Source organism: Pseudomonas sp. Eqa60, from assembly GCF_018326405.1.
GTDB lineage: Bacteria > Pseudomonadota > Gammaproteobacteria > Pseudomonadales > Pseudomonadaceae > Aquipseudomonas > Aquipseudomonas protegens.
Genome location: NZ_AP024342.1, coordinates 3,582,589 through 3,813,274, shown reverse-complemented (window position 1 = coordinate 3,813,274; position 230,686 = coordinate 3,582,589). Strand labels below are relative to the sequence as shown.

The window sequence follows — 230,686 nt, the reverse complement described above, 5'->3', positions numbered from 1 at the left end:
AGCGCAGCGGTTGCCCGGCACTGTTCTGCAGGCGCTGGCCATTGAGCTTCCAGCCCGCCTCGCCGAGCAGCCCCAGGGCCTTGCGCAGGGTGTCACGAGGGATGCCGCGGCCGTCGGTGCGCGGCAGGCTGAAGGCCTGGCTGAACAGGCTGGCGGGTAGTTGCTCGCGGTAGGGCGAGAGCAGCAGCCATTCATGGCCCTGCGGTACCCCGGTGGCGGAGAACTCGCTGTTGGGGTAGTAGCTCAGGGCGCGCTGGTAGGCGCCGCTGAACAGGGTGCGGTTGGTCCACTCGAAGTCGAACATCATGCCCAGCGCCTCGCGCACCCGCACGTCGGCGAAAGTGGTGCGGCGGGTGTTCATGAACAGGCCCTGGGTCTGGGTCGGGATCTGGTGCGCCACCTGGGCCTTGATCACCTCACCGCGGTTGACCGCCGGGAAGTTGTAGCCGTTGGCCCAGTTCTTGGCCTGGTGCTCGATATAGATGTCGAACTCGCCGGCCTTGAAGGCTTCGAAGGCCACGTCGCTGTCCCGGTAGAACTCCACTTCGACCCGGTCGAAGTTGTTGAAGCCGCGGTTGACTGGCAGGTCCTTGCCCCAGTAGTCCTTGACCCGTTCGAACACCAGCTGGCGCCCGGGCTGTACCTGGGTGATGCGGTACGGGCCGCTGCCCAGGGGCGGGGTGAAGGTGGTGGCCTTGAAGTCGCGATCCTTCCAGTAATGCTGAGGCAGCACCGGCAGTTCGCCCAGGCGCAGGATCAGCAAGGGGTTGCCGGCACGCTTGAACACGAAGCGGATGCGCTGCGGGCCGAGGATATCCACCCGCTGCACTTCCTGCAGGCTGGTGCGGTATTGCGGGTGGCCTTCCTTGAGCAACAGGCGATAGGAGAACGCCACATCGTAGGCGGTGATCGGCTTGCCATCGTGAAAGCGTGCTTCGGGGCGCAGGTTGAACACCACCCAGCTGCGGTCCTCGGCGTATTCCACCGAGCGGGCGATCAGGCCGTAGCTGGAAGTCGGCTCATCACCGGAAGGCGCATACAGGCCGGTGCCCACCATCAAGGGTTCGTTGAGCTCGTTGACCCCGTATTGCAGGAAATTCGGCGTGGCGACCGGGCTGGTGCCCTTGAAGGTGTAGGGGTTGAGGGTGTCGAAGGTGCCAAAGGCCATGACCCGCAAGGTGCCGCCTTTGGGCGCAGCGGGGTTGACCCAATCGAAATGGGTGAACTTTGCCGGGTATTTGAGCGTGCCAAACTGCGCGTAACCGTGACTTTCGGTGATCGTCGCGCTTGCGGGAAAGCTCAAGGCCAGGCTGATGAAGAGCAGGAGCAGGGGACGCATCGAGACAGAGATCCGATCCAGGCGGCTTGGGCTTTGTGCTCCGTACAGTAACAGCTTGTATCAGCAGGAAAAAGCTCGCTGGCGCGCGCTTCGTGCAATTGAAATTTCCCGTAGGAGCCGGCTTGCCGGCGAAGGCTGTTCGCCGGCAAGCCGGCTCCTACAGGGCAGATTTCAGTGCGGCAGGTACACCGTCAGCATCTGGCCGGGCTTGAGGGCCTGGGCCGCGCGGGGGTTCCAGCGCTTGAGGTGCTGCATCTCGACATTGAAGCGCTTGGCCACCATGTACAGCGAGTCGCCCTGCTTGACCTTGTACTGAGTCGACTTCTTCTTGTTGCTGGCCAGGCTGGTTTTCTTGCTGGCCACCTTGCGGGTGTCCTGCATCACCAGCGTCTGGCCGACCTTGAGGTTCTTGCCGCTGAGCTTGTTCCAGCGCTGCAGGTCCTGGACGTTGACCTTGTTGGCCTTGGCAATGAGGGTCAGGTTGTCGCCATTCTTGACCCGGTAGATGCGCTTGGCCCGCAGCGAATCACGCCCTTCGTCGCGGTCGAAGACCGGTTTGAGGGAGCGCTTGCTGATCAGTTCTTCGGGTTTCATGGTGGACAGGCTGGTGGTCAGCAACTGTGCCTTGGAAGTCGGCACCAGCAGGTGCTGGGGGCCGTCGATGGTGGTGCGCTGCTTGAACGCCGGGTTGAGCTGGAACAGCTCGTCCTCGTCGATGTTGGCCACCGCCGCGACCTTGGACAGGTCCATGCGCTGGTTGATCTCCACCACCTGGAAGTAGGGTTCGTTGGCGATCGGGTTGAGGTTCACGCCGTAGGCCTGTGGGGCCAGCACCACCTGGGACAGGGCCAGCAGCTTGGGCACATAGGCCTGGGTCTCGGCCGGCAGCGGCAGGTTCCAGTAGTCGGTGGGCAGGCCGAGCTTTTCATTGCGCTCGATGGCCCGGCTCACCGTGCCTTCACCGGCGTTGTAGGCGGCCAGTGCCAGCAGCCAGTCGCCGTTGAACATGTCGTGCAGGCGGCTCAGGTAGTCCATGGCCGCGGTGGTGGACGCGGTGATGTCGCGGCGGCCATCGTAGAAGCGGGTCTGGCGCAGGTTGAAGTAGCGCCCGGTGGCCGGGACGAACTGCCACAGCCCCACCGCATCGGCCCGGGAATAGGCCAGGGGGTTGTAGGCGCTTTCGATGACCGGCAGCAGGGCCAGTTCCAGCGGCATGTTGCGCTCTTCGAGACGCTCGACGATGTAGTGGATATAAAGGCTGCCGCGCTCGCCGGCATTTTCCAGGAAGGAAGGGTTGCTGGCGAACCACAGGCGCTGCTGTTCAATACGCGGGTTGACGCCCAGGCCTTCTTGCAATTGGAACCCCTGGCGCATGCGTTCCCAGACGTCCTGGGGTACTTGCGGGCTGGGCTGGTTGCTCAGCCAGATGGGTTTCTGCTTGATGCGGGCGTTGAAATTCTGTGTGTGTGTCGCGTCGCTCTGCGGGGCATGGCCGGTGCTTTGGCAGCCCGCAAGAGTCGCTGACACAGCTACCGCGATGGCCTGGGCCAAGCGCGTCAATGCGTCTGAACTGATGGAATAACGAATAGATGACGACATTGGCTGGAAGTAAGTTCCGGGCAAAAATGTCGGGCGATTCTAGAAAGCACCCGGGGTGCGGTCAACCATTCAGAATTTTTGTACCAATCGATAGCCTGCTTAGAACTTATCTTTCCAAGCCCGCAGAGCCGCAAAGACCGCACTCTGCGACTGGTTATCCTGGCCATTCCGTTCGTCCGCTTTTTGTTTAACGGATGTTTCACCGGTACGCAGGAACGGGTTGGTCAATTTCTCCAGGGCCAGGGTCGAGGGCAGAGTCATGCGCCCTTGCTCACGCATCTGCGTGACCTTCGCCAGGCGTTCGGCGATGTCCGGGTTGGCCGGTTCCACCGCCTGGGCGAAGCGCAGGTTGCTCAGGGTGTATTCGTGGGTGCAGTAGATCAGGGTGTCGTCCGGCAGCGCGGCGAGGCGGCCGAGGGAGTGGTGCATCTGCTCCGGGGTGCCCTCGAACAGCCGGCCACAACCGGCCGCGAACAGGGTATCGCCACAGAACAGCAGGCCATGGTGGTAGTAGGCGATATGCCCCAGGGTGTGGCCGGGCACGGCGAATACCTCGAACTCCCAGCCGAGGATGCTGACCCGCTGGTTGTCTTCGAGGCCGATGTCGCGGGCCGGGATTTTTTCCCGGGCCGGGCCATAGACCGTGGCCGCGCTGTGCTGCTTGAGGCGTTCGACGCCGCCGACGTGATCGTGGTGATGGTGGGTGATCAGGATGTCGCTGAGCACCCAGCCCTGGTGCTGTTCCAGCCAGGCCAGTACCGGCGCCGCATCCCCCGGATCGACGACTGCGCAGCGCTGGCTGCGATGATCTTGTAACAACCAGATGTAGTTATCGGTGAAGGCGGGCAGGGCACTGATCTGTATCATCTTCGGATTCGCCAAGCGGAAAACAATGGCGCATCTTAGAGCTTCTTGGCGTGTTGGAGAATGCAATGACCGATAAAGCCTTCGCTCAGGCAGATCCCGACTGGCTGGCCCTGATCAGTGCGGCCCGGGAGTGGCTGTCCGGCCCCCTGGGGCAATTTCTGCTGGATGAAGAGCGGCGCATGCTCGAAGAGGAACTGGGGCGTTTCTTCGGTGGCTACCTGGTGCACTACGGGCCCTCGGCGCAAACCCCGCCGGCGGCGCCCCAGGTGCAACGCAACGTGCGTCTCGGCGCGCCCTTGCCCGGGGTGGAGATCGTTTGCGAGGAGCAGGCCTGGCCCCTGAGCGAGCACGCCGCCGATGTGGTGGTGCTGCAGCACGGCCTGGATTTCTGCCTGTCGCCCCATGGCCTGCTGCGCGAGGCGGCCAGCAGCGTGCGCCCTGGGGGGCATCTGCTGATTGTCGGCATCAACCCCTGGAGCACCTGGGGCCTGCGCCATGTGTTCGCCCATGATGCGTTGCGCCTGGCCCGCTGCATCTCCCCGTCGCGGGTCGGCGACTGGCTCAACCTGCTGGGCTTCGCGCTGGAGAAACGCCGCTTCGGGTGCTATCGTCCGCCGCTTGCTTCAACGGCATGGCAGGCGCGGCTGGCCGGCTGGGAACGCAGGGCCGGGCACTGGCAACTGTCCGGCGGCGGCTTCTACCTGTTGGTGGCGCGCAAGATCGCCGTGGGCCTGCGCCCGGTGCGCCAGGTGCGGCGCGAGCCGATGGGCAAGCTGGTACCGCTGCCCATGGCCAAGGTCAACCGCCGCAACAGCGAGCCTTGATGAACTGTTGAAACCCTCTTTTTATACACTCTCGGCCGGCGTAGCCCGGCCCTGGGCCCGGTCGATCGCGGTCGGCGGGCCAATGGCAATTTTCTGATGGAAGGCGTGGATGAGCGATAGCGTAGAAATCTTTACCGACGGTGCCTGCAAGGGCAATCCCGGCCCCGGTGGCTGGGGCGCGCTGCTGGTGTGCAAGGGCGTCGAAAAGGAGCTCTGGGGCGGCGAAGCCAACACCACCAACAACCGTATGGAGCTGATGGCGGCGATCCGCGGCCTGGAAGAGCTCAAGCGCCAGTGCGATGTGCAACTGGTCACCGACTCGCAGTATGTGATGAAGGGCATCAACGAGTGGATGGCCAACTGGAAGAAGCGCGGCTGGAAGACCGCCGCCAAGGAGCCGGTGAAGAATGCCGACCTGTGGCAGCAGCTCGACGAACAGGTCAACCGCCACAACGTCACCTGGAAATGGGTGCGCGGCCACACCGGCCATCACGGCAACGAGCGGGCCGACCAGTTGGCCAACCGTGGCGTCGACGAGGTCCGCGGCTACAAGCAGCCCTGATGCCCTGAGCGGCCAATCAGCGACAAGGCAGCGGCCGTTCGAGCCGCTGCTTCATTTCCCCCATCGCACGGGGCGAATCCACCAGCACCGCATCCATCTTCAGGCAAGTGGCCGCCTGGTAGTCCTCGGCCGTATTGATGCCGATCGCCAGCATCCGCACCTTGCCCCGTGACTGAAAGCAATCCACCGCAGCGGGCGTCCACAGCCGGGCATCGACCTGGGAGCGCGCCTCGCCCAAGGTAAAGGTCTCGACCAGTTGCACCGGGCGCCGGTACTCGAAAGCCACCCAACTGCCGGGTGCAGGTGGTGCGTTGCAGTGGTGGGCGAGGGCGACGCTGGCCAGCCGGTCCCGGGTACTGTCCCTGGATTCGAACAGCCGGGCCTGGGGATAGGGCGCGAAAGCCTGCTGGTAGCCGGCATCGGTGGAGTAGATCAGCACCCGGTTCCAGGCGTGCAGCTGTTCCAGCAAGCGGGCGACGGCCTGGGCCTGGGGGGCAGCCGGCAGGGCCTTCATGTCGAGAATCACCGGCACCGACTCGGGGATCGCCATCAGCGCCTGACGCAACGACGGCAGGCTCACCGGCTGGGCGCGATAGGGAAAGCTCACCTGGCCATCGGCTGCTGTCTGCTTGAAATTCCACCCGGCATTGAGTGCCTGCAACTGCGCCAGGGTGTGCTGGTTGACTGCGCCTGTGGCCTGGGTATTGGCGCTCAGGTCGGCCGGTCGGTACAGCACCGGTACGCCATCGCGGCTGAGCTGCACCGTCAGCCAGAGCATGTCGACGTTATTGCGCAGGGCGTTGTCGATGGCCAGCAGGGTGTTCTCGGGAAAGTCCGCGGCGCCGCCGCGATGGGCAACGATCAGCGGCCGTTGTTGGCTGTCGCTGTCGGTGTGCGCAAGGGAAGAGCAGCCACTGATGCAGGCCAAGGCCAGCAGCAGTGGGAGCATCTGTCGAGTCTTGAGCATGGGAGGGCGGTTCCTGTGGGGTGAGTGCAACGCCGGGTATCAGCACCCGCGCGCCAGGGTGAGGCCGCACGGTAACGCAATAGCCTTGTTCGCATAAAGAAACGGCTGGGGCGCGCGATGAATTAGCTGCGGATGCGCCTGGGGGCTCAGAGCGCAAGCATGGCGCTGGCCAGTTGCAGGTCGCTACAGGGCGGGGCGCCGAGCACCTGGCGAATGTGCATCAGGGCGGCTTCCAACCGGGCGCCACGGATCTCGCCGGCGGTGGCCACGAAGGCCGCGGCATCGCTCTGGGCGGCGAGCACAAGTTTGTCGTCCTTGAATGAGCTGCTGGCTTTGGAGCTGCCCTCGGTTGAGCTCAGGGTCAGGCTCATGCTGATGTCGGTGCTGATCACCAGGGCGCTGGCCTGGACGAGGTCGGCGAACAGGCAGGCGCAGAGCACGCAGGCCAGTCGGGTTTTGCTGGGGGTCATGGCAGGGCTGGGTCCGGCGGAAAATATCGTCGGGCACCCTAGCGCTTTGCGTTGCAACGAACTGCAGCAGCTTTGCTAAGGATTGTTAAAAACTGCACAGGCTGGGGGCTGATGAATCCGCCATGGGTGTCCTGCCGCCAGAGCGTGCTAAAATCCCGCGCTTTGAAACACTTCCACCGTTGAGAACTGACCCCTGATGGCCAACAGATCTGTTGTACTCGATACCGAAACCACCGGCATGCCGGTGACCGACGGCCACCGGATCATTGAAATCGGTTGCGTCGAGTTGATCGGTCGGCGCCTGACCGGCCGGCACTTCCACGTTTACCTGCAACCGGATCGCGAGAGCGATGAGGGCGCCATCGGCGTCCACGGCATCACCAACGAATTCCTGGTGGGCAAGCCGCGTTTCGCCGAAGTCGCCGACGAGTTCTTCGACTTCATCCAGGGCGCGCAGCTGATCATCCACAACGCGGCGTTCGACGTTGGCTTCATCAACAACGAATTCGCCTTGATGGGCCAGCACGAACGGGCCGACATCACCCAGCACTGCACCATCCTCGACACCCTGATGATGGCCCGCGAGCGGCACCCGGGGCAGCGCAACAGCCTCGACGCCCTGTGCAAACGCTACGGCGTCGACAACTCCGGCCGTGAACTGCACGGCGCCTTGCTCGACTCGGAGATCCTGGCCGACGTCTACCTGACCATGACCGGTGGCCAGACCAGCCTGTCCCTGGCAGGCAATGCCTCGGACGGCAACGGCTCTGGCGAGGGGGCCGGCCAGGCTTCGGAAATCCGCCGCTTGCCGGCCGATCGCCCGCGCGGGCGGATCATCCAGGCCAGCGAGGCCGAACTGGCCGAGCATCAGGTGCGCCTGGAAATCATCGCCAAGTCCGCCGGCGCCCCGGCCCTCTGGACCCAGTTGCTCGAAACCCAGCAGTAAGCCTTTGCTGTGGCCGCTGCCGCAGGCGGCTAACGGCGCCGTAGGAGGCGCCGCGATATTGAGGGCCGCAGGGGCCTGGCGGGAGATCGCCAGGCAAGGCCCTTCGGTCCTTTTCGCAGCTTCGCAGGCCCAGCAGCGGCTACAGGCGTGTTTGGGGCGTGGCTCGGAATGGACCGGCAATTGTTCCAGAGCGACGTTTTGTTACACCCAGCCCATGCCTGGGGTGACACGAAGCGTGCGCAGCTTCTACCCTGAGTTGATTGGCGGGGCCTGCCCGCCGTTTCAGGACACTGAGCCCCATGTATAAAGACCTGCAGTTTCCGATCCTGATCGTGCATCGCGACATCAAGGCCGATACGGTCGCGGGGGACCGGGTCAGGGGGATCGCCCGGGAACTGGAAAAGGACGGGTTCAGCATCTTTTCTGCGGTGGACTATGCCGAAGGGCGGCTGGTGGCTTCGACCCATCACGGCCTGGCCTGCATGTTGATCGCCGCCGAAGGGGCCGGGGAAAACAAGCACCTGTTGCAGAACATGGTGGAACTGATCCGCCTGGCGCGGGTACGTGCGCCGCTGCTGCCGATCTTTGCCCTGGGCGAGCAGGTGACCCTGGAAAACGCCCCCGCCGACGCCATGAGCGAACTCAACCAGCTGCGGGGCATTCTCTACCTGTTCGAGGACACGGTGCCGTTCCTGGCCCGGCAAGTGGCCCGGGCCGCGCGGGGCTACCTGGATGGCTTGCTGCCACCGTTCTTCAAGGCCCTGGTACAGCACACCGCCGACTCCAACTATTCCTGGCACACCCCGGGGCACGGCGGTGGCGTGGCCTATCGCAAGAGCCCGGTGGGGCAGGCGTTTCACCAGTTCTTTGGCGAGAACACCTTGCGTTCGGACCTGTCGGTGTCGGTCCCGGAGCTGGGGTCGCTGCTGGATCACACCGGCCCGCTGGCGGAAGCCGAGGCCCGTGCCGCGCGCAACTTTGGCGCCGATCACACCTTTTTCGTGATCAATGGCACCTCCACCGCCAACAAGATCGTCTGGCATTCCATGGTCGGTCGCGATGACCTGGTGCTGGTGGACCGCAACTGCCACAAGTCGGTGCTGCACTCGATCATCATGACCGGGGCCATTCCCCTGTACCTGTGCCCGGAGCGCAACGAACTGGGGATCATCGGGCCGATTCCCCTGAGCGAGTTCAGCGCCGAGTCGATCCAGGCCAAGATCGATGCCAGCCCGCTGACCCGCGGCCGGCCGCCCAGGGTCAAGCTGGCGGTGGTCACCAACTCTACTTATGACGGCCTGTGCTACAACGCCGAGCTGATCAAGCAGAGCCTGGGCAACAGTGTCGAGGTGCTGCACTTCGACGAAGCCTGGTACGCCTATGCGGCCTTTCATGACTTCTTCGCCGGGCGCTACGGCATGGGCACGTCCCGCAGCGCCGACAGCCCGCTGGTGTTCACCACCCATTCCACCCACAAGCTGCTGGCGGCCTTCAGCCAGGCCTCGATGATTCACGTGCAGGATGGCGGCGCCCGGCAACTGGACCGCGACCGCTTCAACGAAGCCTTCATGATGCATATCTCCACCTCGCCGCAGTACAGCATCATCGCCTCGCTGGACGTGGCTTCGGCGATGATGGAAGGGCCGGCCGGGCGCTCGCTGCTGCAGGAAATGTTCGACGAGGCCCTGAGCTTTCGCCGGGCCCTGGCCAACCTGCGGCAGAACATCGCCGCCGATGACTGGTGGTTCTCGGTGTGGCAACCGGAGCGGGTCGAGGGCATCGACCAGGTGCGCACCGAGGACTGGCTGCTGGAACCTGAGGGCGAGTGGCACGGTTTTGCCGGGGTCACCGATGACTATGTGCTGCTGGACCCGATCAAGGTGACCCTGGTCATGCCCGGCCTGACCGCGGGCGGCGCCCTGAGCGAGCACGGGATCCCGGCGGCGGTGGTCAGCAAGTTTCTCTGGGAGCGCGGGCTGGTGGTGGAAAAGACCGGGCTCTATTCGTTCCTGGTGCTGTTCTCCATGGGCATCACCAAGGGCAAGTGGAGCACGCTGCTCACCGAACTGCTGGAGTTCAAGCGCAACTACGACGCCAATGTCAGCCTGGCCAGCTGCCTGCCCAGCGTGGCCGGGCAGGACCCGCAGCGCTACCAGGGCATGGGCCTGCAGGACCTGTGCGACCAGTTGCACGCCTGCTACCGCAGCAACGCCACGGCCAAGCACCTCAAGCGCATGTACACGGTGCTGCCGGAGGTGGCCATGAAGCCTGCCGATGCCTATGACCATCTGGTGCGGGGCGAGGTCGAGGCGGTTTCCATCGATCAGTTGCAGGGGCGTATCGCTGCGGTGATGCTGGTGCCCTATCCGCCGGGCATTCCGCTGATCATGCCGGGCGAGCGTTTCACCGATTCCACCCGTTCGATCATCGATTACCTGGCCTTCGCCCGGGCCTTTGACAGCAGCTTCCCGGGGTTTGTCGCCGATGTGCACGGGCTGCAGCATGACGATCTGGGCGACGGGCGCCAGTACACCGTCGATTGCATCAAGGCATGAGGAGTTTCCCGGCCATGCAACCTGTTGTGAATCCCCGTTATCCGGGCCTGGCGGTGCGAGTCGCCGATGAGGGCTTTGCCGCTTATATCTGGGGCAGCGACTTCAGCTTCGAGGTCAGCGCCTATGCCGTGGCCGAACGCGAAGTGCCGGTGGCGGACTGGGCCCTGCGACGGATCGTGCCCTATCGCAAATGCTATGGCATCGACCCGGAGGAGTTCAGCAGCTACCGCAATGCCGCGGACAGCGAGATCTTCATGGCCTATCTGGACGACCAGCCGGTGGGCCATGTGGTGGTCAGCACCAACTGGAACGGTTACGCCCATATCGATGAGCTGGCGGTGCATGCGCCGGCCCGGCGCCACGGGGTAGCCAGGGCGCTGCTGGATGTGGCGCAGTTCTGGAGCCGCAGGAAAAAACTGCCGGGGATGATGCTGGAAACCCAGAACAACAACCTGGGGGCCTGCCGTCTCTACGAGCAATGCGGCTATGTGGTAGGGGGCGTGGACCACCTGCGTTACCGCGGTATCGACCCGCAGACCGCCGAGGTGGCGATCTTCTGGTACCGGCTGTTCGCCAATGAGCTGGAGGGGCCGGCGCTTTAACCTGCCAGCAGGGCCTCGGCCTGTTCCGTGAGCAGCTCCAGCAGGGCAGTGGTCAGCGGCGAGCTGTCGCTGCCGTGGCGCCGCAAGGCGTACAGCGTGACGCTGATGGGGGGCGACAGCGGGCACACATCGAGCCCGGCGCTGCGGGCGCCGACGGCGGTGAAGGGGTCGACGATGGCCAGACCTTCGCCAGCTTCCACCAGGCTGCGCATCATCTGATAGGTCTGCACCCGGGTCTGGATCACCGGGCTGGGGCGCAGGTTCTGCAATTTGCTGGCAAGCATCACGCTCAGCGGGTCCTGGCCCTCCAGGCCGACCATGGCCTGGCCGGCCAGATCCTGCAGGGCGACGTATTTCTGCTTGGGTTGCAGCCAGCCGTGGGGCGCCAGGAGAAACAGCTTGCCCTGGGCCAGGGCCTGGCTGTGGATGTCCGGGTGCTGCGGATCGTGCAGGCTCAGGCCCAGATCGCAGTCACGCAGCAGCAGGCTGTGGACCATGTCCCGGGTGCTCTGGCCGAGCAGGCTGCAAGGGGTGTCGGCGAAGCGCCGGCGCAGGGCGGCGATGCACTGGGGTAGCAGTTGGTGAACCAGCGGCGGGGTGCCGACGAGGCGCAGCGGTGGCGCCTGGTGGAACCTCAGGCTGTCGGCCAGGCGCTGCACGGGCTCGAAAGCGTCATACACCCGGGTGATGGCTCCCTGCAGCTCCCGGGCTTCACGGGTGGCCTGCAAACGGCCGCGAACACTGGCGAACAGCATGAAGCCCAATTGGCTCTCGGCGTCGCGCAGCAGGGCCTCGACCTCGGCCACCGAAAGTTGCAGCAGTTCGGCGGCAGTGCCCAGGTGAGCGGTTTGCAGGAGCGCCTGAATCACTTCGATATGACGTAAACGCATGCTTGAAGTCCATCTCCAGCCGTCGAGGGGGCAAGCAACGAATCCTAACCCAAGTGTGGCGACACAACAGCTGGCGATGATGCTCGCGAAGAATCACTGAGCTACATAGGTCTCGGGCTCGCGCACGATGGTTACATCCGACTGCACCAGCAGGAACTGGTTGTCATCGAGTTTCTTGACCCGGTCGCCGATGGCCAGGCGGTAGGTGGTCACGGGCTCCGATCCGGCCGCGCCGTCCTCCGGGGGCATGGATTCCTGGAATTCGTGCACTGAGTACACCCGTCCCTCGGCATCTCTTGCATGGAATTGTCCGACAAGTACTGCTGCCATTCTTTAGAGCCTCTGGAGATAAAACACGCAAATTCGGTGGTGTAGACCCGGTGTCCCCAGGGGAAGTTTTACCCCGGGAAAAAAATAATCCGCTACCGGTGCCAGCCTCGTTATCGCGGGCTCGCTGGCAACAGGCCATGGCTTGGGAATTATCGGGGTGGGGTAGCAGACATCACCTCGGGTCATCTATAACTAACACCTTCTTTACGCCAACGGTTGGAAACTCCCATGAGCAATGTCTACAAGGTCGCAGTACTGGTCGGCAGCCTGAGAAAGCAGTCCCTGAACCGCAAGGTCGCCCTGGCCCTGGCCGAGCTGGCACCTGCCAGCCTCCAGCTGGACATCGTCGAGATCGGTGACCTGCCGCTCTACAACGAAGACATCGATGCCACGCCACCGGCGGCCTACACCCGTTTTCGCGAACAGATCAGCGGCGCCGACGCGGTGCTGTTCGTTACCCCGGAATACAACCGCTCGGTACCGGCGGCGCTGAAAAATGCCATCGACGTCGGCTCGCGGCCCTACGGTAAAAGTGCCTGGAGCGGCAAGCCGGGGGCGGTGATCAGCGTTTCTCCGGGGGCCATTGGCGGTTTTGGCGCCAACCACCACCTGCGCCAGTCCCTGGTGTTCCTCAATGTGCCCTGCATGCAGCAGCCCGAGGCCTACCTGGGTGGCGCTGGCTCGGCATTCGACGAGGCCGGCAAACTGTCCGAAGCAACCCGGCCGTTCCTGCAGGGCTTCATCAACGCCTACGGGCAGTGGGTCGAGCAGCAACGCAAGGCCTGATTCCCCACCATTCCCTGCTGTCGCAGGAGCCGGCTTGCCGGCGAAGAGGCCCTTGAGTCCCGTGGGGCGCCTTCGCCGGCAAGCCGGCTCCTGCATACTCAAGACCCTCTCTCATGTTGATTGCCGTATCGATTTTCCTGCTGACCATTACCTTGGTGATCTGGCAGCCCAAGGACCTGGGCGTTGGCTGGAGCGCCGTGTTCGGCGCAACCCTGGCGCTGTTGTTCGGGTGGTGCAATGGGCGGATATCCCGGTGGTCTGGCAGATCATCTGGAATGCCACCGGTACCTTTGTCGCGCTGATCATCATCAGCCTGCTGCTGGACGAGGCCGGGTTCTTTGCCTGGGCCGCGCTGCATGTGGCGCGCTGGGGGCGAGGGCGGGGCAGGCGGCTGTTTGCCTTCATGGTATTGCTGGGGGCGCTGGTCTCGGCGCTGTTCGCCAATGACGGCGCCGCGCTGATCCTGACCCCCATCGTCATTTCCATGCTCCTGGCCTTGCGCTTTTCACCGGCCACGACCCTGGCCTTTGTCATGGGCGCGGGGTTCATTGCCGACACCGCGAGCCTGCCGCTGGTGGTTTCGAACCTGGTGAACATCGTCTCCGCGGACTTCTTCAAGATTGGCTTCAACCGTTATGCGCTGGTGATGCTGCCGGTCAACCTGGTGAGCGTGGCTGCCACCCTGGTGGTGCTGCTGTGGTTCTTCCGCCGCGATATCCCGCTGGATTACGACCCCCGACAACTGGCCGAGCCCGCCAGCGCCATCCATGACCGGGCGACCTTCATGGCCGGCTGGTGGGTGTTGCTGATCCTGCTGCTGGGCTGTTTTGCCCTGGAGCCGCTGGGCATTCCCATCAGCGCTATTTCCGCGGTGTGCGCGGCGCTGCTGCTGGCGATTGCCGCCCGCGGGCACCGGATCTCCACGCGCAAGGTGCTCAGGGAAGCGCCCTGGCAGATCGTGATTTTTTCCCTGGGCATGTACCTGGTGGTGTACGGCCTGCGCAATGCCGGGCTCACGGCGTACCTGGCCGGCTGGCTGGATGCATTTGCCGGCGGCGGGATCTGGGGCGCGGCCCTGGGCACCGGGTTGCTCACGGCGGGCTTGTCATCGCTGATGAACAATCTGCCGACGGTGCTGATCGGCGCCTTGTCCATCGATGCCAGCCAGGCCACTGGGGTGGTCAAGGAAGCGATGATCTACGCCAACGTCATCGGCAGCGACCTGGGGCCGAAGATCACCCCCATCGGCAGCCTGGCGACCCTGCTCTGGCTGCATGTACTGGAGCGCAAGGGTATTCACATTGGCTGGGGGTACTACTTCCGGGTCGGCATCGTGCTGACGCTGCCGGTGTTGCTGGCGACCCTGGCGGCCCTGGCGCTGCGCCTGTCTCTGATGTAGGCGCCGGCTTGCCGCATAGGGGCGTCTTCGCCGGCAAGTCCGCTCCTGCGGCAGATTGTCAGGAGGGCTGCGGGGGGACGTGGGGCCAGAGATCGGCCACCAGGAACAGGCGTTCGGCTTCTTCCCAGCCGCCTTCAGGGGTTTGCTCCAGGCGTACCAGCAACTGCGCCGGGGCCTGGGGGGCAAGTTCCGCCAGCCATTGCTGCAGTTGCGTGGCGGTCCAGGCCTGCTCGGCCGGGTAGTGGGCCGGCGCCAGCCAGGCGTGGCGGGGCAGGGGCTGCCAGCGCCCCGGGGCGCTCTGGGCGAAAAATGCCGGCCAGTCGCGCTGATGCAGCCAGCGCCCGCACAGGTGTTGCGGGTGGGCGCCCTGGGGCGGTTCGGCGCGACCCGGCCAGGGGTACAGCAGGTAGCCCCCCAGCCACAGGTGCGCGCTGAACTGGTGGATATCCAGTGCCGCCAGGGCTTCGCGGCTTTCGTCCCGGGCGGAAATCGGCAGTTGGTGCCCATCCAGGTGCGCCAGCTTGCGGTCCAGGCGGTCATGGCAGCCGGGGCCCAGCCATTGGGCGCTGTCCTGGCCATTGCCGGCCTGGGGGCCCAGGTACAGCTTGATCGCCAGTTCCAGGTGGTGCACGCCGTCACGGTCGCGCAGCAGCATGTCCAGTTCGCCCAGGGTGTGACCGCCGCGGCGGATTGGCAGGTTGGCCGCCAGCAGCTCGACCCCGGGGGCGTGGCGGACGGCAAATTGCCAGAGGCGTTCGTAATACAGGCCCAGGCGCCGGGTCGGGCCTTCGGCCAGCCACTGGCGCAGGGCGCGGCTGTCCAGGTCCTGGCAGCGCAGCCAGTGGGCCAGCAGTTGCGGCGCCTGGACCCAGTCGCTGCCGGCGAGCGGGTGGCGCTGTGGCCAGGGCGTGTGGCTGAGCATCGGCGGCGCGAGGATGACCCAGGCGAGGTCGCGGACTTCAGGTTGACGCAACTGGCGGGGAAGGCCGAGCAGATCAGGGAACAGGAGCATCTTGCGAGCATAGACGCAAACCCGGGCCGATCGCGATAAATGCGTGCCACTCGCAGTTGCGGCAGGGCTGGCTAAGCCCGTGTGGCTGAAAGGATTTTGTCTAACGCCGGGTTTCGCCCATAATCCTCCGTTTCGCCCGTACCCGAACCCCGCAGGAGCCCCATGGAGCAATTTCGCAATATCGGCATTATCGGTCGCCTGGGCAGTTCCCAGGTGCTGGACACAGTTCGCCGACTGAAAAAGTTTCTGCTGGCGCGGCACCTGCACGTGATCCTTGAGGACACCATCGCCGAAGTGCTGCCCGGCCACGGCCTGCAGACTTCCTCGCGCAAGTTGCTGGGCGAGGTCTGCGACATGGTCATCGTGGTCGGTGGCGACGGCAGCCTGCTGGGCGCCGCCCGGGCCCTGGCGCGGCACAACATCCCGGTGCTGGGGATCAACCGCGGCAGCCTGGGCTTTCTCACCGACATCCGCCCCGACGAGCTGGAGGTCAAGGTCGCCGAGGTGCTGGACGGCCACTACCTGGTAGAGAACCGCTTCCTGCTGCAGGCCGAGGTGCGCCGCCATGCCGAGGCCATCGGCCAGGGCGATGCGCTGAACGATGTGGTGCTGCACCCGGGCAAGTCGACGCGGATGATCGAGTTCGAGATCTACATCGACGGCCAGTTCGTCTGCAGCCAGAAGGCCGACGGCCTGATCGTCGCCACGCCCACCGGTTCCACGGCCTACGCCCTGTCCGCCGGCGGGCCGATCATGCATCCCAAGCTGGATGCCATTGTGATTGTGCCGATGTACCCCCATACCTTGTCGGGAAGACCGATCGTGGTCGATGGCAACAGCGAGCTGAAAATCGTCGTGTCCAAAGATATGCAGATCTATCCGCAAGTTTCCTGTGACGGGCAGAACCATTTCACCTGTGCCCCGGGCGACACCATCACGGTCAGCAAGAAGGCGCAAAAACTGCGCCTGATCCACCCGCTGGACCACAACTACTACGAGGTCTGCCGGACCAAACTCGGCTGGGGCAGCCGGCTGGGCGGTGGAGGCGACTGATGCTCGATCCCGCGCGTAGCTACGACCTGATCGGTGACGTGCACGGTTGCGCCCTGACCCTGGAGCACTTGCTGGAGCGGCTCGGTTATCACAAGCAGGCCGGCGTCTGGCGGCACCCGTCGCGCATGGCGGTGTTCCTCGGCGATATCATCGACCGCGGCCCGCGTATCCGTGAGTCCCTGCACATCGTCCACGACATGGTCGAGGCCGGTCAGGCCCTGTGCATCATGGGCAACCACGAGTTCAATGCCCTGGGCTGGAGCACTCCGGCGGCCGAAGGCAGCGGCAAGCAGTTCGTGCGCGAGCACACCCCGCGCCATGCCCGGCTGATCCACGAGACCCTGACCCAGTTCGAACAGCACCCGGGTGACTGGCACGATTTCCTGCAGTGGTTCTATGAGTTGCCGCTGTTCGTCGACGCCGGGCGCTTTCGCGTGGTGCACGCCTGCTGGGATGCGGGCCTGATCGCGCCGCTGCGCCAGCAGTACCCCAACGGCTGCATCGACCGCGAGTTCCTGCAGTCCGCGGCCGTTCCCGACAGCTTTGCCTGTACCGCCTTCGACCGCCTGCTGCGGGGCACCGACATGCGCCTGCCCCATGGCCTGACCATGACCAGCGGCGACGGCCTGACCCGCGCCTTCTTCCGTACCAAGTTCTGGGAAGACGACCCGCAGACCTACGGCGACATCGTGTTCCAGCCCGATGCCTTGCCCGAGCCTGTGGCCCGCACGCCGTTGTCCCCGGCCGAGAAGAACAGCCTGCTGCGATATGGCGCCGAGGAGCCGATGCTGTTCGTCGGGCACTACTGGCGCAGCGGCAAGCCGGCGCCGATCCGTCCCAACCTGGCGTGCCTGGACTACAGCGCGGTGCTCTACGGCAAGCTCGCCGCGTATCGGCTGGACCAGGAAACCCGCCTGGATCCGAATAAATTTGTCTGGGTCGACGTTGAACGGCCCGAGGTAGTGCGATGAGTGCGGTAGCGGTATTGCGCCTGCCCCTGGCGACGGACCTGAGCGGCTTCGTCAAGCTGCTGCAACGCATGCAGGTGCCTCACCGGGTCAGCGAGGAGGCGGGGGAGCAGGTGCTCTGGGTGCCGGAATCCATCAGCGAGGACGTGCGTGGCCTGTACCAGCGCTTTCCCCAGGGCGACCCCGATCAGCAACTGGACATTCCCCAGGCCAGTGCCCCGGCGCGCGCCGGCTTCGTCCAGCAACTGCGCAGCAGCCCGGTCACCGCGCTGGTCCTGCTCTTGAGCCTGGCGGTATGCGGTATCACCTTGCTCGGCGACAACCTGCAGACCCTGAGCTGGTTCACCTTCCTCGAGTTCCGCGTGGTTGGCGACTACATCCAGTTCAGCTCCCTGGCCGACAGCCTGGCAGCGGGGCAGTGGTGGCGCCTGGTGACGCCGATGCTGATCCACTACGGCTTCCTGCATATCGCCATGAACGGCATGTGGTACTGGGAGCTGGGGCGGCGCATCGAAATGCGCCAGGGCGGCATCAACCTGCTGGGCCTGACCCTGCTGTTCAGCCTGGTGTCGAATTACGCGCAGTACTACTTCAGCGGGCCGACCCTGTTCGGCGGCCTGTCCGGGGTGCTCTACGGCCTGCTCGGGCATTGCTGGATCTACCAATTGCTGGCCCCCAACCCCGTCTACCGCCTGCCCCGGGGCGTGCTGGTGATGATGTTGGTGTGGCTGCTGCTGTGCCTGTCCGGTCTGGTCTCGATGATCGGTTTCGGTGAAATCGCCAACGCCGCCCATGTTGGCGGGTTGCTTATCGGATGCCTCACCGGCCTGTTGGGCGGCTTGTATAGCCGCCGACGGGCCCTTTAAACGCTGGAGTCTTGTATGTCGTCCTTTGTTGAAATGATCGAAAACATCACCCCCGAGATCTACCAGAGCCTGAAACTGGCGGTAGAGATCGGCAAATGGTCCGATGGCCGCAAGCTCACCGCCGAACAGCGTGAACTGTCCCTGCAGGCGATGATCGCCTGGGAAATGCAAAATCTGCCCGAGGATCAACGTACCGGCTACATGGGCCCGCAGGAATGCGCCTCGAAGTCGGCGCCGGTGCCGAACATCCTGTTCAAGTCGGATGCCATCCATTGATCGAGATTGGCCGCGGCTCCATCAGTAAAATGTCGGCGCGCCTTGACGGGTCGAACGTTGAATACGCTTTTCGCCTGGGCGACAGCGAGGTACCGGTCAACCCCTTGATCGGCACCACGCTGCGCCTGGAATACCTGGGTGCGATCCATTGCAGCCATTGCGGGCGCAAGACCAAGACCAGCTTCAGCCAGGGCTACTGCTACCCGTGCATGACCAAGCTGGCCCAGTGCGATATCTGCATCATGAGCCCGGAACGCTGCCACTACGACGCCGGTACTTGCCGCGATCCGTCATGGGGCGAGCAGTTCTGCATGACCGACCACGTGGTCTACCTGGCCAACTCGTCGGGGATCAAGGTCGGCATCACCCGCGCCACCCAACTGCCGACCCGCTGGCTCGACCAGGGGGCCAGCCAGGCGCTGCCGATCATGCGCGTGGCGACCCGCCAGCAATCGGGCTTCGTCGAAGACCTGTTCCGTTCCCAGGTGGCCGACAAGACCAACTGGCGCGCCTTGCTCAAGGGTGATGCCCAGGCGGTGGACCTGGTGGCAGTGCGCGAGCAGCTGTTCGCCGCCTGCGCCGAGGGCCTGTTGGCCCTGCAGGAGCGTTTTGGCCTGCAGGCGATCCAGCCGGTGACCGATATCGAGCCTCTGGAAATCCGCTATCCGGTCGTGGAGTACCCGACCAAGATCGTCAGCTTCAACCTGGACAAGAATCCGATCGCCGAAGGCACGTTGCTGGGGATCAAGGGCCAGTACCTGATCTTCGACACCGGCGTGATCAACATTCGCAAATACACGGCGTACCAGCTCGCCGTGCATCAGTAGAAGGAATTCGCCATGCGCACCGACCAACCGAAGATGATCTACCTGAAGGACTATCAGGCCCCCGAGTACCTGATCGACGAGACCCACCTGACCTTCGAGTTGTTCGAGGACCACAGCCTGGTCCATGCGCAGCTGGTGATGCGTCGCAACCCGGCCCGAGGCGCCGGCCTGCCGCCCCTGGTGCTGGACGGCCAACAGCTGGAGCTGCTGTCGGTGAGCCTGTCCGATCAGGCCCTGAGTGCCAGCGACTACCAGCTGGACGACAGCCACCTGACCCTGCACCCGACCAGCGCCAGTTTCACCCTGGACACCAGCGTGCGCATCCACCCGGAAAGCAACACCGCCCTGGAAGGCCTGTACAAGTCCAGTGGCATGTTCTGCACCCAGTGCGAGGCCGAGGGCTTTCGCAAGATCACCTATTACCTCGACCGCCCGGACGTGATGAGCAAGTTCACCACCACCGTGGTGGCCGAGCAGCACAGCTACCCGGTGCTGCTGTCCAACGGCAACCCGATCGCCAGCGGCCCGGGAGAAGACGGCCGGCACTGGGCGACCTGGGAAGACCCGTTCATGAAACCGGCCTACCTGTTCGCCCTGGTGGCCGGAGACCTGTGGTGCGTGGAAGACAGCTTCCGCACCCAGAGCGGTCGCGACGTGGCGCTGCGCATCTATGTCGAGCCGGAAAACATCGACAAGTGCCAGCACGCGATGAACAGCCTCAAGAAGTCCATGCGCTGGGACGAAGAGACCTATGGCCGCGAGTACGACCTGGACATCTTCATGATCGTCGCGGTCAACGACTTCAACATGGGCGCCATGGAAAACAAGGGCCTGAATATCTTCAACTCCAGCGCCGTGCTGGCCCGTGCCGAAACCGCCACCGACGCCGCGCACCAGCGGGTCGAGGCCATCGTTGCCCACGAATACTTCCATAACTGGTCGGGCAACCGGGTGACCTGCCGCGACTGGTTCCAGCTGTCGCTCAAGGAAGGTTTCACAGTGTTCCGCGACGCCGGTTTCTCCGCGGACATGAACTCGGCCACGGTCAAGCGCATCCAGGACGTGGCGTACCTGCGGACCCACCAGTTCGCCGAAGACGCCGGCCCCATGGCCCACGCCGTGCGTCCGGAAAGCTTTATCGAGATCTCCAACTTCTACACCCTGACCGTGTACGAAAAGGGTTCGGAAGTTGTCGGCATGATCCACACCTTGCTCGGTGCCGAAGGCTTCCGTAAGGGCAGCGACCTGTACTTCGAACGCCATGACGGCCAGGCCGTGACCTGCGACGACTTCGTCAAGGCCATGGAAGACGCCAACGGCGTCGATCTGACCCAGTTCAAGCGCTGGTACAGCCAGGCCGGTACGCCGCGGCTGGCGGTCAGCGAGTCCTACGACGCAGCGGCGAAAACCTACAGCCTGACCTTCCGCCAGAGCTGCCCGCAAACCCCGGACAAGGTCGAGAAACTGCCGTTCGTGATTCCGGTGGCCCTGGGCCTGCTCGATAGCACCGGTGCCGACATGGCCTTGCGCCTGGCGGGTGAAGCCGCCGCCCAGGGCTCGTCCCGCGTGTTGTCGGTGACCGAGGCCGAGCAGACCTTTACCTTCGTCGACATCGCCGAACATCCGCTGCCCTCGCTGCTGCGGGGTTTCTCGGCTCCGGTGAAGCTGAGCTTCCCCTACAACCGTGACCAGCTGATGTTCCTCATGCAGCACGACAGCGACGGTTTCAACCGCTGGGACGCCGGCCAGCAATTGTCGGTGCAGGTGTTGCAGGAACTGATCGCCCAGCACCAACAGGGCCGGGCGCTGGTGATGGACGAACGTCTGGTGGCTGCCCTGGGCACTGTGCTCGCCGATGACAGCCTGGATCAGGCCATGGTCGCCGAAATGCTGTCCCTGCCGGGCGAGGCCTACCTCACCGAGATCAGCGAAGTGGCGGATGTCGAGGCGATCCACGCGGCTCGCGAGTTTGCCCGTCAGCAACTGGCTGACAGTCTGTTCGATGCCCTGTGGAAGCGCTATCAGGCCAATCGGCAGGTGTCCAAGGCCACCGCCTACGTGGCCGAGTCCGAGCATTTTGCCCGTCGCGCGCTGCAGAACATCGCCCTGTCGTACCTGATGCTGACCCACAAGCCCGAGGTACTGGCTGCGGCCATCGAACAGTTCGACAGCGCCGACAACATGACCGAGCGCCTGACCGCCCTGGCAGTGCTGGTCAACTCGCCGTTCGAGGCCGAGAAGGCCAAGGCCCTAGAAGTATTCGCCGAGAACTTCAAGGACAACGCCCTGGTCATGGACCAATGGTTCAGCGTGCAGGCCGGCAGCCCGTTGCCCGGTGGCCTGGAGCGGGTCAAGGCACTGATGCAGCACCCGGCGTTCAACATCAAGAACCCGAACAAGGTGCGGGCGCTGGTGGGGGCGTTTGCCGGGCAGAACCTGATCAACTTCCACGCCGCCGATGGTTCGGGCTATCGCTTCCTGGCGGACCTGGTGATCCAGCTCAACGGCTTCAACCCGCAGATTGCCTCGCGGCAACTGGCGCCGCTGACCCGCTGGCGCAAATACGACAGTGCCCGCCAGGCACTGATGAAAGGCGAACTGGAGCGCATCCGCGCCTCCGGCGAGCTGTCCAGCGATGTGTTCGAGGTGGTGAGCAAAAGCCTGGCCTGAGGCTTGTATCGCCCCCGGCATCGCCTTCGCTGGCAAGCCAGCTCCTACGGACCCAAACCACCGCATACCCCCTCTGTAGGAGCCGGCTTGCCGGCGAAGAGGCCCTCAAGCCTTGTACCGCCCTCGGCATCCCTTCGCTGGCAAGCCAGCTCCTACGCGAGCGGTGGTGGTGGGGAGGCAGGGGGGATTTGGCTCTGTAGCGCTTCGCTCAAGTCGCGGTGATAGTTCTGCGCGCCGATGGCGTGCAGGATGCCGACCCGCTCCAGCTTGCCGTGCACCTTGAGGTTGGCTTCGCACAGCTTCACCACAATCGCGCGCTTGTGCAGCTGGCCTATCACTTCTTCCAGGGTCTGCAGCCCGGTGATGTCCATGAACGGCACATGCTTGAGGCGGATGATCAGCACCTGCGGGTCGCTGTGGGTCTGGGCCAGGGCCCGTTCGAAGGTCTCCGCGGCGCCAAAGAACAACGGCCCTTCGATGGTGTAGATCAGCACGCCCGGTGGCAGGTGCTGCTGGCCACTGTGGTGCAGTTCCTGCTGCAGATCCTGTTCCACCACTTGTTGCACCTCCACCGAGGAGGCCATGCGCCGCAGAAAATGCAGCATGGCCAGGACCACGCCGATGTTCACCGCGATCACCAGGTCGCTGAACACGGTCAGCACAAAGGTGCACAGCAGGATCGCCACATCGGCCCGGGGGGCCCGTTGCAGCATGCGCTTGAAGTGGTGCAGCTCGCTCATGTTGTAGGCCACCACGAACAGGATCGCCGCCAGGGCGCACAGCGGAATGTTCGCTGCCAGCGGCGCCAGGAACAGGATGATCAGCAGCAGCACCAGGGCATGGACGATACCCGCCAGCGGGCTGCTGCCGCCGTTGCGGATATTGGTGGCGGTACGGGCAATGGCGCCGGTGGCGGCGAAACCGCCGAACAGCGGGGTGACCAGGTTGGCGATGCCCTGGCCCATCAGTTCCTGGTTGGAGTCATGGCGGGTGCCAGCCATGCCATCGGCCACCACCGCCGACAGCAGCGATTCGATGGCCCCGAGCATGGCGATGGCGAAGGCCGGGCCGATCAGGTCCAGGACCTGCGGCAGGCTGACCTCTGGAAACTGCAACGCCGGCAAGCCCTGGGGAATGCCACCGAAGGCACTGCCAATGGTGGCCACGCCCTGGAACTGGAACAGCGACTGCAAGGCCGTGGCCAGGGTCATGGCCAGCAGGGGGGCCGGCAAACGCTTGAGCTGGGGGATGCGCGGCACCCATAGCAGCAGCGCCAGGCTCAGCAGGGCCAGCAGGGTGGTGGTCAGGTGCAGTTGGGGCAGGGCTTGCAGCAGGTGCCAGAGTTTCTGATGAAAGTGCTCGCCGCTGACCGCGGGCAGGCCGAAGAAATCCTTCCACTGGCTGACCCAGATGATTACCCCGATACCGGCGGTGAAGCCCAGGATCACCGGGTCCGGGATGAACTTGATCAGGGCGCCCAGGCGGCTGATGCCCAGCAGGAACAGGATCAACCCGGCCATCAGGGTCGCCAGTTGCAGGCCGCCGACCCCGTATTGGGCGGTGACCCCGGCAAGGATCACGATAAAGGCCCCGGTGGGCCCGGCGATCTGCACCCGGCTGCCGCCGAACAGCGACACCAGCAGGCCGCCGACGATGGCGGTGTAGATACCCTGTTCGGGCTTGACCCCGGAGGCGATGGCGAAGGCCATGGCCAGGGGCAGCGCCACCACTGCGACAATCACCCCGGACACCAGGTTGCGGCCCCAGTGTGCACGTCCCAGCAATCCGGCTTTCCACGCCTCGCGTATGGCAATCATGGCTCTGTCCTGAAGTCTGTCCGGCTCATCATAGCCCCGGCCGGGGAGTGTCGGCCCCTGTCCTGGATCAGGCTTTGTCCCACTGTCGCGCAGACGCGGCCTAGACACATCCATCAGTCTTGCGAATGGCCGATCATGCAGGGTTTCGGCAGGGGCTGATGGTTAACAAAAGATAACGTGGCGTCGATTGTCAGACCTTTCCAAAGCCCGATAGGATAGCCCGCAGCCGAAGGGGCTCTAGATTGCAGTTTCCAGGACGATCGTCATGATCGCCCAGGCCTGCGCAGCCCCCTCAAGGCGCCCTGAGAGGTTGAATGACCTGACAATAATAATGGGGGAATGGTCTATGAGTGAGCCTGTCATGGGTGTGGTTGTTGGCCGCCCGCCGGCGCTGCGCACGTTCGCACTGTTGGCTACAGCGCTCTCGCTGTTGGGCGTCGTGACGCTGTCGACGCCAGTCCTGGCCGCTGCCACTGCAGCGGATTCTGTCTATTCCATCGAATCGCCCAAGGCGGCGAAAAGCCTGATGCTCGATGTGGTCCACGCCGGCAAGCGCCTGGTGGCGGTGGGCGATCGCGGGCACATTCTCTATTCCGACGACCAGGGCCAGACCTGGGTCCAGGCCAAGGTGCCGACCCGGCAACTGCTGACGGCGGTGTACTTCGTCGATGATAAGCGCGGCTGGGCGGTGGGCCACGATGCCCAGGTCCTGGCCAGCAGTGACGGCGGTGCCACCTGGACCCGGCAGTTCCAGGACCTCAAGCGCGAGGCACCCTTGCTCGATGTATGGTTCAAGGACACCCAGACCGGCTACGCCGTGGGCGCCTACGGGGCCCTGCTGGAAACCAGCGATGGTGGCCAGCATTGGGAGGACGTCAGCGACCGTCTGGACAACGAGGACCAGTTCCACCTCAACGCCATTGCCCAGGTCAAGGATTCCGGGCTGTTCATTGTCGGCGAGCAGGGCAGCATGTTCCGCTCCGCCGATGACGGGCAGACCTGGGAGCGCCTCGAAGGCCCCTATGAAGGCTCGTTGTTCGGCGTGATCGGCACCGGCCAGCCGGCCACTCTGCTGGTCTATGGCCTGCGCGGCAATCTCTACCGCTCCACGGATTTTGGCAGCACCTGGGAACAGGTGGAGTTGAACGCCGCCCGTGGCGCCCTGGAGTTCGGCCTGTCGGGGGCGACCCTGCTGGACGATGGCTCGCTGGTGATCGTCGGCAACGGCGGCAGCGTGATCCGCAGCACCGACCACGGCCAGACCTTCAGCGTATTCAACCGTGCGGACCGCATCTCGCTGTCGGCGGTCACCGCTGCCGGCAACGGCGACCTGATCCTGGCCGGGCAGGGCGGTGTACGGGTTTCTGCAGCAACGGGCGCTGAACTCGGCCAATAAGCCGGGCACATAATAAGAAGGTGGGGAATTCCATGAGCAGTCATCACCAGGACAAGGCGAACTTTCTTGAGCGCCTGATTTTCAATAACCGCCCGGCAGTGATCTTCATCTGCTTGCTGGTCAGCGCTTTCCTGTTCTGGCAGGCGACCCTGATCCGGCCGTCCACCAGCTTCGAGAAGATGATCCCGCTCAAGCACCCGTTCATCGAGCGGATGATGGAGCACCGCAACGACCTGGCGAACCTGGGCAACACCGTGCGCATCTCGGTGGAGGCCCGCGACGGCGACATCTTCACCAAGGACTACATGGAAACCCTGCGGCAGATCAACGACGAGGTGTTCTACATCTCCGGCGTCGATCGCTCCGGGCTCAAGTCGCTGTGGAGCCCCAGCGTGCGCTGGACCGAAGTGACCGAAGAGGGCTTCGCCGGCGGCGAGGTGATTCCCCAGAGCTACAACGGTTCGGCCGACAGCCTCGAACAGTTGCGCAACAACGTGCTCAAGTCCGGCCAGGTCGGGCGCCTGGTGGCCAACGACTTCAAGTCCAGCATCGTCGATATCCCGCTGCTGGAGTCCTACCCGGACCCGCAGGACCAGGGTAAGCTGCTGGCCCTGGACTATCAGAAATTCTCCCACCAGCTGGAAGAGAAGATCCGCGACAAGTTCGAGGCGCAGAACCCCAATGTGAAGATCCACATCGTCGGCTTCGCCAAGAAGGTCGGCGACCTGATCGACGGCCTGATCATGGTGGTGATGTTCTTCGGCGTGGCCTTCATCATCACCCTGGTGCTGCTGTACTGGTTCACCTGGTGCATCCGCAGCACCATCGCGGTGTTGATCACCACCCTGGTGGCGGTGGTCTGGCAACTGGGCCTGATGCACGCCTTCGGCTTCGGCCTGGACCCGTATTCGATGCTGGTGCCGTTCCTGATCTTCGCCATCGGCATTTCCCACGGGGTGCAGAAGATCAACGGCATCGCCTTGCAGTCCAGTGATGCCGACAATGCCCTGACCGCGGCGCGGCGCACCTTCCGCCAGCTGTTCCTGCCGGGGATGATCGCGATCCTCGCCGACGCCGTGGGCTTCATCACCTTGCTGATCATCGATATCGGGGTGATCCGCGAGCTGGCCATCGGTGCCTCCATCGGTGTGGCGGTGATCGTGTTCACCAACCTGATCCTGCTGCCGGTGGCGATTTCCTACGTCGGCATCAGCAAGCGCGCCATCGAGCGCAGCAAGAAGGACGCTTCCCGCGAGCATCCGTTCTGGCGCCTGCTGTCTAACTTCGCCAGCCCCAAAGTCGCGCCGATTTCCATCGCCCTGGCCCTGGTGGCCTTTGCCGGCGGCCTCTGGTACAGCCAGAACCTGAAGATCGGCGACCTCGACCAGGGCGCCCCGGAGTTGCGTCCCGATTCGCGCTACAACAAGGACAACAACTTCATCATCAGCAACTACTCCACCAGTTCCGACGTGCTGGTGGTGATGGTCAAGACCGCGGCCGAAGGCTGCTCGCGCTATGAGGCCATGGCGCCCATCGACGAGTTGATGTGGAAGATGCAGAACACCGAGGGCGTGCAGTCGGCGATTTCCCTGGTGACCGTCTCCAAGCAGATGATCAAGGGCATGAACGAGGGCAACCTGAAGTGGGAAACCCTGTCGCGCAACCCTGACGTACTGAACAACTCCATTGCCCGGGCCGACGGCCTGTACAACAACAACTGCTCCCTGGCGCCAGTGCTGGTGTTCCTCAACGACCACAAGGCCGCGACCCTGGATCGCGCGGTGCATGCGGTGCAGGAGTTCGCCACGCAGCACAACAAGGACGGCCTGGAGTTCATTCTCGCTGCCGGCAACGCCGGGATCGAGGCCGCGACCAACGAGGTGATCAAGGAGTCCGAGCTGACCATCCTGATCCTGGTCTACATCTGCGTGGCCGGCATGTGCATGATCACCTTCCGCTCCTGGGCGGCGACCCTGTGCATCGTCCTGCCACTGGTGCTGACGTCGGTGCTGGGCAACGCGCTGATGGCCTTCATGGGCATCGGGGTCAAGGTGGCGACCCTGCCGGTGGTGGCGCTGGGGGTGGGCATCGGCGTGGACTACGGCATCTATATCTACAGCCGCCTGGAGAGCTTCCTGCGGGCCGGCCTGCCGCTGCAGGAGGCCTACTACCAGACCCTGCGCTCCACCGGCAAGGCCGTGCTGTTCACCGGCCTGTGCCTGGCCATCGGCGTGTGCACCTGGATCTTCTCAGCCATCAAGTTCCAGGCCGACATGGGCCTGATGCTGACCTTCATGCTGCTGTGGAACATGTTCGGTGCCCTGTGGCTGCTGCCGGCCCTGGCGCGGTTCCTGATCAAGCCGGAGAAGCTGGCGGGGCAGAAGGGCAACTCGCTGTTCGCCCACTGATCCCGTTGCATGAGTACTCAGCCGCACCCTCGGGTGCGGCTTTTTCATGCCTGGTGTTCCGAGGGGAAAGCAGGTGGTGCTGAAGAACCGGGCGGCCCCGGCAGTGCCTGTCGGAGGGTGTATCCGGGGCAGTCGCTTGCGCGGCGCAATGCTGGCCCAACCCGGCAGCGCCAATCAGCTATCATTGCGCCTTTCCATCTGATGATTGATCGCTATGACCGCTGCTACCGACACCTTGCTCTGCGCCCTTGAAGCCTGCGACATGCTGGAAATCGACGGCCTGCACGCTTTCGATTTCACCCTCGACGAGCAGCGCCTGCTGATCGAGTGCATGGACGGCCGCGCGGCCAAGCGCTGGAGCTTTACCCTGGCCCAGGTCCAGGCCGCGACCTTCGACCAGGACTTGCAGAGCTGGACCCTGGCAGGCGACTCCGGTGAGCACCGCCTGGTGTGCATGAGCGCGTTCAGTGCCCGCGACGAAGAGGAAGGTGAACATGAAGATGCGTAATTTCTGGCCCCTGCTGATGGCCGGCAGTGTCGGTGCCATGGCGGTCCAGGCCGCGCCGGCCACCGAAACCCATGAGCTGCTGGTGGGGTCCTATACCCAGGGCCAGAGCCAGGGTCTGTACCGCCTGCAATTCAATGAGCGCACCGGGCAGATCGACCCCAAGCCGCTGCAGGTGGTGAAGAGCTCCAACCCGTCCTGGCTGACCTTGTCCAAGGACCTCAAGTTCGTCTTCGCGGTGAATGAGAACAGCCCGGGGCAGGCCGACCCCATCGGTCGTGTCAGCAGCTACAGCCTGGCGCCGAAAACCCATCAACTGAGCCTGATCAACCAGGTGCAGAGCCAGGGTAACGAGCCCACCCATTCCAGCCTGAGTGCCGACGGCAACTACCTGTTCGTCAGCAACTATTCGGTGGATGTGGATCCGGGCGGCAGCCTGGCGGTGGTGCCGGTCAGCGATGACGGTCATCTGTCGCCGGTGGTGCAGCTCACCAGTCATCCGGCCAGCCGGGTCGACCCCGAGCGCCAGCAATCGGCCCACGTGCATTCGTCGGTGCCGTCCCCGGACGGCAAGTTCCTGTTCGCCAACGACCTGGGTGCGGACAAGATCTTCGTCTATCGCTATGACCCCAAGGCCAATGCGGAACACCCGCTGAGCCCGGCCGACCCGGCCTTCGTCCAGCTGCCGCCGGGCAGCGGCCCGCGGCACCTGCTGTTCAGCGCCGATGGCAAGCATGCCTACCTGACCATGGAAATGAGCGCTCAACTGGCGGTGTTCGACTACCAGGACGGCAAGCTGACTCAGCGTCAGATGCTCGACCTGGCGGCCAACGGCTCCAAGGAGAAAAAGGCCGCCGCGGCCTTGCATGCTTCCAAGGACGGCCAGTACCTGTATGTCAGCAACCGGGGCACCGCCAACCAGTTGCTGGTGTTTGCCATCGACCCGGCCAATGGCCAGCTCAAGGAAATCCAGCGGCGTTCGGTGGAAGGCGATCACCCACGGGAGTTCAGCCTCGACCCGAGCAACCGCTATGTGCTGATCGGCAACCAGAAAAGCAACGAGATCGTGGTGATCGAGCGCGACGCCAAGACCGGTTTCCTGGGCAAGACCGTGCAGAAACTGCCGTTCGATTCCCCCAGCGATATCAAATTCCTGGTGCGTCAATAGACCGCAGGCCCCGGCATCCGGGGCCTGACTCCTTCTATTAACGACGCTGATAATGGCTACTGCCGCAAAGAATTTTTTCCCGCCAACCCTCGGGAGTAAGTTTGCTTCACGGCCCACACGGGCAAGCAAGCCAACTGAATACGAGGGTTATACCGATGAACTTCAATCTCTTCTCCGTGATCGCAGCCTCCGCCATTTCCGCCACCGTGGCACTGCCTGCCAGCGCCAGCGTGGAAATCAGCCAGAAGAAATCCAGCACCAACACCTACACCCAGAAGTACCTGCAACAAAGCGCCAACTTCTACGCCGCCCTGGATCACAAAGCCCAGCAATGAGCGCTCCGGATCACCCCGCAAGCAGCAAACCCAAGGTATGCAGGAGCGAAGTCACTGAAGCAGTGATGTCGCTCCTGCATCACCTGTTTGCGACTTATTCTTCCCGCCAGGCGAATTTTGCTTGGTAGTGTCATATAGCCATGTGTTTAAATTTGACGCTGAATTATTGACTCTTTCCCGAGCAAGGATCGATAGCATGGTGATGCGTCTGACCGTGGTTCTGCTGTTGCTCTACTCCACCCCCATCCTGTCCTCTGCCCAGCCTGTCGAAGGCGAGCCGGAGACTTCCCGCGAGCGTCTGACCAGCCTGTTGCAGGACTGAGACGCGAGTTTAAAGCATCAAGAAAATTGATGATGGCTATGGATATAAACGTCTTTTTACTGGCGTTTGATTGATAGATCCTCTGGGCACGAAAACGCCTCAGGAGATCACCATGGCCCGTTCGATCCTCAGTTCCGCCAAGTACGGCGCCTACCTGGCGCTGGGGCTTTATCTGCTTCTGATGCTCTGGGCCAGCCTGGCTGCGGGCCTGCCGAGCGCTGCGTTGATTGATTCCGGCGCGGCAAGCGGCCAGGGCCCGGTACTTCATGCCGAAGCGGGGAGACGGCCATGAAAGGGCGCCGTCTGATGATCACCGCCTTCCTCGCGTTCTTCACCAATGGCACCAGCCTGCTGGGGCTGGGCCAGGGCTCGGCCGGAGCATTGGCGCGGGCCATCGAATGCAATCACCAGATCGCCCATCACAGCCAGGCGGCCAAGGCTCCGGCGCTGCTGGCGGGCAATCCACCGGGCAAATCCGCTGCGGCCTTTCCCGGGCCTTTCGCCCTGGATTGCCCACAGGCACGGGTATGCCCGGCCATGGCGGCCTGAGACGAGAAGAGGGGGGCAAGAGAAGAAGGGGCCCCGGAACCGGGACCCCATGCAGCGATGTCAGTCCTTGGACGAACCGCGTTTCACCAGTTTCATCACCACCACGAAGAACACCGGCACGAAGATCACTGCCAGGGTTGCGGTGATCATGCCGCCGATCACCCCGGTACCGATCGCCTGCTGGCTGGCGGAGCTGGCGCCGGTGGCGATGGCCAGGGGCACCACGCCGAGGATGAACGCCAGCGAGGTCATGACGATGGGGCGCAGGCGCAGGCGTGCAGCCTGCACCGTGGCATCGATCAGATCATGGCCTTCGTCGTACAGGCTCTTGGCGAACTCGATGATCAGGATCGCGTTCTTCGCCGACAGGCCGATGATGGTGATCAGGCCGACCTTGAAGAACACGTCGTTGGGCATGCCGCGCAGGCTCACCGCCAGCACTGCGCCCAGTACCCCCAGGGGCACCACCAGCAGCACCGAGGTGGGAATCGACCAGCTCTCGTAGAGCGCCGCCAGGCACAGGAACACGATCAGCAGCGACAGGCCCAGCAGCATCGGCGCCTGGCTGCCGGACAGCCGTTCCTGGAGTGACAGGCCGGTCCATTCCAGGCCCAGCCCGGTGGGCAACTGCGCCACCAGCCGTTCGATTTCCTGCATGGCTTCACCGGTACTGTGGCCAGGGGCCGGCTCGCCGGAGACGGCAATGGCCGGGTAGCCGTTGTAGCGGGTCAGTTGAGCCGGGCCCAGGCTCCAGCTGGCGCGGACGAAGGCCGACAGCGGCACCATCTTGCCGGCGCTGTTGCGCACGTTCAGGCGCAGCAAGTCTTCGACCTGGCTGCGCTGGTCGCCTTCGGCCTGGATCACCACCCGCTGCATCCGCCCCTGGTTGGGGAAGTCGTTGACGTAGGACGACCCCAGGGCGGTGGACAGCAGGCTGCCGATATCGGCAAAGGACACGCCCAGGGCGTTGGCCTGCTTGCGGTCGACCTCCAGTTGCACCTGCGGCGCTTCGGCCAGGGCACTTTCCCGGACGTTGGCCAGGATCGGGCTCTTTTCCGTGGCCTTGAGCAGCTCGTCCCGGGCCTGCATCAGGGCCGCGTGGCCGACGCCGCCACGGTCCTGCAGGCGGAACTCAAAGCCGCTGGAGGTGCCCAGGCCATCGATCGGCGGCGGCAGCACGGCGTACACCACGGCATCCTTGATCGCGCCGAGGGCGGCGTTGGCGCGGTCGGCGATGGACATCGCCGAATCCTCGCTGCCCCGTTGCGACCAGTCCTTGAGCGTGGTGAAGGCCAGCGCGGCGTTCTGCCCGTTACCCGAGAAGCTGAAGCCGAGAATGATGGTGCTGTCGCCGACTCCCGGTTCGCTGGCGTTGTGCGCTTCGATCTGCTCCACCACCTTGATCGTGCGGTTCTGGCTGGCACCAGGTGGCAGCTGGATGTCGGTGATGGTGTAGCCCTGGTCCTCCACTGGCAGGAAGGAGGAGGGCAGGCGGCTGAACAGCAGCGCCATGATCGCCAGCAGCGCCAGGTAGATCAGCAGGTAGCGGCCGGTACGCTTGAGGGCATAGGTCACGCCGCCCTGATAGCTGTCGCTCAGGCGTTCGAAGCGCCGGTTGAACCAGCCGAAGAACCCCGTGCGTTCATGGTGTTCGCCCGCCGCAATGGGCTTGAGCAGGGTGGCGCACAGGGCCGGGGTCAGGGTCAGGGCGAGGAACGCCGAGAACAGGATCGAGGTGGCCATGGACAGCGAGAACTGCTGGTAGATCACCCCCACCGAGCCGGGCATGAAGGCCATGGGGATGAACACCGCCACCAGCACCAGGGTGATGCCGATGATGGCCCCGGTGATCTGCTGCATCGCCTTGCGCGTGGCTTCCTTGGGCGACAGGCCTTCGGTGGCCATGATCCGCTCGACGTTCTCCACCACCACGATGGCATCGTCCACCAGGATGCCGATGGCCAGCACCATGCCGAACATGGTCAGCACGTTGATCGAGAACCCCAGGGCCAGCATGGTGGCGAAGGTGCCCATCAGGGCCACGGGCACCACCAGGGTGGGGATCAGGGTGTAGCGGATGTTCTGCAGGAACAGGAACATCACCAGGAACACCAGCACCATGGCTTCGGCCAGGGTGTAGAGCACCTTGGTGATCGAGACCTTGACGAAGGGCGAGGTGTCGTAGGGGATCTTGTATTCCACGCCGGCCGGGAAATAGCGCGACAGCTCGTCCATCTTGGCGCGGATCAGGGTCGCGGTATTCAACGCGTTGGCCCCGGGGGACAATTGCACGCCCACCGCGGTGGACGGCTTGCCGTTCAGGCGGGTGCCGTACTGGTATTCCTGGCTGCCGACTTCCACCCGGGCCACATCGCCGATGCGTACCGTGGAGCCGTCGGGGTTGGCCCGCAGGACGATATCGGCAAACTCTTCAGGGCTGGAAAGCTGGCCCTTGACCAGGATGGTCGCAGTGATTTCCTGGCTGGCGGGGTTGGGCAGGTCGCCGATGCTGCCGGCCGGAACCTGGGCGTTCTGCGCCGCCACCGCGGCGTTGACGTCGGCCGGGGTCAGGTTGAAACCGATCAGTTTCTGCGGGTCGAGCCAGATCCGCATGGCCCGCTCGGCACCGTACAACTGGGCCTTGCCGACGCCATCGAGGCGGCGGATCTCGTTCATCACGTTGCGCGCCAGGTAGTCGCTGAGGGCGACATCGTTCAGGCGGCCGTCACTGGAGGTCAGGGTGATCAGCAAGAGGAAGCCGGCGGAGACTTTCTCTACCTGCAGGCCCTGCTGGGTCACCGCCTGGGGCAGGCGCGGCTCCACCGCCTTGAGACGGTTCTGCACGTCCACCTGGGCCAGTTCCGGGTTGGTACCCGGCTGGAAGGTGGCGGTGATGGTGGCGCTGCCGAGGCTGCTCTGGGACGAGAAGTACAGCAGGTGGTCGGCACCGTTGAGCTCCTGCTCGATCAGGCTGACCACCGATTCGTCCAGGGTCTGCGCCGAGGCGCCCGGGTAGGCGGCGTAGATCTCGATCTGTGGCGGGGCCACGGTGGGGTATTGCGCCACCGGCAGTTGGGGGATCGCCAGGGCGCCGGCCAACAGGATGAAGAAGGCGACCACCCAGGCGAATACCGGGCGGTCAATAAAGAATTGCGGCATGTGTACTACCTACTGGCCAGGGTTCTGGACGTGCGCAAGGGGGCTGGCGTCGATTTCCACCGGCTCGCCGGGGCGGGCGTGTTGCAGGCCTTCGACAATCACCCGGTCACCGGGCTTGAGGCCCTCGGTGACGATCCAGCGATCGTTCTGCACTCCACCCAGTTGCACCGGGTGCTGCACCACGTTGTTTTGCGCATCCACCAGCAGCACCTGGGCGATGCCGGCGCTGTCGCGCTGGATGGCCCGCTGCGGCACGCTGATGCCTTGCTGGTTGACCGCCTGTTCCAGGCGCACGCGCACGAAACTGCCGGGCAGCAGGTCGAGGTCCGGGTTGGGGAACTCGCTGCGCAGGATGATCTGCCCGGTACTCGGGTCAACGCTGATATCGGCGAACAACAGCTTGCCCGGCAGCGGGTAGAGGCTGCCGTCGTCCTGGATCAGGGTCGCCTTGGCCTGGTCCTTGCCCACCTGCTGCAACTGGCCGGCGCGGAAGGCCCGGCGCAGGTCGTTGAGTTCACGGGTGGACTGGGTCAGGTCGGCGTGGATCGGGTCCAGTTGCTGGATCAGCGCCAGCGGCGTGGTCTCGTTCTGGCCCACCAGGGCGCCTTCGGTGACCAGGGCGCGGCCGACCCGGCCGGAAATCGGCGCGGTGACGGTGGCATAGCCGAGGTTGAGCTTGGCCCGCTGCACCGCGGCCTGGTTGGCGGCGACGTCGGCGCTGGCCTGGCGTGCCGCAGCCCGGGCATTGTCGTATTCCTGGCCGCTGATGGCCTGGTCGGCGACCAGCTTGGAATAGCGCTGCTCCTGCAACTGCGCCTGGAAGGCGGTGGCCTCGGCCTTGCGCAGGCTGGCCTGGGCGCTGTCCAGGTCAGCCTTGAACGGGGCCGGGTCGATGCGGAACAAGACCTCGCCCTGCTTGACGTCGGAGCCTTCGCGGAAGGTCCGTTGCAGCACCACCCCGGCTACCCGGGCGCGGACTTCGGCGATCCGTGGCGCGGCGATGCGCCCGCTCAGTTCGCTGGTGATGGACAGGGCCTGGCTCTGTACGGTTTCGATCCGTACCTTGGCCGGTGGCGGCGTCTGCTCGCCTTCGGTCTTGCCACACGCGCTCAGCGCCGCTGCCAGAACGACCAGGCAGAATGGCGCAAAGAGTTTATTCGACATGCTGATACCCCAATAATGACCTCGGCATGCTAAGGGCATGGGTCAAGGCCCGCTGTGAAGCTGTGTAGGTGCTGTGTGAAAAAGTGTGAAGCCTGCGCACCGGTGCGGCCAGGGTTGTATATCCTTGGCGCCTTGCTGGTTTTGCCCGGTGCCTTATAAAGAACGCCGGTATTCTGTATTTCTTCAATAAAGATCGCTCTCCATGCCCAATATTCTTCTTGTCGAAGACGACACCGCGCTGTCCGAACTGATCGCCAGCTACCTGGAACGCAATGGCTATCAGGTCAGCGTGATCAGCCGTGGTGACCAGGTGCGGGAGCGGGCCAAGGCCAGCCCGCCGGACCTGGTGATCCTCGACCTGATGCTGCCGGGCCTGGATGGCCTGCAAGTCTGCCGCCTGTTGCGCGCCGACTCGGCGACCCTGCCGATCCTGATGCTGACCGCGCGGGATGATAGCCATGATCAGGTGCTGGGTCTGGAAATGGGCGCCGACGACTATGTGACAAAACCTTGCGAACCGCGAGTGCTACTGGCCCGGGTCCGTACCCTGTTGCGCCGTAGCAGCCTCAGCGAGCCGCAGAGCGCCAGCGACCAGATCCTCATGGGCAACCTGTGCATCGACCTGTCGGAGCGCACCGTGACCTGGCGCGAGCAGTTGGTGGAGCTGTCCAGCGGCGAGTACAACCTGCTGGTGGTGCTGGCCCGGCATGCCGGTGAAGTGCTGAGCCGCGACCAGATCCTGCAGCGCCTGCGGGGCATCGAGTTCAACGGCACCGATCGTTCGGTGGACGTGGCGATCTCCAAGCTGCGGCGCAAGTTCGACGATCACGCCGGCGAGGCGCGCAAGATCAAGACCGTGTGGGGCAAGGGTTACCTGTTCAGCCGTTCCGAGTGGGAATGCTGATTCCATGCTGCGCATCCTGGTCCGTCTGTACCTGATCACCATCATTGCCTTCAGCGCCGCGATCTACCTGATCCCGGACCTGGTGATCAAGGTTTTCCACGAGCGTTTCCTGGACTACAACCTGGACCAGTCCCGGGGCCTGCAGAGCCTGATCGTCAAGCAGTTCCGCGCCTTGCCGGCGCAGCAGTGGCCGACCCTGGTCAAGGAGATGGACGAGGAGTTCCACCCGCTGCAGGTGGCCCTGGTGCGCATCGACGACCCGGATTTCAGCGATTACGAGCGCGAGCGCCTGCAACGCGGCGAGAAAGTGGTGCGCCTGGGCGATTGGGGCTGGCGCACCCTGGCGGTGTCGCCGCTGGATGAACAACTGGCGGTGAAGCTGGTGGTGCCGCCGGACCCGCTGGACGTCAACCTGCTGTACTGGAGCATCAATGTCCTGATCGTCGCCGTGCTGCTGGCCTGCCTGCTGCTCTGGGTGCGCCCGCACTGGCGTGACCTGGAGCGCCTCAAGCGCACCGCCGAACGCTTCGGCAAGGGCCATCTGGGCGAGCGCACCCAGCTGCCCGCCAGTTCCAACATCGGCAGCCTGGCCAATGTCTTCGACACCATGGCCGGGGATATCGAAAAACTCCTGAACCAGCAGCGTGACCTGCTCAACGCGGTGTCCCACGAACTGCGCACGCCCCTGACCCGGCTGGATTTCGGCCTGGCCCTGGCGCTCTCCGACGATTTGCCGGCGGCCAGCCGCGAGCGCCTGCAAGGGCTGGTGGCGCACATTCGCGAACTGGATGAACTGGTACTGGAGCTGCTGTCCTACAGCCGCCTGCAGAACCCGGCGTGCCTGCCGGAGCAGATCGAGGTGTCCCTGGACGAGTTCATCGACAGCATCCTGGGCAGTGTCGACGATGAGCTGGAGTCGGATATCGTCATCGACGTCCTGCTGCACGGTGCCCTGGAACGTTTCACCCTGGACCCGCGGCTGACCGCCCGGGCCTTGCAGAACCTGCTGCGCAATGCCACCCGTTATTGCGAGAAACGCATCCAGGTGGGGGTGCTGGTCAGCGACGACGGCTGCGAGATCTGGGTCGACGATGACGGCATCGGCATTCCCGACGACGAGCGCGAGCGGGTGTTCGAGCCGTTCTACCGCCTGGACCGCAGCCGCGACCGCGCCACCGGCGGCTTCGGCCTGGGCCTGGCGATCAGCCGCCGGGCCCTGGAAGCCCAGGACGGCACCCTGACCGTGGAAGCCTCGCCCCTGGGCGGCGCGCGTTTTCGCCTGAGCCTGCCGCCCCCGCCCAGGGCCTGAATCCGTAGGAGCCGGCTTGGCGGCGAAGAGGCCCCTGAGCCGAGCGCCCCTGCGGATAACGCCTTCGCTGGCAAGCCAGCTCCTGTAGCCTGCTCCTGCAACGGGGGGGCAACTGACAGGAGTTTCATGCTGTCTGTTGTCGGGCACGGTTTATCCTGTTCGTACTCACCCGCAATGAGGAGGTTCATCCATGAACGATCAGGCGATTCATCATGCTGCGGCCGACGGCTACCAACAGGCCGCCGATACCTATGTGCGGGGCCGGCCGGACTATCCGCCAGCCCTTGAGCCCTGGCTGCGGGAGACGCTGGGCCTCGGGCCGGGCAGGGTGGTGGACCTGGGCGCGGGCACCGGCAAGTTCACCGGCCGCTTGCTGGCCACGGGGGCCCAGGTGATCGCGGTGGAGCCGGTCGAGCAAATGCGCGCCAGGCTGGCGGCGGCCCAGCCCGAGGCCCAGGTACTGGAGGGCAGCGCCGAGGCGCTGCCGCTCAAGGATGCCTCGGTGGATGTGCTGGTCTGTGCCCAGGCCTTTCACTGGTTTGCCCACCGCGCGGCACTGGAGGAAATCCATCGCGTGCTCAAGCCCGGCGGCAAGCTGGCCCTGGTGTGGAACCTGCGGGATGCCCGGGTGCCCTGGGTGGCGCGCCTGGACGCCATCGTCAATGCCTTGCAGGCCGATACCCCGCGCTATTACACCGGTGCCTGGCGCCAGGCCTTTCCCCACCCGGGTTTCGGGCCCCTGCAGGAACAGCATTTCACCCAGGGCCACAGCGGCACGCCGGAGGACGTGATCTTCAACCGTGTGCGCTCCACCAGCTTCATCGCCGCCTTGCCCCAGGCCGAACGCGAGGCCGTGGACCGGCAGATCGCCGCCCTGATCGACAGCGAGCCGCAGCTGCGGGGCAAGGCCCAGGTCACCGTGCCTTACACGACCGCCGCTTTCTATTGCACCAGGCAAGGTTGAGCTCATCACCCCCACATCGCCCCCATGTAGGCGCTGGCTTGCCAGCGAAGGCGTTATCCGGACGGGGCTCGGCTCAGGGGCCTCTTCGCCGGCAAGCCGGCTCCCGCAGGGGCGGTGGCCAGTCCCGCTTTTGGCCGATGCGCTGCCTTACGGCCCGCCGCCGGCCCTTGCTATAGTTCGGCCCTCATTTTCTGCCCAGTAAAGGATCACTGCCATGTCCGAATACCAAGCCTTTCGCGTCGAACTCGCTGACAACATCGCCCATGTGCAGATCAACCGCCCGGAAAAGATCAACGCCATGAACGCCGCGTTCTGGAGCGAGATCGTCGAGATCTTCCGCTGGATCGACGACACCGACGCAGTGCGCGTGGTGGTGCTCAGCGGTGCCGGCAAGCATTTTTCTTCGGGCATCGACCTGATGATGCTGGCCGGGGTGGCCAACGAACTGGGCAAGGATGTGGGCCGCAACGCGCGCCTGCTGCGGCGCAAGATCTTCCAGCTGCAAGCCTCGTTTAACGCCGTGGACAACTGCCGCAAGCCGGTGCTGGCGGCGATCCAGGGCTATTGCCTGGGGGGCGCCATCGACCTGATCAGCGCCTGCGACATGCGTTACGCCGCGGACGATGCGCAATTCTCGATCAAGGAAATCGATATCGGCATGGCTGCGGATGTCGGCACACTGCAACGTTTGCCACGTATCATCGGCGACGGCATCCTGCGCGAGCTGGCCTACACTGGGCGCACCTTCGGTGCCGAGGAAGCACGCAGCATTGGCCTGGTCAACCGGACCTATAGCGATGCCGCAAGCCTGCTGGACGGGGTCATGGGAATTGCCCGGGAGATCGCCGCCAAGTCGCCGATCGCGGTCAGCGGCACCAAGGAAATGCTCAGCTACATGCGTGACCACCGTATTGATGACGGCCTGGAATATGTCGCCACCTGGAACGCTGCCATGTTGCAGTCCAACGACTTGCGCGTGGCCATCGCCGCCCATATGAGCAAACAGAAACCCGAATTTCTGGATTGATTGACGATGATTGAACGCTGGACCACCGCAGTACTCGACACCGACCTTCCCGGCGGCTGGGCCGTGGCCCGCGGCCCGGACGGCTTTCTCTACGACGACAACGGCGCGCTGTTCCCCCGGCACTGGCTCAAGGGCCAGGACCTGCCGCTGCTGGCGGAACACGGCATCGGCCATCTCGATGGCGAGCCGGTGTACCTGCTGGAACTGAGCGCCCGCGCCGAAGTGCCGGGCTGCGGCTGGAAAGGCCTGCGGGCCTTCATGCTGGAGGGCGATCACACCCTGTACAAGGTCCTGGGCTATGCCGCGCAGATCGGCACCTGGGCCCGGGAGCACCGGTACTGCGGCAGTTGCGGGCAGCCCATGGCCCAGGTGCCGGGGGAGCGGGCGATGTATTGCCAGCCTTGCGACCTGCGCAGCTACCCGCGCATTTCACCGAGCATGATCGTGCTGATCACCCGCGGTGACGAAATCCTCCTGGCTCGTTCGCCGCGCTTCGTCACCGGGGTCTACAGCACCCTGGCAGGCTTTGCCGAGCCGGGCGAGTCGGCGGAGGACTGCCTGATTCGCGAGGTGCGCGAAGAGGTGAGCATCGAAGTCAGGAACATCCAGTACGTAGGCAGCCAATGCTGGCCGTTCCCCCATTCGATGATGCTGGGCTTTCACGCCGAATACGCCGGCGGCGAGATCATTCCCCAGGAAGACGAGATCGAGGACGCCCAGTGGTTCAGCGTCCATGCGCTACCGCCGTTGCCGGCCTCGCGCTCGATTGCCCGCTACCTGATCGATCTCTATGTGGCGCGCCGCCTAGGCCACGCTGAACCAGTGCTGCCAGGCTAGGCGCACGGTCAGCCCGAGGACCACGGTGATGAACACCGGGCGAATGAACTTGGCACCACCGCTGATGGCGGTGCGTGCGCCGAAGAAGGCTCCGACCATCACCGATAGGCCCATGCACAGGCCGATGATCCAGTCCACCTGCCCGGAAAACACGAACACCGACAGCGCCGCGATGTTGCTGACGAAGTTCATGCTGCGGGCCACGCCGCTGGCCTTGACCAGGTCGATGGGGTAGAGCAGCAGGCTGCTCACGGTCCAGAACGCCCCGGTGCCGGGGCCGGCCACGCCGTCATAGAAGCCCAGGCTAAAGCCCTGGCTCGATTGCCACTTCTTCTTGATCGGTGCGTCGCTGTCCAGTGGCGCCTTGGGCGTGCCGCCGAACAGCAGGTACAGGCCGCAGGCGAAGACGATCACCGGCAGCATCTTGTTCAGCCATTCCGCCGGCAGGTAGTGAGCGACGATGGCCCCGGTCAGGGCGCCCACCAGGGTGCCGACAATGGCGTGGGTCCACTGCCTGGGGTGGAACAGCTTGCGCCGATAGAAGGTGAAACTGGCGGTGGCCGAGCCGAAGGTCGAGCTGAGTTTGTTGGTGCCCAGCACCAGGTGCGGCGGCAGGCCGGCGGTGAGCAGGGCCGGGGTGGTGAGCAGGCCGCCGCCGCCGGCAATGGCGTCGATGAAACCGGCGATGAAGGCCACGAGGGCGAGAATGGCGAGGGTGGTCAGGTCTACGCTGAGTTCGAAGGGCATGGGGTCGGCTTATTTCGGCGAGAAGCGCAAAGGGGGCTGCGCGAAAGTCCGCCATATTACCTGCAACCCAGCCCGCCGCGCGACCGCCTCGACCTTGGTCGGATGCCTCTCCCTGAACCGAGCGCCCGCCTGGATGACGCCTTCGCTGGCAAGCCAGCTCCTACGGGGCGGTGCGCCGAGATTTCGCTGCAGGAGCCGGCTTGGCGGCGAAGAGGCCGCTGGGCCGAGCGTTCGCCTGGATGACGCCTTCGCTGGCAGGCCAGCTCCTACGGGGGGCTGTGCCTGAGGTCAGCGCTGGGGGCCGTTGCCAATCTGCCAGACAAAGGGTGGCTCGCTGCCGTTGATCTTCCAGTCGCCGACGATCCGCGCCTTGTAGATCACCGGGTTGTGCGAAGACACGGTGCGCGCATTGCGCCAGTGCCGGTCCAGGGCCTTGCCCTGGCGAATGTCCGAAGCCCCCAGGGCATTGAACAGCTCGCTGGTGGCGCGCTGGACCAGTTCGGTGACCACCACCTGGGCCGTGGCCGATTCGATTTCCGCCGCCACATTGGCCGCGCGCTCCTGGGCCGGATCCCCGGCAAAGCGCGCCAGGTAGGCCTGTTGCGCAGGGGCTGCAGCACGCAGGGCGGCGGCTTCGGCGGCATACACCAGGGCCGCTATCTCGCCCACCACCTGCTGCACCTGGGCATCGGCGCTGGCCTGGGGCGCGTTGCCGTGGCTGTAGATGCGCTTGCGCACCCGCACTTCGTGGGCCACATCACGTAGCGCCGCGCGGCCGATGCCGGCCAGGGTCGCCAGCAGCACCAGCTGGTAGAAAGCGGTCTGGTATTTGAAGCGGGTTGCGAAGTCGATGATGTTCTCGGCGTCCACTTCAGCGTCCTGGAAGCGCGAGGTGCCGCTGCCGGTGGTGCGCTGGCCGAAGCCGTCCCAATCGTCGCTCTGCTCGATGCCCGGCTGGCGGGTGCGCACCGCGGCAATCACGTCGCCGCCGGTGTCCGTGCGCTGGGCATAGACATCGATCCAGTCAGAGAAAATGCTTCCGGTGCTGTAGAACTTTTCGCCGTTGAGGCGCCATTTTTCGCCATCCGGAGAGACTTTGGTGATGACCTGGCCGATGTCCACGGCGCCGATTTCGGTCCAGGCGCAGCCGACGATATCGCTTTCGACAAAGCGCTTGAACCACAGGTCCCGGCTCGGTCCGGGCGTGGCATTGAGCCGATCCTCGACAAAGGCAAAGTGCCCGCGCAGGGCCTGGGGCACGTTGGCGTCGGCCTCGGCCAGCTCGATCAGCAGCTGGAACAGCTGGGGCAGGGAAGCGCCGCCACCGCCATATTCCAGCGGCACCCGTACCGCGCCGAATCCGGATTCCTTGAGCCACTGGATGGGCTCGTAGGGCAGTTTGCGTTGCTGTTCCCGTTCCACCGCGCCACTGGCGATGCGCTGGAAGATCGGGCGAAAGCCTGCGGCCAGGGTCTCGTAGTCGACCCCCACGGACAGCGGATTGATTACCTGGTGTTCAGTCATGGTGTAGCTCCTGGGTTCGGCAGAAAAAAGCGCTGCAGGGTCCAGGCCGATTGCACACACCATGCCGAAGCCGCAAACGCCGGTTTGCCGGGGCAAGGGCTCCCGCAGAGCGCCTGCAACTGTTGCTCCGCCAACAGTTCATCAACAAAACAGCCCGTTTCCAGGGTTGGCCGGCCCCGCGCCGCCGCAGGCAGCGAGCCTCAGCCATTGCCCGGGAGAGGGCGTGCTTGAGGCTCCACACGGCGTCTGGCGGCCTACGCGCCGAGTGCTTCCAGGCCCTGGCACGCTTGCTGCTCTGCTCCGAGGTACTTTCCCAAGTCCCGAGGACCGAACCATGAGTCAGCAAGCCGTGAAATTTGCCTACTGGGTGCCCAACGTCAGCGGTGGGCTGGTGGTCAGCAAGATCGAGCAACGCACCCATTGGGGCATCGACTACAACCGCAAGCTGGCGCAGATCGCCGAGCAGGCCGGCTTCGAATACGCCCTGACCCAGATCCGCTTCACCGCCGGCTATGGCGCCGAGTACCAGCACGAGTCGGTGGCTTTCAGCCACGCACTGCTGGCGGCCACCGACAAGCTCAAGGTGATTGCGGCGATCCTGCCCGGGCCCTGGCAGCCGGCCCTGGCGGCCAAGCAACTGGCGACCATCGACCAACTGACCAATGGCCGTATTGCGGTGAACATCGTCAGCGGTTGGTTCAAGGGTGAGTTCCAGGCCATTGGCGAGCATTGGCTGGAGCACGACGAGCGCTATCGCCGGTCCGAGGAATTCATTCGCTGCCTGCGCGGGGTCTGGAGCCAGGATGCCTTCACCTTCAGGGGCGATTTCTATCGCTTCGACCACTACAGCCTCAAGCCCAAGCCCCTGGGCCAGCCGGAGATCTTCCAGGGCGGCAGCTCGCGGGCTGCCCGGGACATGGCGGCCCGGGTTTCGGACTGGTACTTCACCAACGGCAACAGTGTCGAGGGGATCAAGGCCCAGGTCGATGACATCCGCGCCAAGGCCGCGGCCAACCAGCACTCGGTGAAGATCGGAGTGAACGCCTTCGTGATCGCCCGGGACACCGAGGAGGAGGCGCGGGCGGTGTTGCAGCAAATCATCGATCAGGCCGACCCGGAGGCGGTGAATGCCTTCGGTGACGCCGCCCGGCAGGCCGGCAAGGCGTCCCCCGAAGGCGAGGGCAACTGGGCCAAGTCGAGTTTCGAGGACCTGGTGCAGTACAACGACGGGTTCAAGACCAACCTGATCGGCACGCCACAGCAGATTGCCCAGCGCATCGTGGAGTTGAAGGCGGTGGGTGTGGACCTGGTACTGGCCGGGTTCCTGCATTTCCAGGAAGAGGTGGAGTATTTCGGCCAGCGCGTGCTGCCCCTGGTACGCGAGCTGGAGGCCCGGGTGCGGTCCAAGCAACAGGAAGCCGCCGCCTGAAGCCGCCCCTTGCCGGCGAATGGGCCTCGCAGCCTTGTGCCGGGCTTGAGGGCGCTTTCGCTGGCAAGCCAGCTCCTACAAGGGCGGAGGCGGTGGTGATTACAGGCCCAGTTCGCTCAGGCCCGGGTGATCGTCGGGCCGGCGGCCCAGGGGCCAGTGGAACTTGCGCTCCTGGGCCTTGATCGGCATGTCGTTGATGCAGGCAAAGCGCCGGGCCATCAAACCCTGTTCGTCAAACTCCCAGTTTTCGTTGCCGTAGGAACGGAACCAGTTGCCCGAGTCGTCGTGCCATTCGTAGGCGTAGCGCACGGCAATACGGTTGTCGGTAAAGGCCCACAGTTCCTTGATCAGGCGGTAATCCAGTTCCTTGGCCCATTTGCGGGTCAGGAACGCCTTGGCCTCTTCGCGGTTGTGGGCGAACTCGGCGCGGTTGCGCCATTGGGTATCCAGGGTATAGGCCAGGGATACCCGCTCCGGGTCCCGGGAGTTCCAGCCATCTTCGGCCAGGCGGATCTTTTCAATCGCCGACTCGCGAGTGAAAGGCGGAAGGGGCGGGCGCACTTGAGCGTTAGACGACATGATCTGTCTCCAATGAAAGTTGCTGTTCAAACAAAGAGGCTGCTCTTGTTTAAAACAATCAGAGGTCCAATAACTTTCGCGCCATGCATTGCGCATTATCAGCAGCACTGTGATTGCCCATCACAAGGGCAACGGTAATGGCGCCATCGATCAGGATCAGCAGTTGCGCTGCCAGTTCCTCAGGATGTTGCACGCCATGTTCCTGGCAAAGCTCGGTCACGTAGTCGAGCAGGTTCTGCTTGTGCCGTTTTGCTACTTGGCGCACCGGGTCTTGCGGGTCGCCGGTTTCGCCACTGGTGTTGATAAAGGCGCAGCCGCGAAAACCGGGGGTTGCGAACCAGTCCTTGAGCACGTCGAACAGCGCCAGCAGGCGCAGGGCCGGGGTCGCGGCCTGGTTCACCGTGCTGCAGAACCAGTGCATCCAGCGCTGATCGCGACGCTCCAGGGCGGCCACCACCAGCTCGTCCTTGTTGGTGAAATAGCGGTAGACGCTCTTGCGCGAGACGCCGGCGGTCTTCACCAGAAGATCCATGCCGGTGGCGGCAATGCCGTTCTGGTAGATCAGTTTCTCGGTGACATCGAGGATGATGTCTCGGGTTTCAGAGTGCATGATTTCGTTCATGTGGCGAACAGTAGAACGATCGTTCTCCTTGGTCAATTATATTTTTTGTTTTTCTTCGAAACTGGCCATTACCCTTTGTAGGAGCTGGCTTGCCAGCGAAGGTTTCATTGCGCCTTGCGCAGGGCTGGGGGCCCATTCGCCGGCAAGCCGGCTCCTGCGCACAGCGGGCGGGTGCTTTGCTGAGGGAGGGCGTTATACATGCCAGGCAGGGGACTCCGGCCGGTCCATGGTGTAAGCTCTTGCGCTCTTTGGATTTGAGCCACTGCGAGCCCTAATGCCGTCGCTTTTCAAACGTTCCCTGCTGCCCAAGCTGCGCAGCTTCCCACTGGCCGCCGAGGCTTTCACCACGCTGACCGGCGCCGCGCAGTTTCGCCGCACGCTGCTGGAGCAGATTGCCCAGGCACGCCGGCGCATCTATATCGTCGCGCTGTACCTGCAACAGGATGAAGCCGGCCAGGAAATCCTCGATGCCCTGCACGCCGCCAAGGCCGCCCGCCCCGAGCTGGAAGTGGTGGTCGTGGTTGACTGGCTGCGGGCCCAGCGCGGCCTGATCGGTGCCGGCAAGCAGCCGGGCAACTCGGCCTGGTACCAGCAAATGACCCGCACTCACGCCAGCGAAGTGCCGATCTACGGCGTGCCGGTTCAGACCCGCGAGCTGTTCGGGGTGCTGCACCTCAAGGGTTTCGTCATCGACGACTGCGTGCTCTACAGCGGCGCCAGCCTGAACAACGTGTACCTGCACAAGTTCGACAAGTACCGCTTCGACCGTTACCACCTGCTGCACAACCAGGCGCTGGCCGACTCTATGCACCACCTGGTGCAGCACGGCCTGGTGGAGTCGCGGGCAGTGCACCGCCTGGACCTGCCGAACCTGCCCACCACCCGCAGCCTGCGCAACGACATCGGCGATCTGCGCAGCCGCCTCAAGCACGCCACCTACGACACCACTGCCGGTGGCCTGGACAAGAGCGGGCTGTCGGTCAGCCCGTTGCTCGGGGTGGGCAAGGGCAACCCGTTGAACCGGGTGATCTGCGAGCTGATTGCCGGCGCCCAGCGCCAGCTGACCATCTGCACCCCGTATTTCAACCTGCCGCTGCCGGTGACCCGGGAGATCAACCGGGCCCTGGAGCGCGGGGTGAAGATCGACATTATCGTCGGCGACAAGACCGCCAACGACTTCTATATCCCGCCCAGCGAGCCGTTCAAGGTGATCGCCGCGCTGCCTTATCTGTATGAAATCAGCCTGCGGCGTTTTGCCAAGCGGCATCAGAAAGTGATCGACAACGGCCAGTTGAACCTGCACCTGTGGCGTGACGGTGACAACACCTACCACCTCAAGGGCATGTGGGTCGATGAGCGCTATACCTTGCTCACCGGCAACAACCTCAACCCGCGGGCCTTCCGCCTGGACCTGGAAAACGCCCTGTTGCTGGACGACCCCAAGGGCGAGCTGCTGCAGGCGCGCAACGCCGAACAGGCCGAGATCTATCGCCACACCCGCCGTATCGAGCACTTTCAGTACCTGGACAGCCTGGTGGACTACCCCGAGGCCGTGGGCAAGTTCCTGCGCCGGGTCAGCCGCGTGCGCATCGAGCGCTTGCTCTACCGCATGCTTTAACCCGTAGCCGCTGCCGAGGTCCACAGGACCTTCAGTAATCTCAAGAGCGGCGTCTGCTTCGCAGCCGTTCGCAGCCTGCGGCAGCGGCTACAAAAACAGCGCAGTACCTGTAGCCGCTGCCGAGCCTGCGAGGCTGCGCAAAGGTCCGCAGGGCCTTCAGCAACCTCAAGAGCGGCGTCTGCTTCGCAGCCGTTCGCAGCCTGCAGCAGCGGCTACAGGTCTTTGGGCTGCGGGGCGGGCCAGATCGCGATCAGTATCAGCAGCACCGCCGCCAGCAGGTAGGGCAGGCGCGGTTCGATAGCGTAGATCAGGCTGCCGGCCATGGGCCCGATGACCACGCCCAGGCCCTGGGCGGCGCCGATGCTGCCGGCAGTCGCGCCCTGTTCCGAGGCCTCTACGGCATTCGCCGCCAGGGCCGAGAACGACGGAAACACCCCACCCATGCCTGCCGCCGATACAAAGAACGCCAGCCACAAGCCCCAGGCGCTGTCCACCAGCATGCTGCCGGCATAACCCAGCGCGGACAGCAGGGCGCCGTAGCGGATCATCCGCAGCGGCGGCCATTCCAGCTTGCGCACCACCAACTGCGCGCAGATCAGCGCCACGCCGACCATGGCCAGGGCCACCCCGGCCGTCTGGGCGGCATCGGCGGGGCTCATGTGCAGCCGGTCCAGGGCATAGAAGCTGACGGTGATCTGGGCCACCGACACACAGAGCATGGCGACAAAGGCCACCACCATGGGCCGGCGCAGTCGCGGGTCACCCAGGCGTACCCGGGTCGGCGCCTGGGCCAGGTGCAGTTCCTGGCGCGGCAGTTGGTAGCGCAGCACCAGGAATGCCAGCAACGGCAGCACCGCCATGGCGTAGAACGGCAGGCTCAGGCTGTAGCGCGCCAGCAGCGCGGCCACCGCCGGGCCCAGCACCAGGCCCACGGCGTTGGCGGCGCCCAGGGTGGCCATGGCACGGGCGCGGTGCTGAGGTTCGACGTTATCGGCGATCAGGGCGAAGCCGCCCACCGGGATCGCCGCGTAGAAGGCGCCGATCAGGCCGCGGCCGAGCATCAGGCCGAGAAAGGCCATGGCGACGCTGGGCAGCGACTGCAGCGACAGGTCGATGAACAGGCACAAGGCCCAGTAGGCGAGGGTGAAGCCGGCGGTGCCCAGCAGCAGCACACGGCGCCGGCCGAAGCGGTCGCTGGCCTGGCCCCAGGGGCGCGCCAGGAGCATCCAGATCACCCCGGAAACGGTGACGGCCGCGCCGGCGTGCCAGGTTTCCAGGTGCAGGGCCCGGGAGATCGGGCCGATCAGCGAGACGAAGGCCATCATCGACATGGTGCAGGCCATATAGGCGGCCATCAGTGGAATCAGCGAGAAGGGTCTGACGGTCAGCGGCGCGCTGGCGGCTGTGGAGCGAGGCATGAAGGGTCTTCCATGAAAGTCGATGAGCCGTGAACGTTAACGGGATAACGTGTCACAGCCCAGGCTTATCTGCATTCGTGATGATGTTGCCGGCGAAGAGGGCCTTGAGTCGGGCGTTGTGCCCAGGGCCGCTTTCGCTGGCAAGCCAGCTCCTACGGGGGTAGCGGGGTGCTGTTCTGCCTGTGTAGGAGCCGGCTTGCCGGCGAAGGGGCCTTGAGGCGGGCGTTGTGCCTAGGGCTGCTTTCGCTGGCAAGCCAGCTCCTACGGGGGGCGGGGTGCTGTTCTGCCTGTGTAGGAGCCGGCTTGCCGGCGAAGGGGCCTTGAGGCGGGGGTTGTACCCAGGGCCGCTTTCGCTGGCAAGCCAGCTCCTACAGGGAGGATGGCGTGTTGGGTTCCGGGCTCAGTTCAGGCCCAGTTTGCCGCGCAGGGTGGAGAGATCTTCGGCCAGGGCATTGACCGGGCCTACCAGGGCCTTGCGGTCGTTTTCCTTGACCTTGTCGTAGGTCATGAAGCCGCCGTCGGGGGTTTTGTACTTGGCCAGGATCTTGTTCACCGTGGCGAAGTTCTTGTCCACCTTGGCGACAAAGGCCTTGTCCTGCTTCTCGATCTGCGGACGGAACAGGTCGACGATTTTCTTCGCCCCGTCGATGTTGCCCTGGAAGTCGTAGAGGTCGGTATGGCTGTAGCGGTCTTCTTCACCGGAGATCTTGGTTGCGGCCACTTCTTCCAGCAGCGCGGCGGCGCCACCCACGACTTTTTCCGGTGGGAAGGTCAGGCCGGCGACGCGGGTCTGCAGGTCCTTGACGTCCTTGTTCAGGCCGTCGGCCAGCTCGCCCAGGCCTTCGGTGCTGTTTTCCGAGAACAGCGAGTATTCCAGGCGGTGGAAGCCGGTGAAGTCTTCGGCCTTGACGCCTTTCTCGTGGTCGTCGACCCGGGAGTCGATGGACGCGTCCAGGTCACTGAAGAGCTCGGCGATCGGTTCGATCGACTCGTAGTAGACCCGGGTCGGCGCGTAGAGCTTCTTGGCGGCGGCCAGGTCGCCCTTTTTCACCGCATCGGTGAACTGCTGGGTGTGGCTGGCCAGTTCGTCGAGCTGCTCGGTGACGTAGATCTTGTAGTCGGAGATCGGCCCCACCAGCTCCAGGGGCGCAGTTGCGGCGAACGCCGAAAGCGGCGCGTGGAGCAAGCCAAGGGTCAGCAACACAGCGAGAGGCGACTTTTTCATGGGACTTTTCCGTGGGGGTTGTTGTGTCATGGGTGTCAGGCAGTGCTTTTAGGCCGGGTGGCATCGAGCAGCGAACGCCCGATGAAATCCTCTTCGCCGGTGACCCCCGGCAAGGTGAAGAAGTAACCGCCGCCAGTGGGCTTGAGGTACTCCTCCAGGGGTTCGCCGTTCAGACGGGTCTGTACGGCGATGAAGCCTTTCTCCAGGTCGGCCTGGTAGCAGATGAACAGCAGGCCCATGTCCAGCTGGCCGTTCTTGTTGACCCCGTTGGAGTAGTTGAACGGCCGGCGCAGGATCAGGTTCTGCTGGCTCTGGGCAGTGCGCGGGTTGGCCAGGCGGATGTGGGCGTCGAGCTTGGTGACCTTGCCATGGGGGTCCCGGGCGTAGTCGGGCACCTGGCTTTCCTTCTGGCCGTCCATGGGCGCGCCACTGGTCTTGATCCGGCCGATGATGCTTTCCTGCTCCTGCAGCGGGGTGCGGTCCCAGCGTTCGACGAAGTTGCGGATGATCCGCACTGCCTGGTAGCTGCCATGGGCTGCCCAGGCCGGTTCGTCACTGCCGGGCTGGACCCAGACGATCTGCTGCATGGCCTTCGGGTCGTTGGAGTCGGGGTTGGCCGAGCCATCGCGAAAGCCCAGGAAATTGCGCGCACTCTGCGCCGGCTCGCCGGGCTTGGCCGGGGCCTGGGGCGGTACGCTGCCTTCCTGTTTCCAGCGCACCAGCAGCAGGTCGGGCAGGTTCTTCACGATGTCGCGCAGGGCGTGGATGTTGGTGTCGGCGGTGTTGGAGCAGAACTGCAGGCTCAGGTCGCCGTGGCAGCAGGCGGGCTCCAGGGCATCGTTGGGGAAGCCCACCATGCGGATCAGGCGCTTGGGCTTGGCCGCCTCCAGGCCGAAGCGCTCGTCGAACAGCGATTCGCCCACCGAGACGGTGATGGTCAGGTTGTCCGGGGTCACCACCGGGCCGAGGATGCCGGAATCCAGGGGCGGCAGCTTCGGGTCCACCTGGGCCACCGGGCCACCGCGCATGAGAAAGGCAATGCGTTGGTCGAGGGTGCGAAACAGCCGTTCCAGGTCGTCGCGGTCGCTGGCCAGCACATCGAAGGACACCAGCATGCCCGCGGCCGGGCGCGGGGTGACGATGCCGCTCTGATGCTGGCCATGGAAGTCGTGGCGGTCCTGGGTCTTGTCGCTGCTGGGGGCTTCGGTGACCTGGGCGGGCGCGGCGGCCATGGCCGGGCAACTCAGGCCGCTGCCGGCCAGGGCCACGCCGGCGGCGCCCATGCCCAGCAGCACGCGCCGACGCTGGGCGGAAAAAGACGGATTGGGCTGATCTGAATCGTTCATTGAAAACTCGTCTTGTTACAGGCCGGAAAGGCCAAGTGCGGGATCAATAGCGTCGAGGGCGTCGGCCAGGGCCTTGGCTTTGTCGGCGATCTCTTTGCGCTGCCGGGCGTCGACCTGGTCGTAGGCCACATAGCCGAAGCCGTCGCGCAGGCTGGCCAGGCGAGTGGCCAGGGCATCGGCGGCGCTGTCCACCTGGGGCAGCAATTGGGCCGCGGACTTGGCCAGCAGCGGCCGCAGCAGGTCGATGACCTTGCGCGTGGTTTCCAGGTTGGCGGCAAAGCCGTTGAGGTCGCTGTGGCTGTAGCGTTCCTCTTCACCGCTGCTGGCCCGCAGGTCGGCCAGGCTGCGCATGTTGCGTGCGACGATGCTCACCAATTGCTCCGGTGGCAGGGTCTGGGCCAGCAACTGTTCCTTGAGGCTGACCACGTCGCTGGACAGGCGCTGAGCTACGGGAGCCAGGCCTGCCAGGTCATTTTTCTGGAACAGGCCGTATTCCAGGCGGTGGAAACCGCTGAAGCCCGGATCCTGTTCGCGCTGTTCGAAATAATCGGCGCGGGCGTTGATGGTGTTGTCCAGCTCGGCCAGGCGCTGGGCCGCCGGGGCCAGGCGCTGATAGGCTGCGCGGGCCGGCAGGTACAGCGCCTGGGCCTGTTTCAGGTCGCCGGCGTCTATGGCCTGCTGCAAGGCGTTCACTGCCTTGACCAGGGCACTGCCCTGGGTGCTGAGGTAGACCCGGAACTCCGACAGCGGGCCGATAAAGGCCACCATCGACGGCCGCGCCTTGGCCTGGGCGTCGGACTCGGCGGTCGGGGTCACGTGCAGGGTGCCGCGGGGGTTGCTCAAAAGCCCGCAGGTGATGGCGTAGTCCCCTGGCTGCAGGTTGGCGTTGATCACCTGGCTCAGGCCCGGGGCGATGTTTTCCCGTTCCTCCACCACCAGCACGCCGTCGAGAATTTCCCACTCCACGGCGCGATCCGAACGGTTGACGATGCGGAAGCTGGCGCGCCCGGCCGGGACTGTCAGCGCGTTGGGTTCACAACTCTTGGGGTGGATGGTCACGGTGATCTCGCCCTGGTGGGCCTGGCGCTTGCTGGCGGCCAGTTGCGAGGCGTAGTAGAACAGCCCGCCGGCGGCGATCATGACGATCACCGAACCGGCAACCGCCCAGCGCAGAGCGCGGGGAGGCGAGGCCTGGGGAGAGGCTTGCTGGGTCATGGGGAGCCTTACTGACTGGAAACGGAAGACGTTGAGCCGGGCGCCTTGGCTGGGGCGCCGCCGGGCAGGAAGAACAGCACCAGGGTCACGGCCAGGTACAGCACATAGGCGCCGAGGGTGCTGATGGTGGGGGCGTCCTGGTAGCCGAACATGCCGGCCAGTACCGAACCCACCGGGCCATCCATGGGCAGGCTGGCGCTGAAGTCGAAGAGTACGGTCTGCAGGTGGTTCCAGACCCCGGCTTCATGCAGGGCCTGCACCGAATTGGCGAGGATGCCGGCGGCCACCACCAGGATGAACAGCCCGGTCCAGCGAAAGAAGGCGCCAAGGTTCAGGCGCATGCTGCCGGTGTAGATCAGGAAGCCGACGATGATCGCTGAGATCAGGCCCAGCAGGGCGCCTATGGGCGCGCCCGGGCCTTCGCTCTGCTGGAACACCGCCAGCAGGAAGAACACGGTTTCCAGGCCTTCGCGGGCCACGGCGAAGAACACCATGGCGATCAGCGCCGTGACCTGGTGCTTGGAGCCGGCCAGGGCGTGGTCCAGGGAGACATGCAGGGAATGTTTGATCGAACGCGCCACCTTGCGCATCCAGAACACCATGGAACTGAGGATGCCCACGGCCACCAGGCCGACGATGCCTTCGAAGAGTTCCTGCTGCTTCTGCGGGAATTCGGCGCTCATCAGTTCCAGGCCACCGCCCACCAGCAGGGCCAGGGCCGCGGCGAGGAAGACCCCGATCCACACGGCGGGCATCCACTGGCCACGGCCAGTCTGTTTCAGATAGCTGGCGATGATGCCAACGATAAGCGCGGCTTCAATCCCTTCGCGCAACATGATCAGAAATGGAACGAGCATTCAGCACCGGTGGGCAAATAGGCTAGGGGGTAATTTGTAACATAATGATACTCATTGCTAAATGAAGATTATTGACAACTGCTGAACGGAAGCTGAACGGGTCTCGTTTACCAAGCCTGGACCGGTTTGTTGGCTCTTGCGGGCGATTGTTCCTGGCGCCGGGCGTGGGGGCGCCTTCGCTGGCAAGCCAGCTCCTACAGCTGGTGTGATATTGGGGGCTCTTGTAGGAGCCGGCTTGCCGGCGAAGAGGCCCTTGAGCGCTGCGCCGGGCGTGGGTACTCAGCCGAGGTTCTGTTCGGTCAGGCGTTGCACCGCCAGGCGGCGGTAGTGGGAGGGGGTCATGCCCTTGAGCTGCTGGAAGCGCCGGTTGAAGTTGGAAATGTTGTTGAAGCCCGACTCGAAGCACACATCGGTCACCGGTTTGTCGCCGTCGGCCAGCAGTTCACAGGACTTGCTGATGCGCAGCCGGTTGACGAACTCGACGAAGCAGCGCCCCGTGGCCTGCTTGAACACCCGGGAAAAATAGCTGGGCTTCATGCCCAGGTAGTCGGCCACTTCCTCCAGGGGCAACTCCCGGGCGTAGTGGGCAAAGATGTAGTCCACCGCGCGGTTGGTGCGGTCGACGCTGTGTTCGTCCGCCAGTTGCACGCTGGTGGCGCCGGACAGCAACTGGTAGTCGTCGCAGGCCGCCAGCAGCTCCATGAGGATGAGGAAGTGGCCAAGGCGGGTGATACCGCTGGAGTCGGCGATGCGCTGCATCAGTGGCAGGGCCTGGGCGATGGTTTGCGGGCAGCGGAACTCGATGCCGTACTGCGCCCGCTCCAGCAGCGGGCTGAGGTTCTTCAGCTCGGCGAACACCTGGCTGCCACTGTCGAACAGCTCATCGGTGAAGTTCACCAGCATGTCGCGCTTGGCCACCACTTCGTCCTCGGCCACCTGGCTGATCCAGTTGTGGGGCAGGTTGGGGCCGGTGAGAAACAGCGTCTGCGGGTAGAAGTTGCCGATGTAGTCGCCGATGAACACCTTGCCGGAGCTGGCGACGATCAGGTGCAGCTCGTATTCCTTGTGGAAATGCCAGCGCACCAGAGGGCAGGGGAAGCCGTGCTGGCGATAGATGATGGACAGGCCGTTGTGGTCGTCCATCAACTCATAGGAGGGGTCGGTGATCTTGCCGGGTCGGCTCATGGCGCGGGCCTGTTCTTGTTGTAGGCCCGGCTGATAATGCCTCGTGGCCCGCTCGCGCACCAGAGAAGGCGTTCTCAGGGTTGGCGCCCTGTTCGCCGGCAAGCCGGCTCCTACAAGAACACCGCCGACATCACGCCAGCTGCAGGAGCTGGCTTGCCAGCGAAGGCGGCCTCACGTTCGGCGCAAATCCCAGGGCCTGTTCGCCGGCAAGCGCACCGCCGGCAGTGCGCCAGCGAAGAAGGGTCAGGAGGCCGGGCGGTTTTTCGCTTCGATCCACTGCGCCATGTACTGGGTGCTCTTGTGATGGTGGTGACGCAGCATGGCGCCAGTGAAGTTGTCCCGGCGCAGTCGCTCCAGGTGCTGGCGGCAGTGTTGCAGGCGCTGGATCAGCGCCGGGCCGTGGACTTGCTGGCGGTAGCGCGCTTCGAGCAACTGCCGGCCATCCGCCTGGGCCTGCTCCCACAGCTGCCGGTCCTGATAGAGGCGCACCGCGGCCGCCGCCAGGCCACTGGCGGATTCAGCCACCGCCCCCGGCCATGGCAGGCCGTCCTGGGACATGGATTCGCTGCCCACCGGGGTGGTGACGCTGGGCGTGCCGCAAAGCATGGCATCGAGCAGCTTGCCCTTGATCCCGGCGCCGAAACGCAGGGGCGCCAGGCAGATCCGCGCTGCACTCATCACCTGCAGCGCATCCTCGGCCCAGTTCATGATGTGAAAGCCCTGGGCCGGGTTGTGCAGCGCCGCGGCCTTGGGCGGGGTGTAGGCGCCGTACAGGTGCAATTGCGCGCCGGGCAATTGCTGGCGGATCAGCGGCCATACGCGGTTCTTCATCCACAGCACGGCGTCCCAGTTCGGCGCATGGCGAAAGTTGCCGATGCTCAGCAAGTGCGCCCGCTGCTCGAAGGGAGCAAAGCCCTGCGGCAGTTGCTCGAGCATCAGCGGGCACCAGTGCAGCAGGGCCGGCGGCAAGTGGAACTGCTGCACCAGCAGCTCGATTTCCACCTCGGAGATCATCAGGCTCAGGTCGCAGCGATAGATGGCGGCGATCTCACGCTTGGCCAGGTCGGTGACGGACATGTGCTGGAATTCCTGCTCCGGCGCCTGGGCGAACAGCGGGCTGAAGTCGTCTTCCTCGGTGCCCTCCTTGAGAACATCCTTGAGGCGCTGGTGCCGGGCATGACGCAGGCATTGCAGGTCGGAGGTCTCCAGCACCCGCAGGGCATTCGGGCAATGCTGCTCCACCCGCCAGCCGAACTGTTCCTCCATCATGAACTGGTCGAACAGCACGATATCCGGTGCCAGCTCGGCGACGAAACGGTCAAAGCTGGCGTTGTTGAGTTCGATCGGGCATTCACGAATGCCCAGGGCCGTCAGGTCTTCCTTGTGTTCGCCCTCGTTGGCCGGGCTGCTGAAGGTCAGCTCCCAGCCCTGGTCGAGGAAGCTCTGGAGGATCTGCATCATGTGCCCGCCGGCGGCGGAGGAGCGGGGTTCGGGCCAGACGTAACCAATGATCAGGACTTTGGTTGCGGCGGTGGGACTCATGAGCGGGCATTCCTGGCAGGCGGGGGGCAAAAAAGGCCGCCATTAAACCACAGCGCGCCAGCGCCCGAGCAGGCTGCCTGCCCTCAGCCGAGAATGCTGCGCACCTTGTCGCGCAGTTGGTCGATGGAGAACGGCTTGCCGATGACCGACATGCCGGCCGGCACCTCGATGGACTCGGCGTAACCACTGGCGAACAGCACCGGCAACTGCGGCCGCAGGGTGCGGGCACGCTCCGCCAGCTCGCGGCCGTTCATCCCGGGCAGGCCGACATCGGTCATCAGCAGGTCGATATGTTGCCCGGCGTCCTCCAGCAGGCTCAGGGCCGCTTCGCTGCCGTCGGCCTCCAGCACGCTGAACTCCAGTTCTTCAAGGACATCGACAATCAGCATGCGCACGATGGCATCGTCTTCGACGACTAGGATGGTGGAGGCGCTGGCGGGCATAGGGACACTCTCAAGAAATGAATTCGGCGGGGCAGTGCGGCAGGCAGCCCTGTGCATCAGTAAGTGCCGGCTTGCCACAAGTTCCCGAAGCTGTACAAAAAAATCCCCTTGTACAAGCGTCGGCAAGAATAACCGCTTCCTTTGTCCCACGGCAGGACAAATCGCAAGCGAGCGCTACCTTGGTTATAAAAAATAGCTGTCCTGGCTGAATGTGGGGCAAACTTCGTTTTTTTTCACCAGCGCCAAGGCCCATCAAATGATTCGTCCGTCCTCGGTTGATGAACAGAGTTTCCGCAAGCTGCTGACCCGCAACATCAGCCTGCCGCTGGGTGTCGGTGTACTCAGCGCGATTTTTTTCGTGTCCCTGATCACCTACCTGCTCTCGGTCATCCAGTGGGTGCAGCACACTGATCGAGTGATCAACAACCTCAACGAGTCGGCGCGCCTGACCATCGACCTGGAAACCGGCATGCGCGGCTTCCTGATCACTGGCGACGAGCACTTTCTGGACCCCTACGAAGTGGCCAAGCCGCGCATCGTCAGCGAACTGCGCAGCTTGCAGGAGCTGGTGGGGGACAACCCGCAGCAGGTGGACCGGCTCAAGCGCCTGGAAGCCCTGCAGGTGGAGTGGAACAACTTTGCCCAGGGCATGATCGACCTGCGCCGCCAGAGCGGTGATTACCGCGGGGCGGTGCAGGCCGGGCGTGGCAAGCGCCTGACTGACGAGATCCGCAAGGAATACGACGACGCGGTGGCCATGGAGCAGCAGTTGCGCCTGGAGCGTAACGAGAACGTTACCCGCACCACCATTTTCAGCGTGGTGCTGTACCTGCTGTTCGTGGTGGGCATCAGCGCGCTGCTGGCCTACATCGGCCGTCGTGACCTGCTGGCACTGTCCAAGAGCTACAGCGACAACCTCGAAGCCCAGGAAAAGAGCGCCCAGCGCCTGGAGCAGCAGGCCTGGCTGCGCAACGGCCAGACCGAACTGGCCGAGCAGATGCTCGGCCAGCTGAGTCTGAACCTGTTGGGGCGCAACATCCTGCAATTCTGCGCCCAGTACCTGGGCACACCGGTGGCGGCGCTCTATGTGCGCGAGGAGCACGGTGGCCTCAGGCGCGTGGCGTCCTATGGTTTCTCCCGGGAACAGGAAGCCCAGGAACAGTCGCTGTACAGTGACGAAGGGCTGGTGGGGCAGGCCGCGCAGCACAAGCGCCTGATCCGTCTGGACGAGGTGCCTGCCGATTACTTCAAGGTCAGCTCCGGCCTGGGCGATGGTTCGCCGCGCAGCGTGCTGGTGGTGCCGACCCGTGACGACGACCGGGTCAACGGGGTGATCGAGCTGGGCTTCCTGCGGGCCTTGAGCGAGCGCGACGTCGAGCTGCTGGAACTGATTGCCGGCAATATCGGCACCTCCATCGAGGCCGCGCGTTATCGCCAGCGCCTGCAGGAAGTGCTGGCCGAAACCCAGCAGCTCAACGAAGAGCTGCAAGTGCAGCAAGAAGAGCTCAAGACCGCCAACGAGGAGCTGGAAGAGCAGTCGCGGATCCTCAAGGAATCCCAGGTGCACCTGGAAACCCAGCAGGTGGAGCTGGAGCAGACCAACGAGCAACTGGCGGAGCAGGCGCAGATCCTGGCCGATCAGCGCGACGCCATGGACCGCAAGAACAACGAGCTCAACGAGGCCCAGACCCAGCTCGAGGAGCGCGCCGAAGAGTTGCAGCGCTCCAGCAAGTACAAGTCCGAGTTCCTTGCCAACATGTCCCACGAGCTGCGCACGCCGCTCAACAGCTCACTGATCCTGGCCAAGCTGCTGGCGGAAAACCCCCAGGAAAACCTCAGCCCCGAGCAGGTCAAGTTCGCCGAGTCGATCTATTCCGCGGGCAATGACCTGCTGAACCTGATCAACGACATCCTCGACATCTCCAAGGTCGAGGCCGGCAAGCTCGAAGTGCGCCCGGAGAACGCCAGCGTGCCGCGCCTGGTGGACGGGCTGCGCAGCCTGTTCCAGCCGCTGACCCAGGACAAGGGCCTGGAGTTCAAGGTGGAGCTGCAACCGGGAGCGCCGCAGATGCTGTTCACCGACCGCCAGCGGGTCGAGCAGATTCTCAAGAACCTGCTGTCCAATGCGGTCAAGTTCACCGAGAAGGGCCAGGTGAGCCTCACGGTGTCCGCTCAGCCGGGGGCCGGTATCGCCTTTGCCGTGCGGGATTCGGGGATCGGCATTGCCCAGGATCAGCAGGAAAGCATCTTCGAGGCCTTCCGCCAGGCCGATGGCACCACCAACCGGCGTTATGGCGGCACCGGCCTGGGGCTGTCGATCTCCCGGGATCTGGCGACCCTGCTCGGTGGCTCCATCAGCGTCAGCAGCGAACCCGGCCGCGGCAGTATCTTCACCCTGGTGCTGCCAGAGCAGTACCAGGAGGCCGCCGAGCCGCTGGTGGCGCCGCCGGCCCCAGTCGCGCCCGTGGCCGCGCCTCAGCCTGCCAGCCTGCCGCAGCCGGTGGCCGAGGCCCCGGGGGTGGACATTCCGCGCTTCGCCGATGACCGCGACAAGGCGCCGTTCAGCAGTCGTTGCATCCTGGTGGTGGAAGACGAGGCGAACTTTGCCCACATCCTCTTCGACCTGGCCCACGAGCTGGGTTACCACTGCCTGGTGGCCCACGGCGCCGACGAAGGCTACAGCCTGGCTGCCCAGTTCATCCCGGACGCCATCCTGCTGGACATGCGCCTGCCGGACCACTCCGGCCTGACCGTGTTGCAGCGCCTCAAGGAGAACGCCCAGACCCGGCACATCCCGGTGCACGTGATTTCGGTGGAAGACCGGGTGGAAGCGGCCATGCACATGGGCGCCGTGGGCTATGCGGTGAAACCCACCACCCGCGAGGAGCTCAAGGATGTCTTCGCCCGCCTGGAAGCCAAGCTGACGCAGAAGGTCAAGCGCGTGCTGCTGGTGGAGGACGACGACCTGCAACGCGACAGCATTGCCCGGTTGATCGGTGACGATGACATCGAGATCACCGCCGTGGGCCTGGCCCAGGAGGCTCTGGACCTGCTGCGCGAGAACGTCTACGACTGCATGGTCATCGACCTCAAGCTGCCGGACATGCTCGGCAACGACCTGCTCAAGCGCATGTCCACCGAGGATATCTGCTCCTTCCCGCCGGTGATCGTCTACACCGGGCGCAACCTGACCCGGGATGAAGAGGCCGAGCTGCGCAAGTATTCGCGCTCGATCATCATCAAGGGCGCGCGCTCGCCGGAGCGCCTGCTGGATGAAGTGACGCTTTTTCTGCACAAAGTCGAATCCCAGCTGTCCCATGAACGGCAGAAGATGCTCAAGACCGCCCGCAGCCGCGACAAGGTCTTCGAGGGCCGCAAGATCCTCCTGGTGGATGATGACGTGCGCAACATCTTTGCCCTGACCAGCGCCCTGGAACACAAGGGCGCGGTAGTGGTGATCGGCCGTAACGGCCATGAAGCCATTGCCAGGCTCAATGAGGTCGAGGATATCGACCTGGTGCTGATGGACGTGATGATGCCGGAGATGGACGGTTTCGAAGCCACGGTGCAGATCCGCAAGGATCCGCGCTGGCGCAAGCTGCCGATCATCGCGGTCACCGCCAAGGCCATGAAGGATGACCAGGAGCGCTGCCTGCAGGCCGGCTCCAACGATTACCTGGCCAAGCCCATTGACCTGGACCGGCTGTTTTCCCTTATCCGTGTGTGGCTACCCAAGATGGAAAGAATTTAGTGGAGCGGAATACCGAGATCGAACTGCGTTTGCTGATCGAAGCTATTTACCTCAAGTACAGCTACGACTTCCGCGACTACTCAGGTGCCTCGATCAAGCGCCGGGTCAACCACGCTTTGCGCCAGTTCGAATGCAAGACCATTTCTGCGTTGCAGGAACGGGTGCTGCACGACCCCACCGCGTTCATGCAGTTGCTGCAGTTCCTGACCATTCCGGTGAGCGAGATGTTTCGCGACCCGTCGCACTTTCTGGCGATCCGCCAGGAGGTGGTGCCGCTGCTCAAGACCTATCCTTCGATCAAGATCTGGATCGCCGGCTGCAGCACCGGGGAGGAGGTCTACTCCATGGCCATCCTGCTGCGCGAAGAGGGGCTGCTGGAGCGCACCATCATCTATGCCACCGACATCAACCCCAGCTCCCTGGAGAAGGCCAAGCAAGGCATCTTTTCCCTGGAGAACGTGCGGGCCTACACCCACAACTACCAGCAGGCCGGCGGCCAGCGCTCCTTTGCCGACTACTACACCGCGGCCTACGACTACGCGATCTTCGACAAGAGCCTGCGCGAGAACGTAACCTTCGCCGACCACAGCCTGGCGACCGACAGTGTATTCTCCGAAACTCAATTAATTTCTTGTCGTAACGTATTGATTTATTTCAATAAAAAATTGCAGGATCGTGCCTTCGGACTGTTTCACGAGTCCCTCTGCCATCGTGGTTTCCTGGTGCTGGGCAGCAAGGAAACCCTGGACTTCTCCGCCTATGGCAAGCACTTCGAGCCCTTGGTCAAACAAGAACGGATCTATCGCAAGACATGAGCCAGGAGATTGTCAGCCAGGGTTTCTGGCCGCAGATCGAGGCGATCGTGGTAGGGGCCTCTGCGGGTGGGGTCGAAGCCTTGCTGAAGCTGTTCAGCGGTTTCGCCCAGGGTTTCCGCCTGCCGGTGATCGTGGTCCTGCACCTGCCCGACGAGCGCCGCAGCCAGCTGGCCGAAGTCTTCGGCCGGCGTCTGGCGCTGGCGGTGAAGGAAGCCGACGACAAGGAGCAGATCGTGCCTGGCACCCTGTACTTCGCCGCGCCCGGCTATCACCTGTCGGTGGAGCAGGACCGCAGCCTGTCCCTGAGCCAGGAAGAACGCCTGCATCACTCACGCCCGGCCATCGACTACCTGTTCGAGTCCGCCGCCGATGCCTATGGCCGGAACCTGGCCGCGGTGCTCCTGACCGGGGCTAACCAGGATGGCGCCCGCGGCCTGGCCGAGGTCAAGCGCCAGGGTGGCCTGACCATCGTCCAGGACCCCAATGAGGCCCATGTCTCGACCATGCCGGACGCCGCCCTGGCCCTGCATCAACCGGACTACATTCTCCCTTTGCGCGGCATCAGCCGTCTGCTTGCCGAGCTGGAAGGAACCCATGTTAAGTAATATTCAAGCCAAGCTGCTGATCGTCGACGATCTGCCGGAGAACCTGCTGGCCCTGGAGGCGCTGATCAAGCGCGAGGACCGTACGGTGTACAAGGCGCTGTCGGCTGACGAAGCCTTGTCGCTGCTGCTCCAGCATGAGTTCGCCATGGCTATCCTCGATGTGCAGATGCCCGGCATGAACGGCTTCGAGCTGGCCGAGCTGATGCGCGGCACCGAGAAGACCAAGAACATTCCCATCGTCTTCGTCAGCGCCGCCGGGCGCGAGCTCAACTACGCCTTCAAGGGCTACGAGAGCGGGGCGGTGGACTTTCTGCACAAGCCCCTGGACATCCACGCGGTGAAGAGCAAGGTCAACGTATTCGTCGACCTGTACCGCCAGAGCAAGGCCATGAAGCAGCAGGTCGAGGCCCTGGAGCAGAGCCGGCGCGAGCAGGAAGCGCTGCTCCAGAAGCTCCAGGCCACCCAGAATGAGCTGGAGCAGGCGGTGCGCATGCGCGATGACTTCATGTCCATCGTCGCCCACGAAGTGCGTACGCCGCTCAATGGCCTGATTCTCGAGACCCAGCTGCGCAAGATGCACCTGGCCCGGGAGAACGCCGCGGCCTTCAGCCTGGACAAGATGCACGCCATGGTCGACCGCGACGAGCGCCAGATCAAAAGCCTGATCCGCCTGATCGAGGACATGCTGGACATCTCGCGCATCCGTACCGGCAAGCTGTCGATCCGCCCCTCGCGGTTCGATCTGGCGCAACTGGTGCGCGGGCTGGTGGAAAACTTCGCGCCTCAGGTGGAAGCGGCGCAGTCGTCCCTGAGCCTGCAGGCCGAGCAGCCACTGGAGGGCAACTGGGACGAGTTCCGCATCGAACAGGTGGTTTCCAACCTGCTGACCAACGCCCTGCGCTACGGCGCCAAGAGCCCGATCGAAGTGCGGGTCTATGCCCAGGACGGCGAGGCTCGGGTCGAGGTGCGTGACCACGGCATCGGTATCAGCGAAGACAACCAGAAGCGCATTTTTCAGCAGTTCGAACGGGTCAGTGCCAACCACGTGGCGGCGGGGCTGGGCCTGGGGCTGTTCATTTCCGAGCAGATCGTCACCGCCCATGGTGGTGCCATCAGTGTCGAGAGCCGGATCGGCGAGGGCGCGCTGTTTCGCGTGAGCCTGCCCCTGTAGAGGCCCGTTGGCCGGTGAATCATTAAAAGCGTAACGCGCACGCAACCTCTGCGTGACCCAATGGTCGTAACAGCAGCAATTGACCGAGCAAAGGTTTTCCATGAGTGAAGATGCACAAGACGTCGTACTGATCGTCGAAGATGAACCAGTGATCCTGATGCTTCTGGCCGACTACCTGTCGGGCCTGGGATACCGGGTGCTGCAGGCCGAGAATGGCGAGCAGGCGTTCGAGATTCTCGCCAGCAAGCCGCACCTGGACGTGATGATCACCGATTACCGCCTGCCGGGCGGGATCACCGGGGTGATGATCGCCGAGCCCGCCGTGAAGCTGCGTCCGGATCTGAAGGTGATTTTCATCAGCGGCTACCCCAACGAAATCCTCGAATGCGGCAGCCCCATCACCCGCAAGGCGCCGATCCTGGCCAAGCCCTTCGACCTCAACAGCCTGCAGGAACAGATCCAGCAATTGCTGGCCTGAAGCCCGGCTATCAGTCGCGGATCATTTCCCGCACCTTGGCGGTCAGCAGGTCGAAGGTGAACGGCTTGGTGATCAGTTGCATGCCGGGTTCGAGAAAGCCACCACGGGCCGCCGCGTGCTCGGCGTAGCCGGTGATGAACAGGACCTTGAGCTCCGGGCGGATCTGCCGCCCGATTTCCGCCAGTTGCCGGCCATTCATGCCCGGCAGCCCGACATCGCTGATCAGCAGGTCGATGCGCTGCGCCGAGTCGAGGATCGGCATGGCGCTGCGGGCATCGCCGGCTTCGACAAAGGCGTAGCCCAGTTCGCTGAGCACCGCACAGACCAGCACCCGCACCGCCGGGTCGTCCTCGACGATCAGCACGGTTTCACCGTTCTGCGCATTGGGCGGTTGTTGCACCAGAGGGTGTTCGGTCTGCTCCAGGTCGCCGACAAAACGCGGCAGGTACAGGCTGACCTCGGTACCCCGGCCCAGCGTGCTGTTGAGGGTCACATGGCCGCGGGACTGCTTGCTGAAGCCGTAGATCATCGACAGCCCCAGCCCTGTGCCCTGGCCGATGGGCTTGGTGGTGAAGAACGGATCGAACACGCGGTTGATGATCGCCTCGGGCATGCCGCAGCCGTTGTCGCTGACTCGCAGCAGCACGTAGTCCCCCGGCTTGAGGTTGTCGTGGGCCTGGGCGAAGTCCGGGGCCAGGCGCTGGTTGAGGGTTTCCACCAGCAGCCGGCCGCCGTTGGGCATGGCGTCCCGGGCGTTGAGCACCAGGTTGAGCAGGGCGCTTTCCAGTTGGTTGGGGTCGGCTTCGGCCACCCATAGCTGCGGGTCCAGGCGCATGTCCAGCTCGATGCTTTCGCTGAGGCTGCGTTGCAGCAGCTCGCCCATGGAGGTCACCAGGGCGTTCATCTCCACCGGCTTGGAGTCCAGCGACTGGCGCCGGGAGAAGGCCAGCAGGCGGTGGGTCAGGCCGGCGGCGCGGTTGGCCGAGGTCACCCCCAGATCGATTAGGCTGTCCAGGTCCTCGGTGCGGCCCCGGGCCAGGCGCCGGCGCAACAGCTCCAGGCTGCCGATGATGCCGGTGAGCATGTTGTTGAAGTCGTGGGCGATGCCGCCGGTGAGTTGCCCCACGGCCTCCATCTTCTGTGACTGGCGCAGGGCTTCTTCGTTGTGCCGCAGTTGTGCGGTGCGTTCTTCCACCTGCTGTTCCAGGGTCTCCAGGGTGCGTTGCAGGCGCAGTTCGCTCTGGCTCAGGTCGATCAGCCGGTCGCGGGCGTCGTACTGCCGGCGCCTGCCCCGCAGGGCGGCGCTGACCAGGCTGATCAGGGTCGCCGGGTGGAAGGGCCGTTCCAGAAAGCTGACGTTGCCCAGGGGCTCGCTGAAGCGCGATGCCGGGTTCTGCTCGGGGCCGCCGTGCTGGGTCAGCAGCACGATGGGCAGGTCCGACCACGCCGGTTGCTGTTCCAGGTGGCGCAGCAGGGGCTCCAGGTCGACCCCGCGCAAGGCTTCGGCGGCGATGATCGCCAGCCCGGCGCCGTGCTCCAGCTGCTCGCACAGGGCGGGCAGGTGCGGGGTGATCAGGCTGCTGAAGCCGGCCTCCTTGAGCATCATCTGCGCCAGTTGGCTGTCACGCCCGTGGGGCGTGAGCACCAGAGCCCGTTCGGAAAAGTCCAGGTCGGGGCTCATTGGCCCTCATCCCTGAGCAGGGGTTTGCTCTCGCCCAGGTAAGTGGGTACGCCCCGCAGCACGCCCTGGAAGGCTTCCAGGGGCTCGCCGATGGTCAGGCCACGAGCGCTAATGCGGTATTCACGAATGGTCGACTCGTGGCTGCCGGTGCGTTTCTTGATGATGGAAATGGCCCGGCGCACCTTGCCCAGGGCCTCGAAGTAACGCAGCAGGATCACGGTGTCGGCCAGGTAGGTGATGTCCACCGGGGCCTGCATGTCACCCACCAGGCCATGCTGGGCCACGGTCATGAAAGTGGCGGCGCCCTGGCGGTTGAGGTACAGCAGCAATTCGTGCATGTGCAGCACCAGGGCATTTTCCTCGGGCATCGCTGCCTGGTAGCCGTTGATGCTGTCGATCACCACGGTCTTGATCCGCTCCTGGTCGACGCAGCGTCGCACCCGGTAGGACAGCTCCCCCGGCGAGAGCTCGGCGGCGTCCACCTGTTCGATGATCAGGTTGCCGCTGGCCTGCAGCGCCTTGAGGTCGATGCCCATGTTGCGCATGCGCTCGAACAGCAGCCCCAGTTCCTCGTCGAAGATGAACAGCGCGGCTTTCTCTCCCCTGGCTACGGCGGCCGCTGCGAAGATCATCGAGATCAGCGATTTGCCGGTGCCGGCGGGGCCGAGGATCAGGGTGCTGGAGCCGGTCTCGATGCCGCCCCCCAGCAGCGCGTCCATCTCGGTGATGCCGCTGGTCAGGGTCAGGCGCTGGTATTGACCGCGGTGCTCGGCGGCCACCAGGCGCGGAAACACCTGGACCCCGTCGCCCATGATGGTGAAGTCATGGAAGCCGCCGCGGTACTTCTGGCCGCGGTATTTCACCACCCGGATGCGCCGGCGTTCGGCGCCGTAGCTGGGGGTCAGTTCTTCCAGGCGGATCACCCCGTGGGCCACGCTGTGCACGGTCTTGTCCAGGGATTCGGTGGTCAGGTCGTCCAGCAGCAGGACGGTGGCGTCATAGCGCACGAAGTAGTGCTTGATCGCCAGGATCTGCCGCCGGTAGCGCAGGGAGCTTTGCGCCAGCAGGCGGATTTCCGAAAGGCTGTCGAGCACCACCCGGGTCGGCTTGACCCGCTCCACCACTTCGAAGATCTGCCGCGTGGCTTCCCCCAGCTCCAGGTCCGAGGAGTACAGCAGGCTTTGCTGGTGCTCGGCGTTGAGCAGGCTTTCCGGCGGGATCAGCTCGAAGATGTGGATGTTCTCATCCAGTTGCCAGCCGTGGGATTGCGCGCCCTGGCGCAACTCGCGCTCGGTTTCCGAGAGGGTGATGTACAGGCAGCGCTCGCCGGCGGCGGCGCCGGCCCGCAGAAAATGCAAGGCCACGGTGGTCTTGCCGGTACCGGGTTCGCCTTCCAGCAGGAACACATGGCTACGTGACAATCCGCCGGAGAGAATATCGTCCAGGCCTTCGATGCCGGTGGCGGCTTTTTCGCTGAGCAACGCAGATGAGGTCGACAAACAATGCCCTCGCAAATAGGTCCAAGTGATCGGCGACGGCGTCGAGCACCTTGATATCGCTGATAAATCACTTGACCGCCTGCCGCTGGCACGGTTCAACCTTTTGTCGCCGTGGAGCCGCTGCTGAGCACAGCAGGCGCAGGGGGGGCAAGGGTGCCAAAGGTTCGGCTGGGGATCGCGAGGCAAGGCCCGGGGGCGGCTACAGGCCCTGCTGCAGGGCCGGGTCGTCGGGGTTCTGCTGTTCCAGCTGGGCCAGCAGGACCTGGACGTTCTGCAACTGGCCGCTTTCCTTCCAGTAGCTGATCAGCAGCACCCGCGCCTTGCGGTTGTAGGGCTGGCGCTGGACGATTTCCTCCAGTTGCTTCTGCGCCGCTTCCAGCTCCTGTTCGCTGTGCAGGGTGGTGGCCAGGTCGTAGCGGTAGGCGGCGTTGTTAGGCTCCAGTTCCACCGCTCGGGACAAGCCGAGCAGGGCGAACTCGCCCTGGCCATGGTGCAGCAGCCAGAGCCCCAGGGCATGTTGCAGGTAGGCCGAATCCTGCTGTGCCTGCAACTGCTTGGCCAGCAATTGGCGGGCGGCATCGCTCTGGCCCTGCTTGTCCAGCACTTCGATCTGCAGCACCACTGCCTGCAGGTTGTCCGGGGCCAGGCGCAGGGCCTGTTCCAGGGTCTGCTGGGCCTTGATCAGGTCGGCATTGTGCAGGTACAGGCGAGCCAGCTGGTACTGGGCCTCGACGTTGTCGCCGCGGGTCTTGAGCACTTGGGTGTATTCGTCGATCACCTGCTGCAACGGGCCGAAGTACAGGCCCTGGTCGTCGGGGCTCAGGCCCAGCAGGGCGTCCACCGCGGCGAAGCGCACGCTCTGTTCGTGATCGTCCAGCAATGGCCCCAGCAGCAGGCTGCGCTGGCCGCTGGGCACCAGGCCGAGCACGCTCTTGATCGCCGCTTTGCGCACCTCGGCAGAAGGGTGATAGAGGTCGGCGTCCGCCAGTTTCAATGCCTGGGGGCTGGGGTAGTTGGCCAGCACTGCCAGCAAGCGGATGCGCTGCTGGTCGTCGAGGTCGGGCCGGCCCAACTGCTGGTAGAGCACGCGCGCCGCGCCAGGCTGGCCATTGCGGGCTTTTTCCAGTGCCGCGCTGTAGCCATGCTTGATGGCCTCGGGAACCTGCGGCGGGCTGCTGCGCAGAAAGCTCCAGGCCAGGGCCAGGACGACGACGGTAAGCAGGCTGATCAGCAGGTAGCGGCGGGGCTGGGACATGCAGGAATCCGGAAGCTGGCGACTTTTGGAAGGCGCAAGCTTCGGTCAGGAACCGGCTTGAGTCAAACCCCGGTTCAGGTCAGCACGTACTCCTGCGGCTCCAGCAGCGGCGGCAGCTCGGTTTGCCCCAGTGCCGCCAGGACTTCGCGCTCCAGGCCGCGCAATAGAGCGCTGCACGGCAGGTCGTTGTCGTCATAGCCGAAAGGGTCTTCGAGGTCGTCGCCGATCTCGTCCAGGCCCAGGAAGGTGTAGCTGACAATGGCGGTGAAGATCGGCGTCAGCCAGCCCAGGGGCTCGGCCATGGCGAACGGCAGGAGGATGCAGAACAGGTAGATGGTGCGGTGCAGCAGCAGGGTGTAGGGGAAGGGCAGCGGGGTGTTCTGGATCCGCTCGCAGGCGGCCTGCACCAGGCTCAGGCTGACCAGCCGGGTTTCCAGTTGGGTGTAGCGCCATTCGCTGATGAGCCCCTGCTGGGCCCACTGCGAGCAGCGCTGGCCGATGCGTTGCAACTGCGCGTCGGTGAGGTTCGGGTGGTCGGGGTCGAGGCTGGCCTGGGCCCAGGGGCGCAGGGCGGCGGCCTCGTCTTCATGGCGCAGGCGGGCGATCAGGCTGTGGGCAAAGCCGCACAGGTCGCGCAGCATGCCCTCGCGCTCGGGGTGGCCGTCGATGATCAGGCTTTCACGGATCAGCGAACGCACCTCGATGATCAACTGCCCCAATTGCTTGCGGCCTTCCCACCAGCGGTCGTAGCAGGCGTTGTTGCGAAAGCTCATGAAGATCGACAGCGACAGCCCCAGCAGGGTGAAGGGCGTGGCGTTGACCTTGGAGAAATAGCTCGGTTGCAGGGTTTCCACCAGCACGATCACCGAGGCCAGCAGTGTGACCAGTACGCAGCGCAGGGCAATGCGCTTGGCAATCGAGCCCTTGAGGGCGAAGAGGATGCCGATCAGGTTCGGCTTGGGGCGGACAATCATGGGGGCGGAGGCCAGGGCGATTACGCGGCGAGTGAAGAGTAGGAGCGCGCCGTGAGGCTGTCCAATCGCAATGGCCAACCGCATGATCGACGGCCTCTATCAATGGGATTGGGGTGGGCGGTGTTCTGGCGGGCGCCTTCGCTGGCAAGCCAGCGCCTACCGGGGCCATGTATTCGGGGCCATGCGTTTGGGGCCATGCGTTGCGCGGGCTCTTGTAGGAGCCGGCTTGCCGGCGAAGAGGCCCTTGAGCCGGGCAAAAAAAAGCCCCGCGACCGAATGATCCACGGGGCCAAACATTGGTTGGTTGCGGCCAACCAAAGGAGCTCGTTGCAAATCCTTACTTGCTGGCTACCGTCTCCGGTTGCCAGCCACCACCCAGGGCCTTGTAGATGGCGACGATGCCGCGGTACAGGTCGACTTCGGCCTGGGCCTGGGAGTCTTCGGCGGCCAGGCGTTCACGCTGGGCATCGAGCAGCACCAGGAAGTCCACGGTGCCTTCGCGGTAGCGGATCTCGGCCAGGTCCGCGGCGGCGCGGCTGGATTCGCTCTGGCGAATCAGGGAGATCAGCCGTTGCTGGCGCTTGCCGTAGTCGCTGAAGGCGTTTTCCGATTCCTCCAGGGCCAGCAGCACCTGCTGCTCGTAGCTGGCCAGGGCGCCGTCGGCATTGGCGTCGGCGCCGCGCAGGCGGGCTCGCACACTGCCCAGGTCGAAGGCCGCCCAGGTGATGCTCGGGCCCAGGGCCCAGGCATTGGCCGCCGAGGAGCCGATCTGCGAACCGCGCCCGGCAGTGAAACCGAGGAAGCCGCTGAGGCTGACCCGTGGGAACAGGTCGGCCTTGGCCACGCCGATGCGCGCGGTGGCCGCTGCCAGCTTGCGTTCGGCGCTGAGAATGTCCGGCCGGCGTTGCAGCAGCTCGCCCGGGTCGCCAATCGGCAGGGCCTTGGCAATGGCCGGCAGCTGCGCCGGCGACAGGTCGACGCTGAGCTTGTCCGGGCGTTCACCCAGCAGGGTGGCGATGCGGTTGCGCTGGCGGGTCTGCTCGGCCTGCAACTGCGGCACGCTGGCTTCCACCGAAGCCAGGCGGGCGTCGGCGCGGACCACATCGAGCTGGTCGCCGACCCCGGCGTCGCGCAGGCTTTCGGTGATCTTGCGCGAGGCCTGCTGGTTGTCCAGGTTGGCCAGGGCGATCTTTTCCCGCAGCTGTGCGCCGCGCAACTGGCCGTAGGCGTCCACCAGCTCGGCGATCATGGTCACCTGCAGTTGGTAGAGGTCGGCCTCGGCGGCCTGCTGGTCGGCGTCGGTGGCTTCCAGGTTGCGCTGGATGCGGCCGAACAGGTCCAGCTCCCAGGCCATGTCCAGGCCCAGGTCGTAGCGCTCGCTGTTCACTCGCTTGGTGGTCTGGCCGGGGATCTGCCCCTTGGCCAGGTCGCTGCTGGCGCGGCTGGTGATGGTGGGCATGGCGTCATTGCTGGCGTCATCGCGAATCGCCCGGGCGGCCCGCAGGCGGGCGAAGGCCACCCGCAGTTCACGGTTGCCCTGCAACGATTTGCTCACCAGCTGGTTGAGAGTCGGGTCATCGAACTGCTGCCACCAGATGCCTTCGAAGCGTGCGCGGTCGAAGTTCTTCTGGCCCGCAGCGCCATCGGTGGCGGCGCTGATGTGCGCCGCCTCGGTGGTTGGAGTCTGGTAGTCCGGACCGACGGCGCAGGCACTCAGGGCCAGCACCAGCAGGCTCGGCAGGAAGACTTTGGAACTCATTGTTGCGCCTCCAGTTGCAGAGCACGGGCGGCTTTGCGCGCCTCGCTGCGCTCCACGTAGTTGCGGATCAGTACATAGAACACCGGAGTCAGCAGCAGGCCGAAGAAGGTCACCCCGAGCATCCCGGAGAACACCGCGACACCCATGGCATGACGCATTTCCGCACCGGCGCCGCTGGAGATCACCAGGGGCACCACGCCCATGATGAAGGCGAAGGAGGTCATCAGGATCGGCCGCAGACGCAGGCGGCAGGCTTCCAGCACCGCGGCCAGCGGGTCGAGGCCTTCCTCTTGCTTGTCCTTGGCGAACTCGACGATCAGGATCGCGTTCTTGCAGGCCAGGCCCACCAGAACGATCAGGCCGATCTGGGTGAAGATGTTGTTGTCGCCCCCGGAGACGATCACCCCGGTAATGGCCGACAGCAGGGTCATGGGCACGATCAGGATCACCGCCAGTGGCAGGCTCCAGCTTTCGTACTGAGCGGCCAGCACCAGGAAGGCCAGCAGCACGCAGAGCGGGAAGACGAACAGCGCGGTGTTACCGGCCAGGATCTGCTGGTAGGTCAGCTCGGTCCATTCGTAGGTCATGCCGTTGGGCAGTTCTTCCTTGAGCAGTTTCTCGATCGCCGCTTCCGCTTGCCCGGAGCTGTAGCCCGGGGCCGCTGCGCCGTTGATTTCCGCAGTGACGAAGCCGTTGTAGTGCATCACGCGGTCGGGACCTGCGGTGTCGCTGACCTTGATGAAGGTGGCCAGGGGGATCATCTCGCCCTTGTTGTTGCGCACTTTCAGCTGGCCGATCTGCTCGGGCTCGAGACGGAACTGCTGCTCGGCCTGGACGTTGACCTGGTAGGTGCGGCCAAAGCGGTTGAAGTCGTTGGCATACAGCGAACCCAGGTAGATCTGCAGGGTGTCGAAGATGTCGGAGATCGCCACGCCGTGGGTCTTGGCCTTTTCCCGGTCGATGGCAGCATCCACCTGGGGCACGTTGACCTGGTAGCTGGTGAACAGCCCGGCCAGTTCCGGCACGCTGCGGCTCTTGGTGATGACGTTCTGCACTTCCTTGTACAGCTCGTCGTAGCCCAGGCCGCTGCGGTCCTCCACCTGCAGGCGGAAGCCGCCGATAGTTCCCAGGCCCTGTACCGGCGGCGGTGGGAAGATCGCCATGTAGGCGTCCTGGATATCCGCGTACTTGCCGTTCAGGGCACCGGCGATGGCACCGGCGGACATGCTCGGGTCCTTGCGCTCATCGAAGGGCTTCAAGGTGACGAAGACGATGCCGTTGTTCGGGCTGTTGGTGAAGCCGTTGATCGAAAGGCCAGGGAAGGCCACCGCACTTTCCACGCCGGGCTGCTTCAGGGCGATGTCGGACATGCGCTTGATCACGTCTTCGGTGCGGTCCAGGCTGGCGGCGTCCGGCAGTTGGGCGAAGGCCACCAGGTACTGCTTGTCCTGGGCCGGGACGAAACCGGTCGGGGTGTGGGCGAAGCCGAACCAGGTCAGCACCATCAGGCCTGCATAGAGGAACAGGGCGATGCCGCTGCCGCGGATGACCCGGCGCACGGTGCCGACATAACCATGGCTGGCGCGATCGAAGAAGCGGTTGAAGGGTTTGAACAGCCAGCCCCCCAGCAGCTTGTCGAGGATCTTCGAGAAGCGGTCCTTGGGCGCATGGTGTTCCTTGAGCAGTACCGCGGCCAGGGCCGGCGACAGGGTCAGGGAGTTGAAGGCCGAGATCACCGTGGAGATGGCAATGGTCAGGGCGAACTGCTTGTAGAACTGCCCGGTCAGGCCACTGATGAAGGCCGCCGGTACGAACACCGCACACAGCACCAAGGCGGTGGCGATGATCGGGCCGGTCACTTCACGCATGGCGCGCTTGGTGGCCTCCACCGGGTTCAGGCCCAGGCCGATGTTACGTTCGACGTTCTCCACCACCACGATGGCGTCGTCCACCACGATGCCGATGGCCAGCACCAGGCCGAACAGCGACAGGGCGTTGAGCGAGAAGCCGAACAGGTGCATGACCGCGAAGGTACCGATCAGCGACACCGGTACGGCCACCAGCGGGATGATCGAGGCACGCCAGGTCTGCAGGAACAGGATCACCACCAGCACTACCAGGATCAGGGCTTCGAACAGGGTGTGCACTACGGCCTCGATGGAGCCGCGGACGAAGATGGTCGGGTCGTAGACGATGCTGAAGTCCATGCCCTGCGGGAAGCTCTGCTTGAGTTCGGCCATCTTGGCCCGCACTTCATTGGAGATCTCGATGGCGTTGGAGCCCGGGCGCTGGAAGATCGGGATCGCCACCGCCGGCTGGTTGTTGAGCAGGGAACGCAAAGCGTACTGGCTCGACCCCAGCTCGATGCGGGCGATGTCCTTCAGGCGGGTGATCTCACCGTCCTCACCGGAGCGGATGATGATGTTCTCGAACTCTTCCTCGGTGACCAGGCGGCCCTGGGTGTTGACCGATAGCTGGAAGCTGGTGGCGGTGGGCGCAGGCGGCGCGCCCAGGGCACCGGCGGCGACCTGGCGGTTCTGTTCACGGATGGCGGTGACCACGTCGGTGGCGGTCAGGTTGCGCGAAGCGGTCTTGTTCGGATCCAGCCAGACCCGCAACGAGTAGTCGCCCATGCCGAACAGCTGCACGTCCCCCACGCCGCCCAGGCGCGCCAGCTCATCCTTGATGTTGAGCAGGGCGTAGTTGGACAGGTAGAGCATGTCGTAGCGTTTGTCCGGCGAGGTCAGGTGGACCACCATGGTCAGGTCCGGAGAGGCCTTGTCCACGGTAATACCGATGCGCGTCACTTCTTCGGGCAGCTTGGGCTGGGTGCGGGTCACGCGGTTCTGTACCTGCACCTGGGCGTTGTCCAGGTCGGTGCCCAGGGCGAAGGTGATGGTCAGGGTGATCTTGCCGTCAGCGGTGGATTGCGAGGACATGTAGAGCATGTTCTCGACCCCGGTGATCGCCTGTTCCAGGGGCGCGGCCACGGTTTCACCGATGACTTTCGGGTTGGCCCCCGGGAAGTTGGCGCGCACCACCACGGTGGGCGGCACCACTTCCGGGTATTCGCTGATGGGCAACTGGAACAGCGAGATGGCGCCGGCGATCAGGATCAGCAGCGACAGCACCGCGGCGAAGATCGGCCTTGAAATGAAGAACTGGGAAAAATTCATCTTGAGAGTCGTCCCTTAACCGCGCGGTGTCGCAGCGGCGAGTTTCACAGCCGGAGCCGCCTTGGCAGGGGTGACCTGCGGCAGGTTGCTGGCTTCCAGTGCTTGGCGTTGTTGGGCCAGGGCGGCGAGGGTTTCCTTGCTGGCCATGGGGATCACTTCAGGCGTGACCGGTGCGCCGGGACGTGCCCGCTGCAAGCCCTTGACGATGATGGTGTCGTCCTTGCTCAGACCGTTGCGCACGATGCGCAGGCCTTCGATCTTCGGCCCCAGTTCCACGGCGCGGTAGGCCGGCTTGTTGTCGGCGTCCATCACCAGCACGAACTTCTTGCCCAGGTCGGTGCCCACGGCTTCGTCGTTGATCAGCATCGCCGAGTAGGTGCCGCTGCCCACCAGTTTCAGGCGCGCATAGAGGCCCGGGGTGTAGCTGCCGTCGCTGTTGTCGAACACCGCGCGGCCACGGATGGTGCCGGTCTTGGGGTTGACCTGGTTGTCGACGAAGTTCATCTGCCCCAGGTGCGGGTGGCCTTCTTCATTGGACAGGCCCAAGTACACCGGGGTGGTCTGGCCGCGCTGGCCCTGGCGGGCGAGCTGGGTGTACTTGAGGTACACGCGCTCGTCGGCGTCGAAGTAGGCGTAGACCTTGTCGGTGGAGACCAGGCTGGTGAGCGGGGTGACATCGGCGGTCACCAGGTTGCCGGCGGTGATCTGCGCGCGGCTGACCCGGCCGCTGATGGGCGCCACCACCCGGGTGAAACTCAGGTTGAGCTTGGCCACGTCCAACTGGGCCTGGATCGCATCGACCCCTGCCCGGGCTTCCTGGGCGGCGCTGGTGCGGGTGTCGGCCAGCTCGGCGGAAATCGCGTTGCTGGTCAGCAGGCGCTGGCCGCGCTGGGCTTCGTTGGCACTGCGGGTCGCGGTGGCCCGAGCCTGTTGCAGCTGGGCTTCGAGGCGGCGTACTTCAGCCTGGAAAGGCCGTGGGTCGATCTGGAACAGCAGGTCGCCTTTCTTCACCAGGGCGCCTTCGGTGAAGGCCACCTGATCGATCTGGCCCGAGACCCGAGGTCGGATCTCCACGGTTTCCGGGGCTTCCAGGCGCCCGGTGAATTCATCCCATTCGTTGACCGGCTGTTCCAGCACCTTGGCCACGCTGACTTTGGCAGCGGGCGGGGCGGAGGCGGTCTCAGGGGTTTTGCCGCACGCGCTCATCACCAGCACGGCGAGAACGGCGAGTGGAAAACGTAGGAGTTTGACTGACTGGTCCATGGTGCATCCGCCACTGTATTTGAGATGGGCGGATGATGCTCGGCAGGGTTGTATCTCACGAATCGAATGAAGCGAAGGTAACTATCATTCGGAATGATATAAGCGCCAAGCAAGCCCTCTAGCATGCACCTTTCGTTAGGCTGCTATCAATTCCCTGGCGTGCAATTAGTTATTGCGGCTGACGCAATATTGGCCGGTGCTACCGGAGTCGACTGGCCCGCGAAAAGGGCCTTTCGACGCCCGGGTGCTTTCGTTGGCAAGCCCATTTCTACGAGGCTTTTGGGTGCTGGGATCACCGATTCCTCCGATATCAGTTGCTGTCCAGCCTGGGGCTGGGGCAGCGCAGACCTTCGAGCTAGCCGCTTCGGTGGATTTCTCGGGCCGCCAGACGTCATGCCTGGCCGGGAAACAGGAACGGGTTGATGCTGCTTCGCGCGAAGCCTTCAGCCTCAAGCCCGGCATCCAGGGCCAAGGACGCGAGATCGTCGGCCACCGGCTCCAGCGTCTGATCGTGTGGGTAATAGAACACCTTCAGGTAGCTCTGGCAGTCTCCACAGCTCTCGGCCTTGACCGCGCTGTCCTGGTGCTCCAGCGACCAGTAGTGCAGTTGGCCGGTGCCTTCGCAGTTGCTGCATTTTGCTCGCACCATGTGCCAGCGGCTCTCGCATAATCCGCAGTGCAGGTAACGCAGGCCGGCGCGCTTGCCGCTGAGGATCACGCTGGCCACCGGCGCGCTGCAGCACACCGGGCAATGCTGGCGCTGTTCTCCCACCTGGGCCTGGGCAGTCACCGGCAGGGCGCTGGCCAGTTGGCTGAAATACAGGCTCAGGGCCGCCCAGAAAAACAGCGCCTGGCCGCTGTCTACCTGAAGGTAATGCCCCAGCAGCAACTGCTCGGCACAGGCTTCACGCTGCTCGGCGGGCATGCCGCCGATGGCGTCCAGGGCCTTGGTCAGCGGGGCGCTGGCGTCCCTGCGCAGGTGCTCGATCAGTTGCTCAAGGGCCGCTTGCCAATAGGCCGAGCGCGGCAGGCGCTGCACATCCAGCGGCGCGCCATCACCGATCCGCGCCACCAGCGCCTGCAACTCCTCGGCCGCCACCGGCGAACGCTCGAATATCGCCTGTTGCGCCTCGGCCACCCGCGCGGCAAACCGCAGGTAGTCGGCCTGCTCGTGACCTTCGGCCAGTTGGCGCAGGCGCGCTGCGCGCCGGCTGAAGTGCTGGCGCAGGTCCGGCAGCAACAAGGCGCTGATTTCTTCCACGCCGCCACTGGTGGGCTCCAGTGGGGTTAGCTTGATGCTGCTCATTTCTTCTCACTCTTGGAAATCTGCTGGTACCAGCGGTCATGGTGCGAGCGGGCCCAACTGCGCGTTACGTAGCCGGTGACCATGCCGCGGATCGAACCCTTGACCCAGAACGCCAGGTAGGCGTGACCGATGATCAGCAGCATCAGCGAGATCCCGGCCAGGGCATGGGTGAGCAGGGCGATGCGAATCAGGGGAATGCTGAAGTACTGGGCGAACCACGGCCGCCAGATCACCACGCCGCTGAGCAGCAACAGGCTGATCAGGCCCATGATTCCCCAGAACAGGATCTTCTGCCCGGCGTTGTACTTGCCAATCTGCAGCGGTTGGCTGTGGTCCCCCGAGAGCACCGTCTTGAGGTTGCGAAACCAGATCGCGTCCTGGCGTTCCGGCAGGTTGTGCTTCACAAAACGCACGAACAGGAACATCAGCAGCAGGAACACCACCGTTCCCAGAAACGGGTGCAGGATGCGCGCCAGCTGCGGTGTGCCGAACACGCCGTTGAGCCAGTTCAGCGACGGGAAGAACCACGACAGCCCCGACAACGCCACCATGAAGAAGCAGATGACCATGAACCAGTGGCTGGCGCGCTCGATAAAGCGGGTACGCAGGATCAGCTTGTTCTTGTTCATCACGGGTTCTCCTTGAGGTCTTCTTCGACTTCGTTCGGGCCGACGCCGATGTAGTGGAATACCGTACCGGCCAAGGTGGCGAAGAAAGCCACGGCGGCCGCCGGCTTGAGCCAGCCTTTCCAGCCTTCGATCGCGCTGCTGATGCGCGGGTCAGGGTTGAGCTTGTGGTACAGCTGCGGCTGGTCGGCGTGTTGCAGCACGTAGAACACATGGGTTCCGCCCACCGCTTGCGGGTCGTAGATCCCCGCGCCGGCAAAGCCGCGGCCCTGCAGTTCGGTGACCCGTTCTGCGGCCTGCACCAGCATGTCGGCCTTGCTGCCGAAGTTGATCGCCCCGGTGGGGCAGGTCTTCACGCAAGCCGGCTCCTGGCCCACCGTGACCCGGTCAACGCACAGGGTGCACTTGTAAGCCTTGTTGTCCTTCTTGCTGATGCGCGGCACGTCGAACGGGCAGCCGGCGACGCAGTAGCCGCAACCTATGCAGTGCTCGGACTGGAAGTCGACGATGCCGTTGGCGTACTGGATGATCGCTCCCGGTTGCGGGCAGGCTTTCAGGCAGCCAGGGTCGGCACAGTGCATGCAGCCGTCCTTGCGGATCAGCCATTCGAGCTTGCCGGCTTCGTTCTCGTGCTCGTCGAAACGCATCAGGGTCCAGGTGTCGGCGCTGAGGTCGGCGGGGTTGTCGTAGACCCCGACGTTGTGGCCGACTTCGTCGCGCAGGTCGTTCCATTCGTTGCACGCCACCTGGCACGCCTTGCAGCCGATGCAGATGCTGACGTCGATCAGCTTGGCCACTTCGGCCTGGTGATCGCGGGCCCGCGGCGCCGGGGTGAAGGCGTTGGTGGCCGAACGGCGGATGATGTCTTGGGATTGCATGGACATGTCAGTTGCTCCGTCAGGCCTTTTCCACGTTCACCAGGAACGCTTTGTATTCCGGGGTGTTGGTGTTGGAATCGCCGACGCCCGGGGTCAGGGTATTGGCCAGGAAGCCCTTGCGGGTTGCACCTTCGTAGCCCCAGTGGCAAGGAATGCCGATGGTATCGACCGGCTGGCCGTCGATCTGCAGGCGGCGGATGCGTTTGGTCACCACCGCCTTGGCCTTGATGTAGCCGCGCTTGGTGCTGACGCGCACCAGGTCGCCCTGGACGATGCCTTTTTCCTGGGCCAGCACTTCGCCAATCTCGATGAACTGTTCCGGCTGGATAATCGCGTTGAGCCGGGAGTGCTTGGTCCAGTGGCGGAACAGTTCAGTGATCGAATAGGTAGTGGCCACGTAGGGGAATTCCTCGCGGCTGCCCATGCGCGTTCGGTCACTGTCGTACAGCCGCGCCGTGGGGCTCTTGCTGACGTTGGGGTGCAGCGGGTTGTGCGCCAGCGGGCTTTCGGTGGGCTCGTAGTGCTCGGGAAACGGGCCGTCGTTCATGGCGCCCACCGAGAACAGCCGGCCCAGGCCCTCGGGGAGCATGATGAACGGGTTGGCCTGGGTGCCCGGCGCCAGGTTGACCGGGAAGTCCGGCACATCGATGCCGCTCCAGCGACTGCCGTCCCAGCCGATGATCTTGCGTTGCGCATCCCAGGGGTTGCCTTGCGGGTCGGCCGATGCGCGGTTGTAGAGAATCCGCCGGTTCTGCGGCCAGGCCCAGGCCCAGCCCGGGGTGCAGCCCAGGCCGCTGTCGGCGTTGTCGCGACGGGCCATCTGGTTGCCGGCCTCGGTCCAGGAACCGGCGAATATCCAGTTGAAGCAGGCGGTGCTGCCGTCGTCGCGCAGTTGGCCGAAGTTGTCCAGCAACTGGCCCTTGCGCAGGATCAGGTTGCCCTGGTCATCACTCACGTCGGCCAGGGCGTAGCCGTTGGATTGCTTGGCCACTTCCTCGGGAGCGGGGTCGTAGGGGTCGCGGTAGTCCCAGGCCATATTCAGCACCTGCTCGGGGCAGGCGCCGCCTTCGCTGCGGTACAGCTCGCGTAGTTTCATGAACAGGTGGCCGAGGATCTTGCCGTCGTGCCAGGCCTCGCCGGGTGGCGCAGCGCCGGCCCAGTGCCACTGCAGCCAGCGCCCGGAGTTGACGATCGAGCCGTTTTCCTCGGCAAAGCAGCTCGAGGGCAGGCGGAACACTTCGGTCTGGATCTGCGCCGGGTCGACATCGTTGGACTCGCCGTGGTTCTGCCAGAAGCTCGAAGTCTCGGTGGCCAGCGGGTCGATGATCACCAGGAACTTGAGCTTGGCCAGCGCCGCGGCGGCCTTGTTCTTGTCCGGGAAGGCGGCAATCGGGTTGAAGCCCTGGGCGATGTAGCCGTTGACCTTGCCTTCATACATGCGGTTGGAGAAGTTCAGTACGTCGTAGCTCTCGTCCCACTTGGGCAGCCAGTCGAAGCCCCATTGATTGTCACGGGTGGCCTTGTCGCCGTACAGGCTCTTCATCAGGCTGATAAAGAACTTGGGGGTGTTCTGGTAGTAGTTGACCTGGCCGGGCAGTTGGGCGTTTGGGGTCGTTTCCTTGAGGTAGGTCGCCAGGCTGGCCTGGTTGTCGGACGGCAGGTTCATGTAGCCCGGCAGGCGCTGCGAGAGCAGGCCAAGGTCGGTGTAGCCCTGGATATTGGAGTGCCCGCGCAGGGCATTGACGCCGCCGCCAGCCATGCCGATGTTGCCCAGCAGCAGCTGGATCATGCCCGAGCCGCGGATCATCTGGGCGCCGGTGGTGTGGTGTGTCCAGCCCAGGGCATAGAGGAAGGTCGCGGTCTTGTCCGGCACGCTGGTGCTGGCCATGATCTCGCAAATCTCCAGGAAGTCGGCCTGGGGCGTACCGCAGATCTGGCTGACCCGCTCCGGGGTGTAGCGGCTGACATGCTGCTTGAGCAGGTTGAGCACGCAGCGCGGGTGGCTCAGGCTCAGGTCGCGGCGGGCGTGACCTTGTTCGTCCAGCTCGTAGGCCCAGGAGCTGCGGTCGTAGCGCCGAGCCTTGGCGTCGTAGCCGCTGAACAGGCCGTCATCGAAGCGGTAGTCGCTGCGCACGATCAACGAGGCGTTGGTGTAGGCGCGCACGTATTCATGCTGGATGCGATCGTTGCTGAGCAGGTAGTTGACCATGCCCATGAGGAAGGTCACGTCGGAACCGGCGCGCACCGGCGAGTAGATATCCGCCACCGCGGCGCTGCGGTTGAAGCGCGGATCCACCACGATGACCTTGGCGCCATTGCGGATCTTGGCCTCGATCACCCACTTGAACCCCACCGGATGCGCCTCGGCCGGGTTGCCGCCCATGATCAGCACCACGTTGGCGTTCTTGATGTCGACCCAGTTGTTGGTCATGGCGCCACGGCCGAAGGTCGGGGCCAGCGCCGAGACCGTCGGCGCGTGGCAGACCCGGGCCTGGCTGTCGGTGCCGAGGATGCCCAGGGCGCGGGTGAAGCGCTGGTCGAGCGAGCCGGTCTCGCTGCTGGCGGCCGACGAGCAGAGCATGCCGGTGGACAGCCAGCGATTGACCGTGACGCCCTTGGCGTTTTTCTCGATGAAGTTGGCGTCGCGGTCGTCCTTCATCAACCGCGCGATGCGTTCGATGGCGTAATCCCAGCTGACCCGCTGCCATTGGTCCGAGCCCGGGGCGCGGTACTCGGGGTACAGCAAGCGCTGCTCACTGTGGATGTAGTCGACCAGGCCGGCGCCTTTGGGGCACAGCGAGCCGCGGCTCACCGGGTGGTCAGGGTCGCCTTCGATATGGAAGATCCGCGCCTTGGCGTTCTTTGCGCCATCGCCCAGGCTGTACATCAGGATGCCGCAACCGACCGAGCAGTAGGTGCAGTTGTTGCGGGTTTCCCTGGCGCGCAGCAGTTTGTACTGGCGCGACTGGCTGGCATTGGCCGTGGTGGGCGCGAAGCCCAGGGATACGGCGGTGGTGGCCACGGCACCGGCTGTACAAAGTTTAAAGAACTGTCTTCTGCCAAGTGTCATGACGCATTCCTTATGCAGGCATTTTTCAATCACGGGTGATCAGGCAAGGTGGCAAGGGCCACTCTTTTAATGGGGGGCACAACGCGTGTGGAATAGAACGGCAAGTCTTGTGCTGATTCTGCTGTGTGCCGGCGATTTTATGGGCCGCTTGCGTAGGCGGCTAATAGGCTGGGTCGATGGTCTGATAGGTCTTGTCGATGAAGGTGCTGAACGCTTCGAATAACCCGTCGAAGTATTGATCTGGATCAAAAAATGGCCGCTAAAACAGACTGTTGGCGTTACGCAATACGACCAAAGTCACTGCCGGGCACGACTAAAGTTTTCTCGGGGCGGGTGGTGAAAGGGCTCAAGGCGTGGGGGTGGCCGTCTGCAGACTCCTTGAGGGGCAGGGCAGGTGCGCGACCCTGCTGGGCAGGACAGGGCAGAGCATCTGTCCAAGGGTGTCCTACGTGGTACAGGGCCGCGGAGTCTGGGGGCGTTTCGGTAGATCAGTGAGCCGTTGGGGAAGGCTCAGAGGCTGTCGGGGTCGCCGAAGAACATCTGAATCCGCGAACGCAACCAGCGCTCCCCTGGATCGTTGTCCTGTGAGCCACGCCAGGCCATGTGCAGCTCAAAACTTCGCACCGGCAGTGGCGGATCTTCGGCGCGTACGCCGCCGGCGGCAGTGAGGGCGTCGGCGGTGTAGTCGGGCACGGTGGCAAGGATGTCGGTGCCGGCCAGCAGGGTGCTCAGGCCGTTGAATTGCGGTACGGCGAGCACGACGTGGCGCTTGCGTCCGAGCTTCTCCAGCTCCTCATCGATGAACCCGCTCAGGTCCCCGGCGAACGACACCAGGGCGTGGGGGCGGGCGCAGAAGTCGTCCAGGGTCAGGGGGCCGGGCACGGTGTCGGCCCGCAGCAGTTTGGGCAGGCTGCGGCGCAGGACCTTGCGCTTGGCGTTGGCCGGCAGGTCGGCGGTGTAGCTGACGCCGATGGATATTTCGCCGGAGGCCAGCAGCGCGGGCATCAGCAGGTAGTTGGCGCGGCGTACCACCAGCACGATGCCCGGGGCTTCGGCGCGCAGGCGTTTGAGCAGCATCGGCAGCAGGGCGAATTCCACGTCGTCGGAAAGACCGATACGGAATACGGCGGTGCTGGTGGCCGGGTCGAATTCGGCGGCGCGGCTGACGGCGGTGGAGATCGAATCCAGGGCCGGCGAGAGCAGGGCGAAGATTTCCACTGCCCGGGCCGAGGGCTCCATGCTGCGCCCGGTACGCACGAACAGCGGATCGTCGAACAGGTTGCGCAGGCGCGACAGGGCTGCACTGATGGCCGGCTGGCCGAGGAACAGCTTCTCGGCGGCGCGGGTCACACTGCGTTCGTGCATCAGTGTTTCGAATACGATCAACAGATTCAGGTCGACACGACGCAGGTCATTACGATTCATCTGGAGTCCTGGCAGAGTCAGCGAGCTTGACGGGAGCGACCATATCGGAACAATGGCCGGCGTGAATCTTACGGGGAAAGGCTGGTACTCTGCATCGGCTAAATGTTGTTTGTTTGTAGCCGGGCAAGGTTCGAGCACGCTGTACGCCCCGATTTTCAAGGGCACGAAATCAATGCCAGGCATGTCGACTATTAATAGGCACTGATAGTCTTGCTTGCAAAGCCCGGATAAAGTTCGCGGCATTAGAGGTTAATTTGACGAGGTTTGCGATGTCCCGCACGATTCGTTTTCACAAGTTTGGACCGGCCGAGGTGCTCAAATGCGAAGAGCATGCGGCCTCGTTGCCTGCGCCAGGCGAAGTGCAGGTACGAGTCGAAGCCATCGGTATCAGCTGGTATGACGTGCTCTGGCGGCAGAACCTGGCGTCGTCCCATGCGCGCCTGCCCTCGGGCCTGGGGCACGAAATGGCCGGTGTGGTCACGGCCGTGGGCGAGGGCGTCGACGACCTGGCGGTAGGTGACAAGGTGGCGAGTTTTCCCGCCGAAAGCCCCAACGATTACCCGGTGTATGGCGAGCTGATCGTCCTGCCGCGTTCGGCCCTGACCCGTTATCCCGATGTTCTCAGCCCGATCGAGGCTGCTGTTCATTACACGCCGCTGCTGATCGCCTATTTCGCCTACGCCGACCTGGCGCGGGTCAAGCCGGGGCAGTTTGCCCTGGTCACGGACGCCAGCCATTGCGCCGGGCCGTCCTTTGTCCAGTTGGGCAAGGCCCTGGGTGTGCGGGTGATTGCCGCGACCAAGACCGCTGAAGAGCGTGAATACCTGCTGTCCCTGGGTGCTGAGAAGGTGATTGTCACCGAGGAACAGGACCTGCTGATGCAGATCAACAAGCTCACCGACAACCGCGGCGTCGACGTGGTGTTCGACGGCCTGGGCGGCCCGCAGATGTCCATGCTCGGCGATGTCCTGGCGCCCCGTGGCAGCCTGGTGCTCTATGGCCTGCAAGGCGGCAACCAGACGCCGTTCCCGGCCTGCGCGGCGTTCCAGAAGAACATCCAGTTCTTCGTCCATTGCATCGGCAACTTCACTGGCAAGCCGGAGTTGGGAATTGTCCAGGATCAGGTCGCGCTGCAGCGTGCGTTGCGCGACATCAACCAGCTCACCGCGGACCGGGTGCTGCTCCCCCTGAAGACCCGGGTATTCGCGTTCAACGAATTTGTCGAGGCGCACCGCTACATGGATGAATGCCCATGCCGCGAACGGGTCGCGCTTCAGGTCGAACCGGTCTGATCCCAACGCCAGGCAAAGCCTGGCGTTTTTTATTGCCTCGATTTGCCGGCCCTTGCGCCGGCTTTTTCGTTTTCTCCCTGGGAATCCTTTTTACCGGCAAGCCGGCTGCCGCATAAAAGGGCCGGGGCGCCGGGATAGATTCCATCGCGCTGCGGTCAAACTGCCAGTAAACTGCGGCCCATTTCCGAACCATCCTTTTCCAGAGGTTTTGCATGACTCTCAGTCCTTTTGCGGGCAAACCGGCACCGGCTGAATTGTTGGTCGACATCCCGCGACTGGTTACGGCTTATTACACCGGTCAGCCTGATGCATCGGTGTCTACCCAGCGTGTGGCCTTCGGCACCTCCGGGCACCGTGGCAGCTCGTTCGATCTGAGTTTCAACGAATGGCATGTGCTGGCCATCAGCCAGGCCATTTGCCTGTACCGCGAATCCCAGGGCATCGACGGCCCGCTGTTTGTCGGCATCGACACCCATGCCCTGTCGACCCCGGCCGGGGCCAGCGCCCTGGAAGTGCTGGCGGCCAATGGCGTGACCGTGATGATTGCTGCCGGCGACGAGTACACCCCGACCCCAGCGGTGTCCCACGCCATCCTCTGCTACAACCGTGGGCGTACATCGGGCCTGGCGGACGGCATCGTCATCACCCCGTCCCATAACCCGCCACAAAGCGGCGGCTACAAGTACAACCCCACCAACGGCGGCCCGGCCGACACCCACATCACCAAGTGGATCGAAGCCAAGGCCAATGAACTGCTGGCAGCCAAGCTGGCCGGGGTCAAGCGCATCAGTTACGAACAGGCGCTGAAGGCCGACACCACCCATCGCCACGATTACCTCAACACCTACGTCGCCGACCTGATCAATGTCATCGACCTGGACGCCATCCGCAACGCCAAGCTGCGCCTGGGCGTGGATCCGCTGGGCGGAGCAGGGGTGCGCTACTGGTCGGCGATCGCCGAGCACTACCGCCTGGACCTGGAGGTGGTGAACAAGCAAGTGGACGCCACTTTCCGCTTCATGTCGGTGGATTGGGACGGGCAGATCCGCATGGACCCGTCCTCCAGCTACGCCATGCAGGGCCTGATCGGCCTCAAGGAACGCTTCGACGTGGCCTTCGCCTGCGACCCCGATCACGATCGCCACGGCATCGTCACCCCGAGCGGCGGCCTGCTGGCGCCGAACAACTACCTGGCGGTGTCCATCGATTACCTGTTCCAGAATCGCCCGCAATGGCGCGCTGATGCCGCGGTGGGCAAGACCGTGGTCAGCAGCGGCCTGATCGACCGGGTCGCTGCACGCCTGGGCCGCCGTCTGTATGAAGTGCCGGTGGGCTTCAAGTGGTTTGCCGATGGCCTGTTCGACGGCTCACTGGGCTTTGGCGGCGAAGAAAGCGCCGGCGCCTCTTTCCTGCGCCGCGACGGTGGCGTCTGGAGCACCGACAAGGATGGCCTGATCCCGTCCCTGCTGGCGGCGGAAATGACCGCGCGTACCGGTCGCGATCCGAGCCAGGCCTACCGCGCCCTGTGCGACGAGCTGGGTGAGCCGTTCTCGGTCCGCGTCGATGCCAAGGCCAACCCGCAGCAGAAGGCCCTGCTCAGCAAGCTGTCGCCACAGCAGGTGACTTCGACCCAATTGGCCGGCGAACCGATCCAGCAGATCCTCAGCCATGCACCGGGCAATGACCAGGCCATTGGCGGCCTGAAAGTCATGACGGAGAACGGCTGGTTCGCCGCACGCCCGTCGGGTACTGAAGACATCTACAAGATCTACGCTGAAAGCTTCATCGGCGACCACCACCTCAAGCAACTGGTGCAGGAAGCCCAGACCCTGGTGGACACCGCCATCAGCGGCAACTGACCGACGCTCCGGGCCCGTCAGACAAAAAAAGGGGCGGCCATCACGGTCGCCCCTTTTTATTGGCCGCTGTATTTCACGCCAGATCCACCAGCACGATCTCGCTGTCTTGCAACGCCGTCACCCGCAGCACCGGCTCATTCTCAATCGCGATGCCGTCTCGAGCTTCGGCGCGCAAGCCGTTGACTTCAATCGCGCCAGTCGCCGGAACCAGGTAAGCCCGGCGCCCGTCGTCCAGGTGATACTCGGCCGTTTCCCCGGCCTTCAGGTTGGCCGCCACCAGCCGCGCATCGGCGCGAATCCGCAGGCTTTCCTCATCGCCAGCCTTGCCACTGGCCAGGGTCACGAAACCTTCACGCTGGCCCTTGGGAAAAGGCTTGGCACCCCAGGAAGGCGCAGAGCCTGCCTGGTTGGGGATGATCCAGATCTGGAATATCTTGGTTGGCGTGGCTTCCAGGTTGTACTCGCTGTGGGCGATCCCGGTGCCGGCGCTCATCACCTGCACATCACCGGCTTCGGTGCGGCCCTTGTTGCCCAGGTTGTCCTGGTGGCTGATGGCCCCTTCGCGAACGTAGGTGATGATTTCCATGTCCCGGTGCGGGTGCTGGGGGAAGCCGGTGCCAGGGGCGATCACATCATCGTTCCAGACCCGCAGGTTGCCCCAGTGCATGCGCTTGGGGTCATGGTACTCGGCGAAGGAAAAATGGTGGTGGGCATCCAGCCAGCCGTGGTGCGCGCCGCCCAGGGAGCTGAAAGGTCTGAGTTCAAGCATGATCTTCTCCTCATTAAGGGCTCGTCATGGCACGTTATACCCGGGCCAGAAAACGATAACCGTTGGTTGATGGCGAGCATCTTTCATCAGCTATAGATCGATAAAAAGCGCAAAAAATGCCGTAATCCAATCGTAAAATTAGATGATTATTTTGTCGCAAAGTTGGTGTTAAACCTTCGGTTCATCGCTTAAGTTAATGACCTGCAAGCAATTGGCTGGATACCGTGGAACAATCCGCCGAAGATTACTGCTCAGCCTCACACCCTGGAGTCCGCGTGTCGCAACACACCCCCGATCTGCCTCCCGAGCTTTTGCCCCTGGCCCAGATGCCCTTGTTGAAACGCCTCGCGGCGCGCTTCTTCGGCCATGGCCTGAACCGCCTGCGGGCCCAGCATCGGGCTTCCTGGCTGCATGGTCAGGCCGATGGCTTTCGCAGTGGCCACACTGCCGGCGTGGAATACGGCTACCAGGAAGGCCGGCTTGAGGGGCTGGAGGAAGGCCGCCAGGTGCTGTTGATCCGCGACAGCCGCAACACCGAGCACCGCCCGCCCGGGGTGGATGACCGGCTGTTCGATGACTGGCGCCTGCCGTTGAGCGCCGAGCTGAAAAAGCGCTTCAAGGCCGATGTCGCCCGCCTGCTGCCCGTCGCCGCGCAGCCCAGCGCCGCGCAGTGGAAGATGATTTTCAGCGACACGCCCGCCACCGCGGTGATCGCCGGGGCCGGGGCCGGCAAGTCAACCTCGCTGGTGCTGCGCCTGCTGCTGTTGCATCACTATCTGGGCTTCGAACTGGACGCCATGACCGTGGTGACCTTCACCCGGGAGTCGCGCAAGGATTTCATCACCAAGCTCACGCAAGTCTTTGCCCTGTGGGGGCGGCAACTGGGCGCCAGGGAAGCCCGGGAGCTGGTGCGGACCTTCCACTCGCGGATCCTGCCCATGGTCCGCAGCCTGCCGGGCTTCGAGCGCCTGCAGGCCTTCGAGAACCTCAGCGATCGGCTCCAAGGCGGCGAAGACGAGGTGGACAGCAACCCATTCGATCTGCGCATCAACGACGCCCAGCGCCGGCACCTGAATGCCTGCTACCAGGCACTGTACCGCGATGACCCGCGCTTTCGCCTGGCGTTGCAGCCGTTGGTGCGCCACGCCCTGCAGCTCAAGGAACTGGAGCGCGATCACCCTGACGTGCAAAAGCGCATGGCGGTGACCGAACTGGCGGCCAAGCGCGATGAAGAGCTCTGCGACACCGTGGAGGACCTGTGGTTTCGCGCGGGCGCCTGGCCGATCAAGGGCATCGAGCCGCAGCGCCAGCGGTTCGAAATCAACGGTGCGACCTTTCACAGCCATGGCTATTGTGCGGAGCTGGACGCCTGGGTGGTGCTGGGTTTCGACCCGCGCGAGAGCCCGCAGCTGACCCGGCCCGGGGCCAAGCTGACGGTGCGGGCGGAGTGGGCTGTAAAACGCACCCTGTTTCAAGCTTTTTGCCGTAAACCATTGATTTGGCTTGATAGTTACGAAGCTTCAAAGCGTTCTGCCGGCGCCTTTTCGGCCCAGGTCAATGGCGGTCCGGGTTTCGATTACAAGGTCAAGGGTGAGCTGGCGTCGGCGCCGCTGCTCGATTGCTTTGTCGCCGCCGCAGGCTTTATCGAGAACCTGGGCTTGGAAGTGGGCGATGCCGTCGCGGGCATGAGTTTTGCCCAGGACGATCCGGACCGGTTTTTCTTCGAGGCCCTGAGCCTGTTCTGGCGAGCGCTGGAGGACCATCTGCTGGATCAGTCGCCGCCCATCATGAGCTACAACCGTATGTTCGCCCTGTTCAGCGAGCGCTCGCCGGAGAACTTCAAGCTGCTCAGCGATGCCTGCCTGCGCCCGATGTCACACCTGATGATCGACGAGTTCCAGGATGTTTCGCCGCAGATCGTTTCCTGGATCAGGGCCAGCCTTGCGGCGATCCGCAGCCGAGGCGCCGCCTTGCACATCGGGCGCGCCGCCCAGCATTCCTCGCTGCTCTGCGTCGGTGACGACTGGCAGTCGATCTACGGCTGGCGGGGCAGCTCGCCCAAGTACTTCATCGAGTTCAACAAGGAGTTCCCGTCCCGGGCACCACCCGGGTCATGCTCAGCGAGAACTACCGCAGCCATCAGCATGTGATCGATGCCGCGGAGCATATTGTCCGCGCGGCGCCGGCCATTGCCGGGAAGAAGGCCAAGGCCAGCGGCGAAGCTACAGAGCTGTGGCCGGTGCAGGTGCTCGATCGCGATGATCAGGGCCTGGCCCAGCGTCTGGCTGAGCACTATGAGCAGGGTGATTCGGTCTTGATGTTGTTTCGAAAAAGTAGTGATAAGTTATTGGTTGAAAACGTTATTTCACAAATAGTTAATGTTGATTCTAGTCTGCCTCCAGGGTCGCGACGCCTGAAACAGCTGACCTATCACAGCGCCAAGGGACTGCAGGCGGATGCGGTATTCCTGCTGGGCGACTGCCAGCACCTGAGCAGTTCGCCGTACAAGAACCAGGTCTATCGCATGGCCGGGTTGGGCAAGGACGGCGATGCCGAGCCCTACGACAGCGCACAAAAGGACGAGATCCTGCGGCTGGCCTATGTGGGCATCACCCGGGCGGCCAAGCATTGCTACTGGTATGTGGACCGCCAGGAAGGCCCCTCGGGCAATGCGCCCAAGGCTTCGGACCGGGTACCGCGAGACAAGCCGTACTTCCAGGACTTGCGCCAGGCGACATGAAAAAAGCCCGCTGGCGAGGCGGGCTTCGGGTGAGGCAGCGGGGCTTCAGGCCTTGAGTGCCAGGGACGGGGAAAAGGCCTCCAGCTCATCTTCCACCGCCTCGATTATTCGTTCGACATCCGCAGCGCTCATCACCGTGGCACAGGGAATGCCGGCGATGGCGATCATGGTTTCGCCGCTGGCGCGATCGAAGAGCCGGGCGATCATGCTGCCGGGCGCATCCATGCTGGCTTCGAAACCCATGGGATGAAAATGCCATCGCATCAGCTGGCAGGCGTTGGGAAAGGTGACTTTACTGGCCCAGACTCTGTTCATCGGTGGCCCACCTTGATTCATTGAGCGCTTCCTTGTGCTCGCGGTAGGAACGACCGGATCGTCAATGACCCGATCGGTTGAGGTTTTAAAAATAGCATTGGCTTGTGACGGTTCGCAGTTTTTTTGCCCACCGTCCGGCGGTTCACTCACGGATTATTGATGCAAGTCATGTCATCTCCCAGGCACCCCCCGGCGGCTGCCGTATCTGGCCGGCGGCCGGTCGTTGAAGCCCTTGGCGAAGTTCGGCAAGCTGCGCCTTTTCCTGTTCGAGAAACCTATGTCTGCCCCCGATGACGGGCCGCTGCACACCCAGGCCACCGGTGAAACCGTGATGCGCTACCACCTGTGCTGGAAGTACCGGGACCTGGATGGAGTAATGGCGCTGTACCACCCGGACATCCAGTACAACGACTTTTTCCAGAACCGTACCCTGGGCCTGGAGGAACTGCGCGAATACGTGCGGGCCAGCATGCCCCGGGCTCCCGACGAGGCCCTGGAGCACAGCGATCGCATCCGCCTGGATGGCAACACCGCGTTTATCCAGTACCAGGTGACCCTGCGCGGCGGCCAGGGCCTGGTGTCATTTCGCTCCAGTGAAGCGATCACCGTGCGCGACGGGCTGATCTGGCGGGTCAACGAGTACGCCTCACTGGTCCGGGAGCCGGCACCGAGCAAGTCCTCCGCCAGACTGCGCCCGGCGGCCAGCCGGCTGGGGCTGTCGCCGCGCCAGTTGAGTTTCATGGCCGAGGACCTGCAGCAGTATTTCCAGCGCCAGCAGCCGTATCTGGACCCCGAGCTGGACCTGCAGCGGGTGTCCCGGGAATGCGGTTACAGCCGCAACCAGATTTCCTACCTGCTCAATCAGGTGCTGGGGCAGAGCTTCTACCGCTACGTCAACCAGGCGCGCCTGCAGCATCTGCTGGCAGCGCTGGACCAGGCCACGCCGCCGCTGCGCATCGACGAGCTGGCGTTTGCCGCAGGGTTCAACTCGCTGTCGGCCTTCTACAGCTGTTTTCGCCAGCACACCGGCCAGTCGCCCAAGGCCTACGCCAAGCAAATTTCTTTGCGTGCACGCGCGCAAGACAGCCCCTGAGGCCAGGCACTAGGATCGCCGCATTCGAAATTCGGGTTGCGGAGTGCTTGCATGCCAGCGTGGCGCAGTATCAGTTTGTGGATGGACCAGCTCGACGAGCCGCTATTGCCGCGGCCGCAGCTTGCGCAAGACCTGGACCTGGACGTGGCGATCATCGGCGCCGGCTATACCGGGCTGTGGACCGCCTATTACCTCAAGCGCCAGGCGCCGCAGTTGAATATTGCGGTGATCGAAGCGCAAACCGCCGGTTTTGGTGCCTCGGGCCGCAATGGCGGCTGGCTGATGGGCAACCTGCTGGGAGAAGACCGGCTGCTGGCCGCTCTGTCGCCGCAGCAGCGCCGGGCCTCCTTCGATCTGTTGCACGGCATCCCTGATGAAGTGGCCAATGTCATCGAACGTGAGGGCATCGACTGCGATTACCGCAAGGGCGGGGTGCTGTATTGCGCCGCCCGCTACCCGGAGCAGGAAACCAGCCTGCGCCACTATCTGGACAAGCTCTATGCCCAGGGCCTGAACCAGGACGACTACCGCTGGCTCAACCCCGAGCAACTGGCCCAGCAGATCCGCCTGGCCAAGCCCTATGGCGGTATCTTTGCCCCGCATTGCGCCACCATCCAGCCTGCCAAGCTGGTGCGCGGCCTGGCCCGGGCGGTTGAGCGCCTGGGGGTGACCCTCTATGAAAACAGCCCGGTGACCCATTGGCAGTCCGGCAGCCTGCAGACGGCCCAGGCTTCGGTGCGCAGCCGCTGGATAGTGCCGGCAGTGGAAGGCTATTCGGTCACCTTGCCGCCCCTGGGCCGCTACCAGTTGCCGGTGCAAAGCCTGCTGGTGGCCACCGAGCCGCTGGCGGAGTCCGTCTGGGAAGAAATCGGCCTGAGCCAGGGCCAGGCCTTCAGCGAAAGCAGCCGACAGGTGACTTATGGCCAGCGCTCCATGGACAACCGGCTGGTGTTCGGTGCCCGGGGCGGCTATCAGTTCGCCAGCAAGCTGCGCCATGACTTCGACCTGACCCGTGACGAAGTGGAACTGCGCCGCTACCTGTTCGGCGAGCTGTTCCCGCAACTCAAGAACGTGCGCATCAGCCATTCCTGGGGCGGCAACCTGGGCATGTCCCGGCACTTCAAGCCGCATATGCTCTGCGACCGGCGCAAGGGCATCGCCCTGTCCGGCGGCTATGGCGGCGAGGGCGTCGGCGCCAGCAACCTCGGCGGCCGGACCCTGGCGGACCTGATCCTGGAACGCGACAGCCCTCTGGTACACCAGCCCTGGGTCATGCCCGAGTGCGGCCTGGAGGCCCTGCGGGCCTGGGAGCCGGAGCCGTGCCGCTGGCTGGGCTACAACGCGATCATTCGCAGCTTCGTCCACGAGGACCAGACCCTGGCCAACCCGGCCTCGGCTCCATGGCGGCGCAGGATGGCCAGCCGGATCGCCGGCTTCATGGAAGGTTTCATGCACTGAGCCGGCCTCTATGTACCGAACGCTGTCCGTTCGGATTTTCCGTCGAAAGGTAGAACCATGAGCATCACCCAATTCAAGCAAACCGCCACCGCCATCCTGGCCGAATCGGCACCAGTGGCGGTGCCCCTGGGCACTCCGGTGGCCGTGACCTCGGTGACCGCCGTCGAACGCAACGACGGGGTCGAGACCGGCATCTGGGAATGCACCCCGGGGCGCTGGCGGCGGCAGATCGTGGCCCAGGAGTTCTGCCACTTCATCCAGGGCCGTTGCACCTTCACCCCGGACAACGGCGAAACCCTGCACATAGAAGCCGGCGATGCACTGATGTTGCCGGCCAACAGCACCGGGATCTGGGATATCCAGGAAACGGTGCGCAAGACCTACGTCTTGATTTTCTGATCCCTTGATTGCCTGCCAACAACAAAACCAGCCACAGGTATCGACTCATGATCCGCAAGACTTGCGCGTTGCTATTGCTCAGCCCGTTGTTCCTGGCCACGTCCCTGGCCCAGGCCGATACGGTGAAGATCTACAACTGGTCGGACTACATCGCCCCGGACACCACCAAGGCCTTCCAGAAGGAAACCGGGATTGGTTTCACCTACGACGTCTATGACAGCAACGAGACCCTGGACGGCAAGTTGATGACCGGAAAATCCGGGTATGACGTGGTGTTTCCTTCCAACCACTTCATGGCCCGGCAGATTCAGGGCGGGGCACTGAAGAAGCTCGACAAGAGCCAGTTGCCCAACTGGAAGAACCTCAACCCGGTGCTGCTCAAGGCCCTGGAGGTCAACGACCCGGGCAACCAGCACGGCTTCCCCTACCTCTGGGGCAGCACCGGCATTGGCTACAACGTGGCCAAGATCAAGGAAGTGCTGGGCAACGATGCCCCACTGGATTCCTGGGACCTGATCTTCAAGCCCGAGTACATGCAGAAGCTGCAGAAGTGCGGGGTGGCGATCCTCGACAACGGCCCGGAACTGATCCCTACCGCTCTCAATTACCTCGGGCTGGCGCACCACAGCAAGAACCCGGCTGACTACAAGCAGGCCGAGGCGTTGCTGATGAAGGTCCGGCCTTATGTCAGCTACTTCCACTCGTCGAAGTACACCAGCGACCTGGCCAACGGCAATATCTGCGTGGCGGTGGGATTCTCCGGCGACATCCTGCAAGCGGAAAGCCGTGCCAGGGAGGCGAAGAACGGGGTGGAGATCGGCTACTCGATTCCCAAGGAAGGCTCGCCGATCTGGTTCGACATGGTGGCCATGCCAGTGGATGCCCCGGATGAGCAGGCCGGCTATGCCTTCATGAACTACCTGCTGCGCCCCGAAGTGATGGCCGGCGTGAGCAACTACGTGCACTACGCCAATGGCAACCTGCAGGCCGACAGCCTGATCGACCCGGCCATCAAGAACGACACCAAGGTCTATCCGAGCCCGGAAATGATGGACAAGCTGTTTGCCCTGGAGGCCATGCCGCTGGACATCGACCGCATCCGCACCCGCCTGTGGAACAAGATCCGCAGCGGCAGCTGACCTGACCCTTCGTAGGAGCCGGCTTGCCGACGAAGAGGGCCTCAAGCCCTGTGTTGCGCTCGGGGTCGCCTTCGCTGGCAGGCCAGCTCCTACGCCCGTCGTTCTCCCTGGAGGGCGCCAGCCGGTCCGCCTCTTAGGTGCCGGTGTGGAGGGCGGCAGTTTCTATAGCTGGGTGTTTTCCGGGAGCAGGGCGCCGCCATCCACCACCAGGGTCTGGCCGGTGATATAGCCCGCTTGCCGTGACGCCAGGAACAGCATGGCCCAGGCAATATCCTCGGCGCTGCCCAGGCGCTTCAGGGGAATGCTCGAAGCCAGGGTCGAAGCGTCGCCGAGATTGTCCATGGCCTGGGTGGCAATCAGCCCGGGCTCCACGCCGTTGACCGTGATTGCATATTCCGCCAGCTCCAGCGCGGCAGCGCGGATGAAACCATTGACCCCGGCCTTGGAGGCCGCGTAGTGGGCGAGCCCGGGAATCGCCGTGCGCGGGCCGGTGACCGAGGAGGTGATGACGATCCTCGGCTGCTGGGACCGACGCAACGCCGGCAAGGCGGCCCGGGTCAGCCAGAAGCAGCTTTTCAGGTTCACCGCCAGGGTGCTGTCCAGGGTTTCATCCTCCAGTTCGGCCAGCTTCTGCATCGGAAAGATCGCGGCATTGTGCAGCAGCAGGTCGAGGCCGCCGAAGGCCTCCAGGGTTGCCGCCACTGCCTGTTCGGCGGCATTGCGGGTGCCCAGGTCCACAGGCAGCAGTTCGGCGGTGCCGCCGGCTTGGCGAATCAGCCGCAGGGTTTCATCGCCTGATGCCGCGCTGCGGGTCGCCAGCATGACCCTGGCCCCCTGGGCGGCGAACAGTTGGGCGATGGCCCGGCCGATGCCCTGGCCGGAACCGGTGACCAGGGCGATGCGCCCACGCAGATCCTGGTTCATGAGCCTGCTCCTGGCAGAACCTGGGCCAGGCACTGGTCCAGCAGGCGGTTGTGCAGGTCGACCTGCGCCTCGCTGGCGGTCGGGCACAGCAGCGCCATGTTGTGGAACGGCGTCAGCAACACCCCGCGATTGAGCAGGTACAGGTGCAGATAGGCTTCGATCAGCCCATGGCGGGCATGATGGGCCTCACCGCCGTTGCGCGGAGGCTGCTGCATGAACAGGTATTCGACCCGGGCACCGATGCGGGTCACGTGCCAGGGCAGGCGGTGCTTGTGGATGATGGCTTCGACCCCGGCCCGCAGGCGCTCGGCGAGATGGAACATATGGGCGTAGCTGGCCTCGTTCATCACTTCGCTGAAGGTGGCGCGCATGGCCGCCATCTGCAGGGCGTTGCCGGCCAGAGTGCCGCCGAAGCCGAAATGGTTGATCGCCTGGCCCGGCTGGAAATGCGGCAGCACCTGCCAGATCCGTTCGGCCATGGCCTGGCTGGCGCCCCAGACCGCCGTGGGAATGCCACCGGCGATGGATTTGCCGAGAACGAAGAAATCCGGCTGCAACCCGTGCTCGCCGCAATAGCCGCCGGGGCCGCAGGACAGGGTATGGGTCTCGTCGATGATCAGCGGCACCTCGTAGCGCCGGGTCAGCTCCCGCAGGCCATCATGAAAGCCCGGGGCTGGCGGCACCATGCCGACGTTGGTCATGAAGGGTTCGGTGAGTACCGCGGCCACGTCGCCATGGGCCAGGGCCGCTTCCAGGGCCGGCAGGTCGTTGAACTCCACCAGCCGCGTGGTGGCCTGGTGCTGCAGGCCGTTGGGGTGCACGCCGTCCCGCGGGATCATCTGGCCCTGGGCGTCGAACTCCACCTGGGACTCGTCGACGCTGCCGTGGTAGTTGCAGTTGAACACCAGGACCTTCTGCCGCCCGGTGATCATCCGGCACAGGCGCAGGACAAAACGGTTGGCGTCGGTGGCCGAGGTGGTGACCTGCCAGTAGGGCAGGCCAAAGCGCCGGGTCAGTTCCTTGCCGACCCACAGGCTGTCGGCCGTGGGCAGCATCAGGGTCGAACCATGCAGTGCCTGTTCGGCGATGGCAGCGGCGACCGCCGGTTGGGCGTGGCCGAACATCGCTCCGGTGTCACCCAGGGCAAAGTCCACGTAGTGATGACCGTCGCAATCGGTGAGGGTCGCGCCCTGGGCGTCGGCCACCATGATCGGGTAGGAGCCGGGCCATTGCTGCATCCAGTGCAAGGGCGCGCCGTACAGCCAATGCTGGAGGTTTTCCTGGTAGAAAGCGCCGGAGCGCGGGTGTTTCTCGGCAAACAGTTGCAGTTCGGTCTGGTAGCAACTGGCGACGCGTTGCAGATCGAGGCCCAGAGTCATGGCAGTGTCCTGTGAGGAAGAGGGCTGGCTGGCCCAGGTGCCGGCCTGGGCCGGCAGCCTGGAGCCAGGGGGCGGGTATCAGCGGTGCCGGGTACGGTTGAGCACCTCTGCCAGGGCTCCCACCGGAAAGTTGGCGGCGCTGCTGAAGTCGGCACCCTGGTAGCCGAAGATCTTGCCGTCGCTGCGACCGGCCTTGAGGTCGATCAGCACCAGGCCCAGGGTCGGGACGATCTTTTCTCGCCAGACGAACAGGTACAGCTGCTCGGCGATCTTGTAGTAGTGGCAGCGGTCGGTATCCGCCAGCCCCTGTTCGACGCCCCGCAGGCATTGCCAGCTGTAGAAGTTGGCATTCAGGTAGATGTGCTCGTAGGCCTCGCTGGCGCTGTAGATGTACTGGTTGCGCAGGCCCACCAGTTCATCGGTGGGTTCATGGCGTGGCGTGCTGGTGGTGACCGGCGTGTCGATGGCGCCGTGGAGAAACTGGGCCTTGACCGAGGTCAGCTCGCCACCGGCCAGGGCCCGGCTGAACAGGTCGACGCTGGATTCGGCCTGGCTGGGCATCTGCCCGATGACGGCGCTGAAGCATTGCTGCTCAAGGTCCAGGACCAGGCTCACCGAGTGGATCTGCCCCTGTTCGTGCTTGAGGAAGTCCACCAGGTAGATGCCGGGGCGCAGGCAGGTTGCGCGATAGGGCAACTCGGCGCCGGCCGCTTCCCCGACGTTGTTCCAGCGCAGGGTGTGGGCGGCGAAATGGTGTTCGATCTGCCAGTGGTTGTCGAAGTGCAGGGTCAGGTGGCGACCGGCCAGGTCGTCGACCGCCGGGAGGATGTGATTGTCTTCGGCAAAGCCATCGGCGAGGGCTCCGACGGTGATCCATTCAGGTTGCGGGTTCATGGCAAGGCTCTTGTCAGCAAGGAGAGCTGCATGTTCGGCCGCCAGCCCCGGGTTGCCCATCAACCTTATGGTTGAAGTGCCCGGGCTTTACAGGAACAGCGCTCTGACCAGCTCCGTACGGTTACTGGCGCCGACCTTGCGGAACAGGTTGATCAAGTGGGTCTTGACCGTGGGCAGGCCCAGGTCCAGGCGCCGGGCGATGGTCTTGTTGTCTGCGCCGTCGCGCAGCAGCCAGGCGATTTCCCGCTCCCGGGGTGTCAGGCCCGACAGGCGCTCATCGACCTGGGACCAGGGCGCCAGGGCCGCAATCTCCAGCAGGCCTTGCAAGGCATGCAGGGTGCCCAGTTCCTCCACGCTGAAGTGCCCCAGCCCGACGTCGCGCAGCAGCGACAGGCCGGCGACCGGCCGTTCGCCATCGCAGGCCAGGATTTCCACCACATCCAGTACCCCATGGCGCTGCAGGAACCCCTGATAAACCTCGCTCTCGTGATGGCCCTGGTGGGCCATGCCCATGTGCAGAGACAGCACCGGGCGCCCCGCCGCGGCGCAGTGACGAGGTTGCAGGGGGTCGTAGTGGCGAAAGTGCTGCAGGTAGGCCTGGTGCATCTGCTCCGGCATGCGGTACAGCGAAAAATCCCGGGCCTGCAGTTGGGCATCGATGCGGTAGAAGGCGCAGAGGCTGGCGGGTACTACCCGGGTGAAAGCGGCGATGCAGCGGTGGCCCAGTTCATGGGGGCCGGGCAGGGAGGCGGGTGCGTTCATCGGATGGCTCCTGGCTGCACCTGGGGCAGTGGCTCGGTGAAAGGGGCGCAAGGACGTGGATTGATCCTGTCCGGAACCCGGACTGCCACAGTGAAACCCTGCTGGGCGTGCCTGGCAAGCCTCCAGCGCCGCAAGCTGCGATCGTGATTGCCTCGATCGCAGCTTGCTGCCGGGGTTAGCGGCGGGCCTTGCTCAAGCCTTCGGCCAGGGCGTCGACTATGGCATCGGCCTGTGCCTGCTGGATCACCAGGGGCGGCGAGAGAATGATCTTGGTGCCCACCGGGCGCACCATGACCCCGTTGTCCCGGGCGATCTGTGCCACCTGATTGGCGTAGCCGCTCATGGGGTCGATGGGTTCGCGGGTGGTCTTGTCCGCCACCAGGTCCAGGGCCAGCATCAGACCCTTGCCGCGCACTTCGCCGACGGTGTCGAAGCGCTCGACGAAGGGCTGCAGCTTGTCGAGCATGTAGTCGCCCATTTTCGCGGCGTTGGCCGGCAGGTCCTCCTTGACCACGATGTCCAGGCACGCCAGGGCGGCGGCGCAGGCTACCGGGTGCCCGGAGTAGGTGTAGCCATGCATGATGGCCCCGGTGAAGTTGGCGTTCTTCTCGAAGGCTTCTTCGATGCGCCGGTTGACCACCGTGGCGCCCAGGGGGATGTAGCCCGAGGTGATGCCCTTGGCCAGGCACATGATGTCGGGCTTGACGCCCCACAGGCGGCTGCCGAACATCGAGCCGCTGCGACCGAAGCCGGTGACCACTTCGTCGGCGATCAGCAATACGCCGTACTTGTCGCAGACTTCACGGATCAGCGGCCAGTAGTTGGCCGGTGGCACTATCACGCCGCCAGCGCCCTGGATCGGCTCGGCAATGAAGGCGGCGACGGTGTCCGGGCTCTGGAACTGGATTTCCCGCTCCAGCAGGTCGGCGCAGATCTTGCCCAGCTCTTCCGGGTCCTGGCTGTAGGGGTTGCGGTACAGCCAGGGGGTATCGATGTGGTAGCAGCCCGGCAGCAGCGGCTCGTAGTTGCGGCGGAACACCGTGTTGCCGTTGACCGAGGCGCCGCCGAAGTGGGTGCCGTGGTAGCCCTGGCGCAGGGAAATGAACTTGGTGCGGTCGGCCTGGCCTTCGAGCTTCCAGTACTGGCGGGCCAGCTTCAAAGCGCTTTCGATGGCGTCCGAGCCGCCGGAGCTGAAGGCCACCCGGCGCATGTCCTCGGGTTCCAGCAGGTTCATCACCACCCGCGACAGTTCTTCAGCCCGGGGATGGCTGACCCCGTCGAACAGCTGGAAGTATTCCAGTTCATCAAGTTGCGCGGTGATCGCCGCCTTCACTTCCTTGCGGTTGTGGCCGACGTTGACGTTCCACAACCCGGCAACGCCATCCACCAGCTGGTGGCCCTTGTCGTCATACACATAGCAGCCGTCGCCACGGACGATGCGGATCGGCTCGCGTTGCTTCATTTCGTTGGGGTGCAGCATGGGGTGCCAGAAACGGCTTGGTTCGCTCACGTTGAGTCTCCTGATAACGCACGGACAGCGTGGAGATATTAGTGCGTCATTTATGCGCCCCTGGCTTGCCTCTGTGTGCCAGGGCACTTGACCCAGGCTGCCAGTGGCGGGTTTGCGGGCCTGTTCGCTGGTAAATGGCGCGCACCTGCAGGGGCTGGCTTGCCAGCGAAGGCCCTGGCGGGGCTGGCAGCCAGGGCCAAGTTTCGCGGCAGCCAGGGTCAAGACGGCGTGCGTCTTTGCGCTCAAAGTCCATCTCGAACTAGGTCTACCTGCGAGGATTCAAGATGAGCGTTGCCATCGACCCACGTGTCGCTGCATTCATAGACAGTCAGCATGGCCTGCTGATCGACGGTCACAGCCAGCCGGCCCTCAGCGGTGCGCGGATGGCGGTGTACAACCCCGCCAGTGGCGAACAATTGGCCGAGGTCGCGGCAGCCGCCCAGGCCGATATCGACCTGGCGGTGAACGCCGCACGTCGGGCCTTCGAGGGGAGTTGGAAGGCGCAGCGCCCCGCCGACCGCGAGCGCCTGCTGCTGAAGCTGGCGGACCTGCTGGAAGCCAATGGCGAGGAACTGGCGCAGTTGGAAACCCTCAACAACGGCCAGTCGATCCACCTGGCCCGGGCCCTGGAGGTGGGAGCGGCCGCAGAGTTCACCCGCTACATGGCCGGCTGGGCCACCAAGATCGAGGGCAAGAGCCTGGATGTTTCCATCGCCGCAGTGCCCGGGGCGCAGTACCGGGCCTACACCGTGCCGGAGCCGGTGGGCGTGGTGGGGGCCATCGTGCCGTGGAACTTCCCGCTGCTGATGGCCATCTGGAAAATCGTTCCGGCCCTGGCCTGTGGCTGCACCGTGGTGCTCAAGCCGGCGGACGAAACCCCGCTGACCGCGTTGCGCCTGGGCCAGTTGTGCCTGGAAGCGGGGATCGCCCCCGGGGTGGTCAACGTGGTCACCGGCAGTGGCGCCCAGGCCGGCGCGGCCCTGGCCGCCCATTCGGGAATCGACAAACTGGCGTTCACCGGCTCGACCCAGGTGGGCAAGCTGATCGGCCATGCCGCGGTGGACAACATGACCCGTTTTTCCCTGGAGCTGGGCGGCAAATCGCCGGTGATCGTGCTTGACGACTGCGACCCGCAGACCGCCGCCGCCGGCGCCGCCGGGGCGATCTTCTTCAACCAGGGGCAGGTGTGCACGGCGGGTTCGCGGCTTTACATCCAGCGCCGTATCTATAACGAGGTGCTGGAGCGCCTGGTGGCCATTGCCGGGTCCCTGAGCATCGGGCCGGGGCTGGACGAGCAGGCACAGATCAATCCGCTGATTTCCGCCAAGCAGCAGAAGCGCGTGCTGCAGATGGTCCAGCGCGGAGTCGAAGAGGGCGCCCGGCTGCTCTGTGGCGGTGTCGCCCATGGCGAGCGGGGCTTCTATGTGCGCCCGACGGTGGTGGCCGATGTGCACGCCGACCAGCAACTGGTGCGCGAGGAGATCTTCGGCCCGGTGGTGGTGGCCACGCCGTTCGACACCCTGGACGAAGTGGTGGGCCTGGCCAATGACAACCAGTACGGGCTGGGGGCGAGCATCTGGTCCAACGACCTGGGGCGGGTCATGCAGCTGATTCCGCAGATCAAGGCCGGCACTGTCTGGGTCAACACCCACAACATGCTGGACCCGTCGATGCCCTTCGGTGGCTACAAGCAGTCGGGCATCGGTCGCGAGATGGGCCATGCGGCCATCGAGGCCTACACCGAGAACAAGTCGGTGTGCATCGCTTATTGAGCCGAACGCCTTCGCCGGCCAGCCGGCCCCTGCGGGGGCAGGGCCAACCGGTTTACTGTAGGAGCCGGCTGGCCGACGAAGAGGCCCCTGGATTGGGCGGTGATCTTGCCGACGCCTTCGTGGCAAGCCAGCTCCTACAGGGTGTGAACATGAAGACAGCTGCGTCAGACAGCCAAGCACTCCGCCATCAGGCGTGCCCTTGAAATGCCTAGAACAACAATCATCAACCCATGCTTTCGAGGTTTACCACCATGTCGCTCAACGACAGACTCAGCCGCCACCTGGATCAAGGTGTAGTCGGCTTTCCCACGGCCCTGGCCAGTGCCGTGGGCTTGATCATGGCCAGCCCGGTGATCCTCACGGCCACCACGGGCTTTGGTATCGGCGGTGGCGCCTTTGCCATGGCGATGGTGATCGCCCTGGTGATGATGCTGGCGCAATCCACCACCTTCGCCGAAGCGGCCTGCCTGCTGCCCACCAACGGTTCGGTCTATGACTATCTGGCCTGTGGCCTGGGGCGTTTTTTCGCCATCACCGGGACCTTGTCCGCCTACCTGATCGTGCACGTGTTCGCCGGCACCGCGGAGACCATTCTCAGTGGAGTCATGGCCCTGGTTAACTTCGAGTCCCTCAACACCCTGCTGGAGCAGAGCGGCAGTGCCTGGCTGGTGGGGGTGGGGCTGGTGCTGTTCTTCGGTGCGCTGAACGCCTTGGGCATCACCGCCTTCAGCCGTGCCGAGGTGATCCTGACCTTCGGCATGTGGACCACCCTGATCATCTTTGGCGTGCTCGGGGTGCTCAAGGCACCGGCGGTGCAGCTCGATGGCTGGTTCGGCGCCTCGATGGTGGGTACCGACCTGCCGACCATCCTGTCCCTGGTGGGCATGGCCATGTTCATGTTCGTCGGCTGTGAATTCGTCACGCCCCTGACGCCGGATGTGCGCAAGGCCGCCCGGACCATTCCCCGGGCCATGGCCCTGGGGCTGGTGGGGGTAGCGGTGTGCATGTTCATCTATGGCGCGGCGATGAAGCGCCAAGTGGAAAACATCGCCCTGAGCGAGGATGGCAGCGTGCACCTGCTGGATACGCCCATGGCCATTCCGCATTTTGCCGAGCAGATCATGGGGCCCTTCGGCCGTATCTGGCTGGGCATCGGCCTGCTGTTCGCCGGCGCCGCCACCATCAACACGCTGATGGCCGGCTTGCCGCGGATCCTTTACGGCATGGCTCTGGATGGGGCGTTGCCGAAGGTCTTCACTTACCTGCACCCGCGCTTCAAGACGCCGTTGCTGTGCATTGCCGTAGCCGTGCTGATTCCCTGCCTGCATGCCTGGTGGCTGGGGGGCAGCACCGACAGCATCATGCACCTGGTGCTGGCGGCGGTCTGTGCCTGGAGCACTGCCTATCTGCTGGTCACCCTGTCAGTGGTGATGCTGCGCATTCGCCGGCCGGACCTGCCCCGGGCCTACAAGTCGCCGTGGTTTCCGCTGCCGCAGATCCTGTCTTCGGTGGGCATCCTGCTGGGCATGTGGTTCATCACGCCGCCGGGCATGAATCCGCGGGACATCTATGTGCCTTTCGGCAGCATGCTGGGCCTGACCGCGATCTATGCGCTGGTCTGGACCCTGCTGGTGCAGAAGGTCAATCCGTTTCGCCCGGTGCCGGTGGAGGAGGTGCTGGAACAGGCGCTGGGCCTGAATCCGGATACCGCTCATAACCTACGGGAGAGCGCGCCTGATGAATCTTTCAAGCTGGCGGCAAAACCTCTTTGAACTGTGGAACCGCGCGCCATCGGGCTATCGCCCGGGGCTGACCCTGGGGCAGTTGCGTCGGGATCTGGCGGGGCTCGATTTCACTCCACGGAGCCAGGTGCAGGGCGGTTTTCATTGCCCGCAAAACGGTTTGAGGTTCGAGGTGCAAGAGCGCGCCCAGGCGCAGTTCCTGATGCATATCGTGGCCTGTGAGTGGCGCCTGCCGGTGCCTTGTGACACGGCCCGGCAGGCGCGGATCCGTCTGCGTCACACTGGCGCGATCCGCCGTCAGGGTGTCGCAGCTCGGCTGCTCACGGGGGAGGACGCTGAATGGGCGCCGCTGCTACAGCGCCTGTGCAGTGACCAGCGCTTGCTGGAGCACCTGTTGCCCCTGGATTTCAAACACCTGGAATTGCGGCGCGATGCCCAGGGCTGGCAGGTGCACCTGGAGCATTTCGGCGCCAGCGAAGTGGTCAACCGCCTGCCCGGGTTCCGCCGCTATATCCGCTTGAGCGCTGAACAGCGGGCGGCGCTACTGGGCAGCTTCACTGAGTTGTACAAGCTACTGCGAGATTTCTGAGGGACATAACCGTAAGCGCTGGCATACAGCCTGCTTAAGCCATAACAGACTATCCATGCTGTCAGGCGCCTTGCCTGGCAAATAGATAACATGTTAATGATATCGCCATAACAACAAAGGCGGTTGGAACCGGCTTCTGGAGGTGCACAGTGCTTGCTTCGCATAGTTTCAGTTCCTGGGTGGGCGCCCTGCAGGGCGTCTGCGGTCGATTCGATGCCCGTCCGGCGCGCAATCCCGCCTTGTTCATTGGTGAAGTGGGCATGCAGGATTACGCCGGGCTGGAGGTGGCGCAGATCCGCACCAACGCCGGGCTGATCTCCCGCCAGAGCACCAAGGTCGATCATGAGGACGATCGCCATTGCTTCCTCATCATCCAGCGCAGCGGCCATGCGCGCTTGAGCCAGGGCGGCGAAAGTGTCGAACTGGCCCCGGGGGACATGGCGCTGCTGGACTCCGCCGGAGCCTGCGAGATCGTGCCCCATGGCCTGATCGAGCATGCTTCGTTCCATCTGTGCCGGGAGGAGGTCTACCGCCACCTGCCGGCCCAGCAGCGCAAGTTCGGCAAGTTGTCGCAAAATTGCGCCAGCGGGCGCCTGATGCGTTTGCTGGTGGAGCAGATCTGCGCCGGCGAGTTGCAGGGTTGTGCGGCCCAGCAGGAAGGGCAGGCCTTGCAGGAAGCCCTGATTGCCTTGCTCGGTCCGACCTTGCGCCAGACCGTCAACAGCCTGGATGGCTTTGACGAGGGCCTGCATGGCGGATGCCTGCGTGATCAGGCGCGGCAGTTGATCAGCCAGTCCCTCAATGAGCCGGGCCTGACTCCGGTGTCACTGGCCGGCCAGCTGAATATCTCGGTGCGCCAGCTGTACCGGCTGTTCGAGGAGCAGGGGGACAGCGTTTGCCGCTTCATCCAGCGCTCGCGGCTCAAGCGCAGCGCCGCGGACCTGAGCAATCCGCACCTGCGCAACGAATCCATCACCGACATTGCCTTCAAATGGGGCTTCACCGATTCGGCGCATTTCAGCCGTACCTTCAAGAAGCATTTCGAACAATCGCCCCGGGATTTCCGCGCCCGGTCCCTGAACGCCTGACGGCATGGCCCTTGCGGTGCCGCCGTCGTTGCCGGCGGCGGCACCGCAAGGCATGCGCCGCTCTTGAATGCGCCTTCGTCTATAGGAGCCGGCTTGCCGGCGAAAAGGACCGTAAGGCATGCGTCGAACTTGAATGCGCCTTCGCTGGCAAGCCAGCTCCTACCGATAGCAGATAGCAGATAGCAGATAGCAGATAGCAGATAGCAGATAGCGGATGACGTGCGGCAGATGGCCGCTGGCAGACCGGCAATCACGGATTTTCCAGGTCGTGCCCCAGGGATTGGATAAACAGCGAGAACAGCTCCGGCTGGCTGGAGATATCCAGCTTGGCGTAGAGGTGGCGGCGGTGGACCTTGATGGTGTCTGGCGAGATCTTCAGCCGTTCTGCCATGGCCTTTGAAGAAAATCCCCGGAGGATCAGGCGGGCTATCTCCAGCTCCCGCTCCGAAAGTACGGCGCTGCCGAAATGGCTCAGGGCGTCGCGGATCTGGCTGGCCATTTCCTGGGGCGCAGGGCCTTGGGGGCGGGCCTGGCTGTGTTGCCAGTGCTGCTCCATCAGCGGCAGTACCCAGGCTGAAAAGGTGGTGAGCAGGCCGATCTCGTCGTGGCTGAAGACGCGCTGGCTGCCCAGGGAAAGCGACAGGGTGCCAGCCTCGGGCAGTTGCAGAATCAACTGCACTTCGTCTTCCAGGACGTTGTCGTGGAAGTAGCTGAGAAAGTATTCGCTCTGGCGGAAATGGTCCGGGGCCACCTCTTCCAGGCGGTACAGGCCGCTGGGGTAGCCTTCGCGACAGGCCTGGAAGAAGGGGTCCAGCAGGTACAGGCCGTTGAGGTAGGTGAGCATGGACGCCGGTTTGCTGCTGGGTTCGGCGTCATATTCCTCCAGGGCCCGGGGCGGGCCGTCCAGCGGGTAGAAGATCGCCAGGGCGTTGTCGAACGGCGTAGCCTGGTGCAGCAGCAGGATCAGCTGTTTCCAGAAGCGTGGATTGCCGATCAATGTGAGGGTGCGGCCCAGGCCGGCATGCAGGCCCACTTCCCTGAACAGGTTACTCAAAGGCGTTGCTCCGTTGATCCGCTGAAATGTCGTGGCCCGGTTTCGTCGATTTAACCGCCGTCGTCAAGGGGAGTACTCCAATAGGGGAATTGGGTGATGGTCTGCATCTGCCTAGAGTAGCTCCCAGCAAGTGCGCCCCAGAACGCACCCGCCCGATGAATTTCGTTTCTGCCTCAGACCAACAATAAACACGAGGATAACGATATGAGCTCTCCCTCTGCGCCCGACGGTGCGCTGAAACCTACCTTGAGTGTGTTCGATGTGGTGGCCATCACCGTGTCCGGTGTGACCCCCGCCAGTTCAGTGTTCGTGATCGCCCCCTTCGCCATCCATCAGGCCGGTAGCGGGGTGTTCCTGGCCTTCGTCATGGCCGGGTTGCTGGCCCTGATGTTCGCCTTTTGCTACGCCGAGCTGGGCCGCGCCCACAACAGCGCCGGCGGCGAGTATGTATACGCCAAGCGAGTGTTCGGCGGCATGGCCGGTTATGCCACCTTCCTCACGGTGCTGGTGATGCTGCTGTTCATTCCGCCGGTGCTGGCCACTGGTGCCGCCACCTACCTGAACAACGCCCTGGGCACGAACTTCGATTCCCAGACCGTGGCCCTGGTGATCGTGGTCTGCAGTTACCTGCTGGGCATCCTCAATATCAAGCTCAATGCCTGGATCACCGGCACGTGCCTGCTGCTGGAAGTGGCGGCCTTGCTGGTGATTGTCTGGCTCGGCTTCGGCAATGCCTCGCAGCCGGTGAGCATTCTGCTGCAACCGCAGATCGTCGATCACGGCGCCTTGCAACTGGCGCCCTGGGCACTGGTGATCGGCGCGGTGGGCATCGGCCTGTTTTCCTACAACGGCTACGGCCCGGCGGTGCTGCTGGCCGAAGACATGAAATGCAAGGGCCGCGGGGTGCACAAGGCGGTGCTGTGGTCCCTGGTGCTGGTGGTGATCATCGAACTGGTGCCGCTCACCGCGCTGCTGATCGGCGCGCCATCCTTGAGCGCGATGCTCGCCAGCCCCGACCCCATCGGTTACCTGCTCACCAGCCATGGCAACGAGACCCTGGCCCGGGTGGTCAGCGGCGGGATTTTCCTTTCGGTGTTCAATGCCATTGTCGCCATCGTCATCCAGATCGGTCGGGTGGTGTTCAGCAGTGGCCGCGATGCGCTGTGGACGCCCACTATCAATCGCCTGTTCACCCGCATTCACCCGCGCTGGGATTCACCCTGGCTGGCGACCCTGTTCCTGGCCATTCCCTCGGCGGTGCTGAGCTTCAGCTCGAACCTGGCGGACCTGACGTCCTTCAGCGTGCTGCTGATCATGCTGGTGTACCTGATCGTCGCCCTCAGCGCGCTGATGAGCCGGGTACTGCTGCGCGACCGCGAGCATCCCTACCGCATGCCGCTATGGCCGCTACCGGCCTTGCTGGCGGTGCTCGGCGCGGGTTACCTGCTGGTCAATCTGTTCCTCGAAGCGTCCCTGCGGGACATCATGGTCATCATCGGGCTGCTGGCGCTGTCGGTGATTCTTTATGGCACCAACGGCCGGTACAGCCCGGCGTTTCAGAAACTGTAAGGAGTGGTTATGCGAGCACGTCAATTGGGCATCCGCCTGGGCCTGGGGACGCCAGGCCCGTTCAATGCGATCACCGATGTTCCCGGGGTGCGGGTTGGCCACAGCACCTTGAATACCAGCGTGGACGGCAAACAGGTGCGCACCGGGGTTACCCTGGTCCAGCCCCGCGCCGGGCACGCCCGCCAGCAGCCGTGCTTTGCCGGTTGCCATGTGCTCAACGGCAATGGCGATGCCACGGGCCTGGAGTGGATTCGCGAGGCCGGCACCCTGACCACGCCGCTGGCGATCACCAACACCCACAGTGTGGGCGTGGTGCGCGATGCCTTGATCGCCCTGGAGCGCGAGGCGTTGCAAGACCCGGCGGTGTACTGGTGCATGCCAGTGGTGATGGAAACCTACGACGGCCTGTTGAATGACATCTGGGGCCAGCATGTGGGGGTGCAGCAGGTGCGCGAAGCCATGGCCTGCGCCGAGTCCGGGCCGGTGGCCGAGGGTGCGGTCGGCGGCGGCACCGGGATGATCTGCCATGAGTTCAAGGGCGGCATCGGTACGGCGTCGCGGCGGCTGACGGTCGAGCAGGGCGGCTACACCGTCGGTGCCCTGGTCCAGGCCAACCACGGCAAACGCGAGGAACTGCGGGTCGATGGCTATCCAGTGGGGCGCCGGCTGGGGCATATCCCTTCGCCGTTTGCCGAGCGCGGGACCCCGGGCATGGGCTCGATCGTGGTGATACTGGCCACCGATGCGCCGCTGTTGCCGCACCAGTGCCAGCGCCTGGCCCAGCGCGCATCCATCGGCATCGCCCGCACCGGCGGAGGCACCGAGGATTCCAGCGGCGATATCTTCCTGGCCTTTGCCACGGGAAACCGGGACTTGCCGACGGCGGACTACGGGCGCAAGGGCCTGGGTTTCAGCACGCCGCTGGCGATGCTCAACAACGATCACATCTCGCCCTTGTTCAGCGCAGCCGCCGAAGCGGTGGAGGAAGCCATCATCAACGCCCTGCTGGCGGGGGTGCCCATGACCAGCACCGACGGCGTGCAAGTGCCGGCCCTGACTGCGCAAGTGTTGCTGGAAACATTGGAACTAACTGGTTGGAACAGAAGTTAACGGACTAAGAAGTGCGACGCGGTCGACATAACTGTTTATATGGATATTTAATAATTAAATTGTAGATTGTCGGACAATGACTGCCGTTAATCAGTTGGAAAAGAATCTTTCGACTGTACAGTCATTGTTTGCTGGAGTTCGCTGGAACAGTGAGATTTGACGTCAAAAAAGTAGTGGACGCCTGATTTCAAATTGTGTCAGTTTTCTTGCGCCTGCTTAGGGCGAGTGATAGGACGATCTCGCCAGGGATTGTCGCTATCTGACAAAAACTGTTCCATTGATTACAAGGAAGTGTGTTTATGTCGAAAGTAACAGAGAACGCTATTGCATCTGCCGAACAACAACTGGTGCCTTTGGCCGCAGCAAGTTCGGCGTATAACCAGATCAATAGCTTCAGCCACCAATACGATCGTGGCGGCAATCTCACGGTCAATGGCAAACCTTCGTTCTCGGTCGATCAGGCCGCCACGCAACTGCTGCGTGACGGCGCTGCCTACAAGGACCTGAACGGTAACGGCAAGATCGATCTGACCTATACCTTCCTGACCTCGGCTTCCTCGAGCACCATGTATAAGCATGGCATCTCCGGGTTCAGCCAGTTCAGCGCCCAGCAGAAGGCCCAGGCAGTCCTGGCCATGCAGTCCTGGGCTGACGTGGCCAACGTCGTGTTTACCGAGAAAGCCTCGGGTGGCGACGCCCACATGACCTTCGGCAACTACAGCGGTGGCCAGGATGGCGCGGCGGCATTTGCCTACCTGCCAGGTACCGGCGCCGGCTACGACGGCACCTCGTGGTACCTGATCAACAGCAGCTACACCCAGAACAAGAACCCCGACCTGAACAACTATGGCCGTCAGACCCTGACCCATGAGATCGGTCACACCCTGGGCCTGGCTCACCCTGGCGACTACAACGCCGGCGAAGGCAACCCCAGCTACAAGGACGCCAGCTACGGCCAGGACACCCGTGGCTACAGCGTCATGAGCTACTGGAGTGAAAGCAATACCAGCCAGAACTTCAGTAAGGGCGGGGTCGAAGCCTATTCGTCCGGCCCGCTGATGGACGATATCGCGGCTATCCAGAAACTCTACGGTGCCAACTACAGCACCCGTGCCGGCGATACCACCTACGGCTTCAACTCCAACACCGGGCGTGATTTCTACAGCGCCAGCTCGTCTTCCGACAAGCTGGTGTTCTCGGTGTGGGACGGTGGCGGCAACGATACCCTGGATTTCTCCGGTTTCACCCAGAACCAGAAGATCAACCTCAATGAAGCCTCGTTCTCCGACGTTGGCGGCATGGTGGGTAACGTTTCCATCGCTCAGGGCGTGACCGTGGAGAACGCCATCGGCGGTTCGGGCAACGACCTGTTGATCGGCAACAACGCCGCCAACGTGCTCAAGGGTGGTGCCGGCAACGACATCATCTACGGCGCCGGCGGTGCAGATCAGCTGTGGGGCGGCTCGGGCTCGGACACCTTCGTGTTCGCCGCCAGCACCGACTCCAAGCCGGGTGCGGCCGACCAGATCATGGATTTTGTCAGCGGCCTGGACAAGATCGATCTGACCGGGATCACCAAGGGCGCCGGCCTGCACTTCGTCAACGCCTTCACCGGCGCGGCGGGTGACGCGATCCTCACCACCTCCGGGGGCGTGAGCACCTTGTCCGTGGACTTCTCCGGGCATGGCGTGGCGGACTTCCTGGTCAGCACCGTGGGCCAGGCAGCGGTCAGCGACATCGTCGCCTGAGTGAAATGAGCACAGGGCCGCGCAGTCGAGCGGCTCTGCGTTCTTGCTTTGGGCCCTGGCCTGAGCGAGTCTACCGGGCGAACGGAGCACCCTATGACCCTGCATATTTCCTGTTGCCGGGCGGCCCGATGGCTGCTGGCGACACTGATGATCTTTTATGGAGCAATCACCATGGCAAGCAGCCTGCGCTTGGCGGACCCCTCGGAACTGGTTGGACACTGGCAGCTGCAACAGGCAGCCGCACCCGCTGAAGGTTGCACCCTGGACCTGCTGCACAACGCCGCCCTGGGCGACGGCGCCGACTGCCTGTCGAAATGGCTCGGGGAAGCCGCGGTGGGCTGGTTCCCGGAGCCCGATGGCATTGCCATTACCGGCCGCGAAGGCTCGAAAATCATTTTCTTCAGTCGCCAGAAAGAGGGCCTCTACGAAGCCCGCCTGAAAGCCGACGGTCTGATTGTGTTACAACGCGCCGCTAATTAAGCGATGAGTGTGTTCGTCTAATAAACGACGGCCATTATATCGCCACTCTCTTGGTCGGCAGGAACATGTTCGGGCTGCTGTTGGATACAGCTGTCCGAATTATTCGTGTCCGCAGGATTCAGCAACTAAGTAGTGCGGGTTGTTAGTTGTAGGCTACATTGGTTCCACGCTAGCGGGCGCGGATTAACAGCTCAGGGAAAATGTTAGAAATGGTGAAGAACAATCATCCTGCACCACTGTTCAAGGCACTGGGCGAATATAAGGGCATCCTCATCAGTGTCGGTTGTTTCACTGCGTTGATTAACGTGCTGATGCTGGTGCCTTCCATCTATATGTTGCAGGTCTACGACCGGGTACTGTCGTCGCAGAATGAAACCACCCTGGTGATGCTGTCGTTGATGGTGGTGGGCTTCTTCGTCTTTATCGGTCTTCTGGAAGTGCTGCGCAGCTTTATCGTGATCCGCATCGGCAGCCAGCTGGAGCGCCGCTTCAACCTGCGGGTCTACCAGGCCGCGTTCGAGCGCAACCTGTCCCGGGGCGAGGGCCATGCGGGGCAGTCCCTGGGGGATTTGACCCATATTCGCCAGTTCCTCACCGGGCCGGCACTGTTCGCCTTCTTCGATGCACCCTGGTTCCCCATCTACCTGCTGGTGATCTACGCCTTCAACGTCTGGCTCGGAGTGTTCGCCACTGTAGGCGCGTTGTTGCTGATTGCCCTGGCGTACCTCAACGAAGCGATGACCAAGAAGGACCTGGCCGAGGCCAGCGGTTTTTCGCAGCGTTCCACCCAGCTGGCCACCAGCCACCTGCACAACGCCGAAACCATCCAGGCCATGGGCATGCTCGGCGCCTTGCGCAAACGCTGGTTCGCCGTGCACTCGCGCTTTCTCGGCCTGCAGAACCAGGCCAGCGATACCGGCTCGGTGATCAGCTCCCTGAGCAAGACCTTGCGTCTGTGCCTGCAATCCCTGGTGCTGGGCCTGGGTGCCTTGCTGGTGATCAAGGGCGACATGACCGCGGGGATGATGATTGCCGGTTCGATCCTCATGGGCCGGGTGCTGAGCCCCATCGACCAGTTGATTGCGGTGTGGAAGCAATGGAGTTCGGCCAAGCTGGCCTACGGCCGCCTGGATGCGCTGCTGCGCGAGTTCCCGCCCAGCGATATGGCGATGTCCTTGCCGGCGCCCAAGGGCCAGGTGAGCTTCGAGCAGGTCAGCGCAGGCCCACCCGGACGGCGGATGGCGACCCTGCAACAGGTGAACTTCAGCATCAATGCCGGCGAAGTGCTTGGCGTGCTGGGGGCCTCCGGTTCCGGCAAGTCGACCCTGGCCCGGGTACTGGTGGGCGTATGGCCGGCCCTGGGCGGTACCGTGCGCCTGGACGGGGCCGATATCCATCGCTGGAACCGCGACGAACTGGGGCCCTACATCGGCTATCTGCCCCAGGATATCGAGCTGTTTACCGGCAGCATCGCCGAGAACATCGCACGCTTTCGCCAGGCCGACCCGGAGCAGGTGGTCCAGGCCGCGCAGATGGCCGGGGTGCATGAGCTGATCCTGCGCCTGCCCCAGGGCTACGACACCGTGCTCGGCGATGACGGCAGCGGCCTGTCCGGTGGCCAGAAGCAGCGGGTGGCCCTGGCCCGGGCGCTGTATGGCAGCCCGAGCCTGGTGGTGCTGGACGAACCCAATTCCAACCTCGATACCGTGGGCGAAAGTGCCCTGGCGGCAGCCATTGCCCAGCTCAAGGCCCGGGGTACCAGCGTGGTGCTGGTGACCCACCGGTCCTCGGTGCTGGCCCTGGCCGACAAACTGCTGGTACTCAACGAAGGCCGCTTGCAGGCCTTCGGCCCGAGCCAGGAAGTGCTCAAGGCCCTGGCCGGCGGCCAGCAAGCCCAGGCCCAGGAGGCGCCCAAGCCCGTTGCAGCGGCGCACGGCGGCCTCAGCATGAGCCGGCAATACCAGGCTCCGACACGGAATTCAGGCGCATGAGCAAGGACAGCAACATGATGATCGAAGAGGGTTACGCGCCGGAACGGGTCGAGCGTGACGCGGGCTTTTTCGCCCGCATGGGCTGGATCCTGGCCCTGGTGGGGGCGGGCAGTTTCTTCGTCTGGGCGGCGCTGGCGCCCCTGGACCAGGGCATTCCGGTGCAAGGCACGGTGGTGGTGTCCGGCAAACGCAAGGCGGTGCAGTCCATGAGCAGCGGGGTGGTCAGCCGGATCCTGGTGCGCGAGGGCGAAAGCGTGAAGCAGGGCCAGCCGCTGTTTCGCCTGGACCAGACCCAGGTGGCGGCGGACGTGCAATCGCTGCAAGCCCAGTACCGCATGGCCATGGCCAGCCTGGCGCGCTGGCGCAGCGAGCGCGACAACCTCAAGCAGGTGGATTTCCCCGCGCCCCTGAGCGACAGCGACGATCCGCGCCTGGCCCTGGTGCTGGAGGGCCAGCGCCAGTTGTTCAGCAGCCGGCGCGAGGCATTCTCCCGGGAGCAGGCGGGCATCCGTGCCAATATCGAAGGCGCCACCGCGCAACTGGCCGGCATGCGCCGGGCCCGCACCGACCTCGGTAGCCAGGCCGAATCCCTGCGCCAGCAACTGAGCAACCTGCAACCTTTGGCGGACAACGGCTACATCCCGCGCAATCGCCTGCTGGAATATCAGCGCCAACTGTCCCAGGTGCAGCAGGAACTGGCGCAGAACACCGGGGAAAGCGGGCGAGTGGAGCAGGGCATCCTCGAATCCCGGCTCAAGCTGCAACAGCACAGCGAGGAGTACCAGAAAGAGGTGCGCAGCCAGTTGGCCGAAGCCCAGCTCAAGACCCAGACCCTGGAGCAGCAACTGACCTCTGCCGGTTTCGACCTGCAGCACAGCGAGATCATCGCCACCGCCGACGGCATCGCGGTCAACCTCGGGGTGCACACCGAGGGCGCGGTGGTGCGCCAGGGCGAGACCCTGCTGGAAATCGTGCCCCAGGGCACTCACCTGGAGGTGGAAGGGCGGCTGCCGGTGAACCTGGTGGACAAGGTCGGCACCCACTTGCCGGTGGACATCCTGTTCACCGCCTTCAACCAGAGCCGCACGCCACGAGTGCCGGGCGAAGTCAGCCTGATTTCCGCCGACCAGATGCTCGACGAGAAAACCGGCATGCCCTACTACGTGCTGCGCAGCAGTGTCAGCGACCAGGCCATGGAGAAGCTCAACGGCCTGGTGATCAAGCCCGGCATGCCGGCGGAAATGTTCGTGCGCACTGGCGAGCGTTCCCTGCTCAATTACCTGTTCAAGCCACTGCTCGACCGGGCAGGTTCTGCACTGACCGAAGAATAAGGATGTCGCGTCGTATGAGTAAGCTTTCCATTCTCGCGGCGGCTCTGGCGCTGTTGGCCTGCCAGACGGCCCAGGCGGTGGGCCCGTTCCAGATCTACGAACAGGCCCTGCGTAACGACCCGGTGTTCCTCGGCGCCATCAAGGAACGCGACGCCGGCCTTGAAAACCGCTCCATCGGCCGTGCCGGGCTGCTGCCCAAGGTCGGCTACAGCTACAACAAGGGCCATAACAACTCCAAGGTCAGCTACCTGGATACGGTGCGCGGCACCATTACCGAAAAACGCAACTACGACAGCTACGGTTCGTCCCTGACCCTGCAGCAGCCGCTGATCGACTACGAGGCCTACGCCAATTACCGCAAGGGCGTGGCCCAGGCGCTGTTTGCCGACGAGAACTTTCGCGGCAAGAGCCAGGAGTTGCTGGTGCGGGTGCTGAGCTACTACACCAAGGCGCTGTTCGCCCAGGACCAGATCGACATCGCCCTGGCCAAGAAAAAGGCCTTCGAGCAGCAGTTCCAGCAGAACCGGCACATGTTCCAGCAGGGCGAGGGCACCCGCACCGACATCCTCGAAGCCGAGTCGCGCTACGAATTGGCCACCGCCGAAGAGATCGAAGCCCGGGACGAGCAGGACGCGGCCTTGCGCGAGCTGGCGGCCCTGACCGGCGAGCCGAACCTCGATGTGCGGGATCTGGACCCCTTGCAGGAAGACTTCCAGTCCTTCTCCCTGACCCCGGCCAACTACGACACCTGGCACGAGATGGCCCTGAGCAACAACCCGGTGCTGGCTTCCCAGCGCCAGCGGGTCGAGGTCGCGCGCTACGAGGTGGAACGCAACCGCGCCGGGCACCTGCCCAAACTCAGCGCCTACGCCACCATGCGCCAGAACGAATCGGAAAGCGGCAACACCTACAACCAGCGCTACGACACCAACACCATCGGTATCGAAGTCAGCGTGCCGTTGTATGCCGGGGGCGGGGTCTCGGCCTCGACCCGCCAGGCCAGCCGCTCCATGGAACAGGCCGAGTACGAACTGGACGGCAAGACCCGGGAAACCCTGATTGAACTCCGCCGCCAATTCAGTGCCTGTCTATCGGGGGTGAGCAAGTTGCGGGCCTACCAGAAAGCCCTGACTTCGGCCGAGGCCCTGGTGGTCTCGACCAAGCAGAGCATCCTGGGGGGCGAACGGGTCAACCTCGATGCACTGAACGCCGAACAGCAGCTCTACACCACCCGCCGCGACCTGGCCCAGGCGCGCTATGACTACTTGATGGCCTGGACCAAGCTGCACTACTACGCAGGCACTCTGCGGGAAGAGGATCTGGCCAGGGTCGACGAGGCTTTCGGCCAGCGCGCGCAGCCTTAGGAGGCCTTGCCGACCGCAGGCTCAGGGACAATAAAAAAGAGGAATGAGCATGAGTATCTTCGATTACAAGACCGCCCTTGGCGGTGACGGCAAGGCCCTCTACAGCGAAGCCATTACTCTGGCGCTGTACGCCTCCACACCCACCGGCGAGGCGCTGCCGGGCACCGCCTGGCGCCCCATCAGCGCCAGCCAGCTGGGCTACCAGGGCAACGTCAGCGCCCAGGGCACGATTTCCGGCGAGCAGGCGATTGTCAGCGACGCCCAGGTCGAGGTGCTGGGCAAATACGACGCGGCCGGGCAACTGCTGTCCATCGGCATCAGCTTTCGCGGCACCGACAGCCTCAAGGACGGTATCAACGACCTGCAGGCGGCCTTTGTGTCGGGCTTTGCCGACAACTACAGCCGCCTGGCCTTCGACAACCTGCTGGGCAAGGTGGCGGCCTTTGCTGCGGCCCAGGGCTTGAGCGGCAGCGATGTGCTGGTCACCGGCCACAGCCTGGGCGGCCTTGGGGTCAACAGCCTGGCGGCCATGAGCAGCGATCACTGGGGCGGCTTCTACCAGGACGCCAGCTACGTGGCCTTCGCTTCGCCGACCCAGAGCGCCAACAGCTCGCAGGTGCTGAACATCGGTTATGAAAACGACCCGGTGTTCCGCGCCCTGGACGGCACTCATTTCAACGCCTCGTCCCTGGGCACCCACGACAAGCCCCAGGAATCGGCGACCAACAACATCGTCAGCTTCACCGATCACTATTCATCGTTCCTGGGCAAGTTGATTCCCCAGAGCATCCTCAATCCGCAGTCCTGGTCGGCCCATAGTGCGGTGGACTACGCCGGCGGCCTCAACCGCCTGATCAACTCGGATTTCTATGACCTGACCAGCCGCGACTCCACCGTGGTTATTTCCAACCTGTCCGAGGGCAAGCGCGATCAGGTCTGGGTCAAGGACCTCAACCTGTACGCGGAAAAACACACCGGCAGCACCTTCATCATCGGCACCCAGAGCAACGACCTGCTGCACGGCGGCAAGGGCAACGACTACCTGGATGGCGGGGCCGGCGATGATCGCTTCCGCGATGACGGCGGCTACAACATCATCCATGGCGGGCAGGGCCATAACGTGCTGGAACTGCAACAGCCGCTGAAGAACTTTTCCATCGCCAATGACGGCGACGGCACCCTGTATATCCGTGATGCCTACGGCGGCATCAGCATGACCCGGGACGTCGGCGCCCTGGTCAGCCACGAGACCGGAAGCTGGTGGCAACTGTTCGGCAAGGACGTGAGCCACAGCGTCACCGCCGACGGCTTGCAGAACGGCAACCAGTGGACCGCCTACAACCATTCCCTCAACGGCGATGCCTACGGCGATGCGCTGGTAGCCAGCGTCGATGGCGACTGGCTGTTCGGCCATGGCGGCGATGACCTGCTGAGCAGCGACAAGGCCAACGTGACCTTCGTCGGCGGCACCGGCAACGACGTCATGCACTCCAGCGGTGGCGGGGGCAATACCTTCCTGTTCAGCGGCAACTTCGGCTTCGACCTGATCCACGGCTACCAGAACACCGACAAGCTGGTGTTCATGGGCGTGCCCGGGGTCGACGCCCATTACGACTACAGCCAGCATTTGTCGCAGAACGGCAACGACACCCTTCTCAGTGTCGGCGAGTTCTCGGTGACCCTGGTGGGGGTCGGCATGGACAGCCTTTCGGGCTCGGGCCTGGTCTTCGCCTGACCCTCACCGATATCCAGCGCTAGAGGCCCCGCAGCCCCCTGAAAAGGGCTGCGGCGGCGACAGCTTTGCCCGCAGCAGGCGCCCCTGGGCGTGGGGCGCGACCCCTCAAGGAGCCAGTCCCATGAAGTAAGCCGTGGTTGCTGATCGGTTACGGAAAGTCGATCCCAGAACAACAACAAGAGAAGTCATCAACATGGATGTGAATGTTCATCAGCTCAATGTGCTGGCGGCCGGGGTGTTCCTGGCGTTTGCCGTGAACCTGCCGGTTGGGGCCCAGGCGGCCTACCAGGAAACCGGTCGCCCCGGTGATGCCGCCAGCTGGCGCTCCGCCGAATACCTGCAGGACTGGGGCCTGGACCGGATGCAGGCGAACCAGGCCTACGCCGCCGGCCTTACCGGTAGCGGGGTCAAGATCGGTGCCCTGGATTCGGGCTTCGATGCGGCCCATGCCGAAGCCTCGTCCCTGCGCTTTCACCCGGTGATCGCCAGCGGCAGCTACCAGGACGGCAGCGGGTTCCAGGTCTCCGGGGTGCTCAACGCCAACAACGACACCCACGGCACTCACGTCACCGGCACCATGGGCGCCGCCCGCGACGGCAATGGCATGCACGGGGTGGCCTTCAATGCCCAGGTCTACGTCGGCAACACCAACGGCAATGACAGCATGCTCTTCGGCCCGGGCCCCGACCCGCGCTATTTCCAGGCGGTGTACGGTGCCCTGGCCGACGCCGGGGTGCGGGTCATCAACAACAGCTGGGGCAGCCAGCCCAAGGACGTCAGCTACCAGACCCTCCAGGGCCTGCACGCCGCCTATGCCCAGCACTTCGGCCAGGACACCTGGCTCGACGCGGCGGCGCAGGTCTCGCGCCAGGGGGTGATCAACGTCTTCAGCGCCGGCAACAGCGGCTATGCCAATGCCAGCGTGCGATCGGCACTGCCGTATTTTCAGCCGGAGCTGGAAGGGCACTGGCTGGCGGTCTCGGGCCTGGACAAGAACAACCAGCAGAAATACAACCAGTGCGGGATCGCCAAGTACTGGTGCCTGGCCACGCCCGGCGCGGCCATCACCAGCACTGTGCCCGGGGGCGGCTACGCCACCTACAACGGCACTTCGATGGCCGCGCCCCATGCCACCGGGGCCCTGGCCCTGGTGATGGAGCGCTACCCCTATCTGGACAACCAGCAGGCCCTGCAGGTGCTGCTGACCACCGCCCGCCAGCTCGATGGCTCGCTGACCCAGGCCCCTGGCAGCCTGGTGGGCTGGGGCGTGCCGGACCTGGGCCGGGCATTGCACGGGCCCGGGCAGTTGCTGGGGGCATTCAAGGTCAACCTGGAGGCCGGGCAGGGCGATGTGTGGAGCAACGGCATCTCCGACCAGGCCCTGGCCCAGCGCCAGGTGGAGGATGCCGCCGAGCACCAGGCCTGGCAACAGACTCTCAAGGATCGTGGCTGGGAGCAGGGCCCGGGGGCCCAGGCCAGCCAGCAGGAACTGACCGACTACGCGGTCGGCATGGCCCGGGATGCGGCGGCCGCGCAGCGCCTGTACCAGGGCAGCCTGGTCAAGTCCGGGGCCGGCTGGCTGTTGCTCAGCGGTGACAGTAGCTATCGCGGGCCGACCACGGTCGATGGCGGGCTGCTGGTGGTCAATGGCAGCCTGGCATCCGCGGTCACGGTCAACAGTGGCGCGAGCCTGGGTGGCAGCGGGCAGGTCGCGGCGCTGACCGCGACCCGCGGCGCGCGCGTGGCCCCGGGCAACTCCATCGGCACCCTGAATGTGGCCGGCGATGTGAGTTTCCAGCCAGGTTCGACCTACGCCGTGGAGCTGTCGCCGACCGCCAGCGACCGTATCGTCGCCGGCGGCCGGGCGCATCTGGAGGGCGCCCAGCTCAGCCTGAGCCTGGAACACAACGCCAACCTGCTCAGCGCCGGGCAGGTCCGGGGGCTGGTCGGGCGCCAGTTCGACATCTTGCAGGCCGCGGGCGGTATCGATGGCCAGTTCGCCCTGGTGCAACCCAACTACCTGTTTCTCGGCGCGGTGGTCGATTACTCCGCCAGCGGCGTGCAACTGGGCCTGGTGCGCAGCGCCGCGACCTTTGCCAGCGTGGCCGCCAGCCCCAACCAGCGCGCGGTGGCCTCGGCGGTGGAGCAGTTGGGCACGGCCGACCCGGTCTACGAAAGCCTGCTGCTGTCGGCCTCGCCGGCTTCGGCTCAAGGGGCGTTGCAACAGTTGTCCGGGGAGATCTACCCGGCCCTGGAGCAGACCCTGCTCAATCAGGGCCGCGACCTGCGCGAGGCCTTTGGCCAGCGCTTGCAGCGCCCGGGGCCAAATGCCGGGGAGGGCGAGGCGAGTTTCTGGATCAAGGGCCTGGGTGGGCAGGCGCGCACTGACGGCGACTCGGGCCACAGTTCCTACCAGGGCAAGGGCAGTGGGGTGCTGCTGGGGCTGGACCGCGACCTGGACGCGGACACGCGGGTCGGCCTGGCCGCCGGCTACAGCGACACCTCGCTGCGCATGGGCGGCGCCAGCCACTCCAGCGCGCAGATCGACAGCTACCACTTGGGCGCCTATGCCGGGCGCGACCTGGGCGACCTGCGCCTGAGCCTGGGGGCCAGCCACAGCTGGCATAGCGCCCAGGTGCGCCGCGACCTGCAATACGCCGAAGCCAGCGCCAAGCAGAAGGCCCGGATCGACGGCCGCAGCAGCCAGCTGTTCAGCGAGGCAGCGTATCGGCTGCAGCTACCGGCCCTGACGTTGGAGCCCTTCGCCAACCTGGCCTACCTGCACCTGCAGCGTGACGCCTTCCACGAGAAGGGCGACGCCGCGGCCCTGCGCGCCGGGGACGACAGCGCCGAGGCCCTGCTGGGCAGCCTGGGGGCCCGGGGCCTGAAGCGTCTCAGCCTGAGCCGCGGCCAGCCCCTGGAGCTGTCCAGCAGCCTGGCCTGGCAGCACCGCCTGGGGCATGACACTTCCAGCCAGCACCTGGCATTCGCCAGCGGCGGCCCGAGCTTTGCCGTGGACAGCGCAAGCGCGTCCCGGGATGCGGCGCTGCTGGGGCTTCAGGCGCGCCTTGGAGTCACCGCCCAGCTGGACCTGAGCCTGGATTACCAGGGCCAGCTGGGCAATGCCGAACAGTTCCACAACGTGGGGCTGAACCTCGACTGGCGCTTCTGAAGCGCCGGTCGCCATACCCCGGCGCAGAGCGTCGTCGCGCCGGTCGATTGCCCATACAACTAAGGATGGTCGTAGTGAAGCAGTTTCAACCTGGACAACCGCATCTTCGCAATACCCGCTCCGGATGGCCTCGCTGCCGGCAGCTACCCTGGGCGTACAGCCCGCTGGCCAGCGCCCTGGCCGGTTGCCTGGCCCTGGCCACTGGTGCCCAGGCGGCGCCCTATGTGGAAACCGGCAAGCTCGGCGACGCCGCCAGTTGGCGCAGCGCCGAATTCAAGGCCGACTGGGGCCTGGGGGCGATACATGCCGACAGTGCCTATGCCGCCGGCTACACCGGCCAGGGCATCAAGCTGGGGATCTTCGACCAGCCGGTGTATGCCCAGCACCCCGAGTTCGCCGGCAGCGACAAGGTCATCACCCTGGTGACCAGCGGCATCCGCCAGTACACCGATCCCTACATTCCGGTAAAGGCTGGAGACGCCTTCCGTTATGACGGCACGCCCTCGGTGGGCTCGGACGGCAAGCTCGGTTCCCACGGCACTCACGTGGGCGGTATCGCCGCCGGCAGCCGCGATGGCGGCGCCATGCATGGGGTGGCCTTCGACGCCCAGATCATCAGTGCCGAGAACGGCGACCCTGGCCCCGAGGACGGCATCATCCTGGGCAACGATGGGGCGGTGTACAAGGCCGGCTGGGACGGCCTGGTAGCCAGTGGCGCGCGGATCATCAACAACAGCTGGGGCATCGGCATCACCGACGCATTCGCCAAGGGCGGGCGCGATCCGGCGTTCCCGCACTTCGGCCTGAGTGACGCCCAGGCCCAGTTCAGCCAGATCCGGCCCTTGCTCGGCACCTTGCAAGGCGGTGCCTATGACGGTGCCATCAATGCGGCCCGCAGTGGCGTGCTGACCATCTTCGCCGCCGGCAACGACTACAACCTGAACAATCCGGACGCCATCGCCGGGCTGGGCTATTTCGTCCCGGAAATCGCCCCGCAGTGGCTGACAGTGGCGGCCTTGCAGCAGAACCCGGACACCAGCAGCGCCGAGCCTTACACCATCAGTACCTTTTCCTCACGCTGCGGCTACACCGCGAGCTTCTGTGTCTCGGCCCCGGGTACACGGATCTACAGCGCCGTGATCGGTGGCACCAGCCTGGAAGACATGACGGTCGGCTACGCCAACAAGAACGGCACCTCGATGGCCGCGCCCCATGCCGCCGGTGCGGCAGCGGTACTGATGGAGCGCTTTCCCTATATGGATGCGGCGCAGATCGCCGGGGTGCTGCGCACCACCGCCCGGGACATGGGCGCCCCGGGCATCGACGAGCTGTATGGCTGGGGCATGATCGACCTGCAAAAGGGCATTCGCGGCCCGGGCATGCTGGTCACCGAGCAGGACATCCCCCAGGAACTGCGGATCGATGGCGCCTATGGCTCGTCCCAGTGGGTAGCCAACCTGCCGGGGGTGGGAGCGCTGCTGGACGCCGGCAAGCCCACCCAGCGGCGCTGTACCCAGTTCAACTGCGGCTTCGACATCTGGAGCAACGACATCAGCGGCCATGGCGGCCTGACCAAGGAGGGCATCGGCACCCTGGTGCTCAGCGGCAACAACAGCTACGCCGGCCCGACCCTGGTCAACCAGGGCCGCCTGGCGGTCAACGGCAGCCTGACGTCGGCGGTGACGGTGAACCAGGGCGCAACCCTCGGCGGCAATGGCCGGATCGGCGGGCTGACGGCCAACGCCGGGGCCACGGTGGCCCCGGGCAACTCCATTGGCACCCTGAACGTGGCCGGCGACGTGACCTTCCGGCCGGGCTCGACCTACGCCGTGGAGGTGTCGCCGACCGCCAGCGACCGGATCGTCAGCAGCGGCCAAGTGACCATTGCCGGGGCCAACCTGGCCATGGTCCTGGAGCCTTCGAGCACTGGCAGCGGCAGCGTGCTGGGGCGCCAGTTCGACATCCTCGATGCGGCGGGCGGGGTCCAGGGCAGCTTCGGCACGGTGTTGCCCAGCTACCTGTTTCTTGCCGGCAGCCTGGACTACTCGGCCACTGGTGTGCAGTTGGCGGTGCAGCGCAGTGCGCGCTCGTTCGCCAGTGTCGGCCTGACCGACAACCAGGTGTCGGTGGCGGCTGCCGCCGAGCAACTGGGGGCCGGCAGCCCGCTGTTCGAAAGCCTGCTGCTGGCGCCGACTGCCGCCAGTGCCCAGCAGGCCTTCCAGCAATTGTCCGGGGAGATCCACCCGGCTGTGGCCAGTGTCCTGATCAACCAGGGCCGTCACCTGCGCGACACCATGGGCGAGCGCCTGCGCCAGGACGCCGGGGCTGTCGGCAACGGCACCCAGAGCCTTGATGAAGGCGCCTGGTTCAAGGTCCTGGGCGCCTGGGGCAAGGCCGATGGCGGGCATTCCCAGGCCGGCTACAACACCTCCATCGGCGGCTTGCTGGCCGGGGTGGATGGTGAAGTGGGCGAGGGCCGGCGCCTGGGGCTGTTCGGTGGCTACAGCGACAGTTCCCTGAACATGGGCGACGGTACCCATTCCTCGGCCAAGGTCGACAGCTACCACCTGGGGGCCTATGTCGGCCAGCAACTGGATGCCGTGCGCCTGAGTGTGGGCGGTTCCTACAGCTGGCACCGCATCGACGTCAAGCGCGAGTTGCAGTTTGCCGGGGAATCCGAGCGGCTCAAGACCAAGCGTGACGCCCAGAGCGCCCAGCTGTTTACCGAGGCCGCCTGGAGCCTGGACCTGCAACCCCTGGCGCTTGAACCCTTCGCTAACCTGGCTTATGTCAATGTGGCCAGCGACAGCTTCAAGGAGAAGGGCGGCGACGCGGCCTTGAGGGGTGCGGCTGACCACCGCGAGGCCTGGCTCACGACCCTGGGCCTGCGCGCTGGCCAACGCCTGCAACTGAGCTCGACCCGAAGCCTGGAGCTGTCGACTACCCTGGGTTGGCAGCACCACCTGAGCCCCACCGACGCCACGATGAACCTGGGGTTCGTCGAGGGCGGGCAGGGCTTCAAGGTGCAGAGCCTGTCCCTGGATCGCGACGCGGCGGTCATTGGCGCCCGGGCCGGCATGGCCGTGGGCCGAGGGACTCGGGTCAACCTGGATTACAACGGGTTGCTGGGGGCCCGGGACAAGAGTCATGGGGTCGGCTTGACCCTGGACTGGCAGTTCTGAAGGCCGGGTAGCCAGCAGTCCCCCGGCCCTTCACCGAGTTGCCCGAGTCCCGCCATGGGGCTTGGGCGGCATGCGTTTGCTCTGACAATTCCAACAACAGAAGAGGCAATACCATGGGTGTGTTTGACTACAAGAACTTCACTGCAAGTGACTCCAAGGCGCTGTTTTCCGATGCGCTGGCGATCACCCTGTACTCCTACCACAACATCGACAACGGCTTTGCCGAGGGCTACCAGCACAACGGCTTCGGTCTGGGCCTGCCGGCGACCCTGGTCACGGCGCTGATCGGCAGCGGCAATTCCCAGGGGGTAATCCCCGGCATTCCCTGGAACCCCGACTCCGAGAAGGCCGCGCTGGATGCCCTGCACCAGGCCGGCTGGTCCACCATCAGCGCCCAGCAACTGGGCTACGACGGCAAGGTCGATGGCCGGGGAACCTTCTTTGGCGAGAAGGCCGGCTACGGCACGGCCCAGGTGGAAATCCTCGGCAAGTACGATGCCCAGGGCCACCTGGAGTCCATCGGCATTGCCTTTCGCGGCACCAGCGGGCCACGGGAATCGGTGATCAGTGACACCATCGGTGATGTGATCAACGACCTGCTGGCGGCCCTGGGCCCCAAGGACTATGCGAAGAACTATGCCGGCGAGGCGTTCGGCAAGCTGCTGGGAGATGTGGCGGCTTTCGCCCAGGCCAATGGCCTGTCGGGCAAGGATGTCCTGGTCAGCGGCCACAGCCTGGGCGGGCTGGGGGTCAACAGCCTGGCGGACCTGAGCAGCGAACGCTGGTCGGGGTTCTACAAGGACTCCAACTACATCGCCTACGCCTCGCCGACCCAGAGCGCCAGCGACAAGGTGCTGAACATCGGCTACGAGAACGACCCGGTGTTCCGCGCCCTGGACGGCTCAACCTTCAACCTGTCGTCCCTCGGGGTGCATGACGCCCACCAGGACTCGGCGACCAACAACATCGTCAACTTCAACGACCATTACGCCTCGACCCTGTGGAATGTGCTGCCGTTCTCGATCCTCAACATTCCCACCTGGCTCTCCCACCTGCCCACCGGCTACGGCGACGGCCTGAACCGGGTGCTGGAGTCGAAGTTCTACGACTTCACCAGCAAGGACTCCACCATCGTGGTAGCCAACCTGTCGGACCCGGCCCGGGCCAGTACCTGGGTCCAGGACCTCAACCGCAATGCCGAGACCCACAAGGGCAGCACCTTCATCATCGGCAGCGACGGCAACGACCTGATCCAGGGCGGCAGCGGCAACGACTACCTGGAAGGCCGGGCCGGCAACGATACGTTCCGCGACAGCGGCGGCTACAACATCATCCTCGGCGGCCAGGGCAGCAACACCCTGGACCTGCAGCAGTCGGTCAAGAACTACAGCTTTGCCAGCGACGGCGCCGGGACCCTGTACCTGCGTGACGCCAATGGCGGTATCAGCATGACCCGCGACATTGGCGCGATCCAGAGCAAGGAGCCGGGCTTTCTCTGGGGCCTGTTCAAGGACGATGTGATCCACCAGGTCACCGACCAGGGCCTCAAGGCCGGCGGGCAGGTTACCCAGTACGCCTCGTCGGTCAGGGGCGATGCGGGCGACAACGTGCTCAAGGCCCATGCCGGCGGCGACTGGCTGTTCGGCCTGGACGGCAACGACCACCTGATCGGCGGCCAGGGCAACGACGTGTTCGTTGGCGGTGCCGGCAACGACCTGATGGAAGCCGGAGGCGGCAACAATACCTTTCTGTTCACCGGGCATTTTGGCCAGGACCGCATCCTCGGCTACCAGGGTGGCGACAAGCTGGTGTTCATGGGGGTGAGCGGCGTGCTGCCGGACCAGGACTATCGGGCTCATGCCAGCAGCAGTGGTAACGACACGGTGCTGACCTTCGGCCAGGACTCGGTGACCCTGGTGGGGGTCAGCCTGGAGCACCTCAACGGTTCCGGCATCGTTCTCGCCTGATGCCGGCGCGGCGCGAGGCCTGCAATGGGCCTCGCACCGTTCATTGCCGGGGGAAAGTGACCTGCCAGTCGATTTGCGACTCCAATAGCGGTAAAGCTGAAACTTGTCAGCTCGTTAGTACAGGCAGGCATTCACGCTACGGCAATGACAGGAGAGTTTTGACGGTGAGTAACAGCAAGAGGTATGCGAGCGGTGTGGTGCTGGCCCTGTGGGTGGTCATGGCATCCGCCGAGGAATTGCCTCACAGCTCGATTTTGAAGCGCTATGGGGTGACCCCGGACCAGTTGCCGGCCGGCCAGCCGGCGCCTGAAGTGAAGGAGGAGCCGGCCCCGAGCCGCTTCCATGTGCAACCCGAACAACCCTGGGCCCAGGTCCGTCTGGGGGACGACAAGAGGCCGGATACCACCGGCAACATCAGCATCGACAACGCCGAGGCCCGGGAGCGCGAGCGTTGCCAGCAGGTGCGTAACGAATTGTCCAGGCGCGGCAAGCCCCTGGGGATTTTCTGCGAGCCAGGGCAGGGGCCCTTTCCCTGGTCGCACTGACTTCAACCGCAGCGGATCATTTTTCCTGGCGGACGGTGGCCACATCGTCCGCCTTGACCCGGATGGTCTTGCCGGAAATGTCCTGGAATTCATAGAAGCCGTCGGCGGTCTTGGTCTTGGGCTGGTCCCGGGTCAGGTATTGGGTGCCGTTCTGCAGGGTCACCACAGTGGGCGAGGCGCAACCGGCCAAGGCCATGGCGCCGCAAGCGGCCAGAAACAATCCCAGGTTCTTCACTTTCATACAGACCTCTCATCAATGATGCGCACGCGCATTGGCGCCGGACACTATAGCCATGGGCCCTTGGTGTAGTGAAGACGACGAAAGTTCGCCAGGGAATTGTAAAAAACTTCGCTGTGCCATTTATCCAATAGTGTTTGCCAGACCCGGTCGCCGGCTGTTATCTGTATGCATAAACAGTATCCGATCAGCCGTGGCGCTTGCGTTCAGTGACTTCCAATCCCCTCGAAAACCCCCTCTATTACCTGCACAACTTCCGCCAGGTATTGAACTGGCTGCAGCTGCGCTATGCCGATGTGCTGAGCGCCGATGAACAGCGCTTCATCCTTGATTTCGCGCAACTGGCCGAGCCTTCCCAGGCCTTGCTGGTGCGCATGGTGATGCGCAAGGGCCGGCACTTTCGCCTGAGCAAGCTCAGCTACCCGGAGATCGGCGACAGCGCCGCGGCCCTGGAGCCGTTGCTGGCGCTGGGCTGGGTCGATGAGCAGGCGCCGCTCTGCCTGGAGGAACTGTTCGGCCTGCTGCAAAAGGCCGAGATCCTGCAGTGCTTCAACGGGCTTGCGGCCAAGGCCAGGAAAGACCAGTGGCTGGAAGAGCTAACCCAGCAGGGCCTGGCGCCCCAGGCATTCGCCCAGTGGTGCCCGGCGCTGCCAGACCGGCTCCTGAGCCTGACGCTGATGCCGCTGTGCGATCGCCTGCGCCTGATGTTCTTTGGCAACCTGTATCAGGACTGGTCGGAATTCGTCCTCGCGGACCTGGGCATCTACAGCTACGAGAAGGTCGAGATCAGTGCCGATGCCCGTGGCCTGCGCAGCCGCGAAGACGTGGACGGCTTCCTCTATCTGCATGAGTGCCAGGAAGCGTTCGAGGCCGGCGCCGAATTGCCCGAGGTGCTGGCGCACATTGCCCGCTTCCAGACCCTCAACCCCTGGCTGGAAAAACGCCGGGCCAAGCTGCTGTTTCAGCTCGGCCAGCAGTGCGAGCGCCTGGCGCAGTGGGCGCTGGCCCGGCAGATCTACCAGGAGTGCGCCTACCCGGGCGCGCGATCGCGATTGATCCGGGTGCTGGAGCGCAGCGCCCAATACCAGGCCGCCCTGGCGCTGGCCGAGCAGGCCGCTGCCGCGCCCGAGAGCGCCGCCGAGGCCCAGCATCTGCTGCGGATCATGCCCCGGCTGCGGCGCAAGCTGGGCGGGCCGCCGGCGCCCCGGGCGGCCAACCGCGAGGTGCAGCGCCTGGACCTGTGCCTGGCGCGTGACGCCGACGGCCTGGCGGTGGAACTGCATGTCCAGGCCCATCTGCACCAGCCCCAGGCGCCGGTGCACTACGTGGAGAACAGCCTGATCAATTCGCTGTTCGGCCTGCTGTGCTGGCCGGCGATCTTTGCCCCCTTGCCCGGTGCGTTTTTCCACCCGTTCCAGCGTGGGCCGGTGGACCTGTTCAGCGAAGACTTCCATCAGCGGCGCAGCGAACTGTTCCAGGCCTGCCTGGCAGAACTCGACGATGGCCGTTACCGGCAGAGCATCCGCCAGCGCTTCGTGGCCAAGTGGGGGTTGCAGTCGCCCTTCGTGTTCTGGGGTGCGCTCAGCGAAGAGTTGCTCGACCAGGCCCTCGACTGCCTGCCCGCCGAGCACCTGAAACACTGGTTCCAGCGCCTGCTGCTGGACATCAAGGCCAACCGCGCCGGCATGCCGGATCTGATCCAGTTTTGGCCCGAGCAGAAGCGCTACCGGATGATCGAGGTCAAGGGCCCGGGGGATCGCTTGCAGGACAACCAGCTGCGCTGGCTGGATTTCTGCCAGGAACACCGGATGCCGGTGGCGGTGTGCTACGTGCAGTGGCAGGACCCCTGCGCGTGAGTTATCGCATCGCGGTGCGCGCCCTGTGCGAATTCAGCGCCAAGGCCGGCGATCTGGACCTGCGCTTCACCCCATCGCCCACGGCGCTGGAGGGCATTGCCGGGCACCGTACCGTGGCTTCGCGACGCAACCCCGGCTACCAGAGTGAAGTGGCCCTGGAGGGGCAATACGCCGAGCTGCTGGTCAAGGGCAGGGCGGACGGCTACGACCCGGCGCAGAACCTGCTGGAGGAGATCAAGACCTACCGTGGCGACCTTGAGCGCATGCCCGACAACCATCGGCAATTGCACTGGGCCCAGGCCAAGGTCTATGGCTGGTTGCTGTGCCAGAGCCTGCAACTGCCGAGCATCCGTGTCTCGCTGGTGTATTTCGATGTGCTCAGCGAAGGCGAAACCGCGCTGGTGCAAGAGCACAGCGCCGAGGCGCTGGAAGAGTTCTTCAATCGCCAGTGCGCGCTGTTCCTGCACTGGGCGCAACAGCAAATGCACCATCGCGCGACCCGGGACCAGGCCACCCGGGACCTGCGCTTTCCCCACGCCGAGTTTCGTCGCGGCCAGCGCCCGCTCGCCGAGTCGGTGTACAAGGCGGTGAGCACCGGGCGCTGCCTGCTGGCCCAGGCCCCCACCGGCATCGGCAAGACCCTGGGCACGATCTTTCCCATGCTCAAGGCCATGGCTGCGCAGCAGCTGGACACACTGCTGTTTCTCACCGCCAAGACCCCGGGCCGGCAACTGGCCCTGGATGCCGCCCGGGTGCTGTTCTCCGGGGTGCCGGGGCTGGCGTTGCGGGTGCTGGAGCTGGTGGCCCGGGACAAGGCCTGCGAACACCTGGACAAGGCCTGTCACGGTGAGTCCTGCCCGCTGGCCAAGGGCTTTTACGACCGCCTGCCGGCGGCACGCCAGGCCGCCAGCCAGGTGCCATTGCTGGATCGTCAGGCGCTGCGCGAGGTGGCCCTGGAGCATCAGGTCTGCCCCTACTACCTGAGCCAGGAAATGGCTCGCTGGAGTGACCTGGTGGTGGCCGACTACAACTACTACTTCGACTTCAGCGCCTTGCTCTTCGGCCTGGCCCAGGCCAACCAGTGGCAGGTGGCGGTGCTGGTGGACGAGGCCCACAACCTGGTGGAGCGCGGGCGTGGCATGTACAGCGCGAGCCTGGACCAGCAGCAATTGGCGAGCGTGCGCAGCAGCGCGCCCCAGGCCTTGAAGAGCCCGTTGCAGCGGCTCAATCGCGAGTGGAATGCCTTGCACAAGGAGCAGGTGGCCGAGTATCAGGCCTATGCCCAGCTACCTGCCGCGCTGCTCAAGGCCCTGGCCCTGTGCGTAGCGGCCCTGGGGGACTATTTCAACGAACAGCCCCGGGGCCTGGACAGCGGTTTGCAGGGCCTGTATTTCGAACTGCTGCAGTTTGCCCGGGTGGCGGAGCTGTTCGATGAGCAGCAGTTCATCTTCGACATCAGCAAGCGCGCCCTGGGCGCCAAGCGCAGCCTGTCGCGCCTGAGCCTGCGCAATGTGGTGCCGGCGGCGCTGCTGGGGCCACGCTTGGCGGCGGCCCGCAGTACGGTGCTGTTCTCCGCCACCCTCACTCCCCGAGGTTACTACGCTGACCTGCTGGGGCTGCCGGACAACACCGTGTGGCTGGATGTGGAATCGCCGTTCGACGCCGGGCAGCTGGAGGTGCAGATTATCAGCCGCATTTCTACCCGCTATGCCCACCGGCAGGCTTCCCTGGCGCCGATTGTCGAGCTGATGGCCCGGCAGTTCGCGGCGCGCCCGGGCAACTACCTGGCGTTCTTCAGTAGCTTCGACTACCTGCAACAGGTGGCCGGGTTACTGGCGCGCGAGCACCCGGACATTGTGCTCTGGTGCCAGTCCCGAGGCATGGACGAGGCTTCGCGCCAGGACTTTCTCCAGCAGTTTCGTCCAGAGGGGCAGGGTATCGGTTTTGCCGTACTCGGCGGTGCTTTCGGCGAGGGTATCGACCTGCCGGGGTCGAAACTCATCGGGGCCTTTGTCGCGACCCTCGGCCTGCCCCAACTCAACCCGCTGAACGAGCAGATGAAGCAGCGCATGGCGGCGCTGTTCGGCTCCGGCTATGACTACACCTACCTGTACCCGGGCCTGCAGAAAGTGGTGCAGGCGGCAGGGCGGGTGATCCGTGGCCAGTCCGACCGTGGGGTGCTGATGCTGATCGATGATCGCTTTGCCGAACCCAGGGTCCGCCAGCTGCTGCCGAGCTGGTGGGCCCTGGACGCGCCGCCGGCTGGCGGCTAGGGGGCAGGAGGGTTGCGCCGGTTCAGGCCTGGCGAGCGCGGACAAAGCGGCGCAGGGTCTGGCCCGGGCCCGTGTGGAAATGGCTTGGCCGGGGTTGGCCGGCATCGGCGGCGATGAATACGAACTCATCGGCGCTCAGCTGGTAGCTGGCCGGCAGCGCCTGGCCGGCGTCCGCGCCCATGGAGTCGGTCCAGGTGATCGACTTGGGATGGGTGCTGCTGTCGAGGGTAAAGGTGCCGGCCAGCAGCAGTTCACCGGCCGGGGTCACCACGCGAAAATCCTGCCCTTCGATAAAGGTCAGGGCGCCGGGGGCGCTGTGTTCGTCCGGTGGGTTGAGCACGCCGCTGTCTTCCATCGCGATCTGTTCCCAGGCCCCTTGCAAGCGTTGCAGCTCCAGCAGGTCGGCGGCTTCGGGTGAAGTTAAATCCATTTTCAGGCAGTTCCTTGGGCTGGGAATCAGTTGAATATATTGCGGCCAATGCAGTAGGTCAGGAGATCCTGGTCGCTCTGCACCTCCAGTTTACGCATGGCGGAGATCTTCTGCGCGCTGATGGTCTTGGCGCTGCGGTTCTGGCTGCGGGCGATCTCGCTGACACTTTTGCCGGAAACGAACAGGCGCAGAATCTCGAACTCCTTGGGCGACAGGGTGGAGATGCGCTCGTCGATGGCGACATTGGATTCCAGCACCGAATTGGGGACCGGCTCCAGGCTGCGATACACGGCTTTCTGGGCAATGGCCTTGAGGGCGATCTGGATTTCTTCGTGCAACTGGCTCTTCTGGATCACCCCGACCACACCCAACTCCCGCAGGCGGGTGAGGATCAACTGATTGGAAATCATGGTCAGGATCAGGACCTGCACGTGCGGGAAGTTGCGCTTGAGGTATTCCACCAGCTTCAGGCCGTCACCGTAGGGCGAGTCCCCGGGCATGTTGTAGTCGGTGATGACCACATCCACCTGGCAGCTTTCCAGCTTCTGGATCAGGCCTTGGGAAGACAGGGTTTCGCCGACGATCTCGAAGCGATCATCACGCTCCATCAGCTCACGCACACCGAGCAACACGATAGGGTGATCGTCAGCGATGACTACTTTCAGTTTTTCCATGGCAAACACACCCTTGCAATACGCAAATTAGTAAAGGAGCTAGGGACCGTCGGTACATTAAACCCAGCAGGTCATTATTCAAGGGGCAACAGGAGTCTGGACAAGCGTTGCATCAGTTGCCTGGCCTGGGCTTGCAAATCCGCAGTCAGAGCACCTTCCAGCAATCGGCACTCCAGTTCGGCGCACGCCTTGGCCAGTGGGGCTGCCTGCACCGCCCCCATGGCGCCGGCGATGCTGTGCAGTCGCGCGGCGGCGATCTTGCCGGCGCCGCTGTCCAGCGCCTCGGCCAGCCGCCGCAGATCCTCGTGCATGGTACTGAGAAACAGCGGGCGCATTTTCTCGGTGACTTGAATCCGGTCGCCTTGCGCTGTGTCGGGGGGAGGCCGGGACGGTGCGGCCGGCGGAATGCTGGGCGGTGCGGTCGCGGTGCCGGTCGGGCACAACTTCGACAGATGCCCCCGTAGGGTCTGCAGGTTCATGGGTTTGACTATCCAGGTGTTCATGCCGGCGGTGAGGCAGCGGATGCCTTCCTCGCGCAATGCGTTGGCGGTGACGCCGATGATCGGCAGTTGCGGGTCACGGCGACGCAGCTCCCGCGCCAACTCGTAGCCGTTCATGAGTGGCATATTGACGTCGGTGATCACGATGTCGAAGCGCTGTGGCTGCCAGTGTTCCAGGGCCTGCCTGCCATTGGCCGACAGGGTCACCTGGCAGCCCAGGGCCTGCAGTTGTTCCTTGATGATTGCTTGGTTGATCGGGCTATGTTTGGCCACCAGGATGCGCAGGTTCAGTTGGCCCATGCGGCCGGCTCTCTGCTGTGTCTGACACAGGGGCAGGCCCTGGTGGGCCAGCACCGCGGCCTGGGCGATGGCGCGAATATCATGGGCGTCGACTTGCCAGGAGGTGGCCTGCGGCAGGCAACCACTACGGCCCCCGGAGACGGCACTGACGCATGGGCCAGGCCAGGAGGCCAGGCCATCCCGGGGCAGCATGTCGATGAGCACGCCAGTCTGCGGCTCGTCGTTCCAGCCGAGGGGGGCCGGATAGGCCGGCACTCCCAGGCGGCCGAGCCAGTCACAGGTGTTTTTCAGCAACTCCGGCACCGGAGCCCTGACATACACTGGCGCACCTTCGGGCCATGGCAGCAATGGCGGCAGCCCTCCTGGCAGGCAGCGCAGCGTCAGGCGCAAAGAGAAACTACTGCCCAGCCCCGGCTCGCTGGTCACCTGCATCTGCCCACCCATCATCTGGCACAGGCGCTCGCAGATCGCCAGCCCGAGGCCGGCCCCGGCTTCGTTGGAGGCGTCGCGTACCTGGAAGAAGGGGACGAACAGCTGGGGTTGCTGCTGGGCTGAAATGCCGATCCCGGTATCGGTGACCTGCCATTCGATACGGGCTTGCTGGTCGCGCAACTCCAGCACCCGGACCCGCAACACCACCCGGCCGCTGTCGGTGAACTTGATCGCATTGCTCAGCAGGTTGTTGAGAATCTGGCTGATTCGCGCGGCGTCCCCCAGCAACAGGTCCGGCAGGTTGGGGTCGATGCAGGCATAGAGCAACAGGCCGCGCCGCTGGGCAGAGCCAGCGTGGGTGTGCAAGACATCCTCCAGCATGTCCAGCGGGCAGAACTCCAGCGGATCGATGCTCATTTGCCCGGCCTCGATCCTGGAGACGTCGAGCACGTCGCTGATCAATTGGAACAGGGTGCTGGACGAGCGCTGGATGGTCTGCAGGTAGTCGCTCTGGCGGCTGTCCAGGCGGGTCAGGCCTAGCAGTTCCAGGGTGCCGAGCACGCCGTACAACGGGGTGCGGATTTCATGGCTCATGGTGGCCAGGAACAGGGTCTTGGCGGTATTGGCGGCGTCCGCCGAGCGCCTGGCCCGGTCCAGCGCCTTGGCATCTTCCACATGCCGGGTGACATCGTTGAAGGCACACACCAGCACATCCTGGCGTTGGTAGCGGGTCGAGACGAACTCTACCTGCAGATAGCGCCCGTCGATGTCGAGGCTGGTTTCGCCGCCGTCGATCAGGCTGCGGTCCTGGGCCAGCCGAGACAGCAGTTGCGCCGTGCCTTGCCATTGCTCGGCCTGACGGTTCTGCAGGATAACCTGGAGGTTGTCGCGGCTCACCACGCATAGCCCCGAGGGAACGGTGTCGATGACCACACGGTTGAAGTCTTCGCTTTCATTGAGGCATTGCTGCGCCCGTTGTGCCGGGACCACCACCTTGTTGCGGTACCAGCGGCTGGCGGCCCAGCCGCAGGCGATGCTGCCTACCCCGAGGGCCAGCAGGCTCAGCATGGCCCACAGCGCGTAGTCGAGGTAGTTCCTGTAGCTGATGGCATAGAGCCCGGTCCACAACTGCGGAGTCTGGCTGGTCACCTTGACGATCATCCCCTGTAGGCCGAAGTTGAGGCCTTCACCCAGCACGTCGGCAGGCGCCGGGTCGCCGGTGAGGGCGGTGCCGGAAGGCTCGATGAGGGTGAAGTCGTCGTAGATCGACCAGTGTCTGGTGTGCTCGAGGTAATCGAGGTCATCCAGGCTCAGCAGTGACGCGACCACGCTCCAGTCGTTGCCTCCCTGGACATCCAGCAGTGGAGCCGGCTCATGCAGGTTGGTGTACGCCAGGAACCTGGTCGGTAGAGCTTCCGACGCGGGCGGCCTGTACTGTTGCCAATGGATCTGGTGGTCGGCAAAGCCGTCGCTCTTCACGAGCTGCTGGTGCAGCACCTGGTCTGCCACCTTGGTGTCGGGCGCGGTGTTTTCCCCGGGGTGGCTGATGTCGAAATGGCCGAAGGTGTTGAACACAAAGGTTCGCGGAGCGACATGCTGCGAGCCTGACCAGAAGGCGCTGTAGAAGCTCGACAGTTGTAGCTCCAGGGCGAACACCCTGGGCAGCTCGCCGGCCGCCGGCTGTTGGGGGTACAAGCTCAGGCTGAAGGGCGTTGCGAAGGGGGATCGCTGGCCTGCGGTGGGCGGGAAGGCTTGCGGGTTCAGGTGATGAGGGGCGTCGAGGCTCAGGGCGTCGATCGAATGGCGCGCGGCCAGGCGTTTGAGAAACAGCTCCTGCTCCTGGATGTTCTCCATCAGTTGGGCGAAATGTAAGCGCACGTTGCTGTTCTGTTCATCGAACAGACGCTCGAGGGTCCAGTACAGGGTGGCGAACAGCAGCAGCGCCAGGCCCAGCAGTATGCCCATGTTCAATCGGGGCAAGCTGCGAGCCAGGTTCTGCAGCAAGGTGCTGCTTTCTTTCATCACTGATTTCCCAAACACATATAAGGGCCCCGCCGAGATTCCTATCTCTGGGGCAGGACCGTCAGCGATGAGTGACTGTTGCGCGGGCAGGCAATGGGTTCATCGGTTAATACACCGTGGCCGGCCCGTCTTGGGCCAGCAGTTGCTGAAACTGTTGCGAGGAGACCGCATGGGAAATCAGGAAGCCCTGCACCTGGGTGCAGTCGATCTTGCGCAACAGAGCCAGTTCGTGGGCGCTTTCCACGCCTTCGGCGACGACCGTCAGGCCCAGTTGCCGGCCCAGGGCGATGATGCAGGTCAGGGCCTGGGCTATTTCTTCATTGTTGTGACAGCCCTGGACCAGCCCCCGGTCGATCTTCAATTCGGTGAAGGGTGTCGATACCAGGTTCATGTAGGAGCTGTAGCCCTTGCCGAAGTCGTCCTGGGACAGGCCGAAGCCCTTGATACGCAGGCGGCAGGCTCCGGCGTAGAAGTTGCTGATGTGCTCCGGGGTCGAACATTCCATGAGTTCGAAGCAGATCCTGGCCGGCACACCGTTGTGCTGGATCACGAAGTCGTACAGGCGGTCGGCCAGGTCGGCGCTGTTGAGCAGGTGGGTCGGCAGGTTGATGGACACCGGGATGTCATAGCCGTCTTCGCGCCAGTGCACCTGGGCTTCCAAGGCCTGTTCCAGGATCAGCCACAGCAGATCTTCTTCGAGGCGGGCCACGGTGAGTGCCGGCAGGAAGTCGCAAGGCAGGAGCATGCCGTGTTGTGGGTGGATCCAGCGCACCAGGGCTTCGGCGGCGACGATGCGACCGTTGTTCAAGGCTTTCTTGGGTTGGAACCAGGCCTGGATCTGCCCGTTGCGCAGGGCTTCACGCAGGGTCTCTGGGCTGCATTCGACCCCGATCTGTGGGGGGCTGCTGTCATTGGCGAGCCCTGGCAACTGAGCGGTGAGTGCACGCAGTGCAGCCAGGTTCACGGGTTTGGAAATCAACCCGATGACCTTCAGCCCCAGGTTGCGGGCCACCAGGCTGGCGCCCATCAGCATGCGCCGGGATGACGCACTCATGATCGCCAGGGCCGGGCGCACGCGATGGGTGGCCAGGCTCTGGATGAACTGCACGCCATCCATGCCGGGCATCAGCAGGTCTGTCAGTACCAGGTCGAAGTGCCGCTGCTTGAGGCGTTCCAGCGCTTCTTTGCCGCTGCTTGCCACCTCCAGCTGGTAGGGCCCCAGCTCGTTGAACAAGTGTTGCAGGTACATGTACTGAAACGGCTGATCTTCGACGATCAAAATGCTACAGGACTTCATGGGGGGCTCTTTCATAGGGCGCCAGATAGTTGAACAACGCTCTTAATGCAAAGGGCTTCACCAGGCAGTGGTTCATCCCGGCTGCAAGACAGAGCTCTTCTTCTCCGCGCATTGCATTGGCCGTTGCCCCGATGATGGGGATCGAACAGCCTTGACGCCGAAGCTCCTGGGCCAGTTCATAACCGTTGAGTTTCGGCATGTTCACATCGGTCAGCACAACGTTGAAACGACCGGCCTTCCAGATGCAGAGGGCCTCTTCACCGTTCGAGGCCAGCTCCACGCTGCACCCCAGTTCTTCCAGTTGATCCTTGAGGATCAACTGGTTGATCACGTTGTCTTCGGCCACCAGGACATGCAGGCTGAGCTTTTTCAGCTCGCGGTGATCGGAGTGATCCTCGCTCTGGGCCACCCAGACCCCCTGGGCCTGGCTGACGGCCTGATGGATCGCCCGCAGGTTGTTGGTGTTGATCTGCCAACTGCCGCCGTCGATCCGCGGTTCGTTATGGCCATCGCCGCTGGCGAGCACCAGGGGGCCCTGCCAGTCGGGTTCCAGCCGCTGCTCCACGCTGCCGGGGTGTAGTTCGATCAGTACATTGCCCCGGGCCCGGTCGGACGGGCTCGGCAGGCTGAACTGGGCCCGGGCACCCCAGCGGCGCAGCCAGCCCGCCACCGATTCGGCCAGTTCACGCACCGGGGACACGACATAGACCATCTCCGGCAGCAATGGGCTGATCAGCGGGGTGTCGCCCTGCACGGCCGAGGCCTCCAGCGGCAGAGTCAGGGTGAAGCTGCTGCCCAGGCCGAGCTCGCTGACCATGCGGATATTGCCGTTCATCAATTGGGTCAGGCGCTGGCAGATCGGCAAGCCCAGGCCGGTGCCGGCGATCACGTTGGTGTTGCCTTCGGTCTGGTAGAAGGGCTCGAAGATCAGTGTCTGGTCGTCCTGGGCAATGCCCCGGCCGGTGTCGGAAACCTGCCAGAGGATGTTGCTGCGCTCGCCATCGCGGCTTTCGGTGCGGACCCGCAGGACAATGCGCCCGGTATCGGTGAACTTGACCGCGTTGTTCAGCAGGTTGCTGAGGATCTGGCGGATCCGGGTGACATCGCCGAGCAGGATCTCCGGCAACTGCGGGTCGACACAGGCATAGAACTGCAGGCCCTTGGCCTGGGCGGCCGCCGCGTAGCCCTGGATGATCTCGTGCACCAGATCCAGGGAGGAGAATTCGCTGAGCTCCAGGGCCAGTTGCCCGGCTTCGATCTTGGACACGTCGAGCACGTCGCAGATTAACTGCAGCAGCGTACCGGAAGAGCCTTCTATGGCTTGCAGGTAATCCTTCTGCTGGTTGTCCAGCTGGGTCCGCGACAGCAGCTCCAGGGTGCCGAGCACGCCATACAGTGGCGTGCGGATCTCGTGGCTCATGGTGGCCAGGAACAGGGTCTTGGCTTCATTGGCGGTATCGGCCAGGCGCTTGGCTTCTTCCAGCGCCGCCTCGATCTGCTTGCGAGCGCTGATATCGCTGAAGGCGCAGAACAGCACGTCCTCACCGTTGTAGCGAGTGGGGGCGGAGCTGAGGTACAGATGGCGCCCGTCGGCGGTTTCAAAGTAGTCCGAGCTGTTGGGGCGGGCCGGGTCGAAGGCCTGCTCGATCCACCCGGAACACAGCTGGTCGCGTTCGCTGCCGTTGCCCAGCCATTGCTGGGACAGGGTGTTTTCCAGCACCACCCGGCCATCGCTGCGGCGCAATACACAGAGTGCCACCGGGGCGATCTGGATCACGTCGCGGCTGAAGGCCTCGCTTTCGACCAGGGCCTGGATCCGGTGCAGGGCGGGGGCGATCAGGCGCACTTCGACCCAGTGGGTCAGCAGGCCGATCAGAGCCATGCCGGTCAGGCTGATGAGCAGCGCCGCCAGCAACTGCGGCCAGAGGCTCTTGAGCAGGTTCTGCAGGTCGAAGGAGTACACCAGCTGCCAGTCGGTAGCCCCCAGCTGCTTGCGGATCACCAGATGATCGGGCCACCAGCGGCCGCCGAGAAAGCCGAAGAAACTGCCGCCCTGAACGTGCTGTACGTCGGCGCTCAGTCGGGCACTGGGCGCACTGCTGAAAATCAGCCCGCCCTGGGAATTGAACATCATGAAATCCCCGGCGCTCTGGTCGCTGAGGGCGGCGGAGACGCTCTTGCCGTCCATCTCCAGGCCAAGCCAGCCGGAGTGAGCGAAGCGTTCGTCAAGGCGAGTGAAGATGTACAGATGGGCGCCCGCCGCGGAGTTGTCCATCAGCCAAAGTTCTTCGCCGACAGGGATCTGCTCGGGCTTCAGAGCGATCAGCTTGTCCAGCAACCCGCCGGGCAGATCGCTGGTCTGTGGCCGGGTGCTGAACAGGCGTTGCACCTGCAGATCGCGGGTGCCGGGAATGTAGAGCAGGTTCAGTTGCTTGTTTTGCAGGTAGTTGCGCATGCGCAGGGTCAGCCAGATCCCCCACTGGTTGCCCTGCGGTCCACCCAGTTGCAGGTACATCTCTTCTTGGGAGGCACCGCTGGCGCCTGGGGGGCTGATATGTTCCCCAGGGTCGTAGACCGCCGCCAGGCTCAGGCTTTCCAACAGGGCCGAGCGGCTGGTGAAGAATGCCTGGGCCTCGGCAATGGCGCTGCTCATGTAGCTTTGCCGTTGTGAGAGTTCGTTGTGCAGGCTGGAGCGAAGAAAGTTGTAGACCGCGCCGAACAGGCCGACCAGAAAAATCAGCGCCACGACACGAAGCAGCCGGCGGGCTGCTTCAGGACTGGAAAATAGGGGATTGATCTGATGCAGGTAGCTTTTTAATCTCATGCGCCAACTGTAATTGGGGGCATGCCAAGCAGGGATCAGACAATTCTTAAATCGCCGGGTACAAAGTAGGTTTGTGGCACTTACAGTGTTCAGGCACTTCCTTATCCGTCGAACCTCGCAACTTTCCTCGCCTGTTCATTTTTTCAATGACTATCGTGCAGCCTTCGCGGTTTGAAAAATGCTCGTTGCGTCGGTGTTGTGCCTAGACCATTTCCAGGCGCTGCTTGCGCCGTGGCGGAGCAAACACCTGATCCAGGGCCTGCAGGTCCTCGTCGGGCAATTGCAATTGGCCAGCCTGGGCATTCTGACGGATGTGTGCCGGGCGCACCGCCTTGGGAATCACCAGCACGCCGTCCTGGCGCAGCAGCCAGGCCAGTGCCACCTGGGCCGCGGTGACTCCGTGGCGCTGGGCGACCTGCAGCAGCACCGGTTCGGCCAGCAAGGCGCCACCCTGGCCGATCGGGCAATAGGCCATGAGCGGCATCCGCCGTTGCTGGCAGGCGGGCAGCAGGTCGAACTCGATACCCCGGGACTCCAGGTTGTACAGCACCTGGTTGGTAGCGCAGGCCGGGGAGTCGAGTTCGTCCAGGTCGGCCACATCGAAGTTGGAGACTCCCCAGCGGCGGATCTTGCCGGCTTCGCGCAGGCGCTCCAGGGCGTCGACGGTTTCCGCCAAGGGATACTGGCCGCGCCAGTGCAGCAGGTACAGGTCGATGAAGTCGCTGCCCAGGCGTTTCAGGCTGCGCTCGCAGGCCAGGGGCAGGCCTTTGCGACTGGCGTTGTGGGGGTAGACCTTGCTCACCAGGAACACCTGGTCGCGGCGCCCGGCAATGGCCTGGCCGACCACTTCCTCGGCGCCGCCTTCGCCGTACATCTCCGCGGTGTCGATCAGGGTCAGGCCCAGGTCGATGCCGGTGCGCAGGGCAGCGACTTCCTGATCTCGCAGGTGGCGGTCCTCGCCCATCCGCCAAGTGCCCTGGCCAATCACCGGAACCTGCGTGTCTGCCAGCATCAACGTGCGCATGCTTACCTCCTGGTATCTGTCGAAAGTGATCAGTGCAGGGCACAGGGAAGCAAAGCCGGCGGGCAGGGTCAAGGCTGCGCGAGGGCGGGAGGCTGGGTCTTTTATATTCCTAAAAGAAATAACTATCTAATTATTTATTCCTTTTAAGGCTTTTGCCAAAGGCGCATGTTTAGCCCCAGCCGCTCAACTCCTGAGCCCGGTGCCAGCAAAGGACTTTTCAGCATGACCATTCAAGCGATCAACGTACGCAACCAGTTCAAGGGCGTGATCAAGGAGATCCACGAAGGCCAGGTGGTTTCGGAAATCGACGTGCAGACCGCCTCGGGCATTGTCACTTCGGTGATCACCACCCGCTCGGTGCGCGACCTGGAACTCAAGGTCGGCAGCGAAGTGATCGCCTTCGTCAAGTCCACCGAAGTCTCCATCGCCAAGCTCTGAGCCGCACCTGCGGACATCGTCCATTCACAGGGGAGTGAAGCATGCCGCACTCGCTGGATATCACCGCGCTGCCGGGCCTGGACCTGAGCCAATTGCAGGGCCACCCGGAGCAGCGTCGGATCTTTCTCGACGGCTTGCGCCAGGCGGCGCGGGACGTGGGTTTCTTCTACCTGACCGGGCACGGAGTCGACAGCGGCCTGCTGCGCCGGGTGCAGGACCAGGCGCGGGCGTTCTTTGCCTTGCCCGAGGCCGACAAGGCGGCCGTGGGCATGATCCACTCGCCGCACTTTCGCGGCTATAACCAGGCGGCTTCGGAGATCACCCGGGGCCAGCCGGACCTGCGGGAACAGTTCGACCTGGGAGCCGAGCGCCAGGCCTTGCCCCTGGATCCCCACAGCCCGCCCTGGAACCGCTTGCAGGGCCCCAACCAATGGCCGGCGCAACTGCCGGCGTTCAAGCCCGTGCTGCTGGAGTGGCAGCAGGCAATGACCGCCATGTCCCTGCGCCTGTTGCGCGGCTTTGCCCAGGCATTGTCACTGCCGGAACAGGCCTTCGATGGGCTGTACGGCGAACGGCCCAACGAGCACATCAAGCTGATCCGCTACCCTGGCCGCGCGCCGGGGCAGAGCAACCAGGGCGTGGGAGCCCACAAGGATTCCGGGTTCCTCAGCTTTCTGCTGCAGGACCAGCAGGCCGGCCTGCAGGTGGAAGTAGAGGAGGGCCGCTGGATCGACGCGCCGCCCCGGGACAACACCCTGGTGGTGAACATCGGTGAGCTGCTGGAACTGGCCACCCACGGCTATCTGCGCGCCACCGTGCACCGGGTGCAGTCGCCGCCCGCGGATCGCCAGCGGCTGTCCATCGCGTTTTTCCTCGGTGCCCAACTCGATGCCCGGGTGCCGCTGTATCCCTTGCCCGAAGCCTTGTTGCGTGAAGCCCGGGGCCCGGCCAGCGACCCCGACAACCCGCTGTTTCGCGAAGTGGGCTGGAACTACCTCAAGGGCCGCCTGCGTTCGCATCCGGACGTGGCCCGGCGTTTCTACCCCGATGCCCTGGTGCCCCAGGCACTGAGTGCCTGACCTTCATCCGCTGCTCAAGGACACTGCCATGCTGAAGAACACCGTCTTGACCCTGGCGTTGCTGGCCAGCCTGGGGGCGGCCCTGCCGACCACTGCGGCGCAGCCGTTGCGGGTAGCCGCCGACCCGGTGCCCCATGCCGAGATCCTCGCCTACGTACAAAAACTCGACCCGCAATTGCAGCTCAAGATCATCGAGATTCCCAATGGCGTGAACTCCAACGAACTGCTGGCCCACGGCGATGTGGACGCCAACTACTTCCAGCACCTGCCGTACCTCAAGTCTCAGGAACAGGCCCTGGGCCAGCCCTTCGCCGTGGCTGCCAGCGTGCACATCGAGCCCCTGGGGATCTATTCCAAGCGTCACCAGCGCTTCGAGCAGTTGCCCCAGGGCGCCAGCGTCGCGGTGCCCAACAATGTCACCAACCTCAGCCGCGCGCTGTACCTGTTGCAGAGCTACCAGTTGATCCGCCTCAAGCCCGGTTTCACCGACCCGGCCCGGGATCAGGCGACCCCCAGGGACATCGCCGACAACCCGAAACAGCTGAAGATCCTGGAGATCGAATCGCCGCAGATCCCCCGGGCCCTGGACGACGTGGACCTGGCGGTGATCAATGGCAACTACGCCCTGGAGGCCGGGCTGGTGCCGGCCAAGGATGCCCTGGGCCTGGAAAAGGCCGAGCACAATCCCTACGCCAACATCCTGGTGACCACCCCCAAGCTGCAGGATGACCCGCGCATCCGTCAGTTGGCCAAGGACCTCAACTCGCCGGAAGTAGCGGCGTTCATTACCCGCACCTACTCGGGCTCGGTGATTCCCGTCACGGACCGCCAGCCATGATCGAGGTCCAGCAGCTTTGCAAGGTCTACGGCGAAGGCCAGCCCGCGGCACTGGATCGGGTTTCGCTGACGGTTCCCGACAGGGCGGTGTACGGCATTCTCGGGCGCAGCGGCGCCGGCAAGTCGACCCTGTTGCGCTGCCTGAACCTGCTGGAGCGGCCCAGCAGCGGGCGCATCCTGATGGACGGCCAGGACCTTGGCGCCTTGTCCGCGAGCGAGCTGCGCCGGCAGCGCCAGGGCATCGGCATGATCTTCCAGGGCTTCAACCTGCTGCATTCGCGCACGGTTGAGGACAACGTCGCGGTGCCTCTGGAAATTGCCGGCCTGGGCAAAAGCCAGCGCCGCGCGCGGGTTCTGGAACTGCTGGAACTGGTGGGTCTTGGCGACAAGGCCCAGGCCTATCCTTCGCAACTGTCCGGTGGCCAGAAGCAGCGGGTGGGCATCGCCCGGGCCCTGGCCGCCGGGCCGCGTTACCTGCTGTCGGATGAGGCCACCAGCGCCCTGGACCCGGAAACCACGGCGTCGATCCTGCAATTGCTGGCGCAGATCAACCGCGAGCTGGGGCTGACCATTGTGCTGATCACCCACGAGCTGGAAGTGGTCAAGGCCATTTGCAGCCACGCCGCGTCCCTGGCGGGTGGCCGGCTGATGGAGAGCGGGGCGGTGGCCGAGCTGCTGGGCAACCCGCAGTCGGCCCTGGGCCGGGCGCTGTTGCCGGGCTACAACCTGCCGTTCAACGGCAGCCAGCCCCAGGCCGAACTGACCTTTTTCGACAACCAGCGCGCGGCGCCGCTGCTGGAGCAACTGAGCCGCCAGCAGGCGCTGGAGCTCAAGGTCCTGGCCGGTGGTGTCGAAGCGGTAGGCGGCCGGCGGGTAGGGCGCCTGCGCATCGCCGCCGCCCCCGCCGACGCCGGCAAATTCCAACAACTGCTGACGGCCCTGGCCCAGCGAGGAATTCGGAGTGAACGCCTGTGAACCGCAGCCTCGATTGGCAGGAACTGGCGCAGCTGCTGCTGACTGCCACGGGTGAAACCCTGTACATGGTGCTGCTGGCCTCGCTGTTCACCCTGTTGATCGGCCTGCCCCTGGGGGTGCTGCTGTTCATCAGCCGCAAGGGCGGCCTGTACCCCATGCCAAGGCTCAACCGGCTGTTGGGCGGGCTGGTCAATCTGGGGCGCTCGCTGCCCTTCGTGGTGCTGCTGATTGCGCTGATCCCCCTGACCCGGCTGGTGGTGGGTACCACCCTGGGCAGCACTGCCGCGGTGGTGCCCATCACCATCGGCGCCTTTCCGTTTTTTGCGCGGATCGTCGAGAACGCCCTGGATGAAGTGGACCGCGGTCGGGTCGAGGCGATCCTGGCCATGGGCGGGCACATCGGCCATGTGATCTTCAAGGCGCTGCTGCCGGAAGCCTTGCCGGCCCTGCTGGCAGGGCTGACCCTGACCCTGGTGATGCTGATCGGTTTTTCCTCCATGGCCGGCGTCATCGGCGGTGGCGGCCTGGGGGACCTGGCGATTCGCTACGGCTATCAGCGGTTCAACAACCAGATCATGGTGGCCACGGTGCTGGTCCTGGTGCTGCTGGTACAGGGGGTACAGAGCTGCGGCGACCGCCTGGTGCGGGCCCTGGCCCATCGCCGCTGAGTACATTCGGGGCGCGTTTCAGCGCCCTTCGTGCTGCTTGCGATAGGCCCCGGGCTGCAGGCCCACGGCCTTGGTGAAGGCCCGGGTGAAGGCGGCGATCGACTGATAGCCCACGGCGGCGCCCACTTGCTCCACTGTCTGGTTGGCCTTGAGCAACTGGCAGGCGTGGCGCATGCGCAGGGCCAGCAGTACCTGCCCCGGGGATTGCCCGGCCAGTTCATTGAACCGCTTGAAGAACGCCGAGCGCGAAAGCCCGGTCAGGGCCGCCATGCTTTCCAGGGGCCAGGCTTCGCCGGGGCGCTGGATCAACTGCTCCAGCAGCGGTGCAAACCCCGGGTGGCGGGCCAGGGCCACCAGGCCGCCGAGGTCCTGGTTGGCGTTGACCTGTTGGCGCAGCACATACAAAAACAGCAGATGGCTCAGGCGTTCCAGCAGCGCCGAGGAGGGCGCCGGGGTGCGCTGGCATTCTTCGAGAATCAGCTGGAACAGCGCCCGGGCGGCGCTCAGGGACGGGTCGCCGGCCCTCAGGATGAGCCAGCCCGGCAGGCTGTCGATGATCAGCGAGGACAGCCCGGGCTTGAAATGGAAAAAGCCGCAGACCAGCCCCACACCGTCCTGGGCTCCCGGCTCCAGGGGCACCATGGGCGTGCGCGGCAGTTGCTGCGCCGCTTCAGCCTGCTGGGCACTGGACAGCCGGTAGCCCAGGTCCTGCAGCAGGAATACCGCGTCCCCGGCATCCAGGCGCAGGGCCTGGGGCGCGCCGTCGATATGCAGCCAGCAATGGCCCTGGACGATCAGGTGGAAGCTGGCCCGGGCCAGGCCCTGGGTGCTGGCGTGCCAGCCTCCGCAGTAGCGTCCGACGTGAAACAGGCTGGCATCGAGTTCCAGGCCTTCTAATAACCAATCAACCAGTGGGCTTGACGAAATCATCTAAGGGAAACACTCAGAAGCAAGTAATCGCTACTTTAGAATATGGATCGGAATTCTTATAACCAACAGACTTGACGCACACCTACACAGCAGGAGTCCACTCCATGTCCCGCGTCACTCTACACACCTTGCACACGGCTCCAGAAGCCGCTCGGCCCTTTCTTGAGAACGCGCTGAAGAACTCGGGCTTTATCCCCAATCTGCTGGGCATCCTGGCCAATGCCCCGGCGGCCCTGGAAACCTACGTCACGGTGTCCGCCCTCAACGGCAAGGCCCAGTTGAGCCTGGCGGAGCGTGAAGTGGTGCAATTGGTGGCCGCCACCACCCATGGCTGCGATTTCTGTGTCGCAGGTCATACCTCGGTGGCCCTGAACAAGGCCAAACTTGCGGACCCGGTGGTCAGCGCCCTGCGCGAGCAGAGCACCTTGCCCGAAGCCCGGCTGGAAGCCCTGGCGGCATTTGCCCGGGAAGTGATCGCCACCCGGGGCAAGGTCAGCGACGCCGGCTATGCCCAGTTCAAGGCGGCAGGATACAGCGAAGGCAATGCCCTGGAAGTGATCCTGGGCGTCAGCCTGGCCACCCTGTGCAACTTCGCCAACGTGTTCGCCGGCACTGAACTGAACCCCGAGCTGGCCAAGTATCGCTGGTCAGTGCAAGGTCAATGAGCCAGGGCGCCGGCGGTTGCGCGGCGCCCCCTTTCAAGGAGAAAACCACATGCTCGATGCGCAATTGAGTGAATGGCTGGATGCCCAGGCCCAGGCACTCGACCAGGGCCAGTGCGACCCGCAGCAGGTCCTCGCCCGGCTGGCGGGCGCCGAGGTACTGCGGGTCGGTATCGACCCGGCTCAGGGCGGCAGCGGCGGCGATCTGACCGATGCTCTGGAAGTCATGGCCAGCGTGGCCAGCCATTCCCTGGCGGCGGCCTTTGTCTGCTGGGGCCAGCGAGCCTTTATCGAATACCTGCTGCACAGCCCCAATGCCGGTTTGCGCCAGCGCCTGCTGCCCTCGTTGCTCAGCGGCGAGCTGGCCGGTGCCACCGGGCTGTCCAATGCCATGAAGTTTCTCTCGGGGATCGAGGCCTTGCAGGTCCGGGCCCGGGAACAGGAGCAGGGCTGGAGCCTCAACGGTCGTTTGCACTGGGTCACCAACCTGCGCAAGAGCGGGTTCGTGGTGGCGGCGGCCATCGAGCGCGAGGAGGGCGGCGCGCCGTTCATCCTGGCGATCCCGGATGCCTTGCCCGGGTTGCAGCGCTCCGATGACCTGCAACTGATGGCCCTGCAATCGAGCAACACCGCTGCCCTGGAACTGAACCAGGTGGCGGTGGCCCGTGACTGGCTGCTGCACGAGGATGCCCGAGTGTTCCTGCCGGCGGTGCGCCCGGCCTTTCTCGGCCTGCAATGTGCCCTGGCCATCGGCCTGGCGCGCCGGGCCCTGAGCGAGGTGGAAAAGCACGTCGAGGGCGCCCGTTCGATCCTCCACGAACCCTTGCTGGAACAACGCCAGCACCTGGAGCAGACCGTCGGCGAACTCAAGAGCGGCCTGCTCGACGGGCGCTTCCTGAGCCAGCCCGGGGCGCTGTTCCGGGTGCGCATCGCCCTGGCGGAAGCCACCGCCAACGCCGTGCAAATGGAGCTGCAGGCCAGCGGCGGCAAGGCCTACCTCAGCGAGTTCGGCAGCGGCTTTGCCCGGCGCTGGCGCGAGTCGGCCTTCGTGCCCATCGTCACCCCGAGCCTGGTGCAACTGCGCGCCGAACTGCAACGCCAGGCGCGGAATGCGGCAGCATGAGCGGCCTGTTGAACGCACAGGCGATCAGCCTCGGCTACCCCGCGGCGCAAGGCTGGCACACGGTGCTGGAGGATTTCGACCTGCACCTGCAGGCCGGCGAGGTGGTGTCCATTCTCGGCCCCAGCGGGGTCGGCAAATCCAGCCTGCTGCGGGTCCTGGCCGGCCTGCAGAAGCCCCACGCCGGGCAGGTCAGCCTGTTGGGCGAGCCCCTCGACGGCCCTCATCCGCGGGTCGCGGTGGCATTCCAGGACCCCAGCCTGCTGCCCTGGCTGAACCTGGAGCACAACGTCGCCTTCGGCCTGGATTTTGCCCGCCAGCCGCACCTGAGCCCGCGCCAGCGCAAGGAGCGCATCGACCAGGCGATTGCCGCAGTGGGCCTGGAACACGCCCGCCAGCGCTATCCGGCCCAACTGTCCGGCGGCATGGCCCAGCGCACCGCACTGGCCCGCTGCCTGGCGCGCCAGCCCCAGGTGCTGCTGCTGGATGAACCCTTCGGCGCGCTGGACGAGGTGACCCGCGCCGACATGCAGCAACTGCTGCTCAAGGTGATCGGCCAGCATCGCACCGCGGCGCTGCTGATCACCCACGACATCGACGAAGCCCTGCTGCTGTCCGATCGGGTGCTGCTACTGGGTAACAGCCCGGCGCGCACCCTCGGCCAGTGGCACATCGAGCTGCCGGCGCCGCGCGCCGAGCGGATCGAGGAACTGGGCGCGCTGCGCATCGAGATTCTCAAGACCCTTCGGCGGGCGAGCCGCAACCCCCACACTTCCCCTTTGCCTGCACCGTCGGAGATTGACCATGTGCCTGGACGACTTCACTCATACCCGTCGTGACTTTCTCAAGCTCAGTGCGCTGCTGACTGCCGGCGGCGCCTTGCCGCTGCTCAACAGCCTGCAGGCCCGCGCCGCCCAGGAACCGGACGCGCCGGTGCGCATCGGCTACCTGCCGATCACCGACGCCACGCCCTTGCTGGTGGCCCACAACAACGGCCTGTTCGAGGCCGAGGGCATCAAGGCCGAGCGCCCGGTGCTGCTGCGCAGTTGGGCCCAGGTGATCGAGGCGTTCATTTCCGGGCAGGTCAACGTGATTCACCTGCTGTCGCCGATGACCGTCTGGGCCCGCTACGGCAGCCGGGTGCCGGCCAAGGTGGTGGCCTGGAACCACGTCGGCGGTTCCGGCCTGACCGTGGCCCCGGGCATTACCGAGGTCAAGCAACTGGCGGGGCAGTCGGTGGCGATCCCGTTCTGGTATTCGATCCATAACGTGGTGGTGCAGCAACTGTTTCGCGACAACGGCCTGGTGCCGGTGAGCAAGGCCGCCGGCAGTGCCCTGGGGGCCAACGAGGTCAACCTGGTGGTGCTGCCGCCTTCGGACATGCCGCCAGCCCTGGCCAGCAAGCGGATTGCCGGCTACATCGTCGCCGAGCCGTTCAATGCCCTGGCCGAGGAACTCAAGGTGGGCCGGGTGCAGCGCTTTACCGGGGATGTGTGGCGCAACCACGCCTGCTGCGTGGTGTTCATGCACGAGCATGACCTGGACAACCGTCCCGAATGGTCGCAGAAGGTGGTCAACGCCATCGTCAAGGCCCAGCTGTGGACCCGCGACCACCGCGCCGAGGCCGCGCAACTGCTGTCCAAGGATGGCGCCAACCGCTACACGCCCCATGCGCCCCAGGTACTCAACCGGGTGCTGGCGCCGGCGGCGGCCGACCGCGAGGCCTACCTGGCCAGCGGCGCGATCCAGCACAGCCACTGGGACGAGCAGCGCATCGACTTCCAGCCGTATCCGTTCCCCAGCTACACCGAAGAGTTGGTCAAGCGTCTCAAGGACACCCTGATCGAGGGCGACAAGGGCTTTCTGGCCGGCCTTGACCCGGCACACACCGCCAAGGACCTGGTGGACGATCGCTTCGTGCGCAACGCCATCGCCTCGGTGGGCGGGCTGAAGGCCTTCGGCCTGGCGGACAGCTTCGAGCGCAGCGAGGAGTTCGGTCTTTGATGGGCAAGCAACCTTCTTCCCTGAGCCATTGGCTCCTGGGGCTTGCCGGGCTGTCGAGCCTGCTGCTGGGCTGGTGGCTGGGGGTGCACCTGCTGGGCGATGGCAACGGCCTGGCTGCGCGTTTCTCCCCCGAGGCGACCTTCGCCAGCCTGCTGGAACTGCTGGGGCGTGGCGAGCTGTACGGGCATGTGCTGGTGAGCCTCAAGCGGATCCTGGTGGGTTTGCTCCTGGCCTTGCTGATCGGCGTGCCCCTGGGCCTGCTGGTGGGCAGCTACCGGCACCTGGAGGCAGCCACCACCCCGGCGTTCCAGTTTCTGCGGATGATCTCGCCGCTGTCCTGGATGCCGGTGGTGGTGATGCTGATGGGGGTAGGGGACCAGCCGATCTACTTCCTCCTGGCGTTCGCCGCGCTGTGGCCGATCCTGCTCAACACCGCGGCCGGCGTGCGCCAGCTGGACCCGCGCTGGCTGCAACTGAGCCGCAGCCTCAGCGCCACTCGCTGGGAGACCCTGCGCAAGGTGATCCTGCCCGGGGTGCTGGGGCATGTGCTGACCGGGGTACGGCTGTCCATCGGCATCTTGTGGATCGTCCTGGTGCCCTGCGAAATGCTCGGGGTCAGCGCCGGCCTGGGCTACTTCATCCTCGACACCCGGGACCGCCTGGCCTATTCGGAACTGATGGCCATGGTGCTGCTGATCGGCGTGCTGGGTTTTGCCCTCGACGCCCTGGCCCGTGGCCTGCATCGCCGCTGGTCCCACGCCTGAGGCCCGCCGGTGGGCCCGGCGCGACACCGGTGGCGCCCCCGTAGGAGCCGGCTTGCCGGCGAATGGGCCCTCAAGCCTTGCACCGCTCCAGCGGACGCCTTCGCTGGCAAGCCAGCTCCTACGGCCCAGCGTAATCGCGGTGCTACCTGCGTAGGAGCCGGCTTGCCGGCGAATGGGCCCTCAAGCCTTGCATCGCCCCAGCGGGCGCCTTCGCTGGCAAGCCAGCTCCTACGGCCCAGCGTAATCGCGGCGCTACCTGCGTAGGAGCCGGCGCAGCGCCGGGGTGCCTGGACGATCAATGCCCCACCAGTTCCTCCAGCAACTGCTCTTTGTAGCCTTGCAACACGGGTGAAGATCGGTCCCGGGGATGGGGCAGGTCGACGCGGATCTCATGCTTGATCCGCCCCGGATGCGCGTCCATCACGATTACCCGGTCCCCCAGGTACAGGGCTTCTTCAATGTCATGGGTGACCATGATCACCGTGCAGCGCTGCTGCACCCAGATACGTTGCAGTTCGTGCTGCAGGCGCACCCGGGTCAGGGCATCCAGCGCCCCCAGGGGTTCGTCCAGCAACAGCACCTTGGGCTGGTTGATCAGCGCCCGGGCAATGGCGCCGCGCTGGGCCATGCCGCCGGAGAGCTGATGGGGGTAGGCCTGCTCGAAGCCTTGCAGGTTGACCAGGGCGATATGCTCGGCCACCCGGCGCTGTTTCTCGGCTTCGGACAAGGGGTGGTTCTTCAGTGCCAGGGCGATGTTCTGGGCCAGGGTCATCCAGGGAAACAGCCGATGGTCCTGGAACACGATGCCCCGTTCCAGGCTGGTGCCGGTCACTGGCTTGCCGTCCAGCAGCATCTGCCCCTGATAGTCACCCTCCAGGCCGACGATCAGCCGCAGCAGGGTGGATTTGCCGCAGCCGCTGGCACCGACAATGCTGACGAACTCCCCGGGCTGGACGTCCAGGTCGATGCCTTGCAGCACCGGCAGGGCCTGGCCCTGGATCCGGTAGCTCTTGTTCAGGCCGCGGATCTGTAACGCCCCGGTCCGGGCGTGGAGATGAGTGGGGAGCGGGGCGTGTTGGGCGATCGCATTCATGGGGAGGCCTTAACGGGTAGGGCGCCAGCGCAGCAGGCGGCGGCTCAGAAGGGTCAGCAGCAATGTCATCAGGTAGCCGCACAGGCCGATGCACAGCACGCAGAGCACTATCACTTCCATGCGTGAGCCGGCTTCGGCGTTCATCATCAGGTTGCCCAGGCCGGCCCCGGAGGACAGGAACAGCTCGCTGCCCACCGCTGTCACCCAGGCAAAGGCCAGGGCCTGCAACAGGCCGGTGGCAATGCTCGGCAGGGCCGCCGGCAGCAGGATGTGCCGCAGCCGCTGCGCCGGGTTTAGCACCAGCACCTGGCCGACCTCGCGGTAGCGCCGTTCCACCTGGCAAAAGCCCTGGTAGGTGTTGAGCACCATGGGGTAGAAGGCCGCGAGGCTGACGATCAGCATCTTGGAAAACTCACCGTTGCCGAACCACATGGCAATCAGCGGAATCCAGCCGAGCATCGGCACCTGGCGGATCGAATGGAACAGCGGGCCGATCAGGCGGTTGGCCAGGGTCGAGAGGGCCATCAGGGCTCCCAGCATGACCCCGGCCAGGGTGCCCAGCAGCAGGCCGCCGCTGGCCCGGCCCAGGCTGGCCAGCAGGTTGACCGGCAACTCGCCGTTGCCCAGCAGCTCCAGCAAGGCGCTGGCGATGGTGGAGAGCGGCACGAAGGCGTAGGCCCCGGCGGCGTCCTGGCGGGACAGGTATTCCCAGCCGCCGATCAGCAGCAGGGGCAGCAGCAGGCCGCGAAACTTGGCCAGTAGAGTCGTCATGCAGGGCTCCTAGCGGGTTTGCCAGCGCAGCACGCGCTGTTCCAGGCGGCGGAAGGAGAAGTCCAGGACAAAGCCGATCACGCCGGTGACCACTATCCCCACCATCACCACATCGATGCGCAGCATCTGCCGGGCCATCTCGATCATCTGCCCCAGGCCGCTGTCGGCGGCCAGCAGCTCGGTGGCCACCAGCACCACCCAGCAGCGGGTCAGGCCGATGCGCAGGCCGGTGATGATCGGTGGTGCCGCGGCGGGCAGGGCGATCTGGCGCACCAGGGTCGGCCAGCGCAGGCGGTAGACGTCGGCCACCTCGAAGTAACTGCGGGGAATGGCCTTGACCCCCTCGCTGGCGGCCAGGGCCACGGGGAAGAACGCAGTCTTGGCGACGATGACGATCTTGAAGGTTTCATCGATGCCCAACAGCAGCACGAACATCGGGATCAGGGCGATGCTGGGGATCTGCCGCAGGGTATGGAACAGCGGCGCGCAGTACGCCTCGACGGTCTTGGACAGGGCCATCAGCACCCCGAACACCAGGCCGCCAAGGGCCCCCAGGGCAAAGCCCAGGCCCAGGCGCGACAGGCTGTTGTGCAAATGCTCCAGCAACTCGCCGCTGGCCAGCAGGGTTTCGAAGGTGTGCAGCACCTGGGCCGGCGGTACCAGCAGGTTGCGCGGGAAGATCCCGGCCTGGGCCACCAGGGTCCAGAGCAGCAACAGGGCCAGGGGCGAGACCAGCCAGGTCAGGGAGGTGAGCGTGCAGCGCAAGGAATGAGCCATGGCGGTTCTTATATCGGCGAAGTACCCGATGCCTATCGCAAGACCTGTGCCATCGCGCGCTCGTAGGAGCTGGCTTGCCAGCGAAAGCGTCGGCCGGGGCGGTGCAAGGCTTACGGGCCTGTTCGCCGGCAAGCCGGCTCCTACGGGGCGGGCGGGCCTGCGGGATGCATCTGGCGGCTGTAGGAGCTGGCTTGCCAGCGAAGGCGTCGGTCGGGGCGATGCAGGGCTTGCGGGCCTGTTCGCCGGCAAGCCGGCTCCTACGGGAGGAGCGGCGTGTGGGTGGGTTGTGGGCGCTGGCGTGCCAGCGAAACTGATGCCTGGGCAGCAGCCACTGCTGCCAGGGCAACACCCCGGCAGCAATCCGGCCTCAGAAGTCGTAACTGACGCTGGTGTAGTAGAACGCGCCCTGGGCCCCCTCGGGGCTGGTGATGGAGTATTTCGGCACGCCATACAACTGCGCCCCGGATGCCTTGTCCGGATGGGTATCGAACAGGTTGATAGCCCCCACCGACAGCTTCAGCGCCTTGTCGAAGTGGTAGCTGATGTCCAGGTCAGTGACCCATTGCGCGCTGAAGGTCTGGTCCAGGGTCGGGTTGCTGGCGTTGAGGCTCTTCCATTGCCCGTACCGGCGCTGCGCCAGGGTCAGGCCCCAGCTGTCGTACAGCCAGTTGGCGCTCAGGGTCAGCTTGTTCTTCGGGGTGCCGTCCTCGATCAGGCCCTGGGTGGTGCGGCCGACGATCTGCGAGCCGGCGATGTTGCCCACGTCCCGCAGGGCGGTGATCCGGGTGTTGTTCTGGCTGTAGCCGCTGGACAGGTTCAGGCGCCCCCATTGCTGCAGGTCCAGCTGGTAGTTGCCGGTCAGCTCGACGCCATCGGTGCGGGTGTCGGCGACGTTGGTGTAGAACGCCGCGCTCTGGATGTTGGCGTAAGGGGTGCCGGCAAAGATCGGCGTGACCACCGAGGCCGGCAACTGGTCGGACAGGGTGATGCGGTTGTCGATGTTGATCCGGTACGCATCCAGGGTCACCGAGGCGTTGGCCAGCGGCCGCCAGACCAGGCCCAGGGAGTAGTTGGTGGACTCCTCGGGCTTCAGCGCCTTGCCCCCCAGCAGCTTGGCTTCCGGGCTGTCGGCGCGCAGGGTGCGTTGCTGCACCTCGACGTAGTTGCCGCTGCCCGGCGGTTGCTCCACCACCTGCACGCTGAACGAGGACAGCCCGCTCTGCACCAGGGACGGCGCCCGGTAGCCGGTGCTGGCGGTGGCCCGGGCGGCGAGCTGCGGGGTGAAGTCGTAACGCAGCGACAGCTTGCCGTTGGTGGTGTCGCCAAAATCCGAGTAGTGCTCGGTGCGCACCGCCACCCCGGCCTGGAATTTCTCGGTGACCTGGCCTTCGACGTCGATGTAGGCGCCCCAGACCTTGCGCTCCAGAGTGGCGGCGTCGACCTGGGTGATTCCTGAGTAGTAGCCGGGAATGCGCCGCCCGGTGACCGGGTCCACGGTATTGAACAGCGGCCCGTTCTGCCAGCCCGCCGCTTCGCCGGCGCTCAGTTCGTAGTTCTCCTGGCGCCAGGCCAGGCCCGCCGACAGGGTCAGGGGCTTGAACAGAAGGTCGGTGGGGAAGTCCCGAACCCAGTCCAGGGTCAGGTTGGTCTGGTCGGCCTCGCGCTTGCCGGTGTAGATCTTCGCCGGGCTGGCCTCGCCCCAGCTGGGGTTGATGGCGTTGCGGTCGGCGGATTTCAGGCTGTTGTCGCCACGGTTCAGCGCCAGGTCGAACTTGCCCAGGCGCTCGTCCTCGTAGCGTAGGCCACCGGTCAGGGCATAGTCCTCCAGCGAGTAACGGGTGATCGGCAGGCGGCCGTCGGGGTAGCGTTGCAGGGCGTCGCTGCCGTAGTTGTTGCGCAAGGTGGTGGGCGGGTCGAAAAAGCCTTCGGCGTCGGTGTTCTTGTGGGAGTAGGTGGCAAAACCGTAGGCGGTCAGCCCCTCGCCCAGGCCGAACTCGCTGTTGGCGGCGAAGTTGTACTGGTCCGAGACATTGCCCGAGCCCCAGCGCCAGGTGCGGTAGCGGTTGTTCTGTTCCCGGGGGTGTTGGTGCTGGTGGAGCCGGGGTAGAAGATCCGGTTGTCGGGGTTGGTGTCACTGGCCGGGTCCTGGCTGCCGGCATCGAAGCTCAGGGTCAAAAAGCCGTCGTTGGGCAGGCTCAAGCCCTTCCAGCCGCTGAGCTTGCGCTGCAGGCCGTCGCCCTTGTCGTAGCCGCCGAAACGGTAGCCGAGGTTGCCGCCGTCGTCCTTTTCCTTGAGCACGATATTGATCACCCCGGCGATGGCGTCGGAGCCGTACTGGGCGGCCGCGCCGTCGCGCAGGATCTCCACTCGCTCGATGGCGCTCAGGGGGATGAGGCTCAGGTCCACCGCGGCGGCGCCGCGGCCGTTGACCAGGCTCTGGCGGGTGACGTTGGCGCTGGTGTGGCGGCGCTTGCCATTGACCAGCACCAGCACCTGGTCCGACGCCAGGCCGCGCAGGGAAGCACCCTGGGCGATGGAGCCGGCGAAGGCGCCCTGGGGCGACTGCGGGTAGCTGAACGAAGGCGAGAGGGCGGTGAGGGCGCCGGACAGGTCGCTGGCCCCGGTCTGCTGCAACTGCTGGGCGGACAGCACGTCCACCGGCGCGGCGCTTTCCAGAGCTGTGACGTCACTGCGGCGGGTGCCCAGCACCACTACGGTGTCCAGGTGATCGGCGCTGGCGCCGGGGGCATTGCTTGAGGTCTGGGCAGCGAACGCGGGCACGGCAAGGCTGCCGACGACCAGCGCCACGGCGCCGGCCAACGGATTGCGATGGAACATCTTTGGATTCCTTGTGAAATGAATGACCCCAACCGCCCCTGTAGGCGCTGGCTTGCCAGCGAAGGCGTCGTCATGGACGGCGCAAGGCTTGCGGGCCTCTTCGCCGGCAAGCCGGCTCCTACAGGGTGGGTGCGGTGGTGGGCGATACCGGCGGCCCGGAAATCAGGGTTCGGGTGGCCTGCCGCGGGCGTCAGAAGCGGCTGGTGACGCTCAGGCCCACGGTGCGCGGGTCGCCGTAGGTGATGACGTATTGCCCCAGGGTGCCGTTGGGCCGGCCATGGACCTGGTAGCGGCGGTCGGTGAGGTTGTTGACGAAGCCGGTGACGCTGAGCTTTTCATCCGGGCTGAACCAGGTCAGGCGGGTGTTGGCCAGGGTGTAGTGGGGCTGGCTCAGGGTCTTGTCGGCGCTGCTCTGGCGGTCGGCGAGGAAGTATTCCTTGTCGCGGAAACTCACGTCGCCGCCGGCCACCAGCTTGCCGCCAATCTCCAGGGGAATGGTGTAGTCGGCCCCCAGGGACACCACGTTGCGCGGCGAGCGCACGAAACTGTTGCCGCTGTAGTCGCCGGTGACCGCGCCGGTGTTGGGGTTGGTGTTCTTGAAGTCGGTGTACTCGGTATCCAGGAACGAGATCGCCGCCCGCAGGTGCAGATAGTCGGTGGGCTGGCCTTCGAGCTCCAGTTCCGCGCCCTTGACCTTGCCCTTGGCGCCATTGGTCAGGGCCGTGGTGAGCACGCCGTTGTTGACCGTCAGCAGGTTCACCTGGATGTCCGAGTAGTCGTAGTAGAAGACGTTGGCGTTGGCGGTCAGGCGATGGTTGAACCATTCCGACTTGAGGCCGATCTCGTAGGCGTCGAGTTTCTCCGGGTCCACCGTGGTCAATTGCGCCAGGCTGGTGGACAGCCCGGTATTGAAGCCCCCGGAACGGAAACCGTGGGCGTAGCGCAAGAACACCCGGACGTTGTCGTTGATCCGGTATTCCGGGGTCAGATCGTAGGTCCAGGCTTCCCAGGTCTTGCTCTCGTCGCGGCTGCCGTTGCTGCCGGCGGCGCCCAGGGGGATCAGCGGGCCGTTGGCCGTGGCCCGGGTGAGCTGGGTCAGGTCCAGGTCGATGTCTTTCTTTTCCTGGGTCCAGCGCAGGCCGCCGGTCACGGTGAAGTTGTCGGTGAAGTCGTAGGTCAGGTTGCCGAACAGCGCGTAGCTGTCGGTGGTGTGCTGGTAGTTGAGGTCGCGAAAGTCGGTGGCGCCGCCGGTCTGGTTGGAGCCGGTGCCGTTGGGCGTGGGGCCCGGGGTGATGAGGCGCTTGGCCGAGCTGTCCAGGTCCTCATGGAAGTAGTGCACCCCCGCCAGCCAGCGCAGGGTTTCCTGCTGCGGCGAGGCCAGGCGCAGTTCCTGGGAGTACTGGTTGTAGCGGTTGTCGCTGATGGCCGCGCCGTTGACCTCGTAGGGGGTGTAGTCGGCGTCGCTGGTGGACTGCCCGCGAATGTAGTCGTAGGCGCTGATGGAGGTCAGGGTGTAGTCCCCCAGGCGCCAGTTCAGGGTCAGGGACGTACCGTCGTGATCGAGCTTGGCATCCTCGTTGACGTTGAGGGCGATGTTGCGTCCGTCGGGCCGCTGGTAGCCGACGTTGTAGTAACGGCCCACCGGCAGCGAGCCGTTGCTGCCGTCGCCCTTGTATTCCCGGGCGTGGATCTTCAGCAGGGCGTCCAGGTCCGGGTTGAGCTTGGCCAGGAACTGCAGGCGCACGGCCTTCTTGTCGACGTCGCCGTAGGTATGGTCGTCGGTGAGGTTCTTCTGGAAGCCGTCGCGTTCTTCCGAATACAGCGACAGCCGCGCCGCCAGCCGGTCATCCACCAGGGCGCCGCCGATGGCGCCATTGAGGATGCGTTCGCTCTTGCTGCCGATGCCCAGGGTGCCGTAGCCGTCGGTGTCGAAGGTCGGCTTCTTGGATATCACGTTGACCGCACCGGCGGTGGTGTTTTTGCCGTACAGGGTGCCCTGGGGGCCGCGCAGGATCTCGATGCGTTCCAGGTCGAACAGCGGCCCGCCGCCGGCGATCGGCGCGTTGAGGTAGACGTCATCGGCGTAGATGCCCACCGGGAACACCGTGGCCGCCCCGGTATCACCGGTGCCCAGGCCGCGGATGTACCAGCGTGGGCGGCCGTCGCCGTCGGGGTTCTTGGCCGAGGCATTGGGGATGAAGGTGGTGATGTCGCCCATGTTGCGCACCCCGTCGGTCACCAGGCTGGTGCCCTGTACGGCGGACACCGCCACCGGAACCTCTTGCAGGGTTTCCTCCCGGTGCTGAGCGGTGACGGTGACGGTCTTCAGGGCGGGTTCGCTGCTGTTCCCGGTGGTGTCGGTGCCTGTGGTTTCAGCGGCCAGCAGGCCCTGGCTGAATGTGCCCCCGGTAAGCGCCAGCGCCAGCCATAGACTCTTGGTGATCGGATTAAGCTTATGCATGTTGAACTCCCACATTTAAAGTTTCGCTAAGAGGGCTAGAGCAGAGAACGTGCCAAGAGGCTTAGTGGGTTTTATGGGTAAGCGTTAGTTTGATCAAGTCATTGAAAAACAAGGCTTAATTTAAATTCGTTTGAGTGTTTTAGAGAGGGGGTTGGCAGGCGTGAAAAGTTGCGGGCCAGAGGTTTAAAACATCCTGCGCAGGATTCAGCAGAAGTTGCTTGGCTGGTGCTGCTGGAGCAGCACCGATTGCCCGCTTGACTGTTGCTGCACCAACACCGGCCCAGCCCCGTCAACCCCAACTCGTAGGGGGGATGCGGTGCACCTACTTGTGTAGGAGCCGGCTTGCCGGCGAAGAGGCCCGTGAGGCATGCATCGCCTGGGCTGGCGCCTTCGCTGGCAAGCCAGCTCCTACGGGTTCCACCGTCAGTTCGTGGGGTTATACCGCCACGCGGGAGGTGGAGCCGATGACCGTCTCCAGCACACTGAAGTCGATCCACTCGCGCACGTCGAAACGCCGTGGAATGAACTGCCAGCGATGCAGGAAATCGGTGAAGTCCTGCAAGGCCTCGATGGATCGCGCATCCAGGGTGGTGCGCAGGCGTCGGTGGGCATCCTCGCCATAGGCGGCCGCCACCCAGTACTCGCTGGTGTTCAGTTCCCGGGCCAGGAAGCGCCGGGTTTCCTCGGGGTTGGCCCAGGCCCATTGTTCGGTGCGCAATACGGTGTCGACGATCTTCACGCTGGCGTCGAAGTGCTCGCGCAGCAGGTGGGTGTCCACGGTCAGGGTACGCGGGGTGCCGTTGTTGGAGCGGATCAGCGGGTCGGGGTGGGAACCGGTGTCCACCACCACCTGCAGGCCGAACTCGTTGGCCAGGTGCACGGCGTGGGCGCCCTTGAGGAAGATCGCGTCGATATCGCCCCGCAGCAGGCCGATCAGTTCGTTGTTGCGCCGGCTGAAGCGGGTCACCCCAAGGCTCACTTCGGAACCGTACAGGTGCTGCTTCTGCTCGTCGCTGTAGGTGCCGCCGTAGGGGTAGTCCACCAGTTCCACGTCGGCCACTTCCAGGCCTTCGAGCCTGAGGGCGTTCTCCAGGCCGCGCAGGGCCTGGGCCCGGGTGAAGTCGATCTGCACGTTGGCCCACTTGGGCAGGCCGAAGCGCCGGTTCTTCAGGTCGCGGATGCTCTTCACGCCGCTTTCGGCGGTGGTCAGGATCAACTGCACCTCGTCGCTCCAGGACAAGCCCAGGACCCGGGTCTGCACGCCGCTGGAGTAGGCCCAGATGGCCGGGATGTTGCCGCCGTGGCGCACCGAGTTCTGCAGGTGGTGGTCGTAGTGGGCCTCGCGCACTTCGCGTTCGCTGGATTCGCGCAGGGACTGGATATTGGTGCCGAACGGCAGGAAGGCCTCTGCCAGGCGTCCGGACTGTACCGCGATGCCGAGCCCGGTGGGCACCGGGCTGTGGGTGTACCAGAGGGTATCGAGTGATTTGCTCATAAGGGTCTTCAGTTCGAATCCATGAAACCTGGCGCGGTCAGCCGGCCAGAGCGGTAGGGGTAGCCAGCAGCGCATCCAGCGGCCGGCGGTCGATCCATTGGCGCACATCCACCTGCTGCGGGATGAAGCGCCAGCGCCGCAGGAAGGCGCTGAAATCCTGCAGCGCGTCGATGGCCTGTTCTTCCAGGCCGGTGCGCAGGCGCAGGTGGGCATCCTCGCCATAGGCAGCGCTGGTCCAGTACTCGCTGCTGTTGGTTTCCCGGGCCAGGTAGCGGCGGGTGTCTTCCGGGTGCTGGCGGGCCCAGTCTTCGGCCCGCAGCACCGCGCCGAGAATCCCGGTGGCGACGTCCAAGTGCTGCTCCAGCAGATGACTGTCCACTGTCAGGGTGCGCGGTGTGCCGTTGTTGCAGCGGATCAGCGGGTCGGGGTGGGCGCCGGTGTCGATCAGGGTACGCAGGCCGAACTCGTGGGCATGGCGGGCGGCGCTGGCGCCCTTGAGGAAGATCGCGTCGACTTCGCCTCGCAGCAGGCCCTGCAGTTCCAGGTTGCGTCCGCTGCTGGGCTGGGCGCTGACCGGGGTGTCGGCCAGGGTCTGCACCTGGGGGTCGCTGAAGGTGCCGCCGTAGCGGTAGTTCACCAGTTGCAGGTCGCCCACTTGCAGGCCGTCCAGGCCCAGGGCGTTTTCCAGGCCGCGCAGGGCCTGGGCGCGGGTGAAGTCGATCTGTGCGCCGGCCCAGTCCGGCAGGCCGAAGCGTCGGCCCTTGAGCTCCTTGATGCGGTGGATGCCGCTGTCGGCACGGGTCAGGATCAGTTGCACTTCATCGGCCCAGGACAGGCCGATCAGCCGGGTTTCCCGGCCCTGGGCCCGGGCCCAGAGGGCCGGGATGCTGCCGCCGTGGCGCACCGAGTTGCGCAGGCTGTGATCGAAGTGCGACTCGCGCACGGCCTGGTCGCTGGACTCGCGCAGCGACTGCACCTGGGTGCCGAGGGCGCCGAGGCTGTCTTGCAGCCAGCCTTTCTGCACGGCAATGCCCAGGCCCGTGGGGACCGGGCAGCGGGTGTACCAGAGGGTATCCAGAGGATGGGACATGAACGGGCTCCTTATAGGCTCAGGCGCGGGCCTGTAGCGGCGTCGCCTGGGCGACGGGGCGTTGCTGCACCAGGGGCAGGACTTCCTGGCCGATGCGCAGGGCTTCTTCCAGGTGCGGGTTGCCCGCCAGGATGAAGGTGGAGAAACCGGCATCGCGGTACTCCGCCAGGCGCTCGGCAACGTTCTGGTGGCTGCCCACCAGGCCCACGGTGGGGCCCGGCTTGGCCTTGGCGAAGCCGGCCCAGAGGTTGGGGCCGAGGATCAGGTCGTCGAAGCGGTCGACGTTCTGGTGGTAGGCGGTCTGCCGCGCAGCGCCCACCGAATCCGAGCCGCTGGTGAAGTTCTTGGCGATCAGGCTGCCCTTGCCTTCGAGCTTGTCGAACTGACGGCGCAGGTCGGCCCAGGCCTGCTCTTCGGTTTCCCGGGCGAACAGATCGACCCGCAGGCCGAAGCGCACCGTGCGCCCCTGTTTGTCCGCCAGCTCGCGAACTCGCTCGATGTGGGGCTTGAGCTGGTCGATGGGCTCGGCCCAGTTGAGGTAGACGTCGGCGTGCCGCGCCGCCACGTCCAGGGCCGCATCGGAGAAACCGGAAAAATACACCCCCGGCTTGCGCTCCTGCTGCAGGCCCGGGGGCAGGGCGCCGTTCTCCAGCTGGTAGATATCGCCGTCATAGGAGAAGCGTTCGTTCTGCCACAGGCCCTGGATGATGTCGAGGAACTCGCCGGTGCGCTGGTAGCGCCGGTCGTGGTCCAGGTAATCGCCATTGGCTCGCTGGCTGACCGGGTTGCCGCCGGTGATGATGTTCCAGTCCAGGCGGCCGTGGCTGAGGTTCTGCAGGATCGCCGCCTGTTGGGCGGCGTAGGCTGGCAGGGTCCAGGTGGCCTGGAAGGCGATCAGAAAGCGGATGCGCCGGGTTTCCCGGGCCAGGGCCGCGGCCACCACCCAGGGCTCGGGGCCGGTAGGCAGCAGGGCGCCTTCGAAGCCCGCCAGCTCGGCGGCCTTGGCCACCTGGGCGATGTAGTCGATGTAGGTGAAACCGTCGGGCTCGCCGTTGGCCAGGCGCCCGGGGGCGATATGCCCGGCGCGGGGGTGGGGGTTGCCGCGATTGTGCTTGTCGGTGCTCAACTGCGGGCCGTCGGTGCCCAGCGGCAGGCGCCAGAAAAATTCAGTGCTCATGGGTGCTCCTGATTCAGTAACCCGTTGCGCCGCGCGGGTGCGAAGACGCCTGTCAGGGGGTAATTGCAACGGCCATGCCATGGCCGTCGCGGCCCACCATGGCGGGGGTTCGGGGGCTTCAGCCGGCCTAGCGCAGGGCCCTGGTGCTGCTGTAGCAGCACCCCGGCAGCAACCGCTGCTGAGCGCGCAACAACCCAGCGCCGGCTTGCCGGCGAACAGGCCCTTGAGCCTTGTGCTGTCCTTGCGGGCGCCTTCGTTGGCAAGCCAGCGCCTACAGCTGGCGCGATACCGGCGGTGCTTGTGTAGGAGCCGGCTTGCCGGCGAAAGGGGCCGCGGGGCTTGCGCCGCCGGGTTGGTCGGCGCTACGCAGATAGGCCTGGTACAACGCCGCATAGGCGCCGCTCTGCCGGATCAACTGCTGATGCGGTCCCTGTTCCACCAGTTGGCCGTGGCGGATCACCGCGATCCGGTCGGCGTCCCGGATGGTCGCCAGGCGGTGGGCAATGATGATCGCCGTGCGCCCCTGGCACAGCCGGCGCAGGGCGCGCTGGATGCGCCGCTCGGTGTGGATGTCCACCGCCGAGGTGGCTTCGTCCAGTACCAGCACCGCCGGGTTGGCCAGGTAGGCCCGTACCAGGCACACCAGTTGCCGCTGGCCATGGCTCAGGTGTCCACCCAGGGGGCCGACCTCGCTGTGGTACTGGTGGGGCAGGCGTTCCAGCACCTCGTCGGCCCCCAGCTCCCGGGCCGCGGCAATCAGCGTTGCATCATCGGCGCCGGGGGCTGCCAGGCGCAGGTTGTCGAGGATAGTGCCGCTGAACAGCACATTGTCCTGCAGCACCACGCCCACGGCCCGGCGCAGGTCGTGCTGGGCCAGGTGCCGGATGTCCACGCCGTCGAGCGTCACGGCGCCGCCCTGAACGTCGTAGAAACGGGTCAGCAACTGCACCAGGGTACTTTTGCCATGGCCCGAGGGGCCGACAATCGCCAGCACTTCGCCGGCCTTGATCTGCAGGTCCAGGTTCTGGATCACCGCGTTTTTGCTCCTGGGGTCGTAGGCGAACCGCACCTGTTCGAAACCGACCTCGCCCCGGGCCCGCTGCATGCGCTGGGGCTGGGCCGGGTCGAGGACCTGGGGCCGGGTGTCCAGCAGCAGAAAGATCCGCTGCGCCGAGGCCGAGCCGGTGGCGTAGCGTTCGAACAGGTCAGAGAGTTCCTGCAACGGGCCCAGAAACAGAAACACGTAGAACAGGCTTTCCGCCATCTGGCCAACGCTGATCTGGTTATCGGCCAGCCCATAGCCGCCCACCAGCAGCAGCGCGGCCATGCCGGCGGTGCTGAGCAGCGCGGTGAATGGGGCGAACCAGCTGGAGCGCAGGCTGCCGCGGATCAGCGCCTGGTTGAAGTCATCCAGCAGGCCGCGATAGCGCTGCAGGTTGGGTTCCTGCTGCCCGCATTGCTGGAGCATGCGCGCGCCGCTGACGCTTTCCACCAGGTGCGCGGTGAAGCGGCTGCGGTTCTCCGCGACTCTGGCCCAGTTGCGCTGGGAGATGCGCTTGAAGCCCCAGGTCGCCAGCGCCAGCAGCGGCACCGTGGCCGCCAGGCTGAGGAAGAAGCGCGGGTCGATGCGCCACAGCATCAGCGCCGCCAGGCCGCAGCGCAGCAGGGCCCCCAGCAGCTCCGGCGGACCCTGGATCAGCAGCGGTTCCAGGCTGTCGACGTCGCGGTCGGCGCGGGAAATGATGCGCCCGGCGCGGGTCTGGTCGAAGTAGCTGACGCTCAGGGCCTGGATATGGGCAAAGACCTTGACCCGCAGGTCGTTGAGCACCCGGATCGCCGCGCTGCCGGCGACGAACTGCGACAGCCCGGCCAGGACGAAGCGCCCCAGCCAGCTGGCCGCCAGCCCCAGGCCCAGCCACAGCACCAGGGACTCGTCCAGCAGCCAGTGACCCTGGTCCGGGACCAGCCCGCGGTCCAGCAGTTCGCGCACGAACCAGGGCCGCAGGAACACCGTGAACACCAGCAGCAACTCGATCCCGATCACCGTCAGGATCGGGCCGCGGATCGGCCGCAGCAGGGGCAGCAGGCGCGACAGCATGCTGCGGTCCAGGGCCTGGCGGGCAAGCATTTCCTCGATTTCGATATCGCTCAGGGCCTTGCCGGCGATTGGATTAGCCATGGTCGACTCCCAGCAGGTCGCGGTAGTGGGCGTTGGTCTTGAGCAGCTCGGCGTGGCGGCCGCTGGCGCGGATTCGCCCGTCCTGCAGCAGCAACACCCGGTCCGCCAGGAGAATGGTCGAGAGCTTGCTGGAGATCACCAGCAAGGTGGTGGCCCGGCCCTGGTCTCGGCGCAACTGGCGGATGTTGTCCAGCACCTGGCGTTCGCTGATGGCGTCCAGGGCGCTGGTGGCGTCGTCGAGGCAGAGAATGTCCGGCTCCCCCAGCAGCGCCCGGGCCAGGCTCAGGCGCTGGCGCTGGCCACCGGAGAGGGTGACCCCGCGATCGCCGAGGCGGCTGTCCAGCCCTTGGGGCAAGCGTTCCAGTACGTCTTCGGCGGCAGCCAGGGCCAGGCCCTGGCGCAGTTGCCGGTGGCTGGCGTCGGGGGCCGTGAGGCGCAGGTTGGCCGCCAGGGTGTCGGAAAACAGGAAGCTTTCCTGGGGCACCACATGCACCCGGCGCCGCAGCTGTTGCAGGTCCAGGTCGCGCACGTCCTGCCAGCCGCTGAGTTCCGAGCCCAGCAGCACCCGGCCGGCACCGGCTTCGGTGAGGCGCGGCAGGAGGCTGGCCAACAGGCTCTTGCCGGTGCCGGTGGCGCCCACCAGGGCCACCACCTCGCCGGGCTCAAGGCTCAGGGTGCAGTCATCGAGAATCTTCCGGCCACCGCCGGGGGCGCTGACGCTGACCCCCTCCAGGCGCAACCCCAGGGGCGCCTGGGGCAGCCGGGCGTTGCCACTGCGGATGTGCAGTGGCTCGTCCAGCAACTGCCAGATACGCTCGGCACTGGAGCGGGCATCGGCAAAGGTCTGCATCACCCGGCCGATGCCTTCGATGCGAAACACCAGGGTGGTCACGATCAGCAGGGCGCTGACCAGCTCGCCGATCCCCAGCTGCCTGGCCGCCACCTGATGAGCGCCGTAGACCAGGATCCACACGTGGCTGAGGGCGACCACGGCCTGGGGCAGGGGGATACGCGAACTGGAATAGGCCAGGGCCCGTCGCGCGTGCTCGGCGAACAGCCCGACCTGGGCGGCAAAACCCTGGATGCGGCTGTGCTCCAGGGCGAAGGACTTGATCACCCGCACCCCGCCGATGCCCTCGCTGAGGTCCTGGTTGACCCGGTCGTAGGCAGCGCCCACTGCGCGGTCGAGGCTCACCAGGTGCTCGGTCTGGCGCACGAAGATCCACAGTCCGCAGGCGGTGAGCAGCAGCGGCACCACCGCCAGCCAGGGGCTGTACCAGGCCAGCAGGCCGACCGTGGCCAGCACCACCAGGGGCGTTTCCACCACCTGGCGCCAGAAGCTGATCAGGGCATCGCGGACCTTGTCTGCATCGCGGGTGGTGCGGGTGATCATTTCACCCATGCCGTGCTGCCAGTGGTAGCCCAGGTGCAGGCCCTGGACCTGCTGCAGGATACGCTCGCGCAGGCGGGTCAGCAGTTCCTGGCTGAGCACCAGGGACAACACCGTGGCGGCGTACTGCAACAGGCCGCGGCCCAGGGCCACCGCCAGCAGCAGCCACAGCCAGTACCAGCCCAGGCTGGCATCCAGGCTGCCGTCGGCCAGGTGCTTTACCGCCTGCCCGCTGCTGACATCGTTGACCGCATGGCCGATCAGCCACTGCTGCCAGACCAGCCCGAGGTTGACGGCGACATAGAGCAGCGCCACCAGGGTGAAGCGCCAGGGCACTTCCCGGTAGATCGCCAGCGCGCGCAAAAGAGGGTGTTTTTCGATCATGCAGGGCTCGTTCAAAAAATCGGCCACCCCCGTAGGAGCCGGCTTGCCGGCGAAGAGGCCCTCGAGCCTTGTGTCGGTCTTGAGGACGCCTTCGCTGGCGAGCCAGCTCCTACGGTGTGCGTGATGCCATGGTTATTGGTAGGAGCCGGCTTGCCGGCGAAGAGGCCCCCGAGCCTTGTGTCGGTCTTGAGGACGCTTTCGCTGGCAAGCCAGCCCCTACGAGGGATGGCGGTGGTTGGGGTTATGGCGCGGGGCGGGTCGCGCCCTGTTGCTCCTTGGCGTTGAGGATCGCGGTGTATTCGCCCGGGTCGACGCCGTTGAGGTAGTAGTTGCCCACGTGGTGCAGGCGCCAGCGGATCGGGTCGTGGGTGGTGTGCACCCGGGCATTGCGCCAGAAGCGGTCGAGGTTCCATTTGCTCAGGGAGGAACTGGCCCCCAACAGCGAGAAGATGTCGCTGGAGATCTTCAGCGAGGCGCTGTCGGAATGGGCCCGGGCGGTGGCCACGGACAGGATCAACTGATCCTGCAGTTCCTTGTTGTCCGGGTCCTGCTCGTGTTCGTCGAACACCCGCGCGGCATCGCGCAGCAAGGATTCGGCAGCACGCAGGGCCACGGCGTATTCACCGATCTGCTTGATGATGTGCGGCTCTTCGCTGGCGTGGTCGACGCCGCTTTCCACCCAGGGCCGGGCGTGCTGCTTGAGGTAGTCCACCGCGGCCCCCAGGGCTCCGGCGGCGATCCCGGTGTCGATGGCCGCATGGAGGATCTGCGGGAAGGTCAGGCCGGTGCGTTTCATCGGGCCCTTGCGCGGCGAGACAAAGTCTTCGTCCAGTTCGATGTTGTCGAACAGCACCGTGCCGCTGACCGAATTCTGCTGGCCGAAGGCATGCCAGTCGTCCACCAGGGTCAGGCCCGGAGCGTTGCGGTTGAGCAGCACCCCGGCGCCGCCTTCTTCGCTGGCGGCGGTCAGGGAAATCCATTCGGCCAGGTAGGAACCGGTTGAGTAGAACTTGCTGCCGTTAAGGATCAGCTTGCCGTCGGCGCGGCGCTCGATACGGGTCTTGAGGGCGAACTTGTTCTTGCCGCCGACCTCCGCCAGGGCATTGCCCAGGCGCTTGCCGGCCAGCACGTCGCTGACCACGCGGTCGCGCACGGCATCCGGGTAACCGTTGAAGATGCCCCGCAGCATCACGTTGTGGATCTGCAGCAACTGGCCCACACCGCCATCGGCCACCGAGATCAGGCGCACCGTTTCGACGATGGTGGCCACCGAGGCCCCCAGGCCACCGAAGGCCTTGGGCACACCGATGGCGGTCAGGCCGCTGTCGGACAGCAACTGCGCCTGGCGCCGCGGCAACTGGCCGTTGGCCTGGCTGTCGGCGGCGATGGCGGCGATTTCCGTGGCGATTTCCCGGGTCACGGCGATGGCTTCGGCCTCGCTGCCCAGGACACGGACCGGAGTGACAGGAAGGGCTTGAACGCTACTCATGCTGGTACCTCTATCTGAAGAAATCTGCCCCCAGGGGCGTGTGTATCGACCTGATCCGTAGGAGCCGGCTTGCCGGCGAAAGGGCCCTTGAACCTTGCGCCGGTCCTGGCGACGCCTTCGCTGGCAAGCCAGCTCCTACAGGGGCGTGTGTATCGACCTGATCCGTAGGAGCCGGCTTGCCGGCGAAGGGGCCCTTGAACCTTGCGCCGGTCTTGGCGACGCCTTCGCTGGCAAGCCAGCTCCTACGAAAAAGGGCTGGGTTTGAGGAGGCTTGAGCAAGTTCTGCGCCAGGGCCTTTTCAGTGTGCTGAAAATCCGTTGCAGGCCTTGTGCGACACGGCTGGCGGGCGGGTGCGCAATGGGTGCTAAAACGCCTGCTGCTGCTCCAGCAGCAATGTTCGTCGGCCCGTTGCTCCGACAGCAGCAGTCGCTGCGCAATGCTGCTGGTCGGGCAGCAGTCGGCGAGGTGCCGGTTTCGCGGGCAGCGGCCCAGGCCCCGTAATCCGGGGCTTTGCCCGGTTGGCACGGGCGCTGCAATAGCCCTGGCAACAGCCATTGCACAGGAACTCGTTCATGACGCTTGCCGCCACATTGCCCACGTCCGCTGCCCAGCCTGAACTGGAGCAGATCTGGTTCACCCGCTGCCCGGTGCCCACGGCTTCCGGGATCGCCTACAAGCTGGGCTGGCTCAGCGAGGAGTTTGCCGCCGACGGCCTGCCGGTCGCGACCCTGCAGGAAGCCCGGCAACTGGGCCATCACCATTACGATCACCAGTTGCCCGGGCTGTTTCGCGAGGGCGGCAACGTGCCGGCCCTGGCCGCCCGCGCCGCCGGTTCCCCCAGCCGGCTGATCGGCCTGACCTGGATCGAGGAATGGCAAACCTTGCTGGTGCGCCCGGATTCCGGCATCAGCCGCCCCGAGCACCTCAAGGGCAAGCGCCTGGCGCTCCCGGCCTGGGGCGAAAACCGCCCGGGCAGCATCGCCCGGGCCATGAGCCTGCACGGCTACAAAGGCGCTTTGAGCCTGGCGGGCCTGGGTTTCGACGACGTGCAACTGGTGGAAGTGGCGCTGCAGGACCAGGAGCGTGCGGCGACGCCCCAGGAAGGTTTGCAGCGCCTGTGGTCCGGCCTGGACTACCTGGTGCGCGGCGAGGTGGACGCGGTCTACGTCAAGGGGGCTGCCGCCGCCGATGCCGCGCGGCGCCTGGGGCTGGTGGTGGGCATCGACCTGGACCTGGTCGCCGAGCCGCGCTACCGCATCAACAACGGCACGCCGCGACCGATCACCGTGCACCAGAGCCTCTTGGACAATCACTTCGACCTGGTGGTGCGCTTTCTTGCCCAGACCCTGCGCGCCGCCGACTGGGCGGCCCACAACCGGCCGGCCCTGAACGCCATCCTGGAAGAGGAAACCCGGGCCGGCAGTGCCGGGGTGAATGAGGCCTACCGCGGCGATTTCCACACCACCCTGGCGCCCGACCTGTCGCCGCAGCGCCTGGAGTTCCTCGATATCCAGAAAAACTTCCTCTATCGCCATGGCTTCCTGGAACGGGATTTCGCCATTGCCGACTGGGTCGACCCACGTCCCTTGCACGCCGCCCATGAACTGCTGGCCCAGCGCCGCGCCTGAACCCGGAGAATTGCCATGACCGTATTGATCAACGAACAACCCATTACCCAGGAACTGCAGGCCTTCATCGATCAGGTGCTGCTGGAGGCCGAACAGGCGTTCACCGTGTTCCGCGAAACCCAGACCATCACCGCCAACGGCACCGTGGGCTTCATCGAGCGGGTACCGGGCCAGGAACTGCTGGTCTCGGTGAACTACGGCGGCCCGTGGAACTACCGCAAACCGTTGCAGGCCACGGTCACCGACTTTGCCGGCAAGGTCATCCTCGGCCAGGGCAAGGGCGGCCTGGGACGCTATACCAAGCTGTTCCAGCAGCATGCCGACATCACCACCGTGTCCCACGTGCATTCGCCGTACCAGGGAGCCTGGGCCCAGACCCACCGCACGCTGCCGTTCCACTATGTGCCGGTGCAGCGCTACCAGCTGGCCCGGGAGCTGCCGGTGTACATCGACCGGCGCCAGCCCGAGGTGGACTTCATCCTCGACAGCATTGCCCAGAACCCCTTCAACCTGGCGATTCTCGAAGCCAACGGCGGCTCCACGGTATGGGGCAAGCAGGGCCTGCGGGCCACGGCGGAATTCATCCTGTTGCTGGAAGAGGGCGCGCAACTGCAACTGCTGGCCGACGCCCTGGGTGGCTCCCGCCCTTATGGCCCAGGCGTACTGACCCAGCAATGGAAGATGAGCGGCCTGTACGAGCGCGCCACGGAACTGGGCCTGGTGCCCGCCATCGACCGCCGCAGCTGACCTGCCGCCCCCTGGCTGCGGCTATCGGAGCTGTTGTAGGAGCTGGCTTGCCAGCGAAAGCGCCCGCAAGGGCGATACAAGGCTTGAGGGCCTCTTCGCCAGCAAGCCGGCTCCTACGCGGTGGGGGTGGGCGGTGGGCGGGGCAGCGATGGCTGTACAGGCTTCAATCATTCAAGGAACAGCTACATGGCAGTCAAGATTCTCTGGTACCTCACCACCCCCGACGGCCCCTATCCCTGGGAGCCGGAAGGGCGCTGGAACACCGATTTCCAGCACCTCAAGCAACTGGCGGTGGCTAGCGATCGCCTGGGCTACTACGGTTCGCTGCTGGGTTCGAGCCCCAATGAAAGCCTGGCGGTCTCGGCGGCGCTGATCGATGCCACTCAGCGCTTGCGCTTTTTGGTGGCACAGCACCCGGGGGAGTTGTCGCCGGCGGTGCTGGCCAAATGGGCGCTGACCTTCGATCAGTTCTCCAACGGCCGCCTGCTGTTCAACGTGGTCAACGGCAGTGACGCCGGGCTGGCCACCCTGGGGGTGCACTATCCCCACGATGAGCGCTATGACTTCAGCCTGGAGTACTGGCGGGCGTTCCAGGGCTTCTATGCCGGGGACACCGACGGCTACGACGGCCGCTACGTCAAGCTGGCGCCGCGCTCGCCGGCCGCGGCCGGCCATCCCCTGGGCGGCTGGCACGCGCCGAAGCAACGCCCCGGCATCCCGCTGTGGGGCGCCGGCACCTCCGGCCCGGGAGTGGCCCATTCGGTGCAGTTGCTGGATGTGTACCTGAGCTTTGCCGACACGCCGCCGAAACTCGGCGAGAAATTCCGCAAGGTGGCCGCCGAGGCGGCGAAGATCGGCCGTGAGCTGAGCTTCGGTACGCGCCTGCAGATCATCGTCCGGGAAACCGAGGAGGAGGCCTGGGCCCACGCCGAGAAACTGCTGCAGCGCACCTCGCTGCAGACCGCCCGGGCTTCCATCGAACGCCAGTTGCCGCCGGGGGAAACCCTGGACAGCTTCCACAGCGACGACCCGCAGATCCAGCGCAATGTCGAGGCGATCCGCGCCGGCCGCCTGCCCAAGGCCCGGGACCTGGAGATCTACCCCAATGTCTGGCTCGGCCCGAGCCTGTTCGGCTTCAACATTCTCGGGCCCGCCGCCGGCACCTACCTGGTGGGCAGCGCGCGGCAAGTGGCCGAGCGCATTCGTGAATACGAAGAGCAGGGCACTTCGGCCTTCATCCTTTCGGGCTTTCCGCTGATCGACGAGGCCCACCGGGTGGCCGACCTGCTGTTCCCGCTGCTGGACCTGGACCACGGTTTCGAGGTGCCGCGCCTGGGCGCCACGCTTGTGGCCAGGCAACCGGCCAAGGCCACCGAGCAGGCCTGAGGAGCGAGCCATGAGCGAGGCATTTTCCCGCCGGGTATTCCTCGGCCATTCCCTGGCCGCCGGTGGCGGCCTGTTGCTGGGCAGCAGCCTGCTCAGCGGCTGTGACAACGGTGCGGCGCCCGGTGCCGCGCCGCTGCTGCCCGGCACCCCGGTGCGCGGCGGGCGCCTGCGGGTGGGGATCATCGATGGCGACCAGTCCGGCAATCTCGACGCCCACAAACCGGTGGGCGGCGGGATCATTCGCGGCTGGGCGCTGTACAGCAAGTTCTGGGAATGGAACCCGGACGTCAGTACCCGGCTGGCCCTGGCGGAGTTCGCCGAGCCCAATGCCGACGCCAGCGTCTGGACCATTCGCATCAAGCCGGGGCTGGAGTTCCACCACGGCAAGAGCATCGGCGCCGACGACATGCTGTTTTCCATCCTGCGCCTGACCGACCCGCAACTGGCTTCGCCCTTTGCCGGGCTGGTGGGGGCCATCGATCGCCAGGCCCTGCGCAAGCTCGATCAGCGCACCATCGAAATCCGCTTCAAGCAGGGCCAGAGCTTCTTTCCCCTGGACGAAACCCTGATCAGCTTCGGTGCCATAGTGCCCACCGACTACCACCCGCAGACCAACCCGGTGGGCGCCGGCCCCTACCGGCTCAAGCGCTTCATTCCCGGCCAGCGCTCGCTGTACAGCCGTTTCGAGAACTACTACAAGCCCGGCCAGCCCTACGCCGACGAACTGGAAATCATCGAGTTCAAGGACCAGGTGTCGCGGGCGGCGGCGCTGCGGGCCGGGCAGATCGACGTGGCCAGCGGCGTACAGGCCGAGCACAGCGCGCTGCTCAAGGCCGATCCGCGGCTGCGCTTCTACGCCTCGCCGAGTACTTCTTTCACCGGCTTCAACCTCAATCTGGCCAAGGCGCCGTTCCAGGATGTGCGGGTGCGCCAGGCATTCCGCCTGCTGGCCGACCGCCAGGAGCTGGTGGACCGTGGGCTCAATGGTTTCGGCCGAGTCGCCAATGACCTGTATTCGCCCCACGACCCCACCTACAACCACGGCATTGCCCAGCGGCCCCATGACCTGGAACAGGCCCGTGCGCTGTTGCGTCAGGCCGGGCAGAGCGACCTGCGGGTGGAGCTGACCACCACCCCGGGCCCGGGGGTGAACGCGGCGCTGGTGTTCGCCCAGCAGGCGAAGAGGGCCGGGGTCGAGGTCAAGGTGACCCAGGTTGACGCTTCGGTGTTCAACGGCCCCCAGCGCGAACAGTGGCTGCTGTCGCCCGGGGCCACGCCGGCCCGGGGCTTTCTTGCCTCGGCGCTGCACAACGACGCCCCCCAGGCCATCTACAACCGCAGCAACTTTCACGACCCGCGATTCACCCAGCTGTACCAGCAGGCCCTGGCCCAGCCCGATCTGCAACTGCGCCGGCAATGGGTGCACGAAGCCCAGGCCATCCAGCACCAGCGCGGCGGGCTGCTGATCTGGGGCTTCAACGATGTGCTGGACGCGGCCTCGGTGCGGGTTGGCGGGCTGGTGCCGGAACAGACGACCTTCGCCTCCTGGCGCTTTGACGAAATGTGGTTGAACCATGCCTGACACCTGCCGCAACACGCCCCGTACCCCGGCCTGGCTGTCCTGGTTCGTCGGCCGCCTGGGCTACGGCCTGCTCACGGCCTGGGTCATCAGCCTGGTGGTGTTCATCGCCACCCAGGCGCTGCCCTCGGACCCGGCGCGGGTGATCCTTGGCCCCGATGCGCCCCTGGAAAGCATCCTCACCCTGCAACGGCAACTGGGGCTGGACCGGCCCCTGCTGGAGCAGTACCTGCACTGGCTGGGCCAGACCCTGGAAGGCGATCTGGGGCAGTCCCTGGATTCCAGCGCGCCTGTGGCCGACGTCCTCTTCGCGCGCCTGGGCTACACCCTGGCGTTGCTGGCCGGGGTCATCGCGCTGGTGGTGCCCGCGGCGCTGCTGCTGGGGGTGACCCTGGCCCTGCGTCGTGACAGCCGCCTGGACCGCTGGAGCCTGTCGTTGCTGATCTTCCTCAAGGCTACCCCGGGTTTTCTTCTGGCCATTGGCCTGGTGCTGCTGTTTTCCATGCCCCACATGGACCTGCTGCCGGCGGTGTCGATCCTCGACCCCCAGTTGGCACTGTGGCGCCAGCTGCAATTCCTGGTACTGCCGGTGCTGGCCTTGAGCCTGTCGGCCTTGCCCTACCTGACGCGCATGGTGCGCGCGGCAATGATCGAGGCCCTGGAATCGGACTATGTGATCGCCGCGAGGCTGCGGGGCATCCCTGAGTGGCGCATCGTCTGGCGCCACACCCTGGCCAATGCCCTGGTGCCGGCGGTGCAGGGGCTGGCCCTGACCCTGCGCACCCTGATCGGCGGGGCCCTGCTGGCGGAAGTGGTGTTCAGCTATCCGGGGATCGGCACCGCCCTCAACTCGGCGATCCAGATGCGCGATCTGCCGATGATCCAGGCCATCGTGCTGGTGATCACCCTGGGGGTGGTGCTGATCAACCTGTTGGCAGACCTGGCCACGGTGCTGCTGACCCCCAAGTTGCGTACGGCGCGGCGGGCCGGCCTGATCCGCCGCAACCGACGAGGCCTCCAGCCCTGGTGGCGCCGCTCGGCGCCCAAGGCTCCCTGAACCTGCGGCATGAGAACCTATCCATGAACGACTTACGCATTTCCCGCTGGCGCCTGTGGCTGGGCGAACCGCAAACCCGCAAGGGCGCATTCATCACCTTGCTGGTGGTCCTGCTGGCGCTGTTCGGGCCCTGGCTGGCGCCCCATGGCAGCACCGACATGCTGGGCCCGGTATACGGCGCGCCCGCTGCCGGCGCCTGGCTCGGCCATGACTTTCTTGGCCACGACGTGCTTTCGCGGTTGCTCAGCGGGGGCCTGTCGGTGTTGTGGATGTCCCTGGCGGCGGCCTCCATCGCCCTGCTGGTGGGCGGCGCCCTGGGGTTGCTGGCCGGCCTTTCGCGGCGCCGGCTGGACACGTTGATCAGTTGGCTGGCGGATGTTTCCCTGGCCTTTCCCGACCTGATCCTGGTGCTGCTGATCGTTTCGATGCTGGGGCGCGCGCCCTGGTTGATCGTGCTCACCGTGGCCATCGCCTTCACCCCCGGGGTGGTGCGCCTGGCCCGGGGCAGCGCGGTGGCGGTGGCGGGGCAGGAGTTCGTCGAGGCGGCGCAGATGATGGGCTATTCGCGCTGGCGGATCCTCTCTGGGGAAATCCTGCCGAACATCCTCACGCCGCTGCTGGTGCACTTCGGCAACATGCTGACCTGGGGCGTGGGCATGCTGTCGGGGCTGAGCTTCCTCGGCTATGGGGTGGCGCCGCCGGCCGCCGACTGGGGGCTGATGATCAACGAGAACCAGGCCGGGCTGCTGGTCCAGCCCTGGGCGGTGCTGGCCCCGGCGCTGCTGATCGGGGTGTTCGCCTACGGCACCAACATCCTCGCCGAGGGCATCGGCCGCAGTCAGGCGCGGATCGGGGAGAAAGGCCCATGAACGCCGTGGTGGAAGTGACCCGAGAGGCCCGGGTGCTGCAGGTTGAGGGGTTGCGGGTGGAGCTGGCGGGTGGCGTGGAGGTGTTGTCCGGAGTCGGCTTCAGCCTGGCCGCGGGGGAAATTCTTGGCCTGGTGGGGGAGTCGGGCTCGGGCAAGACCACCCTGGCCACGGCCCTGCTGGCCCATGCCCGGCGGGGCGCGCGGATTGTCGAAGGGCGGGTCGAGGTGGCCGGGCAGTCGTTGCTGGACCTCTCGGCGCAGGACCTGCGCCGGGCCCGGGGCGGCCTGATCGGCTATGTGGCCCAGGACCCGGCCACCGCCCTGAACCCGGCGCTGCGCATTGCCGACCTGCTGGAGGAAACCCTGGCGGTGCATCCATCGCACCTGGACCGCCACGGGCGGCAGCAGCGGATCCGCGACACCCTCAAGGATGTGGGCTTGCCGGCGGATCGCGAGTTCCTGCGGCGCTTTCCCCATCAGCTGTCCGGCGGCCAGCAGCAGCGGGTGATGCTGGCCCTGGCCTTTGTCCTGCGGCCCCGGCTGATCGTGCTCGATGAGCCCACCACGGCCCTGGATGTGACCACCCAGGCGCACATCCTCGGCACCTTGCGCCACCTGTGCAAAAGCCTGGGTGTGGCGGCGATCTATGTGTCCCACGACCTGGCCGTGATCAAGGACCTGGTGGACCGGGTGCTGGTGATGTACGCCGGGCGGATCGTCGAAAGCGCCTCCCGCGAGGCGCTGTTTCGCCAGCCGGCCCACCCCTATACCCGGGGCCTGCTGGCGGCGATTCCCGATGTCGGCCAGCGCCGGCCCCTGCTGGCGATACCTGGGCAGGCCCCGGCGCCGGGGCAGCGGCCGGCGGGGTGTGCCTTCGCGCCCCGGTGCCCGCGCCAGGGTGCCCAATGCACAGCGGGCGAGCCGTTGCTGCAAGGGCTTGCAGCTGATGTCCAGGTGGCCTGTATCGACCCTTATCGGCAGGCGTTGCCCATGCCGGCGCCCGTGGTGGCGGTGCAAGCGGCTGTGTCCGGCAGCGAACGACGGCCGCTGCTGGAGGTGCAGGGCCTGAACCTGGCCTATGACCGCCAGGTGCTGTTCGACGTCAGCCTGCAAGTGGTGGCGGGGGAGTGCCTGGCGCTGGTGGGCGAGTCCGGCTCCGGCAAGACCAGCCTGGCCCGGGCCCTGGCCGGGCTTGGCGAGCACGCCGAAGGCCGGGTGCGGTATGCCGGCCAGCCTCTGAGCCTGTCGGCCCGGCAGCGGAGCAAAGGGCTGCGGCACCAGATCCAGTACATTTTCCAGAACCCCTATCGGGCGCTGAACCCGCGGCACACCCTGTACCAGACCCTGAGCGCACCCCTGGAGCACTTTTTCGGCATCCGGGGGGCCGAGGCCAGGGCGCGGGTCCATGCGGTGCTGCAACGGGTGTCGCTGTCGCCGGCCCTGGCGGACCACTATCCCCACAGCCTGTCCGGGGGCGAACGACAGCGGGTGGCGATTGCCCGGGCCCTGGTGTGCGAACCCAAACTGCTGATCTGCGATGAAGTCACCTCGGCCCTGGACGTCTCGGTACAGGCCTCGATCCTCGCGCTCCTGCGTCAGTTGCAAGACGAAGGCCTGACCCTGCTGTTCGTCACCCATGACCTGGGCGTGGTACGGGCCATTGCCGACCGGGTGCTGGTGCTCAAGCAGGGACGGGTGGTGGAGCAGGGCGCAGTGGACGCCGTGCTGGACCGGCCCGAGCACATCTACACCCGGACCCTGCTGGAGAATTCGCCACGGCTTGGGTGACATCTTCAGAAACCCTTGCACTGCCTTCGCTGGCAAGCCAGCTTCTGCAGGGGCTGGGGTGGTGGGGCATTTGCCGGTGGACTGTGCTGCGCCGGCCCTGGCGTGCGTCTAGCTGCCATAGCCCCGCAGTCGTATCGGTAATGAGCCAGAACATGCAAGACCTGTTGAACCAGATTCTCGATGAAGTCCGCCCCCTGATCGGCCAAGGCCAGGTGGCCAATTACATTCCGGCCCTGGCGGATGTGCCGGCCAATCAGTTGGGCATTGCCGTGTATGGCAACGACGGCCAGGTGTTCAGCGCCGGTGACGCCGATACGCCGTTCTCGGTGCAGAGCATTTCCAAGGTCTTCAGCCTGGTGCAGGCCATCGGTCATTCCGGCGAGGCGATCTGGGAGCGCCTGGGCCACGAGCCCTCGGGGCAGCCGTTCAATTCCCTGGTGCAACTGGAATTCGAGCGTGGCCGGCCGCGCAACCCCTTCATCAATGCCGGGGCCCTGGTGATCTGCGACATCAACCAGTCGCGCTTTGCCGCGCCGGCCTTGTCCATGCGCGACTTTGTCCGGCGCCTGTCGGGCAACCTGCAGGTGATGGTGGACGGTCGGGTGGCCGAGTCGGAGTACCAGCACCGCGCCCGCAACGCGGCCATGGCCTACCTGATGCAGTCCTTCGGCAACTTTCACAATGATGTGGAGGCGGTGCTGCGCAGTTACTTCAGCCACTGCGCCTTGCGCATGAGCTGCGTGGATCTGGCCCGGGCCTTCTGTTTCCTGGCCAACGACGGCTTCTGCAAGCACAGCGGGGAGCAGATTCTCACCCGGCGCCAGACCCAGCAGGTCAACTCGATCATGGCCACCAGCGGCCTGTACGACGAGGCCGGCAACTTCGCCTATCGGGTCGGCCTGCCGGGCAAGAGTGGGGTGGGCGGGGGAATTGTGGCGGTGGTGCCGGGGCAGTTCACGGTCTGCGTCTGGTCGCCGGAGCTCAACAGCGCCGGCAACTCGCTGGTGGGCATGGCGGCCCTGGAACTGCTCAGCCAGCGTATCGGCTGGTCGGTGTTCTAGTTACCAGGCGCCGGGGTTGCTCAGGCTGAGCTGCCCGCGATCGATGAAGCGCTGGGTGCCGAACAGCCCGCCGGCAAGCTTGCCGCGCAGCACGTAGGGCAGGTTGTCCAGGCTTTGGGTCTGGCTCAGGCCCAGGGTCTGGCGCAGCACCGAGAAGGCCGAGACGCTGACCGGGATCACCAGGATGTCTTCCGAGTAGCGGCCGATATGCCCCTGCTGGTCGCTGACCCCGGAGGCCAGGGGGCGGCCGTTGACTTCCAGGTCCAGGGCCACGCCGTTGTAGTCGATGGGGCTTTCGTTGGGGTTCTGCAGACGCAGTTTCACCGCGAAACGCATTTCCAGATCCTGGCTCGGCAGTGGCTCGATGCCCACCACATTGATCGCCAGTGGATCGCGATTGGGCAACAGCGCACAAGCGCTCAGGCTGAGCAGTACCAGGGTCAAGGCGATCAATCTACGCATGGAATACCTGTCGGCAATGGAAATGAATGGCTGGCCAGCACCTTGTAGCCGCTGCCGAGTCTGCGAGGCTACGACAAGGCCCGCAGGGCCTTGCCTGGCAAACCCCCGGCCAGCCTTCCACGGCCGAGGGCCCATCACCAGCGCTCGCAGCATAGACGCCTGCGAGCCTCAGGAGTTCGCTTTGCCGCTCATGTCCGGGTCTTGCATGACCTTGAGGGTCGCCGCTTCCGGATCGAACTCGTCTTCTTCCAGCTCAAGGAATTCCTCCGGCAGGAAGATGTTCAGGAAGATCGCGCAGAAGGCGCCCACGGTAATCGGCGACTCGAAGATGTTGTGCAGCGCCTTGGGCAGCTCGCGCAGCACTTCCGGCACCGCCGCCACGCCCAGGCCCATGCCCAGGGAGATGGCCACGATCAGCACGTTGCGCCGGTGCAGCCCGGCCTCGGCGAGGATCTTGATCCCGGCCACGGCCACGGTACCGAACATGATCAGGGTGGCGCCGCCCAGCACCGGCTTGGGCATCAGTTGCAGCACCGCGCCGATCACCGGGAACAGGCCCAGCAGCACCAGCAGCCCGGCAATGAAGTAGGCCACGTAGCGGCTGGCCACGCCGGTCAGTTGGATGACCCCGTTGTTCTGGGCAAAGGTGACCATCGGCAGGCTGTTGAACACCGCAGCCACCGCCGAGTTGAAACCGTCCGCCAGCAGCCCGGACTTGATGCGCTTGATGTACAGCGGGCCCTTGACCGGCTGCTGGGAAATCATCGAGTTGGCGGTCAGGTCGCCGGCTGCTTCCAGGGGGGAAATCAGGAAGATCACCGCCAGGGGGATGAAGGCGATCAGGTCGAAGGAGAAGCCGTACTTGAACGGCACCGGCACGCTCACCAGGGGCACCTCGGGCATGGCCGCCATGTCCACCCGGCCGAGCATCCAGGCCACCACGAAGCCCAGGGTCAGGCCGATGACGATCGAGCCCAGGCGCAGCATCGGGTGGTTGAAGCGGTTGAGCACCACGATGGTCAGCAGCACCAGCGCCGCCAGCCCCAGGTTGCTCGCCGCGCCCAGGTCACTGGCACCGTAGCCGCCGGCCATGTCGGTGACCGCCACCTTGATCAGCGACAGGCCCATCAGGGTGATGATGGTGCCGGTCACCACCGGGGTGATCAGCTTGCGCAACTTGCCGATGAACTGGCTGAGGAACATCTCGATAAAGGCTGCGACAAAGCAGATGCCGAAGATGGTGGAGAGGATTTCGTTGGTGTCGCCGCCCCGGCCCTTGACCATGAAGCCGGCACTGAGCAGCACGCTGATAAAGGAAAAGCTGGTGCCTTGCACGCACAGCAGGCCGGAACCGATGGGCCCCAGGCGCCGGGCCTGGACGAAGGTGCCCAGGCCGGAGACGAACAGCGCCATGCTGATCAGGTACGGCAGCTCGCTTTCCAGCCCCAGGACCCCGCCGAAGATCAGGGTCGGGCTGATGATGCCGACGAAACTGGCCAGCACATGCTGCAGGGCGGCGAAGATCGCCGCGCTGAAATGCGGACGGTCGTTGAGGCCGTAGATCAGGTCTGACTTGTAGCGGGGAGGGGAGCGGTCGGGTGCGGTCATGGGAAAAGGCCTGCCAGTGACGTGTGAAAACTACGGGGCACACGTCGGAAAGTGGACGGGACTTGGGCCGCAACGCCATGTCATGGACAAGACGTGCGCACCCGGTCAGAAAAAAGGAGGCGCAGGATGCCAGAAAGGCGCCGCAGCCAGAAGGGCAAACAGGCGGAAAAAGCCAAGTTGGAAAGGATACGAAAGATACTGTTTCTCATTTGCCTTTATGGAATAATCCGCCTCCCCGATCTGCGGACCGCCCCCCGATGCTGCCGACCCCCAGCCTGCTGCGCAGCTTTCAAGAGCATTACGACGACCTGCTGAAGTTTCTCACCCGGCGCATGAGCGATCGCCAACGGGCGGCGGACGTGGCCCAGGAGACCTACCTCAAGTTGCTCAAGGTCGATCCGCAGACGGTGGAGGTGCACAACGATCGCGGTTTCATTTTCCGTGTGGCCGGCAACCTGGCCATCGACACCCTGCGCCGCGAGCAGCGCCTGGCGGCCAACCTCAGCGACGGCCAGGAGCACACCGAAGCGGTGGACCCGGCCCCGGCACCGGAAGCCGTGCTGCTGGCCAAGGAGCGCCTGGCGGTGCTCGACGAGGCCCTGGCGCAACTCTCGGACAACGCCCGCCAGGCCTTGCTGCTCAATCGCCTGGAAGGCCTGACCCAGGCACAGATCGCATTGCGCCTGGGCGTTTCCGAAAGCATGGTGGCAAAATACATCGGCCAGGCCCTGCGCCATTGCCGCGACTGGCTGAAAGTCCACCATGAATGATTCCTTCTTGCCTGCCGCCGATGCCATGACCGACCACCCCGAAAGCCTCGAAGACGCCGCCATCGACTGGCTGGTGCTGCTGCACTCCGGCAACGCCACGCCGGCCCAGCGCATGGCCTTCCAGCAATGGCGCCAGCGCAGCCCGGCCCATGCCGCAGCGGCCGCCGAGGCCCAGCAACTGTGGGGTGACCTGGGGCAGACCGAGACCGCGCGGCAACACCAGGCGCCGCCCGCCATGGTGCGCCGGCCACGGCGCTTCTGGCCGGCGCTGGCCGCTTCGCTGCTGCTGGCGCTGGGGGCTGGCCTGGGCTGGCAGCAGTGGCCGACCTTGACCTCGGACTACCACACCGGGGTCGGCCAGCAACAGAGCATCACCTTGGCGGACGGCTCGCGGGTCACCCTCAACAGCGCCAGTGCGCTGTCGGTGGCCTACTCGGCGGATGAGCGCCGGGTGATCCTGCGCAGCGGCGAAGCGCTGTTCGAACCGCTGGCCGACCCGCAGCGGCCCTTCGTGGTCCAGGCCCAGGCCCAGCAACTGCAAAGCGCTGCCAGTGCCTTCAGCGTGCGCCGCGACGGCCACCAACTGACGGTGGTGGTGCGCGAAGGGCAGGTGCAGTTCAGCGGTGACCACGCACCAGTGCTGCTCCAGGCCGACCAGCGCCTGCAATACCAGCCCGGCCAGCCGCTGCTGGCCCAGCAGACCGTGGACGCCACCAGCCTGACCGCCTGGCAGCGCGGCAAGCTGATCTTCAACGGCCGCCCGCTGGGTGAGGTGATAGGTGAACTGGAGCGCTACCAGCACGGGCGCATCCTGATTTCCGACGGTCAGTTGGCGGCCCTGGCCATCAGCGGTGTGTTCGACCTGCATGATCCGCAAGGCTCGCTCAAGGCCCTGCAGCAGCGCTACCCGCTGCACGTCACCTACCTGCCATGGCTGGCGGTCCTGCACTGAGTCGAATTTTTTTTGCCTGGGCACTGCAAGTTCCCCTGGGGGAAATCGTCGTAGTGAGACTGAGAAGACAATCATTCTCATTGACGTCATTTCAACCGGCTGGGAAGGAACACGTGAAAGCAATGTTCAAGCTGTCGATACTGAGGCGCGGTCACCACATCATGCGCCGCACATTACTGGCCCAGGCCCTGTTCGCCGGGGCCTTGAGCCCGGTCCTGGCCCAGGCCCAGGAGGCCGCCACGGTCAGCCAGGCCGGCAGCGCCCAGGAGCGTCGGGTCTCGTTGAACCTGCCGGCCCAGCCCCTGGACCAGGCGCTGACCCGCTTCGCCGATCAGGCCGACCTGCGCCTGCTGTACACCACCAGCGATGTTGAGGGCCTGCAATCCACCGCCCTCAACGGTGAGGTCACGGTGGCCCAGGCCCTGCAAAGCCTGCTGGCCGGCAGTGGTATGAGCTGGTCGTTCAGCGACGGGCACACGGTGATCCTGCGTCGGGCTGGCGTGCCGGCCGCCAGCCTCAACCTCAAGCCGACCCAGGTCACCGTGGCGTCACGCACCAGCGCCGCCATCAGCGAGATTCCCGGCACCGTGTGGGTGGTGGAGCAGAGCCAGCTGCGCGAGCAATTGAGCACTGGGGTCAGCCTCAAGGAAGCCATCGGCAAGCTGGTACCGGGCCTCGACCTGGCCCCGGAAGGGCGCACCAACTACGGCCAGAACATGCGCGGGCGCAACGTGCTGGTGATGATCGACGGGGTCAGCCAGAACAGTTCCCGGGGCCTGTCCCGACAGTTCGACAGCATCTCGCCGTTCAACGTCGAGCGGGTCGAAGTGCTGTCCGGGGCCAGCGCCATCTACGGCGGCGGCGCCACCGGCGGCATCATCAATATCGTCACCAAGAAAGGCGAACCGGGCCCGGCGCGCTTCGAGACCCAGCTGGGGGCCAGCAGCGGCTTCAACAACAGTGATGACCTGACGACCCGCATCGCCCAGTCGGTGAGCGGCGGCAACGAAGCCATCAGCGGCCGGCTGGCGGTGGCGGGGGAGCAGAACCAGGCGTTCTATGACGGTGCCGGCAAGCAGATCTTCATCGACAACACCCAGACCGACCTGCAGTACAACCGTACCCTGGACCTGATGGGCAGCCTGGCCCTGCAGTTCAACGAAGAGCAGAGCCTGGACCTGCTGGCCCAGTACTACGACTCCGGCAACCATGGCAGCACCGGGATCTACTTCCCCAACCTCAAGTACAAGGCGCCGTCCAACCTGGAAGACGCCGAGCTGCGCGGCGGCTACTCCACCGACCTGGAACCGCGTACCAAGCGCCTGCTGCTCAACGCCAACTACCACCACAGCGACGTGCTGGGCCAGGATTTCTACCTGCAGGCCTCGTACCGCAAGGAAGACGACAACTTCTTCCCGTTCCCCTACTACAACAGCGGCAGCCCCGCAGGCTCCAAGGGTGTGTACTTCGCCGCGTCCCAGCAGAATTTCGAAGTCACCAGCCTCAAGGCGCTGTTCGCCAAGGAGTTCGAGGCGTTCAAGCTGACCTACGGCGTGGACCTGGACCGCGAGCGTTTCAATGCCCAGCAGAGCACCTTCGACCAGGGCATCTCCTCGGGCAGCGGCGGTCTCGACCTGGTGACCCAGAGCAAGGCGCCGCGCTATCCCAGCTACCGGGTCGACGGCCTGTCCGGTTATGCCCAGCTGGACTGGCACGCCACCGACAACCTGACGGTATCCGGCGGCTACCGGCGCCAGCAGATGGACGTGGACGTGGGCCAGTTCAAGAACGTACCCGGCGGCAGCAACGACTATGCGGTCAACCTCTACAACCTGGGCACCATCTACGACTTCAAGAACGGCCACCAGCTGTGGGTCAACTACGGCGAGGGCTTCGATCTGCCGGACCCGGCCAAGTTCTACGGCAAGCCGGGCCTGAGCGTGGACGACAACCCCCTGGCCGGGATCAAGAGCCGCCAGGTGGAGACCGGCTGGCGCTTCTCCGATAGCGACTGGGATGCCCAGGCGGCGCTGTACTACATCTGGTCCGACAAGGTGATCACCACCGACCAGGCCACCCTGACCATCGACGTCAAGGACCAGAAAAGCCGCGACTACGGTTTTGAGAGCGCCCTGACCCGGCACTTCCAGAACGGCTGGGAGCTGGGCGGCACCCTGCATGCCGTGCGCTCCGAGGAGGAGAACAAGAACGGCGGCTGGAGCAAGCGCGACGCCCGTTATGCCTCGCTGTCGAAACTCACCGCCTTCGTCGGCTGGAAGGACGACAGCAGCAGCGTGCGCCTGCAGGGCAACCACGCCTTCACCCTCAAGGACGACGCGGTCAAGCAGATCGACGCCACCCACAGCGTGGATGCGCCCAACACCATCGACGGCTACACCACCTTCGACCTGCTGGGCAGCCACGACACCGAGTTCGGCACCTTCAGCGGCGGCATCCAGAACCTGCTGGACAAGCAGTACAGCACCGTCTGGGGCCAGCGCGCCAAGCTGTTCTACTCGCCGACCTACGGCCCGGACTACCTCTACGACTACCAGGGCCGTGGCCGCACCTACACCCTGACCTGGACCATGGCCTACTGATGCCCCGGGGGGCTCTTGCGGCCCCTGTAGCCGCTGCCGAGCCCCAGCGAGGCTACGCAAAGGCCCGCAGGGCCTTGCTTGGCAACTCCCAGCCGAACCCTGCGACGCAGTGCCTTCGCCGCCTGCGCCAGCGGCTACAGGACCCCGGCAGAACCATGCCTGGCAATGTCCCGCCAACCCCCATCCTCCTGACAGAAACTGTCAGGAGGCTCTGGTAATCTGCGCCGGTGTTTTTTCCGGAGTGCACCTGCGTGTCGCGAGCCAGTCGTTTACTCACCCTGCTGCAGATGCTGCGGGGCAAAAGCCGTCCGGTGACCGCCGCGACCCTGGCCTCGGAGCTGGAGGTTTCCGAGCGCACCCTGTACCGCGATATCGCCGAGCTGACCGCCCTGGGCGCGCCGATCTACGGTGAGGCCGGGATAGGCTACGTGCTGCGCAGCGGGCTGTTCCTGCCGCCGTTGATGCTCAATGCCGATGAGACCGAGGCCGTGGTGCTGGGCCTGCGCTACGTCGATCAGCGCGGCGACGAGGAACTGAGCAAGGCCGCCGCCGATGCCATGGCCAAGATCGCCGCGGTGCTGGCCCCCGCGGCCCAGGACGCACTGCGCAATCCGACCCTGTTGCCCGGCCCGGCGGGCTACGGCTTCCCCGACAACCCGGTGTCGCTCAATGTGTTCCGCCAGGCGATCCGCCTTCAGGCCAAGCTGCTGATCGACTATGCCGACGTCAACCAGAATCCTAGCCAGCGCCGGGTCTGGCCCCTGGCCCTGGGCTTTCTCAACGAGGCCCGGGTGATCGTGGCCTGGTGTGAGTTGCGCGAGGATTACCGGACCTTCCGCACCGACCGCATTGCCGCCGCCCAGGAACAGGGCGAGCGGTATCCGGGGCGGCGCAGCGACTGGCTGCGAGCCTGGCGCAAACGCATGCACAGCGATGAGCAGGGCCGTTTCACTGCTGACAGGAAATGACACGCGGGGGCTTTAGCATGGCCCGCTCATTCAACAGCAAGGAGCTTTTGTCATGTCGGCCACAGACCCTTCCCTGGCCCCGGCCATCGCCGCTTATGTCACGGCCATCAACAGCGGCGACAGCGCAGTGGTGGCGTCGATCTTCGCCGACCGCGCCCAGGTCTTCGATGAACGCGAGCACTGCGTGGGGCCCCAGCAGATCGCCCGCTGGATGGGCAAAGGCGCGTGCCGCCTGGAAATCCTCGGGGTCCAGCAGCGCACCGGCAAAGTGCTGCTCGACAGCCGGGTGTGCGGTGACTTCCCCGGCAGCCCCCAGGCCCTGCGCCATACCTTCCGCCTGGACGCCCAGGGGCGGATCGAACGCCTGGATATTTCCCGCTGATGTAGCCGCTGGCGCAGGCGGCGAAAAACCTGAGCATGCCCAAGGTTTTGCTGGAGACCGCCAGGCAAGGCCCTGCGGTCCTTTTCCCAGCTTCGCGGGCTCGGCAGCGGCTACAGGTCGGCCTGGAGCGGCTCATGCTGGCATACTGCGGCTCTTTGCCAGGAGGCCCGAGCCCCATGCCATTCGATTCCCCCATGAGCGCCTACCAGTACGCCCTGGAGCAGCAGGGCTTTGTCGCCGACGCGGCGCAGGCGCGGGCGGTGCAGGCCTTGCAGCAATGCCATGAAGCCCTGCATCAAGGGCGCACGGCGGTGCCCGGGGTCTATCTGTGGGGGGCGGTTGGGCGGGGCAAGACCTGGCTGATGGACCAGTTCTACCAGAGCCTGCGGGTCCCGGCGCGGCGCCAGCACTTTCATCATTTCATGGGCTGGGTGCACCAGCGTTCGTTCCAACTGAGCGGTATTGCCGACCCCTTGCAGGCCCTGGCCCGGGAGCTGGCCGAAGAGGTGCGGGTGCTGTGTTTCGATGAGCTGTTCGTCAATGACATCGGTGACGCGATCATCCTCGGGCGCCTGTTCCAGGTGATGTTCGACCAGGGCGTGGTGCTGGTCTGCACCTCCAACCAGCCCCCGGAGCAGCTGTATGCCGATGGCTTCAACCGCGAGCGCTTCGTTCCGGCGATCAGCGCCATCCGCCAGCACATGCAGGTGGTGGCGGTGGACGGCGAGCAGGATCACCGCCTGCACCCGGGCGCCGCCGAGCAACGCTACTGGCTTGGCGCCGAGGGGCAGCCGAGCGCCCTGGGGCCGGTGTTCGAGCGCTTGAGTGCCGGGCAGCCGGCGAGCAGCGAGCCGCTGTTGCTCGGCTATCGCCCGTTGCAGGTGGTCAAGGCGTGCGGGACGGTGGTCTGGTGCAGCTTCGTCGAACTGTGCGAACAGCCGTTTTCCGCCATGGACTTCATGGCCCTGTGCGACCGCTTCCAGGCCATTCTCCTGAGCGATGTGCCCAACCTCAGCGCTTGCCAGCGCCCCGCACGCATTGCCCGGGGCACCGAGGATGGTGCCGAGCGGGTGGTGGCCGGGGATCGTGAGTTGCCGCAGCTGTCGGTACATGACGACGCGGTGCGGCGTTTCATCGCCCTGGTGGACGAGTGCTACGACCGCAAGGTGCCGCTGTACCTGGAAGCCCGGGTGCCCATGGAACAGCTGTACACCGAGGGCTACCTGGAGTTCGCTTTCCGCCGCACCCTCAGCCGCCTGCAGGAAATGCAGTTGCAGCGTTTTGCCGGTGGGCCCGCGGCCTGAAGGGAAACCTTTCCGGCTGCCGTGGATCCCGGCCGCTGCTTAGGATTTTTTCTGTAGTGCGCGGGTTAAAAATCTTCGTTTGGTCAAATCCCCCAGCCTACAATCGAGGCTGCCTGAGCCCTGAGCGCTCACTTTCAATACGTTGATCGAGGATGAACATGGACGTTGCCGATGTCGTGGTGTTGCAAGCCAGTTACAGCAACCCGGTGCATGCCGAAGCCATAGGCGTGTTGCTCAACCACTATGCCGAGGACCCCATGGGCGGCGGCCAGCCCCTGGACGCAGACCGGCTCCAGCAGTTGCCGGCGGAGCTGGCCAAGCGGCCCCAGGCGTTCAGCGTGCTGGCCTTTGCCGGCGGGCAGCCGGTGGGCCTGGTGAACTGCTTCGAAGGCTTCTCCACCTTTGCCTGCCGGCCCCTGGTGAATATCCATGACGTGGTGGTGCTGGACAGCTACCGCGGCCAGGGCCTGAGCAAGCGCCTGCTGCAGAAGGTCGAGGACATCGCCCGGCAACGGGGCTGCTGCAAGGTCACTCTGGAAGTGCTGGAGGGCAATGCCCAGGCCCAGGCCGCCTATCGCGCCTGCGGTTTCGCCAATGCCATGCTCGACCCGGCTCACGGGCGCATGCTGTTCTGGAGCAAAGCCTTGTAATGCACGCCCCCAGCCCCTGCGCGCCGGTCCCGGTAGAAACACCCTGGCGGATCTTCCTGGTGTTTCTGCGCCTGGGCCTGAGTTCGTTTGGCGGGCCGCTGGCGCACCTGGGCTACTTTCGCCAGGAATTCGTCCAGCGCCGGCGCTGGCTGGGGGAGGCGGCCTATGCCGAGCTGGTCGCGCTGTGCCAGTTTCTTCCCGGACCTGCCAGCAGTCAGGTCGGCATCGCCCTGGGATTGTCTCGCCGTGGCCTGCCCGGGGCCCTGTGTGCCTGGGCCGGCTTTACCTTGCCTTCGGCCCTGGCCCTGGCACTGCTGGCCCTGGGGTTGGGGGCGGGGTCCCGGCCGGGGCGCTCAAGGGCTTGCAACTGGTGGCGGTGGCGGTGGTGGCCCAGGCCTTGTGGGGCATGGCCCGCAGCCTGTGCCGGGGCGCCTTGCAGATCGTCATCGCAGTGCTGGCCGCGGCGCTGGTGCTGCGCTGGCCGGGCCTGGGCGGGCAGTTGCTGGTGATGCTGCTGGCGGCTCTGCTGGGCCGCTGGCTGATCAGGCCGGTGTTCCAGGTGCAGGTCCAGAGCCCTCCCTCTGGGTCGAGTCGCCGCCTGGGGGCGTGTTGCCTGGGGCTGGCGCTATTGCTGCTGGTGCTGTTGCCGGGGCTGGTGCTGCTCTGGCCGGGGCGCCTGCTGAGCCTGTTCGATGGTTTCTACCGGGTCGGCGCTCTGGTATTCGGCGGCGGCCATGTGGTGCTGCCGCTGTTGCAGGCGCAGGTGGTGGAGCCCGGCTGGGTCGGCAGCCCGCTGTTCCTGGCCGGGTACGCCAGCGCCCAGGCGATGCCCGGCCCGCTGTTCAGCGTCGCGGCCTTTCTCGGCGCGGCCATCGATGGCTGGAGTGGGGCGGTGGTGTGCCTGCTGGCGATCTTTCTGCCAGGGCTGTTGCTGGTGATCGGCGTGGTGCCCTTCTGGCAGCGGCTGCGCCACCGCCAGGGCATCCAGGCGGCCCTGGCCGGGGTCAATGCCGCGGTGGTGGGCCTGCTGGCGGCAGCGTTGTACCAACCCCTGTGGACCAGCAGCGTGACCGGCGCGCCGGAACTGGTGGCGGTGTTGCTGGCGCTGCTGCTGTTGCGCAGCGGCCGGGTGCCGCCCTGGGCCCTGGTGCTGCTGGGGGCCGGTGCCGGTGCCTGGCTGCTCTAGAGGTCGTGCTGCGCCGGGTCGAGCCGGGGGAATACCAGGCGGAACTCGGTCAGGAGTTCCGGGATGCTGCTGACCTCGGTGCGCCCCTGGTGCAGGTTCATGATCGAACGGACGATGGCCAGGCCCAGCCCGGTGCCGCCTTCGGCCCGGGTGCGGCTGCTGTCGACCCGATAGAAGCGCTCGAACAGATGGGGCAGGTGGCTGGCAGCGATGCCCGGGCCGGGGTTGCCCACGCTCAGGCTCACGGCCTCCATGGTCTGCTCCACCCGCAGGCTGATCTGCCCCCGCGCCGGGCTGTGGCGAATGGCGTTGGACAGCAGGTTGGAAATGGCCCGCTGGATCATCAGCCGGTCCCCCAGCACCCAGGCATCGCCACTGGGCTGCAGTTGCAGCTGCTTCTCTTCGGCGCTCAGGGCGAACAGGTCGATGACCCGGCGCGCTTCTTCCCCCAGCGAGACTCGGGCGAACCGGGCCTGGGACGCCGGCTGGCTGACCTGGGCCAGGAACAGCATGTCGGCGACGATCCGCGTGACCCGCTCCAGCTCTTCGATACTGGCCTCCAGCACCGCCTTGTACTCCTCTGGCGGGCGTTCCCGGGACAGGGTCACCTGGGCCTTGCCCATCAGGTTGCTGATGGGCGAGCGCAACTCGTGGGCCAGGTCGTCGGAGAACTGCGACAGGCGCTGCACGCCGCCGTCCAGGCGTTGCAGCATGACATTGATGCCCTGGCCCAGCTCCGCCAGCTCCCGGGGCAGGCCCTGCAGCTTCAGGCGGTGGGTCAGGTCCTGGGTGGTCACCCGCGCCGCGACCCGGCTGAACTGCTGCAGTGGCAGCAGGCCCCGTTGCACCAGCCACCAGGCGCCGAAACCGATCAGCAGCAGCAACAGGGGCAGGGCGATCACCGTGGAGCGCAGGTAGGCGCTGAGCAGCGCCTGATCGTTGCTGCGGTCCAGGGTCAGTACCACCTGGACCTGCTCGCCGTTGCGCAGGCTCATCTGCTGCAGGGCGCTGAGCAAGGGGTTGCCGCGGCTGTCGCGCCAGTCGACATAGCCATCGCCACCGATATTGCCCAGGGGCTCGGGCAGGGACTCCTGGGCCATGCCGCCGACAATCAGCAGGGGTTCGGCCAGCGGATCGCTGCCGAGGATGCTCAATTGCAGGTTGTCGTGGCCCATCACCAGGTCCAGCAGGGAATGGGGGCGGGCCGCCAGGTCACTGCTCTTGAGGTCGCTGGTGAGGCTGTGCCGGATCTGCTCCAGCTTGCTGTCCAGGCCCTTGCGCGCCAGGTTGTCCAGCTCATGGTTCAACGCCAGGTAGGCCAGGGTTGCCAGCAGCACCACCAGTGCCGCGCCCATCAGGGCGACGGTCAGCCCCAGGCGCATGGACAGGCTGCTGGCCGCGGCGGCGGGGCGCGCTGTCATGGGCGTGCTTCCAGGACATAACCGACACCGCGCAGGGTATGGATCAGCTTGACGTCACTGGCGTCGTCGATCTTGCCCCGCAAGCGGCTGATGGAGACTTCCACCACATTGGTGTCGCAGTCGAAGTTCATGTCCCAGACCAGGGAAATGATCTGGGTGCGGGTCAGTACTTCTCCGCTGTGGCGCATCAATACATGCAGCAGGGTGAACTCCTTGGTCGTCAGGTCGATACGCCGACTGCCGCGATAAGCCCGATGACGGCGCGGGTCAAGTTGCAGGTCGGCAACTTGCAGAACTTCCGGTTGGACAATGACTTCACTACGACGCATCAGGGTACGAACCCGGGCCAGCAACTCGGGAAATTGAAACGGTTTGACCAGATAATCATCGGCGCCCATATCCAGGCCCTTGACCTTGTCTTCCAGGCGCCCGCGGGCAGTCAACATCATGACCCGTGCGGGATAGTTTCCCTGCAGTTGTTCAAGAACTTGCCAACCATCTTTGCCGGGCAGGTTGATATCCAGGATTACCAATTCATAGGGCTGTTGTTGAATCAGGTGCAGGCCGTCCACGCCATTGTTCGCCCGGTCCACCACATAGCCACTTTCACTCAGGCCCTGATGCAGGTAGTCGGCCGTCTTGGGTTCGTCCTCAATCACCAGAATGCGCATTGCAATATCCTCTTCAAAGCTGTCGGGGCTGTCGAGCGAGCGCAGGTTAAAGTCTGTAGTAGCTATAGGGTCAATAAAATAACCCAGCTAATTCAACTGATTAACCAGGCTGTCCGATCAGTGGCGAGTGGCATGGTGCGGCGATACTAATTGAGCCGGGGCACTGCGGGCGGCAGATGACCGGGTTGTCATCTGCCTGTCATGCGGGTGCAAGAGAAGGAGGGCAGCCCCTATGAAAAAGGCGCCCGCAAGGGCGCCAAACATCCACTTCTGGCAAAGGAGCAGATTGCCGGGAAGGGGTATCGCTGGAACTGGGGGTCAGGCACCAGGCTGTTGTTGCTTGGCATCCGAGGCGGAATAGTTGGGCTCGGATTTCTGCTTTTCGGCTTTTGCGGTGTTTTCGGTCTTGTCGCCATGAAGTTGCTGCTGGCTAACGCGGAAGTTGTCATAGAAGCGCTGCATATTTTCCGAGCCACCTTCGGCAAAGGCCGCGCTGGAACCTACCAGAATCAGGCCGCTTAATACCAAGGTTGAAAGTTTCATGCTGTTTTTCCTGCTTAAGAATGTTCGGTACTTGTTACGTCCCTGCACAAGAAGTGATGGGCGAAAGTTTCACCGAAGTGTATTAAGCGAGGGTTAACGTCAGCCTGAAGTGCTGATTACAATTTCGACATCATGTGTCTTTGCCGGCGCTTGGCCGCGCTGGCCGGCAAGGGCACCTCCTTGAAGGCGCCGCCTGCGGACGCGGCCTGGTGCAAAAAAAAGCCCCGGGAACCGGCCAGGGTTCTCGGGGCTGTTTGCCGGCAAGCCGGATCCTGCGGGCGTGGCGGGGGGGCTTACTTCTGTACCACCGTGGCTTCGACCGGGGCCTTGGGTTTCATCAGGCTGAAGTCGATCAAGGGCTTGCTCTGGCGCGAGTAGGGGTCGCCGATCAGCAGCGGGCGTGGCTTGAAGCTGTCGCTCACCAGGCTGCGGCTGTGGTCCAGCTCATCGAAACTCAGGCCCGCCAGGTCCGCCCAGGTGTGAATCAGCTGGGAACTCATGTAGGGGCGGCTGAGGTCCGAGGCAAAGCTCCAGTCATGGGTTTCCCGCCATTTCGGCGAGGCCCAGGCCATGAACGGAATGGTGTACATCGGCGCCGTCGGCCGGGCTTCGTTGCGCCCCAGGGTGTCATGGCCGGCGGAGTCGAAGACGTCCTCGCCGTGGTCCGAGAGGTACAGCAGGAAACCGTTGGGGTCGGTCTTGGCGTAGTTCTTGATCAGGTTCGAGACCACGAAGTCGTTGTACAGCACGGCGTTGTCGTAGCTGTTGTAGGTGGGCAACTGGTCGTCGCGCACGCCGGCCGGTACGCCCTGGCGATCATTGAACTTGTCGAAGCTGGGCGGGTAGCGGTACTGGTAGCTCATGTGGGTGCCCAGCAGGTGGACCACGATGAACTTGCGCGGTGCGCTGTCGGCCAGGGCCTTGGAGAACGGTTCGAGCACGTCGCCGTCGTACTGGCGGGCGTTCTGGTTGCGGTTGTTGTTCAGGTACACCTGCTCGTCCGCCTGTTCGGAGAAGGTGGTGAGCATGGTGTTGCGCTTGGTCATGGTCTGCTGGTTGGTGATCCAGTAGGTCTTGTAGCCGGCCTGCTTCATCACGCTGACCAGGGACGGGCTCTTGAGGTACAGGTCGGGGTTTTCTTCGTCGGCGAAGGTCAGTACCTGCTGCAGCGCCTCGATGGTGTAGGGGCGCGGGGTGATGACGTTGTTGAAGATCGCCAGCTGGTCCTTGAGCTTGTCCAGCTCCGGGGTGGTCTGGCGCGGGTAGCCGTACAGGCTCATGCGCTGGCGGTTGGTGGATTCGCCGATGACCAGTACCAGGGTCGCTGGCTGGTTGGCCATGCTGTCCTTGAGGTTGGTCAGGGGGGCGATCTTGCTGGCGCTGGCGAGCATGCCCTGCATGCCGTCCAGTTGCTCGCGGTAGCGGCGATAGGCAATCACCATCTGCCAGGGCACGGCGGGCTCGATGCGGGTTTCGAATTTCTCCAGGCCGGCGGCCAGGGTATCGGCGCGGGAGATCTGCTTGACCAGCGGGTAGCCGACGATGGCCACCAGGATTGCGGTCGCCGCCACCAGGGCCTGGCCCCGAGGCAGGTAGACCGGGCGCAGGCGGGTCCAGAGGAAGAAGGCGAATGCGCTATGGGCGAGGAACGCCAGGAGCATCCACCAGGCAAAGTACTGGGTCAGGTATTCACCGGCTTCCGAGGGGTTGGACTCGAACATGATGAAGATGACGCTTTGCGAGAACTCCTGCTGGTAGACGAAGAAGTAGCCCAGGCTGGCCATGGAACAGGCCCAGAGCACCACGCCGATCACGGCGGCCATGACTTTGGTGCGCGCCGGGAACAGCAGCATCGGTGCCAGCCAGATGGCGCTCATGAAGAATGCCTGGCGGAAACCGGTGAAGCCGGAGGTGTCGGTCAGCTGGATCAGCAGTTGGGTGATGCCGGAGAAATACCAGAAGAACAGGAACAGCCAGAGCAGCCCCATCCAGTCAAAACCTTTCGCAGATGCACTACTGCGTTTGAACAATGCCATTGAGCGCTCCCCAGGGATCCAGATTCATTGCGCGCCAAGGGCGTCGCGAATGAGCGCCGTCTTGTAACAAGACGGCCACAATGGCCGGGAGTATCGACAGGCAAGTGTGAAAACTTTGTCAGCTGAACGTCGCTATTTTGTGGTCTGCAACGGGGGGCTATGGCGGTATGGCGAGGGAAGGCGGCTTGGCCCGGGACCTACAGCGGGGCTGAACGCAGGTCGGGCCTGCGTTCAGGGGCGAGGCTCAGCTCGCGGAGGAGAGGTGTAGCGGCGCCGGTTGACCCTGGCTTTGCAACTGCAGGCGCAATTGTGCGAGCTCCCGTTGCAGTTGATCGCGTTCGTCTTTGAGTTGACGCAATTCGTCACGACGAATGGTGACGTACAGGGTTTGTGCTGGTCGTGCCGGTAGTACTGTGCCCATTGCTTCACCTCGCAAATGGCGTGTCTCAACTATGCTTCGCTGGCCGCATCCCTTGCGCAAAGCACTATCGGCGGCAATTTTATTTCTTTTTCGGGCAAAGGGAACTTTTTTATTTTTCGCGGTCGCTGTGTCTTCGCGCAGACTTGCAGCGTTATCCACCCATGGCCAGGGAAACTTCAGGGGCTGGCACGGGACTAATCTTCATTGTTCTGCTGCCCGTCAGGGGAATTGGCTGGGGCCGGTCGATGGGTAATTCGCGCCGTCGGGGGTAAAAACTCGGAATCTGTCTGAAGATTGCGCTGTCTTGGGGCTTCTTGCCTTGTATAGTTGCGCCCCTCGGGATTTTGCCCCGGCCCACTGGGCTATAACTTTTTTTGATCAGAATTTTTGCAGTAGGAGCATCAGCACATGCAACTGGGGATTATTGGACTGGGCCGCATGGGCGGCAACATTGCACGGCGCCTGATGCTCAATGGGCACGAGACCGTAGTCTTTGACCGCAACACCGACTTCGTCAGCGCCCTGGCCGCTGAAGGCGCCAAGGGCGTCGCCGACCTGCCGGCCCTGGTGGCGGGCCTGGAAAAGCCCCGGGCGGTCTGGGTCATGCTGCCCGCGGGCGCACCCACCGAAGACACCATCGACACCCTCAGCCAGTTGCTGGAGCCGGGCGATGTGATCATCGACGGTGGCAACACCTACTATAAAGACGACATCCGCCGCGCCCGCGACCTGGCGCAAAAGGGCCTGAAGTACATCGATGTCGGCACCTCCGGTGGCGTCTGGGGCCTGGAGCGTGGCTATTGCATGATGATCGGCGGCGACGCCGCCGAAGTGCTGCGCCTGGACCCGCTGTTCGCTGCCCTGGCGCCCGGCATGGGCACCATCCCGCGGACCAAGGACCGGGTCGCCGATGACGACCGTGCCGAACGCGGCTACATCCACGCCGGCCCGGCCGGCTCCGGGCACTTCGTCAAGATGATCCACAACGGCATCGAGTACGGCATGATGCAGGCTTTCGCCGAGGGCTTCGACATCCTCAAGACCAAGGCCTCGGAAAGCCTTCCGGAAGACCAGCGCTTCGACCTCAATGTTGCCGATATCGCCGAAGTCTGGCGCCGTGGCAGCGTGGTCTCCTCCTGGCTGCTGGACCTGACCGCCGATGCCCTGGCGGGCGATCCGAAGCTCGACGGCTTCTCCGGCTCGGTGGCCGACAGTGGCGAAGGGCGCTGGACCATCGAAGCGGCCATGGAGCAATCGGTGCCGGTGCCGGTGCTGTCCAACTCGCTGTTCTCCCGCTACCGCTCCCGCGGCCAGGGCACCTACGGTGACAAGCTGCTGTCGGCCATGCGCTTCGGCTTTGGCGGCCATGTGGAGACCGGGAAAAAATGACCACCACGCGAAAGAAGTCCAAGGCGTTGCCGGCGCCGCCGACCACGCTGTTCCTGTTCGGCGCCCGCGGTGATCTGGTCAAGCGCCTGCTGATGCCGGCGCTGTACAACCTCAGCCGCGACGGTTTGCTGGATGAGGGTCTGCGGATTGTCGGCGTTGACCACAACGCGGTGAGCGACGCCGAGTTCGCCACCCTGCTGGAAGACTTCCTTCGCGATGAAGTGCTCAACAAGCAAGGCCAGGGGGCGGCGGTGGATGCCGCCGTCTGGGCCCGCCTGACCCGGGGCATCAGCTATGTCCAGGGCGATTTTCTCGACGACTCCACCTATGCCGAACTGGCGGCGCGGATTGCTGCCAGCGGCACCGGCAACGCGGTGTTCTACCTGGCCACCGCACCGCGCTTCTTCAGTGAAGTGGTGCGCCGCCTGGGCAGTGCCGGGTTGCTGGAGGAGGGGCCGCAGGCTTTTCGCCGGGTGGTGATCGAAAAACCCTTCGGCTCCGACCTGCAGACCGCCGAAGCCCTCAACGGCTGCCTGCTCAGGGTCATGAGCGAGAAGCAGATCTATCGCATCGACCATTACCTGGGCAAGGAAACGGTCCAGAACATCCTGGTCAGCCGTTTTTCCAACAGCCTGTTCGAGGCATTCTGGAACAACCATTACATCGACCACGTGCAGATCACCGCGGCGGAAACCGTCGGCGTGGAAACCCGTGGCAGCTTTTATGAACACACCGGTGCCCTGCGGGACATGGTGCCCAACCACCTGTTCCAGCTGCTGGCGATGGTGGCCATGGAGCCGCCCGCAGCCTTTGGCGCCGATGCAGTACGTGGCGAAAAGGCCAAGGTGGTGGGGGCTATCCGCCCCTGGTCCGTGGAAGAGGCCCGGGCCAACTCGGTGCGCGGCCAGTACAGCGCCGGTGAAGTGGCCGGCAAGGCCCTGGCGGGCTACCGCGAGGAAGCCAACGTGGCGCCGGACAGCAGCACCGAAACCTACGTTGCGCTGAAGGTGATGATCGACAACTGGCGCTGGGTCGGGGTGCCGTTCTACCTGCGCACCGGCAAGCGCATGAGTGTGCGCGACACCGAGATCGTCATCTGCTTCAAGCCGGCGCCCTATGCACAGTTCCGCGATACCGAGGTCGAGCGCCTGTTGCCGACTTACCTGCGGATCCAGATCCAGCCCAACGAAGGCATGTGGTTCGACCTGCTGGCGAAAAAGCCCGGGCCGAGCCTGGACATGGCCAACATCGAGCTGGGTTTTGCCTACCGCGACTTTTTCGAGATGCAGCCCTCCACCGGCTACGAAACCCTGATCTACGACTGTCTGATCGGCGACCAGACCCTGTTCCAGCGCGCCGACAACATCGAGAACGGCTGGCGCGCGGTGCAACCCTTCCTCGATGCCTGGCAACAGGACGCCAGCTTGCAGAGCTACCCGGCGGGCGTGGATGGCCCGGCAGCCGGGGATGAACTGCTGGCCCGGGATGGCCGCGTATGGCGACCTCTGGGGTGAGTGGCGTGCAGGCGCGGCCTATCGAGTTCCTCCTCAGTGACATGGACGGCACCCTGTTGCGCCCCGACCACAGCCTCAGCCCCCGCACCCTGGATGCGGTCCGTGCGCTGCGCGAGGCCGGGGTGGCCTTCAGCCTGGCCACCGGACGGCCGCCGCGGGCCATGCTGCAGCAGATCGAGGCCCTGGGCGTCGACCTGCCCACTGCCGGCTTCAACGGCGGCAGTATCGTCAAGCCCGATGGCAGTTTCCTGGCTCGTCACCATGTTCCGGTGGAAGCGGCGGTCACCGCCTTGCTGCTGTTCGAACCCTGCCCACAGGTCGAGACCTGGGTGTTTGCCGACAACGAATGGCTGCTGCGCAACCTGGACGGTGCCCTGATGCCCCTGGAGCGCCAGGCGCTGGGTTACGCCCCCAAGGTGGTGGACAGCTTCGAGGAATACCTGCCGCGCATCGACAAGATCGTCGCCGCCAGCAGCGATCACCGCTTGCTGGTGCAGTTGGAGGCCCGCCTGCAGGCCGCCACTGCAGGGCAGGCCCAGGCGTCCCGTTCCCAACCCAGGTTCCTCGATCTCACTGCCTTGCAGGCGGACAAGGGGCAGGCCCTGGTGACCCTGGCCGAATACCTGGGGGTGCCGCTGGAGCGCACCGCGGCCCTGGGCGATGGCGGCAACGACCCGGCGATGTTCCAGCGTGCCGGCCTGTCGATTGCCATGGGCCAGGCGGAAGAACAGGTCAAGCGCCAGGCTGATGTGATCACCGGCAGCAACCTGGAAGACGGCGCCGCCGAAGCCATCGAGCGCTATATCCTCATGCGTTGAGGGCCGTGGCCCGGCATCGCGCCGGGCCACGGCCCCCAGTCCTGCACCCATTGCGCCCCATCTGCAGTCCCGGGGCGCCCCAAGCAGCGGTTACAACCAGTAGCTCACCGCGTACCAGCCCAGCAGCCCCATCACCACGGTGTAGGGCAGGGCCATCCACACCATCCGTCCGTAGGACAGGCGTACCAGCGGCGCAATCGCCGAGGTCAGCAGGAACAGGAAGGCCGCTTGGCCGTTGGGCGTGGCCACGCTCGGCAGGTTGGTACCGGTATTGATGGCGATCGCCAGGGTTTCGAAGTGCTCGCGGCTCATCTGCCCGGAGATGAAGGCCTGTTTCACTTCGGTGATGTAGATGGTGGCCACGAACACGTTGTCGCTGATGGCCGAGAGCAGGCCATTGGCAATGAACAGCATGCCCGGCTGCTGGTCCGCCGGCAGCGCCAGCACCCACTGGATCAGCGGGGTGAACAGCTGCTGCTGGTGAATCACCGCCACCACCGCAAAGAACACCACCAGCAGGGCGGTGAAAGGCATGGCCTCCTTGAACGCGTTGCCCAGGCGGTGCTCGTCGGTGATCCCGGTAAAGGCGGTGATCAGTACGATCACCAGCAGGCCGATCAGCCCGACCTCGGCCACATGCAGGGCCAGGGCGACGATCAGGATCAGTGCCGCCAGCCCCTGCACCAGCAGGGCCGCGCGCTGGCGCGAGGTGCGCTGGGCATCGTCCTCGGCGGCGTAGTTGGCCAGCACCTGGCGCACGTTGTCCGGCAGCAGGGTGCCGTAGCCGAACCAGCGCAGCTTCTCCAGCAGTACGCAGGTCACCAGGCCAGCCGCCAGGACCGGCATCGAAACCGGTGCCACCTTGCTGAAGAAATCGGCGAAGTGCCAGCCCATTTCATGGCCGATCAGCAGGTTCTGCGGTTCCCCCACCAGGGTGCACACACCGCCCAGGGCGGTGCCCACGGCGCCATGCATCAGCAGGCTGCGCAGGAAGGCGCGGAACTGCTCCAGGTCGTCATGATGCAGGGCAGGCAACTGTTGGTCGTCGGCGAAGGCGCTGTCCTGGCGCGGGTCATTGCCGGACGCCACCCGGTGATACACCGAATAGAAGCCTACCGCGGCGCTGATGATCACCGCGGTGACGGTCAGGGCGTCGAGAAAGGCCGAGAGGAAGGCCGAGAGAAAGCAGAACAGCAGGCCCAGCAGCGCCTTGGAGCGCACCCCCAGCAGCAGCCGGGAGAACAGGTAGAGCAGCAACTCCTTCATGAAATAGATGCCGGCCACCATGAACATCAGCAGCAGGATCACCGGGAAGTTGTGCACCAGCTCGTCATACAGCGCCTGGGGCGTGGTCATGCCCAGCACCAGTGCCTGTACCAGCAGCAGGCCGCCGGGCATCAAGGGGTAGCACTTGAGGGCCATGGCCAGGGTGAAGATGAATTCGATCACCAGGCACCAGCCGGCGGCGGCCGGGCTGACAGCGAAGAACAGCAGAGGGTTGAGCAACAGGAACGCGACAATGCTTGCCTTGTACCAGCGGGGTGATTGGCCGAGAAAATTGTGGGCGAACGCCTGGGCCATTGAACCGGACATTGGCGGCTCCTTGTAGTGAGAAGCGCGCAACTTGCCCCATGGCGGATTGAGAATCAAGAATTGATGAAATCTTTTGCGACAAACTTCGCCAGCGCCCCAGCGGCCGCCAGTGCACAACCTTCCGTAGGAACCGGCTTGCCGACGAAGAGGCCCTTGAGCCCTGCGCAGCCTTCAACAGCGCCTTCGCTGGCAAGCCAGCTCCTACGGGGAGCTGGCGGCGCAAAACTGTTGTAGGAGCCGGCTTGCCGGCGAAGAGGGCCTCGAGCCTTGCGCAGCCTTCAACGGTTTCACTCAGTACGCTTGGCCACCAGGGTCAGGATGTCGTAGCTGGCCACCACCTCGCCCAGCTGGTTGCTGACTTCCACATCCCAGGCCACCACTCCTTGCGGCGTGCCCTGGGGGCTGAGCTTGCCCTGGTCGATCTTGCGCTTGCAGGTCAGGCGCGCCTGCAGGGTGTCGCCAATGCCCACCGGGGTGATGAAGCGCAGGGTGTCCAGGCCGTAGTTGGCCAGCACCGGGCCGGGGCCCGGGGAAACGAACAGCCCGGCCGCCGCCGACAGCACGAAATAGCCATGGGCGATGCGCTTGCCGAACTGCGACGCCTTGGCGGCAATGTCGTCGAAATGCATGTAGAAGTGGTCCCCGGACAGGCAGCCGAAGTTCACCAGGTCGGCCTCGGTCACGGTGCGCCGGTGGGTCAGCAGGAATTCGCCGATCCGCAGGTCCTGGAAGTGCCGGCGGAAGGGGTGGACCTCGGTTTCGATCACCTGGGCACCGCGCACGTACTCACCGGTTACCGCCGTCAGCATGCTTGGCGAGCCCTGGATCGCCGCCCGTTGCAGGTAATGCTTGACCGCCCGCAGGCCCCCCAGCTCTTCGCCACCCCCGGCGCGGCCCGGGCCGCCATGCTTGAGCTGTGGCAGGGGCGAGCCGTGGCCGGTGGATTCGCCAGCACAGTGGCGGTCCAGCACCAGCAAGCGACCGTGCCAGGCCGCAGCCCGGGGAATGACCTGGGCGGCAATGGCCGGGCTCTTGGTGACCAGGCTGGCCACCAGGCTGCCCTTGCCGCGAGAGGCCAGCTCCAGTGCCTGGTCCAGGTCGTCATAGGCCATCAGGGTGCTGACCGGGCCAAAGGCCTCGATATCGTGGGCGCCGCCCTCGGCCATGGGATCGCGCGCCAGCAACAGGGTCGGGGCGAAGAACGCGCCCTGGCTGACGTTTGCGCCTCGGGGCTCGAAGCCGTCCCGGGCGCCGAACAGCAGGTCGCTGCTGTGCAGCAGGCTTTGCAGGCGCTCGGCCACGTCCCGCTGCTGTTCATGGGAGGCCAGGGCGCCCATGCGCACGCCTTCCACCGCCGGGTCGCCCACCACCACCTTTGACAGGCGTTCACGCAATTTTGTGGCCACCGCATCCAGCTGCTTGGCGGGGACGATGGCACGGCGGATGGCGGTGCATTTCTGTCCGGCCTTGACCGTCATTTCCCGGGCCACCTCCTTGATGAACAGCTCGAACTCCTCATCGTCCGGGCTTACGTCCGGGGCCAGGATCGCGCAGTTCAGCGAGTCGGCCTCGGCATTGAACGGCACCGAGTGGCGGATCAGGTTGGGGTTGGCCCGCAGCTTGCCGGCAGTGCTGGCAGAGCCGGTGAAGGTCACCAGGTCCTGGCCTTGCAGGTGATCCAACAGGTCGCCGGTGCCACCTATCACCAGTTGCAGGCTGCCTTCGGGCAGCAGCCCGGATTCATGCATCAGCCGCACCGCGGCCTCGGTCAGGTAACTGGTGGCGCTGGCCGGCTTGACGATGCAGGGCATGCCGGCGAGGAAGCACGGGGCGAATTTTTCCAGCATGCCCCAGATCGGAAAGTTGAAGGCATTGATGTGCACCGCCACGCCACCCCGGGGCACCAGGATGTGGCTGCCGGCAAAGCTGCCGAGTTTGCTCAGGGATTGCGCCGGGCCTTCGTGCAACAGGTTGCCCGACGGTAGTTCCCGGGCGCCGAGGCCGGCGTAGCTGAACAGGGTGCTGTTGCCGCCCTCGATATCGATCCAGCTGTCGGCCCGCGTCGCGCCGCTGTGATGGGACAGGGCATAGAGCTGCTCCTTGCGCTCGCTCAGATACAGCGCCAGGGCCTTGAGGCGCTGGGCCCGCTGCTGGAAATCCAGGGCCAGCAAGGCCTTGCCGCCCTGATGGCGACCAAAGGCCAGGGCCTCGGCGAAGTCCGGGGCCTCCTCGTGGGTGTGCGCCACTTCATGCCCATCGATGGCGCTGCGCAGTGACTGGGCCGGATGCTGGCCGAACCAGCGGCCGGCGATGAAGCTTTGCAGGGTAGGAGCCTGTGGCATGGGGATTCCTCCAGAGGGTGAACCGGGTTCGAGCGCGGCAGCCCGCGCTCATGGATGGGGTCAGTGATGAGTGGCGCCGGATGCGCCAATGCCGGTCATGGAACGGATGAACTGCGCCAGGTAGCGCCCGCGCTCCAGTTCGGCCCGGGGCGAGCGGTCGCTGACGGAGAAGGCCCAGGCACAGAAGAACGCCAGGCTCATGGAAAACAGCGCCGGGTTGGCATAGGGAAACAGCGCCTGGGGGTGATGCAGCACATTGACCCAGACCGCCGGGCTGAGCATCAGCAGCACAATCGCCGAGACCAGGCCAGCCAGGCTGCCGCCCACCGCGCCGCGAGTGGTGAGGCCTTTCCAGAACATGGAAAGAAACAGCACCGGGAAATTCACCGAAGCGGCGATGGCCAGCACCAGCCCCGAGAGAAAGGCAATGTTCTGCGATTCGAACAACAGCCCCAGCAGCACCGCCAGCACCCCGATGCACAGGGTGGCGATCCGCGAGACGCGCATTTCCTGCCGGGTGCTGGCCTTGCCCTTGCGCAGCACGCAGGCGTACAGGTCGTGGGAGACCGCCGAGGCGCCGGACAGCGCCAGCCCGGCCACCACCGCCAGGATGGTGGCGAAGGCCACGGCCGAGATGAAGCCCAGGAACAGGTTGCCGCCCACCGCCTGGGCCAGGTGCACGGCAACCATGTTGGCGCCGCCGATGATCGCGCCGCCGGCTTCGCGGTACTGGGGCTCGGTACCGACCATGACGATGGCGCCGAAGCCGACAATGATCAGCAGCAGGTAGAAGTAGCCGATGAAACCGGTGGCGTAGAACACGCTCTTGCGCGCTTCCCGGGCATCGCTGACGGTGAAGAAGCGCATGAGGATGTGCGGCAGGCCGGCGGTGCCGAACATCATGCCCAGCCCCAGGGAAATGGCATCGATGGGGTTCGACAGCAACCCACCCGGGGCCATGATCGCGCTGCCCTTGGCGTGCACCGCGCTGGCCTGGGCGAACAGCGCTTCGCTGCTGAAGCCGAAGTGCTTGAGCACCATGAAGGCCATGAAGCTGGTGCCCGAGAGCAGCATCAGCGCCTTGATGATCTGTACCCAGGTGGTGGCCAGCATGCCGCCGAAGGTCACGTAGCAGACCATCAGCAGGCCCACCAGCATCACCGCATAGAGGTAGCTGATGCCGAACAGCAGCTCGATCAGCTTGCCGGCGCCGACCATCTGCGCCACCAGGTACATCAGCGCCACGCTCAGGGTGCCGAAGGCCGAGGTCAGGCGCACCGGCGTCTGGGCCAGGCGATAGGACACCACGTCGGCGAAGGTGTACTTGCCCAGGTTGCGCAGGCGTTCGGCGATCAGGAACAGGATGATCGGCCAGCCGGCCAGCACCCCCAGGGCGTACAACAGACCGTCGTAGCCATTGAGGAACATCATTGCCGAGATGCCGAGGAAGGACGCCGCGGAAATCATGTCGCCGGCGATCGCCAGGCCATTCTGCATGCCGCTCATGCCGCCACCGGCGGTATAGAAGTCGCTGGCGGAGCGGGTGCGCCGGGCGACCCAGCGGGTGATGCCGAGGGTCATCAGGACAAACACCAGGAACATGCCGATGGCGTTCCAGTTCAATGGCCGCGCCGGCGTGTCGGCCGCCAGGGCCAGGTCGGTGGCCAGCAGGCAGGGCAGCAGGAATAGAGCGAGCAGGCGCTTCATGGCTGGCACTCGCGCTTGAGCTTGTCGTTCAGCGGGTCCAGCAGGCGGTTGCTGCGGTAGACGTAGAAGCCGGTGAGGGCAAAGGCCAGGCCGATCATAGCCACGCCCACCGGCATGCCGACGCTGGTGGCTCCGCCGGCCAACGAGCGCCCCAGCAGCCCGGGGTGGAAAGCCACCAGCAGTACGAAGCCGTAGTAGGCCAGGAGCATGATCAGGGTCAGCGACCAGTAGAGGCGCTGCTTGCTCCGCACCAGTTGGATGAAGTCCGGATGGCGGGTGATGCGGGCGATCTGTTGTGGGGTCATGGCGCGTTCTCTTGTTTTTGTTGTTGGTGGCACGTGAAGGCGCTGCGCGGCCTTTCGCAGCTTCGCTGGGGCTCGGCAGCGGCTACGGGCGGCTGCGGGGAGCGCCGGAGTCAGAGCTGGTCGAAGTCCAGTACCACCTTGTCGCTGAGCGGGAACGATTGGCAGGAGAGGACGTAGCCGGCCGCGACTTCGTAGTCTTCCAGGGCGTGGTTGCTGTCCATTTCCACTTCGCCTTCGATGACCTTGCATTTGCAGGTGGAGCAGACTCCGGCCTTGCACGAGTAGGGCAGTTCGGCGCCCTGGGCGTTGCCGGCGTCGAGAATGCTCTGGCTGTTGCGCGGCAGGTCGAAGGCCAGGGCGCGGCCGTCGCTGATGACGGTGACCCGGCTGTGACGGGCATCCAGGGCGCTGGCGGTTTCCCGGGCCTGGCGCTTGTGCCCGTCGCTGCCGGCGTGGAACAGCTCGAAGTGGATGCGCTCGGCCGGCATGCCGGCAGCCTTGAGGCTGTCGCGCACGGTTTCGGTCATGGCCTGGGGGCCGCAGATGAACGCGGCCTCCAGTTGCTGGACGTCGAGCCAGCGGGAAAACAGCTGCTGGCACTTGTCCTGGTCGATGCGCCCGTTGTACAGGTCGATGTCCTGCCGTTCGCGGCTGAACACGAACATCAGGTTCAGCCGCTGCAGGTAGCGGTTCTTCAGGTCCTCAAGCTGTTCGCGAAACAGCGCCGAGTTGCTGGAGCGGTTGCCGTAGAGCAGGGTGACCCGGCTGTGGGGCTCGGTTTGCAGGGTGCTCTTGATGATCGACAGGATCGGTGTGATGCCGCTGCCGGCCGCCACCGCCAGGTAATGGCCGCGCCGCGCCGGGTCCAGCTCCACATGGAAACGCCCGGCCGGGGGCATCACGTCCAGGCTGTGGCCGGGCTGCAATCGTTCATTGGCGAAGGCCGAGAAACGCCCGCCGGCCACGCGCTTGACCGCTATGCGCAGTTCACCGTCGTTGACCCCGGTGCAGATCGAATAGGAGCGGCGCACTTCCTCGCCTTCAAGCTCGGTGCGCAGCACCAAGTGCTGGCCCTGGGTGAAGTGGAACTGCTGCTGCAGGTGCGGGGGAACCTCGAAGGCGATGGACACCGCGTCGCGGGTTTCATTGCGCAGGTCCTTGATGGTGAGGCGGTGGAACTGGCTCATGGTGGTTCTCCACTGCGGCGCCGGGCCGCTCAGATGCACTTGAAGTAGTCGAAGGGTTCCAGGCAATCACGGCAGCGATACAGGGCCTTGCAGGCGGTGGAGCCGAACTCGCTGAGGCGCTCGCTGTGGGCGCTGCCGCATTGCGGGCAGAGCACCTGGGGCGTTTCTCCCAGCAGGCTGCGCTTGCTGCTGCCCGAGGGCGGTGCAATGCCGTAGGCCTGCAGACGCTGGCGCCCGCGCTCGGTGATCCAGTCGGTGGTCCAGGCCGGGGTCAGCTGGCGCAGCAGCCTGGGTGCCTTGAAGCCGGCGCGCTCCAGGGCCTGGCGGATGTCGCTTTCGATCACCTCGGTGGCCGGGCAGCCGGAGTAGGTCGGGGTGACCGCCACCTGCAGGTGCCCCTGGTGCCAGTCGAGGTGGCGCACGATGCCCAGGTCGAGCACGCTGACCACCGGCACTTCCGGGTCCATGACCCGGTCGAGGGTGGCCCAGGCGGTGTCCAGGTCCCCGGGCAACGGGTCGCGTGCCCCCAGGTCGCTGCCGATCAGCTCACCAGACCGCATCGGGATAGGCTCGCGGCAGTGATTGCATCTGGGCCAGCAGCAGGCCCAGGTGTTCGGTATGCAGGCCTTTTCGCGCATCCAGGTAGAAGTGGCTGGGCGCTTCGGGCACAGGCAGGGTGGCCCGGGCGAACACCGCGGCGACCCTGTCCTGCCAGGCGGTGGCGACCTGAGCCGGGTCTGCCAGCAGCCCGGCCTGGTGCAACGCGTTCTCCGCAGGATCGGTGGCGATCAGTTCCCCGGTAAAGCGCCACAGCCGCGGCAGGGCCTGGAGCATGCGCCGGTGGCTTTCCTCGGTGCCATCCCCCAGGCGCTCGACCCATTCGCTGGAGCGACGCAGGTGGTAGGTGACTTCCTTGAACGCCTTGGCGGCGACCCCGGCGATGCGTGGATCGCTGGACAGGCACAGGCCACGAAGGGTTTCCAGGTGCCAGGCGTCGTAGAAGAACTGCTTGAGCATGGTCACCGCGAAGTCGCCATTGGGTTGTTCCACCAGCAGCAGGTTGCGGTAGGCGCGTTCGTCGCGGCGAAAGGCCAGATGGTCGGCATCCCGCCCGTCCGCCAGCAGTTCGGCGGCATAGTCCAGCCAGTTGCGGGCCTGGCCCACCAGGTCGAGACCGACGTTCATCAGTGCCAGTTCTTCTTCCAGGGCCGGGGCCCGACCGCACCATTCGCACAGGCGCTGGCCCTGGACCAGGGCACTGTCGCCCAGGCGCAGCAGATGGTTGAGCAGATCGTTTGCAGGGTTCATGGCCGGCCTCACATGTGTCCGACTTCGGGGGGCAACTGGTAGAAGCTGGCGTGGCGGTAGACCTTGTCGTCCGCCGGGTCGAACAGCGGCTCCTTTTCGTCCGGCGAGGAGGCGACGATCTGCGCCGACGGCACCACCCACAGGCTCACGCCTTCGCTGCGCCGGGTGTAGAGGTCGCGGGCGTTGGCCATGGCCATCGGGGCATCGGCGGCGTGCACGCTGCCGACATGCTTGTGGTTGAGGCCGTGCTTGCTGCGCACGAAAACCTCGTAGAGGGTCCATTCAGACATTGCAGTGACTCCACATCAGGGCTGGAGGGCCATTGCCCCTGGGGGCAATGGCCGGGGGTGAACGGGCTCTCAGGCGGCGTCGCGAGCGGCCTTCCGGGCGGCGTGGGCCACGGCGGCAGCCCGCACCCAGGCGCCGTCCTCGATGGCCTGGCGGCGGGTGTCCAGGCGTTCCTGGTTGCACGGGCCGTTGCCCTTGAGCACTTCGTAGAATTCTTCCCACTGGATTTCGCCAAAGTCGTAATGGCCGCGCTCGGCGTTCCACGCAAGCTCCGGGTCGGGGCAGGTGCAGCCCAGCAACTCCAGTTGCGGGATGGTCTGGTCGATGAAGCGCTGGCGCAGTTCGTCGTTGCTCTGGCGCTTGATCTTCCAGGCCATGGACTGGGCACTGTTGGGGGAGTGTTCGTCGCTGGGGCCGAACATCATCAGGGCCGGCCACCAGAGACGGTTGATGGCGTCCTGGACCATGTCCCGCTGCGCCTGGTTGCCCTCGCGCATCATGGTCAGGAGGATTTCGTAGCCCTGGCGCTGGTGGAAGCTCTCTTCCTTGCAGATGCGCACCATGGCCCGGGAGTAGGGGCCGTAGGAGGTGCGTTGCAGCACCACCTGGTTGACGATGGCCGCGCCATCCACCAGCCAGCCGACGGCGCCCATGTCGGCCCAGTTCAGGGTCGGGTAGTTGAAGATGCTCGAATACTTGGCCTTGCCGCTGTGCAGCCGGGCCACTTCTTCGTCGCGGTCGGCCCCCAGGGTTTCCATGGCGCTGTACAGGTACAGGCCGTGGCCGGCTTCGTCCTGGATCTTGGCCATCAGTTGCAGCTTGCGCTTGAAGGTCGGGGCACGGGTGACCCAGTTGCCTTCGGGCAGCATGCCGACGATTTCCGAATGGGCGTGCTGGGAGATCTGCCGGATCAGGGTCTGGCGGTAGGCCTCGGGCATCCAGTTCTTGGCTTCGATCTTGATCTCGTCGTCGATCCTTTGCTGGAAGCTGCGTTCCTGTTCGGACATCTCGGCCAGTGGCGTGACGCGCTTGACCCCCGTTTCTACCAGCTGTGCGTACATGTGGCGTCTCCCGGTGTGAAGGTGTGGCTGGGTATGGGAATGTTTATATGTGATACGCAAATTAATATCAAACATAAAATAACGTGTCATGTTTGATTTTGGTATCGCATTGCGCCCCTGGGCCTTTGCCAAGGCAAAAAAAAGCCCCGCATCAGCGGGGCTTCCAGGAAGGATGGATTAGCGGTTGCGTTTGTCGATTACTCGGCAGGCCTTGCCTTCGGAGCGCTTGATGCTGAATGCCGGCTGCAAAACGATACGCGAGCTGATACCGATATGGGTCTTTATGTGGCGGCTGAGATCGCCGCAGAGGGCCCGCTGCTGCTCGTCCCCCAGTTGCTGGTGCTCAGGCTTGAGCTCGACGTGGATATCAACGCTGTCGAGGTTGCCGTGGCGGTACAGGTGGATCTCGTAGCAGGGGGCCAGTTGCCCGACCTTCAGCACCTGTTCTTCGACCTGGGTGGGGAACACGTTGACCCCGCGGATGATCAGCATGTCGTCGCTGCGCCCGGTGATCTTGTCGATGCGCCGCATGGGCCGCGCCGTGCCCGGCAACAGCCGGGTCAGGTCGCGGGTGCGATAGCGGATCATCGGCAGCGCTTCCTTGGTCAGGGAGGTGAGCACCAGCTCGCCCAGTTCGCCATCGGCCAGTACCTGGCCGGTGATCGGGTCGATGATTTCCGGGTAGAAGTGATCCTCCCAGAGGGTAGGGCCGTCGCGGGTCTGCGCGCATTCCATGGCCACCCCGGGGCCGATGATTTCCGACAGCCCGTAGATGTCCAGGGCAGTGATGCCCAGGCGCTGTTCGATGGCACTGCGCAGTTCGTCAGTCCAGGGTTCGGCACCGAAGATTCCCAGGCGCAGCGCCAGCTGGTGCGGGTCCAGGCCCTGGCGCTCGATCTCGTCGGCGATGTTGAGCATGTAGGAGGGGGTGACCATGATGATGTCCGGCTGGAAATCTTTGATCAGTTGCACCTGCTTCTCGGTCTGGCCGCCGGACATGGGAATCACCGTGCAGCCCAGGCGTTCGGCGCCGTAGTGCGCCCCCAGGCCGCCGGTGAACAGGCCGTAGCCGTAGGAAATATGCACCTTGTCCCCGGGCCGGCCGCCGGCGGCGCGGATCGAGCGCGCCACCACCTGCGCCCAGGTGTCGATGTCATTGCGGGTGTAGCCGACCACCGTGGGCTTGCCGGTGGTGCCGCTGGAGGCGTGCAGGCGTACCACCTGGTCCATGGGCACGGCGAACATGCCATAGGGGTAGTGGTCGCGCAGATCGGCCTTGGTCGTGAAGGGCAGGTGCGCCAGGTCTTCCAGGCGCTTGATGTCCTGGGGGTGCACCCCGAGCTGGTCGAAGCGCTGGCGATACAGCGGGACCCTGTCGTAGGCGTGGTTCAGGCTCCAACGCAGGCGTTCCAGCTGGTGCTGGCGCAGGTGGTCGATGCTGGCGGTTTCCATCGGGTCCAGCAGCGCGTCGGGCACGGTTCCGGCAATCGGCATGTTCATGGTGTCACTCGAATTGTTGTTGTCTTGTAGCCCGCCGGCGGGCGGGCTCTGAGTGCATGCCCCGGGGCGCAGGCGAGCCCCGGGGGAGTCTTTTTACTGTGCTTGCAGCCGCTCGCTGATCAGCGCGATGCCCGGGTCGACACCGATGCACATGGTGCACAGCGCGTAGCGGCCCCGGCGCTGCGAATGAGGATACGGACGGCATCGATGAGCAGTGGGTCATTCATGGGAGGTCTCCTGTGTCAGCACCGGGCCGTGCACTTGGTAGGATTTGCCTTGGAGCAGGGCGATGAGCCGGCCCTGCTGGTTTTCCACGCGCACCGCGTAGTGGCCGGTGCGGCCGCCGCGGTTCTGTTCATGGCAGTCGGCGGTCAGGGTGTCGCCCAACTGCGCCGGGGCGATGTACTCGATGCTGCAACCCAGGGCCACCGTGGCCCGGTCATGGCTGTTGCAGGCAATGGCGAAGGCCGAGTCGGCGAGGGTGAAGATCAGGCCGCCGTGGCAGGTGCCGTGGCCCTGCAGCATGTCGGCCCGCACGCTCATGCCCAGGCGCGCCGCACCGGGCGCCACCGACAACAGGCGCATGCCCAGGGCGTTGCTTGCCGGGTCACGTTCGAACAGGGTCCGGGCGCAGCGCCGGGCCAGTTCCATGGCGTCATGTTCAGTCATGCAGGGGCCTCCTTGGAGTCGCCGTGGTCAGCAGCCCTTGAACACGGGGCTGCGTTTATCCATGAAGGCGCTGACGCCTTCGCGGTAGTCGTCGCTGCACCCGGCCAGGCGTTGCAGGTCGCGCTCCAGGTCCAGTTGCTCATCGAAGCTGTTGTGCAGGCTGGCATTGAGGCTGCGCTTGATCAGGCCCAGGCCGTAGGTGGGTTGGGTAGCCAGGTGCCGGGCCAGGCTCAGGGCCTGGTCCCGCAGTTGGGCATCATCCACGCACTGGTAGATCAGGCCCCACTGCTCGGCCTGTTCGGCACTCAGGCGGTTGCCGAGCAGGGCCAGGGCCTTGGCCCGGGCCATGCCCACCAGGCGCGGCAGCAGCCAGGTACCGCCGGAATCGGGAACCAGCCCGAGCTTGCAGAAGGCCTGGATAAAGCTTGCCGAGCGTGCGGCCAGGACCAGATCGCAGGCCAGGGGCAGGTTGGCCCCGGCCCCGGCGGCCACCCCGTTGACCGCGCAGATCACCGGCAGCGGCAGGTCCCGCAGGGCCCGCACCAGGGGGTTGTAGAAGGTTTCGATGGAGGCCCCCAGGTCCGGCGCGGCGCCGCCGGGTGACACGGTGCGCTCGCCCAGGTCCTGCCCGGCACAGAAGCCCCGGCCTTCCCCGGTCAGCAGCAGGACCCGCACCTGCGGGTCATTGCGCACCAGGTCCAGGGCTGCCTGAACCTCGCGGTGCATCGTCGGGTTGAAGCTGTTGAGCTGTTCGGGGCGGTTGAGGCTGAGAAGGGCCACGCCCTCGCTGATGGAGAACAGGATGGTGGTGAAGTTCATGGGCGGGGCGCTCTGTGCTGGGCGATCAGGCGAACACCGCCGACAGGCGTGGAGGCAAGGCGTTGAGGCATGGTGAATGTCCTCGGGGTGGCCGGTGGTCGGCTCGATTGTCGGGTCGGCTGGTTGGCCGGTTTTCGTCGAGTATATCGCCAATGCGATACATAAAAACAATATTGACTTGAATTTAATGTGTCTTGATTTTGAGTGTCGGTCCAGCTTTTTTTGTAACCCCAGGCTCACGACAAAAGCCTCCAGGCTGCCTAAGGCGTTGATAATTACGGGGCTGACAAGTCTTTGTGGAGCAGCCAGGCTGGCTGATTGCGGCGGCGCCGGTCTTGTGCGTGGCCAATAATCTGATACAAACTGCCATCCGCAGTTCATCGTATTTCCTGCTTTCAGATGACGTGTTCTTCAAGGAACCTCTCCATGACCTGTTACAGCCTCGATGGATTGACCCCGGTGGTCGACCCCAGCGCTTATGTGCACCCTTCAGCGGTGCTGATTGGTGATGTGATTGTCGGCGCCCATTGTTACGTCGGGCCGTTGGCCAGCTTGCGGGGCGATTTTGGGCGGATCGTTCTGGAGGAGGGGGCAAACCTGCAGGATACGTGTGTGATGCATGGTTTTCCCGACAGCGATACGGTGGTCGAGCGCAACGGCCATATAGGTCATGGCGCTGTCCTGCATGGCTGTCGAATTGGCGCAGACGCCCTGGTGGGCATGAATGCGGTGGTGATGGACAACGCGCATATCGCGCCCCGGTGCATCGTTTCCGCGGCAGCCTTCGTCAAGGCCGGCTTCGAGTGTGCGCCACAGTCGCTGATCATGGGCACGCCGGCCCGGGTCAGCCGCCCGCTCAGTGATGCGGAGCTGGCCTGGAAGCAGGCGGGGACCCGCGAATACCAACAGCTGGCCAGGCGTTGCCTGGCGCAGATGCGGCCTTGCGAGCCGCTGCGGGAGGCAGAGCCCGGACGCCCGCGAATCGGCAACAGTGCGCTGCGCCCCAAGGCTCGCCCATGAACCTGCCCGGGCGTTATAGCTGCCTGAAACCCGCTATATTCCTTCCTTTTTTACCGGTACATCCATGTCGTCCCTAGCGCCACTGAACCACCTGATCAAACGTTTCCAGGAGCAGACTCCGATCCGCGCCAGTTCGCTGATCATCACCCTGTACGGCGATGCCATCGAGCCCCACGGCGGCACGGTGTGGCTGGGCAGCCTGATTCAGTTGCTGGAGCCCATGGGGATCAACGAGCGCTTGATCCGCACCTCGATCTTCCGCCTGAGCAAAGAGGGCTGGCTGAGCGCTGAAAAGGTCGGCCGGCGCAGTTACTACAGCCTGACCCTGACCGGACGCCGGCGCTTCGACAAGGCCTTCAAGCGTGTGTACAGCGCCGGAGTACCGGCCTGGGACGGCGCCTGGTGCCTGGTGATGCTCTCGCAACTGTCTGTCGAGTTGCGCAAGCAGGTGCGCGAAGAGCTGGAATGGCAGGGGTTCGGCGCCATGTCGCCGGTACTGCTGGCCTGCCCGCGCACTGATCGGGCCGATATCAACGCCACCCTGGCGGAGCTTGGTGCCCAGGAAGACACCATCGTCTTCGAGACCACGCCCCAGGACGTCCTGGGTTCCAGGGCCCTGCGCCTGCAAGTGCGGGAAAGCTGGAACATCGATGAACTGGCAGCCCACTACAGCGAGTTCATCCAGCTGTTCCGCCCGCTCTGGCAGGCCCTGCGCGAGCAGGAGCAATTGCAGCCCCAGGATTGCTTCCTGGCCCGGCTGCTGCTGATTCATGAGTACCGCAAGCTGCTGCTGCGCGATCCGCAACTGCCCGACGAACTGCTGCCCGGGGATTGGGAAGGCCGCGCGGCGCGCCAGTTGTGTCGCAACATCTATCGCCTGATCCAGGCCCGGGCCGAAGAATGGCTGGCCACTGCCCTGGAGAACGCCGATGGCCCGCTGCCAGATGTCGGCGAAAGCTACTACCGGCGTTTTGGCGGGCTGGTCTAGCCCGCCCATCCACGGGGTGCCAGCTGCGATGCCCGAGGCCAAGGGGGCGGCCCCGGGCGTTGCAGCCCGGGTTTATCACGGCCCGGATGTTAAATAGTCATTGACCTGCGAATTTGTCCTGATCTAGGGTCGCGAACGTATTCAATGCAACTAAGCAGAGAATGTTTCAGCGCTATTGCAGTTGAATGACGTGCACTGCAAGTTTGAAGATATTTGCAATATAGGGAGCATGGCCAGGTACAGGTATTCGGTCCTGCAGGGAAAGCAGACAGATAAAGGAATTATCGATGAAGTGGATTCGCAACCTGGCTACAAAGTTCGGCCTGGCCATGATGTTGGTTATTTGGGGCAAGTTGGCTATTGCTTCGCAACTGGTTCCGGCATTTGGGCTGGCCAATGATCAATATGCCAAGTCTCCGGGGCCCTATGCAGTCAGCACCAATGCTGTTCTGAGTGATTGCCGTGGGTTGTTGGGGGTATTGGCGCGGATCATGCTGTTGGATAACAGCCTGCAATGCAATCAGTCCTTTCCTTACGGATTCTCCAATCCGATCTCCACCAGTGTCTATTACCCGTCCAATATCAAGCAATTGGACAAGTTGCCAGTGGTCAACTTTGTTGGTGGCATTCTTTCCAACCAGGGGCAGTACACAGATCTGCTGCGGCTGTGGGCGAGCTACGGCTTCATCGTGATCATCTCATCGGACTTCATCAACACCGCCCCCACCATGCATGTGCTCGGCGCCCTGGAACTGAGCAAGCTCAACCAGGACCCGACCTCGCCACTGTTCGGCAAGGTCGACCTGTCGCGCACCATTGTGGCGGGGCATTCGGCGGGAGGAGGCGCATCGATTCTATCGGCAAGCCTCTTGCCAGAGACCTTGAAGGGCATCGACCCGCAGTTGCGCTATATCGGCTCGCTGCCGATCGAACCCGGGCCGATCGGCCTTGGCTCCACGGTAAAGACACCGACCCTGGTGCTCACCGGCGCAGCGGACGTAGTGGTCCCGGCCTGGGCCTGGCCAAGGCTGTGGCAGGGCGGGCTGATCAAGGCCGTGCCGGGCTGGAGCGCAACCGCCCATAACGCCACCCATTTCAGCCCGGTCAGAAGCGTCAGGGAAGATGAGTTTGCCGGTATTACCACGGCCTGGATCTTATATATCGGCAAGAATGACCCGGCCGCCAAAGAATACTTCGTCGGTGAAGATTACAAACTGGCCCGAGATCCGCAGTTCATTCGCCTGCTATTCAACCCGCTGCGGGTCCAGCGCAATGAAGTAGCCGATAGCCTTCAATAGCACTGTGCTTTCTCCGGTAAAACGGATACAGCCCTGGGAATGTGCGAAGCCTGTTTTCTGGCCCATTCAATAGTGCATTTCGCCAGCGTAAAGTTAAGGCGCCGGCGAAATGTACCGGGCGTTTCTTGAACTCGGGTGTTTTATTCATGAAATATTCTTCCTGCGTTACCTGGCAATGCGTTATTGCCGAACTGGCAAGGTAGGGCAGTGCCGGGTAGTTGTACGCTTCATGAACCAACTGCAATGGCAATGTCACTGCATTGTTATTTGCGCCCAATACCTTGGGGGCAGCGTTATATATCGCGCTGCAACCATAAGGACTCAATAACCCATGCCCAGTCTTACACGCAGGAAGCTCTTGCAAGCGGCCGCCATCGGTACTTTCTTTTCCTCATTGCCGGCATCCATCCGCCAGGCCCTGGCGATACCGGCGAACAACCGGACCGGGACCATCAAGGACGTCGAGCACGTGGTGATCCTGATGCAGGAAAACCGTTCGTTCGACCACTACTTCGGCACCTTTCCCGGGGTACGCGGCTTCAGTGACCGCTTCACCATCCCCCAGACCGGTCAACGGGAAGTGTGGGAGCAACAGGGCAAGGGCCGGCTGGTGATGCCTTATCACCTGGACAGCAGCAAGGGCAACGCCCAGCGCGTCAGCGGCACCCCGCATTCCTGGGCGGACGCCCACTCGGCCTGGGGCGAGGGGCGTATCAGCGCCTGGCCGACCTACAAGACCAATACCTCCATGGGCTACTACCGCGAGCAGGAACTGCCTTTCCAGTTCGCCCTGGCCAACACCTTCACCCTGTGTGACGCCTACCACTGCTCGGTGCACGCCGGCACCAACCCCAACCGGCTGTTCCTCTGGACTGGCAGCAATGGCGCGAGCGCAGCCAAGGTGGCGGCGGTGGTCAACGAATGGGACGGCCCGGGGCCGGTGAATGTCGGCTACAGCTGGAAGACCTACCCCGAGCGCCTGGAAGAGCAGGGCGTGAGCTGGAAGGTGTACCAGCACCTGCCGGACAACTTCGGCGACAACCCGCTGGCGGGGTTCCGGCAGTACCGGGCCGCCAGCGTGCAGGTCGGCAACCCGGCCCAGCCGCCGAAGGATTTCAATGCCTTCGTGCCCTACAGCGACGGGCTCAACGCCGTGGCGCCGCTGTACAAGGGCAATGGCAACACCCTGCCGGCCAGCAGCGGCAGCAACCTGGAGACCATCATTGGCGGGTTTCGCAACGACGTGCAGGCCGGCAAGCTGCCCCAGGTCAGCTGGATTGTCGCGCCGGCAGCCTATTCCGAGCATCCCGGGCCTTCGAGCCCGGTGCAGGGCGGCTGGTTCACCCAGGAAATTCTCCTGGCCTTGACCAGCAACCCCGAGGTCTGGAGCAAGACGGTACTGCTGGTGACCTACGATGAAAACGACGGCTTCTTCGACCATATGCCGTCGCCCTCGGCGCCTTCGCGGCGCAAGGACGGCAGCTTTGCCGGCAAGTCCACCCTGGGTTTCGACAGCGAACTGTTCACCCACCCGGCCCCGGCGGGCTCGACCCAGCAACCCTTGCCCGATGGCGGCGTATACGGGCCGGGGCCGCGAGTGCCGATGCTGGTGCTGTCGCCCTGGAGCCGTGGTGGCTGGGTCAACTCGCAAGTGTTCGACCATACCTCGGTGCTGCAATTTCTCGAGAAACGCTTTGGCGTGCGAGAGCCGAACATCAGCGCCTGGCGGCGAGCAGTCTGCGGCGACCTGACCTCGGCGTTCAACTTTGCCGACCCCAACCATGAAACCCTTCCCGCGCTGCAGACCACTACCCGCCAGGCCGCCGACAGCCTGCGCCAGCGCCAGGAGAAACTGCTGCCGGTACCGCTGCCCTCGGCCGGCCAGCAACTGGCGCCGCAGCAGCAGCGCCTGGCCCGGCCTTCCCGGGCCTTGCCCTATCGGCTGCATGTGGACAGCCAGGCCGATCCCAAGGCTCGCACCTTGTCGCTGAGCCTGCAGAACACTGGGGAGCAAGGGGCGGTATTGCATGTCTACGATGGCCTGCACCTGAGCGAGATTCCCCGCCGCTATACCGTGGAAGCCGGCAAGGCCCTGCAGGACAGCTGGCCGGTGGTGGAGCGCTATCAGCTCTGGGTCCTGGGCCCCAACGGGTTTCACCGCAGTTTCCACGGCGACCTGAAAACCCTGCAGCCCGAACTGCTGGTGACCACCAGCAACAGCCAGTTGCAACTGACCCTGAGCAATCCGGGGGAACACGGGGTGGTCATCAGTATCGATCGCTGCCCCTACACCCAGCAGGGCCCATGGACCTTGGCGGTACCGGCCCGGGGCGAGGTGCGCCAGGTGTTTGCCTGCGAGGGCAGTGGCGGCTGGTACGACCTGACGCTGCGCAGCGACGGCGGCTGGCTGCGCCGGATCGCCGGGCGCCTGGAAACCGGAGCACACAGCATCAGCGACCCCTTGATGGGCCGGGCATGAAGACCTTGGCAAAAACGGGGGCGCTTTCGAAGTGAAACCGGAAGCCGGGCTGGATAACGACAAGAGCAACTAATACCCGGAAGGTAGAAGTTGTAGAGGAGGGCAGGATAGATAGGGTGCTTAGTTGTTTGCTTTAAATAACGGATCACCCCTTCGGGTGATCCGTTAACAGCATCGCTTACTTGGGCATGGCCCAGGACTGCAAGGTATAACCGTCCTGGCTCAGTTCGGCGCGGGCCTGTTTGAGCAGGTCTTCCAGCTGGGCTGGATCGGAGTAGGCACTGCTGGGAATCTGGGTGTGGCCAATACGGGTGCTGGTGCGGTCGATGACGGTCAGGCTGAGTTCGCCATTACCGTCCTGTGGAGCCCAGGCCACGCATTGAAAAGGCTGGAATGCGCGGTCGGCGATCAAAAGTGCTTCGTTGATACGGAGCGGGGCGTTCATGGGGTCTTCTCTCTGTGTGCCCAATCAAATGATGTGCCGTCGGTTGGGCTTACCGTTCGGCTGGTCATTTGTACTGATGCACCGAGGTAGCACTCGGGTCACACTGAAAAACAAGTTTTTACAACTTTCGTGCATAGGCCTTGTGGCCGGGCCCTTAGTTGCGGGGGCTGGATAAAACAACTGCGACAATCAGTCGCTCGTGAACAGCTTGGAGTCCCACGTTAGTTCCTTTGGTAATCAGCGCTATAAGCAATTGATACATTCCACCGTCAAGTTCTTGCTAATGTTACAGCCAGGTTTTCCAAATCACTGTTTCTAATAACTTTTCCATACCCTGGCGCCAAGGAACAGTCATGCTCGAAGCCCCTGTGCAGCGCCGTTTGCTGGTGGTCGATCCCTGTGACGATTGCCATCGCCTGTTACCCGGTTTGCGCACCATTGGCTGGGATGTCGACAGCTGTGACCTGGAGTCCGCCCGCGAACGCTCCTGCGATGTCGGCCTGCTGCGCCTGCAGCCTTTTCACCTGGAGCGCCCGGAGGCGGTCAAGGACCTGATCAGCCGCAGCGGCACCGAGTGGATCGCAGTATTGAGCCAGGAAGTGCTGCGCCTGCAGAAGGTCGGGGATTTCGTCTGCGAGTGGTTTTTCGACTTCCACACCCTGCCGTTCGACGTGTCGCGGGTCCAGGTGACCCTCGGCCGGGCGTTCGGCATGGCGCGCCTGCGGGGCCAGGGCTCGATCCATGTGGACCAGCCCGAGCATGAGTTGCTGGGCAATAGCCGGCCGATCCGCGACTTGCGCAAGCTGCTGGGCAAACTGGCGCCCACCGAGTCGCCCGTGCTGATCCGAGGCGAAAGCGGCACCGGCAAGGAGCTGGTGGCGCGTACCCTGCATCGTCAGTCCCAGCGCCACGACAAACCCTTTGTCGCCATCAATTGCGGGGCGATTCCCGAACACCTGATCCAGTCCGAACTGTTCGGGCACGAGAAGGGCGCCTTTACCGGCGCCCATCAACGCAAGGTCGGGCGCATCGAGGCGGCCCATGGCGGCACCTTGTTTCTTGACGAGATCGGCGACCTGCCGCTGGAACTGCAGGCCAATCTGCTGCGCTTCCTGCAGGAAAAGCACATCGAACGGGTAGGGGGCAGCCAGCCGATTCCGGTGGATGTGCGGGTTCTGGCGGCCACCCACGTCGATCTGGAAGCGGCCATTACCAGCGGGCGCTTCCGTGAGGACCTCTACTACCGCCTGAATGTGCTGCAAGTGATCACCGCGCCGTTGCGCGAGCGCCATGGCGACCTGGGCATGCTGGCCAGCCATTTTGCCCACTTCTATAGCCAGGAAACCGGGCGCCGGCCCCGCAGTTTCAGCGAGGATGCCCTGGTGGCCATGGGCAAGCATGATTGGCCGGGCAATGTCCGCGAACTGGCCAACCGGGTGCGTCGCGGCCTGGTGCTGGCCGAGGGGCGGCAGATCCAGGCCAGCGACCTGGGCCTGCTCAGCCTGCAGGCCCAGGACCTGCCCATGGGCACCCTCGAAGACTACAAGCACCGCGCCGAGCGCCAGGCCCTGTGCGACGTGTTGAACCGGCACAGCGACAACCTCAGCGTGGCGGCGCGGGTCCTGGGGATCTCGCGCCCGACCTTCTACCGTTTGCTGCACAAGCACCAGATCCGCTAGGGCGGAGAGAAACGCCAAGGCCCGCTGCGATTGGGGAATCGCAGCGGGCCTTGGCGTCTTTGCCGGTGGGTCAGAAGTAGTAGGGGAATTTCAGGCTGAAGGTGAAGGCCGGAGCATCCTCGGTCATGCCGATGGACAGGTTGGGTACGATGGTCAGGTTGTCGGAGGCGGCAATCGTCATGCCGACGTTGAAGTAGCCGGCGTTGGCATCGCTGGAGACCACCGACTGCCAGTCGCCACCGTCCTGCTTGAGCTTGCTTTTACGCTGCACCAGGTCGGAAACCGAGAAGGACATACTCATCTTCTCGTTGAGCGCAAAGGCGACACCGGCGCCGATCTGGAAGCTGTCGCCCAGGCGCACCTTGCCGGGGGTCTTGCTGCCCACTGTCGAGCTGATGTCATCGAAGGACTCTTCCAGGTTGTGGGTATAGGCCAGAGTCCCGAACAGCACGGCCGGATCGAAGGTCTTGACCAGGGAGATCCCGGGGGTGACCGACCAGACGCCGTTACCGGTGGGCAGGCTTTCAGGCACATAGAGGTTGTTGTTGGCAGAGGACTGCACCAGCTTGATGCCGAATGGGTCCTTGCCGGTAGGGGCTTTGACGCGCAAGGTTGCCACCGCGTCGGGCCAGAACTCGGACTCGTCGAGGAACTTGTAGGCCACGCCGAAGTTCACGTCCCCAATGTCGGGTCGCGGGTGACCGACTCTTCGGTGGTCTGGGTGCCTGAGCCGCCGCCACCGCCGGATTGGAAGGTGGATTCGCGATAGACCACGGGTGCGTTGATATCGAATTGCCAGCGGTTGTTGAGGTTGTAGCGCGCGGTCAGGTCGAGGGTCCAGGTATCGGACTTGATCCGGTCCAGGTTGATGTTGCCGAGAAAGATCGAATCCAGCGCCAGGAAGCCGTTGACTGTCAGTTGGCGGGCATCGTAGCGGGCATAGGTCAAGCCGGTCTCGACGCTGAACTTGCCGCCGCCAAAGAAACCACTGGCCTCGTCGTAGAGGTTGCTGACGCTTTGTGCCGGTTCCGAATCATCCTTGAGGGACTGGCCATAGGAAGCGCCTCCTGCAGCGCCTCCGGAAGCGGCACCGGCTCCAGTACCGGCGACCTGTTGATTGCCTTTCAGGTCAGCAGGTGATTTGGCCAGGCGCTTGGGAGGCGGAGCCGCCGGTTGATCCTCCACTTGGCGAACCCGTTGTTCCAGCACCGCGAGGGCCTTCTGCTGCACTTCGTAACGTTGCTTGAGTTCCAGAAGCTCTCGTTTCAGGGTCTCTACATCGGCGTCCGGCGCCGCTTGTACCAGCGCCGCCGGGAATAGAGTGCTTAAACAGACTATTGCGCGCAGTGAAACCGATCGATACATGAAATAAACCGTCCCTTGTGAACCCCAATGGTCGAGAATCAGCGTAGTTCAAGATCAGAATTTGCGTAGAGCGTTGAGCGTACTCAAATTACAGTCCAAAGCACCGGTGCTGGGACCGTTGTTCCTGAGCACCACATTGAGCTGTGTCATGTTGTTCACCAGGTTGCTGTTACCCATCAACTGGGTGTTCTGCAGCAAATTGCCCTGGGCCACTTGCTGCAAGGCATTGCCCTGGTTGCCGCTGGCCTGAATGGCCATTTGGATGCCACCGTTGAGGGCCGACACCGCCACACTGCCGGCGGCGTTGCTGCCGGTGATGGTCTGGCCGCTGATCAATGCCTGCCCCACGCCGGCCGCCAGTGCCGGCGCCTGATTGGCTTCTGTGACATTGATATTGATGTTGTTGTAGGCCGAGTTGCCGTCGCCGGCGGCCCTTACGCTCTGGGTTACGCCCTGGCCGCTGGCCAGCCCTGCGCCGCCGATCACGTTGCCGGTCCCGGGCGGGGGCGTAGTGCCATTGCCGGCCTGGCTGATGGTGGAGACGTAGAATTGCGGTTTGATCGTGGCTTGCTGGATCTGCAGCGAAGTGGACGCGCCGATCAGGTCACCGCTGGCGTTGCGCCAGGTACTGCTCATGACAATGCCGAAGCTGATGATCCGCCCCGGCATGACGTAACGGCCCCGCAACTGCGACAGTTCCTGATCCTGGATGAGTTCGGGCTTGAAACCAGCATGTGCTGGAAGAGCTGCTGCCAGGCAGGCGGCGGCCAGCCAGTATGAAGTCTTCATCTGCTTGCTGCTCCCGGAGCATCCTGCCCCTTTATAGTGTTTGCGCTTCTAGAAGAAGTCGCTCTGGATGAAGCCGAAGTCCATCAAGTCCGCGTCCCTGACCGGGTAGAAGTTATCGAGCTTGTTCTTCGCGGTCAGTGGGGCTGGCGGGTCGAGCAAGGCGTTGGCCTTGTCGTAGCCAGGGCCGATGATGGCGAACACGATACCGTTCCAGCCTTTGACGAAGTCATCATGGGTGTAGCGCTTGTGGCCCAGCACTGGATCACCGATATAGACCCAGCCTTTCTGCGCCCGCTGCATCACCACGAAGTGCTTGTAGCCGCGAATCTCCATCAGTACCACCACCGGGATGGTCACCGCCTCGAGCTTGTCTGGCGGAATCCGGTAGCCCCGGGCGCGCATGCCGATGCTTTCCACGTAGCGCTTCATGTCGAGCATGGAGAACCCCTGGGTACGCACCAGGCCCTGATCCGAATTGACCAGCATGCCCTTGATGACGTGCTCCTCATCGACATCAAGCCAGTAGGCTTGACGCAGAATGGTCGCCAGTGCGGCGGCACCGCAGCTGAAGTCGGTCTTCTGTTCGACGATGTCGCTGAACTTGCGCTCGCGCACGCTCTGCACCTGTTTGAAGATCAGGTTGCCACCGGGCAGGCCGGCCACCGCCATCTGTGCGGCCTGGACGGGGGCGCAGAGGCACAGCAGGAGAGAGAGGATCGCAGTACGCATGATCGTTACGCCTTGGTCGGACTGTGGAAAAGCCCCGTTTCCGGGGCTTTCGTTACGATCGCGATTACATGCAGGCTTTGCAGCCAGCGGCGATGGACAGCGAGTTGCTTTGTTGGTTGCCCACACCGGCCGAGACGTTGGCGCCGCCGTTGCCGGAGAAGCCGTTCATCGAGTTGGTCATGCTGGCGTTGTTGACCACTGGGTTTTTCCAGCCGTCTTTGGTCAGCACTTGCTGGGTCCAGTAGCCAGCCAGTTCGATGGTGCCTTGTTCTTTGAAGGTGAATTTTTGATCGTCGTTGCCGTGGCCTTTGTTGTCGCCATAGCCATGGCCGCTGCCATGATCGTCGCCACCTTCGATTTTGCCGCTGCCGGTGCCTTTGTAGGTGCCAGAGGCTACGAAGCCGCCAGTGAGGGTGTCTTTTTTGTAGGCCTGGACACCTTTGTTGTCTACGACCAGGTTGGTCGATTGCTGGTTGGCCGAAGCAGCGGCAGTGGCTACGCGGCCACCGGAAACGGCAATGGCCAGGTTGTTTTTCTGTTGGTTGAAGTCGCCGGCGGTCACGTTGATGCCGATGTTGCCGGAACCGTTGTTGCCGGAGTTGTTGAGCACGGCGTTGTTCTGAGTCGAGGAGTTTTTCACGTAGTTGTTGTTGTTGACCTGGGTGGCGCTGGAAGCGGCCACGGCACTGCCGAAGATGAAGCTTTCGTCAGCGGTTGCCAGGGCAGCGGCATTGTCTTGTTGGTTGCCGTCGCCGGCGGCGACGTTGGCACCCATGTTGCCGTTGGAGTTGTTCAGGGAGTTGTCGGCCTTGGCGTTGTTGTTGGTGCCCTGGTTTTTCACTACGTTGGTGTTGCTGTTCTGCACATCGATGACTGCGGCACCGGCTCCAGCGGTGATTTGCAGCAGAGTGCTGAGGTCCGGACCTTGATCGTGATCGCCATGGCCGTTGCCATGACCGCCGTTGTTACCATGATCGTTACCACCTGCCTGAGCAGCCATTGCCATGACGGCGGCCAGTGCGAAAACCAGTGGTTTGAGAGCCATTGTAGGTTTCATGGTGTTTCTCCGGTGCTTATTAGTTGGTTAAGTGTTGGTACTTTCTAATTGCACTACGAGGGGTCAATCTGCGACCCGGATGCTCAGGGTGTTAGCCATTCGGTTCCCCACCCCGGCACTCTGGTTCACCTGAATCACTCCACGGCTGCCGGTGAAGGCCTGGTCGCTGGTAACGACCTGGCGGCTGCCTTGTTGAGTGCCAGTTGCTCCTGAGTCTGGTAACAGCGCCACGTTCTGTTGCGACAGGGCGCTGTCGTCAATGCTTTGCGGATTGGCACTGATGCTGATCCGCAGGGCATTGGCCATCTGGTTGTTGGCCCCGGCCGACTGGTTCACGCCCAGTGCGCCGTTGCCGTTGCTGAAAGAGTCGCCGCCGATGGTGCTGCTGGCGTTGACCGCGCGGCTGGCGGCGGTGGTGATCTTCTGGGTCACGCTGGTGGTTGCTGTGGCGTTGGTGCCGATGGCAATGGCCCGTACGTTGGTCTGTTGCTGCTGGTCGCCGGCGGCCTGGTTGACGTTGAAGTTGCCGGTATAGCCTGCGCCGGAGTTCTGGATGTTCGAGGTAGCGGTGACTGGGCTGGCCGAGTCGGCCATGGCCCCGGTGCAGGTCAGCAAGGCGAGGAACAGCAGGGAGCGACTCATGTTATTGCCCTCCAATGTTGCTCAAGGGAGCCATGCCGGAGCTGATGCTGCGGTTGATCGAGTTGGAGATGCTGGCGCCCGCACCGCCGCCATGGCCGGCGGACATGCCGGGCAGGCCGTTGTTGTTGGTCAGCACATTCATGCCGGGTACACCGGCGCTGCCGGACAGCACCGTGCCGCGGACCAGCGCTCCGGTCTTGATTCCGGCAAAGTCGCCATCGCTCATTTCATTACTGGTCATCTGATTGACCAGGACCGACGGGTTGGTGTTGACCTCGACGGGGTTGGGATCTTTTTGCAAAGGTGCGCGGCCGATGGGCTGCGCCTGGACGGTGCGCTGGATGATGATTTCGCCATTCCCCGCAGCGATCACCGGAAGGCTGTACACCGCGCTGACGGCGCAGCCGATCAGCAGTAGGCGGGTGAAACTTTTATTCAGCGTCCCCACGGCGGTATTCCTTCTTCTCAGTGCTGGCCCTAGCCGGCGTTGCGAGGAAGAGAGCAGAAGCCGTGCCGCTTTTTGTTTCTTTTTAAGATTCAACGGCTTGCGAACGCTGCGGGGCGTCGGCTTTCGGGACTGTTTCAGGGATGAGACACCTACCCCCGACGGCCATTGGCCATAACCGGGGCAACGCTCTGGAACAGGGGTTGCTGCGGGGGTGTATCAGGGGCTTAACAGTTTGCCCGGCCGTGGGCGCCACCGCGGAAAATGGCGGCCTGATGGCCGGGCAGGTGTTTCAGGGATGGACACTTGTGGCCCTGCGGCACTGCACCGATCACGCTTGCAGCAGTTGCCGGACCTGCTCGAAGGCCTGTTGCCGGCGGGCTTGCCAGTCGCCGCCAATGATGCGGTACGGCTGGCGGTGTTGCTCCAGCCAATGGCGGGTAGCCTCGAAGAACGCCAGGCGTTCTGCCAGTTGTGGCTGGCAGCGCTGGCCATCGTCGCTCCAGGCCACATCTTCCGGCGACAGCAGCAGGTGCAGGTCGTAGTGGCGGGCCAGCAGTTGGGGTTCCAGCCACGGCGGGCAGTCGCCGAACAGGGTCTGGCTCCAGAGTTGGTTGCTTAACAGGTGGGTATCGAGAATCAGCAGTCCAGGTTGCTGGGCGCGGGCCTGATCTTCCCAGGCGAGCTGGCCCCGGGCGATCTCGGGAATGTCCGCCAGGCAGGTGTCGCGGCCCTGTTGCTCGATGAAGTGGCGCACGTATTCGCCCACCTGGATGCCACCGAAGTGGGCTTGCAGCTCGCTCGCCAGCCAGCTCTTGCCGCTGGATTCGGGGCCGGTCAGTACCAGGACCTTCACGACTGCAGGGCCGGGTCGGCGCGCCAGGCTCGCCAGCCCTGGACGGCCAGCAGGGTGAAAAGGGCATACAGCGCCGCCGTCAGGTAGAGCTCCTTGTAGACGAACAGCCCGACGAAAATCACGTCCACGGCAATCCACAGCGGCCAGCATTGCACGCGCTTCTGCGCCATCCACCACTGCGCCACCAGGCTGAAGGCGGTCAAGGCGGCGTCCAGCCAGGGCTGCGCGGCGTCGGTCCAGTGGGCCATGGCAGCCCCCAGCAGCAGGCTGCCCATTGCGCCCAGGGCCAGCCCCTGTAGCAGTCCGCTGGACTGCAACTGGCTGACCGGCCGCCCCTGGTGCTGTTCGCCGCCCCGGGTCCACTGCCACCAGCCATAGAGCTGCAGCACCGCGTAGACCACCTGCAGGAGCATGTCGGAATAGAGCTTGACCTCGTAGAAGATCCAGCTGTACAGCAGCACCATGACCAGGCCGATGGGCCAGCACCAGGGGTTCTGTTTGACCGTCAGCCAGACGGCGATCACGCCGAGGGCGGCGGCAAACAGTTCAAGCCCGGACATGGCGGTTCCTTGGGGAAATGGAGGAGGGGGGCGATTGTACCCAGAGTCGGCCCTGGGCGTCAGTCCGGGGCCTTGGGTTCAGCGAGGGGTCAGACGCGGAACTGGCGCAACAGGCCGTTGAGCTGCTCCGACAGCTCCTTGAGGTGGCGGCTGGCGGCGCTGGAGTGCTGGGCCGCCAGGGCCGTGCCCTGGGACAGGCCGGCTGCCTGGCCGACGTTGTGGTTGATGTCTTCCACCACATGGGCCTGTTCCAGGGTGGCGCTGGCAATCGTCGCGTTCAGGCCGTTGAGGTTGCGCAGTGCCTGGCCGATGGCGTTGAGGCTGGCGCCGGCCAGCCCGGCCTGCTCGATGGTCAGTTGCGAGGCTCGGCTGCTATCGCCGATGACCTTGACCGCCGCTTCGGAGTGGTTTTGCAGGCGCTCGATCATGCCCTGGATTTCCGCGGTGGACTGCTGGGTACGCTGGGCCAGCAGGCGCACTTCGTCGGCCACCACGGCAAAGCCGCGCCCTTGCTCCCCAGCCCGGGCCGCCTCGATGGCAGCGTTCAGGGCCAGCAGGTTGGTCTGTTCGGCAATCGAGCGGATCACCTCCAGCACCGTGCCGATCTGGGTGCTTTCCGCCGCCAGGGTGCGGATCACTTCCACCGCCTGGTCGATGGTCATAGAAAGCTGGTCGATCTGCTGCAAGCTGCCGTCGATGTTGACCTGGCCCTGCTGGGCCTGGGCCTCGGCCTCGCGCACCTCGGAGGCGGCGTGCTCGGCGTTGCGGGCTACATCCTGGACTGCGCTGGTGACCTGGCTGATAGCGGCCGCCACCTGCTCCATCTGTTGGGATTGCTGCTGGCTGCGCTCCTGGGCGTCGTTGGCGTTGCTACCCAGTTCGCTGGAGGACTGTTCCAGGGCTGCGGCGCTGGATTGCAGCTGCATCACCACACCGCGCAACTTGGCGGTAAAGCCGTTGAAGTGCCGGGCCAGTTCGGTGACCTCGTCCTGGCCGTGGGTGTCGAGGCTGCGGGTCAGGTCGCTTTCGCCGCTGGCGATGTTGGCCATGGCGTGCACCGTTTCGCGCAGCGGGCTGACAATGCTGCGCACGATCAGCACCACCAGGGCGGCCATCAGCAGGGCAATCACCAGGCCGATGGAGGAGGCGCGCAGTACCTGGGCGTAGAACTCGTCCTGCAGGTCGTCGATATAGACTCCGGAGCCGATGATCCAGCCCCAGGGCTGGAACAGCTGGATGTAGGAGGTCTTCTGGACCGGTTGCTCGGCGCCGGGCTTGGGCCAGCGGTAGTCCACCATGCCGCCGCCCTTGGCCTTGGCCAGGGTCACCATCTCGTTGAACACCTCGAAACCGTCCGGGTCCTTGACCGCGGCCAGGTTCTGCCCGTCGAGCTTGGGGTTGGCCGGGTGCATGATCATCACCGGCGTCAGGTCGTTGATCCAGAAGTAGTCATTCTGGTTGTAGCGCAGCCCGCGAATCACCTGCAGCGCCTGCTTCTGCGCCTGCTCGCGGGTCAGGCTGCCGGCGGCTTCCAGGCCCTGGTAGTAATTCAGTACGCCGGCGGCGGTCTGCACCACGTGCTGGGTCTTCTGCGCCTTGGCCAGGTACAGGTCCCCATGAATCTGCTTGAGCATCATCACGCCCAGGGTCACCAGGGTCAGCACCGCCACGATCAGGATCAGCCACAGGCGCTGACTGATGGACATCTTGCGTAAGCTATTCATCATCCGGTCACTCCAGATTCTTGTTCTTGTCATAAAAGGCCCGGAGCATCCAAGCACGCTGGCCTTCCAACGCCAACCCTACGGAAGTCCAATAACATCGCGGCGTGTTTTGCGCCTGTCTGTTAGGATTTCGGCGCCTTTGCCGAAAACCTGAACCTTTCTGAACTTTTCACATAATTTTCATGGGCTTGTGTTGATCTTACGAGCGCCGATTTCTCGGCTACGCTCGACGCAGCAAATGCTTTGACCAATTAAAAAGAGGCATGCCACGAGCATCGCCTCATGGGGGAATTGATGGATCTTTGGACCGCCGCACAGGCATTGATACTCGGGATTGTCGAAGGCCTGACCGAGTTTTTACCCATCAGCAGCACCGGACACCAGATCATTGTGGCCGACTTGCTCGACTTTGGCGGCGAGCGGGCGATGGCCTTCAACATCATTATCCAGTTGGGGGCGATCCTTGCGGTTGTCTGGGAATTTCGCCGCAAGATCCTCGATGTGGTGATCGGCCTGCCGACCCAGCCCAAGGCCCAGCGCTTCACGATCAACCTGTTGATCGCCTTCCTGCCGGCGGTGGTGCTGGGGGTGATCTTCGCCGACCTGATCCATGCCTACCTGTTCAACCCCATTACCGTGGCCACGGCCCTGGTGGTCGGCGGCCTCATCATGCTGTGGGCCGAGCGCCGGCAGCACCAGGTGCATGCCGAGACAGTGGACGACATCACCTGGAAGGACGCGCTCAAGGTCGGCTGCGCCCAGTGCCTGGCGATGATCCCGGGCACCTCGCGCTCGGGCTCCACCATCATCGGCGGTCTGCTGTTCGGCCTGTCGCGCAAGACCGCCACCGAGTTTTCGTTCTTCCTGGCCATGCCCACCATGGTCGGCGCCGCGGTGTATTCAGGCTACAAGTACCGCCATCTGTTCCAGCCCGATGACTTCCCGGTGTTCGCCATCGGCTTCGTCACCGCCTTTGTCTTCGCCATGATCGCGGTCAAGGGCCTGCTGAAGTTCATCGCCAGCCACAGCTACGCGGCCTTCGCCTGGTATCGCATTGCCTTCGGCCTGTTGATCCTGGCGACCTGGCAGTTCGGCTGGGTCGACTGGACGGCGGCCAAGCCATGAGTACGGCCCGGCGCCCGGCGCCCTCGGCCAGTGCCGCGCGGCTCCAGCATCCCAGGGCCAAGCTGCTGGCGTTCGTCCTGCTTTGCGGGTTGCCGCTGTTCGGTTCGCTGTCGCTGTGGTGGAAGGGGATTTCGCTCATTCCCCTGATCGCCTATGGCGCGGTCAGCCTGCTGGCCTTCCTGGTCTACTGGCACGACAAGCGCCGGGCCCAGGCCGAGGGCCGGCGCACCCCGGAGAACGTCCTGCATGCCCTGGAACTGGCCGGTGGCTGGCCCGGGGCCTTGCTGGCCCAGCAGCTGTTGCGCCACAAGACCCGCAAGGTCTCCTATCAGTTGGTGTTCTGGCTGATCGTGGCCTTGCACCAGGTGTTCTGGATCGACCGGCTGTTTCTGGAAAGCAGCCTGCTGAGCCTGTTCTAGAGCAGCAAACCCACCTGAACCCGCTTGGGCAGCTTGCTCACCACCAACTGGTGAGAGCGCTGCAGCAGCGCCTCTAGCTCCGAGGCGCCCAGGGGGTAGGGGGTGTTCATGATGATCCAGTGCGCCCGGGCCAGGTAGGGCGCCGGCGCAATGCCCGGGCGGTCGACATGGCCGAGAAACAGCTCCTGATCGACCTTGAAGGCCAGCGAGTCGCCCCGCAGGTGCTGCACGGCGAACATCTTGTTGCCGGCAATCGAGAACACCCGCACACCGCCCCACTTGTAGTCTTCCCGCGCACCCGGCAGGCCCAGGCAGAATTGCGCCACTTGCTCTTCATTCAAGGTTCGGGCTTTCACAGCAGTCGTTCTCCGCAGCGTTCGAAGGATTCACTCAGGTGCTCGATCCAGGCGCGCACGGCCGGCATCACACCCCGGCGGTGAGGATACACGGCCTGCAGCCAGCCGCCGGGCAATGACCATTGCGGCAGCATCTGCACCAACTGGCCGCTGGCCAGTTCCTCCTCGCAATACAGCATGGGCAGCACAGTGCAGCCCTGGCCAGCGAGGGCACAGGCACGGCGCACGATGAAGTCGTCGATGCCCAGGCGTGCCTCCAGGGCCAGGTCGCAGGCCTGGCCTTGCTGGTCCAGCAGGCGCAGGTGCACCAGGCGGTCGGCCTCCAGGGCGCCGAGAATCGGCACGCGCCGCAGGTCTTCCGGATGCTCCACCGGGTATTGCCGGAGGAAGTCTGGGGTCGCCACGATCGCCGTCTGGGCCCGGCGCAGGCGCCGGGTCACCAGCAGCGGGTCTTCGTCGCCCAGCTCGCGCACCCGCAGGGCGACGTCCACACCCTCGTTGATCAGGTCGACACGGCGGTTGAGCAGGAGCATTTCCAGCTGCACCTGGGGGTACTTCTCCAGAAAGCTGCTGACCAGCGGTGTCAGCAGTTCGTGGGCCAGGCCCACCGGGCTCGACACCCGCAGGCGCCCGCGGGGTTCGCTGGCCATGCTGGCCACGGCTTCGTCGGCCATCTCCGCTTCCAGCAGCATGGCCTGGCAGTGACGCAGGTAACGCTCGCCCACGGCAGTCAGGCTCAGTTGCCGGGTGGTGCGTTGCAGCAGCCGGGCGTTGAGGCGTTCTTCAAGCTCGGCGATACGCCGTGACAGCCGCGATTTGGGAATGCCCAGCAGGCGTCCGGCGGCGGCGAAGCCACCGGCTTCCACCACCTTGGCGAAGTAATAGAGGTCGTTGAGGTCTTGCATGATGGTTTTTCGCTCGACTGTCCTGCTGGTGGGACGAACTATCGCATTTATGCCGGCTAATCAGCTATTGGTTTCATCTGTAGGATTGCCCACATCCGATCGCCCAGTGGCGGTCCTCACTTGGAGATCCCAGATGAAACTCTTGCATATCGATTCCAGCATTCTTGGTGACAACTCGGCCTCCCGTCAGCTCAGCCACAGCGTGGTCGAGGCCTGGAAAGCCGCTCATCCGGCCACCGTGGTGACCTACCGCGACCTGGCCAATGACGCCATCAGCCACTTCTCCGCCGCCACCCTGGTGGCTGCCGGTACCGCCGCGGAGCTGCGTGACGCCGCGCAGAAGCATGAGGCCCTGCTCAGCGCTCAGGCCCTGGCCGAATTCAAGGCTGCCGATACCGTAGTAGTCGCCGCGCCGATGTACAACTTCACCATTCCCACCCAACTCAAGGCCTGGATCGACCGCATCGCCGTGGCTGGCGAGACCTTTCGCTACACCGAAGCCGGCCCGCAAGGCCTGTGCGGCGGCAAGAAAGTGATTGTGGTGTCCACTTCCGGCGGCCTGCACGTGGGCCAGGCCACTGGCGTGGCTCACGAGGACTACCTGAAAGTGCTGTTCGGCTTCTTCGGCATCACCGATGTCGAATTCGTTCGCGCCCATGGCCTGGCCTACGGCGAGGAAGTACGCAGCAAAGCCATGAGCGACGCCCAGGCGCAGATCAGCCAGCAACTCTTCGCTGCCGCGTAAGGCTTGTGTAAAGAGCCTTTGCTGCACGGCAAGGGCCACTAAACTCTGTATTCTGCTCACCGCATGAAGTGGGCAGGGTGCGGAGTTTTTTTATTGTGGTGTTCAGGGTTTCTGGCCCGGGTTATGCAATACACGGAGCAAGGCTCCCGGCTTGTGCATCCCTGGCTACGGCGTGGTACAGCTGCAAGGCCTTGGCGGCAAGGGATGGCAGGGGAGAACGGCTTTCTCGATCCGGCGGCAAAGGTGGGCGTGCGATGAAACGTCTTTGTGCAATGTTACTGATCTGCCTGCTCAGCAGCCTGCTTTCGGTGCAGGCCGCCCCTGGGCCGCATCCGCACTGGAGCGTGGGCTTTCACGAGATGAGTTTTCTCGACCCCCTGGACCGGCAACCGATGCGCGCCATCGCCTTCTACCCATCCACCGGTATCGAGCACGGCAGCCAGCTTGAGGGCTATCAGATCGCGGCTTCGCGGGATGCCAAGATCGCCATCGGCCGCTTCCCGATGCTGATGCTGTCCCACGGTAACACTGGCACCCCTCTGGCCCTGCATGACCTGGCCACCTCTCTGGCACGCAAGGGCTTTGTCGTGGTGGCGGTGATTCACCCCGGCGACAACTCCAAGGACCACAGCCGTCTGGGTACCCTGAGCAATCTGTACGGACGGCCGATCCAGATTTCCGAAGCCATCACCGCAACCCTCGGCGACCCGATGCTGTCGCCCTTCGTCAATGCCGACCAGGTGGGGGTGATCGGCTATTCCGCCGGTGGCGAGACTGCGTTGATTCTCTCCGGCGCCACGCCGGACCTGGACCGCTTGCGGCGCTACTGCCAGGAGCGCCCCAATGACCGGGATGCCTGCAACACCCAGGGCGAACTGATCGTCGACCGCGACGACCTGCAACCGGTGGCCGACCCCCGGGTGCATGCCTTGATGCTGCTGGCCCCCCTGAGCCTCAAGTTCGGCCGCCAGACCCTGGCCGGGGTGCATGTGCCGGTGCTGCTCTACAGTGGTGATGGCGACCAGTTGGTGGCGCTGGACAAGAACGCCGCGGCCCTGGCGCGCAAACTGCCGGTGGCCCCGGACTTCAAGCTGCTGGCCGGCGCCGGGCATTTCGTGTTCATGGCGCCTTGTTCCGCACAGCAGATGGCCGCGATGCCGGCGCTGTGCACCGATGCCGACGGCGTCGACCGTGAAGACATCCACCGCAACCTGATTCTCGAAGCCGGCAACTTCTTCGCCCATACCCTGGGCCGGCCAAGCCGGGCCGGGATGCAGACCGCCGATCAATGACTCAGGCGCCGGCCCGGCGCTTGAGCATCAGGGTCAGGCCCAGGCCGGTCAGCGAGAGCAGGGCGGCGCAGAAGAAAATCCACGAATACCCCAGGTTCAACGCCACCGCGCCCATCAACGGCCCGGCGATGGCCAGTGCCAGGTCGAAAAACACCGCATAGGCGCTCAAACCTGCGCCACGGCTGCTGTTGGGCACTTGCTTGATGGCCTCCACTCCCAGGGCCGGGTACACCAGCGACAGGCCGAAGCCGGTCAACCCGGCCCCCACCAGGGCCCAGCCGGTGGAGGGCGCCAGCCACAGCAGGGCCAGGCCCAGGGTTTCCACGCACATGCAGGCGATGGCCGAACGAAAGCCGCCGAAACGGCTGATGCAGGAGATGAACAGCAGGCGCGAAAAGATAAAGCACACGCCGAACACCGTCAGGCAATAGGCCGCGCCGGTCCAGCCGCGGCTGAGGTAGAACAAGGTGATGAAGGTGGTCAGGGTGCCGTAGCCGATGGAGGCCAGGCTCAGGCTGGCGCCAAAGGGCGCAATGCGCCCGAACACGGCCCAGAACGGCAGGCGCTCGCCGCGAATCACCGGCACCGAAGGCTTGTTGCGGATCAGCAGCAACGCCAGGATCGCCAGGCTCGACAAGGCGATGCCGAGGCTGACGAAACCGTATTGCTGGACCATCAGCACCCCCAACGGTGCACCAATGGCGATAGCGCCGTAGGAGGCAATGCCATTCCAGGAGATAGACCGCGCGGTGTGCTCCGCGCCGACCTGGCCCATGCACCAACTGATGGTGCCGACCCCGATCAGGCCCTGGGCCACCCCCAGCAGCAGGCGCCCGCCCAGCAGCACGGCGAGGCTCAGCAGTGGCCACTGGACGAGCAGCACCGAAACCAGGGTCAGCACCCCGCTGAGCAGAATCCCCAGCAAGCCGTAGATGATCGAACGCTTGGTGCCCACGGTGTCCGACATGCGCCCGGCCATGGGCCGGCTGAGCAGGGTGGCCAGGTATTGCGCGCCAATGGTCAGCCCGGCGACCACCGCGCTGAAGCCCAGCTGTTCGTGGACATAACCTGGCAACACCGCGATCGGCAGGCCGATGCAAAGGAAGGCGATAAAGGTATAGAAGACGATGGAGACGATCTGCAGGGTGATCGCCATGGAGCTTTGAGCGGGCGTTTGTGGCTCGGGCATGAAGGCTCGTTCGCGGGCGGCGGTTAGAGGCCTGCATCATCGCGTGCCGTGAACATAAAAGAAAGCAGGCTAACTATCTATTCCCCGCACCCGGTAGGTGCTGGCAGGAGCGGTGCAAGTCTTGCGGGCCTGTTCGCCGGCAAGCCGGCTCCTACAGAGGCCTGTGGGTTCGTGCAGGAACTGGCTTGCCAGCGAAGGCGTCCGCCGGGTGATGCAAGGCTGGCGGGCCTTTTCGTCGGCAAGCCGGCACCTGCGAGCGAAGGGGGCATACAAAAAAGCCCCGTCACACTGGACGGGGCTTTTTTGTTGTCGCTTACCGCTTGCCGCTGTCTTTAGAACATCACGCCCTGGCTGCGCAGGTAGTCGTCGTAGGTGCCGCTGAAGTCGGTCACGCCGCTTGGGCTCAACTCGATGATGCGGGTGGCCAGGGACGATACGAACTCACGGTCGTGGCTGACGAAGATCAGGGTGCCCGGGTAGTTTTCCAGGGCCAGGTTCAGCGCCTCGATGGATTCCATGTCCAGGTGGTTGGTCGGTTCGTCCATCACCAGCACGTTGGGCTTTTGCAGGATCAGCTTGCCGAACAGCATGCGGCCTTGCTCACCACCGGAAATCACCTTCACCGACTTGAGGATCTCGTCGTTGGAGAACAGCATCCGGCCCAGGGTGCCGCGGATCATCTGTTCGCCCTGGGTCCACTGGCCCATCCAGTCGAACAGGCTGACGTCGTCTTCGAAGTCATGGGCGTGGTCCTGGGCGTAGTAGCCCAGCTCCGCGCTTTCGGTCCACTTCACTGTGCCGGCGTCCGGGGTCAGCTCGCCCACCAGGGTGCGCAGCAGAGTGGTCTTGCCGATGCCGTTGGGGCCGATGATCGCTACGCGCTCGCCGGCCTCGACGGTGAAGCTGAAGTTCTGGAACAGGGTCTTGCCGTCGAAACCCTTGGACATGCGCTCCAGGGTCACCGCCTGGCGGTGCAGTTTCTTGGTCTGTTCGAAGCGGATGAACGGGCTGACGCGGCTCGACGGCTTGACTTCGGCCAGCTGGATCTTGTCGATCTGCTTGGCCCGGGACGTGGCCTGCTTGGCTTTCGAGGCGTTGGCCGAGAAGCGGCTGACGAAGGTCTGCAGTTCGGCGATCTGCGCTTTCTTCTTGGCGTTGTCCGACAGCAGCTGCTCGCGGGACTGGGTCGCGGCGATCATGTATTCGTCGTAGTTGCCCGGGAACAGGCGCAGCTCGCCGTAGTCCAGGTCGGCCATGTGGGTGCAGACACTGTTGAGGAAGTGCCGGTCGTGGGAAATGATGATCATGGTGCTGTTACGCGCCGTGAGGATGTTTTCCAGCCAGCGGATGGTGTTGATGTCCAGGTGGTTGGTC

General features: G+C 64.7%; 185 protein-coding genes and 6 pseudogenes (2 of these 191 running past the window's edge). 96 read left to right on the top strand and 95 right to left on the bottom strand.

Going from position 1 to position 230,686, the window contains the following annotated elements:
* From KI242_RS17255 to gloB, 3 genes are all read right to left on the bottom strand, one after another.
* A protein-coding gene (locus KI242_RS17255) for an extracellular solute-binding protein (RefSeq protein WP_015635821.1) crosses the window boundary here: on the bottom strand, window positions 1–1,339 show its 5' portion. 491 nt of this gene lie to the left of the window's left edge; only the first 1,339 of its 1,830 coding nucleotides appear in the window; its start codon is at window positions 1,337–1,339; its stop codon lies off the left edge, out of view.
* Between the two features lie 171 nt (window positions 1,340–1,510).
* Window positions 1,511–2,938: a LysM peptidoglycan-binding domain-containing protein gene (locus KI242_RS17250; protein ID WP_015635820.1), complete on the bottom strand. Its 1,428-nt coding sequence runs from the start codon at window positions 2,936–2,938 to the stop codon at window positions 1,511–1,513.
* A gap of 99 nt (window positions 2,939–3,037) precedes the next feature.
* Window positions 3,038–3,805 (bottom strand): hydroxyacylglutathione hydrolase, encoded by a 768-nt coding sequence (gene gloB / locus KI242_RS17245; protein ID WP_077935024.1) that lies wholly within the window; start codon window positions 3,803–3,805, stop codon window positions 3,038–3,040.
* A 65-nt stretch (window positions 3,806–3,870) separates the two neighbouring features.
* Between gloB and KI242_RS17240 the strand changes: the two genes are divergently transcribed.
* Together KI242_RS17240 and rnhA are read left to right on the top strand one after the other, a co-directional pair.
* Window positions 3,871–4,629, top strand: a complete 759-nt coding sequence (locus tag KI242_RS17240) for a methyltransferase domain-containing protein (RefSeq protein WP_015635818.1) — start codon at window positions 3,871–3,873, stop codon at window positions 4,627–4,629.
* Window positions 4,630–4,738: 109 nt separating this feature from the next.
* Window positions 4,739–5,191 carry a ribonuclease HI gene (gene rnhA / locus KI242_RS17235; protein WP_011061579.1) on the top strand — a complete coding sequence of 151 codons (453 nt, stop codon included), beginning with the start codon at window positions 4,739–4,741 and terminating at the stop codon, window positions 5,189–5,191.
* Window positions 5,192–5,207: 16 nt separating this feature from the next.
* Here the strand turns inward: rnhA and KI242_RS17230 are convergent, their stop codons facing one another.
* Window positions 5,208–6,158 carry a glycerophosphodiester phosphodiesterase family protein gene (locus KI242_RS17230; protein WP_015635817.1) on the bottom strand — a complete coding sequence of 317 codons (951 nt, stop codon included), beginning with the start codon at window positions 6,156–6,158 and terminating at the stop codon, window positions 5,208–5,210.
* A 146-nt stretch (window positions 6,159–6,304) separates the two neighbouring features.
* On the bottom strand, window positions 6,305–6,628 hold the full coding sequence (locus KI242_RS17225) for a DUF2388 domain-containing protein (RefSeq protein WP_212805379.1): 324 nt from the start codon (window positions 6,626–6,628) through the stop codon (window positions 6,305–6,307).
* 196 nt (window positions 6,629–6,824) lie between these two features.
* Between KI242_RS17225 and dnaQ the strand changes: the two genes are divergently transcribed.
* The 3 genes from dnaQ (at window position 6,825) to KI242_RS17210 (ending at window position 10,731) form a co-directional block, all read left to right on the top strand.
* The gene (dnaQ, locus tag KI242_RS17220; RefSeq protein WP_015635815.1) at window positions 6,825–7,574 is read left to right on the top strand and encodes a DNA polymerase III subunit epsilon; all 750 of its coding nucleotides are present in this window, start codon (window positions 6,825–6,827) and stop codon (window positions 7,572–7,574) included.
* Window positions 7,575–7,873: 299 nt separating this feature from the next.
* Window positions 7,874–10,129, top strand: coding sequence for an arginine/lysine/ornithine decarboxylase (locus KI242_RS17215; RefSeq protein WP_212805378.1), 2,256 nt, complete (start codon window positions 7,874–7,876; stop codon window positions 10,127–10,129).
* Between the two features lie 14 nt (window positions 10,130–10,143).
* A complete protein-coding gene (locus tag KI242_RS17210; protein ID WP_015635812.1) occupies window positions 10,144–10,731 on the top strand; it encodes a GNAT family N-acetyltransferase in 588 nt (195 codons plus the stop codon).
* Here the strand turns inward: KI242_RS17210 and KI242_RS17205 are convergent.
* Complete coding sequence (locus KI242_RS17205) at window positions 10,728–11,621, bottom strand: LysR family transcriptional regulator (protein WP_152686238.1); 894 nt, start codon at window positions 11,619–11,621, stop codon at window positions 10,728–10,730. The genes KI242_RS17210 and KI242_RS17205 overlap by 4 nt on opposite strands.
* 93 nt (window positions 11,622–11,714) lie before the next feature.
* Window positions 11,715–11,951 carry a hypothetical protein gene (locus KI242_RS17200; protein ID WP_011061572.1) on the bottom strand — a complete coding sequence of 79 codons (237 nt, stop codon included), beginning with the start codon at window positions 11,949–11,951 and terminating at the stop codon, window positions 11,715–11,717.
* Between the two features lie 228 nt (window positions 11,952–12,179).
* Between KI242_RS17200 and KI242_RS17195 the strand changes: the two genes are divergently transcribed.
* Window positions 12,180–12,737, top strand: a complete 558-nt coding sequence (locus KI242_RS17195; RefSeq protein ID WP_011061571.1) for an NAD(P)H-dependent oxidoreductase — start codon at window positions 12,180–12,182, stop codon at window positions 12,735–12,737.
* A gap of 113 nt (window positions 12,738–12,850) precedes the next feature.
* Window positions 12,851–14,136, top strand: a pseudogene (locus KI242_RS17190) (arsenic transporter).
* A gap of 58 nt (window positions 14,137–14,194) precedes the next feature.
* Here KI242_RS17190 and KI242_RS17185 read toward each other — a convergent pair.
* Entirely contained in the window at window positions 14,195–15,148 is a 954-nt protein-coding gene (locus KI242_RS17185; RefSeq protein ID WP_015635810.1) for a DUF1853 family protein, read from the bottom strand.
* A 162-nt stretch (window positions 15,149–15,310) separates the two neighbouring features.
* On the opposite strand from KI242_RS17185, the gene KI242_RS17180 reads away from it, so the two are divergent.
* From KI242_RS17180 to pepN, 6 genes are read left to right on the top strand one after another with little or no spacing between them, the layout of a single operon-like run.
* Complete coding sequence (locus KI242_RS17180; RefSeq protein ID WP_007920913.1) at window positions 15,311–16,201, top strand: NAD(+) kinase; 891 nt, start codon at window positions 15,311–15,313, stop codon at window positions 16,199–16,201.
* Complete coding sequence (locus KI242_RS17175) at window positions 16,198–17,172, top strand: metallophosphoesterase (protein WP_173476953.1); 975 nt, start codon at window positions 16,198–16,200, stop codon at window positions 17,170–17,172. Before KI242_RS17180 ends, KI242_RS17175 begins: the two co-directional genes overlap by 4 nt.
* Window positions 17,169–18,035: a rhomboid family intramembrane serine protease gene (locus tag KI242_RS17170; RefSeq protein WP_212805377.1), complete on the top strand. Its 867-nt coding sequence runs from the start codon at window positions 17,169–17,171 to the stop codon at window positions 18,033–18,035. Before KI242_RS17175 ends, KI242_RS17170 begins: the two co-directional genes overlap by 4 nt.
* A gap of 15 nt (window positions 18,036–18,050) precedes the next feature.
* The gene (locus KI242_RS17165) at window positions 18,051–18,311 is read left to right on the top strand and encodes a DUF1315 family protein (RefSeq protein WP_011061566.1); all 261 of its coding nucleotides are present in this window, start codon (window positions 18,051–18,053) and stop codon (window positions 18,309–18,311) included.
* Window positions 18,308–19,138 (top strand): DUF2797 domain-containing protein, encoded by an 831-nt coding sequence (locus tag KI242_RS17160; protein ID WP_041118465.1) that lies wholly within the window; start codon window positions 18,308–18,310, stop codon window positions 19,136–19,138. The genes KI242_RS17165 and KI242_RS17160 overlap by 4 nt, the downstream gene beginning before the upstream one ends.
* A gap of 12 nt (window positions 19,139–19,150) precedes the next feature.
* Window positions 19,151–21,808: an aminopeptidase N gene (gene pepN, locus KI242_RS17155; RefSeq protein ID WP_015635807.1), complete on the top strand. Its 2,658-nt coding sequence runs from the start codon at window positions 19,151–19,153 to the stop codon at window positions 21,806–21,808.
* A gap of 152 nt (window positions 21,809–21,960) precedes the next feature.
* On the opposite strand, the gene KI242_RS17150 is transcribed toward pepN, so the two are convergent.
* Window positions 21,961–23,625: a SulP family inorganic anion transporter gene (locus KI242_RS17150; RefSeq protein ID WP_077934207.1), complete on the bottom strand. Its 1,665-nt coding sequence runs from the start codon at window positions 23,623–23,625 to the stop codon at window positions 21,961–21,963.
* A gap of 346 nt (window positions 23,626–23,971) precedes the next feature.
* On the opposite strand from KI242_RS17150, the gene KI242_RS17145 reads away from it, so the two are divergent.
* The 8 genes from KI242_RS17145 (at window position 23,972) to KI242_RS17115 (ending at window position 30,308) form a co-directional block, all read left to right on the top strand.
* The gene (locus KI242_RS17145; RefSeq protein ID WP_011061562.1) at window positions 23,972–25,021 is read left to right on the top strand and encodes a YCF48-related protein; all 1,050 of its coding nucleotides are present in this window, start codon (window positions 23,972–23,974) and stop codon (window positions 25,019–25,021) included.
* Between the two features lie 32 nt (window positions 25,022–25,053).
* Window positions 25,054–27,429 carry an RND family transporter gene (locus tag KI242_RS17140; protein ID WP_011061561.1) on the top strand — a complete coding sequence of 792 codons (2,376 nt, stop codon included), beginning with the start codon at window positions 25,054–25,056 and terminating at the stop codon, window positions 27,427–27,429.
* Between the two features lie 214 nt (window positions 27,430–27,643).
* Entirely contained in the window at window positions 27,644–27,937 is a 294-nt protein-coding gene (locus KI242_RS17135) for a DUF5629 family protein (protein ID WP_015635805.1), read from the top strand.
* Window positions 27,924–29,102, top strand: coding sequence for a lactonase family protein (locus KI242_RS17130; protein WP_019094608.1), 1,179 nt, complete (start codon window positions 27,924–27,926; stop codon window positions 29,100–29,102). The genes KI242_RS17135 and KI242_RS17130 overlap by 14 nt, the downstream gene beginning before the upstream one ends.
* A 155-nt stretch (window positions 29,103–29,257) precedes the next feature.
* Window positions 29,258–29,437 carry a hypothetical protein gene (locus KI242_RS17125; protein ID WP_015635803.1) on the top strand — a complete coding sequence of 60 codons (180 nt, stop codon included), beginning with the start codon at window positions 29,258–29,260 and terminating at the stop codon, window positions 29,435–29,437.
* A 196-nt stretch (window positions 29,438–29,633) separates the two neighbouring features.
* A complete protein-coding gene (locus KI242_RS31995; RefSeq protein ID WP_015635802.1) occupies window positions 29,634–29,759 on the top strand; it encodes a hypothetical protein in 126 nt (41 codons plus the stop codon).
* A 112-nt stretch (window positions 29,760–29,871) separates the two neighbouring features.
* Window positions 29,872–30,051, top strand: coding sequence for a hypothetical protein (locus KI242_RS17120; protein WP_015635801.1), 180 nt, complete (start codon window positions 29,872–29,874; stop codon window positions 30,049–30,051).
* Window positions 30,048–30,308, top strand: a complete 261-nt coding sequence (locus KI242_RS17115) for a hypothetical protein (protein WP_041118453.1) — start codon at window positions 30,048–30,050, stop codon at window positions 30,306–30,308. The genes KI242_RS17120 and KI242_RS17115 overlap by 4 nt, the downstream gene beginning before the upstream one ends.
* 60 nt (window positions 30,309–30,368) lie before the next feature.
* Here the strand turns inward: KI242_RS17115 and KI242_RS17110 are convergent, their stop codons facing one another.
* Both KI242_RS17110 and KI242_RS17105 read right to left on the bottom strand, forming a co-directional pair.
* Complete coding sequence (locus KI242_RS17110) at window positions 30,369–33,467, bottom strand: efflux RND transporter permease subunit (protein ID WP_019095826.1); 3,099 nt, start codon at window positions 33,465–33,467, stop codon at window positions 30,369–30,371.
* Between the two features lie 9 nt (window positions 33,468–33,476).
* Complete coding sequence (locus KI242_RS17105) at window positions 33,477–34,631, bottom strand: efflux RND transporter periplasmic adaptor subunit (protein ID WP_011061553.1); 1,155 nt, start codon at window positions 34,629–34,631, stop codon at window positions 33,477–33,479.
* Window positions 34,632–34,833: 202 nt separating this feature from the next.
* Between KI242_RS17105 and KI242_RS17100 the strand changes: the two genes are divergently transcribed.
* The 5 genes from KI242_RS17100 (at window position 34,834) to nudC (ending at window position 39,672) form a co-directional block, all read left to right on the top strand.
* Window positions 34,834–35,535, top strand: a complete 702-nt coding sequence (locus tag KI242_RS17100) for a response regulator transcription factor (protein ID WP_011061552.1) — start codon at window positions 34,834–34,836, stop codon at window positions 35,533–35,535.
* 4 nt (window positions 35,536–35,539) lie between these two features.
* Window positions 35,540–36,844 (top strand): ATP-binding protein, encoded by a 1,305-nt coding sequence (locus KI242_RS17095; protein ID WP_011061551.1) that lies wholly within the window; start codon window positions 35,540–35,542, stop codon window positions 36,842–36,844.
* Window positions 36,845–37,034: 190 nt separating this feature from the next.
* Window positions 37,035–37,808: a class I SAM-dependent methyltransferase gene (locus tag KI242_RS17090; RefSeq protein ID WP_212805376.1), complete on the top strand. Its 774-nt coding sequence runs from the start codon at window positions 37,035–37,037 to the stop codon at window positions 37,806–37,808.
* Window positions 37,809–38,022: 214 nt separating this feature from the next.
* On the top strand, window positions 38,023–38,835 hold the full coding sequence (locus KI242_RS17085; RefSeq protein ID WP_015635797.1) for a crotonase/enoyl-CoA hydratase family protein: 813 nt from the start codon (window positions 38,023–38,025) through the stop codon (window positions 38,833–38,835).
* A 6-nt stretch (window positions 38,836–38,841) separates the two neighbouring features.
* Window positions 38,842–39,672, top strand: coding sequence for an NAD(+) diphosphatase (gene nudC, locus KI242_RS17080; protein ID WP_015635796.1), 831 nt, complete (start codon window positions 38,842–38,844; stop codon window positions 39,670–39,672).
* Here nudC and KI242_RS17075 read toward each other — a convergent pair.
* The gene (locus KI242_RS17075; RefSeq protein ID WP_011061548.1) at window positions 39,640–40,419 is read right to left on the bottom strand and encodes a TSUP family transporter; all 780 of its coding nucleotides are present in this window, start codon (window positions 40,417–40,419) and stop codon (window positions 39,640–39,642) included. The genes nudC and KI242_RS17075 overlap by 33 nt on opposite strands.
* A gap of 288 nt (window positions 40,420–40,707) precedes the next feature.
* Window positions 40,708–41,943: an acyl-CoA dehydrogenase family protein gene (locus KI242_RS17070; protein WP_212805375.1), complete on the bottom strand. Its 1,236-nt coding sequence runs from the start codon at window positions 41,941–41,943 to the stop codon at window positions 40,708–40,710.
* A gap of 334 nt (window positions 41,944–42,277) precedes the next feature.
* Here KI242_RS17070 and sfnG point away from each other — a divergent pair, with 334 nt between their 5' ends.
* On the top strand, window positions 42,278–43,372 hold the full coding sequence (gene sfnG, locus KI242_RS17065) for a dimethylsulfone monooxygenase SfnG (protein WP_065364166.1): 1,095 nt from the start codon (window positions 42,278–42,280) through the stop codon (window positions 43,370–43,372).
* 99 nt (window positions 43,373–43,471) lie between these two features.
* On the opposite strand, the gene KI242_RS17060 is transcribed toward sfnG, so the two are convergent.
* Complete coding sequence (locus KI242_RS17060) at window positions 43,472–43,951, bottom strand: nuclear transport factor 2 family protein (RefSeq protein WP_011061545.1); 480 nt, start codon at window positions 43,949–43,951, stop codon at window positions 43,472–43,474.
* 58 nt (window positions 43,952–44,009) lie between these two features.
* Window positions 44,010–44,573, bottom strand: coding sequence for a TetR/AcrR family transcriptional regulator (locus tag KI242_RS17055; protein ID WP_015635794.1), 564 nt, complete (start codon window positions 44,571–44,573; stop codon window positions 44,010–44,012).
* 274 nt (window positions 44,574–44,847) lie between these two features.
* Between KI242_RS17055 and pssA the strand changes: the two genes are divergently transcribed.
* The gene (pssA, locus tag KI242_RS17050; protein WP_015635793.1) at window positions 44,848–46,191 is read left to right on the top strand and encodes a CDP-diacylglycerol--serine O-phosphatidyltransferase; all 1,344 of its coding nucleotides are present in this window, start codon (window positions 44,848–44,850) and stop codon (window positions 46,189–46,191) included.
* Window positions 46,192–46,403: 212 nt separating this feature from the next.
* On the opposite strand, the gene KI242_RS17045 is transcribed toward pssA, so the two are convergent.
* The 8 genes from KI242_RS17045 to KI242_RS17010 all read right to left on the bottom strand — a co-directional run bounded on the left by KI242_RS17045 (window position 46,404) and on the right by KI242_RS17010 (window position 55,422).
* A complete protein-coding gene (locus tag KI242_RS17045; RefSeq protein WP_212805374.1) occupies window positions 46,404–47,609 on the bottom strand; it encodes an MFS transporter in 1,206 nt (401 codons plus the stop codon).
* Between the two features lie 400 nt (window positions 47,610–48,009).
* Window positions 48,010–48,834, bottom strand: coding sequence for an iron uptake system protein EfeO (gene efeO / locus KI242_RS17040; protein ID WP_053158783.1), 825 nt, complete (start codon window positions 48,832–48,834; stop codon window positions 48,010–48,012).
* A gap of 35 nt (window positions 48,835–48,869) precedes the next feature.
* Window positions 48,870–50,180, bottom strand: coding sequence for an iron uptake transporter deferrochelatase/peroxidase subunit (gene efeB, locus KI242_RS17035; RefSeq protein ID WP_212805373.1), 1,311 nt, complete (start codon window positions 50,178–50,180; stop codon window positions 48,870–48,872).
* A gap of 15 nt (window positions 50,181–50,195) precedes the next feature.
* A complete protein-coding gene (gene efeO / locus KI242_RS17030) occupies window positions 50,196–51,395 on the bottom strand; it encodes an iron uptake system protein EfeO (RefSeq protein WP_041118440.1) in 1,200 nt (399 codons plus the stop codon).
* Window positions 51,396–51,403: 8 nt separating this feature from the next.
* The gene (gene efeU, locus KI242_RS17025) at window positions 51,404–52,252 is read right to left on the bottom strand and encodes an iron uptake transporter permease EfeU (protein ID WP_011061538.1); all 849 of its coding nucleotides are present in this window, start codon (window positions 52,250–52,252) and stop codon (window positions 51,404–51,406) included.
* 279 nt (window positions 52,253–52,531) lie between these two features.
* Window positions 52,532–53,437: an AraC family transcriptional regulator gene (locus KI242_RS17020; protein ID WP_011061537.1), complete on the bottom strand. Its 906-nt coding sequence runs from the start codon at window positions 53,435–53,437 to the stop codon at window positions 52,532–52,534.
* 243 nt (window positions 53,438–53,680) lie between these two features.
* A complete protein-coding gene (locus KI242_RS17015; RefSeq protein WP_123430691.1) occupies window positions 53,681–54,979 on the bottom strand; it encodes a glycosyltransferase in 1,299 nt (432 codons plus the stop codon).
* Window positions 54,980–55,062: 83 nt separating this feature from the next.
* Window positions 55,063–55,422 carry a response regulator gene (locus tag KI242_RS17010; RefSeq protein WP_011061535.1) on the bottom strand — a complete coding sequence of 120 codons (360 nt, stop codon included), beginning with the start codon at window positions 55,420–55,422 and terminating at the stop codon, window positions 55,063–55,065.
* A gap of 256 nt (window positions 55,423–55,678) precedes the next feature.
* Here KI242_RS17010 and KI242_RS17005 point away from each other — a divergent pair, with 256 nt between their 5' ends.
* The 5 genes from KI242_RS17005 to KI242_RS16985 all read left to right on the top strand — a co-directional run bounded on the left by KI242_RS17005 (window position 55,679) and on the right by KI242_RS16985 (window position 62,242).
* Entirely contained in the window at window positions 55,679–59,173 is a 3,495-nt protein-coding gene (locus KI242_RS17005; protein ID WP_212805372.1) for a response regulator, read from the top strand.
* On the top strand, window positions 59,173–59,988 hold the full coding sequence (locus tag KI242_RS17000) for a protein-glutamate O-methyltransferase CheR (protein ID WP_011061533.1): 816 nt from the start codon (window positions 59,173–59,175) through the stop codon (window positions 59,986–59,988). Before KI242_RS17005 ends, KI242_RS17000 begins: the two co-directional genes overlap by 1 nt.
* The gene (locus tag KI242_RS16995) at window positions 59,985–60,593 is read left to right on the top strand and encodes a chemotaxis protein CheB (protein WP_053151864.1); all 609 of its coding nucleotides are present in this window, start codon (window positions 59,985–59,987) and stop codon (window positions 60,591–60,593) included. Before KI242_RS17000 ends, KI242_RS16995 begins: the two co-directional genes overlap by 4 nt.
* Window positions 60,583–61,764, top strand: coding sequence for a hybrid sensor histidine kinase/response regulator (locus KI242_RS16990; RefSeq protein ID WP_011061531.1), 1,182 nt, complete (start codon window positions 60,583–60,585; stop codon window positions 61,762–61,764). Before KI242_RS16995 ends, KI242_RS16990 begins: the two co-directional genes overlap by 11 nt.
* Before the next feature lie 100 nt (window positions 61,765–61,864).
* The gene (locus KI242_RS16985; protein ID WP_011061530.1) at window positions 61,865–62,242 is read left to right on the top strand and encodes a response regulator; all 378 of its coding nucleotides are present in this window, start codon (window positions 61,865–61,867) and stop codon (window positions 62,240–62,242) included.
* Window positions 62,243–62,252: 10 nt separating this feature from the next.
* Here KI242_RS16985 and KI242_RS16980 read toward each other — a convergent pair whose 3' ends face one another.
* The 12 genes from KI242_RS16980 to KI242_RS16925 form a co-directional block, all read right to left on the bottom strand.
* Entirely contained in the window at window positions 62,253–63,923 is a 1,671-nt protein-coding gene (locus tag KI242_RS16980; RefSeq protein WP_212805371.1) for an ATP-binding protein, read from the bottom strand.
* Entirely contained in the window at window positions 63,920–65,422 is a 1,503-nt protein-coding gene (locus KI242_RS16975; protein WP_015635782.1) for an ATPase domain-containing protein, read from the bottom strand. Before KI242_RS16975 ends, KI242_RS16980 begins: the two co-directional genes overlap by 4 nt.
* 199 nt (window positions 65,423–65,621) lie before the next feature.
* Window positions 65,622–66,677 carry a tetratricopeptide repeat protein gene (locus KI242_RS16970; protein WP_011061527.1) on the bottom strand — a complete coding sequence of 352 codons (1,056 nt, stop codon included), beginning with the start codon at window positions 66,675–66,677 and terminating at the stop codon, window positions 65,622–65,624.
* A gap of 74 nt (window positions 66,678–66,751) precedes the next feature.
* A complete protein-coding gene (locus tag KI242_RS16965) occupies window positions 66,752–67,651 on the bottom strand; it encodes a bestrophin family protein (protein ID WP_212805370.1) in 900 nt (299 codons plus the stop codon).
* A 337-nt stretch (window positions 67,652–67,988) separates the two neighbouring features.
* Window positions 67,989–69,410 (bottom strand): TolC family protein, encoded by a 1,422-nt coding sequence (locus KI242_RS16960; protein ID WP_041118422.1) that lies wholly within the window; start codon window positions 69,408–69,410, stop codon window positions 67,989–67,991.
* A complete protein-coding gene (locus KI242_RS16955; protein WP_011061524.1) occupies window positions 69,407–72,586 on the bottom strand; it encodes an efflux RND transporter permease subunit in 3,180 nt (1,059 codons plus the stop codon). The genes KI242_RS16960 and KI242_RS16955 overlap by 4 nt, the downstream gene beginning before the upstream one ends.
* Window positions 72,587–72,601: 15 nt before the next feature.
* Window positions 72,602–73,849, bottom strand: a complete 1,248-nt coding sequence (mexE, locus tag KI242_RS16950; RefSeq protein ID WP_169891511.1) for a multidrug efflux RND transporter periplasmic adaptor subunit MexE — start codon at window positions 73,847–73,849, stop codon at window positions 72,602–72,604.
* Between the two features lie 391 nt (window positions 73,850–74,240).
* Window positions 74,241–75,155 carry a formate dehydrogenase accessory protein FdhE gene (fdhE, locus tag KI242_RS16945; protein ID WP_041118418.1) on the bottom strand — a complete coding sequence of 305 codons (915 nt, stop codon included), beginning with the start codon at window positions 75,153–75,155 and terminating at the stop codon, window positions 74,241–74,243.
* Window positions 75,152–75,784, bottom strand: coding sequence for a formate dehydrogenase subunit gamma (locus KI242_RS16940; RefSeq protein WP_212805369.1), 633 nt, complete (start codon window positions 75,782–75,784; stop codon window positions 75,152–75,154). Before KI242_RS16940 ends, fdhE begins: the two co-directional genes overlap by 4 nt.
* Window positions 75,784–76,659 (bottom strand): formate dehydrogenase subunit beta, encoded by an 876-nt coding sequence (fdxH, locus tag KI242_RS16935; RefSeq protein ID WP_269472982.1) that lies wholly within the window; start codon window positions 76,657–76,659, stop codon window positions 75,784–75,786. Before fdxH ends, KI242_RS16940 begins: the two co-directional genes overlap by 1 nt.
* Window positions 76,660–76,678: 19 nt before the next feature.
* The gene (gene fdnG, locus KI242_RS16930) at window positions 76,679–79,729 is read right to left on the bottom strand and encodes a formate dehydrogenase-N subunit alpha (RefSeq protein WP_212805368.1); all 3,051 of its coding nucleotides are present in this window, start codon (window positions 79,727–79,729) and stop codon (window positions 76,679–76,681) included.
* A 510-nt stretch (window positions 79,730–80,239) separates the two neighbouring features.
* Window positions 80,240–81,154 carry a LysR family transcriptional regulator gene (locus KI242_RS16925; protein ID WP_011061517.1) on the bottom strand — a complete coding sequence of 305 codons (915 nt, stop codon included), beginning with the start codon at window positions 81,152–81,154 and terminating at the stop codon, window positions 80,240–80,242.
* 269 nt (window positions 81,155–81,423) lie between these two features.
* Here KI242_RS16925 and KI242_RS16920 point away from each other — a divergent pair, with 269 nt between their 5' ends.
* Together KI242_RS16920 and pgm are read left to right on the top strand one after the other, a co-directional pair.
* A complete protein-coding gene (locus KI242_RS16920; protein ID WP_011061516.1) occupies window positions 81,424–82,446 on the top strand; it encodes a zinc-dependent alcohol dehydrogenase family protein in 1,023 nt (340 codons plus the stop codon).
* A 212-nt stretch (window positions 82,447–82,658) separates the two neighbouring features.
* Window positions 82,659–84,305, top strand: a complete 1,647-nt coding sequence (gene pgm, locus KI242_RS16915; protein ID WP_212805367.1) for a phosphoglucomutase (alpha-D-glucose-1,6-bisphosphate-dependent) — start codon at window positions 82,659–82,661, stop codon at window positions 84,303–84,305.
* A 73-nt stretch (window positions 84,306–84,378) separates the two neighbouring features.
* Here the strand turns inward: pgm and KI242_RS16910 are convergent, their stop codons facing one another.
* Window positions 84,379–85,074: a pirin family protein gene (locus KI242_RS16910; protein WP_041118416.1), complete on the bottom strand. Its 696-nt coding sequence runs from the start codon at window positions 85,072–85,074 to the stop codon at window positions 84,379–84,381.
* A 275-nt stretch (window positions 85,075–85,349) separates the two neighbouring features.
* Here KI242_RS16910 and KI242_RS16905 point away from each other — a divergent pair.
* A pseudogene (locus tag KI242_RS16905) lies at window positions 85,350–87,814 on the top strand (UvrD-helicase domain-containing protein).
* A gap of 45 nt (window positions 87,815–87,859) precedes the next feature.
* Here the strand turns inward: KI242_RS16905 and KI242_RS16900 are convergent.
* Window positions 87,860–88,129, bottom strand: coding sequence for a DUF1652 domain-containing protein (locus KI242_RS16900; protein WP_011061512.1), 270 nt, complete (start codon window positions 88,127–88,129; stop codon window positions 87,860–87,862).
* Between the two features lie 277 nt (window positions 88,130–88,406).
* Between KI242_RS16900 and KI242_RS16895 the strand changes: the two genes are divergently transcribed.
* The 4 genes from KI242_RS16895 to KI242_RS16880 are packed head-to-tail and all read left to right on the top strand — an operon-like array spanning window position 88,407 to window position 92,218.
* Window positions 88,407–89,222, top strand: a complete 816-nt coding sequence (locus tag KI242_RS16895) for a helix-turn-helix domain-containing protein (protein WP_015635772.1) — start codon at window positions 88,407–88,409, stop codon at window positions 89,220–89,222.
* 51 nt (window positions 89,223–89,273) lie between these two features.
* Window positions 89,274–90,680: an FAD-dependent oxidoreductase gene (locus tag KI242_RS16890; protein ID WP_011061510.1), complete on the top strand. Its 1,407-nt coding sequence runs from the start codon at window positions 89,274–89,276 to the stop codon at window positions 90,678–90,680.
* A gap of 57 nt (window positions 90,681–90,737) precedes the next feature.
* Window positions 90,738–91,079 carry a cupin domain-containing protein gene (locus KI242_RS16885; RefSeq protein WP_011061509.1) on the top strand — a complete coding sequence of 114 codons (342 nt, stop codon included), beginning with the start codon at window positions 90,738–90,740 and terminating at the stop codon, window positions 91,077–91,079.
* A 47-nt stretch (window positions 91,080–91,126) separates the two neighbouring features.
* Window positions 91,127–92,218, top strand: a complete 1,092-nt coding sequence (locus tag KI242_RS16880) for a polyamine ABC transporter substrate-binding protein (RefSeq protein ID WP_011061508.1) — start codon at window positions 91,127–91,129, stop codon at window positions 92,216–92,218.
* A 162-nt stretch (window positions 92,219–92,380) separates the two neighbouring features.
* Here the strand turns inward: KI242_RS16880 and KI242_RS16875 are convergent, their stop codons facing one another.
* From KI242_RS16875 to KI242_RS16855, 5 genes are all read right to left on the bottom strand, one after another.
* Entirely contained in the window at window positions 92,381–93,142 is a 762-nt protein-coding gene (locus tag KI242_RS16875) for an SDR family oxidoreductase (protein ID WP_125062353.1), read from the bottom strand.
* Window positions 93,139–94,521, bottom strand: coding sequence for an aspartate aminotransferase family protein (locus tag KI242_RS16870; protein WP_212805366.1), 1,383 nt, complete (start codon window positions 94,519–94,521; stop codon window positions 93,139–93,141). The genes KI242_RS16875 and KI242_RS16870 overlap by 4 nt, the downstream gene beginning before the upstream one ends.
* Window positions 94,522–94,599: 78 nt before the next feature.
* Window positions 94,600–95,415, bottom strand: a complete 816-nt coding sequence (locus KI242_RS16865) for a molybdenum cofactor biosynthesis F family protein (protein ID WP_123473601.1) — start codon at window positions 95,413–95,415, stop codon at window positions 94,600–94,602.
* 87 nt (window positions 95,416–95,502) lie between these two features.
* Window positions 95,503–96,177, bottom strand: coding sequence for a helix-turn-helix transcriptional regulator (locus tag KI242_RS16860; protein ID WP_011061504.1), 675 nt, complete (start codon window positions 96,175–96,177; stop codon window positions 95,503–95,505).
* 175 nt (window positions 96,178–96,352) lie between these two features.
* On the bottom strand, window positions 96,353–97,687 hold the full coding sequence (locus KI242_RS16855; protein ID WP_019095320.1) for an aspartate aminotransferase family protein: 1,335 nt from the start codon (window positions 97,685–97,687) through the stop codon (window positions 96,353–96,355).
* A gap of 284 nt (window positions 97,688–97,971) precedes the next feature.
* Here KI242_RS16855 and KI242_RS16850 point away from each other — a divergent pair, with 284 nt between their 5' ends.
* The 4 genes from KI242_RS16850 to feaR all read left to right on the top strand — a co-directional run bounded on the left by KI242_RS16850 (window position 97,972) and on the right by feaR (window position 102,878).
* On the top strand, window positions 97,972–99,459 hold the full coding sequence (locus tag KI242_RS16850) for an aldehyde dehydrogenase family protein (protein WP_011061501.1): 1,488 nt from the start codon (window positions 97,972–97,974) through the stop codon (window positions 99,457–99,459).
* Between the two features lie 251 nt (window positions 99,460–99,710).
* Window positions 99,711–101,231 carry an APC family permease gene (locus KI242_RS16845; RefSeq protein ID WP_212805365.1) on the top strand — a complete coding sequence of 507 codons (1,521 nt, stop codon included), beginning with the start codon at window positions 99,711–99,713 and terminating at the stop codon, window positions 101,229–101,231.
* Complete coding sequence (locus KI242_RS16840; protein ID WP_210458657.1) at window positions 101,197–101,790, top strand: DUF3156 family protein; 594 nt, start codon at window positions 101,197–101,199, stop codon at window positions 101,788–101,790. The genes KI242_RS16845 and KI242_RS16840 overlap by 35 nt, the downstream gene beginning before the upstream one ends.
* 149 nt (window positions 101,791–101,939) lie before the next feature.
* The gene (feaR, locus tag KI242_RS16835; RefSeq protein WP_019095317.1) at window positions 101,940–102,878 is read left to right on the top strand and encodes a transcriptional regulator FeaR; all 939 of its coding nucleotides are present in this window, start codon (window positions 101,940–101,942) and stop codon (window positions 102,876–102,878) included.
* A gap of 250 nt (window positions 102,879–103,128) precedes the next feature.
* Here feaR and KI242_RS16830 read toward each other — a convergent pair whose 3' ends face one another.
* A complete protein-coding gene (locus tag KI242_RS16830; protein WP_015635760.1) occupies window positions 103,129–103,932 on the bottom strand; it encodes a helix-turn-helix transcriptional regulator in 804 nt (267 codons plus the stop codon).
* A 204-nt stretch (window positions 103,933–104,136) separates the two neighbouring features.
* Between KI242_RS16830 and KI242_RS16825 the strand changes: the two genes are divergently transcribed.
* The 12 genes from KI242_RS16825 (at window position 104,137) to KI242_RS16770 (ending at window position 124,126) form a co-directional block, all read left to right on the top strand.
* The gene (locus tag KI242_RS16825; RefSeq protein WP_011061496.1) at window positions 104,137–105,501 is read left to right on the top strand and encodes an APC family permease; all 1,365 of its coding nucleotides are present in this window, start codon (window positions 104,137–104,139) and stop codon (window positions 105,499–105,501) included.
* A gap of 9 nt (window positions 105,502–105,510) precedes the next feature.
* On the top strand, window positions 105,511–106,611 hold the full coding sequence (locus tag KI242_RS16820; RefSeq protein WP_212805364.1) for a P1 family peptidase: 1,101 nt from the start codon (window positions 105,511–105,513) through the stop codon (window positions 106,609–106,611).
* Between the two features lie 299 nt (window positions 106,612–106,910).
* Window positions 106,911–108,359 carry a serralysin family metalloprotease gene (locus KI242_RS16815; protein WP_011061494.1) on the top strand — a complete coding sequence of 483 codons (1,449 nt, stop codon included), beginning with the start codon at window positions 106,911–106,913 and terminating at the stop codon, window positions 108,357–108,359.
* A gap of 93 nt (window positions 108,360–108,452) precedes the next feature.
* A complete protein-coding gene (locus tag KI242_RS16810; RefSeq protein ID WP_011061493.1) occupies window positions 108,453–108,839 on the top strand; it encodes an AprI/Inh family metalloprotease inhibitor in 387 nt (128 codons plus the stop codon).
* Window positions 108,840–109,048: 209 nt separating this feature from the next.
* Window positions 109,049–110,830, top strand: a complete 1,782-nt coding sequence (locus KI242_RS16805; protein ID WP_212805363.1) for a type I secretion system permease/ATPase — start codon at window positions 109,049–109,051, stop codon at window positions 110,828–110,830.
* Window positions 110,827–112,161 (top strand): HlyD family type I secretion periplasmic adaptor subunit, encoded by a 1,335-nt coding sequence (locus tag KI242_RS16800; RefSeq protein ID WP_015635758.1) that lies wholly within the window; start codon window positions 110,827–110,829, stop codon window positions 112,159–112,161. Before KI242_RS16805 ends, KI242_RS16800 begins: the two co-directional genes overlap by 4 nt.
* Window positions 112,162–112,163: 2 nt before the next feature.
* Window positions 112,164–113,525: a TolC family outer membrane protein gene (locus KI242_RS16795; protein WP_212805362.1), complete on the top strand. Its 1,362-nt coding sequence runs from the start codon at window positions 112,164–112,166 to the stop codon at window positions 113,523–113,525.
* Window positions 113,526–113,574: 49 nt separating this feature from the next.
* Window positions 113,575–115,260, top strand: coding sequence for a polyurethanase (locus KI242_RS16790; protein ID WP_212805361.1), 1,686 nt, complete (start codon window positions 113,575–113,577; stop codon window positions 115,258–115,260).
* 193 nt (window positions 115,261–115,453) lie between these two features.
* Window positions 115,454–118,432: an autotransporter serine protease gene (locus KI242_RS16785; protein WP_212805360.1), complete on the top strand. Its 2,979-nt coding sequence runs from the start codon at window positions 115,454–115,456 to the stop codon at window positions 118,430–118,432.
* 65 nt (window positions 118,433–118,497) lie between these two features.
* Entirely contained in the window at window positions 118,498–121,614 is a 3,117-nt protein-coding gene (locus tag KI242_RS16780; protein ID WP_212805359.1) for an autotransporter serine protease, read from the top strand.
* 113 nt (window positions 121,615–121,727) lie between these two features.
* The gene (locus KI242_RS16775; RefSeq protein ID WP_212805358.1) at window positions 121,728–123,581 is read left to right on the top strand and encodes a polyurethanase; all 1,854 of its coding nucleotides are present in this window, start codon (window positions 121,728–121,730) and stop codon (window positions 123,579–123,581) included.
* A gap of 164 nt (window positions 123,582–123,745) precedes the next feature.
* Complete coding sequence (locus KI242_RS16770) at window positions 123,746–124,126, top strand: hypothetical protein (RefSeq protein WP_041118378.1); 381 nt, start codon at window positions 123,746–123,748, stop codon at window positions 124,124–124,126.
* Between the two features lie 16 nt (window positions 124,127–124,142).
* On the opposite strand, the gene KI242_RS16765 is transcribed toward KI242_RS16770, so the two are convergent.
* Window positions 124,143–124,367, bottom strand: a complete 225-nt coding sequence (locus KI242_RS16765; RefSeq protein WP_011061484.1) for a YgdI/YgdR family lipoprotein — start codon at window positions 124,365–124,367, stop codon at window positions 124,143–124,145.
* A 206-nt stretch (window positions 124,368–124,573) separates the two neighbouring features.
* Here KI242_RS16765 and KI242_RS16760 point away from each other — a divergent pair, with 206 nt between their 5' ends.
* Window positions 124,574–126,220 (top strand): VRR-NUC domain-containing protein, encoded by a 1,647-nt coding sequence (locus KI242_RS16760; RefSeq protein ID WP_011061483.1) that lies wholly within the window; start codon window positions 124,574–124,576, stop codon window positions 126,218–126,220.
* Window positions 126,217–128,493 (top strand): ATP-dependent DNA helicase, encoded by a 2,277-nt coding sequence (locus KI242_RS16755; protein WP_212805357.1) that lies wholly within the window; start codon window positions 126,217–126,219, stop codon window positions 128,491–128,493. Before KI242_RS16760 ends, KI242_RS16755 begins: the two co-directional genes overlap by 4 nt.
* 22 nt (window positions 128,494–128,515) lie before the next feature.
* Here the strand turns inward: KI242_RS16755 and KI242_RS16750 are convergent, their stop codons facing one another.
* From KI242_RS16750 to KI242_RS16725, 6 genes are all read right to left on the bottom strand, one after another.
* Complete coding sequence (locus tag KI242_RS16750) at window positions 128,516–128,923, bottom strand: TIGR03067 domain-containing protein (protein ID WP_053158737.1); 408 nt, start codon at window positions 128,921–128,923, stop codon at window positions 128,516–128,518.
* Window positions 128,924–128,949: 26 nt separating this feature from the next.
* Window positions 128,950–129,597 carry a response regulator gene (locus tag KI242_RS16745; RefSeq protein WP_041118370.1) on the bottom strand — a complete coding sequence of 216 codons (648 nt, stop codon included), beginning with the start codon at window positions 129,595–129,597 and terminating at the stop codon, window positions 128,950–128,952.
* A gap of 74 nt (window positions 129,598–129,671) precedes the next feature.
* On the bottom strand, window positions 129,672–132,851 hold the full coding sequence (locus tag KI242_RS16740; RefSeq protein ID WP_212805356.1) for a hybrid sensor histidine kinase/response regulator: 3,180 nt from the start codon (window positions 132,849–132,851) through the stop codon (window positions 129,672–129,674).
* Window positions 132,852–132,957: 106 nt separating this feature from the next.
* Window positions 132,958–134,148 carry an EAL domain-containing response regulator gene (locus KI242_RS16735; RefSeq protein WP_041118366.1) on the bottom strand — a complete coding sequence of 397 codons (1,191 nt, stop codon included), beginning with the start codon at window positions 134,146–134,148 and terminating at the stop codon, window positions 132,958–132,960.
* A complete protein-coding gene (locus tag KI242_RS16730; RefSeq protein WP_212805355.1) occupies window positions 134,135–136,972 on the bottom strand; it encodes an ATP-binding protein in 2,838 nt (945 codons plus the stop codon). The genes KI242_RS16735 and KI242_RS16730 overlap by 14 nt, the downstream gene beginning before the upstream one ends.
* A 202-nt stretch (window positions 136,973–137,174) precedes the next feature.
* On the bottom strand, window positions 137,175–137,996 hold the full coding sequence (locus KI242_RS16725; RefSeq protein ID WP_011061477.1) for an aldo/keto reductase: 822 nt from the start codon (window positions 137,994–137,996) through the stop codon (window positions 137,175–137,177).
* A 222-nt stretch (window positions 137,997–138,218) separates the two neighbouring features.
* On the opposite strand from KI242_RS16725, the gene KI242_RS16720 reads away from it, so the two are divergent.
* The 5 genes from KI242_RS16720 to KI242_RS16700 are packed head-to-tail and all read left to right on the top strand — an operon-like array spanning window position 138,219 to window position 141,993.
* On the top strand, window positions 138,219–138,434 hold the full coding sequence (locus KI242_RS16720) for a TOBE domain-containing protein (protein ID WP_011061476.1): 216 nt from the start codon (window positions 138,219–138,221) through the stop codon (window positions 138,432–138,434).
* Between the two features lie 41 nt (window positions 138,435–138,475).
* Complete coding sequence (locus tag KI242_RS16715) at window positions 138,476–139,513, top strand: isopenicillin N synthase family oxygenase (protein ID WP_212805354.1); 1,038 nt, start codon at window positions 138,476–138,478, stop codon at window positions 139,511–139,513.
* A 28-nt stretch (window positions 139,514–139,541) separates the two neighbouring features.
* Window positions 139,542–140,351: a MetQ/NlpA family ABC transporter substrate-binding protein gene (locus KI242_RS16710; RefSeq protein ID WP_011061474.1), complete on the top strand. Its 810-nt coding sequence runs from the start codon at window positions 139,542–139,544 to the stop codon at window positions 140,349–140,351.
* Window positions 140,348–141,325 carry a methionine ABC transporter ATP-binding protein gene (locus tag KI242_RS16705; RefSeq protein ID WP_011061473.1) on the top strand — a complete coding sequence of 326 codons (978 nt, stop codon included), beginning with the start codon at window positions 140,348–140,350 and terminating at the stop codon, window positions 141,323–141,325. Before KI242_RS16710 ends, KI242_RS16705 begins: the two co-directional genes overlap by 4 nt.
* Window positions 141,322–141,993 (top strand): methionine ABC transporter permease, encoded by a 672-nt coding sequence (locus tag KI242_RS16700; RefSeq protein ID WP_015635740.1) that lies wholly within the window; start codon window positions 141,322–141,324, stop codon window positions 141,991–141,993. The genes KI242_RS16705 and KI242_RS16700 overlap by 4 nt, the downstream gene beginning before the upstream one ends.
* A gap of 18 nt (window positions 141,994–142,011) precedes the next feature.
* Here the strand turns inward: KI242_RS16700 and KI242_RS16695 are convergent, their stop codons facing one another.
* Entirely contained in the window at window positions 142,012–142,923 is a 912-nt protein-coding gene (locus KI242_RS16695; RefSeq protein ID WP_011061472.1) for an AraC family transcriptional regulator, read from the bottom strand.
* 104 nt (window positions 142,924–143,027) lie between these two features.
* Between KI242_RS16695 and KI242_RS16690 the strand changes: the two genes are divergently transcribed.
* Genes KI242_RS16690 through KI242_RS16670 form a run of 5 tightly spaced genes read left to right on the top strand, consistent with a single transcriptional unit; the run spans window position 143,028 to window position 147,473 of the window.
* Window positions 143,028–143,588, top strand: coding sequence for a carboxymuconolactone decarboxylase family protein (locus tag KI242_RS16690; RefSeq protein ID WP_123430712.1), 561 nt, complete (start codon window positions 143,028–143,030; stop codon window positions 143,586–143,588).
* Between the two features lie 49 nt (window positions 143,589–143,637).
* On the top strand, window positions 143,638–144,708 hold the full coding sequence (locus KI242_RS16685; RefSeq protein ID WP_123430713.1) for an acyl-CoA dehydrogenase family protein: 1,071 nt from the start codon (window positions 143,638–143,640) through the stop codon (window positions 144,706–144,708).
* A complete protein-coding gene (locus tag KI242_RS16680) occupies window positions 144,705–145,544 on the top strand; it encodes an ABC transporter ATP-binding protein (RefSeq protein WP_011061469.1) in 840 nt (279 codons plus the stop codon). Before KI242_RS16685 ends, KI242_RS16680 begins: the two co-directional genes overlap by 4 nt.
* Window positions 145,510–146,709, top strand: a complete 1,200-nt coding sequence (locus KI242_RS16675) for an ABC transporter substrate-binding protein (RefSeq protein ID WP_011061468.1) — start codon at window positions 145,510–145,512, stop codon at window positions 146,707–146,709. Before KI242_RS16680 ends, KI242_RS16675 begins: the two co-directional genes overlap by 35 nt.
* Window positions 146,709–147,473 carry an ABC transporter permease gene (locus KI242_RS16670; RefSeq protein WP_210458686.1) on the top strand — a complete coding sequence of 255 codons (765 nt, stop codon included), beginning with the start codon at window positions 146,709–146,711 and terminating at the stop codon, window positions 147,471–147,473. The genes KI242_RS16675 and KI242_RS16670 overlap by 1 nt, the downstream gene beginning before the upstream one ends.
* Window positions 147,474–147,768: 295 nt before the next feature.
* Here KI242_RS16670 and KI242_RS16665 read toward each other — a convergent pair whose 3' ends face one another.
* The 11 genes and pseudogenes from KI242_RS16665 to KI242_RS16615 all read right to left on the bottom strand — a co-directional run bounded on the left by KI242_RS16665 (window position 147,769) and on the right by KI242_RS16615 (window position 164,617).
* Window positions 147,769–148,566 (bottom strand): ABC transporter ATP-binding protein, encoded by a 798-nt coding sequence (locus KI242_RS16665; RefSeq protein WP_011061466.1) that lies wholly within the window; start codon window positions 148,564–148,566, stop codon window positions 147,769–147,771.
* A 9-nt stretch (window positions 148,567–148,575) separates the two neighbouring features.
* The gene (locus tag KI242_RS16660; protein ID WP_015635737.1) at window positions 148,576–149,337 is read right to left on the bottom strand and encodes an ABC transporter permease; all 762 of its coding nucleotides are present in this window, start codon (window positions 149,335–149,337) and stop codon (window positions 148,576–148,578) included.
* Between the two features lie 9 nt (window positions 149,338–149,346).
* On the bottom strand, window positions 149,347–150,114 hold the full coding sequence (locus KI242_RS16655) for an ABC transporter permease (RefSeq protein WP_011061464.1): 768 nt from the start codon (window positions 150,112–150,114) through the stop codon (window positions 149,347–149,349).
* Between the two features lie 367 nt (window positions 150,115–150,481).
* Window positions 150,482–152,952: pseudogene (locus KI242_RS16650) on the bottom strand (TonB-dependent receptor).
* A gap of 190 nt (window positions 152,953–153,142) precedes the next feature.
* Window positions 153,143–155,413 carry a TonB-dependent receptor gene (locus tag KI242_RS16645; protein WP_077935022.1) on the bottom strand — a complete coding sequence of 757 codons (2,271 nt, stop codon included), beginning with the start codon at window positions 155,411–155,413 and terminating at the stop codon, window positions 153,143–153,145.
* A gap of 436 nt (window positions 155,414–155,849) precedes the next feature.
* Window positions 155,850–156,908, bottom strand: coding sequence for an ABC transporter substrate-binding protein (locus tag KI242_RS16640; RefSeq protein ID WP_011061460.1), 1,059 nt, complete (start codon window positions 156,906–156,908; stop codon window positions 155,850–155,852).
* A gap of 37 nt (window positions 156,909–156,945) precedes the next feature.
* The gene (locus KI242_RS16635) at window positions 156,946–157,998 is read right to left on the bottom strand and encodes an ABC transporter substrate-binding protein (RefSeq protein ID WP_212805353.1); all 1,053 of its coding nucleotides are present in this window, start codon (window positions 157,996–157,998) and stop codon (window positions 156,946–156,948) included.
* Window positions 157,999–158,017: 19 nt separating this feature from the next.
* Complete coding sequence (locus KI242_RS16630) at window positions 158,018–159,175, bottom strand: LLM class flavin-dependent oxidoreductase (protein WP_041118346.1); 1,158 nt, start codon at window positions 159,173–159,175, stop codon at window positions 158,018–158,020.
* 271 nt (window positions 159,176–159,446) lie between these two features.
* Entirely contained in the window at window positions 159,447–161,354 is a 1,908-nt protein-coding gene (locus KI242_RS16625) for an ABC transporter ATP-binding protein (RefSeq protein ID WP_123473434.1), read from the bottom strand.
* Complete coding sequence (locus tag KI242_RS16620; protein WP_212805352.1) at window positions 161,347–163,128, bottom strand: ABC transporter ATP-binding protein; 1,782 nt, start codon at window positions 163,126–163,128, stop codon at window positions 161,347–161,349. Before KI242_RS16620 ends, KI242_RS16625 begins: the two co-directional genes overlap by 8 nt.
* Window positions 163,129–163,369: 241 nt before the next feature.
* On the bottom strand, window positions 163,370–164,617 hold the full coding sequence (locus KI242_RS16615; protein WP_212805351.1) for an acyl-CoA dehydrogenase family protein: 1,248 nt from the start codon (window positions 164,615–164,617) through the stop codon (window positions 163,370–163,372).
* A gap of 572 nt (window positions 164,618–165,189) precedes the next feature.
* On the opposite strand from KI242_RS16615, the gene KI242_RS16610 reads away from it, so the two are divergent.
* The 8 genes from KI242_RS16610 (at window position 165,190) to glsB (ending at window position 174,731) form a co-directional block, all read left to right on the top strand.
* Window positions 165,190–166,245 (top strand): ABC transporter substrate-binding protein, encoded by a 1,056-nt coding sequence (locus tag KI242_RS16610; RefSeq protein WP_011061453.1) that lies wholly within the window; start codon window positions 165,190–165,192, stop codon window positions 166,243–166,245.
* 15 nt (window positions 166,246–166,260) lie between these two features.
* Window positions 166,261–166,992: a class II aldolase/adducin family protein gene (locus KI242_RS16605; protein WP_212805350.1), complete on the top strand. Its 732-nt coding sequence runs from the start codon at window positions 166,261–166,263 to the stop codon at window positions 166,990–166,992.
* A gap of 186 nt (window positions 166,993–167,178) precedes the next feature.
* The gene (locus KI242_RS16600) at window positions 167,179–168,378 is read left to right on the top strand and encodes an LLM class flavin-dependent oxidoreductase (protein WP_212805349.1); all 1,200 of its coding nucleotides are present in this window, start codon (window positions 167,179–167,181) and stop codon (window positions 168,376–168,378) included.
* A 10-nt stretch (window positions 168,379–168,388) separates the two neighbouring features.
* On the top strand, window positions 168,389–169,960 hold the full coding sequence (locus KI242_RS16595; protein ID WP_011061450.1) for an ABC transporter substrate-binding protein: 1,572 nt from the start codon (window positions 168,389–168,391) through the stop codon (window positions 169,958–169,960).
* Window positions 169,953–171,014 carry an ABC transporter permease gene (locus KI242_RS16590; protein WP_015635723.1) on the top strand — a complete coding sequence of 354 codons (1,062 nt, stop codon included), beginning with the start codon at window positions 169,953–169,955 and terminating at the stop codon, window positions 171,012–171,014. Before KI242_RS16595 ends, KI242_RS16590 begins: the two co-directional genes overlap by 8 nt.
* A 23-nt stretch (window positions 171,015–171,037) precedes the next feature.
* A complete protein-coding gene (locus KI242_RS16585; protein WP_169891568.1) occupies window positions 171,038–171,883 on the top strand; it encodes an ABC transporter permease in 846 nt (281 codons plus the stop codon).
* A complete protein-coding gene (locus KI242_RS16580; protein ID WP_212805348.1) occupies window positions 171,880–173,670 on the top strand; it encodes an ABC transporter ATP-binding protein in 1,791 nt (596 codons plus the stop codon). Before KI242_RS16585 ends, KI242_RS16580 begins: the two co-directional genes overlap by 4 nt.
* A 152-nt stretch (window positions 173,671–173,822) precedes the next feature.
* Window positions 173,823–174,731 (top strand): glutaminase B, encoded by a 909-nt coding sequence (gene glsB, locus KI242_RS16575; RefSeq protein WP_011061446.1) that lies wholly within the window; start codon window positions 173,823–173,825, stop codon window positions 174,729–174,731.
* On the opposite strand, the gene KI242_RS16570 is transcribed toward glsB, so the two are convergent.
* Together KI242_RS16570 and KI242_RS16565 are read right to left on the bottom strand one after the other, a co-directional pair.
* Complete coding sequence (locus tag KI242_RS16570) at window positions 174,732–175,193, bottom strand: LEA type 2 family protein (RefSeq protein WP_011061445.1); 462 nt, start codon at window positions 175,191–175,193, stop codon at window positions 174,732–174,734.
* Between the two features lie 168 nt (window positions 175,194–175,361).
* Window positions 175,362–176,801, bottom strand: coding sequence for a nucleobase:cation symporter-2 family protein (locus tag KI242_RS16565; RefSeq protein ID WP_011061444.1), 1,440 nt, complete (start codon window positions 176,799–176,801; stop codon window positions 175,362–175,364).
* Between the two features lie 257 nt (window positions 176,802–177,058).
* Between KI242_RS16565 and KI242_RS16560 the strand changes: the two are divergent.
* From KI242_RS16560 to chrA, 8 genes and pseudogenes are all read left to right on the top strand, one after another.
* Window positions 177,059–177,556 (top strand): annotated as a pseudogene (locus KI242_RS16560) (RNA polymerase sigma factor); the annotation flags it as partial.
* A gap of 7 nt (window positions 177,557–177,563) precedes the next feature.
* The gene (locus KI242_RS16555; protein ID WP_212805347.1) at window positions 177,564–178,523 is read left to right on the top strand and encodes a FecR domain-containing protein; all 960 of its coding nucleotides are present in this window, start codon (window positions 177,564–177,566) and stop codon (window positions 178,521–178,523) included.
* 122 nt (window positions 178,524–178,645) lie between these two features.
* A complete protein-coding gene (locus tag KI242_RS16550) occupies window positions 178,646–181,123 on the top strand; it encodes a TonB-dependent receptor (protein ID WP_212806384.1) in 2,478 nt (825 codons plus the stop codon).
* A gap of 251 nt (window positions 181,124–181,374) precedes the next feature.
* A complete protein-coding gene (locus KI242_RS16545) occupies window positions 181,375–182,091 on the top strand; it encodes a YafY family protein (RefSeq protein WP_015635716.1) in 717 nt (238 codons plus the stop codon).
* A gap of 52 nt (window positions 182,092–182,143) precedes the next feature.
* The gene (locus tag KI242_RS16540; protein ID WP_011061439.1) at window positions 182,144–182,473 is read left to right on the top strand and encodes a ketosteroid isomerase; all 330 of its coding nucleotides are present in this window, start codon (window positions 182,144–182,146) and stop codon (window positions 182,471–182,473) included.
* A 176-nt stretch (window positions 182,474–182,649) separates the two neighbouring features.
* Window positions 182,650–183,777, top strand: a complete 1,128-nt coding sequence (zapE, locus tag KI242_RS16535; RefSeq protein ID WP_212805346.1) for a cell division protein ZapE — start codon at window positions 182,650–182,652, stop codon at window positions 183,775–183,777.
* A gap of 158 nt (window positions 183,778–183,935) precedes the next feature.
* Entirely contained in the window at window positions 183,936–184,427 is a 492-nt protein-coding gene (locus KI242_RS16530; RefSeq protein ID WP_011061437.1) for a GNAT family N-acetyltransferase, read from the top strand.
* A pseudogene (gene chrA, locus KI242_RS16525) lies at window positions 184,427–185,613 on the top strand (chromate efflux transporter). Before KI242_RS16530 ends, chrA begins: the two are co-directional and overlap by 1 nt.
* Here chrA and KI242_RS16520 read toward each other — a convergent pair.
* From KI242_RS16520 to KI242_RS16500, 5 genes are all read right to left on the bottom strand, one after another.
* Complete coding sequence (locus tag KI242_RS16520) at window positions 185,610–187,034, bottom strand: heavy metal sensor histidine kinase (RefSeq protein ID WP_053158682.1); 1,425 nt, start codon at window positions 187,032–187,034, stop codon at window positions 185,610–185,612. The pseudogene chrA and the gene KI242_RS16520 sit on opposite strands and share 4 nt — an antisense overlap.
* Window positions 187,031–187,705 (bottom strand): heavy metal response regulator transcription factor, encoded by a 675-nt coding sequence (locus KI242_RS16515; RefSeq protein WP_011061434.1) that lies wholly within the window; start codon window positions 187,703–187,705, stop codon window positions 187,031–187,033. The genes KI242_RS16520 and KI242_RS16515 overlap by 4 nt, the downstream gene beginning before the upstream one ends.
* 318 nt (window positions 187,706–188,023) lie before the next feature.
* Window positions 188,024–188,248, bottom strand: a complete 225-nt coding sequence (locus KI242_RS16510) for a hypothetical protein (RefSeq protein ID WP_015635710.1) — start codon at window positions 188,246–188,248, stop codon at window positions 188,024–188,026.
* A 293-nt stretch (window positions 188,249–188,541) separates the two neighbouring features.
* Entirely contained in the window at window positions 188,542–190,284 is a 1,743-nt protein-coding gene (locus KI242_RS16505) for a phosphoethanolamine transferase CptA (RefSeq protein WP_011061432.1), read from the bottom strand.
* 244 nt (window positions 190,285–190,528) lie between these two features.
* A complete protein-coding gene (locus tag KI242_RS16500) occupies window positions 190,529–190,705 on the bottom strand; it encodes a DUF6026 family protein (protein ID WP_015635709.1) in 177 nt (58 codons plus the stop codon).
* A gap of 408 nt (window positions 190,706–191,113) precedes the next feature.
* Between KI242_RS16500 and gnd the strand changes: the two genes are divergently transcribed.
* The 3 genes from gnd to KI242_RS16485 are packed head-to-tail and all read left to right on the top strand — an operon-like array spanning window position 191,114 to window position 194,426.
* The gene (gnd, locus tag KI242_RS16495) at window positions 191,114–192,094 is read left to right on the top strand and encodes a phosphogluconate dehydrogenase (NAD(+)-dependent, decarboxylating) (RefSeq protein ID WP_015635708.1); all 981 of its coding nucleotides are present in this window, start codon (window positions 191,114–191,116) and stop codon (window positions 192,092–192,094) included.
* Window positions 192,091–193,608 (top strand): glucose-6-phosphate dehydrogenase, encoded by a 1,518-nt coding sequence (gene zwf / locus KI242_RS16490; protein WP_053158681.1) that lies wholly within the window; start codon window positions 192,091–192,093, stop codon window positions 193,606–193,608. The genes gnd and zwf overlap by 4 nt, the downstream gene beginning before the upstream one ends.
* Window positions 193,590–194,426 carry an HAD family hydrolase gene (locus tag KI242_RS16485; RefSeq protein WP_053158678.1) on the top strand — a complete coding sequence of 279 codons (837 nt, stop codon included), beginning with the start codon at window positions 193,590–193,592 and terminating at the stop codon, window positions 194,424–194,426. The genes zwf and KI242_RS16485 overlap by 19 nt, the downstream gene beginning before the upstream one ends.
* Window positions 194,427–194,516: 90 nt before the next feature.
* On the opposite strand, the gene nhaB is transcribed toward KI242_RS16485, so the two are convergent.
* The 12 genes from nhaB to paaG all read right to left on the bottom strand — a co-directional run bounded on the left by nhaB (window position 194,517) and on the right by paaG (window position 207,205).
* Window positions 194,517–196,019, bottom strand: coding sequence for a sodium/proton antiporter NhaB (gene nhaB, locus KI242_RS16480; RefSeq protein ID WP_015635705.1), 1,503 nt, complete (start codon window positions 196,017–196,019; stop codon window positions 194,517–194,519).
* Between the two features lie 287 nt (window positions 196,020–196,306).
* The gene (gene paaZ, locus KI242_RS16475; RefSeq protein WP_053158675.1) at window positions 196,307–198,361 is read right to left on the bottom strand and encodes a phenylacetic acid degradation bifunctional protein PaaZ; all 2,055 of its coding nucleotides are present in this window, start codon (window positions 198,359–198,361) and stop codon (window positions 196,307–196,309) included.
* A 60-nt stretch (window positions 198,362–198,421) separates the two neighbouring features.
* Window positions 198,422–200,068 carry a cation acetate symporter gene (locus KI242_RS16470; protein ID WP_212805345.1) on the bottom strand — a complete coding sequence of 549 codons (1,647 nt, stop codon included), beginning with the start codon at window positions 200,066–200,068 and terminating at the stop codon, window positions 198,422–198,424.
* On the bottom strand, window positions 200,065–200,373 hold the full coding sequence (locus KI242_RS16465) for a DUF485 domain-containing protein (protein WP_152686228.1): 309 nt from the start codon (window positions 200,371–200,373) through the stop codon (window positions 200,065–200,067). Before KI242_RS16465 ends, KI242_RS16470 begins: the two co-directional genes overlap by 4 nt.
* Window positions 200,374–200,483: 110 nt before the next feature.
* A complete protein-coding gene (paaE, locus tag KI242_RS16460) occupies window positions 200,484–201,560 on the bottom strand; it encodes a 1,2-phenylacetyl-CoA epoxidase subunit PaaE (RefSeq protein ID WP_103290159.1) in 1,077 nt (358 codons plus the stop codon).
* A gap of 29 nt (window positions 201,561–201,589) precedes the next feature.
* Entirely contained in the window at window positions 201,590–202,120 is a 531-nt protein-coding gene (gene paaD, locus KI242_RS16455) for a 1,2-phenylacetyl-CoA epoxidase subunit PaaD (protein ID WP_011061423.1), read from the bottom strand.
* Window positions 202,107–202,868, bottom strand: a complete 762-nt coding sequence (paaC, locus tag KI242_RS16450) for a 1,2-phenylacetyl-CoA epoxidase subunit PaaC (protein ID WP_011061422.1) — start codon at window positions 202,866–202,868, stop codon at window positions 202,107–202,109. The genes paaD and paaC overlap by 14 nt, the downstream gene beginning before the upstream one ends.
* A gap of 8 nt (window positions 202,869–202,876) precedes the next feature.
* The gene (gene paaB, locus KI242_RS16445) at window positions 202,877–203,158 is read right to left on the bottom strand and encodes a 1,2-phenylacetyl-CoA epoxidase subunit PaaB (RefSeq protein WP_011061421.1); all 282 of its coding nucleotides are present in this window, start codon (window positions 203,156–203,158) and stop codon (window positions 202,877–202,879) included.
* A gap of 69 nt (window positions 203,159–203,227) precedes the next feature.
* Window positions 203,228–204,217: a 1,2-phenylacetyl-CoA epoxidase subunit PaaA gene (gene paaA / locus KI242_RS16440; protein WP_011061420.1), complete on the bottom strand. Its 990-nt coding sequence runs from the start codon at window positions 204,215–204,217 to the stop codon at window positions 203,228–203,230.
* Window positions 204,218–204,394: 177 nt separating this feature from the next.
* Window positions 204,395–205,717, bottom strand: coding sequence for a phenylacetate--CoA ligase PaaK (paaK, locus tag KI242_RS16435; RefSeq protein WP_011061419.1), 1,323 nt, complete (start codon window positions 205,715–205,717; stop codon window positions 204,395–204,397).
* A gap of 219 nt (window positions 205,718–205,936) precedes the next feature.
* Complete coding sequence (gene paaI / locus KI242_RS16430; protein ID WP_011061418.1) at window positions 205,937–206,386, bottom strand: hydroxyphenylacetyl-CoA thioesterase PaaI; 450 nt, start codon at window positions 206,384–206,386, stop codon at window positions 205,937–205,939.
* Between the two features lie 27 nt (window positions 206,387–206,413).
* The gene (paaG, locus tag KI242_RS16425) at window positions 206,414–207,205 is read right to left on the bottom strand and encodes a 2-(1,2-epoxy-1,2-dihydrophenyl)acetyl-CoA isomerase PaaG (RefSeq protein ID WP_123430734.1); all 792 of its coding nucleotides are present in this window, start codon (window positions 207,203–207,205) and stop codon (window positions 206,414–206,416) included.
* Between the two features lie 426 nt (window positions 207,206–207,631).
* On the opposite strand from paaG, the gene paaY reads away from it, so the two are divergent.
* The 4 genes from paaY to KI242_RS16405 all read left to right on the top strand — a co-directional run bounded on the left by paaY (window position 207,632) and on the right by KI242_RS16405 (window position 212,990).
* Window positions 207,632–208,225: a phenylacetic acid degradation protein PaaY gene (gene paaY / locus KI242_RS16420; RefSeq protein WP_015635697.1), complete on the top strand. Its 594-nt coding sequence runs from the start codon at window positions 207,632–207,634 to the stop codon at window positions 208,223–208,225.
* Between the two features lie 64 nt (window positions 208,226–208,289).
* Window positions 208,290–209,213, top strand: a complete 924-nt coding sequence (paaX, locus tag KI242_RS16415; RefSeq protein WP_053151759.1) for a phenylacetic acid degradation operon negative regulatory protein PaaX — start codon at window positions 208,290–208,292, stop codon at window positions 209,211–209,213.
* Window positions 209,214–209,542: 329 nt separating this feature from the next.
* A complete protein-coding gene (locus KI242_RS16410; protein WP_225368807.1) occupies window positions 209,543–210,511 on the top strand; it encodes an adenylate cyclase in 969 nt (322 codons plus the stop codon).
* Between the two features lie 331 nt (window positions 210,512–210,842).
* Window positions 210,843–212,990, top strand: a complete 2,148-nt coding sequence (locus KI242_RS16405; RefSeq protein ID WP_011061413.1) for a phospholipase C, phosphocholine-specific — start codon at window positions 210,843–210,845, stop codon at window positions 212,988–212,990.
* 178 nt (window positions 212,991–213,168) lie between these two features.
* Here KI242_RS16405 and KI242_RS16400 read toward each other — a convergent pair whose 3' ends face one another.
* Window positions 213,169–213,435: a hypothetical protein gene (locus KI242_RS16400; protein ID WP_015635695.1), complete on the bottom strand. Its 267-nt coding sequence runs from the start codon at window positions 213,433–213,435 to the stop codon at window positions 213,169–213,171.
* A gap of 353 nt (window positions 213,436–213,788) precedes the next feature.
* Here KI242_RS16400 and KI242_RS16395 point away from each other — a divergent pair, with 353 nt between their 5' ends.
* Window positions 213,789–215,114 carry a sigma-54 dependent transcriptional regulator gene (locus tag KI242_RS16395; RefSeq protein WP_011061411.1) on the top strand — a complete coding sequence of 442 codons (1,326 nt, stop codon included), beginning with the start codon at window positions 213,789–213,791 and terminating at the stop codon, window positions 215,112–215,114.
* 70 nt (window positions 215,115–215,184) lie between these two features.
* Here KI242_RS16395 and KI242_RS16390 read toward each other — a convergent pair.
* The 9 genes and pseudogenes from KI242_RS16390 to KI242_RS16350 all read right to left on the bottom strand — a co-directional run bounded on the left by KI242_RS16390 (window position 215,185) and on the right by KI242_RS16350 (window position 223,281).
* A pseudogene (locus KI242_RS16390) lies at window positions 215,185–216,479 on the bottom strand (hypothetical protein).
* A gap of 54 nt (window positions 216,480–216,533) precedes the next feature.
* On the bottom strand, window positions 216,534–217,268 hold the full coding sequence (locus tag KI242_RS16385) for a hypothetical protein (RefSeq protein ID WP_011061409.1): 735 nt from the start codon (window positions 217,266–217,268) through the stop codon (window positions 216,534–216,536).
* A gap of 48 nt (window positions 217,269–217,316) precedes the next feature.
* Complete coding sequence (locus tag KI242_RS16380; RefSeq protein WP_011061408.1) at window positions 217,317–217,997, bottom strand: C39 family peptidase; 681 nt, start codon at window positions 217,995–217,997, stop codon at window positions 217,317–217,319.
* Between the two features lie 64 nt (window positions 217,998–218,061).
* The gene (locus tag KI242_RS16375) at window positions 218,062–219,054 is read right to left on the bottom strand and encodes a heme utilization protein (RefSeq protein ID WP_212805344.1); all 993 of its coding nucleotides are present in this window, start codon (window positions 219,052–219,054) and stop codon (window positions 218,062–218,064) included.
* Window positions 219,055–219,117: 63 nt separating this feature from the next.
* Entirely contained in the window at window positions 219,118–219,696 is a 579-nt protein-coding gene (locus KI242_RS16370; protein WP_053158655.1) for a hypothetical protein, read from the bottom strand.
* Between the two features lies 1 nt (window position 219,697).
* Window positions 219,698–220,144, bottom strand: coding sequence for a hypothetical protein (locus tag KI242_RS16365; RefSeq protein WP_019093951.1), 447 nt, complete (start codon window positions 220,142–220,144; stop codon window positions 219,698–219,700).
* 328 nt (window positions 220,145–220,472) lie between these two features.
* The gene (locus KI242_RS16360; RefSeq protein ID WP_041752268.1) at window positions 220,473–220,997 is read right to left on the bottom strand and encodes an AAA family ATPase; all 525 of its coding nucleotides are present in this window, start codon (window positions 220,995–220,997) and stop codon (window positions 220,473–220,475) included.
* Window positions 220,994–221,557 (bottom strand): nicotinamide riboside transporter PnuC, encoded by a 564-nt coding sequence (gene pnuC, locus KI242_RS16355; protein WP_011061403.1) that lies wholly within the window; start codon window positions 221,555–221,557, stop codon window positions 220,994–220,996. The genes KI242_RS16360 and pnuC overlap by 4 nt, the downstream gene beginning before the upstream one ends.
* Window positions 221,558–221,646: 89 nt before the next feature.
* Window positions 221,647–223,281, bottom strand: coding sequence for a methyl-accepting chemotaxis protein (locus KI242_RS16350; protein WP_212805343.1), 1,635 nt, complete (start codon window positions 223,279–223,281; stop codon window positions 221,647–221,649).
* A 294-nt stretch (window positions 223,282–223,575) separates the two neighbouring features.
* Between KI242_RS16350 and KI242_RS16345 the strand changes: the two genes are divergently transcribed.
* Both KI242_RS16345 and KI242_RS16340 read left to right on the top strand, forming a co-directional pair.
* Window positions 223,576–224,406 (top strand): undecaprenyl-diphosphate phosphatase, encoded by an 831-nt coding sequence (locus KI242_RS16345; RefSeq protein WP_011061401.1) that lies wholly within the window; start codon window positions 223,576–223,578, stop codon window positions 224,404–224,406.
* A complete protein-coding gene (locus tag KI242_RS16340; RefSeq protein WP_065364105.1) occupies window positions 224,403–224,825 on the top strand; it encodes a DUF1294 domain-containing protein in 423 nt (140 codons plus the stop codon). Before KI242_RS16345 ends, KI242_RS16340 begins: the two co-directional genes overlap by 4 nt.
* Here the strand turns inward: KI242_RS16340 and KI242_RS16335 are convergent.
* Both KI242_RS16335 and KI242_RS16330 read right to left on the bottom strand, forming a co-directional pair.
* Window positions 224,822–225,166, bottom strand: a complete 345-nt coding sequence (locus KI242_RS16335; RefSeq protein ID WP_169891849.1) for an MmcQ/YjbR family DNA-binding protein — start codon at window positions 225,164–225,166, stop codon at window positions 224,822–224,824. The genes KI242_RS16340 and KI242_RS16335 overlap by 4 nt on opposite strands.
* Window positions 225,167–225,177: 11 nt before the next feature.
* Window positions 225,178–226,086, bottom strand: a complete 909-nt coding sequence (locus KI242_RS16330; RefSeq protein ID WP_011061398.1) for a LysR substrate-binding domain-containing protein — start codon at window positions 226,084–226,086, stop codon at window positions 225,178–225,180.
* 133 nt (window positions 226,087–226,219) lie between these two features.
* Between KI242_RS16330 and KI242_RS16325 the strand changes: the two genes are divergently transcribed.
* Together KI242_RS16325 and KI242_RS16320 are read left to right on the top strand one after the other, a co-directional pair.
* Entirely contained in the window at window positions 226,220–226,831 is a 612-nt protein-coding gene (locus tag KI242_RS16325) for an FMN-dependent NADH-azoreductase (protein WP_053151749.1), read from the top strand.
* A gap of 254 nt (window positions 226,832–227,085) precedes the next feature.
* Complete coding sequence (locus tag KI242_RS16320; protein ID WP_011061396.1) at window positions 227,086–228,123, top strand: dienelactone hydrolase; 1,038 nt, start codon at window positions 227,086–227,088, stop codon at window positions 228,121–228,123.
* 1 nt (window position 228,124) lies between these two features.
* Here KI242_RS16320 and KI242_RS16315 read toward each other — a convergent pair whose 3' ends face one another.
* Both KI242_RS16315 and KI242_RS16310 read right to left on the bottom strand, forming a co-directional pair.
* Complete coding sequence (locus KI242_RS16315) at window positions 228,125–229,312, bottom strand: MFS transporter (RefSeq protein ID WP_053158648.1); 1,188 nt, start codon at window positions 229,310–229,312, stop codon at window positions 228,125–228,127.
* Between the two features lie 332 nt (window positions 229,313–229,644).
* Window positions 229,645–230,686: the 3' portion of an ABC-F family ATPase gene (locus KI242_RS16310; RefSeq protein ID WP_011061394.1), read on the bottom strand. The gene runs 545 nt beyond the window's last position; the window shows 1,042 of its 1,587 coding nt (coding positions 546–1,587); its start codon lies beyond the right edge, outside the window; it ends in the stop codon at window positions 229,645–229,647.

Excerpts from the sequence above, each read along its gene's own strand:
- KI242_RS17250 (WP_015635820.1), bottom strand. The coding sequence starts at position 2,938 with ATGTCGTCATCTATTCGTTATTCCATCAGTTCAGACGCATTGACGCGC.
- gloB (WP_077935024.1), bottom strand. The coding sequence starts at position 3,805 with ATGATACAGATCAGTGCCCTGCCCGCCTTCACCGATAACTACATCTGG.
- KI242_RS17240 (WP_015635818.1), top strand. The coding sequence starts at position 3,871 with ATGACCGATAAAGCCTTCGCTCAGGCAGATCCCGACTGGCTGGCCCTG.
- rnhA (WP_011061579.1), top strand. The coding sequence starts at position 4,739 with ATGAGCGATAGCGTAGAAATCTTTACCGACGGTGCCTGCAAGGGCAAT.
- KI242_RS17230 (WP_015635817.1), bottom strand. The coding sequence starts at position 6,158 with ATGCTCAAGACTCGACAGATGCTCCCACTGCTGCTGGCCTTGGCCTGC.
- KI242_RS17225 (WP_212805379.1), bottom strand. The coding sequence starts at position 6,628 with ATGACCCCCAGCAAAACCCGACTGGCCTGCGTGCTCTGCGCCTGCCTG.
- dnaQ (WP_015635815.1), top strand. The coding sequence starts at position 6,825 with ATGGCCAACAGATCTGTTGTACTCGATACCGAAACCACCGGCATGCCG.
- KI242_RS17215 (WP_212805378.1), top strand. The coding sequence starts at position 7,874 with ATGTATAAAGACCTGCAGTTTCCGATCCTGATCGTGCATCGCGACATC.
- KI242_RS17210 (WP_015635812.1), top strand. The coding sequence starts at position 10,144 with ATGCAACCTGTTGTGAATCCCCGTTATCCGGGCCTGGCGGTGCGAGTC.
- KI242_RS17205 (WP_152686238.1), bottom strand. The coding sequence starts at position 11,621 with ATGCGTTTACGTCATATCGAAGTGATTCAGGCGCTCCTGCAAACCGCT.
- KI242_RS17200 (WP_011061572.1), bottom strand. The coding sequence starts at position 11,951 with ATGGCAGCAGTACTTGTCGGACAATTCCATGCAAGAGATGCCGAGGGA.
- KI242_RS17195 (WP_011061571.1), top strand. The coding sequence starts at position 12,180 with ATGAGCAATGTCTACAAGGTCGCAGTACTGGTCGGCAGCCTGAGAAAG.
- KI242_RS17185 (WP_015635810.1), bottom strand. The coding sequence starts at position 15,148 with ATGCTCCTGTTCCCTGATCTGCTCGGCCTTCCCCGCCAGTTGCGTCAA.
- KI242_RS17180 (WP_007920913.1), top strand. The coding sequence starts at position 15,311 with ATGGAGCAATTTCGCAATATCGGCATTATCGGTCGCCTGGGCAGTTCC.
- KI242_RS17170 (WP_212805377.1), top strand. The coding sequence starts at position 17,169 with ATGAGTGCGGTAGCGGTATTGCGCCTGCCCCTGGCGACGGACCTGAGC.
- KI242_RS17165 (WP_011061566.1), top strand. The coding sequence starts at position 18,051 with ATGTCGTCCTTTGTTGAAATGATCGAAAACATCACCCCCGAGATCTAC.
- pepN (WP_015635807.1), top strand. The coding sequence starts at position 19,151 with ATGCGCACCGACCAACCGAAGATGATCTACCTGAAGGACTATCAGGCC.
- KI242_RS17150 (WP_077934207.1), bottom strand. The coding sequence starts at position 23,625 with ATGATTGCCATACGCGAGGCGTGGAAAGCCGGATTGCTGGGACGTGCA.
- KI242_RS17145 (WP_011061562.1), top strand. The coding sequence starts at position 23,972 with ATGAGTGAGCCTGTCATGGGTGTGGTTGTTGGCCGCCCGCCGGCGCTG.
- KI242_RS17140 (WP_011061561.1), top strand. The coding sequence starts at position 25,054 with ATGAGCAGTCATCACCAGGACAAGGCGAACTTTCTTGAGCGCCTGATT.
- KI242_RS17135 (WP_015635805.1), top strand. The coding sequence starts at position 27,644 with ATGACCGCTGCTACCGACACCTTGCTCTGCGCCCTTGAAGCCTGCGAC.
- KI242_RS17130 (WP_019094608.1), top strand. The coding sequence starts at position 27,924 with ATGAAGATGCGTAATTTCTGGCCCCTGCTGATGGCCGGCAGTGTCGGT.
- KI242_RS17125 (WP_015635803.1), top strand. The coding sequence starts at position 29,258 with ATGAACTTCAATCTCTTCTCCGTGATCGCAGCCTCCGCCATTTCCGCC.
- KI242_RS31995 (WP_015635802.1), top strand. The coding sequence starts at position 29,634 with ATGGTGATGCGTCTGACCGTGGTTCTGCTGTTGCTCTACTCCACCCCC.
- KI242_RS17120 (WP_015635801.1), top strand. The coding sequence starts at position 29,872 with ATGGCCCGTTCGATCCTCAGTTCCGCCAAGTACGGCGCCTACCTGGCG.
- KI242_RS17115 (WP_041118453.1), top strand. The coding sequence starts at position 30,048 with ATGAAAGGGCGCCGTCTGATGATCACCGCCTTCCTCGCGTTCTTCACC.
- KI242_RS17110 (WP_019095826.1), bottom strand. The coding sequence starts at position 33,467 with ATGCCGCAATTCTTTATTGACCGCCCGGTATTCGCCTGGGTGGTCGCC.
- KI242_RS17105 (WP_011061553.1), bottom strand. The coding sequence starts at position 34,631 with ATGTCGAATAAACTCTTTGCGCCATTCTGCCTGGTCGTTCTGGCAGCG.
- KI242_RS17100 (WP_011061552.1), top strand. The coding sequence starts at position 34,834 with ATGCCCAATATTCTTCTTGTCGAAGACGACACCGCGCTGTCCGAACTG.
- KI242_RS17095 (WP_011061551.1), top strand. The coding sequence starts at position 35,540 with ATGCTGCGCATCCTGGTCCGTCTGTACCTGATCACCATCATTGCCTTC.
- KI242_RS17090 (WP_212805376.1), top strand. The coding sequence starts at position 37,035 with ATGAACGATCAGGCGATTCATCATGCTGCGGCCGACGGCTACCAACAG.
- KI242_RS17085 (WP_015635797.1), top strand. The coding sequence starts at position 38,023 with ATGTCCGAATACCAAGCCTTTCGCGTCGAACTCGCTGACAACATCGCC.
- nudC (WP_015635796.1), top strand. The coding sequence starts at position 38,842 with ATGATTGAACGCTGGACCACCGCAGTACTCGACACCGACCTTCCCGGC.
- KI242_RS17075 (WP_011061548.1), bottom strand. The coding sequence starts at position 40,419 with ATGCCCTTCGAACTCAGCGTAGACCTGACCACCCTCGCCATTCTCGCC.
- KI242_RS17070 (WP_212805375.1), bottom strand. The coding sequence starts at position 41,943 with ATGACTGAACACCAGGTAATCAATCCGCTGTCCGTGGGGGTCGACTAC.
- sfnG (WP_065364166.1), top strand. The coding sequence starts at position 42,278 with ATGAGTCAGCAAGCCGTGAAATTTGCCTACTGGGTGCCCAACGTCAGC.
- KI242_RS17060 (WP_011061545.1), bottom strand. The coding sequence starts at position 43,951 with ATGTCGTCTAACGCTCAAGTGCGCCCGCCCCTTCCGCCTTTCACTCGC.
- KI242_RS17055 (WP_015635794.1), bottom strand. The coding sequence starts at position 44,573 with ATGAACGAAATCATGCACTCTGAAACCCGAGACATCATCCTCGATGTC.
- pssA (WP_015635793.1), top strand. The coding sequence starts at position 44,848 with ATGCCGTCGCTTTTCAAACGTTCCCTGCTGCCCAAGCTGCGCAGCTTC.
- KI242_RS17045 (WP_212805374.1), bottom strand. The coding sequence starts at position 47,609 with ATGCCTCGCTCCACAGCCGCCAGCGCGCCGCTGACCGTCAGACCCTTC.
- efeO (WP_053158783.1), bottom strand. The coding sequence starts at position 48,834 with ATGAAAAAGTCGCCTCTCGCTGTGTTGCTGACCCTTGGCTTGCTCCAC.
- efeB (WP_212805373.1), bottom strand. The coding sequence starts at position 50,180 with ATGAACGATTCAGATCAGCCCAATCCGTCTTTTTCCGCCCAGCGTCGG.
- efeO (WP_041118440.1), bottom strand. The coding sequence starts at position 51,395 with ATGACCCAGCAAGCCTCTCCCCAGGCCTCGCCTCCCCGCGCTCTGCGC.
- efeU (WP_011061538.1), bottom strand. The coding sequence starts at position 52,252 with ATGCTCGTTCCATTTCTGATCATGTTGCGCGAAGGGATTGAAGCCGCG.
- KI242_RS17020 (WP_011061537.1), bottom strand. The coding sequence starts at position 53,437 with ATGAGCCGACCCGGCAAGATCACCGACCCCTCCTATGAGTTGATGGAC.
- KI242_RS17015 (WP_123430691.1), bottom strand. The coding sequence starts at position 54,979 with ATGAGTCCCACCGCCGCAACCAAAGTCCTGATCATTGGTTACGTCTGG.
- KI242_RS17010 (WP_011061535.1), bottom strand. The coding sequence starts at position 55,422 with ATGCCCGCCAGCGCCTCCACCATCCTAGTCGTCGAAGACGATGCCATC.
- KI242_RS17005 (WP_212805372.1), top strand. The coding sequence starts at position 55,679 with ATGATTCGTCCGTCCTCGGTTGATGAACAGAGTTTCCGCAAGCTGCTG.
- KI242_RS16995 (WP_053151864.1), top strand. The coding sequence starts at position 59,985 with ATGAGCCAGGAGATTGTCAGCCAGGGTTTCTGGCCGCAGATCGAGGCG.
- KI242_RS16990 (WP_011061531.1), top strand. The coding sequence starts at position 60,583 with ATGTTAAGTAATATTCAAGCCAAGCTGCTGATCGTCGACGATCTGCCG.
- KI242_RS16985 (WP_011061530.1), top strand. The coding sequence starts at position 61,865 with ATGAGTGAAGATGCACAAGACGTCGTACTGATCGTCGAAGATGAACCA.
- KI242_RS16980 (WP_212805371.1), bottom strand. The coding sequence starts at position 63,923 with ATGAGCCCCGACCTGGACTTTTCCGAACGGGCTCTGGTGCTCACGCCC.
- KI242_RS16970 (WP_011061527.1), bottom strand. The coding sequence starts at position 66,677 with ATGTCCCAGCCCCGCCGCTACCTGCTGATCAGCCTGCTTACCGTCGTC.
- KI242_RS16965 (WP_212805370.1), bottom strand. The coding sequence starts at position 67,651 with ATGATTGTCCGCCCCAAGCCGAACCTGATCGGCATCCTCTTCGCCCTC.
- KI242_RS16960 (WP_041118422.1), bottom strand. The coding sequence starts at position 69,410 with ATGAGTTCCAAAGTCTTCCTGCCGAGCCTGCTGGTGCTGGCCCTGAGT.
- KI242_RS16955 (WP_011061524.1), bottom strand. The coding sequence starts at position 72,586 with ATGAATTTTTCCCAGTTCTTCATTTCAAGGCCGATCTTCGCCGCGGTG.
- mexE (WP_169891511.1), bottom strand. The coding sequence starts at position 73,849 with ATGGACCAGTCAGTCAAACTCCTACGTTTTCCACTCGCCGTTCTCGCC.
- fdhE (WP_041118418.1), bottom strand. The coding sequence starts at position 75,155 with ATGAGCAGCATCAAGCTAACCCCACTGGAGCCCACCAGTGGCGGCGTG.
- KI242_RS16940 (WP_212805369.1), bottom strand. The coding sequence starts at position 75,784 with ATGAACAAGAACAAGCTGATCCTGCGTACCCGCTTTATCGAGCGCGCC.
- fdxH (WP_269472982.1), bottom strand. The coding sequence starts at position 76,659 with ATGCAATCCCAAGACATCATCCGCCGTTCGGCCACCAACGCCTTCACC.
- fdnG (WP_212805368.1), bottom strand. The coding sequence starts at position 79,729 with ATGACACTTGGCAGAAGACAGTTCTTTAAACTTTGTACAGCCGGTGCC.
- KI242_RS16925 (WP_011061517.1), bottom strand. The coding sequence starts at position 81,154 with ATGAATCGTAATGACCTGCGTCGTGTCGACCTGAATCTGTTGATCGTA.
- KI242_RS16920 (WP_011061516.1), top strand. The coding sequence starts at position 81,424 with ATGTCCCGCACGATTCGTTTTCACAAGTTTGGACCGGCCGAGGTGCTC.
- pgm (WP_212805367.1), top strand. The coding sequence starts at position 82,659 with ATGACTCTCAGTCCTTTTGCGGGCAAACCGGCACCGGCTGAATTGTTG.
- KI242_RS16910 (WP_041118416.1), bottom strand. The coding sequence starts at position 85,074 with ATGCTTGAACTCAGACCTTTCAGCTCCCTGGGCGGCGCGCACCACGGC.
- KI242_RS16900 (WP_011061512.1), bottom strand. The coding sequence starts at position 88,129 with ATGAACAGAGTCTGGGCCAGTAAAGTCACCTTTCCCAACGCCTGCCAG.
- KI242_RS16895 (WP_015635772.1), top strand. The coding sequence starts at position 88,407 with ATGTCTGCCCCCGATGACGGGCCGCTGCACACCCAGGCCACCGGTGAA.
- KI242_RS16890 (WP_011061510.1), top strand. The coding sequence starts at position 89,274 with ATGCCAGCGTGGCGCAGTATCAGTTTGTGGATGGACCAGCTCGACGAG.
- KI242_RS16885 (WP_011061509.1), top strand. The coding sequence starts at position 90,738 with ATGAGCATCACCCAATTCAAGCAAACCGCCACCGCCATCCTGGCCGAA.
- KI242_RS16880 (WP_011061508.1), top strand. The coding sequence starts at position 91,127 with ATGATCCGCAAGACTTGCGCGTTGCTATTGCTCAGCCCGTTGTTCCTG.
- KI242_RS16875 (WP_125062353.1), bottom strand. The coding sequence starts at position 93,142 with ATGAACCAGGATCTGCGTGGGCGCATCGCCCTGGTCACCGGTTCCGGC.
- KI242_RS16870 (WP_212805366.1), bottom strand. The coding sequence starts at position 94,521 with ATGACTCTGGGCCTCGATCTGCAACGCGTCGCCAGTTGCTACCAGACC.
- KI242_RS16865 (WP_123473601.1), bottom strand. The coding sequence starts at position 95,415 with ATGAACCCGCAACCTGAATGGATCACCGTCGGAGCCCTCGCCGATGGC.
- KI242_RS16860 (WP_011061504.1), bottom strand. The coding sequence starts at position 96,177 with ATGAACGCACCCGCCTCCCTGCCCGGCCCCCATGAACTGGGCCACCGC.
- KI242_RS16850 (WP_011061501.1), top strand. The coding sequence starts at position 97,972 with ATGAGCGTTGCCATCGACCCACGTGTCGCTGCATTCATAGACAGTCAG.
- KI242_RS16845 (WP_212805365.1), top strand. The coding sequence starts at position 99,711 with ATGTCGCTCAACGACAGACTCAGCCGCCACCTGGATCAAGGTGTAGTC.
- KI242_RS16840 (WP_210458657.1), top strand. The coding sequence starts at position 101,197 with ATGAATCTTTCAAGCTGGCGGCAAAACCTCTTTGAACTGTGGAACCGC.
- KI242_RS16825 (WP_011061496.1), top strand. The coding sequence starts at position 104,137 with ATGAGCTCTCCCTCTGCGCCCGACGGTGCGCTGAAACCTACCTTGAGT.
- KI242_RS16820 (WP_212805364.1), top strand. The coding sequence starts at position 105,511 with ATGCGAGCACGTCAATTGGGCATCCGCCTGGGCCTGGGGACGCCAGGC.
- KI242_RS16815 (WP_011061494.1), top strand. The coding sequence starts at position 106,911 with ATGTCGAAAGTAACAGAGAACGCTATTGCATCTGCCGAACAACAACTG.
- KI242_RS16810 (WP_011061493.1), top strand. The coding sequence starts at position 108,453 with ATGACCCTGCATATTTCCTGTTGCCGGGCGGCCCGATGGCTGCTGGCG.
- KI242_RS16805 (WP_212805363.1), top strand. The coding sequence starts at position 109,049 with ATGGTGAAGAACAATCATCCTGCACCACTGTTCAAGGCACTGGGCGAA.
- KI242_RS16800 (WP_015635758.1), top strand. The coding sequence starts at position 110,827 with ATGAGCAAGGACAGCAACATGATGATCGAAGAGGGTTACGCGCCGGAA.
- KI242_RS16795 (WP_212805362.1), top strand. The coding sequence starts at position 112,164 with ATGTCGCGTCGTATGAGTAAGCTTTCCATTCTCGCGGCGGCTCTGGCG.
- KI242_RS16790 (WP_212805361.1), top strand. The coding sequence starts at position 113,575 with ATGAGTATCTTCGATTACAAGACCGCCCTTGGCGGTGACGGCAAGGCC.
- KI242_RS16785 (WP_212805360.1), top strand. The coding sequence starts at position 115,454 with ATGGATGTGAATGTTCATCAGCTCAATGTGCTGGCGGCCGGGGTGTTC.
- KI242_RS16780 (WP_212805359.1), top strand. The coding sequence starts at position 118,498 with ATGGTCGTAGTGAAGCAGTTTCAACCTGGACAACCGCATCTTCGCAAT.
- KI242_RS16775 (WP_212805358.1), top strand. The coding sequence starts at position 121,728 with ATGGGTGTGTTTGACTACAAGAACTTCACTGCAAGTGACTCCAAGGCG.
- KI242_RS16765 (WP_011061484.1), bottom strand. The coding sequence starts at position 124,367 with ATGAAAGTGAAGAACCTGGGATTGTTTCTGGCCGCTTGCGGCGCCATG.
- KI242_RS16750 (WP_053158737.1), bottom strand. The coding sequence starts at position 128,923 with ATGGATTTAACTTCACCCGAAGCCGCCGACCTGCTGGAGCTGCAACGC.
- KI242_RS16745 (WP_041118370.1), bottom strand. The coding sequence starts at position 129,597 with ATGGAAAAACTGAAAGTAGTCATCGCTGACGATCACCCTATCGTGTTG.
- KI242_RS16740 (WP_212805356.1), bottom strand. The coding sequence starts at position 132,851 with ATGAAAGAAAGCAGCACCTTGCTGCAGAACCTGGCTCGCAGCTTGCCC.
- KI242_RS16735 (WP_041118366.1), bottom strand. The coding sequence starts at position 134,148 with ATGAAGTCCTGTAGCATTTTGATCGTCGAAGATCAGCCGTTTCAGTAC.
- KI242_RS16730 (WP_212805355.1), bottom strand. The coding sequence starts at position 136,972 with ATGAGATTAAAAAGCTACCTGCATCAGATCAATCCCCTATTTTCCAGT.
- KI242_RS16725 (WP_011061477.1), bottom strand. The coding sequence starts at position 137,996 with ATGCGCACGTTGATGCTGGCAGACACGCAGGTTCCGGTGATTGGCCAG.
- KI242_RS16720 (WP_011061476.1), top strand. The coding sequence starts at position 138,219 with ATGACCATTCAAGCGATCAACGTACGCAACCAGTTCAAGGGCGTGATC.
- KI242_RS16715 (WP_212805354.1), top strand. The coding sequence starts at position 138,476 with ATGCCGCACTCGCTGGATATCACCGCGCTGCCGGGCCTGGACCTGAGC.
- KI242_RS16710 (WP_011061474.1), top strand. The coding sequence starts at position 139,542 with ATGCTGAAGAACACCGTCTTGACCCTGGCGTTGCTGGCCAGCCTGGGG.
- KI242_RS16705 (WP_011061473.1), top strand. The coding sequence starts at position 140,348 with ATGATCGAGGTCCAGCAGCTTTGCAAGGTCTACGGCGAAGGCCAGCCC.
- KI242_RS16695 (WP_011061472.1), bottom strand. The coding sequence starts at position 142,923 with ATGATTTCGTCAAGCCCACTGGTTGATTGGTTATTAGAAGGCCTGGAA.
- KI242_RS16690 (WP_123430712.1), top strand. The coding sequence starts at position 143,028 with ATGTCCCGCGTCACTCTACACACCTTGCACACGGCTCCAGAAGCCGCT.
- KI242_RS16685 (WP_123430713.1), top strand. The coding sequence starts at position 143,638 with ATGCTCGATGCGCAATTGAGTGAATGGCTGGATGCCCAGGCCCAGGCA.
- KI242_RS16680 (WP_011061469.1), top strand. The coding sequence starts at position 144,705 with ATGAGCGGCCTGTTGAACGCACAGGCGATCAGCCTCGGCTACCCCGCG.
- KI242_RS16675 (WP_011061468.1), top strand. The coding sequence starts at position 145,510 with ATGTGCCTGGACGACTTCACTCATACCCGTCGTGACTTTCTCAAGCTC.
- KI242_RS16670 (WP_210458686.1), top strand. The coding sequence starts at position 146,709 with ATGGGCAAGCAACCTTCTTCCCTGAGCCATTGGCTCCTGGGGCTTGCC.
- KI242_RS16665 (WP_011061466.1), bottom strand. The coding sequence starts at position 148,566 with ATGAATGCGATCGCCCAACACGCCCCGCTCCCCACTCATCTCCACGCC.
- KI242_RS16660 (WP_015635737.1), bottom strand. The coding sequence starts at position 149,337 with ATGACGACTCTACTGGCCAAGTTTCGCGGCCTGCTGCTGCCCCTGCTG.
- KI242_RS16655 (WP_011061464.1), bottom strand. The coding sequence starts at position 150,114 with ATGGCTCATTCCTTGCGCTGCACGCTCACCTCCCTGACCTGGCTGGTC.
- KI242_RS16645 (WP_077935022.1), bottom strand. The coding sequence starts at position 155,413 with ATGCATAAGCTTAATCCGATCACCAAGAGTCTATGGCTGGCGCTGGCG.
- KI242_RS16640 (WP_011061460.1), bottom strand. The coding sequence starts at position 156,908 with ATGAGCAAATCACTCGATACCCTCTGGTACACCCACAGCCCGGTGCCC.
- KI242_RS16635 (WP_212805353.1), bottom strand. The coding sequence starts at position 157,998 with ATGTCCCATCCTCTGGATACCCTCTGGTACACCCGCTGCCCGGTCCCC.
- KI242_RS16630 (WP_041118346.1), bottom strand. The coding sequence starts at position 159,175 with ATGAGCACTGAATTTTTCTGGCGCCTGCCGCTGGGCACCGACGGCCCG.
- KI242_RS16625 (WP_123473434.1), bottom strand. The coding sequence starts at position 161,354 with ATGGCTAATCCAATCGCCGGCAAGGCCCTGAGCGATATCGAAATCGAG.
- KI242_RS16620 (WP_212805352.1), bottom strand. The coding sequence starts at position 163,128 with ATGATCGAAAAACACCCTCTTTTGCGCGCGCTGGCGATCTACCGGGAA.
- KI242_RS16615 (WP_212805351.1), bottom strand. The coding sequence starts at position 164,617 with ATGAGTAGCGTTCAAGCCCTTCCTGTCACTCCGGTCCGTGTCCTGGGC.
- KI242_RS16610 (WP_011061453.1), top strand. The coding sequence starts at position 165,190 with ATGACGCTTGCCGCCACATTGCCCACGTCCGCTGCCCAGCCTGAACTG.
- KI242_RS16605 (WP_212805350.1), top strand. The coding sequence starts at position 166,261 with ATGACCGTATTGATCAACGAACAACCCATTACCCAGGAACTGCAGGCC.
- KI242_RS16600 (WP_212805349.1), top strand. The coding sequence starts at position 167,179 with ATGGCAGTCAAGATTCTCTGGTACCTCACCACCCCCGACGGCCCCTAT.
- KI242_RS16595 (WP_011061450.1), top strand. The coding sequence starts at position 168,389 with ATGAGCGAGGCATTTTCCCGCCGGGTATTCCTCGGCCATTCCCTGGCC.
- KI242_RS16590 (WP_015635723.1), top strand. The coding sequence starts at position 169,953 with ATGCCTGACACCTGCCGCAACACGCCCCGTACCCCGGCCTGGCTGTCC.
- KI242_RS16585 (WP_169891568.1), top strand. The coding sequence starts at position 171,038 with ATGAACGACTTACGCATTTCCCGCTGGCGCCTGTGGCTGGGCGAACCG.
- KI242_RS16580 (WP_212805348.1), top strand. The coding sequence starts at position 171,880 with ATGAACGCCGTGGTGGAAGTGACCCGAGAGGCCCGGGTGCTGCAGGTT.
- glsB (WP_011061446.1), top strand. The coding sequence starts at position 173,823 with ATGCAAGACCTGTTGAACCAGATTCTCGATGAAGTCCGCCCCCTGATC.
- KI242_RS16570 (WP_011061445.1), bottom strand. The coding sequence starts at position 175,193 with ATGCGTAGATTGATCGCCTTGACCCTGGTACTGCTCAGCCTGAGCGCT.
- KI242_RS16565 (WP_011061444.1), bottom strand. The coding sequence starts at position 176,801 with ATGACCGCACCCGACCGCTCCCCTCCCCGCTACAAGTCAGACCTGATC.
- KI242_RS16555 (WP_212805347.1), top strand. The coding sequence starts at position 177,564 with ATGAATGATTCCTTCTTGCCTGCCGCCGATGCCATGACCGACCACCCC.
- KI242_RS16550 (WP_212806384.1), top strand. The coding sequence starts at position 178,646 with ATGTTCAAGCTGTCGATACTGAGGCGCGGTCACCACATCATGCGCCGC.
- KI242_RS16540 (WP_011061439.1), top strand. The coding sequence starts at position 182,144 with ATGTCGGCCACAGACCCTTCCCTGGCCCCGGCCATCGCCGCTTATGTC.
- zapE (WP_212805346.1), top strand. The coding sequence starts at position 182,650 with ATGCCATTCGATTCCCCCATGAGCGCCTACCAGTACGCCCTGGAGCAG.
- KI242_RS16530 (WP_011061437.1), top strand. The coding sequence starts at position 183,936 with ATGGACGTTGCCGATGTCGTGGTGTTGCAAGCCAGTTACAGCAACCCG.
- KI242_RS16520 (WP_053158682.1), bottom strand. The coding sequence starts at position 187,034 with ATGACAGCGCGCCCCGCCGCCGCGGCCAGCAGCCTGTCCATGCGCCTG.
- KI242_RS16515 (WP_011061434.1), bottom strand. The coding sequence starts at position 187,705 with ATGCGCATTCTGGTGATTGAGGACGAACCCAAGACGGCCGACTACCTG.
- KI242_RS16510 (WP_015635710.1), bottom strand. The coding sequence starts at position 188,248 with ATGAAACTTTCAACCTTGGTATTAAGCGGCCTGATTCTGGTAGGTTCC.
- KI242_RS16505 (WP_011061432.1), bottom strand. The coding sequence starts at position 190,284 with ATGGCATTGTTCAAACGCAGTAGTGCATCTGCGAAAGGTTTTGACTGG.
- KI242_RS16500 (WP_015635709.1), bottom strand. The coding sequence starts at position 190,705 with ATGGGCACAGTACTACCGGCACGACCAGCACAAACCCTGTACGTCACC.
- gnd (WP_015635708.1), top strand. The coding sequence starts at position 191,114 with ATGCAACTGGGGATTATTGGACTGGGCCGCATGGGCGGCAACATTGCA.
- zwf (WP_053158681.1), top strand. The coding sequence starts at position 192,091 with ATGACCACCACGCGAAAGAAGTCCAAGGCGTTGCCGGCGCCGCCGACC.
- KI242_RS16485 (WP_053158678.1), top strand. The coding sequence starts at position 193,590 with ATGGCGACCTCTGGGGTGAGTGGCGTGCAGGCGCGGCCTATCGAGTTC.
- nhaB (WP_015635705.1), bottom strand. The coding sequence starts at position 196,019 with ATGTCCGGTTCAATGGCCCAGGCGTTCGCCCACAATTTTCTCGGCCAA.
- paaZ (WP_053158675.1), bottom strand. The coding sequence starts at position 198,361 with ATGCCACAGGCTCCTACCCTGCAAAGCTTCATCGCCGGCCGCTGGTTC.
- KI242_RS16470 (WP_212805345.1), bottom strand. The coding sequence starts at position 200,068 with ATGAAGCGCCTGCTCGCTCTATTCCTGCTGCCCTGCCTGCTGGCCACC.
- KI242_RS16465 (WP_152686228.1), bottom strand. The coding sequence starts at position 200,373 with ATGACCCCACAACAGATCGCCCGCATCACCCGCCATCCGGACTTCATC.
- paaE (WP_103290159.1), bottom strand. The coding sequence starts at position 201,560 with ATGAGCCAGTTCCACCGCCTCACCATCAAGGACCTGCGCAATGAAACC.
- paaD (WP_011061423.1), bottom strand. The coding sequence starts at position 202,120 with ATGCGGTCTGGTGAGCTGATCGGCAGCGACCTGGGGGCACGCGACCCG.
- paaC (WP_011061422.1), bottom strand. The coding sequence starts at position 202,868 with ATGAACCCTGCAAACGATCTGCTCAACCATCTGCTGCGCCTGGGCGAC.
- paaB (WP_011061421.1), bottom strand. The coding sequence starts at position 203,158 with ATGTCTGAATGGACCCTCTACGAGGTTTTCGTGCGCAGCAAGCACGGC.
- paaA (WP_011061420.1), bottom strand. The coding sequence starts at position 204,217 with ATGTACGCACAGCTGGTAGAAACGGGGGTCAAGCGCGTCACGCCACTG.
- paaK (WP_011061419.1), bottom strand. The coding sequence starts at position 205,717 with ATGAACATGCCGATTGCCGGAACCGTGCCCGACGCGCTGCTGGACCCG.
- paaI (WP_011061418.1), bottom strand. The coding sequence starts at position 206,386 with ATGACTGAACATGACGCCATGGAACTGGCCCGGCGCTGCGCCCGGACC.
- paaG (WP_123430734.1), bottom strand. The coding sequence starts at position 207,205 with ATGAACTTCACCACCATCCTGTTCTCCATCAGCGAGGGCGTGGCCCTT.
- paaY (WP_015635697.1), top strand. The coding sequence starts at position 207,632 with ATGACCTGTTACAGCCTCGATGGATTGACCCCGGTGGTCGACCCCAGC.
- paaX (WP_053151759.1), top strand. The coding sequence starts at position 208,290 with ATGTCGTCCCTAGCGCCACTGAACCACCTGATCAAACGTTTCCAGGAG.
- KI242_RS16410 (WP_225368807.1), top strand. The coding sequence starts at position 209,543 with ATGATGTTGGTTATTTGGGGCAAGTTGGCTATTGCTTCGCAACTGGTT.
- KI242_RS16405 (WP_011061413.1), top strand. The coding sequence starts at position 210,843 with ATGCCCAGTCTTACACGCAGGAAGCTCTTGCAAGCGGCCGCCATCGGT.
- KI242_RS16400 (WP_015635695.1), bottom strand. The coding sequence starts at position 213,435 with ATGAACGCCCCGCTCCGTATCAACGAAGCACTTTTGATCGCCGACCGC.
- KI242_RS16395 (WP_011061411.1), top strand. The coding sequence starts at position 213,789 with ATGCTCGAAGCCCCTGTGCAGCGCCGTTTGCTGGTGGTCGATCCCTGT.
- KI242_RS16385 (WP_011061409.1), bottom strand. The coding sequence starts at position 217,268 with ATGAAGACTTCATACTGGCTGGCCGCCGCCTGCCTGGCAGCAGCTCTT.
- KI242_RS16380 (WP_011061408.1), bottom strand. The coding sequence starts at position 217,997 with ATGCGTACTGCGATCCTCTCTCTCCTGCTGTGCCTCTGCGCCCCCGTC.
- KI242_RS16375 (WP_212805344.1), bottom strand. The coding sequence starts at position 219,054 with ATGAAACCTACAATGGCTCTCAAACCACTGGTTTTCGCACTGGCCGCC.
- KI242_RS16370 (WP_053158655.1), bottom strand. The coding sequence starts at position 219,696 with ATGAGTCGCTCCCTGCTGTTCCTCGCCTTGCTGACCTGCACCGGGGCC.
- pnuC (WP_011061403.1), bottom strand. The coding sequence starts at position 221,557 with ATGTCCGGGCTTGAACTGTTTGCCGCCGCCCTCGGCGTGATCGCCGTC.
- KI242_RS16350 (WP_212805343.1), bottom strand. The coding sequence starts at position 223,281 with ATGAATAGCTTACGCAAGATGTCCATCAGTCAGCGCCTGTGGCTGATC.
- KI242_RS16345 (WP_011061401.1), top strand. The coding sequence starts at position 223,576 with ATGGATCTTTGGACCGCCGCACAGGCATTGATACTCGGGATTGTCGAA.
- KI242_RS16340 (WP_065364105.1), top strand. The coding sequence starts at position 224,403 with ATGAGTACGGCCCGGCGCCCGGCGCCCTCGGCCAGTGCCGCGCGGCTC.
- KI242_RS16330 (WP_011061398.1), bottom strand. The coding sequence starts at position 226,086 with ATGCAAGACCTCAACGACCTCTATTACTTCGCCAAGGTGGTGGAAGCC.
- KI242_RS16325 (WP_053151749.1), top strand. The coding sequence starts at position 226,220 with ATGAAACTCTTGCATATCGATTCCAGCATTCTTGGTGACAACTCGGCC.
- KI242_RS16320 (WP_011061396.1), top strand. The coding sequence starts at position 227,086 with ATGAAACGTCTTTGTGCAATGTTACTGATCTGCCTGCTCAGCAGCCTG.
- KI242_RS16315 (WP_053158648.1), bottom strand. The coding sequence starts at position 229,312 with ATGCCCGAGCCACAAACGCCCGCTCAAAGCTCCATGGCGATCACCCTG.